This is a genomic window from Parabacteroides provencensis (genome assembly GCF_900232875.1).
Classification (GTDB): domain Bacteria; phylum Bacteroidota; class Bacteroidia; order Bacteroidales; family Tannerellaceae; genus Parabacteroides; species Parabacteroides chinchillae.
The window spans coordinates 1-230,686 of sequence record NZ_LT960490.1 but is presented as its reverse complement, the minus strand read 5'-3'; the positions used below and the strand labels follow the sequence as shown (position 1 = coordinate 230,686).

The following is a 230,686-nucleotide window of genomic DNA, read 5'->3' as shown; positions in this document are numbered from 1 at the left end:
CGGGCGACTTTAAGAAGCAAGGCCTCCATTTGATGGATCTGCTGATTAAATACGCAGGATTGAAACCGGACGGACAAGTGCTCGATATTGGTTGCGGCATAGGGCGCCTGGCCGTACCTCTTACCGGCTATCTGAATAAAAAAGGATCATACGAAGGATTTGACATTGTAAAGAAAGGAATAGACTGGTGTAATAAACATATTTCATCCCGTTTCCCTAACTTCAAATTCCTGCATATCGACCTGAAGAATGATTTATATAACCTGCAAACAGACAATGAGGCGAAGCACTTTGTCTTTCCATACAGGGACAAGCAGTTCGATTGTATTGTACTGACTTCCGTATTCACGCATATGATACCGGAAGATGTAGACAATTACTTAGGGCAGATAGCTAGGGTAATGAAACCGGAGGGAAAATGCCTGGTAACTTTCTTCCTGCTGAATCCGGCCATCGAAAAGCAAATGCAGGAAGGAAAGGCTAAATTTGACTTCTGCCACCGGCATAAGGGTTACAGCCTGATGGATAAAAAGGTGAAAGAAGCGAATATAGCGTTTGACGAATCGTATCTGTCCGCAATGCTGGACAAAAACGGACTGAAAGCCGAAGCAATCCATTACGGAGGCTGGTCGGGAGTGGAACCGAACCCGCTGGATTTTCAGGATGTTATTATATTAACCGTAAAATAATATAAAACATGGCTATACAGATAGGAGACAAAGCCCCCGAAATACTGGGCAAAGATCAGAATGGGAAAGAACTAAAACTAAGCGATTTCAAAGGAAAGAAGCTGGCGCTTTATTTCTATCCGAAAGATAACACATCCGGTTGCACTGCCGAAGCATGCAGCCTGAGAGACGGTTATAAAGATTTACAAGCTGCCGGATACGAAGTAATCGGTGTAAGTAAAGACAGTGCAAAATCGCATCAGGGATTTATTGAAAAGCAGGACTTGCCTTTCAGCCTGATAGCCGATACCGACACCGCATTGCAAGAACAGTTCGGTGTATGGGCAGAAAAGAAAATGTACGGACGTTCATACATGGGAACACTGCGTACTACCTTCATTATCGACGAAAACGGAGTGGTGACAAACATCATCGGCCCGAAGGAGGTGCAAACAAAAGACCATGCAAATCAAATCCTTAAACTTAAATAAGGGATGGCAAAAGAAGAACAAGACAAAGAAAAGGAAACTCAGATTGATTTTGAGAAGAAACAGAATGCTGCCGGAAAAGCGGCTCCTAATGCCGACAAGTTAAAAGCGCTTCGTGCAGCAATGGATAAGATTGAAAAGAACTTTGGTAAAGGTTCTATCATGAAGTTAGGCGAAGAAAGTGTTGAAAACGTAGAAGTAATACCAACCGGTTCTATTGCTTTAGATGCAGCCCTGGGCGTAGGTGGTTATCCGAAAGGACGCGTTATTGAAATATATGGCCCGGAGTCTTCTGGTAAAACCACTTTAGCAATCCACGCCATTGCCGAAGCACAAAAAGCAGGCGGTATTGCTGCGTTTATTGATGCCGAACATGCTTTCGATCGTTTTTATGCTGAGAAATTAGGGGTTGATGTAGAAAATCTCTGGATTTCTCAACCGGACAATGGAGAGCAGGCATTGGAAATTGCCGAACAACTGATCCGTTCGTCTGCCGTAGATATTGTAGTAATAGACTCTGTTGCCGCTCTTACACCTAAAGCAGAGCTGGAAGGCGATATGGGTGACAGCAAGATGGGATTGCAGGCACGTTTGATGTCCCAGGCTTTGCGTAAGCTAACCGGAGCTATCAGTAAAACAAATACGACATGTATCTTCATTAACCAGTTGCGTGATAAGATAGGCGTTATGTTTGGTAACCCGGAAACAACTACAGGTGGTAACGCATTAAAGTTCTACGCATCCGTACGTCTGGATATCCGGAGCATTGGCAAATTAAAAGACGGTGATGAAGTAAAAGGTAACCAAGTTCGTGTAAAAGTAGTAAAGAACAAAGTTGCGCCTCCATTCCGCAAAGCAGAGTTCGACATCATGTTCGGTGAGGGAATCTCACGTTCTGGCGAAATCATTGATTTGGGTGCAGAACTGAACATCATTAAGAAAAGCGGTGCATGGTATAGTTACGGAGACACCAAGTTGGGACAAGGACGCGATGCTGCCAAGCAATGCGTTTCCGATAATCCTGAATTGGCAGAAGAACTGTCCGGTTTGATATTTAATGCGTTAAAGGATAAAAATTAATAACGGGTGACTAATAAAGACAAATACCGTCTGCTCTGCACCAGAGAAGAAAGCATTCCCATATTCTCACGGGATTGGTGGCTGGATGCTGTCTGTGGAGAAGCAAACTGGGATGTCTTATTAATAGAACAAAAGGGGCGGATGCAGGCAGCACTGCCCCTTTATATTCCTCATCGTGGCATCATTTCCATGCCTCCCTATACACAAACAATGGGGCCCTGGTTTGCTAAGGCATCCGAAGATACCAAATACACAACCGAGTTAGGGAGACGCCAAACCTTATGCAAAACATTTACAGAAGCACTGAAGGCTTATCCTCATTTTCTTCAGAATTTCAATTATGACATAACCGACTGGCTTCCTTTTTACTGGACAGGCTACAAGCAAACAACAAGATACACTTATCTCCTACCCGATCTGACCGATTTAGATAAGATATGGGATAACATGAGTGCAAACACCCGGAGGAATATCCAGAAAGCGAAGGATAAACACCAAATTACCGTCAGAAAAGGAATACCGGTCGAAGAGTTTCTGAAGGTACAGGATATGACATTTCAACGGCAGCAAACCTCAAATCCGGTAGATAAAGAAGTCTTGATGGATTTAATTTCCGTTTGCAGAGAAAGAGAACAAGGGGATATCTGGGGCGGATACGATGAAAACGGTCAACTGCATGCAGCAGCCTTTGTTGTATGGCAGAATAATTCGGCTTACTACATTGCCGGAGGAGGTAATCCTGACTTACGGGAATCAGGCGCCCACAGTCTGATACTCTGGGAATGTATACGTTATACATCATTATACAGCACAAGGTTTGACTTTGAAGGTTCTATGCTACCCGGTGTAGAACGTTTCTTCCGGGAATTTGGTGCCATTCAAATGCCATTCTTCACAATAACCAAGGGAAAATTAAGTTTATTATATAGAGCCTGGCTAAAGCTGGGACGGATAATAAAACGGTAAGCCATGGTTAAAAGTCCGGAGATAGAATATATAATCAGCTTTATGATCGGTGGTAATCAAGCGGAAACGTTTGGTAGCCTGGTAGGTTATACCTCCGATCGCAATAAGTTCCATCATTATAAGGTTGTAATTATTCCTTCGCCGTTTTTCAATGAAGACGTTTACGGAACCCAGGCGTCTATGCCATCCTTTCCGTTACAAGAAATAGAAGGAGTTCCTTTACTTTTCGGATCATCCAAAACGGAATGGTATGGCGAAACATGGGTTGTTCATGCCGATATTGTAGCCAGCGCCTATTTTCTTCTTACACGTTATGAAGAAATAAGGAAAAGAAATATACGGGATGCTCACGGGCGTTTTCCCGGTAAGGAATCAATTCCCTGCAAAGCAGGTTTTATTCATCGTCCTATTGTGGATGAATACGGAAAGCTTCTCCGTCAATGGTTACGCCAGACCTACGTCAAAGTACCGGAACCGGAAGCCTGTATCAATAAGATATGGCTTACGCATGATGTGGATGTCCCGTTTTTCTGCCGCACATTACACAGCTTTATGCGTGAAACCATAAAAGGTGACGGATTTCTGAAAGCATGCAAATACGTACATGCACCTTTAACATCCGATCCGTATTATACTTTCCCCTGGCTACTGGAAAGGGATGCAAGCGTACAAGACAGCGTTGGAAAAACACGGTGCGAATCCGTTTACTTCTTCAAAGCCGGAGGAAAAACAATATATGACAAGCCCAACTATTGTCTTTTCTCGAAGGATATAAAAGAATTATTTAAATTATGTCAAGCCAAAGAAGCCCAAATAGGCTTACACAGCAGCTATGAAGCCGGCATAAAACCTTCACTTATCCGGCGGGAGCAAGAACTATTAAAGAGAGCTACAGGCGAAGCTATTTTCTATAACAGGCATCACTTTCTTAATGCACGAGAACCGGAAGACCTGGACTGGTTGGAAAGAACCGGAATAACGGACGACTTTACCATAGGCTATGCAGATGTAGCCGGTTTCCGTTTAGGGACCTGCCGTCCGGTATCATGGATCAATCCGATCAATAAGCGCATATCTTCGCTCACGCTTCATCCGCTAAGTATTATGGATTGCAGCTTGAGTGAACCGCAATATATGGGAATGAGCTATGAAGAGGCATTGGCTTATTGCCTGCAGATCATAGAACAAGTCCGGCAGGCTAACGGAGAACTGGTATTGCTCTGGCACAATGATACCATTTCAACCCATCAGAAAAAACCAGTGACGGTAAACTGGCAAAAAGAACTTTATCATACGCTTACAGAAGAATTAAAAAGGATATGAAAATATTAATATTCTGTGATATGTTTCCTCCGGCCTTTGCACCCAGGATGGGTTATTTATGCAAATACATGAAACGCAATGGTTGGGAACCGGTTGTAATAACTGAATATATTCCGGATAATACATTTGAATTTCTGGCAGGAAATGCGGAGGTTACTTATGTCCGTTATTATCATGCAAGTAATAAATTAATTAAGCAACTAGAATGGTTATTTATTTTTATCATGGATGTTTGTTTCCATTATAAAGAACGCAAAATGATAAAAGTAGCCCGCAAATTGCTCAGTAAAGATAAATATGACGGAGTATTATGCAGCGTATACCGCACATTTCCTCTGCCGGCTGCTCAAAAAGTGGCAAGCCTGTATAATATTCCTTTTATAGCAGACACGCGAGACATCATTGAACAGTATGCCTCAAACGAATACATATCCCGCTCTTTTCATACGTTTAACTGGCTGGATAAACAAATAACCCGTCTCTATCGCTGGCATCTGTTAAAAAGAAGAAACATAGCCCTCCATGCAGCGGATTATATCACAACAGTTTCACCCTGGCATGTAGAGAGAATGAAGCAATTCAACAAAAATGTCAAGCTTATATATAATGGATATGATCCGGAGATATTCTTTCCCAAACAAGTACACACAACACAGTTTCGCATTACTTATACCGGGCGTTTACTCAGTTTAGCAATACGCAACCCCCAATTATTATTTGAAGCTATTAATAAATTATCCCGGGAAAATACAATATGTCCGGAAACATTCCGTGTTTCCTGGTATATTGATAAGTCTTCTCAAAATATTATCGAAGAGGAAGCGAAAAAACATGATGTAATTCAATACATGGATTATCATGGCTACGTTCCGGCTTCGGAGATTCCGGACATACTAAACAACAGCTCCGTATTATTGCAATTAGCCAACAAAGCGTCTGCTAAAGGGCCAAAAGGCATTATGACAACAAAGCTTTTCGAAGCATTTGCCGTAGAAAAACCCGTTTTATGCGTCCGTAGCGATGAAAGCTATCTAGAAGAAACCATCAACAAAGTACATGCCGGTATTGCAGCAAAAACATCTGAAGAAGTATATGCATTTCTACAATACCATTATGACGAATGGAAAAAGAAAGGTTATACGACTTCTCTCATAAACAGAGAAGCACTATCCGTTTTCTCCCGTTGCAAACAAGCTGAACAGTTTATGGAATTGTTTAAGCAAATAAAAGATAAATGAAATGGATAAGCATCTCAACATAATTGCCTTCAACATTCCCTGGCCAGCCAATTACGGCGGGGTGATTGATGTATATTACAAGTTGAAAGCTCTGCATGAATGCGGAGTAAATATTATCCTGCATTGCTTCGAATATGAACGGCCGCAAGCAAAGGAACTGGAATCTTTCTGCGAAAAGGTGTACTACTATAAACGGCATACCGGCATCATAGCCAATATAACTTTATTGCCTTACAACGTATATAGCCGGAAAGACCCGTCTTTGCTCGCCAACTTATTAAAGAACAACTATCCGATCTTGTTTGAAGGGCTGCATTCTTGTTACTATATGGACAACCCTCTACTGAAAAACAGAAAGAAAATATTCAGGGAGTGTAATATAGAACACGACTACTATTATCATCTGGCAAAGTCGGAACGCCAATTCATCAAGAAATGCTTTTTCCGGATCGAGGCGTGGAGGTTCAGAAATTATCAAAAAGTAGTATCACATGCCGATTTAATTATCTCGGTATCTACAACCGATACAGATTATCTAAAAAAAGAATTCCCGGCAAACCGCATTGAGTTCATACCTTGTTTTCACGCAAACGAACAGATAACAGCCCAGCCGGGAAAGTCCGGTTTCATTCTTTATCATGGTAAATTATCGGTCGTAGAAAACGAAAAAGCGGCCTTGTACCTGATTCACCATGTATTCGGCAAACTTGATTATCCCTGCATACTGGCAGGTATGAATCCGCCACGTTCGTTACGGGATGCCGCCTCGCTCTATTCCAACATCACGATAGAAGCCAATCCTACTGAAGAAAGGATGAACTTCCTGATCCGCGAAGCACAGATCAATATGCTGATCACTTTTCAGGATACCGGTTTAAAACTTAAACTGCTCAACAGCCTGTTTGCCGGCCGTCATACGGTAGTGAACCATTTAATGCTGGCCGGAAGCGGATTGGATTCACTCTGCCATATAGCAGACACGCCGGAAGAAATGATTCGCGAATGCACTAAGTTGATTAATGTCCCTATAGACGAAAAGTCCATCATGAAAAGAAAGGAATTACTAGAACCCTCGTTTTCTAATAAATATCAGGGAGCACGTTTGTATAAAATGATCTATGAAGAATAACCTGAAACATATTGCTTCTGTTCTTGCAGCACGCCTGCAAAAGATTGATTACGAAAGATTGCCCATCAGCGACTACAACAAGAGGTATATCCGCAATCTGAAACCGGCAATAGGATATTTCATGCAAATATATACGGAGTGTCTTTTCAAAGGCATTACTGCAACAGGGCTGAATCCTTCGGATATTACCTGTATCGACTATGGAGGAGGTAGCGGCTTCCTGAGCATACTGGCCAAAGAGGCTGGCATAGGGCAGGTTATTTACATTGATCTGAATCCTGATTCTGTGGCAACCGTACAATTGCTGAAACAAATAACCGGATCAGGCCCCGATATTATATTGCAAGGCAGTTCCGATACCCTGTCCGAATGGTGTTCCACACAACACACCCAACCGCATTTGCTGATTGCAACCGATTTGATAGAACATATCTACAACCTTGAAACCTTCTTCTCCGACCTGATAAGTATCAACAGTTCGATGCAGATGATTTTTACCACCGCCTCCACCCCTTATAATCCTTACGTGAAATGGAAACTGCACCGGGCAATGAAGGGTTGTGAAACAGGCACGCTGGAATCGCCCAACTATTACACCAAGCGATACCAGTACATAAAAGAAAAGTTCCCCGCATTTTCTGAAAAAGAAGTTTCGCTATGGAGCAACCGAACCAGAGGTTTAGTCTATCCGGATATAAAGAAAGCCATCCTCGGAAATTCGATACCAACCCTAACCGACCGCTATAATACCTGTGATCCGGAAACCGGGAACTGGACAGAACGTATTCTGCCCATAGTAAACTACCAGGCTCTGTTATCGCAGTTCCATTATCAATTAAAAGTCGAAAAAGGATTTTATAATACGGAACGAAAAAGTTTTATCCTGTCCGCCATTTTCAAAAACATAAACCGCATCATACGCAACAGCGGCAAACCGGGATTTCTGCTCTCTCCCTTTATCATCCTACATTGCAGCAAGGAGTGAAATGACATACTCACGTCGCATATCTTCCGGTTTCAGCACCCTGTCATTCCATTGGAGCAGATCGATATCGATCGGGACAATTCCCTGTTTTTTATCATCCGGTTTGCGTCCGATTGTTACTTCGATCTGCTTAAACACTAATTTTAAATCGTCTGCAGAAAGCAGCGTATCAACCAATGCCATCCGGTTCAGAAAAGAGGACGAAAGCGGACAGGCTACCGGTTCGGTATAAACCGCCTCTGAAAAACAGATAGATGGAAAATGCTGCAACAGCAACTCTGTTGCACGCCTTATATTCATCTCCCTGTCTTTATTAGACCCAAGACTTATGATAGCTCTGTTCAACATATATTTCCTATAATTATACGGCAAAGTTACGAAAAATGATGCGTGATTATAAAACAGTCTTAGTAAATGAGACCTTCAAAATTTCATAGTTATAATTTTATTGGATCATAGTTATGACTTAAAAAAATTATAACTATGATTTTTTTTGCAGGAATTAATCTAATCACGCTTAAAAAAACGTATTCAATGAATGCACCGTTAACAAAGGAACTGAGCAAGGGCCAGTGTCCCAAAATACCTACATCTAGGTATAAAACATATTGAGTTTTGCCGTACCTTTGCAAAAGATATAGCAAACTATGAGACTATCAGAACTTCGTACAGGCGAAAAAGGGATTATCGTTAAGGTGATGGGACGCGGAGCCTTCCGCAAACGCATCATCGAAATGGGATTCATCCGGGGGAAAGAGGTAGATGTTATTCAAAACGCACCTTTAAAAGACCCTATCCATTATCGGGTAATGGGCTACGATGTATCTCTACGAAGAAATGACGCGGCATTAATAGAAGTAGTAAGCACGGCCGAATTCCAGTCGAAGCAAATTAACAACGAAACAGACACCCGTCCGGCGAACTCCTATATAACTTCTTTGAGCGAAGACTTGCGTGCCATAGCTTTGCATAAAGGAAAAACCATTAACGTAGCCCTGGTTGGAAACCCCAATTGCGGAAAAACGTCTTTATTCAACTTCGCATCAGGAGCACATGAACATGTGGGGAATTATAGCGGCGTAACTGTGGATGCAAAAGAAGGGACATTCCAGCAAAACGGTTACACGTTCAGGATAGTAGACCTGCCGGGTACGTATTCATTGTCTGCCTACACACCGGAAGAGCTTTACGTAAGAAGCCACCTGAATGAAGCACAGCCCGATGTGGTGATTAATGTCGTAGACGCCTCCAATCTGGAACGCAACTTATACCTCACCTGCCAGCTTATCGACATGGATGTGCGTATGGTAATCGCCCTCAACATGTATGACGACCTGGAGCGGAAAGGAAACAAATTCGACCATGAATCGCTATCGCGCATGATCGGAGCGCCTATTGTACCAACCATCAGCAAGACAGGTTTTGGCATTGAAGATCTTTTCAACCGGGTTATCAAAGTATATGAAGAAGAAGATCCTGTTTTACGACACATTCATATCAACTACGGCGAGGTCCTGGAAAAAGGCATCACAAGCGTAAGAAAGGCACTCAAAGCAAATGGGAATGTGCCCAAAAGTATTTCTAAAAGATATTTGTCTATCAAACTACTTGAAGGCGATCACGAGATAGAAGCATTTGTAAAAGCCTTGCCCGGCTCGGAAATCATATTACAAGACAGAGACCGCAACATAGCCCAAATAGAAAATCTATTACAGGAAGACTGTGAAACGGCATTCACAAATGCCCGTTACGGCTTTATCTCCGGAGCTTTGCGCGAAACATTCGAGCAGAATAAGATAAAGGAGGCCAGCAGTACACAGATTATAGACCTCTTTGTCACCCACAAGGTGCTAGGCTTTCCCATCTTTATATTATTTATGTGGATTATGTTCGAAGCCACTTTCCGCCTGGGCGAATACCCGATGCAATGGATCGAATCGCTTGTTGGTCTTATCGGAAACTTCGTACGCAACTATATGGAAGAAGGACCGCTGAAAGACCTTTTGGTAGATGGTATCATTGGTGGTGTGGGAGGCGTTATCGTATTCCTCCCGAATATTCTTATTCTGTACCTGTTTATTTCATTTATGGAAGATTCCGGTTATATGGCACGTGCGGCCTTCATCATGGATAAAATCATGCACAAGATGGGATTACACGGCAAGTCGTTCATACCGCTTGTCATGGGTTTTGGCTGTAACGTTCCGGCCATTATGGCATCGCGTACGATTGAAAGCCGCAACAGCCGCATGATTACCATGCTGGTAAACCCGCTGATGAGTTGCAGTGCACGGCTGCCGGTATATGTACTATTAACAGGAGCATTTTTTCCTAATAACGCAAGTGTCATATTATTGGCATTATATGTAACAGGTATTCTGTTGGCTGTCGTTATGGCACGCTTATTCAAACGTTTCCTTTTTAATGAAGAAGATGTGCCTTTTGTTATGGAGCTTCCTCCCTACCGCATGCCTACAGGAAAATCGATCATGATCCACATGTGGGAAAAAGCAAAACAATATCTGCACAAGATGGGAGGAGTCATTTTATTCGCATCTATTATTATTTGGTTCTTAGGTTATTTTCCGCGTCACACGGAAGGTACGGATGCAATCAACCGGCAGATAGCAGAAGTTGAAAATGCAGAACTGGATTCTCAAGAAAAAGAAAATACCATCGCTGAATTGGAACGTCTAAAAACGATAGAACACCAGCAGAATTCTTATATAGGACATATTGGCCAAGCTATTCAGCCGGTACTTCAGCCCTTGGGATTTGATTGGAAGATAAGTGTCAGCCTGCTTACCGGTATGGCGGCAAAGGAAGTTGTCGTTAGCACATTAAGCGTATTATACACCGGAGACGCGGATGACAGCCAAATCTTATCGGAAAGGCTAAAGCAAGACCGCAATGCCGAAGGGAAATTGGTTTTTACACCTTTAGTGGCTATTAGCTTAATGTTATTTGTACTGATATATTTTCCATGTATAGCAACAATATCTGCAATAGTAAACGAATCGCGTTCCTGGAAATGGGGCGCATTTGTAATTGTCTACACATGTGTTCTAGCCTGGATCGTATCATTTACTGTATACCAAACAGGGCATTTCTTCATGGGGTTATTCAATTAACACTCAATATGAGAACCGCAGATGTTCTCTTTTGTTATTATAAAAAGAAATCTGGAGATTATGTGGCAAGAAATCGCAATTATTTTAATAGGGATAATAACTATTGCATACGTTGGTATGAAGTTCTATAAATCTCTCACCACCAAACGAAATCCGGAAAACCCTTGTTGCGGATGCAAAGGATGTAGTCTAAAGGAAGAAATAATGAAGAAAAGCATGAACGGAACCTGCAAAAAATAGATATGTCAGCGACCTTTACATTCTCCATAAACCAACCGTGGCAATAATTTGATAAAATTCCAATAACGGGGTACATTCTTTTGAGGTTCTTCAAAAGCTCTATACAACCATTCCAACCGCAAATTCCTCATCCACTGAGGTGCACGCTTTACCGGCCCTGTTTTTGCCATAAAATTAAATGCAGCACCAACGCCAAACATCACTCCTCTGTTTATCCAGGGAGATAGGTTAGCCATAAAAAACTCTTGTTTAGGTGCTCCTAGGGATACCCATATTATATCAGGTACATATTTATTTATGTCTTCCGCTATTTCACTATAGTTAAAATCTTCAACTCTCCGAAACGGCAAGCTTTTAAAAGGCATATTTGCTATATCAGAATCTATCAACGAAAGTTCTTGTCGCAATTTAGCGAGTATTTCATCCGTATTCCCTATAAAATATTGTTTATATTGCCTCTGATTAAGAAAATAGCAAAATAGGTCATTCCCAATGTACGAACAGAAATCCCTCTTATGTATTTTGCCCAATAACCACGCAATGTTAGATCCGTCGCAAACGTTTACTAACGCTCCATTTACAACTTCATTAAAAGCTTTATCTTTATTCGCTACAGCAAGATTATTACTTTCTATTGCACAAACATATCCTTTCTTATGCTCCTCTATCGTATTCTTAATAATATGATGTACTTTATCTTTATCAAACTCCAGCAAAACATTAAAAAACTTCTCCATGCCAATAACCTTTTAAACTTTTTCTTTTTGTTCGGCTAGCAATTCTTGATATTGAGTTTTTTGAGCACTCAACAATAGTCCCAGAAACATCATAATAAAAAGACCTCTGTTACTAGTAAATGAAGCATCTGCAACATTTTCTATAAATAAGAACCCAGCCGATAATATAAATATTACAAAATACTGTATGTTAGTTGTCTTGAACAAAAACGAAAATGTTTTCCGAAAAAGATAAATCCAAAACAGAATAAATAAACAAACACCCACTATTCCGAATTGTGCCAGAGAGGGATAATAAGTATCGGCAACAAAGTACCAGCCGCCTTGGGTCAATCCCCATACCCCGTCAATCCCATACTTAGTGTAAATATCAGAATAATACAACCCCGAAGCATGGGTAGCAAAGCTTGCCAGTCCTGATCCAAACGGAAAATAATCTGTAAAAATATTGATTGATGTAGAATATAACACAAAACGGGCCAACAAATCTTTTTCATCACCTGTTAATGTCTGAATAAAATAAAGTTCCAGCTTTTCCTTTGCAACCCAGCATACGCCAACCAGAATCAAAACAGAAATTGTAATCGTTTTAAAATTCAATTTTATTTTGCTTACATCATTAAAATAAAAAACGAAGCATGCAGCCAATACAAAAAAGCCATAAAACTTAGAACGTCCGGAAAACAAGCCGATAGAAAGCATTAATACAAACACCAGTTTATCTTTAATTGTGTATTTACTACAAAACAGATACACTAAAGACAGACAAACAGCAGATGCGGCATAGTTTGTTGGATGCTCCATTATTGTTTTAAAAATAAGAGGATCTACCAAACTGTAAATTCCTATCGGAACTAACAGTATCCAGACAGCCAGACAAAATAGTTTTAATAATTCCTTTTGTTTCTCAGAAAACTTCGGCATCATTTGATAAGCAGCAAAAAATGCCAGATAAGGCTTCATCTGAATAATTAAATCAGTAAAAATACCTGCAGCAGTATTACTTTTGATATAAAAAGAATATCCCGTATAAAAGACAAAACATCCAAGTGTAATAAAGAAAGCTTTATTAAACGGCCAAGTCTTGCATCGGCTAACAAAGAAAATATAAAAAACAAGAAGTACTAAGCCTAACAGTTCATCAGCACTCTTAAAACCAATTACGTTATATAATAAAACGCAAAAAATAAGAGATGCGACAAAGAAGTTATAAAAATGTTTATTTACAAAATCCTGAATCATATTTATTCTTTAATCTCCATTATTTATTCACATTTACCGATAGCCTGAATTAGTGCATTAAGCACAAGCTTATCCGGCCTGAGATATTCATTATAATACTTCTTATTTTCCTGTTGCATTGTATATACAGCCTCCGGATGTTCCATTAAATAAGTAACATGCTGAATGCATTCGTCCACCGTATCAAACGATAAATAATTTTTACCGTCTTCAAATGGACCGACAACATCATAGTGAAACTTTTCATTTACAATAGCCCTGCTGGCTGCTACATATTCTCCGGTTTTCCATCCGATAGACTCATGAAGCCCCATAGAGCCAATGCAAATATCTGATAATTTCATCAATTTCAAATAATTATTCCGAATAGTATACCTACGGGGCATAATCAAATCTTTACAGCATTTTTTCGCCAAATCGGAAAATTGTATTCCTCCTGTAAAATTACGGGGATATAAATTCTTCAACTCCCGGATTATTTGAATACGCATATCATTAATATACTCTATTTCCTTATTAAATTCAGCACTTTGCTTTTCGTTGACTTCCCATAGCCTTGTAAAAAAGAGAACTTTCAGATTATCTTTTTTATATTCAGGAGAGGCCTCAAAGACAGAAGGCACAAAATAAGTCGAAGGCTTTACACCCAATAAACGTTTTAAACAATCTTTTAAGGAATAATTATCGGAAGAATCTATCGGATTCTTCTGATATGTTACATGATAATTAAATCCCAGCGGATTTAATTTATATCGATTTTTATCTGAAATCATCTGGTTTTTTTCTTTAGAAAAACTACGTTTAAAGTAAAAATCCACATTATCCAAATAAGCTTCCACTTTTTTTATATCCCAATTATATCCATCCAGCAAATCAAATGCTATCACTTTATCAGAAACTCTGATCTCTACAATATGAGAATGAGGATAAAAAGATACTCGGTCGTAGCATAAATTCACAGACAAATCGATTACCCCTTCATTTTCCAACAATAACAAGCCTGTTATAATAGCACTTGTATGCGGACTTTTGGATATTATATTTAAATCAACATGCTCTTTCATTCAGATATACTCTCCTAGCATTATTTTTTTAATCTCATATAAAGATCGTTCATCTTCTTTAAATAGGAATCTAATGAATACGATTGATCTATTGTTTCTTTTGCCGCAACCGACAGTTTACGTAATAATGTCCTGTCTTTTATCAGCTTCAATAAAGTCTCTGTAATATCAGATGTTGAAGTAACCAAAAATCCATTTTCTCCCGATTTTACAACATCTGGCATAGAGCCGACAGGAGTAACAACCGGTACTACCAAATTATTCATACTTTCTAACAAAGCCATTGGCAAACCTTCAAAATAAGAAGGTAATAAAAACACTTGGGAACGTTTTAAGATTTCCAGTTTTTCATTCCCATAAACTAGTCCTCTATCTATAAATTTATCTCCGATTCGTTTCCGGCATTCTTCAACAAACCAATCCCGATCGCTGCCTACTCCACATAAATTAAACTCAAAATCTTCACCTAAAGTATTTAGTTCAGTCAAAGATTCTAATATTTCAAGTAAACCTTTGTTTTTATCGATTCGCCCAAGATATAAAATTGAAGATTTTGCCTCGTATGCTTTATCTGAAAAAGAAATCGTTGAAGGCATTACCGCATTTGACAAAATATCAATACAACCTTGCTGCACATTATATAAATCAGAAAGAGACTTTCCCTCTAATTCACTCAGAACAAGAATCTGGTTAGCATGTCTAAGTAAATAATCAATAATCAATTTTAATAGTTTATTAGCAGGTTTTGTTTTAACAAAACGTCCTCCATGAATATGCAATATGACAGGATAAGATTTTACTATCAGCAAATAATAGATTATCATATCACGGAATAACGAAAACGGTTCAAAACCAATGTTAAAATGAACAATATCAATTGAATTATCAGACAAGCATTTCAACAAACGAAATGGCGTCATCATCTGTTTCAGCAACCATCCCAAATTCCTGTTTTCCGTATCTTTTTTTCCTTGCAGGAAAGGTATATAATTAATTTCCTTATTATACTCCAACAACAAACGTGTAACCGAAGATATTCCACTAATATTATCTTCCGGATTCAGAGACGGCGTTATAATCAAAACATTTTTTTTGTTCATAGACTTTCCTTCCTCATGCCAAAAATAAATAACAATGACTTTTCCAACAAGGGGAAAGTACTAAAATAACGGACTATATCTTTCTGTACAACCAACTTGAAGATACGCACAAAAACAACATATATAACCAATAAAACGACCGGATATAATACTATATCTACAACAGAAAATGGAAGTAGCATCCTGATACAGCCTCCGGCAATCAATAAAGTAACAAATAACAGAAACATTTTAATATAAAAAGAATATTCGCTTTGAAGTTCTGATAAGATATATTTTCTCAAATAAAAATCAGATAACAAATATGAGCAAAAATAAGCAATACTATTTGATATAAGTATTGTATATAAACCACATGTGTTATATAAACAGAAAAAGACCAATACATTCACAACCACATTTGTACATTGTATCCATACGGTTTTTCCTGCTAATGATTTTGTATATAAATATTGATATATCGGATATGTTGGAGGAACCAGCAACAAAAAGCCGCCACATAAAACAGCTACAAACAAAGATAAATCCTCCAAGTTGTCTTCACCCATCCACAGATATATCAACACTTTTGATATAAATATAAAAATCAAAGAAAAAGGAATAACCACCAAATGTATTTTTTTAGTCATATCTGCTACCACTTCGTATAAGTGTCTGGTATTTTTTGAATTTGCAATATACGGACCCAAAGGATAGATAGCCTTACTAAATAAGCTGGCAATTTGCCCGCGTATTCGTAACGCCACATCAAACAAAGCCACAGCATTTAACCCTATAAATTTTGATATCAGTATTTTAGAGAGAGGCTCAAAAAACAAATTCAACACACTTGCCGAAAATATCTTTGAACTATAAATTATCTGTTTATAAAATATACGTTTCCACTGTTTTTTTATACCATTAATACGGTAAGTTCCCCATAGTTTAAAAGCGACACCTACAGTCATTACAAACCACAATAAAGAAGCTATGACTGATATTACCCCGATTCCTGTTAGGCCATAACCTTTTATGGCTACAAATAGCAACCCCAACCAATATATTATACTATATATTAACCGCGTAAAACTATTTATATATACTTTTTGTAAAGAATCCAATACAGAGGCAAAAGACATTCCCAATATCATAAACGCATTAGAAAACAATACGCAACGGAAAAAAACAACCGCCTCATCATAATAATAAATCGGAATATTCAGAACACTTAGCAAAACTGTTCTCTCTATACTTAACAGAACAGCTATTAAAACGCAAAGTAATGTAAGCTTAATACTCAACGCAACAAAAATATCAAAATTAGATTCTTGTGTTTTTCCCTGATTCGATAAATATACGATCAAAGCTCTATCCATCCCCAGGTCGGCCAATGTCCCTAAATTAGAAACAACAGATAAAACGGCAAAAACGCCATATACCTCCAAGCCCAATTTTGATATTAAAACGGGCACACAGAGGAAAGTCAATACAGCTGTTATAAACAATTGTAGAACTCCACTCAAAGAATTCCTTATCAAAAGTTTTTTATCATTCATTTGATATGTCTAATATTCTTCAAATAATAATAAGCTTTCATTCCACGACGTCCCATAATCATACTTAAACGTTTTCTAAACGAAATCTTATTATATTTTTTTGCGACTTTATCCATTTCCAATAATTTTATATCAGATAAAAGACATTCGCGTTGAATACTCTTATTTTTTACTGGCTGAATTAAATGTACATTACCCCGAATCGCTTCTTCGATCTTACGAGGTTCAAACTTTAACAGATATTTTGCCGATTCAAATAAAAATTTTCCTTTGGTATTATTACATAAAGCCAATGAAATTCCTTTTTCTTTATCCATAAAAGAAAAACAAGCCGACTCCCCTATTTTCCAAAAATCACCCATTGTTATATCGGCTAAACGAGGAAGTTTCGCATATTTACACCCATAACAAGAAGGCCGTAAATTTATTCCACTATAAAAAGAACCCATAAAGTTATTTTCCAATGCCCTGTAATAGCGGACTTTTCCATTTGAAAAGCAATATTGAGTAGTAGGAATTGTCCAACAAATAGATTTCGATCTGAAATTAATACTGGATATACTAGCTCCAACTTTTGCTTCCAGATCTTCATTTTGCTTTCGAAAATGAAGATCTGAAGGTATGCCATGGCATATCACTTCGCATGTAAATAATGTCGGATAAGAATCTTTTAAGAAAGAATATAAAGCAGCTATCTGGCAAGGAGTACCGGAAAACAACACAAATTCTCCGTTTTGTAGTCTTTCTTTTATAGAAGTCAGCACTGACGTAATATCACTTTGCAAATATTTAGAGCCTCTTATTAAAGATAATTCTTCCATAAAAGAAACACCTATATGTTTCACAGTCAAATCTTTCTGCAAAGAAGCACCATATACAGTAACCTTTCCTTGGTATAAATTGAACAATGCCTCGCACAAAGCAGAAAAAAAGCCTCCGGAAGAACTGTTTTTCAATATTTCTTTATCTATATGCTGGCAAGCATATACGCTTATTTCTTCTTTATCATAATTGTCAGATTTTCCATCTTGTAAAACCGGACAATAACGTTCACATTTATTACATTTGATACATAAATCTTCCTCAGACTTTATTTGCCGAAAGCCTTCTGCGTTTTCAAAAAAAGACAAACACTTAGTTGGACAAACCTCCAAACAAATACCACAACCTATACATTCTGTCTGATTCGGAAGTCTTTTCATTTCAAAATCCGGTTTAAAAAGTCTATCGATTGACGCCTTTCATTATTCAAATAAACATTTACTTTTTCATAATCTATATCAGGTTCTTCTTCAAACACGTCGAACTTCAACCTGCTTTCCAAAGAAAACTCCTTTAATAAAGTTGGGATCCGGCTATTGTCTCCTTTATTTATATCTCCGTCACGTTTACAGAAACTATAGAAATTACGGCCATAATTAATCGAAAATATTGTTCCGTGAAAAGAATCTGTGCAAATATACGAAGCATGTCTTATTAAAGAAATAAAATCACAGGGGCCTATACCAAACAAATGATTTTCTTCTTGTATATCCAAATAGTTAGAAACTATGTAATAAACTCTCATATTATGAGTTTCGCCCAATTTTCGAGCAAAATTTCGAACACTCTTCTTATATCCTAAACAATAGCATAAAATATAAGGCTCATCTATAATTCTTGGTGATTCTATATTTTGCCAATCATCCGGAGTCAATAATAAAGTAGGGTCCAACACGTGCTCAATCTTTCTGTTTAAAACTCCTGAAAGTATTTCACAGCCATAACTTTCACGACAAGAAATATGATTAAAAGATTGCAAATAATTAGCATATATACCTTTCACTTCATCTGTCAGCAAAGCAACTCCCAGACTTGAAGCATACGAATTTTTATCAGCATCTTCTGCTGCAAATGTCAAAAAATAAGCGCCATTATCTTTTAGGAATGTAGGATTCCAAGTTTGATCGCTTCCTACTATATAAATATCATACAAAGGAGGATTTTCTTTCAATTCAGCCAACGATGAATATAAAACAGAAGAGGTCTTTATGCAACCTGAATAAAAGCAATCAAATTTGTCTTTTATAGTCGAAAATTGCTGTTTATAAAGAAAATTATATAGTAACGGTCTAATACCCGAATTAAGTTTATCTTTTATTTTTTTCAGTTTAACTCGAAACGAAGCTTCTTTAAAAGGTTTTCCATCCACATAATTAATATATTCCACCGCATCATACCCCATTTTCTCAATACAGAACTGGAGAGCATAAGCTTGTAGCATTGTACCATAATTATGACCTGAATGATAAGATATTAAACCTATTTTCTTATTTTGTTTCATTACTTGTTTCACTTTGCTTTATCACTTGTCATCGATTCATACAAATTCTGATAAGCACATACTGTTGCTTGTATTGAATACTGATTTCCGGCATATACAGAAGCCTTATATACGAAATTGTCCAAACCCGCATAATCCTGTATAATACAGTCTATCTTTTTTGCACACTCTTCGGCATTTTCTTTTTCGAAACAATATCCATATTTTCCCTGCCCAACAACTTCTGTAGGCCCATCACCGGAAACTAAAACAGGAATCCCTGCAATCATTGCTTCTACAACTGTTAAGCCAAACCCCTCGTAAATAGAAGGTTGAACAAACAAATCATATTCATGCAAATGTGTATAAATATAATTTCTGTCTCTCAAACCCAGAAAATTCACATTAGCTTGCAATTTATATTCTTCAACTAAAGATCGCAAATATTTTTCAGATTTACCTTCACCTACAAAATCTAAAGACACCGGTCTTTTATATTTGTTAACCAATAAGTCAAGAGCTTTCAATAAAACATGTTGTCCTTTTACTAAATGATCCAATCGACTTACCATTATTAATCGAAAAGGAGAAGATACCTCCAAAGATTTTCTTTTTTTGATCCGGTCAATATGTATACCATTCCATATTATTTCCGGACAAAATAAAGTACGCTTCGTTATATCTTGTTTTACAGAATCTGAAATTGCAACAATTTTCTCGAAACAAGAAAAATACTTATCACTGACCCCAACTGTATGGACTGTCAAACACAATTTTTTTTTGAAAATAGGAAGTAACATGCCTCCTATTACACAGTCATGACAATGTAAGATATCTGCATGCAACCTGAATAGTATTATATTCAAATATAAAAACAAGAATGGGTTACGACTACCTGGCTTTCTGCCTATTCGCACAACCTGTACCTTTTTATCCAACGATCGTAATAAACGCTCTTCAACCAAATCATTTATTACAATTAAGGTAACACGATGCCCTTCAGCAACCTGCCGGTTTACAATATCCACCAGCATTGTTTCTGCCCCACCTGTTGTAAATGAACAAATTAAATGAGTAACAAACATTAAACCGATTGTTTATAAGCACCTATCAATTCTTTTAAACGATCACGTAAGAACAATATTCCTACAGGAATAACCAATGTAAATACAATGATAAACAATCCCGCATACAATTTTCTCGGACCAACCGGATATTGTTTAACAAACGCCGTATCTATCAATTTCGCTTTCGTTTGATCGAGTCCTATTGACAAAGCCAATTCTTCTCTTTTCTGCAATAGCAAAAGATATACAGCCTGTGTTATTTCCTGCTGCCTTTTAAAATCAACATAAACACGTTCCTGCATAGGTACCGAGCCTATCCTATCTAACAATTGCTGTTCTTTATTTCTTAAATCCGTCAAAGTAGAAATCATTCCATTACGGGCATTAGCTATAGTTAAATAGACATTCTCCCTCAACCGATCCAACTTCTCATTCATTTGCAAAATCAACGGGTTATCCGAGCTTGAGTTCTGTAACATCTTATTCCTTTCCAGCAAAGCATCATTATAGGCAACCAACGGGCTTCCTTCTGCATCTTGAGATAGCATTAGAGGAACCAGATTATACTTATTATCCGGATTCTTTACATAAGCATCCATTAAATTAACAACCTGAGACTGTGCTTCCATCTCTATAATTTTAGACTGAAGCTCTTTCATCTGCTCCGAATACATTTGAACATCATATTCTATCGCAGTCATTTTATTCTTCAACTTATATTCTTCAATAGCTCTTTCTGTCTTATTCAGATCTTCAACAACAGTAGCAATACGAGTGTCTAGAAATGCAATTGTTTTCTTTGACTCTGTCTTGTTATAACTATCAGATTGTTCATTATATATCCTAACCAGTGTATTCAAAATATCTATTCCTCTTTGCTTTTCATGATCATCACAGGTAAATTCCAACATATTTGAAAGTTTAGACACCTCTTCTATTGAAAAGCCATTAATCATATCCTCGGCAACCCAACGTACAGGTTGTATCAGAATATCCAGATCAAACGAATTCTTAGGTCCATTTCTAAAATCTATGGTAAACTCTCCCTGAGGCAACTCCAGTTTTGCAGGCAAAGAAGAAAATATTTCTTTCCCTTTAGAAGATTTAACCGTTATATTTCCTTTGGCATCTACAGAGACCTTTAATGCCACCCTATCACTCAACGACATCATTGTTAAAGAATCGGCTGTAACTACCAATGGAGAATTTGTATACAATTTATGCCATGAAAAGGGTTTGGTATATGATACATTAATACCCAATTCCAAAATCATTTTACTAAAGAGAGAGTTTGATGAAAATGTCATTATTTCATCATCTATATTTATCCCTCCGCTATTACCAGAACTTAATCCAAAAGATTTCATTAATCCGGAAGCTTCTCCCATAGAAATACCTCCTCCTATTAAATCTTTATTTTCCTGTAACTGCACACTGGCATACATTTCATAGGTCCTTGGATATAATAATAAGTAAAGTATAGCCAGAATTATAGACACAATAAATGCCCCTACAAAATATTTCCACTGATGTATATAGTAAACAATGATGTTTTTCAATTCCACGGTTTCATTATCAATAACTTTATTGCTCATGATTTATTTCTTTGAAGTATTAATAATTGTAATAACCATTGATGTTATGATTGACACAGCACTGATCACAGAAGAAAATACAGTTATATTATATTGTTGAGCCTGACTATAACGTGCGTTTTTCTTTTTAGCCTTATTAGGTTCAACATATATAACGTCATTCTGACGCAGGTAATAATAAGGAGAAGCAAATATTGCAGGATCAGTTAAATCCAAACGCGCCATTTCCTTTTGTCCGTTTTCATCTCTTATTATCAAGATATTCTTTCTGTTTGCATTAATCGTTAAATCGCCAGACTGGCCGATAGCATCCAATATAGACAAACGGTCATTACGTGCAGTTAACGATCCCGGTCGGTTAACTTCTCCCATCAAAGTCACTTTGAAGTTTGAAATTTGTATATTTACCAATGGGTCTTTTACGTATTTAGATATCTTTTCTTCCAACATCTTGCTCAGCTCCTGCTTGGTCATCCCGGCAACATGCAACATGCCCAACACAGGAAAATTAATCATACCATCTTTATCTACCAGATAATTATATAAAGACTGAGATGCAAAAACGGGTTGATCTCCCTGTTGTGAATAAGCATACGTAGGAGGATTAAACGGTGTTACCACAGAAGGATCCCATGCCGTAACAGTGATATTTAATAAATCATCCGGAACTATTCTTGTATTATATGATTGGTTCATAGCTTCTTTTTGTTCCGGTGTCAACGAATCTATTCCTTGGAAATAAATGACATCTTTTGGCGTCCCACACGATCCTAACAATAAAGTTAGCAATACGACTCCTACTACTGATACTAATTTCACTCTCATAAACTTTACTAATATTCAAATAAGGTGCAAATATACGACTTTTAAACCAGCGGAAAACAACAATAATTGTTCCTAAATTTAAAGTTACATTAATAACGATGCAATACCCGATATATTGCTGCATGCAGGGCTAAAATTATCAACGGTTTTAGGGCTTTTTCATGAATTATTGCGTATGTTTGTCACAAAACAAATTGATTTATGGTAGAAATTGGAAAATATAATACTCTTAGAATAGTTAAGGATTTGGATTTCGGAGTCTATTTGGATGGCGGAAACGATCTGGAAATTCTCCTTCCGGCGCGTTATGTTCCGAAGAATGTAAAACCGGGAGACGAAGTGGAAGTGTTTATCTATCATGACAACGAAGGGCGCATTATAGCAACAACAGCCAAACCTTTAGCTTTGGTTGGCGAATTTCAATACATGGAAGTAAAATCAGTTAATAATACCGGGGCTTTTCTCAACTGGGGCATTATGAAAGATTTGCTTGTTCCTTTCAAAGAGCAAAAAATGCCAATGAGAGAAGGTAAATGGTATCTTGTATATGTACGTCTTGACCATGTTACGGGACGTATCATGGCTTCTGCACGTATCGATAAATTCCTTAACAATACCCCTCCTTTGTATGAACACAATCAAGAAGTGGATTTGTTGGTTGCAGAAGAGACCGAAATCGGATACAAAGTCATTATAAACAACTCGCATTGGGGATTAATTTATCACAATGAAGTATTTCGCCGGCTCGAAAAGGGAGAACATTTAAAAGGATATATAAAAGATGTTCGCGAGGACGAAAAAATAGATGTCAGCCTTACTCCCCTAGGTTATAAAAAGGTAGAAGGTATAACCGGTACCATATTAGAATCATTGAAAGCGCAAGGCGGTTACATTCCGGTACACGACAAAAGCGAGCCTGATGTTATCTATTCCTTGTTCCGTTGCAGCAAAAAAGCATTCAAACAAGCCATCGGAGCTTTATACAAGCAAGGGCTTATCTCTATAGAAGAGAACGGAATACGACTAAAAGAGTGAGAATACGTTTTTATCTAATTATTCTGCATTGCCAATAAGTATTTATAAACTCTTTGTATCTTTGGAAAGTTATATTAATAACATATCACTTAAACAGATAAACAAATGAAAAAGTATCTTTTCTTTGCTGCTTCCGCCGCTTTATTGATGGCTTGTAGTGAAAAACCGGGATATGATATCACCGGTACAGTTTCAGACTCCAACCTGAATGGGAAATATGTATATTTATATACATACGGTTCTAACGATGCAGCACCACTCGACAGTGCTTTGGTACAAAACGGTACTTTCACTTTAAAAGGTACACAAGAAACACCGGCTCTTCGCACGCTTCGTTTTGCAGAAGATGTAGTAGAACCTGTTCGTGCCAATACAGGAGAAAACGCCCCCTTCTCTGCCACATTCATTTTGGAAAACGGTAAACTTCAGGCAACGTTAGGCCCTTCTTCTTCTGTAAAAGGGACACCCGAAAATGATGCCTTGACAACACTGCAGGATAAAATGAAGGCAACCCGTCAAGACTGGGATAAGCTGATAAAAGACATAAAATCGGAAGACAAAGAAGTTGCCGAAGCTGCAGGAAAGAAATTGGATGAGATTGATGCTGCTGTAACTTCATTCGTAAAATCTTATATCACAGACAACAACAACAAACAGTCGGCTGCTAAATTGTTCTATGACTTCCGCTACAACTTAACAGAAGATGAACAGAATGACATCATTGCGCAGGCAGACTCCGTATTCAAGACTGTTCCGGGTATTAATGCAATGATAGATCATCTTAACATTCTGAAGAATGTGGCAGTAGGTAAACAATTTACCGACTTTGAAATGGCTGATGCAAAAGGACAAATGCATAAATTATCCGAATACGTAGGAAATGGCAAGAATGTAGTTCTTATTGATTTCTGGGCTTCCTGGTGCCCTCCATGCCGTCGCGAAATGCCTAATCTGGTTAATGCTTACAAGCAATATAAAAACAAAGGTTTCGAAATTATTGGTATTTCATTGGACAGCAATGCTGATGCATGGGCAAAAGGTGTAAAAGACCTGAATATCACATGGCCTCAATTGTCAGACCTTCAAGGTTGGAAGAATGCTGGTGCAGCTCTTTATGGTGTAAACAGCATTCCACACACGGTACTGGTTGACAAAGACGGTACGATCATCGCTAAAAATCTGCACGGCGACGAACTAAATACCAAACTTAAAGAAGTAGTCAAATAAGAAAAACTTTTTTCTAAAATAAACAGCCAACGGGCTATTCCGCAAGTAATAATTTGCTTATGGAATAGCCCGTTTTCTTATTACAAAATCATCCCGATCATTTTTATAATTTATCGAGATGATTTTTGAAAATGATCGGGATGATTATAAAAAACAATCCTTATTTTGCACCTTTCTTATTTTTCTTCTAACTTTGAGCAAACTATAATCTTACACGCCTATGCCTGCTCAAATTACTTTAAAGTGGAAAAAAGATACCACATTCGAAACAGAACTGAATGGCCATCCCATCACTATCGATACATCCGTAGAAAACGGTGGTAATGATGAAGGACCACGTCCAAAAGCACTTATGCTTGTTGCACTTGCCGGCTGTACCGGTATGGATGTAGCACCCCTTTTCCGTAAAATGCGGGTACGCTTTGATAGTCTTTCTATTCATGTCGCAGCCGAAACATCAGACGGGATACCAATGGTGTACACCTCTTTTCTAGTCACTTACCATGTTACTGCAAACCCGGATGATCAGGCCAGAATAGTTAAAGCCGTCCGCTTGTCGCAAGAGAAGTATTGTGGTGTGACATTAATGATGAAAAAGATAGCTCCCGTAAGCTGGCAAATATTTCTGAATAATACGTTACTTAATCTTAACGACCAGAACAAATAACGAACCTTGCCGTTGCAGGGCTAAATTAAAAATTTTATCTTTGCGCGGATTTCCAATAGCAGTACTTAGTATAAAATTAGCATAAATTTTTATTATCACTTTAATATAATAAATTAGCGATTATGATTTATTCACATGAAGTTCAACACATGTGTGTTGTAAAGAAGGGAGCTAACCACCAGTGTGCTCCGATTCCTGAAGAAGGAAAGTGGGTTAGAGCAACTCAGATAACAGACATCTCTGGTTTGACTCACGGTATCGGTTGGTGTGCACCAAAACAAGGTGGATGTAAGCTGACTCTGAACGTTAAAGACGGAATCATTCAGGAGGCCCTTGTAGAAACTATCGGCTGTTCAGGTATGACTCACTCTGCTGCGATGGCTTCAGAAATCCTTCCGGGCAAAACATTGCTGGAAGCATTGAACACAGACCTTGTTTGTGACGCTATCAACACTGCTATGCGTGAATTATTCCTGCAGATCGTTTACGGTCGTACTCAATCTGCTTTCTCAGAAGGTGGTCTGCCAATCGGCGCTGGTCTGGAAGATTTGGGAAAAGGTCTTCGCAGTCAGGTTGGAACAATGTTCGGTACATTAGCTAAGGGTGTACGTTACCTGGAAATGGCAGAAGGATACTGTACCCGTATGGCATTAGATGCAGACGATGAAGTAATCGGTTATGAATTTATCCATCTGGGCAAATTCATGGATATGGTTAAGAAGGGTATCGACGCTAACGAAGCACTGGAAAAAGCGAAAGGTTCTTACGGTCGTTTCAAAGAAGCTGTAAAATATATCGATCCTCGTAATGAATAAGAAAACACTGACACGCGTCCTGCTGGGACTTACCGCAATAACAGTTGTGGGAACGGCAATCGCTTATTTCGTAATAAAGCCGGAAAAGCCCTGGTTGGCTTTTTATGTTGCCTGCTGCGGAGGTGTGCTTGTTTTCAATTTTCTGGTATCTTTATTCCTGGTAAATAAGAATTTAAAAAAATAAAATAATATGGCTTTATTTGAAAGTTATGACCGTCGTATTGATAATATCAACGCGGTTTTAAAAGAATATGGTATCAACGGTATCGAAGATGCAAAAGCTATCTGCGACGCTAAAGGTATCGATCCTTATACAATGTGTAAGGAAACTCAACCAATCTGTTTCGAAAACGCTTGCTGGGCATATGTGGTAGGTGCTGCTATTGCTATCAAGAAAGGTTGCACAAATGCTGCTGATGCTGCCGAAGCTATCGGTATCGGTTTGCAGGCATTCTGTATTGCCGGTTCAGTAGCTGAAGACCGCAAGGTAGGTATCGGACACGGTAACCTGGCTGCACGTCTGTTGCGCGAAGAAACAAAATGTTTCGCATTCCTGGCTGGTCACGAATCATTCGCTGCCGCCGAAGGTGCTATCAAGATCGCTGAAATGGCAAATAAGGTTCGTAAAGAACCGTTGCGCGTTATCCTGAACGGTCTGGGTAAAGATGCTGCTAAAATTATTTCTCGTATCAACGGTTTCACTTATGTTCAGACTCAGTTCGATTATATGACTGGCGACGTAAACGTTGTGGAAGAAAAAGCATACTCAACCGGTCTGCGTGCAAAAGTAAAATGCTACGGTGCTGACGATGTTCGCGAAGGTGTTGCTATCATGCGTAAAGAAGGTGTTGACGTATCTATCACAGGTAACTCAACTAACCCGACTCGCTTCCAGCACCCGGTAGCCGGCACATACAAGAAAGAATGTATGGAAAACGGTCATCCGTATTTCTCTGTTGCTTCAGGTGGTGGTACAGGCCGTACTTTGCACCCGGATAACATGGCTGCAGGTCCTGCTTCTTATGGTATGACCGACACAATGGGCCGTATGCACGGTGACGCTCAGTTTGCTGGTTCTTCATCAGTTCCTGCCCACGTAGAAATGATGGGATTCCTGGGTATGGGTAACAACCCGATGGTAGGTGCTACGGTTGCTGTAGCTGTTGCTATCGAAGAGGCTATTAAGAAGTAATAGATTATTACTGATATTATAAACTCCTGTAATCATTAAGGTTGCAGGAGTTTTTTTGTTTATATACATCTAACAACAGATAGCAAGGTAAAGCAGTCTCCTCGGACGGATTCAACCAACTTAGAGAGAGAATGAAGGGCATACGTTCACCATTCTTTCATCTAAGAAGATGGCAATATCTACGACTTCAACAAAGTCACTTTATTACATTAAAGCACCTACAAGCAAGCGGTTTTAACAATAATTTAATGCCCATGCTGCCACCCTTTTTACTTAGGCAGCAAGCTGTGACATTCACACCCTTGGCATACAATGACATAACCAGCTTTTCTATCAAAAGACCACGGGACTAATACCTAGCGACTGTCAACAGTTCAAACTCTTATGTTGGTTAGTTTACTTAATAAGGTACACAGACTACATAATTCCTAGATGGATTAATGTATAGATACTACATTTTATAGTAAAGGAGGATTTAATGTCCCTATCAAAAAAAGTAGTAATACCATATCAATCATATATTCAAGAATATTGTTAAGTACAAACAAAACAACTACATTTGCATAAACTCATGATTAATAATATATTGATATGTTCAAATTAAGTTTCAACAACTTTAGTAATACGATAAGTGCATTCAATCTCTTTAATTTTTCTATTAATCTCAATAAGAAAAATACCAAGGTTCAATTACAGCCTGAAGAATCTGCACAGAAAGAAATCACAAATAATGAAATAAATAAATGGTACGATTACAAAACAGCTTTACATGGTAGTGAGATTTCCTATATTGGAGATTTTAAGGAAAATATTACCATCTATCTCTTTATTCAAAAAACACCAACTTTAGGTGCATGGAATTTAGTTGTTCCTATAGTCAAAGGTGATGAAAGTAAACTCTTCTTAGAATTTTCACTAGGCAGTTTCGCGTTACAAGGTTGTGGGGGTGGTCTAAATAATACTGATACCCTTTTCTACTATTTAGAAAAACACACCAACAAAGGATATAATGTAACAATCCTACCTAAAGTAATTGAAAGTACATATTTAGATGACTTTCAATATTTAGATAGTAATGTGAAAATCGAAACGTTATTAGAAAATTCTATAGACCTTATTAATTATAGAAAGGGAAAGCTAGATTGGATATTCAAAGAATATATTAGACTCTCGAATAAATATTCTCTCATCTAAAGGATAACATCAATGGGAATTTGCCCATAATGCAGCTCTTTTTGATAATTCGTTCTTTAATTTATTAACAAGGAGTTCATCTTTTGCAATTATAGCATTGATTAATAAAGCATTGCTAAAACTCAAAGGAATACCCTATCATTGTTTCCTATGGTATGACCGACACGATGGGTCGTAAGCATGGTGACGCTCAGTTTGCCAGTTCTTCATAAGTTCCTGCTCACATAGAAATGATAGGCTTCCCAGGTCTGGAATAGCCTTAAACAATAGCATAAATTTTGTCATAAGACAAAGAATAAGTAATTAAGGTTATCATATCTGTAATCTGTCTACAACGGTTTTCTTTTGCGCTTCCGATCTTTGTCCTCATAAAATTAAATTAAAAATGCTATTGTAGCTGCGGGAGCGGTGGTAACAAAGGATGTAAAGCCGAATTCTATCGTAGCAGGTGTGCCTGCCGCTTACATACGTGACATTAATAAATAGACAGAGTTTTTTTAATAATCTTTTGGAGTAGTATAAAAATAGTCGTAATCCCATTTTTCATACAGCATTTTCTTATCCGAAATTTATTGATACATTTGTTGCATATCAAATCAAAAACAATCATGACACTAAGTATTGAACAGAATACATGCATAAAGTGTAAGAAATGCGTACAGGTATGTCCTGCTAACATCTTTATCCGGAAAAAAACCAAAGAAGCGATTGAGTTACAATATATCGACAGTTGCATTGTATGTGGTCATTGTGTGGATGTCTGTCCTACAAACTCTGTTCTGCACAGTGAATTTCCATTGGAAAATGTTCACACAATAGATTACAGTTATCTGCCTGGTCCGGAACAGCTTATGGAACTGATAAAATCCCGTCGCTCCAACCGTACCATCACTACCCGGCCTGTACCCAAAGAGATGCTGGACAAAATTGTGGAAGCAGCCAATTGTGCGCCTACCGCAACAAATGCACAAACAGTATCTTTCACGATAATTACAGATCCGTCAAAGCTCCACCAGGTAAGCGACTATACGATCAATACATTTAACTCTTTGGCTAAGTTTTTACTAAATCCGGTTATAAAGTGCCTGCTGAAGCCATTTATGAAAGATGTATATAAATATGTACCTACATTTGAACGTCTAAAACAGGAACATGCAGCCGGCAATGATCCGATTCTCCGAAAGGCAACGGCACTTCTATTTATTCATACGCCTAAAGCTAACCGGTTTGGGAGTGAGGATTCTAATCTGGCATACCAAAACGCATCTTTAATGGCACAGGTTCTAGGTGTAAGTCAAATATATATGGGTTTTGTTCTTACCGCTATCAAGCAAGAAAAAAAAGATACTTTGGCAAAAGAACTGGGAATAGATGGAAAAATTCACGCTATCATGGCGCTGGGCATGCCAGCTTTCCAATATCCTAAATATGCAGACAGAAAGCCCGCCAAATATCAACTCATATAAAACCAACGCATTATAAACTATAATGACTGTGCATCCCAACATTATATTATTTGATGGCATCTGCAATCTATGCAACGGAGTAGTCTGCTTTTTAATCAAAAGAGATAAAAAAGCAATCTTCCGGTTTGCAGCAATACAGTCAGAAACAGGACAAAACCTGCAAAAACAATTTACAATAAACAACGACAACCAAAGCATCATCTACATTAGAAAGGGTAAATATTATCAGCAATCCACAGCCGTATTATACATATTTAAAGACCTGAAAAGAGGCTGGGAACTTCTGTTTCCGTTGATCACTATTCCTGCATTTATCCGCAACTATCTATATCTTATAATTTCCAGGAACAGATATCGCTGGTTTGGAAAAAAAGAAACTTGTATGCTGCCTAATAAAGAAATACGAGACAGGTTTGTTTAATAATTGAATATTTATACTATATTTGAGCCGTTAAATCATATAATTACTCCGATGAAAATATCTGAATAACCTTTCTACAAGCGGGTTTATTAATTGTCAGGCCGGGTTACGTAAAAGTATCCCGATTTTACTGCATACCGGCAATTAAATCAGATATTAACTTAAACATACTCTTTATAGCAAGCAAAATATATGCCTGCTAACTATTTCAGATTTATTCCCTCCGGTTTATGCAATTCCCCGGCCATCCACATCATGTATAATTTTAATATAATCAAGAGTATGAGTATAGTAACAAAGAATTTAACATACAAACATCCAGACAATACAACCTTATTCGATAACATAAGTTTTTCAATTTATAAAGGAGACAAAGTAGCACTGATAGGCAACAACGGTACCGGTAAATCAACCTTATTACATCTGATAAGCGGCTTTTTAAAAATACAAAAAGGGGAGATTATTGCCTCCTCCTCTCCTTATTATGTGCCTCAACACTTCGGACAGTTTAATGAACTGACGGTTGCTGAAGCATTAAATATTGAAACAAAATTAAAGTCCCTGCACGCCATTCTGGATGGCGATGCCTCTACTACTAATTTCACACTGCTGGATGATGACTGGAATATAGAAGAAAGAAGCCTTGCTGCGCTTTCTGTCTGGGGATTAGGGCACATTCAACTTAATCAACGGATAGGAACATTGAGCGGCGGAGAAAAGACCAAAGTATTCTTAGCAGGCATCCAAATCCATAATCCGCAGATTCTACTAATGGACGAGCCTACAAACCATCTGGACAGGAATAGCCGTGAAAAGTTATATAACCTGATACTATCGACGCCGGCTACCATGATCGTTGTTAGTCATGACCGTATATTACTAAATAAACTTTCGTACATTTATGAATTAAGCAAACTAGGAATTACTGCCTATGGAGGAAACTATGATTTCTACAAAGATATAAAAAGACAGCAGCAAAATGCTCTTTTTTCTAAACTTGAAAGCAAAGAAAAAGAGTTGCGTGTAATCCGAAAAACAGCACAGGAAAGCGCAGAACGCCAGGAAAAACATGATAGCAGAGGCAAAAAAGCAAATATACGAAAGGGCATTCCAAAGATCGTATTGAACAGTTTACAAAGTAAGGCCGAAAAAAGCACTGCCAAATTAAAAGAAACGCATACGGAAAAAGTCTCCGACTTATCAGAAGAAATTGCCGGATTACGTAAATCTTTACCCAATATACAAGGTATGAAACTCGATTTCAGCTCTTCAGATTTACATACTGGTAAAATACTGATATCTGCAAAAAACATCAATTTCGGATATAACAACAACCTGTTATGGAAAGAGCCTCTAAGTTTTGAAGTCAGGAGCGGCGACCGTCTTTCTTTGCTCGGAAACAATGGCAGCGGTAAAACAACTCTTCTTAAACTTATCACCGGGCAATTAGAACCTACAGAGGGGATCATTGTCCGTGCCGATTTTAATTATGTATATATAGATCAGGAATATTCCATCATCCAGCCGGATTTATCAATCTATGAACAAGTAAAAGAGTATAATACAAAACTCCTTGCAGAACATGAATTAAAAATGATACTGAACCGTTATCTTTTCCCTTTTGGCACCTGGGATAAAAAATGTAAACAGTTAAGCGGCGGTGAAAAAATGCGTCTGGTATTCTGTTGCCTGATGATAAGTAATCAGGCTCCGGATCTTTTTATATTGGACGAGCCTACTAACAACCTGGACATACACAGTATCGATATAATTACCACTGTTATGAATGAGTATAGAGGAACTATATTGGTTGTATCACACGACTTGACATTCACAAAAGAGATACGAGCAAACACCAGATATTTAGAACTAGTTTAATTCATATCTTTGCAATAGAGTAAATACAATGATCATGGATATTTTATTAGACGTACATACACATACAATAGCCAGTGGGCATGCTTTTAGCAGCTTACAGGAAATGGCACAGGCTGCAGCTGAGAAGAAATTAAAAGTACTCGGAATAACAGAGCATTCGCCAGGTATTCCAGGGACTTGCGATCCGATTTATTTCCGTAATTTGCATGTTGTTCCCCGTCAAATGTACGGCGTCGAATTATTACTTGGTGCGGAGCTAAATATTATTGATTACAAAGGTTCGGTAGATTTACCGGAAAGCTATTTTCCGATGCTTGACATTAAGATTGCCGGTATACACTCTCTTTGCTATACCCCGGGAACAATAGACGAAAACACTTCAGCTATGATTGGAGCTATTCGCAATCCGGCCATCAATATAATCAGTCATCCGGGAGACGGCACTGCGTTGTTGAACTTCGAGCCAATTGTATTAGCCGCTAAAGAAAGTCGTACGCTTTTGGAGATTAACAATAGCTCATTGAATCCGATAAGAAATAAGCCATCGGCACGCAAAAACAATATTGAGATATTGAAACTATGCAAGAAGTATGATATACCGGTGATATTAGGAAGTGATGCGCACATCAGTTTTGACATTGCATGCTACGATCATATTAACGAATTGCTAATGGAAACAGATTTTCCCGAAAGCCTCATCCTTAATGATAAAATAAACGACTTTAAAGCGTTTATAAATTAAGAACCGGCAGGTGGCAGTTAGTATTAAGACATAACATCTTTCATATTTCTGCCACCTGTAAGTCCTCTGTTATTTACAATGTTCCTGAATTAATTTATCAGCAACGGGGTCGCCCAGCTCTTTCGCCTTTTGAAATGCAGCGCATGCCTCAGCTTTCTTTTCCTGTCTAATGAAACATACTCCTTTCAGACGATAACAGGCTGCAAAGTCCGGTGCAATGCTTAACGCCTTTTCTATGCTGGCTAATGCCTGATCGCAAGTTTGCATACGGATATATATAGAAGCTTCTTCTGCATAATAATTCGGATCTTGCGGACTCATCTTTATAGCTTCCCGGATATCTTTCAAAGCACCGGCCAGATCACCTAAACGGAATTTGGCTTGTTCGCGATAATAGAAGAAAGCATCGGATACACGCCCTCCCATAAGAAGATAATATAAATCGTAATCGTCTACAGCCTCTTTATATTGCATTAATTTCATACGCAATTCCACACGTTCGAGCACATACTCCGCTGTTTCCGCAGAGGCCGTAGTGCCATTTTTGGCAATAGCGCTATCCAACAACATAATTAATTCGCCAAAATTAGCACCTGGCATATTCTCCCTTGCTTTTGCCGCCATATAATAAGAAGCAGAAGAAGCCACGTTACTGTTATTGGTTATCATATAATTGGCATATGCATCTTCATAATTCTTGCGTGCAAAATAAATATCACCCAACAACTGGTGATAAACAGGCTGATCGTCTTCCTTTATAGCTTGTTGAAGAGATTCCAAAGCAGCATCCACTGTCCAGTTTTTATCATTTAAAGTAGAATCGGCAGAGACGCCGTAAATTAGCTTGGCCTTGTTAAACCACATATCACCTTTGCTTTTACTATACTTCCCGGAAGTGTTAATATCTTCCAAAGCCAAAGCAAGGAGTTTTGATTCTTCAGCCGGACCGGAAGCCAGCACGGCACGGTTATATGCATAATGTGAAGCACGATTCAGATATCCCTCGGGAACATTCGGGAAGCGGGCAATAAAATCATTCAACGTATTCAGGTATTCTTTTGTATTCTGCGTACTTGCCATAAGATAAAGAGAAACCAGCGCTTCATCCGCCGATGCCGGCCATGCCTTCCGTATTCCGATCGAAGTATAGACCGTATTAAAAGCATCCGACGACTTAAGAGCCAGGCTATTGGCATATCTGGCCGAAACAGCATACGAATTTGCATTTTTGCCGGAAGCATCATCCTGTGCAAGCCCGAACACTTCGCCATTCTCCGTAAGCATTGGAGCATTAGACTGCCCTGTCATTAGTGGAAAGCTTATTTTATAATAGCTGTAAGAGTCCTTCAGCCTGGAGACTTCTGTAATCTGCCCCTCACTAAAAGCAATATTTTTACCTGTAGAATAGGGCATCAGATAAACTTTTGTATCGATTGGCAATGACTCCGAAGCCAACGGCAGATAAGATACCTTTTTAGGGACAGATACCTGTACTTTTATGACATCATACAATTCGTCAGCACCAATAATAAAAGTTACCGGATAGGTATTGCCTGCCGCGTCAGTTACATTTGCTTTTTGCGCATCCTTAAAAAGAGAATAGGCCGAAAGGGCTTCTCCCGATTCACTGACAAAGAATCCCAGTCCTTTATGAAGTACCGTATTGTCTTTTTTATACGTAGTAACCGTTAATACGGCATTCTTTTCCTTCTCCATCCATTTAGGAGCTTTTTTCTGGGCAGCCAGTGTCAGGATATGGCAACATATCACCAAAAATAGTAGTACTCGTTTCATTTTATTTCATGTTATCAGATATACCCGGCAAAAATAGGGATAATTTTAGAGCACAGGCCATAACTGTACAGAAAATATAGATAAGTATCCTACCTTTCCGTGAGAGTGTCTCACCCTATGCCGTGAGAGTGTCTCACCTTATGCCGTGGGAGTGTCTCACCCTATGCCGTGGGAGTGTCTCACCCTATGCCGTGGGAATGTCTCACCTTATGCCGTGGGAGTGCTTCACCTTTCCTGTTGTATATTTATAGGTAAAACAAGCCAGAACGAAATAAACAAGGCACTGTATCCACAACGTAATATACTCCCCCGAAATCTGGGATAAAGAGGCTCCCATTGAACTTAACTGCACATATCCCAATGTTGCGGGCGAGACCGGCAGAATATAGTGGGCAACCCTCCAATACCACGGCATCAGTTCCAAAGGATAAGACACGCCTGAAAGAAAGACTAACCCGACAGAAAAAAACGCAATCATCAACAAAGGTGCTTCCGAGTCTGTGAAAAACAGGGATGCAGCCAATCCCAGAAAACTGGTAGCAAGAAGAAAAGGGATCAGCAACATGACGATTTCGAACGGATTTCCGATAGCCGGCATACCAAACAACAAGGGAATCAGTCCTAAAAGGAAACAACAAAAAATAGCATAAAGCATAACATAAACAAACGTCTTAGCCGCTACCACCCGTGCCATACGTCCGAAAGAGAGTCCCTGAGAAGCAAACCGGGCTATAGAACCCGTATGCCGTTCTCTCCCGCTTATCATTCCGATAAGCATCATTAGTGTTTGGAAAACAATAATAATCAATACTGCCGGAATCAGATAAGAACCATAACCTTCCGTGTGATTATAAAGTGCGGTTCCGACAACAGTGATTGGCTGAGCCATAGCCAGCTGCGAAGCCGCTTGTTCCGGCAGGAATACCATCATATTGGGGCGGTAGTCTTCATCCAGGGCCAGCATAGCTGCTGCAGAAGCTTCCTGCATCGACATATAATAAAGAAATGCGCTGGTAGTTTCATACATAATAAAAACAGACTGTCCGCCGCGCGAAACACGATCTTCAAAATCATCCGGAATATAAACAATACCAACCACCTGATCACGCTTCATCAGATCCTGCGCTTCTGTGTAATCCACGGCGTTAGTCAGCACCTCTACCTGGGGCGTTACATTCAGATAACGGGTAAACTGTCTGCTTAGTTCGCTGTGAGAATGATCCACCACGGCAACAGGCGCATTGCGCACCACATCCGGAGCATACATGTAATTATAAAGAAGGCCATAAACAAATATGCCACCTATCAGAACCAGTAAAATAGAGTAGCTGGTACTGATTACACGAAATTCATCATATATAATCTCTGCTATATCTGCTAGATATTTCTTCATATTCACTCAATATTTTCATACTTATGACTTAATACAGCATGTTTCAAATGTGGCAACATCAGCAAAGCAAGCAGTATATAAACAAACAATAAAGCTATACTCTGCCAGGCATAAGCAAATCCATAATCGCCATATAAAAGGTTCTGGCATATTTCCACAAAGTGCCGAACCGGGAAAAGAAAAGAAGTATAATAAACCGGAGCGTACATGGAAGCAACCGGGAAAGTTACCCCCGATAAGGTTGCCCCCAAAGATCCCACCATAGAGACAATACTGATAATAATACTAATTGCAGGAAAAAGCGAGAAGATAAACACCGCCATCGCCTGTGTAGCAATAACAAACAGGATAGCAACAAGATTAAGCGGCCAGAACCCACAGGAAAAAGGTATGTGCATTACTCCGAACAAGACATAATTTGCAAACACGCTCATGATACTGAAGATAACCGTATAAGGAAGCAACTTCCCCAACATGGCTATCACCATATTCCCACCGGCCGAGGTAATCCATTCATCTCCTGTCTTGAACTTGATTTCGCTTCCCACGGCATAAACAGTCACAAGCAATATTATTACCTGAAAGAAGATATAGAAAAAGGGTTGGCTCAAATAAACGGAGTAGTCCAAATCGGGGTTGAATAAAGGATGACTGCTCGATTTAACAGGCAGCAGGAAAGTTGTAACCTGATCCACCCCTACTCCCGCAGCCGTAGCTTGTGCTACAACGGGAGCCATTGATAAAGTACGCAAAGTAGTCTCAAATGCCGACCTTACTTCGCCTCCCACACTCAATAAAGCATAATGATAGTAGTACGACAAAACAGCCTCACGACCTGCCGTAGCATTTGCCTCGAACTGATAAGGTATGACTAAATAACCGTATATTTCTTTTGCTTGTGTAGCCTTTCGGGCAGCTTCTGCATCCGTATAATGTGCAGTAACGCGAAAAGTCGGAACAGATCCGATCTGGCGGGTAACCTCGCGCGACATCCCGGTCTGATCCTGGTCTACTATTCCTATCGGAATATTTTCCATTTGACCGTTCCCAAAGATTGTAGCCATGAAAAACACACAGAATAGAGGCAGAATGATGCATACCCCGAAGTAAAGCCTACGGGAAACCATCCTCTTCATCTCTCTTGTGAGAACCGAAACAAAATACGTCATACTCTTTACGATTATTCAATTTTCAAATTCCACAAGTACAGACATACCCGGCCTTAGCCCCTCCACTTTTGAGGTAGGAGACGCATGCAACTGAAAGGTACGAAGATCGTAACTACCGGTCTGTTTTGTAGATTTCCAGGTGGCAAAGCTGCCAAGAGGACTGATATAATAGATTTTAAATTCAATCCCTTTCTTATCGATTGCCGGAACATCTGCCAGAAATGTACCGCCCATTTTAAAGAAGGGTAAACGATCTTCACGGACATTTAATACTACATGCACGTCGTCCAACACAACCAGATTCATAATCGGCATACCGGCTCCTACCAACTCACCCCGTTTAGGAAATATCGTAGAGATTTGCCCGGATTCAGGAGCAGTCAAACGTGCATCCTGCAACAGTGCTTCTACTTCCTCTACCGTTCCACGAGCAGCTTGCACCAACGAACGTGCACTTTTCTTATCCTGCAACCGAGCACCTTCAACAGCCATCTGATACTGGCTGTGTGCCGCCTTTTCATTAGCAACAGCGGCCTGATAGAGAGCTTCCACTTCATCTTTACGTTGTGAAGTAACAACGCTATCTTTATATAAAGCCTGAATCCGTTTATAAGTTGTGCCGGCCAATTGCAAATCGGATTTGGATTTATTCCACAACTGCAAAAGGGAGTTGATAATTTGCTTACGAGTCCCTTCATCTACCTTCTGATGCTGGTAAATGGCAACATCTTCCATTGCATTTGCCTGCTGATACTTCGCCTGTGCTTCGGGGCTGTTTATAACAACAAGGGTATCACCCTGTTTTACAAATTGCCCTTCCTTCACAAGAAACGTATCGATACGACCGGGAAGCTTACCCGATATACGGATTTCTGTTGATTCTATCTGTCCTTGCAATATTACAGGCTTTTTACCCAATAAAATCATACCGGCAGCCGATATAATCACAACTGCTACGAGTATCACAATAAAAGAGATACTTAAATATTTCCTTGTCTTATCCATAAATCAACGTTTTTAATCTTCAGAGAATATAAAATGTTCAGTCTTGCCCTCTGCTTTGTATTGCTGAAACGCTTCAGGGATTCCGCAAACAGAAAGCAAGCTAATAAGGGCAACATCATATTGATAATAGGCCATCAAAAAAGCGGTCTTTACTTTAGAGAGCATCACTTCGGCATCCACTACTTCGGTAGATGTAGCCATCCCTTCCTGAAAAGATTTCTTACGAATACGAACAAGCTCTTCGCTCATTTCCATTGTTGTATTCAGGGCTTTAACATTATCCAGTGCATTCTGTATTTGCGAGTAGAATTTATCTACGCCAACTTCCAGGTCGGTCACCGCTTTTTCTTTTCCTAAAGCTAAAGACTGGCTGGCAAGCTTAGCCTGGCGAATCTTTTTTTCCCGGTTCAATCCGTCAAAGATGTTCCAGGTAAAACCAACACCGATCATTGTACGAGGCATAAGATATTTATCTACACCGTGCGCATATAATGTTTGCTTTCCGAATAATGCAATATTAGGAACATAAGCAGAACGCCCTATCTGCAATTCATCATGAGCCATGCTTTCCTGTAATTTCAACTGGGTTACCAAGTAATTTCCCGTAGGAATCTGTTCTTTGAAGTATTGTGCAGGAGGAATCACGTCATTTATAAATAAAGAAGAGGTTGTCTGTATATCTTTCTCAGATTCCATATTCAACAGAGCTTTTAGTGCTTGCTGAGCAACAGATAAATCTTTACGGGCAGACTCAAGCTCACGTTTTGCCTCATCCATACTAACCTGGGCAAAAAGACGTTCGGCACGATTAATCATGCCGTTTTGTTCTAATTTGAGGGCTTGTTCATAGTGAGTCTTCAAAGATGTAAAAGTTTCCTCTTTCACATCTACAACACGCTGCCCAAGGCGTAGTCCAAAGTAATTGGTTACCAACAAGGCTTGCTGGGTAGCATCTACCTGATTACGGTTTACTTCTGCCAGATTCACCATCGTCTTCCCGATTTTATTGGCATAAATACGCTTTCCCCCAGTAAAAACAGGCCAGGTAATGTTTGCATCGATAGTTGTCAGATTCTGAGAAACCAATGGAAATGTAAGTGTATTAGCTCCTATTTTATCCAAAATAGATGAGATGAACTGGTCATCCGGCAGAATGGTATGTACAAAATCCTTTGCCGGTTCGGTAAACTGATCCAACGGCTGCTTAACCTCTACCGGATTAGACATATGGACATAAGCGCCCGCAGCAGTAAGCGAAGGATACCAAAACGAATTAAGTCTCTGATGTTCATTACGGGCTAACTCCACCTCCTTGCCGGCAATCTTCAGACTTTTATTCTCTTTATGAAGCAATTCCATGGATTGTTCCAAACTTAGTTCCAGTTTTTCTTCCTGAGCAATCAAAGAAACCGGAAAAAAAGAAAGGAATAGCATGCCGTAACAGGCTATATTATTAACCATAGTAAAATTAGTTTTGTGCGTTAAGTTTTGGTTTATAACAGATGCTCAGTGATGATTGTTCAACGCTTCCTTAGATCGGGCAGGAACCACGTAACCAAACCTAACAACGGCATATAGGCACAAACATTGTAAACAGCCTCAATTCCGAAGCAGTCTGCCATATTACCTAAAACAGCAGATGCAATGCCCGCCACACCAAATGCAAATCCGATATGACTTCACCCATATCGTTCATACAATGGCTGATATTCAAAGCCACCAGGATATGAAATACGGTTTTATTGGCTATCGGCGCAGTTGTTTCTCTCATTTATTTATTTTCTTTTTGATTCTTTACGTTAACGGTATTGAGCCAAATCTATCCCAGACTGTTTAATATTTGAACGTCAAAACTAAATTGTATATATGATTATAAATATTCTTCAGTGCTGCATTCCGAATTGAAAGGAAGTCGATAACTATCACTCCCAAAACAAACGCCAAAATCCCCTTATCTGCCATCATTCCGACCCCGATGTTAAAGATCAATTTCACAAAGATGCAGCCACTGAAGATATTTATCCTATAAAATTATCTTCCTCTTCCCCATCCGGTGTATGAAGTATGAAAGTCGTAGCACCAAGTGTAATAACGGCACCTTCGCCAATCCTTACCTGTTCTTTTTTGCCTAATAAAACACTCCGGAGGAATGTACCTGTCAAGCTGGGGAAATCGCGTAAAGTATAAATATATTTCCCTCTGGCATCCTGTTTCACATTAATAACACAATGTTTACGTCCCATACTGGGATCACTGGTAATAATAGGAACTTCCACACCGTCGGTATCTTTATTACGACGGCCTATTACATTGTCACCCAAAACCAAAGGTAAGTCTTGCTTAAAAGCAAATGTATTCTCTATCACAGAGATATAACCGCAAGAAAAATCAGGTTCTTTTACTTCCTTTTCCTCCCCTGTCTTTGTGCGCACCACTTTCCGTCCTAGTTTCACCTTAAACTGAGAACCGCATTGAGGGCAGACAAATGCAAGAACTTTTCCTTCCGGATATTTAGTTTCGTCGAACGATAATTGATTATCACATTTAGGGCAGAAAACTCTTTTCATATTCTATACTGAAATGATTCGTATTTTAATTCGATACAAAGATACACGCTTTTTTGCATTCGGAGGCATACTTTAGATTTGAATAATCAGATATAACTATCCGTATAATGAACAATTCACCTTACAAAATGGTCTTAATTAAGTCAGCGTATCAATCAGAAAAAATTGATATATTTACATTGTCAGTAATAAAAACAGAATAAAAAGAATGAAAATCCTCATCTCCTTGCTCATTACCTGTCTAGGTATATTCTACAACTGTACGCCTTCCCAAAAGGAAATTGTACCCAATGAAGATATAATAATTCAGGATTCCGTTAAAACAGAAAAGGCTGACACAATAAGAGCTATACATGCCGAAAATATTACAATAGAAAAAGACTTGCTTTATGACAAACACACGTTAAAAGATACATATCCCTATAAAGATACCACCCGTCAATTTCAATGGGATAAAATACGTAAAGACCTGGCATTGCTTGAAACAATCCAGCAGAAACCATCCCAATGGGGAATACTGCAAAACTATAAGAACAGGAACGGGGAAGCGCCCCTTATCCGCAACTATATAAGAAACGCATATAAAAGAGTGTCCGACACTCTAGGGATAGAACGCTATCAGTCGGCACCTCTTTATTTATTATCAGATACTATTACCCCTGAAAGATACGGACATGATGGAGAATTAGTACGCATAAAAGGAAAAGACGGTAATTTTATACGGATAGAAACCATTTATACTCCCGGAGAATGGATGGTTCCCCAAAGATATATCGGGCTGATCAACGATACGGTAACATTTAATAAAGCCATCTTTGTTGACCGTCATAATCAGAACATTGCAACTTTGGAAAAAGCAAACGGCAAATGGCTTGTACGAAGCATGAATCCATCAACTACCGGTCTGCACAGGCCTCCTTATGCTCAAGAAACGCCATTAGGGATTTTTGTTATTCAAGAAAAGAAACCCAAAATGATCTATCTCGTGGACGGTTCACAAGAAACCGGAGGCTTTGCCCCTTATGCCAGTCGTTTCACCGACGGAGCTTATATACATGGGGTTCCGGTAAATGCACCCCGTACCGCACCGATAGAATACAGTCCGTCATTGGGTACAACTCCCCGCTCCCACATGTGTGTACGAAATGCAACGTCTCACGCGAAATTTATATATGACTGGGCACCTGTTAACGAAACAATTGTTTTTGTATTAGAGTAAAAATCATATCTTTGCGACATTATTATTTCTGTTTATGCTAAAATTGGTATTATATCTGTGTCTGCTTTTCGTACCGGCCAACTACATGTCTACCCGGAATACCGGCAAATATGACTTACCCAAGCCTGATTTATATTCTGCAACTTCAGAATGCCGGAGGCTTTACCAAATTATGGGGCTGGAAAACCATATTAACTACATTGCATTTGAAAAAGCTTACACCGGATTCAAGAAAATTGACAGAAAAGACAAAGGCATTATTACACTGATTGATTTTACCAAACCATCCACCGAAGAGCGATTATATGTACTTGACATCAAACATCATAAACTCCTGTTCTCTTCACTTGTATCGCACGGAAAAAATAGCGGAAACAATTATGCCACCTCATTTTCCAATGAAAACGGCTCCTATAAAAGTTCATTAGGATTCTATATCACCGGAAACACCTATCAAGGCAAAAACGGTTATTCTCTTATACTTAACGGATTAGAGAAAGGAATAAACGACAATGCAAAAGAACGCGCTATCGTAATTCATGGAGCAGATTATGCTAACCCTTCCGCAATTGCTTCCGGTCGTTTGGGGCGTAGCTTCGGATGTCCGGCCTTGCCACAATCTTTATGTAAACCCATTATCAATACAATAAAAGGGGGAACGGTTCTTTTTATTTATGCAGAAGATCCCAAATACCTGAGTCAAAGTCGTTTTTTATCTTCCGGTAATCCAACATCGTGACCGGAAGAAGACAAAAACATAATTCTCACTTAGTCCGGGAAGTAAGTTTATTCTCCAATAATCTATATAAATTAGACAGAATATAAGAATCTACATTATCGACCGACAATTCATAATTAACCCAAAAGTTTTGCTTTCCGCTTCCTATCAAAGCTGTCTTTGCGTTAAACAGCAAGTGGTAATCATATAATTCCGGTATCCCGGATAACAAGTACAAATCATCCAGACACTGTACAACCTCTAAGACAGACCGTTTTCCACGATCTTGTTCCATTAACAAAAACCATATATAATTACTCAATACTTCTTCATTGGTTTGTTCCATATTAAACTCCCGGATAAGAACATTCATCCGTTCTTTCAAATCCGTTTGATTATCAGGAAAAGTTCCAGAAGCTAAACACTTCATCGTTTTATTAATAAAGCCCGCTTTAAGCATATCATTAGCCCATTCCACCCATCTTTGATTAATAATATCCTCTCCGAAAACAGTCAATGCCAGGATTTCGCATGTAACCGGCACTTTAGTTACAATATCCTTATAACTATAGAGAGTACACGGATGCAAAGAAAAACGTTGTACTACATAAAGCAATTGTTCTATATCATTATGTAAGTCTAGTTTCGGAAATAATTTTACCGGTACTCCGAAATAAGCCATATCAGACTGAATCAAAAAAATACATTTACCATCCAGATAGGCATCTATATTCTTTATATATTCCTCCTCCTTTCCGGGAGTAACAGGCAAATAATAAGGAATGATCATACAAATAAGCAATTTTTCCCGTCCCGATTTATCCTTTTCCTGATAAATTCCCGTTCTGAAAACATAATCATTTTTTATACATTCGAACTGAGCTTGTTCGACCTGTTTTATCGGCTCGTCCCAATCATAGCGTTCCAAAACGTCAAGCATCAGTTTTCTTAAATGCTTTGGCTTTCTGTAATTATTAATATAAGTTAGCAACAACACCAATGGGAGACCAAACATAAAAGGAAGGAAGGAAACAGAAACCAACAACTCATAAGGCATATTGCCTGATAAGAAACCAGTAATAAGTAATATAATTACACATGGGGTACAAAACAAAATCACCAGTGACAAAGAATAAATCCACCAGCCTTTATATGTTTTAAATTCAAGTTTACCTATTTCATCTATATCATTTATAAGCAATGATAAGTATTGTTTAATATCAGCAAATGATATTTTATCTTCTCTCAATTCCATGATTTTCTTTTAGAAGTTATAAAGATAGCACATACCAACCAGAATTACAGCAGCTCTATAAAACAAAAACTAATTCATAATTATGACTTTTAAAAATTATAACTATGAATCGATAAAAACATTATTATGATTATATTCATTTGAAATAAAACGGCAAGTATATAAAAAAGAAAAGGTCATCCTCACGGACAACCAATCTTCATTGTTAACCTTAAATCTAATACCATGAAAAACACGATGCAAATATAACAGTTATATGTTATACAGCATACGATATCGTCTAAAAATAGTATCTTATTAACTTTATTTAGCCAAAACATGCTTTAAAACATATCTTACTGCTATTAAAACCTCTCTTTATTGAACAAATTTCACATCGATGCCTTTATCTTCCTTTGCTTTTAATCCTAAAACACGCCCTTGCTGATTTACATTTCCGGTAATAAATTCGGGTATATTATATGACTTCATAAAACGAAAATAAAATTCCGAGTCTTCCTGAGGCAGTAAAAATGGCTTGTGTGTCTGTCCATCCTCATCAACATAAGCAAAGAAAGGACGAGTGTAAAGTCCGTCAATCCGTCGGCTACTAAACACGATCCAACGGCTGTTACTACTCCATGAATGATAACTTTCCACATCATCACTATTTACCGAATCCAATGGATATATATGATTAGCAGCCAGATTCAGCATATACAAGTCGGCATCTTTATGCCAGATAGAAAAGTTGCCGTAACCGGACAAAGTAAAAAGTAAATACTTCCCATCCGGAGAAACACGGGGAAAAGAAACACTCTTTCCATCGGCAACTGCATTATATAAAGTATCGACTGTAGTTCCGAACCTACGCGCAGAAGGGTCGAAAGACACAGAGCACAAACTATATTTCACCTCATTATATTCTCTTGGCATCGGACGGGCTTGAGCCGTACAGAAAAAAAGCCTTTTACCATCCGGCGAGAAGGTCGGAAATGTTTCGAATGAAGATTCTGAAGAAAGCAAAGGAGATGTTACGATCTCGTGCTTTTCAGTATCATAGACCACTACATCAGAAGCCGAATCAAACACTTCCACCCGATTCTTATCATTCATATGGAATGACTGTTTTGTTTTATTTACGGAAAAAGCGACATACTTCCCCGAAGGATGCCAAGAAGGATAAACTAGCGGCGAAATAGTCTGCTCCGTCTTCGTATTCAGTTTTTCCACTTTGTCGCCATCTATCAATATAGTACACGGATAAGTCTCACGCATGTGGAAAAGCATCTTATCCGGATTCTGCATACAAAAAGAGTGACAGTTCATACAATTATTACCACTCATTTTATTCTCTACAATTGCATCTTCTGTATAATTCTCAAGATTACGCTGATAGATTCCCATCTGATTCCAAAGTTCATAACCCGGCTCGATTAAACGATACGCCAGCCAGGAATCAATCGGTTCGTTTGCCACATCAATATTAAAAGGTGCATAAGCAATCCATTCGCCATCCACCTTTGCCTGAATAGTTACACCAATACTTTTGCCTGTTGAGAACTGCAATATTTTTTTCCATTTAGATACGGGTATGACAAAGCTATTTCCTTTTTTTGCCTTTACTTCAATCGTTTCAGTTTCTGAAGTAATCAAAGCCCGGGCATACTGGCACTGATTTTTCAATTCAAAATTCAGAGGAGCAATGTTGGAAGGAATTGTTACACCTACATAATCAGGAAATATCACAGGTTGCACTTCCAGATTTTTCTTCACCAGTACCGGTTCGGAGCAGGCCATCAAAAGGGCTAACATCCACAAATATATCGTTTGCTTATTCATCATTCCTCCTATTTAAACATATAATAGAACCAGTAAGTGTCACCATACGAACGCCCTAACAATCCAGGCAAAGCATTCGGATTATTCCGGTTAGCAAGCACTTGCCTTTTATATTCATCAAAACGCTTTACAATAGACTCCGAAACACCAAAACGTTTCCAGTAATCAGATTCTCTTTCCGACAATGTTATTACAGCTTCCTGATAACTGGTTGGCAATACAGGCAGGAACTCCGTACCGTAATATGTCTCTATCATATTCTTAAACTTATCCATATCCTTCATTAACAGATAAAAAACGCCCAAATATTGAAATGCGGCTTTATTTGCGGGATTCTGTTCCGCCATCAACCGGAGATCAGCATCAAAACCGTCTATCTGAGACAAAATACTATTTGTCAAAAGTCCTTTTCGCATATTACCCAGCAAAGGATCACTCTCTACTTCAGCGTCATTATACAGAAATTTACGTTGTTCTTTTGCCCAATCTCTATAATAAAGCGTATTTTCCAGAACGGCTATATATTTTTCAGCAACCGGATAAGTACCATATATTAAATTGGTTTGCACTAAACGTTTCATCATACGCGGGTTACCATCACACAAAGAACCCAGATTGCTCTCAAACGCCATTTCCTGTGCAATTGCCACATTGCCCATTGCAAAATAAACATCACTCAGCAAAGTTGAAACATTTGCCGATTTATTCCAGGTAACAGCCAATCCTTGCGGTCCACGCTGGTCATATTTAAAAGCATCGTCTGCCAACTGCCCTTTATGTGCAAGCGCCATATTTGCATAACACATATAAAGATAGTTTGTCATCGGCTTTCTGCACATTTCCAATATCTTATCCCATTGTTCGGTACGAGCATAATAGTCCATCGTCTTCATCTGATAAGATTTGCTATCACCATACTTTTCTACACCTTTCCAGAAAAGGAAACAGATTAACAAAATCTGGATCGCACTTACAATCACCAGCATTTTTCCTTTTAGTTCATTCTTATGCCGTAAAATAAAAACAATCAACAATGATAACAAAAAAGACAACCATGAATAATAAATAACTTTATCCGGTACCAGACGTACATGATAATAGGCATCGGGCAAGAATGCAAAACGATATTCCCCGATAAAAGAGAAATAAACACTACCTATTCCAAGTAACAAGGCAATAAATCCCGTACCAAGAAAATAATACCAGCAAGAAGTTCGATTGATTACTTCACACAACATAATAGCCAAAGCAAACAAGCTAAAAACGGCACCTGCAAAAAAGAATAATAAAATAGTAGCAACGAGACTCGCAACCAACCGGTATATAACCGGTTTGATCTTCAACACTCCATATAGAACCAATAACATCATACCCAAGGCAATCGTCCCTTGTAATATATAGTTATAATCAAAATGAACAAATAACAATGTCAGAACCGGAAGTAAAGGTAGTATAAACAAGTGTGTTTTCGGATCGATCCGCCTCAGTACCATGCTAGTAAGAAGCCCGATCAAAGTTAGCAGTGCCGCAGTAATAACTGCTCCTGCATACGGTACAATAAAAAACTGCACCAAACTTTCAGTGATAACCAAAGCCAAACCTCCGGGCTTCATCAGCATCTCTGAAATGGATGGCCAGGAAATCTGAAACAGTTGATTTTGCTCAACACTATAAAAATGAAATTCACTGAATACCGATAAAAAAACACTCAGGAACAAGAATATAATCAGATAAAATAAAATATCCGGTAGTTTTTTCATAACATTGAAGTATTAAGCATGTTTCACCAGTTGAAAACGTTTATCAACGCAAACCGGTAATTCATGCGGATAGTGGGTCACATATATCAGCGTCTTTCCCGGACGCGAACAAAATTGTTCTATTATATCAGCAGCTTTTTTCTTATTGCTCACGTCCAGTCCATGAAGCGGTTCATCCAGAATTATTAAATCAGGATCTTTCACAAATGCACGGGCCAACAAAGCCAAACGCTGTTCGCCCGACGAAAGAGTAAGGAATGGTCGGTCTTTCAAATCCCCAATGCCAAATACCTGCATCCATGCCAAAGCAATCCCCTGTTGTTCCTCATTACATTTACGATACAAACCAATAGAATCAAAAAAGCCGGAACCTACAATATTAATAGTCGGAACATTTTCCATATAATAAAGGTGCATTTCCGGAGAAACATACCCTATTCTCTTTTTAATGTCCCAAATACTTTCGCCAGAGCCACGTTTCCGGTCAAACATATAAAGCGTATTAGCGTATGATTGCGGATTATCGGCATATACAAGGCTGAGCAAAGTAGATTTACCAGCGCCATTCGGACCAAACAAAGCCCATTTTTCGCCATTCTTTACTTCCCAGTCAAGATCTTTCAGAATAGTTCGGGTTCCATACTTAATACAAACATGTTCCATACGAAAAGTAACCTCGTGCGTGGAAGGCTCTTTTTCACCTCCATTCGGAAGAAATACAAATTTCTCTCGAGAGAAACCAGATTTTCTCTCGGATGGAAACAATTTTGCAACTAGTTCCGCATCCTGCAAAAACTGAGTACGCGACATTGGTTTCAGTATATTCCGGTTATAAACAGGAAGCACATCCGTTATCATTTCCGGTATGTCATTCGGATTAGAAAGCAGCAAGACAACCTGTACGCTTTCCAACTTTGTCATCTGCTGAAGCATCTCCACCAACAAATCGCGCGAAGGAGCATCTAATCCGATAAACGGATTATCGAGAATAAGAATACGGGGACGGCTTAACAATGTTCTTACAACCAAAAACTTCCGTAATTCGCCACTGGATAAGAATATTAATTTTTTAGGCAATAATTCTTCTATTCCGAAAAGAGATAGCACTTTTGCTAATTCTTCCGTATCTATATAATCCTTCAATATCTCCTCAACCGTAGGCATTTCATCTGTTTCCGTAGAATGCCAACGCTGCTGGTAATAAGAATTACGGCAATCTGCCAACGAATAAATATCTTTAAAAGCAATGCATTTAACCAGTTCGCTCACTTTTCCGTCATAGCCGAACACAACATCACCCTCTTTAATCGCAAACTTACGTTGCATCATATCCGCAATCAACGTTTTACCGGCTCCATTCGGGCCGATAACAGCCCATTGCTGTCCTTCTTCTATATCCCAATTGACAGGCGCAGCAAAACGTAGCTCCGGTAAACGGGGCACAACCTGTTGTATACTTACTATCTTCTTCCGATTATCCATTTTCTTTTTGTACTTACAGATATCAGCTGATCCGCGTTCCTTTTCCATTATGTATTTCGGATGCCTGCGTAATAATTACCTGTTTAACACCTGCATCTATTGCCTGATAAGCATTTTCCAGCTTCGGAATCATACCACCCTGAATAATGCCTTGTTCCACATATTTTTTAAACGTATTCCGGTCTATCTCAGGTATAACGCTTTCGTCATCACTTTCATCCAACAATACGCCTTTCTTTTCAAAGCAGAACATCAAAGTAACGTCAAAATGCTTTGCTAAAGCTTTTGCAGCTTCTCCGGCAATCGTATCGGCATTGGTATTCAGCATATTTCCCTGTTTATCATGTGTCAACGGAGCCAATACCGGCACAATATCCTGATGAATAAGCGATGCCAACAAGTCTGCATTCACCTCCTTTACATCACCAACAAAGCCATAGTCAACTTCCGCCACCGGACGTTTATCCGAACGCATCAGGTTCATATCTGCACCGGTTAAACCCAAAGCATTCACATCCAAAGCTTGTAAACCGGCAACTATATTTTTATTTACCAAGCCGCCATATACCATAGTCACAACTTTCAATGTTTCAGCATCCGTAATACGGCGGCCATTTACCATTTTGCTTTCAATACCCAATTGTGTAGCCAGTTTAGTTGCCGAACGCCCGCCGCCATGCACCAGCACTTTATATCCTTCTATAGCCGAAAAATCATGAAGCAAACTGCGAAGCGTACTTTCTTCTTCCACAATCTTTCCGCCCACCTTTACCAAAGTAAGTTTTTCCATTTATTTATACGCACTAATTATTTTTGCGCTCAAAGTTACTAAAAAAAGAAAGATTTATATACTTTTGCATCATCCAACGCGGTAGTAGCTCAGTTGGTAGAGCATCAGCTTCCCAAGCTGAGGGTCGTGGGTTCGAGCCCCATTTACCGCTCAATCTGATAATCAGCAAGTTATTATCATACACACACTTTATTGTCCTTTAATCCATTTCGCAAAACTTTCAAAGGAACCTAAATTAAATTCCGATCTGTATAAATCCACATTCAAAGAATCAAGCAATGGAACAAAAACAACCTCTCCATTCAATACACGATATTGTGTTCCGTATTTTTGAACGCCTTTTCTAATTGATAAAATTTTATCTTCAAAATTAGGATATAACTGAACTTCTAATTCTCCGTTTTTCACCGCTTGCCTGATAATGCCTAATTTATTTTCGAGCACTTCGATCGGAGCATGAAGATAAATTAAATACATGGTTAACTTTGATTTTTTTGTTTTCAAACTGTTTCCTAAAAAGCCATTATTATCCATCAACTTATTTACATATTCCAAATTTTTATCATCAATAATTCTCATGCTATCCAATATTATTTTCGCCTCTGCAGATTCAGTATCTTTTCCTTTACGAAGAATCTCATTCTCGAACTGTTCACGAATATCTTGGTCCAATTTGAAAACTGAATCAAGTCCTTCACTGACTCTATATAACAACGAATCTCTTTTCCTGACTTTATCCAAGCAAAGATTGAAACGGACTTCATCGAAAGAAGGAAAATTTGTATTCTTTTTCATATGATCATAATAAGAATACCCTTTATTTACAGACATCTCCAACATTTCAAAAGCTAATTTCTTTTGTCCCAATCTTGCTGCAAGTGCTCCCGCATCATACAAATGCCTCGGATTCTGTGGAGTTTCTTCTTTAAATGCTTTTAAAAAGATAAACTAATGCCAACGAATCATTTTCATCTACATACATATATGCAGAATCCTTCAATTCATTATATATTGTATTGACAACCATAGCTCCTTCTACTTGATTATCCCCGTATGAAGAAACTATAAAAACAAATAGTAGTATAACAAAGCTAAATACACAAATTATTTTCGTCATATTCTTCATAAACATTATATTTACATTTTAAAGCATATATATCTGACGGATCTGATGTATACACCCTACAGTCTAAACACATATATCTGTAAACGCATATTTTGCAACTATCTATTTCATCCTTTTTAATAAACCACAAATCTTTAAAACCTTCTTTATCTGTCACTTCAAATCTAATTTTTTATTTTTTCATTGTATTAATAATCTAAAATCCAACATGTTGTAAATATATATTTTTTTAGAGACAAAAAAAACACAACAAAAATTTAACTTATACAAAAAACTTCAAAATTAAAAAACAAACAGTCCTTTATATTCATCCCGATGATTTTACAAAAACATACTGATGATTTGAAAATATGATCCTGATGAAATTAAAATTCCGATTCTACAGAATTTACAAATTCGAACAAGCTGCAAGAAAATACCGTATATTTGTTGTTATATATAAAAGAACATTTTAAAACGAATTTACAACATGAAAAAAATTAACAACGCATTATTACGCAGTGCCTTTGCAATGATTTTAGGATTCGTACTGGTGTTGTGGCCCGAAGCAGCTGTTACTTATTTAGTAATTACCATCGGAATATTCTTTATCATACCCGGCATTATTTCGCTTTTAGCCTATTTCACAAGAGATACGAAACAAGAGGAGCTTGCCCCCATGTTTCCACTGGAAGGTGCGGGAAGTATTTTATTCGGCGCATGGTTAGTTATTATGCCGACATTTTTTGTCAATATATTAATGTATATATTAGGAGCTTTATTAGTAATTGCGGGAATCCAACAATTAGTGGCTCTTATTTCAGCAAGGAAATGGAGTTATGTACCCTGGGGATTTTACATTATGCCAATTTTAATTCTTATAACTGGTGTAATGATATTGGCATACCCGTTCGGAGCCGCAGCAAATACCTTTATCGTATTTGGTATTGCCAGCATTTTCTACGGAGCATCCGAACTGATAAACTGGTATAAGTTCCGCCGCAGAGATTAAAGATTATATTAAGACTTCCTATATTCCATAGGAGAAATTCCCATATGCTTCTTAAAGAACTTACCAAAAGTTGACTGGTCGGAAAAATGTAAAATATCCGCAACCTGCTGAACTGTCGTTTGAGGTGCTTTAAGAAGCATTTTAGCCTCTATAATCAGAGCATCATCAATCCATTTATTTGCCGATTTCCCAGTCAGCTCTTTAAGGATTAAGGATAGGTACTGAGGAGTAATAAATAATTTCTCGGCATAGAAAGTAACCACATGCTGTTCTTTGCAATGTTCAAAAAGCAACTGTAGAAACTGTTCAAACAGTTCTTCCTTTCGGGAAAGGACCTGAGGGGTCATATGCTCCCTTCTGCTTCCAAATATATTAGCCAACTCAAGAAAGAAGCCAATCATTGCATTTTGTATCACTTCTTTCTGGAATAAATGAGTACGCAGCTTTATTTTACCCCTTACAAATTCAATATAATTTTCTAAATGTTCGGCTTCTTCCGGTTGCAAATCAGAACATGGATTTTTACGAATCTGCATATAATGAACCATAGATGCTCCTTTTTTATTCGGATTACATTCATCCAGAAAAGGTTTTGAAGCTATCACCATACGAGCTTTAAAATCCTTGGTCACAGACAATATCTGGACTGTATGGGTAGGCATAATTGTTATAAAACTATTCTTTTCTACCGTATATGGAATGTAATCTATATTTATTTTCGAAGAGCCATCAGTTACCAAAACCATTAGCAACGCATTCAAACGCATTGGTGTAGAATATTCCGGATCATTATTTTCATAAATTGTAGAATCTTTGCCGTCTACATCTGCTATAGAAAAATCATTATGGAAACTATCACAACCAACAATAGACTTATTCAACTCTGCAATTTCAATAAGAGGAAGATTTTCCATGTCTGATAAATATTTTTTAACTTTACTGGCAAAGATAAGTATTTTTCATTTACAAACCATGTTCGTTTCATTTTTTACCAATCCATAACACAATCTTCCATAAATAGGTCAAAACCGAACCAATAATTTTCATTTTTGACCAATCATGTAACGGAATAAACCTTTTCAGTTTTCCAAATATGAAAGACCTTTGTTTTCTCAATTCTACAAATTCTATTCATAGAAATCTCTAAAAAACAATATGATAAAAGAACAAATTTTGCTTACTGCATTTGACCTCTTTTCACAATACGGAGTAAAAAGCGTAAGTATGGATGACATAGCCCACAACATGAGTATTTCTAAACGAACTATTTATGAGTTCTTTGAAGACAAAGAAGCTTTATTAATAGAAGGTATGAAACTAAACAGCAAACACTTAAGTCTCCATATCGAACAATTAGAGAAAGAACCTTACACTGTGATGGAAGTTATTCTTCTATTTTACGAAGAATTGTTAAAAAACACCAGATGGTACAATAAGAAATATTACGACGATTTGAAAAAATATCCAAAAGCGTTAAAACAGGCAGAAAAAAACGAAGCTATTTTTTCAGACAAATGTCTGGCATTATTGGAAAGGGGCAAAAAAGAAGGTGTATTTTTACAGGATGTAAACTTCAAAATCTTAGCTTTGCTGGCTAAAAAACAAGCAAAGATGCTTTGCCCCTCCAAAATATTTGCAAATTATTCTATTTCAGAAGTATACAACACCATATTATTAACATTTCTAAGAGGAATCAGCACAGAGAAAGGCAGAATTATTTTAGACCGGTTTGCAATAAAGCAATCATACAAATAAAACAAAAAGAAAAATGAAACAATTATCAATCAGAAATAAAATCGTGTTGGCTGCAATATCTTTATTGCCGTCTTTAACCTGTATTCCTGCAAAATCGCAGGAAGTCATAAAATTGGATATGGATAAAGCGCTAGAGATTGCATTAAGCGAAAATCCAACTATTAAAGTAGCCGATAAAGAAATTCAGAAGAAAAAATATGCAAAAAAAGGCTCATACGCCTCCTTGTTTCCTCAAATAAGTTTCTCAGCCGATTACAACCGTACATTAAAAAAGCAAATAATGTACATGGATATGGATTTAGGTGATGCCCAAATACCGGGCATGGATAACAGCGGAATGCAAGATGGTTTCGAAGTTGGGCGCGACAACAACTGGAATACAGGATTTAATGCTTCCATGCCTTTGGTTAATGCCTCTTTATGGAAAAGTTTAAGTATATCTGCCGTTGACGTAGAACTGGCAATAGAACAAGCCCGTTCCTCAAAAATTGATATGGTTAATCAGGTAAAGAAAGCATTCTATTCCGTGTTATTAGCCAACGACTCTTACCGTGTATTCAAAGAGAGTTATGATAATGCAATGGAAAATTATCTGGACGTAAAAAAGAAATACGAACAAGGAACCGTTGCTGAATACGATCTCATCAGAGCAAACGTAACAGTAAAAAACAGCGAGCCAAACATGCTTCAGGCAGAAAATTCACTTACTTTGGCCAAATGGCAGCTAAAAGCATTGTTAGGTATGGATCTGGAATTAAACATCGATTGCGAAGGGCGTCTGACCGACTACGAATCCGAATTATTCGGAGATTTCCTGTCTACCGACACATCTTTAATAAACAACACGAATTTAAAATTAATTGACTTACAAAGCAAACAGTTGGAAAAGACATTAATAATGCAAAAATTCGACTTTTTGCCTACTCTCTCAATGACCGGATTATATCAGTGGAGCGCAATGAACAATGATTTTAAATTCAAAGATTATCAATGGAATCCATATTCTATGATAGGTGTTACATTATCTATACCTCTGTTTACCGGAGGAAGCCGGTTTTACAAAACCAAGCAAACCCAGGTTTCTATTGACCAGTTAAAATTGCAACGTGAAGATACCGAGCGTAATTTGCAATTAGCCATAAAACAATACATGGACAATATGAGTACCTGCATCAAACAATTTGATGCAGCTCAAAAAGGAGTGGAACAAGCAGAGCGGGGTTACCTAATCGCACAAAAACGTTATGATACAGGAGCTGGAACATTATTGGAACTAAATGATTCAGAATTGGCTATGACTCAGGCCAAATTGAATTTCAATCAATCTATCTACAATTATATCATAGCGAAATCCGAACTTGAAAAGATTTCCGGAGAACAAAAATTTTAATTTCAAAACGTATAATATAAACTAATTACAATATGAAAACAAAGAAAATACTGTCAGCAATTCCCGCAGTTGCATTACTTATACTAATGTCATGTTCGGGAGAAAAAAAGAACGAGGCAGTAGATACCGTCAATGAAAAAGCTAAAGTCAAAATAGAAAAAGTATCCATGCAAGACGTTGAACAACAGAATGAGTTCACCGCTACAGTTGAAGCTAACATTGTAAACCGCATTGCTCCGCAAACGCCCTTTCGTATTGAAAAATTATTTGCAGAGGTTGGAGATCATGTTAAAGCAGGCCAATTACTCGTTAAAATGGATGCTACAAATTTAAAACAATCCAAAGTTCAACTGGATAACCAGGAAATAGAATTTAAAAGAATAGATGAACTTTACAAAGTGGGAGGTGCTTCCAAATCGGCATGGGATGCACAAAAAACAGCGTTGGAAGTTGCTCGCGAGACATACAAAAACCTTCAGGAAAACACTCAGTTACTTAGTCCTATAACGGGTGTCATTACAGCACGTAATTACGATTCGGGTGATATGTATACCGCTGCCGAACCTATTTATACCGTAGAAGAAATACGCCCCGTAAAACTATTGGTAAACGTTTCGGAAAGCTTTTTCACAAAAGTAAAAAAAGGGAATGATGTGGATATCAAATTAGACGTATATGGAGATGAGATATTCAAAGGAAAAATCAGCCTGATATATCCCACCATCGATCCGTCTACAAGAACATTTCCTGTCGAAATAAAAATCGCAAATAACGATGAACGTGTTCGTCCGGGAATGTTTGCACGTGTTACTATCACTTTTGGGACGATGAACCATATAGTAGTTCCGGATCTTGCCATTGTTAAGCAATCCGGTGCAGGAGATCGTTACATCTATGTATATAAAGACGGCAAAGTTTCATACCAAAAAGTAGAACTGGGACGTCGTATGGATAATAAATATGAAATCATTTCAGGAATCAATGACGGTGATATGGTAGTAGTTTCAGGCCAAAGCCGTTTGAACAATGGAATGAAAGTAGAAATTGAACAGTAAGAAATAAGGCAATATGAGTTTATATGCAACAGCGGTAAAAAAACCGGTAACAACAGCTCTTGTTTTTGTAGCCATCGTTATTTTCGGTCTTTTTTCCTTAACCAGATTATCCGTTGATTTATTACCGGAAATAGAGACCAACACCATTATGGTAATGACGTCTTATGCCGGTGCCAGTGCTGCGGATATCGAAATGAACGTATCCAAGCCACTGGAGAACGTGTTGAATAGTGTTAGTGATTTAAAACACATAAAATCCCAGTCAAGAGAAAACATTTCAGTCATTACTCTTGAATTTGACTATGGTACTGATATTGATGTGGCAACAAATGATGTCCGCGATAAACTGGACGTAGCAGAGCCAATGTTGCCGGATGACGTGGATAATCCTATAATCTTTAAATTCGGCACTAGCGACATCCCCATCATAATCCTGTCGGTTACTGCCGAAGAAAGTACGAATGCACTTTATAAAATATTAGACGATAAAGTATCAAACCCATTAGCCCGTATCAGTGGAGTCGGTGCTGTATCTATTTCGGGAACACCAACCCGTGAGGTACAGGTATATTGTGATCCTTACAAACTGGAGGCATACGGAATTTCAATTGAAGGTATCTCTTCCATCATTGCACAAGAAAATAGGAACACTCCGGGCGGTAGCGTTGATATCGGCTCAAACGCCTACTCATTACGTGTACAAGGAGAGTTTACCGACGCACATCAAATGGAAAATCTGGTTATCGGTTCAAAAGACGGTAAATCTATATATTTACGTGATGTAGCCCGTATTGAAGACAGTATAGAAGAGCGCGCGCAAGAGACCTACAACAACGGTAAAAAAGGAGGTATGATTGTTATACAAAAACAATCAGGAGCCAACTCTGTAAATATTGCGAAAAAAGTACATCAGAAATTACCGGAAATACAGGCAAGTCTTCCTTCGGATGTAAAACTGGGTGTTATCATGGATACCTCAACTAACATTCTGAATACAATTAATAGTTTGCAAGATACCATTTTTGTAACTTTCATTATTGTTATGTTAGTTGTATTCATATTCCTCGGCCGGTGGAGAGCAACGTTTATTATCGTTTTAACAATTCCTATATCACTGATCGCGTCATTTGCCTATTTATTAGCATCAGGAAACACATTGAACATTATCTCTTTGAGTTCCTTGTCTATTGCAATTGGCATGGTAGTAGACGACGCCATTGTAGTATTGGAAAATATTACGACCCACATCGAAAGGGGTAGTTCCCCCAAACAGGCAGCCGTACATGCAACCAATGAAGTGGCTATTTCCGTTATTGCCTCCACTTTGACTATGTTAGCTGTATTTTTACCGCTAACTATGGTTACAGGCATGGCCGGGATTTTGTTCAAACAGTTAGGATGGATGGTTAGTATCGTTATGATAGTTTCAACGGTTGCAGCTCTGACCTTAACACCGATGTTAAGTTCACAAATGCTCCGTCTTAATTTAAATAAAGGACGCTTGTATACTTTGTTTTTCACTCCTATAGAAAAGGCTTTGGACAAATTAGATTATGTATATTCGCGCTTTCTATATTGGGCTGTACGTCATCGTAAAACAGTCATATTAGGGGCTGTGATGATTTTTGGTGGCAGTATGCTGCTTGTGCCTACTATCAAAACAGAGTTTTTCCCAACTCAAGACAATGCCCAAATTAGTGTCCATATAGAATTGCCGGTCGGAACACGCCAAGATATTACACGTAATCTGGCATTGCAAGTAGATAAACTTTTCCGGGAAAAATATCCGGAAATAAAAACAAGCAATTTTACAGAAGGACAAGCCGATTCTGATAATACCTGGGCACAATTAAGCAATAATGGAACGCATATCATTGATTACTATATCAATTTATCAAGTGTAGGCGATCGTGAACGTGGATTGGTTGAAATCTGCGAAGGAATGCGCAAAGACCTTGCCCAATTTACCGAGATTAAGAAATTCAAAGTAATAGAAGGAGGACAAGAAGAAGGTATGGGAGGGCAGAATGCCGTTGATGTCGAAATCTACGGATTCGACTTTGCCAAAACGGATGCTGTAGCAAACGACTTGGCAGAGCGCATGCGTAAAGTGAAAGGCTGTTCCCAGGTTAATATCAGTCGTGAAGATTATATACCTGAATATCAAGTTGATTTCGATCGCGAAAAACTTGCACTAAACGGATTAAATATCACAACTGCTGCATTAGCTCTTCGAAATCGCATTAATGGAGCGACAGCTTCCAAATATCGGGAAGACGGAGACGAATATGACATCAAAGTTCGTTATGCACCGGAATTTCGTCAAAAGGTTGAGGATATAGAAAACATCGTAATTTACAATTCGGCCGGTCAAGGTATCCGCATTCGAGATTTAGGTAAAGTAGTAGAGCGTATGACTCCTCCTACTATCGAACGAAAAGACCGCGAGCGCGTAATCACCGTATCAGCCGTAGTTGGTAAAGGAGCAGCTATGAGTGATATTGTAACTGCTGCGCACAATGAATTAAAGAAGATGGATATCCCGTCTGATGTAAGCTGGCAATTAGGTGGTACTTACGAGGATCAAATGGATACATTCAAAGATCTAACCATTTTGATGATTCTGATCATTATATTAGTATTCATTGTCATGGCAGCACAATTTGAATCACTGACAGACCCATTTGTAATTATGTTCTCCATACCATTTGCTTTTACCGGGATTGTATTGGGATTATCAATCACACAAACCCCGTTAGGTGTAATGGCATTAATCGGAGTTATTATGCTAATGGGTATTGTTGTGAAGAATGGTATTGTATTAATTGACTACACTATTCTTTGTCGCGAACGTGGCCAAAGCATATTAAATGCTGTTGTAACAGCCGGCAAATCTCGTCTTCGTCCCGTATTAATGACTACCTTAACAACCGTATTAGGTATGATCCCTATGGCTATCGGAACTGGTGAAGGTTCTGAAATGTGGCGTTCTATGGGTATGACAGTAGCATGGGGCCTTTCTGTTTCTACTTTAATTACATTAATTATCGTACCGGTTGTATACGCTGTATTTGCAGGAAACGGCGTACGCCGGCGACATAAAAAAATAGCCCGCATGTACCGTCGCGGAGAATTATAATACAAATAAGTGCCTTTTAGGATATTTTTTAATATCTTTATGGGCACTTATTGCTACATACTTATTAAATAAAAAATATATGAAAGCAATATTTATATCATTCAACCAGGCTTATTACGAAATGATAGTCACCCTTATGGACAGGAATAACATCAAGGGATTCACTTACTGGGACATTGTACAAGGACGCGGAAGTAAAACTGGTGAGCCACACTACGGCAATCACGCGTGGCCTACATTAAATTCTGCAATTCTTACAATGGTGGAAGATAGCAAAGTTGATCATTTCCTCGATTTGCTACATCAATTAGACCAGCAAACAGAAGCCCAAGGTTTACGTGCATTTGTCTGGAATATTGAAAAAACCATTTAGATAATAAAAGCATGAAATCATCAGCCAATAATTGTTCCGCATCAGGTAATCCTTTAAAAATACTTGTATTTGATCAGGATAGCAATTTAGGCAGCATTCTACAAGAATGCTTGATAACGGAGAAATACGACGTTGATCTTTGTCATAAAACAGATCAGGCGAGTGCTCTATATCGTCTAAACAATTATGTAGCATGTTTAATCGTTTCGCAGGATACTGTAAAGAGCTATTTTGATTTGGTCACTGATATAAAAGCAATAAATGACGCGACTTCAATCATTTTCATCGGATATCACCCAGAAAAAGAAGAAGTGATTGCAGCCTATCATCATTATGCTGATGATTTTATACGTATGCCAATAGGTACTGATGTGATAAAAGCACGCTTATATGCAATATTAAAGCGGACATGCAATATTAAAAGCACAACAACATGGTATTATAAGTTCGGAGCATTTACATTTGATTTACGGAAACAAATTTTATCCGTTGGCAATAAAAGTACAAGACTCACAACAAAAGAATGCGAAATGCTACAATTACTTTGTGAAAATGCAAACCAGCTGGTTAAGAAAGATTTCATATTAAAAACTATATGGAAAAGTGATAGTTATTTTAGTGCAAGAAGTATGGATGTTTACATTACTAAATTACGTCATTTATTAAAAGACGATCCCACTATAAGCATTATAAACGTTCATGGTAAGGGTTATAAACTAATCACAAAATAATCTGAAACATAAACCGTCATATAAATAAAATGGACAAATCAATACTATTCACACCAAGTAAGATAGGGCCTCTTACATTAAGAAATCGCACAATACGTGCTGCAGCTTTCGAAAGTATGGCTCCGGGTAATGCTCCTTCCGAAATGCTTTATAATTATCATAAATCAGTTGCAGCAGGAGGTATAGGTATGACTACTTTAGCTTATGCGGCAGTAACGCAAAGCGGCTTATCATTTGAGCGTCAACTTTGGCTACGACCTGAAATTATACCTGGCATACGTTATATTACTGATTCTATCCATAAAGAAGGAGCAGCTGCTTCCATCCAGTTAGGACATTGCGGAAACATGTCTCATAGAAACATTTGTGGGTGCACGCCGATGTCAGCCTCCAGCGGTTTCAACATTTATTCACCAACCCTGGTTCGAAAGATGAGGCAATCTGAAATAACAGCTATTGCCAAAGCATACGGGCAAGCTGTCAAGCTCGCCAAAGAGGCAGGCATGGACGCTGTGGAAATACACGCGGGACACGGTTATCTGATCAGCCAGTTTTTATCGCCCTACACAAACCATAGGAAAGACGAATATGGTGGAAGCTTGGAAAACCGCATGCGTTTTATGAAAATGTGTATGGAAGAGGTTATGAGTGCAGCCGGTTCTGATATAGCTGTTTTAGTAAAAATGAATATGCGGGATGGGTTTAAAGGAGGTATGGAACTTGATGAATCATTGGAAGTAGCCCGTACCCTACAAAATGAATGCGGGGCACAAGCTTTGATTCTTAGCGGCGGATTTGTAAGCAAAGCCCCCATGTACGTAATGCGGGGAGCAATGCCTTTAAAAACTCTTACCTATTATATGCCTAATGGGTGGCTTCCTCTTGGCGTAAAAATCGGAGGACGTTTTATGATACCCTCTCTACCTTTCAAGGAGGCTTATTTTTTAGAAGATGCTTTAAAATTCAGGGCTGCACTAAAGCTACCCTTAGTTTATGTTGGCGGATTAGTCTCCAGAGACAAAATCGACGAAGTTTTAAATCATGGCTTTGAATTTGTAAGCATGGCACGGGCGTTAATTAATGAACCTGGTTTTGTCAACCGCATGAAGGAAGATGAACATGCCCGTTGCGACTGCGGACATAGCAACTATTGCATTGGCCGTATGTACTCAACAGAAATGGCATGCCATAAACACATACAAAATTTACCGGCAAAACTCATTAAAGAAATAAAACAATTGGAGTATAAGTGATGGAAAACAGATGGGCTTTAATAACCGGAGCCAGTTCCGGTATAGGATATGCTTATGCTGAAGAACTGGCATCCCGCAAATATAATCTTGTTATTGTCAGCAATGAAAAGCAAATTATACAAGAAAAGGGAAATATTCTTGCCGAAAAATATTCAATCAAGGTATTCTCTTTATACATAGATTTAGCAGAACCTGATGCTGCAAAAAATTTATATAATGCTTGCTGTCAAAAAAAAATTCAGATAGATATATTGATAAATAATGCAGGAATGTTCTATTTCAGGGAGTTTACTGATGAAAAAGCAGAGCTGACTGAAAAAATGCTTTATTTACATATCACTACCCCCACCCAGTTATGCTATTATTTCGGCAAAGAAATGAAAAAACGCAAATATGGATTTATACTTAACATGTCTTCCATGTCTGCGTGGTTACCTTATCCGGGAATTGCCCTCTATGCCTCTACCAAGCGTTACCTAAAAAGCTTTTCAAAAGCACTGCGTTCCGAGCTATATGACTATAATGTGAGTGTCACTGTACTCTGTCCGGGGGCGGTATGTACAAATCTGTATAATTTAAGTGATCATCTCAAGAGCCTTGCCATTAACCTGGGTATCATGATGAGAGCCGAAACACTTGCATATAAAGGAATAAACGCACTTTTACACCGTAAAGCAATGCTCATACCTGGTATATTAAACAAAATAGTTCTTCCTCTTATCCTGTTATTACCTGCAGGATTTATAAGATGGTGTATGCGAAAAAGCAAATTATTACCGACAACTGATTAAAAAGGATAATAAAATACTTGCCGGATAAAAGAAAAAGCATACCTTTGCATCGCTTTTTCAGTCCACGCATCGTGTGATGGAAAAATTAGAAAGCAAAAACATCTAATTTTGAGTAACACAAATCAAAAAAGAAAATGAAAACATTTCAATTAGAAGGAAAATCAAGAGAAATTGCAGCAGCTTCTGCAGATCAGAAAAGAGCATTGAAAGCTCTGCGTTCAAACAATCAAATTCCTGCTGTTTTATACGGTGGTGAAAAAGTAGTTCACTTTTATGTAAGTCTGGATGCTGTTCGCAATCTGATTTATACTCCGGAGATCTTCATTATAGATTTAACAATCAACGGTAAGGCAACAAAAGCAATTGTTAAAGATTTACAGTTCCACCCGGTAAGCGATGCAATTCTTCACATTGACTTTTTAGAAGTTAACGAAAAGCATCCTGTAGTAATAGAAGTTCCTGTTACTTTGGAAGGTCATGCCGAAGGTGTTAAAGCCGGTGGTAAGCTAATTCTGCAGATGAGAAAACTAAAAGTTAAAGCTCTTTACAACCAGATTCCTGAAAAACTAGTTATCAACGTAGACAATTTAGGTCTTGGAAAGACTATGCAGGTAGGTGCATTGCATTTCGAAGGTCTAGAATTAATGAATGCTAAGAATTCTGTTGTTTGCGCTGTTCAGTTAACACGTGCAGCTCGTGGTGCTCAGGCAACTGCTGGTAAATAAGATTCTTACTTAGAAAATATTTTCTATAAATAAGAAGGGGGCTTTATTCGTAAGAATAGTCCCCTTTCATTATATATATAAACCATAAAACAATGAAATATTTGATAACGGGACTTGGTAATATCGGTTCCGAATATTGGGGAACCCGGCACAATATCGGTTTCCGGGTAGTAAACAAATTGGTTGAAGATGCCGGTGCATTATTTAATGAAGAACGTTACGGGGCTATTGCCCGTATGCGCGTAAAAAATTGCGAACTAATTGTTCTAAAGCCAAACACATTCATGAATCTCAGCGGGAACGCTGTACGATACTGGCTTCAAAAAGAAAATATTCCTGTTGAAAATCTATTAGTCATAGTAGACGATCTTGCTTTACCATTCGGAACTCTCCGTTTAAAGCCTAAAGGTAGTGACGCCGGTCATAACGGTCTGAAAAACATAGCTCAGATACTTAACACTCAGGAATACTGCAGGCTTCGTTTCGGCATAGACAGCAACTTTCCTCGCGGAGGTCAAATAGACTATGTGCTTGGACAATTTACGCCCGAAGAACTAGAGTACATGCCCGAAAAACTGGAACGCGCATCAGAAATGATAAAAAGCTTTTGTCTTTCTGGTGTTCAAAACACAATGAATCAGTATAATAACAAACAATGATCATGAACGAAGTACGTATAGATAAATGGATGTGGGCAACCCGCATATTCAAAACCCGTACTATTGCAGCCGAAGCCTGTAAAAAAAACAGGGTAATGGTTGGCGGGGTTAATGTAAAGCCCTCTCGTATGATTAAGGTAGGAGATATTATTCAAGTACGTAAACCACCTATCACTTTTTCATTCAAAGTATTGGCTTTGGCCCAAAACCGTATGGGAGCAAAATTAGTTCCCGGTTTCATGGAAAACGTAACAACTCCCGATCAATACGAAATATTAGAAATGAACCGGATATCAGGTTTTGTTAACCGTGCAAAAGGATTGGGTCGCCCAACCAAGAAAGACCGTCGTGAATTAGAACAATTTACGGAACCCGACTTTCTTGATGATGGCTTTGATTTTGAGTTTGATTTTAATTCAGAAGATGAGGATAAATAACAGGCATTTGAAAAAACAAATACCTGTTATTTATCCTGCTTTTCTTCAGACAATAAACAACCTTCATCATTCCAGGTTCGCCAGATTCCGGATTTCTTACCTTTTATATAAAACATCTCAAACTTCAGGATACCTTTGTCATTCCAGATTCGCCACGGACCATCTTTTTGGCCGTCGTGATAAGTAGCTAATGCTATTAAATTTCCTTCTTCATTATATGTACGCCATTCCCCATGAAACTGTCCTTTATAATAAGCGCGTATTTCCGCTGTTTTTCCATCAGGATAATAAATGACATAAGTACCTTCCGGCCGTCCCGCCTGTAAGTACAATTCCATTTTAAGCATACCGTCGTCATAAAATTCGGTATAACGCCCCGTATAAAGATTTATTAATGACTCATCCGTATAATACTGCCCTTCACTCAATACCAAATCCTGAGCCAGGCAGGTAGATGCAGACATTATTGAAAACAGTGCAACAGGAAATGCTTTCTTTATCATAAGAATTTTTCTAAAATTAATATGTGCGCAAAAGTAGCCCTGCCTTATTTCAAAACCATTGTAAACAAATGACAATCATATGTCATATGCTCTTTCTGGCATACCAGTTAATGTTGTCATTCTTTTGAAACAGACTTGTAAAAAATTCGTTTGACAACTGTCGCAACCTCGTAATATACCTGTTCGATCTTTGCAGCACAATTATATAAAGAAAGAAAACGTATGAAAAGTATCTACAAAAAGATTTATTTCTTTTTATTCTTATTACTCTTCTCTAACCTTACGGGACTAGCAGACAATAGCAATGGTTCCATAACTGGTACTATTATTGACAAAACATCCAAAGAGCCTTTAATGGGTGCTACCATACAATTAGAAGGTACCAGTATAGGAACTGTAACCGATCTGGATGGAAACTTTGTCATTCTTGATATAAATCCGGGAATATATACAATCAACATTAAATATATATCCTATACTCCTGTCAAATTAAGTAATGTTACGGTAACTAAAGGACAAAGAACCGTGCTGAATACAGAAATGGTAGAAGCCAGTCTGGCTCTTGAAGGGGTTACAGTTATTGCCCATGTAAAGCAAAATACGGATCTGGCTATGCTAAAAGCCACAAAAGCTAGTCTTTTGGTTCAATCTGGTATATCAGCACAACAAATTATCCGAACTCAAGACCGCGATGCCTCGGAGGTAATCAGACGTATTCCCGGAATCTCTATTATTGACGGAAAATTCGTAATGGTACGAGGGCTGGCACAACGTTATAATAATGTATGGATCAACAACAGTGCCGTACCTAGTTCGGAAGCAGATGCACGCGCTTTCTCTTTCGACATCATTCCTAGTTCTCAAATAGATAACATGGTAGTGGTAAAAAGCCCGGCACCTGAAATCCCGGCTGATTTCTCTGGAGGATTTATTAAAATAAATACGAAAGATGTTCCTGGCAAAAATGGTTTTTCTGTCTCCGTAGGAGGAAGCATGAATGACCAGACACATTTCAGAGATTTTCTGTATAGTCCGGGAAGTGCAACAGATTTCTTAGGTTTTGATGGCGGATTACGCAAACTGGAAGGTTCCTATACAAATCGTTTGGACAACGATAACAAAACAGCAGTAGAGCATATCACTCGTAACGGATTCAATAACAATTGGAGCGTTAAAACCAAGACTCCCATTGCCGATTTACGACTAAACGCATCTTTTAACCACAAATTCGATCTGGGAAACGGCAAGAATTTTGCCATTATTAGTGCTATTAACTACACTAACGCCTATAAGACACAAAATGACATGTTGAATGCCCGTTATAGTCTATACGATGTTGACAAAGACCAACCTGACTATAAAAACAAATATACTGATAATGTTTATAGCAATGACATTCGCCTCGGAGGGATGATAAACTTCACTTATATGCCCAACGACCACGACAAGTACGAATTCAAGAATATTATAAATCAATTGGGACAAAGCCGGTACACCACCAGAAACGGTATTCTGTTCAACAGTGGACAATACATCCAAAAACAAGAAGAATATTTCTATAGCAGCCGCACAACCTATAACGGCCAATTCACAGGCACACACAATCGGGATAAATCCAAAACAGATTGGAGTATAGGCTACGCTTATGCCAATAAGAACCAACCGGACCGCCGCATTATTAACCGCGAAGAAAACGGTTTTGCCGGTGATCCCCACGAAGGTGAAATGCGCATAGACCAGAATGAAATAAAACGCTTCTTCTACAGACTAGATGAAAATATCGGATCGGCAACTGTCAATTACCAACGTGAAATTCATATTGGGAATCTTCAACCTACACTAAAAGCCGGAGCTTATACAGAATATCGTCATCGCGAATACAACAACCGTGCTTTTTACTACCGATGGAATAACCAGAATTTGCCATCCGGATTCGAATATATGGATGTTATCGATGAAATACTAATCCCCGACAACTTTGGTACAAACAAAGTTTATATCTACGAAGATACCGACAATCGTAACAGTTACAAAGGCAGTAATATTCTCGCCGCCGGCTATCTGGGAATTAACATACCTGTCAATAAACTGGATATTTATGCTGGTGTCCGGTATGAATACAATAATATGAAACTAACAAGTTATACAACAATCAAAGACTGGAAAACCAAAGAATATAAATATCCGAGTAATCATCTGTTCCCATCGCTGAACACAAGCTACAAATTCAATGAGCAAAGCCAACTTCGCCTGGCATATGGTATGTCAGTAAACCGCCCCGAATTCCGAGAGGTGTCAAACTCTGTATATTATGATTTCGACCTTTTCAGCAGTGTAATGGGTAATCCGGATCTGAAACCTGCTTACATACAAAATGCAGATATTCGCTATGAGTATTATCCGGCAGCCAGCGAAGTAATTTCCGTTGCTCTTTTTTATAAGCGTTTCGACAATCCGATCGAATGGACATACATAGATAATGGTGGTAGCTACACCTACACCTATGTCAATGCCAAAAGCGCCAACAATTACGGAATAGAAGTTGAGATCAAAAAAAATCTGGATTTCTTAGGTCTGAAAAATTTCAGTTGGAATTTCAACGGAGCTTATATTAAAAGCAATGTACAATTCGAAAAAAAGAGTCAAGATAAAAACCGTGCTATGCAAGGACAATCTCCTTACATCATTAATACCGGATTTTTTTATCAAAACGAACAATATGACATTAATGCCAGCATACTTTACAACCGGATCGGGAAACGTATCATGGAAGTAGGCAATGCCGACATGACAGAGGGCGGCTCCATTAACAATGACTTCCCCGATACATACGAACTGGCCCGGAATACAATAGATATTAATTTCAGTAAAAAATTTGCCAAGAGATGGGAAGTTAAAGCCAGCATCCGCAATCTTCTGGGAGAAAAAGTGACATTTGTCCAATATCCTAAGTTCTTCGATAAAAACAATATACTTCAAGAACGCACACAAATCACAAAACAGTACAAGCCGGGAAGAAACTTCTTTCTTACACTGAGCTATAGCTTATTATAATTAAAATTAAATACATCTTTATTATTTACTTAAACAATGAGAACATGAAAAAAGTAAAATTGAAAAGTTTATTCTTCACTACGGCAATTTTTATTGCTTCCCTCACATCATGCAGCGACAACAATGACAACAATTCTCCGGATCCAACCCCGGAAGAAAACGAACTGGCAAACATTTTGTTGTTTAAAGCTGAAGACGGCACCATGACCCAATTAGGAAATGGAGATCAAAACTTCGAAATGCCAAAAGGCAAATATACCCTAAAAAAAGGAACTTACCACATGAAAGGATGGTGCTATATAGCAGACGGAGTAGAATTGAACATCGAGCCGGGTACCATCATTAAAGGAGATAAAGAAACAAAAGCCGCTTTGATTGTCGAACGTGGAGGTAAATTGCTTGCGCAAGGCACGGCTGAAGCTCCCATTGTCTTTACCTCTGAACAAGCTCCTGGGTCTCGCCGTCCGGGAGACTGGGGTGGTTTGATTATTTGCGGTAAAGCCAAAAACAACGGGGTAGAAAAGACAATTGAGGGTGGTCCAAGAAGTAAATACGGAGGCGATAATGACGATGACAATTCAGGGATTATCAGTTATGTTCGTGTAGAATTTGCTGGTTATCCTTTCGAAAAGGACCAGGAAATTAATGGTATTACATTCGGCTCTGTAGGAAGAAATACGAAGGTAGACCACCTGCAGGTTTCCTATTCAAATGACGATTCGTATGAATGGTTCGGAGGTACAGTAAACTGCAAATATCTGGTAGCTTATCATGGTTGGGACGATGAGTTTGACACCGACAACGGGTTCTCTGGCAAACTTCAATTTCTGCTAAGCGTGCGCCATCCCAAGATAGCTGATACTTCTTTATCTAATGGTTTCGAATCGGACAACGATGCCGATGGTTCCACCAAGGCACCGTTTACCACCTGTACATTCAGCAACGTTACCTTTGTCGGTCCGATCGGACAAGCCAGCGATTTCTCAAATACATCCGACTATATCAACGCCGGAAACTTATATCCGAACAACGGTTCTAAAATGGGGACATTCCAGGCTGCTATGCAAATCCGTCGCAATAGCAAACTAAACTGTTTCAACTCAGTAGCAATGGGCTATCCTGTGGGGTTATTATTGGATAACCAAAAAGGTACTACACAAACATGGGCGACAAACGGAGATTTAAAATTAAATAACCTTTACTTTGCACAAATGAGCGTATTGGGATCCGATGTAAATAAATCATGGAAAGATCAATTTTCTACAGACGGAACAAATGAAGATGCCGGCAAAATATCTTTTTCTCATACATTTTTCCTTACACAAACCGGTAACAAATATTTTGAAAAGATTACAGAACTTGGCCTGAATCAACCGAACAGTATGTCTTCTTCACCCAACTACGGTCCAAAATCAGGAAGTCCGTTGCTTGGACATACAGGCTTGTTTAACGATTCCATGCTAAACGACCCATTCTTTGACAAAGTTGATTATATCGGAGCTTTCAAAAGTGATTCTGACACAGACAACTGGATGAAAGGATGGACTAACTTTGATCCTCAGAACACGAAATACTAATTTTTACTTGATTTACAAGGTGTAAATTCTATGGCTACTTATCCTGTGATAAGTAGCCTTTCTCATATTAAATTGTTACATTTGTATAGTTAATTCATAATAGTAAAATACATGAAAAACATTAAAATTTATCCAAACGACTGGCTGCAATTGCATCCATACAAACAGTCTGGTACTACAGACCTTTATTATACAAACATAGCCAACCGAATCTACGATATTATGGAGAAGACCGGGTTGATTTTTTCATTTGAAGATGATGAACCAAAACAAATCTGCACCAGGATGGCTGCTTATTTTGAAGATGTGATTTCACAAACAAACATATGGCGTACTTTCATCACCACTCACAAAGAAATGTTCGGCAAATATCTGCCGTTCTATACCCCCGACGACCATTACTATGACGATGAAGTGAATCTGGAAGATATCCGTTTCTTACTTTGGCATTATACACAACAATATCACGGCTATCGTAAAAGTACATTTGTAAATCCGGACAACGCAATAAACGAAGAAACAGGCAAGCTAATCTATCAGTTATTCTGTGATGAATGGACGACTGCACCCGAAAATGAAAAACTGCAGAAATTATTCAGTCCGGAAATATCCTATACCGAGCCTGGCCGTTACGAAGAATTGCTTTTCTGGTTTCATTATAATTCATATCTTTTTACCGATCACTCTTTGGAATTAACAGAGCGGGTTAAAGAAATATTACAGAAAGGTCCAAGCCAAGAAGATATAAACAGAATAATCATACAGCAACATCAGTTTCTTGCTTATACCGATCATACGGCATTATTAGCACTCACCTCTCCGGAATGGCTCTATCGAATTCTGCCGGCAACACATCCGGATACAAATGCCTTTAAGCTAGTTGTCGAAAAAAGCACTTACAAAATGATATCGGATGAAATAAAAAGCAAGAACCTCGAAAGCTATGAGAAGTTTAAAAAAGCAGCAGACGGAAAACTACTTGTTTACTCCCAAGACCTAAATGAAATAAAAGAATTCTTAACAGAAAAAGTAGGGATTTCATTAGATAAAGAATTTCACTTTCTTGAAGGATTAAGAGGTAAAAAACTGGCTATTTATGCTACTCCCAAAGATGGTCTTATGTTTATGGATACAAATATCGAATCTATAAAAGATGAAAACAATCCTTTTTATGACGAAAAAATTGCCGGCGAAAAAGGACTGTCATTCTTCATTATAGGACATTGCACTCCCTCTATGCTAAAAATTTTAGAAGAAAAAGGGATGTTAGCAGATGCCCAAACCAAAAGTACAGTCAGTGTGGAAAGAGGCAAAGCCATCATTCATGATGACTGGCAGTTTATAAACCGCTATTTCACTCGGGAATACCTCTATGAATAATATGCCTCAACGGTAAAGACCATAATATCTTTACCGTTGAAACATAATTCGCTATTGACCGGATCGTCTTATTTATTTTTCAATATCTGCCGGATAAACAATACCTAACTGGCGTCGTACTTCATCAATAATTTCCAAAGTGATCAACGAATTCGTATGACTATTAATTGCAGACTCCCTGTGTCCAGAAAGTATCAGGTTGATAAACTCGGCTACTTCATAGAAATATTCATCTTTATCGGTCGTTGCACTTACATTCTCAGACTCGGGAGCAGGCCCCCTACCCGAAGCTGCCACTAAACGAGGCGCATAAGTTACATGACTGATTATATTAATCCGGTCAAGAGTTATATTTCCATCTTCTCCTTGTATCTCCGTCGGCAGAGAAGAATTAGCAATCTTTGAATATAAAACTGTAGCATTCATACCGTCATATTCAAAATTAACAGCCCCCTGGCCATCTGCACCCGATGATAAAACAACTCCCGTTGCTTCCACCCTTTTAGGACGGCCAAATAAAACAACCATTGGATAAATAGTATAAATACCGATATCCATCATCGCTCCATTGGAAAGCTCCGGATTGAAAGCATTCAAAACAATACCTTCTTTAAATTTGTCATAACGAGACGAATATTGGCAATAACAAGAAAAGTAACGACGAATCACCCCTATCCGATTCAGGTTTTCGCGTACAGAAAGAAAATTCGGCGTAAGCGTAGGTTTCATCGCTTCCATCAATGTCACGTTATATTTACGGGAAGCCTCTATCATTTCTGCCGCCTCTTTAGCATTGGAAGCTAAAGGTTTTTCACATAAAACATGTTTACCATGTTTCATACATAAAATACTTTGTGAAGCATGCAGGAAGTTTGGGGATGCAATATAAACAGCATCAATTACCGGACTTTCAGCCATTTCTTCCAAAGACGTAAACGTATATGGAATTTGATATTTAGCAGCAAATGCATCTGCTGTTTCTTGTGTTCGCGAATAAACAGCAACAAGCTCAAAACGTTCATCCTGCTGCGCACCGGCAATCACCCAGTCCGTAATAAAATTGGTTCCTACTACACCAAAACGTATTTTCGAAATGTGTTGTTGATCCATAATATATCAATGTAAAATTAAAACATTCTCTTGTACTTCAAGTTCCGGCACATAAGAAACACTGTCCGGAATAAGACAATAAGGAACTGCATCCTCCAAATGCTTCGCAACCAAACGTGCCATATGATCCGTCTCTTTCATATATGACAGAAGGTCATCTTTATGGGCGTTCCACATATCACGTGCAATTAAAGCAGCATCACTACCCGGAACGTATTGGCCTGATTTAACCAGCAAATCAACCAAAGCTCCACCAAAAGTAGTATCCTCTATATTTATTTTATCTTGCCAGCCTGAACACAAAACAACAACATTGTGTTGGTGGAGCAAGCAATAATCAGCAACAGCCTTTAAATTTACAAATGCACCGATTATAACCCGATATGCATCTTTTGCTACAGTAATAGCCTTTGTTCCGTTTGTCGTAGTGAAAACAACATCATGCCCCGATATTTTCTCCGGAGTATAATCGAATGGAGAGTTACCAAAATCAGCAAAATCGCATTTCTTTACATTTCGTTCGGCCCCAACCAGCCAACCTTCAGCTTTATATGTTTGTGCCTCTTCAATAGTAGCAACCGGACGAATAGTTCGCACACCATTCCGGAAAGCGGCAGCCATTGTTGTTGTCGCCCTAAAAATATCTACCACAACGACAACCGATTCAGGGTCGTGATAAACCTGATACAATGCAGGAGAGAAACATACATCTATCTTCATACTAGCATATTATTTCCGACAAAATTAGTAGATTATTTGAACTTTTTCCCGTCGTCCATGTTTAATCTATACAATTTAAAACCGTTTTAAAACTAAATCTTATGAAGAGAATTGTAAGTTTCATCGTCGTTCTTGCCGTATCAATGTGCGGAATGACTCAGATTAAGGCTCAGAAATCAGTAGAAAAAGCAGCCAAAAAAGTAGAAAGAGAAGTAAAGAAACAAGAAAGATTAGCACAAGATGCTATCATGGACGCGCAAGAGTTCAATTCGGCCGTACAAGCAATCAATAATCAATCTTTCGTATTGGAAGCAAATAGCATACAACCAATGAACGGGCCTGTATACTATGTAAACTCTAATACTAACTTTGTGTCGTTGAACAACGGGCAGGCAATGGTACAAATCGCGTCTACTATGAACCCAAACCCTGGTCCTAACGGATTAGGCGGTATCACCGTACAAGGTATGGCTTCTAATATACAGACCAAACAAGATGACAAAGGAAATGTATATCTAAGTATGAGTGTTATGGGTACATTTATTTCTGCAACTGTGAACTTGGTTCTTATCAATGGTTCAAATAATGCAACCGTTACTGTAGACCCGAATTTCTCAGGTAGAAATCTGACAATGACAGGTACATTACTACCATACTCTGACTCAAATATTTTCCAGGGAACAACTTATTAACATGTCCAACTTTTCTATAATAAGGATGGCGGTGCTCCGTGAGGAGCATCGCCTTTCGCTTTTATTCAGGTTTCAAGACTTCTTTGTTATCAGTAAATCATATATATTTGTACTTCAAACCACAAATATCAAACAATATGAACCGCACATTATTTACATTGGTTTTAATAGTAAATCTGCTCTCTTCGTTCAGCGTGCAAAGCAAAGCTGCAGAAGAAGGCATCCGGGGTGTATGGATACCCGCACCCAGATTCACATCCGTATTACATACTTATCAAGGTGTAAAAGATTTTGTCCAGTCAATGGATGAATTAAATATGAACTCTGTTTTTCTCGTTTCTTATGCCGAAACCAAAACGGTTTTTAAAAGCAAAGTCCTTACGAATTACAGTACTTATAAAACTCCTGAAGAATGTTATCTCTTAACAGATTACATAAAAGATTACCAAAGTCCGACAAATGATCCCGTAAGAGATTTAATCGATGAAGCGCATAAGTACAATATCAAAGTTTTTTTCTGGTTTGAATATGGTTTTATGGGAGAAGGACGACCTATTGGTACAGAAAATCCTATATTGGCAAAAAACCCGCATTGGCTTGGTATTAACAACCTGCAGGAACCGGCAAACTACAACAATCACGATTACTATTTCAACGCATATAATCCTGCCGTTCAGAATTTTCTGATCGAACTAATAGAAGAGGCCATTACTCTTTACCCGGATATCGACGGAGTTCAAGGAGATGATCGTTTGCCGGCTATGCCTAGAAATTCAGGCTATGATGTTTATACAGTTTCATTATATCAAAGCCAGCACAACGGAACTCTTCCTCCAACTGATTATAACAACCAGGAATGGGTAAACTGGCGATTGGAAATACTAAACACTTTCGCACGGAAGTTGCATGCAAAAGTTAAAAATAAAAATCCGGATATTATGGTTAGCTTCGCCCCGAATCCATACCCTTGGTGCGAAGAGAAACTAATGCAAGACTGGCCTCAATGGTGCAAAGACGGAAAATGTGATTTACTTGCCGTACAATGCTACAGATATTCGGCAGATTCCTATCGTCTTACATTATCTGAAGTACTAAGTTACCTTGACAAAAACAATCCGAAACAATTATTCGCACCAGGTATAATTTTAATGGAAGGTGGCAGCTCCAATATGACACCGGAACTACTAGAAACCCAACTCAGGATAAACAGAGAGCTTGGTGTAGCCGGTGAAATCTTTTTTTATAATGAAGGCATCAACATACCTTCTTTCAAAGAGGTATTGAAAAAAGCTTACAGTAAAAAGCTATCGTTCCCTTCCAAATAAATAAAAAGTGCGCCCGTAGGTTGAAATCAACTATTCGGGTGCACTTTTTTATTTATTACAAATATTCTGTTTTCCGACAGGCCTGCACTATTTTCGGAATGGTGCCTTTACAACCTGAGCCTTCAGATTTTTATTACGTACCTTAATAAATATCTCAGTACCAGCTTTTGCAAACTCAGGTTTCACATATCCCATGCCGATACCTTTCTTCAGAACAGGAGACATAGTGCCTGAAGTTACTACACCTATTACACTGTCATTACCGTCAACAATTTCGTATCCGTGGCGGGGTATACCTTTTTCAACCAGTTCAAAGGCACACAACTTACGGGTTACGCCTTCTTTCTTCTGACGTTCTAATTCTGTACGGTTTGTAAAGTTCTTTCCGTCTACAAACTTAGTAATCCATCCTAAGCCGGCTTCGATTGGAGAGGTCGTGTCATCCAAATCGTTTCCATACAGGCAGAAGCCCATCTCCAGACGTAAAGTATCACGAGCTCCCAATCCGATAGGTTTAATACCTTCAGGTTTGCCAGCTTCAAAAATTGCATTCCAGATAGTCATAGCGTCGTCCAAATAGAAATACAACTCAAAACCGCCTGCACCGGTATAACCTGTATTGGAAATAATAACATTCTTGCAACCGGCAAATTCTCCTACTACAAATGAATAATAAGGAATAGAAGATAAATCGACCGGAGTAAGACGCTGCAATATTTCTGTTGCCTTAGGTCCCTGAATGGCCAACTGGCCAATGCGATCCGATGAGTTCTCAAGCTCTGCTCCCACTGTGTTATGGCTTACGCACCAATCCCAATCCTTCGCTATATTTCCGGCATTTACAACTAATAAATACTTTTCCGGTTCATAATGGTAAACTAAAAGATCATCTACAATACCGCCTTTATCATTAGGGAAACAAGTATATTGGGCTTTACCAATCGGCAATACGGAAGCATCATTTGAAGTAATACCCTGAATAAAAGCCAATGCATTCGGGCCTTTTACCCAAAATTCTCCCATGTGAGATACATCAAATACACCTGCACCCTCCACTACGGTCATGTGTTCATCAATAATACCGGTATATTCAATCGGCATGTTGTAACCGGCAAATTCATGCATTTTTGCTCCGAGTGCAATATGCACGTCGGTAAACGGAGTTGTTTTCATGTTATTTTCGTGTTTAAGATTTTTGAGCTGTAAGCTCTGCTATTTTAATTATAGTTTGCATACTTTTTTCTAAAGACTGAACTGGCAGGAACTCATAACGTCCATGAAAATTAAGACCTCCTGCAAAGATATTCGGGCATGGCAATCCCATAAATGATAAACGGGCACCATCCGTACCTCCGCGAATAGGCTTAACAAGTGGAGTAACACCTACAGCCTCCATCGCTTCAAAAGCCAAATCGACAATAAATTTCTTAGGTTCAACTACCTCACGCATATTATAATATTGATCGCGAAGTTCCAGAGTTGTACTACCCGGATGCATTTCGTTCATACGTTTAACCAACACACGTAATTGTTCTTTCTTTTGTTCAAACAAAGAACGTGTATGGTCGCGGACGATATAAGATAGCGTAGCACTCTCCACTGTGCCATTCATCCCTGTAAGATGGAAAAAACCTTCATAGGCTGTTGTGTGTTCAGGACGTTGAGATACAGGTAACCAGGAAGCAAACTCGGTTGCCAATAAACATGCATTCAGCATCTTATCCTTAGCATATCCGGGATGAACATTCAATCCTTTAAAAGTCACCTTAGCTCCCGCTGCATTGAAATTTTCGTATTCCAATTCTCCAATCTGACCGCCATCAATAGTATAAGCCCATTCACAATCAAACTTTTTCACATCAAAATGATCCGCTCCCTGACCGATCTCCTCATCAGGAGTAAAGGCTATACGAATCCTTCCATGTTTAATTTCAGGATGGTCTTTCAAATATTTTACAGCAGATATTATAGCAGCAACACCTGCTTTATCGTCTGCGCCTAGCAATGTTTTACCATTGGTTACAATAATATCCTGCCCTTTATAATCGTTCAGTTCCGGGAACATGGATGGTGATAAAACAACATTTTCTTCAGCACACAACACAATATCCCCACCTTTATAAGTAACAATACGCGGTTGTACATCTTTGCCCGACATATCCGGGCTAGTATCCAAGTGTGCAACAAAACCAATGGTAGGAATATCCGCCGTTGTATTAGCAGGAAGTGTAGCCATCAGATAACTTTTATCATCCAATGTTATATCCTCCAACCCTATTTCTTTCAGTTCTTTTACTAATTCCTGGGCAAACATAAGTTGTCCGGGTGTACTAGGAGTATTCCCCGTCTCTTCATCCGATTGTGTATCGAACGTAACGTATTTTAAAAATCTGTCTATCAAATTCATGATTTACCTCTTTTAGTTCTTTATATTAATGCTATAAAGATAGACAAAATTATCTGTATTCATCAAAAACAACTCGATCCATTATAGCAATGTGTACAAACACATTCTTTCGGCAATCCTATCGAAGCTATGAGATCTTCAACAGTATTGAACTTCAAAGTTGTAATATTCAATTTTTTTCTGATACATTCCACCAGTTTTGTATACTGCTCCGACCCGGTCTCTGCATATTTATCCAAATCTTTAGTATCATCGCCTTCAAGTTCTTTAATGATACGGCGGGCAATCAATTCCAAATCCGACTTGGAAGCCGAAAAACCCAAAAACGGACAAGAATGCAAAATAGGAGGACATCCGATACGCATGTGCACCTCTTTAGCTCCGTATCCATACAATATATTGACATTATCACGCAACTGAGTACCTCTCACTATTGAGTCGTCACAAAAAATCACACGTTTGTCACGAAGTAATGTACGATTCGGAATTAATTTCATTTTTGCAACCAAATCACGCACAGCCTGGTTAGAGGGGGTAAAACTACGCGGCCATGTTGGCGTATATTTCACAATAGCCCGACGGTAAGGAATACCTTTACCTTCCGAATAGCCCAACGCCATACCAATACCGGAATCAGGAATGCCGGAAACATAGTCCGCATCCACCGTATCCTTTTTAGCCATTGCTATACCACTAGCATAGCGGGCGGCATCAACATTTACACCTTCGTACTCTGAAACCGGATATCCATAATAAACCCAAAGGAATGAACATACCTGCATCTTCTTATTCGGTTTACGGAGTTGTACCATTTCATCAGCCTTCAACATAACGATTTCTCCGGGACCCACATTATATTCCAATTCAAATCCCAAATTAGGGAAACTGCTAGGTTCGCTGGATGCAGCAAAAGCACCTTCTTTTTTCCCTATTAAAAGAGGAGTGCGTCCGTATTTATCGCGTGCAGCAATAATACCATCTTCAGTAAGGATCAACATAGAGCACGAACCTTTTATTTTCTCAAATACAGTTTCAATGCCATCTACAAACGTTTTTCCTTCCGAAATAAGCAATGAGATCAATTCGGTTTGATTAATACTACCCGAACTGAGTTCGGAAAAATGGCGTCCTCTTTCCAGTAACTCCACTTCAAGTTCCTTCAGATTATTCACTTTTGCAACCGTCACAACAGCATATTTACCCAAATGAGAGTTTATGAATATAGGCTGCGGATCCGTATCACTGATAATACCGATCCCCGAATTTCCCTCAAATTTGTCTAACTCGCTCTCAAAACGTGTCCGAAAATATGAATTTTCAAGATTGTGGATTGAACGTCTAAAAACTCCGTTGTGCAACGTTACCATACCGCCTCTGCGGGTTCCCAGATGAGAATTATAATCTGTGCCGTAAAACAAGTCGGTAGCACAAGCCGATTTAGAAATAGTGCCAAAAAAACCACCCATCGTTTATAGTGTTATTGATTTTTGAATTGAATTGCAAAGGTACAAGATTATTTAAGAATTGTCCAAACGACATAGTGTAAAAGTACATATCTTCTTTCCGATATTTAACTAATAGGACAAACATATTAAAGGTATAATACTTCGCATTAAAATACCGGACAAAAGCAAAGTTGATAATTGTCAACCATACAGTTAATAATTATCGGCCATACGGTTGACAATTGTCGGCCGCTTGACTCACAATTGTCAACATTCATTTTGCCAGGGAAGAAACAGGGCAAACGCATTAGGATTTTTGATATAGTACCATTGCCTTTTTCATTATCTCTTTCTTTATATTGGGCTTTAATGCTGCTGCTAACATTTTCTTTTTCAAGGATGCTCCTTTTTTGTATGTAAAGGCTTTCAGTACCGGCATTGCCATTTTTCTTAATATAGCCAGGTTTAACACTTGGTTCTTTTTCATTTTGGTCTCATCTTCATTAAAAGATACATCTAGTTGCCAATGCAAATTGTTCTCTATTTTCCATTGATTTCGTATGATATTCAATTGCATGGGTGCATCTTTCTCCAAGGAAGATATGAAACATCTTGTTTCTGTGGTCGTTTCTCCTGTAGACAGTATCGTTCTTTGGGAAGTAATTGTACCAAAGCTTTTGATTCCTTCCCATTCTTTTCCACACTCAGGTATCCATCCCTAATGAGAACAGGAATGACAAATACGGACTTCTTCTCTCCCATGTCCTCGGGTTATTTCTTCGGCATGATCTATCCATTTAGCTTTATCACGGTTGTTTTCTACTCGAATCCCTTCTAATATACCTTCATATAATTTCTCTTGATTGGCTTTCACAATAATCAGATAATCAGCTTTAGCTGCTGTAATAGCTTTGATAGACTCTTTTTGACAATGTAGAGCGTCCGCAGTAATAATAGTACTTGCCAAATAAAGGTCTGTAACTAATTTGCGAAGTTGCTCGGGCTCGTTTATCTTTTTATCTGCCACCTCCTGTCCTAAACACAATCCGGTTCCGGTAGCATAAGCAGTAACTACATTCAAACCAGAAACATCGGTTACAGAGGCAGCATATTTGCCATCAAAGGCTACTATTTCTTTATCTTTACTAGCCTGAGAATGATCCAAATCGCCGCGTAATTGAGATTGAAGGGCTGACATAGTCTTGCGAAAAGACTGTTCCAAACTCGAGGGATTAACCAAAGAGAAAAAGCGACTAAAAGTATCATGGGAAGGCACACCAACAAAACAAGAACCTAAGTACTCAGAGAGCAAATCTTCACTAGATTCAGCGATTTCAACGATATCATCCCAGTCTTTACCTCCACAAAGGATACCAACAAAAGCCATGAAAATAATGCTACAGGAAGGGTAGTATAGACGATTACCTGTACGGAAGTCTTCAACATCACGAGCAAAAGATAATAATAAAGAGTAATCAGAAGAAGGAGTCATAAAGAATATAAGTTAGAGATACAAAGCAAAGGTAGAAAAAAGTACAAAAAACACAGGAAAGAAAGAAAAAATCCTAATGCGTTTGCCCTGAGGGAAGAAAAACAAAGCCAAACACACCCGAATTTTCCTAACAGAGGTAACTAAATATTTTTTAACATTCGTAAAACATATAGGTAACCAATCTGTTAGAAACAAATATTAGTTAACACAGCTCAAAAAGCTTGCATTGTAAAAAATAATATCTACTTTTGCACCCGGGTAAGTCCTATACGGCATGCTCCCTCGGAATCCCCCAGGGCTTGACCGCAGCAAGGGTACTTGGTTGTAGCGGCGCGATGTAGTAAGCTTACCCACCTGCCTCTTTAGCTCAGTTGGCCAGAGCACGTGATTTGTAATCTCGGGGTCGTTGGTTCGAATCCGACAAGAGGCTCAAAATAACAAAAAAGGAAGTTCTACAGGGGCTTCCTTTTTGTATTTTATAGACAATATTCTTGTACATTATCATAATAATACTATCTTTGTGATTAAGAATTCAAATATGCTTACATCATGGGAGAAAACAAGAGTTTACTAATTAAAGATGCAATGACCTACGGGTTTATAATGGGAATATTCTGGGTAGTAAAGTATTTATTCTTTATTTTCAGTGGCTCAGCCTCCATACTAAACCATGTATACATACTGCTCACTCTAGCCGTCCCGTTCTTTGCTTATTATCTTACTAAAAGATATAAAGAAGAAATAGGAGGAGAAATAAGCTTTTTCCACGCATGGCGTTTCGGAACAATGATATATTTCTTTGCAGCATTAATCGTTTCTCTTGAACACTTCGTATTCTATCAATTCATAGCACCGCCAAATTTTTTACCGAATGTAATAAATCAGGCAATTGACACGTTAAAAAACACAAATGTAAATACCGAAGTCATCGAATCGGTCAGCAATATAAATTTTTCTCCGATACACATGGCTATTCAAGGTATTTTCAACAATATATTTTATGGTATCGTATTGTCTATACCGGTAGCGGCTCTTCTGTGCAGAAACAATGCATCAGGCACTATCACACAAAAGAGCCAGGAAGAATAAACAATAACAAATTAGATGGACATATCAGTAGTTATTCCGTTGTATAACGAAGCCGAATCTTTGCCGGAATTATTCGCCTGGATAGATCGGGTTATGAAAGAACATAAATTCAGTTATGAAGTCATATTCATAAATGACGGGAGCACAGACAACTCCTGGGAAGTGATTGAAGATTTAAAAAAGAAAGAGCCGGAAATTGTAAGAGCTATTAAATTCCGCCGGAATTACGGAAAATCGCCTGGATTAAACTGTGGTTTTGAACGTACGCAGGGAGACGTCGTTATCACAATGGATGCCGATCTGCAAGACAGTCCGGACGAAATACCCGAACTATACAGAATGATAAAGGAAGACGGGTATGATTTGGTTTCCGGATGGAAAAAGAAGCGCTATGACCCGCTCTCTAAAACCATACCAACAAAGCTATTCAATGCCACGGCCCGTAAATTTTCAGGAATCAATAACCTTCATGATTTCAACTGCGGACTTAAGGCATACAAAAGCATCGTTATAAAAAACATTGAGATATATAATGACATGCACCGCTACATCCCCTACCTGGCAAAAATTGCAGGATTTCATAAAATCGGGGAAAAGGTAGTACAGCATCAGGCACGTAAGTACGGAACGACAAAATTCGGATTGAACCGTTTCGTTAATGGTTATCTTGATTTAATTACGTTATGGTTTACTTCCAAATTCGGAAAGAAACCGATGCACTTTTTCGGCCTGTGGGGAAGCGTAATGTTTCTGATCGGCTTTATTGCTTTGGTAATTGTACTAAGTGCTAAGCTAATATCCATAATCAACGGAGATTTAAGACCTTTAGTAACAAACTCTCCATACTTCTACGTTTCACTTACAGCAATGATTGTTGGGACACAAATGTTTTTGGCAGGATTTATCGGAGAACTGATCTCCCGAAATTCACCCAACAGAAATCATTATAAGATTGAATCTGAAATATGAATCTGTTGGAATTAATAAAGAAACGATGTTCCATTCGTAACTATTCATCATCTCCTGTTGAAGACGAAAAGATAAGCTACATACTGGAAGCGGCACGCTTAGCTCCTTCTGCCGTCAACTATCAACCGTGGTATTTCCTTGTTGTAAAAGAAGAAAGCGGATGCAGAAAGTTGCAGGAGTGTTATCCGAGAGAATGGTTTAAATCGGCAAACTGTTTTATCGTCGTTTGTGGAGACCAAAGTCAATCGTGGAAACGCAATGACGGCAAAAATCACATGGATATTGATGCAGCCATCGCAGCTGAACATATATGCCTTTCGGCAACCGAACAAGGATTGGGAAGCTGTTGGGTTTGTAACTTTGACACTGCGCTTTGTAAAAAACATTTCAATATACCGGAAACAGTTGAACCAATAGTAATCATACCTATCGGCTATCCGGCTACTCCTTCATTGTTCGACGAGACACCCAAAAAGCGGAAGGCAATTGAAGAAACAGTAAAACTGGAAACATTTTAACAAATGACATTTATAGAAATCCTACTTCTGGCTGTTGGCCTGTCCATGGACAGTTTGGCAGTCTCTGTAACAGGTGGAGCTGTTATAAAAAAATGCACATTCGGTAATGTTGCAAAAATAGCAATGGTAATGGGGATATTTCAGGCCTGTTTTACTATCGCCGGCTATTTTGCAGGGCTAGGATTCCAGAAATATATACAAGCTTTCGACCATTGGATAGCGTTCTCCCTCCTACTCTATCTGGGAGGAAAAATGATTTATGAAAGCACAAAAGCCGAATCCGAAGATTGCAAGTTCAATCCCCTTTGCAACAAGACTTTATGCGGATTAGCAGTTGCAACGAGTATAGATGCGCTAGCTATAGGGATTTCGTTGGCACTACTTAACCAACCTCTACTTTTATTAGCAACAACAATAGGCATCGTTACCATTATCATATCGGCCACTGGTGTTTATTTTGGCAGCCACTTCGGGAGAAAAATAGACCTGAAACTGGATCTTATCGGTGGTCTCATATTAATAGGCATTGGAACAAAAATACTTGTCGAACATCTGTTTTTCAATTGATCCGGACAATTAATCTTAAAAATACCGGGATCGGTCGAATCTGAATATTTTTTATATCTTTGCGGCAACAAATATCTCAATATGAGTAAAAGAGTAAGCCTTCTTATAAGTCTGGGTGTTCTTTTATTAACTGCTTGCACTAATCAAAGTCAGTACTACGAAGATAGTGGTAGCGTATTTCATACGCTCTATCACATCAAATATCAATCGCCAAAACCATTAACAACAGCCATAGATAAAGAATTCCAGGACTTCAATCTTTCACTGAATCCGTTTAATCCGAATTCGATTATTTCACGTATAAACAACAACGACTCTATCAAAGTTGACGAATGGTTTTCCGAGGTGTTCCTTAAAGCCAGCGAAATCTCAGATAAAACAAACGGAGTCTTTGATATAACCTGTGCTCCTTTAGTCAATTTATGGGGATTCGGTTTCAGCAAAATGGATAGTGTTACCCCAAACATGATTGACAGCATTAAACAGTTTGTCGGTTATAAGAAAGTCCGCTTAAAAGACAAAAATATAATTAAAGACGATCCCAGACTCATGCTAAATTGCTCCGCTATCGCAAAAGGATATGCATGTGATATTATTGCCCGGTTACTAGAACGGGAAGGGGTTACCAACTATATGGTGGAAATTGGTGGTGAAGTAACAATGAGCGGAGTTAATCCTAATGGAGATTGCTGGCGCATAGGAATTAATAAACCGGAAGATGAATCCACAGGTATTCAGAATGAAATTGAAGAGGTTGTACAACTTTGTAAAAAAGGAGGAATTGCTACATCAGGCAATTACCGCAATTTTTATATAAAAGACGGAAAGAAATATGCCCACACAATTGATCCCAGAACCGGATACCCGGCAGAAAAAAACATATTAAGTGCAACGATTATAGCAAACGATTGCATGACTGCAGATGCTTACGCGACAGCATTTATGGCAATGGGACTGGAACAAGTCCGTAAAATAGCAAATACGCTACCGGAAATAGAATATTTTATTATTTATTCGGATGAGAATGGCAAGCAGCAGATAGAGTATTCTAAAGGAATGGTGCAATATCTCCCTAATCGACAAACATTATCTATTCTAGAAAACCCTTAATCTCAAGATGGAAAAATATGCAAGCCAATTAGAATGTAAAGATGTAAATGCCGGAAAAATATTACTAAAAGGGAAGCTAAATAATAACTTATTATTATTTGTCTCTTCCGGGAGCATTATTATCAATAGTAATAATAAATCAAAAATTGAAATAAACGAAGGGCATTTTGTTCTGTTATCTGCCAACACAGATTATATAGCAACTGCAATAACAGCATCTCATATACTATTTATTCACGCAGATTCTCTATCGGATATGATTATTGACGATCCGGGATGGGATCCGGGAAATCCGCAGGTTTTGCCTATACTTCCCGCATTAGCAAAAACCCTGAACCAAATAGAGTATTATCAGAAAGACACAAGAACCCAATTAAACTAGAATTTTTGCAGTTCTTTGTAAAGACGTTGGATAGGCAAACCTATCACATTATAAAATGATCCGTTAATAGCCTCAACGCCAATATATCCGATCCATTCCTGAATACCATATGCTCCCGCTTTATCAAAAGGATGGAAATTGTCTACATAATATTCGATCTCTTCAATCGATAATTCGGCAAAACAGACGGCAGAAGAAACCGAGAACGTTTCCTGTTTCCTTTTTGTTACAATACAAACGCCCGTTACAACTTCATGTACGTGGCCGGATAATTTAGAAAGCATCGAAATAGCTTCTTCCCTGTTTGCAGGTTTCCCCATTACTTCAGTAAATGTCCACACTATAGTATCGCCGGTTATCAACAGCTCATCATCAGCCAGTTTATCTAAGTATGAATTAGCCTTCTTTCTTGCTATATACTCCGGAATTTCTTCTCCCTGTAATGAACTGGGATATGACTCATCTATATCAGGTATAGTACGAACTTCAAATGCCACACCTAACCCGGCCAAAAGCTCTTTTCTCCTAGGAGAATTAGAACCCAATATAATCTTATAGTTATTCAAATTATCCAACATAACCACTCTTTTTCTGCATTACATTACCACCCAAAAGCTTCTTCACTCATCCAATGAGACTGTGCCTTTAATGTTTGCTCTATTACATCACGCGCTACACCGCAACCTCCATTTTTCAAGGAAATATATTTTGCTATGCTTTTAATCTCCGGAGCTGCATCTGCAGGGGCGACAGGCAAACCAACATGTTTCATGACATCATAATCCGGAATATCATCACCGGCGTACATTACCTCCTCAGGCAACAAATCTGTTTTTTCCATAAAATCATTAAAATCATGGATCTTTATTGCACTCTTCATATAAATATGTTTTATACCCAAGCGGGAGAAACGAATTTCAACAGCTTCAGTATAACCGCCCGTTATAATGGCAACATGATACCCTTTCTTAACAGCCAGCTGCAAGGCATATCCATCTTTTATATTGACAGTACGCATAGGATCTCCATTTGGATGCAACGGGATTACATCACAAGATAAAACACCGTCTACGTCAAACACGAAAGCTTTAATCTTTGTAAGGTCATAATTGATATTACTCATTTTGGGCCTCCTTATGTATACTCTGGCTCATAAGTTGATAGATCGTTTTCATGTCCTGATCATTCAACATCGCCAGATGTTTATTAATTACGTTTTCATCATACCGGATTGCCGGTCCGGTCTGTGCATCCCGGGGCGGCATTTCATGTATCTTCGCAGCCGTTTCGTCTATTAAGGGATACAGTACATTCATTGGTATTTCTTGCTCTGCCACTATTTTACCAGCTAAAGTATAAATATGATTTGTAAAATTGCAAGCAAATACAGCTGCGAGATGCAGGTATTTCCTTTTCTCTGAAGATAAATACCGAACATCTTCCGACAAAGCACTCGCTATTTCCTGTAAAACATTTTTATCCTTTTCCGAATTAGCCTCCACAAAAAAAGGTATAGTCTTAAAACCTATTTCACGTTCCCTACTAAAAGTCTGTAATGGATAAAGCACACCAAAACGATTTGCATATCCTTCAAAAACACTCATCGACATACTTCCTGCCGTATGCACCCACAATCCATTATTCGACTTTACCCCCGCAATAACTTCTTGAAGTACTGCGTCTTTCAAAGAAAAAACATACAAATCGGCATCAGACTTTATTTCAGTCAAGTTTGTTGTCCACGGACAATTCAACTTTTCAGCCAAACTCTTTGCATGCTCCGTAGTATGACTATAAACCTGTTCAACAATCATTCCTGCCCGGTGCATTTCCAAAGACAAACGGGTAGCTAAGTTTCCGGCACCAACAAATACAATTCTCATTTTACCGCATTTTCGTTTTCCCCTGGCATTTTAAAAGTGCCCAAATGAATTTTTTCCCATTGTAAATGAGATTCATCAAAAGGTTTACGTGCCTGGTCTTTATAACCGAAACCTATTATTGATAACACTTCCAGTTGATAAGGTATGTTAAACAGATTACGTACGTACTGACTGGAATCCATATCATCTTCTGTCTGACGATTACGAATCTGGCACCAACAACTCCCCAGCCCCAGGTCTTCTGCCTGCAACTGCATATAAATAGAAGCAACGGCAGTATCCTCAATCCATACATCACTCTCCATTACATTTGCAAGAACAACCACAGCCAAGGCACAACCTTCCAAAAAAGAAGAACCGTTCTTTTTACAAGCTGCCAGCTTTTTCAGCATCTCTTTATCTTCGACAACAACAAACTGCCACGGATTACTCCGTTTAGAAGCAGGAGACATTAAGGCTGCTTTCAATATAAGTTCTACTTGTTCAGGAGAGAGCAATTGTTCCGTAAACTTCCGGGTGCTTCTTCTATTCTTTATAAGTGTTGTAAAATTTTCCATTTTTATATTCCTTTGTACGGACTTTTAGGTCATATTTTGCAAATATAAATATAATTTTTTGCACGTATTATATACGCTTCCTTCTTTTTTCTCGTTAATAACTTTATAATATATAGATTATGAAGATTCGTGCGATAGCTGCACTGCTATTTATATTACTATCATTAAGTGCTTTCGGGCAAGGACATATAAAGGTAACCGGATACGTTCGTGATGCGGACGGTAATCCTTTGGAATTGGTAAATATCCGGGTTAAAGGGACTTTAAACGGAGCCATGACTAATGAAAAAGGATACTATTCCATATCTGTTGCATCAGGAGACTCGATTGCCCTCATATATTCCTGTCTCGGATATAATAAAGCCGAAAGAATAATACCTCAGGCAATCACAGACATGAGGTTAAACGTGCAAATGAATTATACTGCCTTAGAGTTGAATGAAGTTTCCGTCACTGCCATTCGTAAGCAGACTACAACAATGGAAACAATGAATGCCGACAAAATAAAATTACTTCCCGACCCGGCAGGAGGAAGTATAGAAAGTCTTGTAGTTACATTTGCCGGAGTGTCATCCAATAACGAATTAAGTTCACAATACTCCGTACGTGGAGGCAGTTATGACGAAAACATTGTTTATGTAAACGGCATTGAAGTATTCCGTCCTCTATTAATCCGTTCAGGGCAACAGGAAGGGCTAAGTTTTATTAATCCGGACTTAACCGAATCCGTAAATTTTGCAGCCGGAGGTTTTGAAGCCAGTTTCGGAGACAAGATGAGTTCGGTTCTGGATATCACTTATAAAAAACCAAAAGCGCTTGAAGGTTCGGTTTCCGCCAGTTTATTAGGAGCCAGTGCTTATGTTGGAAGTGCTTCCGGTAAATTTACACAGGTAACGGGCATCCGTTATAAAACAGGCCGCACATTATTAAAAACAATGGATACAGATGCCGAATATGATCCGAACTTTATAGATGCACAAACATATATGACCTATAAACCGGCACCGAAATGGGAAGTCAACTTTTTAGGCAACTTGTCGGTAAACAATTACAAATTCATACCTCATAACAGAGAAACCACTTTTGGCACTATTTCAAACCCAAAGAATTTCACCGTATACTTTGACGGACAAGAAAGAGATAAATTCCAGACTATGTTTGGAGCACTTACCCTTAAATACCAACCGAATGATAATACGGAAGTAGGTTTACAAGCTTCGGCTTTCAACAGTAAAGAGGAAGAAAGTTATGATATTTCGGGAGAATACTGGTTAAGTGAAAACGGAGCCGAAGATACGGGAAATAATATTTCATCCGCAATGTCTGTAGGACGTTATCACGAACATGCAAGAAACCGTTTACGTTCCAACATCATGAATGTAGGTCATTACGGTATATCCCGGTTAAAAAACAACACACTGAAATGGGGGGCCTTAGTACAATTTGAAAAGATAAATGACAGAATCAGCGAATGGGAAAAGCGGGATTCCTCCGGTTATTCCCTGCCTCAAACAGGTGGCACCGTAAATTTAATCGACAATTTATTTTCAGACCAACAGTTACAAAGCACCCGCTTATCCGCTTATCTTCAGGATGCATTCAAGTTCCGGACAAAACAGGGATTATTCACACTTGTAGGAGGCATCAGGGGTAGTTATTGGACTTATAATAAAGAATTTATCTTCAGCCCCCGTGCATCTCTCGGTTTTATCCCGAATTTCGATCAGAATCTGACTCTCCGCCTGGCGTCCGGTTTATATTATCAATCTCCTTTTTATAAAGAATTACGTTTAACCCAAAAAGATGAAAACGGGAATAACATTACTATTTTAAATAACAAGCTAAAATCCCAACGTTCCATACATTTTATTTTAGGAGGAGATTACACATTCCGTGCTTCCGACCGGAATTTTAAGGTAACAACCGAACTCTATTATAAAAAACTGGATAACTTAATACCCTACACAATCGACAATGTCAAGATACGTTATTACGGAGAAAATTGTGCCAAAGGTTACGCAATGGGACTTGATGTCAAGTTCTTTGGAGAATTTGTTCCGGGAACAGATTCATGGATCAGCTTTTCATTAATGAAAGCCGAACAGACAATTCGTGAAACAACCAAAGTTCCTATGCCAAACAGCCAGGGATACAATGTTTCCCTATTTTTCCAAGACTATTTTCCGGGATACAAAAGAGTAAAGCTAAACCTGAAAGGCGTTCTTTCCGGAGGGCTGCCTGTTACAGCTCCACGTAAAGGTTACGAAGACGGCTACCACCGGACTCCTGCCTATAAACGTGTGGATTTAGGATTCTCATACCAGTTGGCCGGCGGAACCGATGCCATCATGGACAGAGGTTTTTTCAGGCATCTGAAAAACATCTGGCTAGGCCTGGATGTATTTAACATCTTCGATATAAAAAATGTAAGTTCATACTACTGGATAACAGACGTATACAACACCCAGTATGCCGTACCCAACTACCTGACAGGACGGCAGCTCAACGTACGCTTAATTGTGGATTTCTGATTTCGGAACTCCCTTTTACCCTTTTTCAAAATCATCCCGATGATTTTCTAAAAAGATCACTATGATTTATAAAAAACATCGGGATGATTTTTTCAAACATAAGCGCCTTTCCCTTATCACTATCCAAAAGCTTCAATCCGGCACACAAAAGTCCACTTTTAAACATATATAAAGAGCAGATAAAAATAAAGATTTATTTCTTCATTTATAATAAAGAAAATGTACCTTTGCACATACAAAATAAAAACATTTACTAAATCTTTAAATTATTACTCACATGGAACTTACACATATCGAACATCTAGGTATTGCAGTAAAGAGCATTGAAGCTTGTTTACCTTATTACGAAAAAGTATTAGGCTTGAAATGCTATAATATCGAAGAGGTAGCTGACCAAAAAGTAAAAACAGCATTTTTCAAAGTAGGACAGACTAAAATTGAATTACTGGAACCAACCAGCGAAGATAGCACTATTGCCAAATTCATCGAGAAAAAAGGAGAAGGCATTCACCACATCGCATTTGCCGTACCTGATGTGCAGGCTGCATTAGACGAAGCTGCCGAAAAAGGCGTTCAGTTAATCGACAAGGCACCACGTCATGGCGCTGAAGGTTTAGATATAGCTTTCCTTCATCCAAAATCAACTTGCAGCGTACTGACGGAACTTTGCATGCCTGGAAAGTAATATTTTCTATTAACAAGTTCATTTCTAACAACAAATCAAAAATACAATGAGTAACCAACTTGAGAAAGTAAAAGAGCTTATCGCTCTTCGTGAAACTGCTCGCCTAGGTGGAGGAGAAAAACGAATCGAATCTCAGCACAAAAAAGGTAAATACACAGCACGTGAACGTATTGCCATGTTGCTGGATGAAGGAAGTTTTGAAGAATTCGATATGTTTGTACAACACCGTTGTACAAATTTCGGAATCGAAAAGACTAAATTTTTAGGAGACGGTATCGTAACCGGTTATGGTACGATAGACGGACGTTTAGTATATGTTTTCGCACAAGATTTTACAGTATTCGGTGGTGCCTTGTCCGAAGCTTTAGCCATGAAGATATGTAAAGTAATGGATCAGGCCATGAAAATGGGTGCTCCTGTTATCGGATTGAACGATTCGGGTGGTGCACGTATTCAGGAAGGAGTAAATGCACTGGCAGGTTATGCTGAAATTTTCCAGCGTAACATTTTAGCATCAGGGGTTATTCCTCAGATTTCAGGTATCTTTGGCCCTTGCGCCGGTGGTGCCGTATATTCTCCGGCTTTGACAGACTTCAACATCATGACCCGTGGAACAAGTTATATGTTCCTGACAGGTCCGAAAGTTGTTAAAACTGTTACAGGTGAAGATGTAACACAGGAAGAACTGGGTGGAGCAAGCGTACACACCACAAAATCAGGTGTTGCTCACTTTGCTGTTGACACAGAAGAAGAAGGTTTACAATTGATCCGCAAACTAATCAGCTTCCTTCCGCAAAACAACCTTGAAGAAACACCGCTCATCGAATGTAAAGATCCTATCGATCGTTTAGATGACGTATTGAACGATATAATACCGGATAATGCAAATCAATCATACGACATGTATGAAGTGATCGGCACGATCGTAGACAACAACGAATTCCTGGAAGTACACGCTGATTATTCAAAGAATATTATCGTAGGTTTCGCCCGTTTCAACGGACAGACTGTAGGTATCGTTGCCAACCAGCCGAAAGTAATGGCAGGATGTTTGGATAGCAATGCTTCACGTAAAGCCGGCCGTTTCGTTCGTTTCTGCGACGCATTCAATATTCCTTTGGTAACATTGGTTGACGTACCGGGATTCCTTCCGGGAACAGGCCAGGAATACAACGGCGTAATCCTTCATGGTGCCAAGTTACTTTATGCATACGGAGAAGCTACAGTTCCTAAAATCACAGTTACTTTACGTAAATCGTACGGTGGAGCTTATTGCGTAATGAGTTCTAAACATTTACGCGGTGATATGAACTACGCATGGCCAACTGCAGAAATTGCCGTAATGGGACCGAGTGGTGCTGTAGAAGTTATTTTCGCAAAAGACGTTGCCGCAGCGGAAGATCCTGCAAAAGCAGCTGCAGAAAAAGAAGAAGAATACAAAAAAGCATTCGCAAACCCATACAATGCTGCTCAATACGGTTATATCGATGATGTTATCGAACCTCGTAACACCCGTTTCCGTATTATTCGTGCTTTACAACAATTGCAGACTAAAAAGCTGAGCAATCCTGCAAAGAAGCATGACAATCTGCCTCTGTAATTCTTAAAACAGGAAATGAATATGATAAATAAGAAAATAGGCGTATTGTTGTTGTTCGTTGTGCTCTTTTCATTCGGAGCAAACGCACAGCGCGCAGCCTCCATGCGAATAAATGAAGTGCTTGTCGACAACGAAGATAATTTTGTTGACGATTATGGCAAACGCCATCCTTGGATTGAATTATACAATACTTCTGCAGGAACTGTGAATATCGCAGGTTGCTACCTGACTAACGATAAAAACAATCCGAAGAAATATCCTATTCCAAAGGGTGATGTTTTGACAATCATTCCTCCCCACCAACACACGCTGTTTTGGGCGGACGGAGAACCTAACCGGGGTACTTTCCATGTAAATTTCACATTAGACCCTGCTACGGATAACTACATAGCTTTATATGATGCCGACGGTAGAACGCTAATTGATGAAATCACAATTCCCGCCGCACAGAAAGCTGATGTTAGTTACGGAAGAGTAATTGACGGACAAGATGAATGGGCACAACTTACTAAAGTTACTCCCAGTACAAACAACCTGACATTGGATTCGAATGAAAAAATCGAGAATTTCAAAGAAAACGATTCCATAGGTATCGGTATGACTGTCACAGCTATGGCTGTCGTATTTTCAGGTTTGTTTTTACTATACATTATCTTTAAACAAGTTGGCAAATTTGCTATCGCCGCAAGTAAACGCAATGCTAAGAAAGCTGCAGGAACAGCTTCCGGTGTTTCGGCTGACGCAGGAGAAGAATCCGGTGAAATTTTCGCAGCCATTGCAACGGCATTGTACGAAATGAGTGATGACAATCACGACGTAGAAAACACCGTTCTTACAATCCGCAAGGTAGCGCGTACCTACTCTCCGTGGAGTTCTAAGCTCTATGGCTTACGTGAAGTTCCCAGAAAGTAATTATCTCTTAAAAACAAAAAAGAATGAAAAGTTTTAAATATACCATCAACGGTAGCGTATATAAAGTACATATCAACTCAGTGGTTGACGATATCGCTGAAGTAGAAGTAAATGGTACTCCGTATCAGGTAAAAATGGAGAAACCGGCTAAAAAACAAATGGTAACTCTGAAACGTCCGGCTCAAGCCCCGACAACATCAACAGGAGAGCCTGTTATTACTCGTCCGACCGCCACAACAACTCAGGGCGCTGTTAAAACACCGCTTCCAGGAGTTATTCTGCAAGTTAAATGTAATGTTGGCGACACGGTAAAAAGAGGACAAACATTGATTATCCTTGAAGCCATGAAAATGGAAAACAATATCAATGCCGACCGTGACGGTAAAATCATCGAAATTAAAGTTCACAAGGGAGATTCTGTTCTGGAAGGTGCAGACCTCGTCGTAATCGGATAAGCGTATGTTTGGATCAATATTACTACAAGCGGCAGGAGTACAAGAAAGTTTTCTTCAGTTTTTAGGAAAAAACTTAGAGCTATTCCTTACCTATACAGGAGTATATAATGCAACTCCGGGACATATTATTATGATCCTGATAGGTCTGCTTTTTATATTTCTGGCAATTAAATATGAATTTGAACCTATGTTGCTGATCCCTATCGGATTTGGTATTCTGATCGGTAATATACCATTCAAAGATGCCGGACTTCAGGTAGGTATTTACGAACAAGGTTCTGTGCTTAACATCCTCTATCAGGGTGTAACCTCCGGATGGTATCCGCCGTTGATATTCCTCGGTATCGGGGCTATGACCGACTTCTCGGCTTTGATTTCCAATCCAAAACTGATGTTGATCGGAGCGGCTGCCCAGTTTGGTATTTTCGGAGCATATACTATCGCTCTTCAAATGGGATTCGAGCCAAATCAAGCTGGTGCCATCGGTATTATCGGTGGTGCAGACGGTCCAACCGCCATCTTCTTGTCTTCTAAACTGGCTCCAAACCTAATGGGGGCAATTGCCGTATCGGCCTATTCTTATATGGCATTGGTTCCTATCATACAGCCTCCGTTTATGAGACTGCTGACAACCAAAAAGGAACGTTTGATCCGCATGAAACCGCCGAGAGCTGTTTCTTCTACGGAAAAAATCATCTTCCCGATCGTAGGTTTGTTATTAACCTGCTTCCTGGTTCCGTCTGGTTTACCTTTGCTGGGTATGTTATTCTTCGGAAATCTGTTAAAAGAAAGTGGAGTAACACGTCGTCTGGCAGAAACAGCGCGTGGTCCGCTGATCGACACAATTACAATTTTGCTAGGTATCACTGTAGGTGCTTCAACACAGGCTACTCAGTTCTTGACATTGAACTCCATTAAGATATTTGGCTTAGGTGCATTGTCATTCGTAATTGCTACCTGTGCAGGTATCATATTCGTGAAGATTTTCAATTTGATCCTGAAAGATGGCAACAAGATCAACCCGCTTATCGGTAATGCCGGCGTATCTGCTGTGCCCGACTCTGCGCGTATTTCGCAGACTGTAGGTTTGGAATATGACCCGACCAACTATCTGTTGATGCACGCCATGGGCCCGAACGTTGCAGGTGTAATCGGTTCTGCTGTTGCAGCCGGTATCTTGCTTGGATTCTTGGGATAAACAGTTTGAATATAATAAGAAAAAGCCTGCCCGTTGTTAACGGGCAGGCTTTTTCTTTAACCATTCGTTTTCTTTTAGTTATTCTGTTCAATCATTGCCGGACCAGTCACCGGGTTTGCATCCTCTTCCAATGTAGTCCCGGCAAACAACCAGAATAACAATAATACGGCAGCTATGATAGCCCCTATTATCAACATGATATTATTCCTCTTCCTGTAATCCATATTCTATCTGTTTTTGTTCCATTTACAGAAGAACACAAAAAAGAGGGGTTTTGTTTCAAATTCAATGCTTCGCGTGTGCAATTGCCTCGTTCAATACTTTATTCTTGGCTATAGTAGCCTGGAATTCTTTCAGATAGAAAGGCTCAAAATAAGCAACATCTTCAAATTTACCGTTTTCAAAAGCCTTTTCAGCCAATGACACCATGTTTACAGCCATAGGATGAATATCATCAAGAAATGAAGCATTGGAAGAAGATATTACTTTCTTACACTTACCGGCGCCATTCCCAAAGAAGCATATTTTGTTTTTTTCCAAATAAGCCGCATAAGTATCTTCCGTTACAACATCCGCAGCCGTTTCACGAACCAAGTGTAACGAATGGTCATATATGGCATCATAAACCTCCATTCTGCGGGCATCCAGCATAGAACAATACAAACAATCTGCAGCATTATTATTCTGTTTTATTGCAGTTGCAGCCAGGATATCCAATGTGTGGACACCTATTAATGGAATATCGTATCCAAAACATAACCCTTTTGCTACGGAAACGCCTATGCGTAATCCGGTATATGAACCGGGGCCGCTACTGACAGCAACAGCATCCAGTTTCAAACCTTTCTGTTTAGCTATAGCAACCGCTTCCTCCACATACACACCCAAAAGGACCGCATGAGACGGACCTTCAAAAGAATACTTCTCAAAAAGCACTTCTCCATTCAACGATAAAGCGACGGAACATACCGAAGTAGCCGTTTCAATATTTAAAATACAAGGCATATCAGTTCTTAATTTATTGAATGCAAATGTACAACACATTCAGATTATTTAAGTACATTTGCATTCAAATTTTCCGAACAATGATACAATCTATGACCGGATTCGGTAAGGTTACAGCCGAACTCCCTTCTAAAAAAGTAACCATAGAGATAAAAGCTCTCAACAGTAAACAACTAGACTTATCCACCCGTATTCCTTCCATCTATAAAGAAAAAGAAATGGAAATACGCAGTTTATTATTGCAAACACTGGAACGCGGAAAAGTAGAATTTAATATATTCATCGAATACATAGGCAAAGATACTCCTACCCAGATCAATCTGGCTGCCGTAGAAAATTATTATAGCCAAATCAAAGATATAGCCGGCAAGCTGAATATATCTGTACCTTCCGATTGGTTTCAGACATTATTACGTATGCCGGATGTCATCAAATCGGAAGCAGTGGAAGCCGATGAAACCGAATGGGAAGTTGTGTTTGATACCGTTAAAAAGGCTGTTAAGCAATTATGCGATTTCCGCATCCAGGAAGGTGCTATGTTGCAAAAACTCTTCGAACAAAAGATCAATAACATTGCACAATTACTTTCCGAAGTAGAAACATACGAAAAAGAACGCGTCGAAAAAATCAAGGCACGCATCATGGACAACCTCGAAAAGATAGCGGGCCAGGACTATGACAAGAATCGTTTCGAACAAGAAATGATTTACTACATAGAAAAGTTGGATATTAACGAAGAAAAAAACCGTTTGGACAACCACCTTAAATACTTTATCAGTACGATAAAAGACGGACACGGACAAGGTAAAAAATTAGGTTTTATCGCCCAGGAAATAGGACGCGAAGTAAATACGCTCGGTTCGAAAAGCAACCACGCGGAAATGCAAAAGATCGTTGTCCAGATGAAAGACGAACTGGAACAAATCAAAGAACAGGTACTAAACGTATTATAATTATAATAAGATCACGATATGGCTGGCAAACTTATCATATTTTCCGCCCCTTCGGGCTCTGGTAAATCAACCATTATCAACTATCTGTTGCAACAAGGGTTAAACCTGCACTTCTCTATCTCGGCTACAAGCCGGTCACCACGCGGTGAAGAGAAGCACGGGAAAGAATATTACTTCCTTACCCCTGACGAATTCCGCAGCCGTATAGCCGCAGGCGATTTTCTGGAATACGAAGAAGTGTATAAGGATAAATACTACGGGACATTGAAAAGCGAAGTAGAACGCATCTTAAACAACGGAGACAATGTTATTTTCGACGTAGACGTTGTAGGCGGTTGCAACATAAAAAAATACTACGGTAAACAGGCCTTATCCGTTTTCATCCAACCTCCAAGTATTGAAGAGCTACGAAACCGGTTAGAAGGACGTGGCACCGATACACCCGAAGTAATAGAAAGCCGCATTGCCAAAGCAGAATTCGAACTGGGATTTGCTCCTAAATTCGATACGGTTATCATAAACGACGACTTAACAAAGGCACAAGCCGAAGCGTTGAAAGTAATTAAAGAGTTCCTCGAAAAAGCATGAACAACGGAAAGTCAATCGGTATTTACTCCGGTTCATTCAATCCGATCCACATAGGCCACCTGGCATTAGCCAATTGGTTATGTGAATATGGCGGATTAGATGAACTCTGGTTTATGGTAACCCCACAGAACCCGCTTAAAAAACGTGATGAACTGATGGAAGACTCATTGCGTTTCCGTATGGTGGAAGCCGCCATCGACGGTTATCCCAAATTCAGAGCCAGCAACTTTGAATTTTCCCTGCCCAAACCTTCTTACACCATCAACACGCTGAAAGCGTTAGAAGAAACCTATACCGGGCACCAGTTCCATTTAATCATTGGAGCCGATAACTGGAAAAACATTACCCATTGGAAAGATCATCAACTCATACTTGAGCAATTTCCCGTTATAATATATCCCCGGAAAGGATATAAAGTACGCATACCGGAGCAATATACCAATGTCCGTGCTGTCAACGCCCCTCTGATGGAAATATCCTCTTCCTTTATCCGTCAGGCGTGGAAAGAAGGCAAAGACATACGCTTCTTCCTCCCTCCCGCGACTTTGGATATTTACCTTAGCGCTTGTTCAAACCTCTGATAAGAAACCTGCTCGGTTTGAACTTAATGCTCTTCCGGGCACGTATCAGACACGGTTTACCGGTTTTCGGATTCCTTCCCGGACGTTCTACCTGATCCCAAATAGAAAACACACCAAATCCTTGAAACACAATTTCACCATCTTCTTTCGATAGTTCCTTAGTCGCCACCTGTAAAAAAGTAGTAATAAAATCCTTTATTACAACTTTAGGCATATCCATCTCTTGCGAAAGCACTTCAATAAAATCTGTCTTATTCATATTTTCAATTGTTCATTAAAGTTAATCTGCGGTTTGTTAATAAGATGTGATTGTCCAGGTTATAGCAGAACCGGATACCGGAACAGCCAGTTTCCATAGCGGACTATCCGTATATGTCTGAGCCGAAGCAGATGGTACTTTCAATGTACGGCTTGTAATCGTTGCCGCGCCTCCGAACGTATCTGCCGTATTGGTAGCAGATAATGCCGGAGGAACCGTAGCCAGGCAAGTCACTTCCGACAAATTGCGACAGTTGTAAAAGGCTCTCGATTCTATGCCTGTCAACGTAGATGGCAGGTCGACAGCTTCGGCACCTATATCCTCAAAGGCACTCCTTCCAACCGTAGTCATGCCCTGTGGCAATACCAGCACATAATCCGAAACCGGAGATGCCAGACTTTCCTTAAAAGCCTCCGCTCCCACTGCTTTCAGCAATTTTGCCTCCTGCATTCTCAGCTCGGTAAGCAACGCACATTTCATAAACGCCCGGTCGCCCAATGCTGTCAGCGTAGACGGCAATGTTAGCACTCCCTTCAGATTCTTATTGTTATAAAACGCTTCGGCGCCCAGCGTTTTCAGAGCAGACGGCAATACCAGTTGGCCTGATAAGTTATAGCACTCCCTGAAAGCCCCGTCTCCTATTTCCACCAGGTTTACAGGCAACTTAAGTTCTGTCAGCGTATTGCAACCTTCAAAAGCACCTGCCGATATCGTATTTAAAGCCGTAGCCCCCGACAAGTCGGCAACAGTAAACGAACCTCCTGTAAAAGCATGGGCAAAAGCCTTCTCTCCTATTACTGTCAGTTTTTCAGATAATGGAATCTCCTGCAATTCGGAACACCCTTCAAAAGCCGAAGCCCCTATCTCCTGCAATTCCGGTTTGCTGCCGGCAAACACTATTTTCTCTATCCGGCTGCCGGCAAAAGCATGCGAGCCGATTCTTTGTATTGTTTTGGGCAGAATGATACTGCGCAGAGTGGTCTGTCCGGCAAACACGCCATCGGGCAATCCGGTAAGCATTCCCACTTCCGACAGATCCGCCTCTTCCACCGCCAGGGTAGCATTACGGAGTGTGTTAAAATCATCCCCGTTCAATCCTGTTTCAGACTTCACACAGATCTTTTTATACGATCCGGAATGGCTGAAATCAACAAATGAAGCCAGCGTTCCGGGTTTTTCCATCTCCATATACACCTGGCTGTTGCCGCTCTGATTAATACGAACCCCGGCAATCTCTCCGGTTTCAAACAACAGGTTTATCACCGCACTACGCTTGGAAGCCGAGTGGGAATTATCATCCACCTTAAAATGCAGTTTTCCTCCATTGGCATAAATATCGCTGATCCATCCGGAAGGTTCGCCCCTGTCATACGTTACGGTAGCCCTGAAAGCACCCAGGTTTACAGGATTAGTTTCTACCACTGTAGCTACCTCCAAGAGGTTATATAATTTAGGTATGCGTTCCACGTCACTTACATCGGCAGCGGCTTGCGTTACGGTAAGCATCGCATCCTGTCCGGATGCCGACCCTGTTTCGCCCCCTTGCAAACGCAAAGTTACCACCGCCGTACGCGGTTGTGCTTTGGTATTGGGAGCCACGGTAAACTGCAAGGTTCCGGGCAACTGCACCCCTTCCGAACCGGTAAGCCATCCGGCATCTTCCGGCAACAACACTTCAAAAGGCCCGCTGGCCGTTACAGGCAAATCAAATGTTTCGCCTTCGGCCTTCGCCTCATAAGCGGTAAAGCCCGGCCGCAATATATCCTCCAGTCCTTTCTGCGTAAGGGTAAACGTATCGGTCAGCAAGACACCGGTCGATTCATCACCTATCACCAGCCGCGCACTGCGGGGCGTACTTGCCGTATTGGCATCCAGCGTCAGTAAAACTGATTCTTCCACAGGTATGGCTCTTGTATCTGTTGGCAGATGCAGCCAGTCTACCGCATCAATCAGATGCAGCCCGCTTGCAGAGGTATTTTTCATCAACTTCAGTTCATATCCGGTATCTTCGGCTCCCACCTCATCGCTTTCCAATACGAAGTAAAGAGCTCCCCTGCCCCCTTGCGTTAGAGTAAAAGTTGTATTTAGCGTACCTTTCGAAATGGTAATCCTGCCCGTGCGTGCTTCATATCCCGGGTTCTCACTATAGTTCAGCATCAAGGTCTTTTCGGCCACGGCTTTTGTTCCGGCAGGTTGCAGCCAGTCTGCATCGGTTTTAAATTCATACCCGCTGATATTTGTTTGGAACACCATATCATACGTTCCCGACGTCCAAGCCACCGTTGTAGAAGCAGTAAGCAATCCCAGCACATCCTTTTGCGCCTGCGATACAGTAATGGTACTCGTCTTGTGCCCCACCTGCAGCGTTACGGTAGCACTGCGTTGGCCGTCCGTTGTATTAGCTCCGGCCGACAAGGTAATGGTATGCGTACCGCTGCCTCCTGAAGCCGGCGAAACCGTCAGCCAGCTTTGCGAAGAAACGGCCTTCCAACTACCGTTGGAGATTATCTTCACCGTTGTGCTTCCTCCGTCTACGGCAAATGCAACCGTCTCCTTCCCTTTCTCTATCCTGACTGCTTCGGGCAGTTCGTCCTGGCATGATATAAGTGTTATTGCTGCCAATAACAGAAAGCATCCGGTTAGCAACCGGAATAAGCTTTTCTTTCCATTGTTCTGTTTCATATATAACTATTTGATTATTATCTATTATTACTTTCCTCTTAACAGATTAACTATTATTACTTTTCTCTTGACAGAAGAGTAACCAAAAGGTCAAGCCAAAAGTGACTAGAACCTATACCCTACCGAGACATTCATCCCCTGCAGCGTAAAGCTGTTCAGTGTGTACGAACCCTGCCTCTTATACGGCTTGCCCTTCGTATACGAGTACACATCGGTAGCATCCGAGCGATACCCTACTTGCAATCCCGCTTCAACAAAAAGCCCTTTCCACAGCGGTTGCAGCCATCCGGCAGAGATACCTCCTCCAAAGAACGTACCCGTGCAGTTGTCTGCTATCTCTTCTTTGATGCGTACATCAAAAGTACCATATTGTCCATACAGCCCGGCATACAGCCCTTTAAAGCGTCCGCCGTTCCACAACCAGAAGCGCGGTTCTGCGATAAAGGCTGTCATTTTAAACAGATTGCTCTTATCTCCCTTTTTATAGGGCATGGCATAAGCAAACGACAGTTGCGCCGAGAAACGGTCAAGGAAATACACTTCCACCGCCCCGTTCGGTACGGGCGTATACATCGAGCCATCAGGTAACAAGCCGGCAAACAGCAATCCGTTCGTCTTGACGCCTATACCTATCCCTCCCAGCAAGAAGTCCGCATGTTTTACCACCTTCGGAGCCTGAGCCGGGGCAGGCTGTTTGCGAGTCTCCGCCACAACAGGAGACGAAGGGGAAACCTTCGGAGCCGGTGCTTTATCAACATCCCCGGCAGCCGTTTCGCGCTTCTGTGCAACAGGACGGCTGCAACATACCTCCACAATCACACGGTTGTCCAGGTCTGTCTTTGCATCCACCTGAATATCAAAAGAGAAATCACATCCACCGGTCGTACCTCCGCCGGCAAGGTAGTCTTGCAAAGCCACAGCTTGTTCCAGCGCCAGGGCTTTGGCATCCGGGTCATACCGGTCTACCACATTCTGCAAGGCTGTCAGCGTAATAGCCACCGCCTGCCCACTGCAATCTTCCAGTTTGTATTTCAGCTCGTCCAGGTTATCCGCCGTCCGGCTGTTTGCCATGTCTATGCGGGCCGTTCCTGTTATAAAATGGATTGTGTAGCTCTGTCCCTGTGCAGCCAGAGCCAGCAGGCAGCAAGCAGCAGCCAACACCAAAAATCGTGTACGTCGTTTCTTCATTTCCGTATCGTTTAATCATTTAGCAAATAAAGCCATCTCCCAACCGGGCAGTTTATCGTCCGGTCAGGCTTTTAGCCAACGCCCGTGCCCGCCTTAACGACGAAGGGTCCGAGGCATCTATACCATACTCTTCCTTGCGCGGCAAGCGCAAACGTATGCCCAGCGGCAACACGTCCGGGTCTTTCAGCACCCGGCTGTTGTAATCAAATATACACACCCAAAACACCCGGTCGCCATAATAGCGTGCAGCCAGATTCTGCAACGTCATGCCTTTGCTGGTCAGCACATATTCGGGCACATGCCCTGCCATGCGCAGCAGTTCCGTTGCGGGTTCTTTCCGTACAGGTTCTTTCTTTGCCCGGGGCTTCGGCGCAGGTGGTACCCGTTTTATAATTTCCGGCACCTCTTCCGGCTCCGGTTCAGGTTCCGGGATAGATTCGGGTCCTGCCGTTTCGGGCGCCGTAAGCGCATTAGTTGCGGCAGGCACAGCCACCGGCTGCACCATTACCGGTTGTTGCCGGTTATATAGCAGCAGCGACAAGCCGGCTCCAAACAACAACATATTCACACCCAACAGCACACACACCAGCAATATCAGGCTGCGCTGTTGCTTCCGCACCTTATACATTTCCTTGTCTATCAACACAGGCAAAGTGGTACGGAAAGCATCTATATATTTATCTTCTTCCGCCAATGGTTTATTAATTTGTCAACTGTTTCACCCATTCCATATTTTTCCGCGCCTTAGCCGGACGTACCGGCATCGCCTTGCGGAACCAGTTTACCGCCTCTTCGTTATTATCTTCCAGAAGGCATAACACGCCCAAGTTGATCCACGAACGTGAATCGTCCTGAACACGGTCGAGGAAGAAACGCGCGGCTTCCACATCGCCGTTTTCAATAGCTGCTGCCCCGGCATTAAGTTGCGCCAGTGCACAATCCGGAAAACGGTAGGCGGCCACCTCATATACTTCGCGATATTGCTCCGTGCCGGGGCGATACACTTCGGCCAGCGAGGCCAGTTCGTCGCACCCCAACGTTTCGGGGCGTTCGTTAAAGGCCGTTACCAGAGACAACACATCCGCAGTAGAGGATGCAGAAACGCCGGTACCCAGCGACAGGACTGCCCTGTCATATTCCACCGTCAATTGCATACGCCGGAGCCCGGCAAACAAGCTCTTCTCCATATCCTTCCAGACCTTGCCGCCACCCAGGGCTTTCAGGGCTTTCCGGCGGGAATCAGGATCGGACGTGCGTGCCAACACCGACGCCACTTGTGAGGCATAAGGTTTGCCGGCTTCCCGAGCCAAACGGTTCAATCCGTCCCAATCTTCGGAACACTGATCCACCACGATCTTCTGTTCCGGTATCCCGGACTCTTGCGAAAGATAACGGCGGAAACGGACTGCCCTTCCCAAAGCCAATTCTTCATTCTTTGCCGTATTACCGTCGGGTGCTGCATATCCGGTGATACGCACATGCTGCAACCCTTCGCCTTTTGCGGCAAGGCCTTGCAGTTCGCGGCGCAGCCTGTCCAGCTCAACACGGTTGCCACCATAAGAAGGCAGCAGCTCCGTACTGCCAGGCTTAAACGCAAGAAAAGCCTCCAAACGGCATGTTTCGCGTTGCACCGGCTGCTTGGGAAGCCCATCCGGCAAAACCGCACCCGGTACAAAATACTCGATCATCTGCCTGTACACAGAAGCAGCATCCACCTGCAACAGCCCGATCACTTCGGTTCGTACCAAAGGGGTCGATTTGCCTGCCTTTTCTTCCCGTACCACTCCATCTTCAACCGAAAAACTCCGCGGTGCAGAGCATCCGCCTGCCAGCAAAAGGCAAGCCAATGCCAGAACTTCTTGTTTGTTCATTTTCTTTTATTTTATTATTTACCTTTATCTACTAATTTGTCAATTCGTTTTTGTGTGCAACTGCATCGATTCCTATTACTTCGGGCCTGAGCCAAAATTACTCTCAAACTTTACTTTCTGTATATGGATCAGATATCCCGGACACAGCGAACATAGCCGCCGTTGGACGTGCCGTTGTTACTGAAACTGCCATTGAGGAAGTACAGTCCGCAGCGGTAGCTGGCATAACCATCGTAGACCGAACTACTCCAGTACCAATTGCTGAGGAACGCAGCGAAGCCTGATACGGATTCTAATGCCGCCCTATTCTGATACATTGCGAACAACTCTATAATTGTAGGAAGACGCCAACCGCTACCAAGCTCGGTACATTCTGCCTTAGCTACACCAGTATCGTAACGATAACGACCCGAAGGCTGAGTCTTAGACACCTCGATGGAATAAGGAGTACTTATACTAGCAGAAGAAGAAGTACCCTTATAATCAGAACCGGTTGTGCCTGTAACTGTACCATAGTCATAATTGAATGGAGGATAAGCAGAAAGGCTATTCCCAGTATTCTTATAAGCCGTGGCTACGGACTGGTCGATGGTGACCACAGCTGGTAGCGGCAATGTATCCCGTACACAGCGGACATAGCCGCTCTTGTTGTCCAGACTAGCCCAACTGATGTTATCATTGTACAAGTAGAATACAGTACGATATCTAGCATTGTCGCCATAGACCGAACTACCCCAGTAGAAACCGCTGCGGAACGCAGCGCAGCCGGCACTTTGGAGGGCAGCCTGGTTATTATACATGCCCTTTAACTCCATATGTATTGGAACACGCCAACCACTACCTTTACCTTTACAATAATCAATGGCTGCCTGATAATTGACGATTGTTGTACCTCGATCGGTTTTCTCGACCTCTATAGAATACTCTCTGGAAACTGCCCAAATGGAAGATACACCATTACGATCCGAACCCGTACTGGAAGCAACGCCACCGTCATAATTGAAAGGAGGAAGATTGGAAAGAGGATAAGCAAAATTACCTAACCAACTCTTATAAGTATTAGTCAAAGCCTGATTAATCGGCACCCACACCGTAGCCGCGCTGTGCCATATCCGGGGATCGTCTTTCTTGTAATAGAGGTTGGATGTGTTGTTGGTTACTTCGTTTCTAATAAATTCAAGTGAATTGTTTACGTTTACCGTCAGCGTGTAGTTGGTGTGTCGGCGTAACGAGAAGTCTCCCACACTGCCGCTTTTGCCCATAAAGACGTCGAAGTGGCATGTGTAGGCATCGTCTGTTGCCAGGGTTTTGCTTCCTGTCAGCGTTACCCTCGCAGCATTGGGTGCTTTCAGCCTGTTTCTTTCGGTGGCGGTAGTGGCCGAGTAGCCGGATTGTACGTTTTCTCCTACATACCAGGTTACGGTGTTAGCATTTGCGGAGGTGGAGTTCTCCACTCCTGCGGGGTTTGTGTTGCTTCCTGTTCCGTCGTAGTTGTTTTTTGTTCCGAAGCACTTTTTGCCTGCGTTTACGAGTTGGATTCCTGTGCGCGGTATGGTTCCCCCGCCTTGTGAGCTATAGGGTATGGAGAAGGTTTGATTCACTACCGTTACTTTTGCCAGTGTGCGGTAGAGCTGTACGGTCATTATTGGATCAGACAAGTTAACCGTTGCCGTTCCGGCGTAGGGTACGTCTGCATCCGAACTGATCGTGTTCGTCATCACCAGTGTTTGAAAGGTTGCATAGTTTCCTGTGAAGTTCGCAAAGTTTCCTGTTCCTCCCGTGCTGGCGTAGCTGTTTGTTGCTGCATTGTCGTTTGCTACAATCACCAGTCGGCAACTTGTTGCTGCCGGATCAGCTACGTTTGTAAAGGTTACTATTTTGTTTGTGTTTGCCGTCATGGTTCCGATGTTGGCTCTGCCGTTGAACGTTCCGTCGCTCTTAAAGAGGAGGGCGTAGACGTTTTTCAGCGTTGTTGGCGCTTTGGTGGAAGGCATATCCGCAGAACAACTGTCTGTATCACTCGATACCAGTTCGTAGCTGAAGCCTGCCTTCTCTGCTTCGCTTCCCGAACGGGCGCGTTGAATACCGACTATTGACTCCTGAATGGGCGCAATTGTGGAGGTTAGGGTCAGGCTAATTGTACGCCCTCCGCCACCCGGCTCCACCAGGTCACTGTCGTTACACGACGGCAGGGTTGCCAGTAGCGCGAAGGCGCCGGCCAATGCTATAACAAGTTGTTTCTTCATATCTGTTTCTTTTTATTCATATTATGTTACTATTACTTTTGGCTTGACCCAAAAGTAACCAAAAGGTCAAGGCTACACCGTCTGGGCTACTCCGGCAAAAGACTTCGCTGAACCAGCGGAACTCGCTTCGCTCAAAATCGGTTCTGTCACTTTTGGCTTGACCCAAAAGTAACCAAAAGGTCAAGGCTACACCGTCCGGGCTACTTCGGCAAAAGACTTCGCTGAACCAGCGGAACTCGCTACGCTCAGACAGCCGCTGGTTTCGTCGCTGNAAATCGGTTCTGTCACTTTTGGCTTGACCCAAAAGTAACCAAAAGGTCAAGGCTACACCGTCCGGGCTACTTCGGCAAAAGACTTCGCTGAACCAGCGGAACTCGCTACGCTCAGACAGCCGCTGGTTTCGTCGCTGCGTCTTTTACCTGCGTTTAACGCCCGGCCGCTGATGCCACTAACAAGAAAGCTGCGCTTTCTTTAGAGATGGCCGATACGGCTTGAGCTTGTGCCTGCTTTTGTGCCTGTTTTCAATATGTCTGTTTTCGGTTACCTCTCTCTGGTTACCTGTTTTCAGTTATCTTTCTTCAAGATGGCTTTAGCCTAAGCTCAATTACCGCTGGTTGAAACCGACGGCTATTGAAACAAGGCTAAAGCCATTTTCTATCTGCTAATCAGATATCCTGTGCTTGTGCCTGCTTTTGAGCTTGTTTTCAATATGTCTGTTTTCGGTTACCTCTCTCTGGTTACCTGTTTTCAGTTATCTTTCTTCAAGATGGCTTTAGCCTAAGCTCAATTGCCGTCTGCTTCAGCTGACGGACTAAAGGGAGATCTATCTTTATTGGCTTCAGCCTAATTTCTTTCCGAAAATCTCCTTTTGACAATCCTTCTCAATTGGGCTAAAGCCCTTGAAAGAGGAGAATCTACTGCCTCCGTCGGTTGAAACCGACGGCAATTGAAACCAGGCTAAAGCCATATTCTATCTGCTAATCAGATATCCCGGACACAGCGAACATAGCTGCTGACGCTCGTGTTGTAGGCATTGAAAAAGCCATCACTGAAGCGCAGTATGCAGCGGTCACTGGCATAACCAGCGTGGACCGAACTACTCCAGTAGTAAGAGCTGACGAACGCAGCGAAGCCGGATATGGACTCTAGTTTAGCCTTATTCTGATACATAGCGAACAATTCAATCTGAGTAGGAATACGCCAACCGCTACCGAGCTTAGTACATTCCGCCTTAGCTGCACCAGTATTATATACATAAGTACCTGAAGGCTGAGTTTTAGATACCTCAATAGAATAAGGAGTATTTACAGTAGCACTAGAAGATACACCCCTATAATCAGAACCGGTTGTACCGGAAACCGCACCACCATCGTAATTGAATGGAGGATGAGTAGTAAGGTTAGGCTTAGCAGCCTTATAAGCATTGGCTACGGACTGGTCGATGGTAAGCACCGGAGCTGTAAAGTCTACATTACTATTATCGCCATTCGGGTCACCCGGTTTGATATTTATCTGTCCGCCGGCAAGCTGGGCTACCGTGAAGGTTCTTGATGTACCGGTAAAGCTACCGGTTCCTTTTACCGTAATGGTGGCGGTACGGGCTGCACCCGTATTCTGGGCTACGGCATAGGTAAAGCTCTTTGCACTGCCGGTTTGCGTATTGTCGCCGGTTTGCGAACCGTTTGCAATGGTACACCAGGCGGAATTGCTGGTAGCCTGCCAGGGGATATTGGCGGTTACCGATACGGCAGTGGCAGCCTTTCCTTCTTTGGGCACGTTCGTTACGTTGCTAAACGAAGCCGGGAATACGACCCCGTACTGCGTAACAGTTGCCGTATTGGAACGTAGCGGCAGTTCGCCCACGGTAGTAAATGTAAGCGTAGACGAACGTTGGGCGGTAGCTGTATTGGCAACTACCGTAATGCTTTTGGAGGCCGTGCCGTTGCCCGAAGCCACGGTTACGGCAGAGCCAGATACGGCGGCATTGGTGTTGCGCCCGGTCGTAGTAATGGTAAAAGCGCCGGTAGCGGGCTGCGGCCCTACGGCCTTAGTCTTGGGAGACGGGTCGGGCAAGGCTACCGAGGCGGTAAACGAAGGCGCCGAGGCGGCATGGTATACCGTGCCCACCCCATTGGTAGAAAAAGCCGCATAGTAATAGGTCTGTCCGGCGGTCATAGCCGTCCAGTCCACCGTTTTGGTTCCCGGAGCAGCCGGAGAGGCAAAAGCCAGGCTGGCAGCCGGGGTCGGCACAGCAGCAGACGACGAGAGCGTGCCCGGATTGCTCGTCCAGAGCTTTACGCCTGCCGCCGCAGGATAATCGTCCGCCGCATTCAGGCGTTCCGGCAGCGTGCCCTGAAACTTAAGCTTGTTTGCCTCGGTAGAAGTTACCGAGGCAGCGGTAGGCGTGGCCGGATAGTCTTTCGTACGAAACGACTTCTCTGTCGAACTATATACATATCCTTGTGCGTTGGAGGCATAATGGTAATAATAATAATCGGTACCCGGCGTCAGCGGGGTGAGGGTAACGTCATTGCCCGAACCGGCCTGGCGTATGCCCTGCCCAAGGGTAGGTTGCAGGCCTGTTGTCAAAGAATATACAATCCCCCATGCCGTAGCATTGGTAATGGCGTTGCCCGAAGAGGTGGCACTGCGTCCGTCGGTTGCCGAAACGGGAGCCACCAGCGTGGTAAGTACCGGCGCCCCGTCCGCATTGGTGGAGAAAGAGGCCAGCTCGCCATACAATGTCTGGCCGCCACTAACGGCATAAGAACGGAAATAATATACCTTCTTGGGCGTAAGTCCGGTAAGCGAAGCCGTAAAACTGCCGCCCGACAGGTTGGTAGAAGCCAGCTTGGTTGCACCCGAAGCGCCTTCAAAAGAGGTTTCGGCCTTATAATAAAAACCGTATTCGGTAAGGTTCGCCTGATTGGACAGGGTAGCCCGAAGCGTAGCGCCGGCAGAGGTGATACTCTGCACCAAGGGGTCGGTATGCAATTCGGGCATAAGGCCTGTTTCGGTCACACGGTTATCGCCCCCCGCCCCCTGCGAGATGGTACTGTTAAGGGTATAAATCGTATTGCGTTCGATATTGAAATCGGTTGTATTGTTGGCTCCCAGATAAAAACTATAGGTAAGCATGTGTGCAGGATTAGCCTTCTCTTTGGCCGTAAAAGTGATATACGTACATTTGCCGGAAGGCGCGTTTGCGCTGTACTTGTCGGACGGGCGCGATATGCCCGGGGTGCTGCCCCGCTTGTTGGCCGGCACATAGCGTACTACGGAGGTGGCCGGCTGGTCATTATTGTCGCCGTCGCAATCGGTCAGGGTAAACGATACGGAACCAAACGGGGCCGATTCGTCCGGATAGGTATCCCCAGCAGGCTCTATCAGAGGCATCGACTGGGGCACGTTCATGATCTTTCCGCTGTTTGCATCCGCCAGATAGCCTTTCAGTCCATAGCGAAAGTCCAGTTTTAGCCGGGCGGCTATGCGCTTGAGCTGCACCCGTACCGCATCCTGGCTACCGCTTTGCTGTATCAGTCCGGACTCTGCACCGTCTACCGTAAGGCGTACCACATTTACGCCGGTAAGCGCCCCAGCCAGGGGTATGTCGTTGTCCGTAGGCGACGGGAATTTAGTGTACAGGTCATAGGTTGCCGCTTTGAGGCCCGATTCGGTAGCAAAGGCGGCATCTCCCCCGCTGGTTGTAGTTTCGTTTACCACCAACACATAGACATTACAGCCTTCGCCTGCCACCAGTTTGGCGCTGATGGAGTTGCCGATGGTGTAGTTATCGATATCCGTCTTTCCTGTATTCTGTAATGTACCTCCTTTGTATTGAAGGACAATAGCCCGTGCATAGGTAGGCTGGCCTGCCCGGGTAGCAGCCGGCAAGCTGTCGGCCGGTGGAAAGCCCTGGCCGTTGCAAAGGCTATCGGCCTTGCATCCGGCAACACCCACGCTTTTGGTATCTACCGGCGTAACGGTTTGCAAAGGGATCACTCCGGCGGGTATCTGCACGGATAAAATGCTGCCGGAAGGTGCCACCGGCTCTTCGCCTTCTACCTCCGTTCCGGTACAGCCCCCTGCCAGCCATAGCAGCAGCAAGGCCAACACAGGCAGCGCTTGTAGTGATTGTCTTCTCATATCTTTACTGTTCTTTATTATCTTTATTGTTGTATGCACCGTACCGGCAGGGCAAGGTGAGAGTCCGTCACCTTACCGGGTGACACACTGCCACGCGTACGCGTGGTAAACTCCAATGCGTACGCGTGGGAAGCATCCACGTTGCCGGATGTCCAGAGGGCTCCCGTACCATAGTCGGAATAGCCTGATTGCGAGCGCCATCCGGTAGCAAAGAACCAGGCATTGCAACCGTTTTGTATGTATAACGCTCCGGCATCGGTAGACCTGTCGAAATAAGAAAGCACGCCATAATCCGCCAGGTCGTCAAAGGCTCTTTTGGGCGCTACTTTCCAGCCGGCCGGACAAGGGTCGGCTGCCGTTTTAGCCGTAGCCCATGCTCCACCGGCTGCGGCGGTTGTCTGGAATCCGGACGGGGTTATCTCCGTTCCGTTTATATCGTATACGGGCATTGCCGAAGTCTGGTTAATGCGCTGTGCCGCCGGCCAGGGTAGCGGGTAGCCCCACTGGTAAAGCATACCGAAGTGGAAAGAAGCGTCGAGCGCCACCTGTGCATCGTCGAGCAAGGTGCTTATGGCCTGGCTTCCCAGGTCGCGGTCCATAATGGCTTTGCCATCCCCTGCAACCGTCTTGTATTTGGCTCCGTAGGTTTGTACGCGTCCTCCGGCTACCACCTTCGAGGCATTTATTCCGCTTACCACGAATCCTTCCGGGCGGTAAGGTGTTACCCATATATGCCATCTCCACACGGTTGTTCCGCCCTTTGTACCCTCTATCACAGCATTAGCCGCCGATACTTCGGGGTTGATATGTGCCAGCACGGTCGTATTGGCAGCATCATAAATAAGGTCTGCCCCCTTGGTCAGAGGGAGTTTGCCGGAAGCAGTTCCGTTGTCGCGCGTTTGCCACAACAGGGTTACGGCATCAATATCTTTCAGTGTCCCGAGCGCATCTTTGGGTTCGAACATCAGGGTCTGTCCCGGACGTGCCATCTGGCAGTTGGCTGCACCTTGCAGGGCAGGCGTGGCGAATGTATATACCGGCCCGTAGGTTTCGCCCTGGCTGTTGGCCGCAAAAGAACGTACATAATAGGTGGTGCCCTGCTGCAATCCGGTAAGCTTGCCTTCATATTCCCCGGAGATAAAATTACCGCCGGAGATGGCCGAAGTCACGTTTGTCCCTCCTTCTTTCAGGCCTGCTTCACTGCTCACCGTTGCCGAATAGACAAATCCGCGGCGGGTAGTGCTTCCGTCTACTGTCATATACGAAACAGCAACGGCTTCGGTGCGTCCGGTCTGCCTGACCGACTTCACGGCATCCATCACCGGCACGGTATTGGGGTTGTTGTCTATCTCTCCGGCTTCGGCCAGTGCGGTGTAGGCTTGTCCGTACACCCGGATGCGGCTGTCGGAGGTATTTTTCCCACGGATGGTGATGCTGACGTTGTAAGCCGAATTGCGTGCCAGATTGTAGTCGGTTACCGAGTTGCCCCCTATATAGTTGCGATAGACAGCGCCGTATGTATAGTTGCCCACCGTATAGTCTCCTGTAATCTCGACGTAGGTAGCCGCATCGCCTTCGCCGGCTTGCACGGCATTCAGGTTGGCCGCCGTTTTGCCGGACGAGCTTGTCGCCGTACCGGTTCCGCGCCGGTTTTCGGGCATATACCAAAGTACGGAAATCTCTCCCGTCCCGTTCTTCGTAATGTCTCCGTAGTTGTCTATCGGGGTTATGCTTGTTTTTGCAGGAAAGGGTGTTGCCGCAGAGGGTGCCAGCCAGGCGGCATCGGGCACGTGGTTCAGCCGTACGGACGATATTTTAAAGTTCTCGCCGTTGGGCAATACGGACTTAACCGTCAGGTTTACTTTGGCCAGCATACGTTCCATCTGTATGGTCGCCACAATGGGGCTTCCGCCGTCGGCATTGCTTTTTATCTCTCCGTTCCAATATCCTACCATGGGAATCGTACCATTGCTAAACAGGTCGGGCTCGTCGGTTATTGTCTGTTTAATAGCTTTAAAAGCCGACAGAGCCGAGCCGTCGCCCAATCCGTCGAGCGCCGCCCCCAAAGCAGAAGCGGCAGGGCAGTTTGCTACAAACACCAGTGTTTGCGAAGTGCCCGGCACCAGGTTGTTCAGGTTCTGATCGGCCGGCGACAGGGTAGCGCCTTCGTAGGTATTCTTGCCTACCAAAGTGGCGGCATCGCCCGTGCCGTTGTATTGTAATACCCAGAGGTGAATTATCGTATTCTCGTCTACCCCGGTAACAGCCGACGTGCGGGTAAGAGGAACCTCTCGGGCTCCCGCACCGGGCTGTTCGTCAAGGCTGATAGCCGTAAGCCTGAGCGACAGGTTGCCTTGCGGCACCAACGTATCGAAACTGTCTGTGCAAGCAGAAACCAGCAGCAGCAGCAAACACCCTGCCGCTATAGCCCAGCTTGTATATGTATGTTCAATTCTTTTCATCCTATATCTCTTTTAAAGCATTATACACCCATGTCATCACCGTATGTTATACCGGTCCACTGCCCTACCAGTATTTCCTGTCCGCTTCCTCCCATGCTGCCGTCCCAGCCAAACTGGTTCCAGTCCGTAACTACCAGCATAATATCTCCGCCTTCGCGGAGGTCTCTCACCCGTATCCGGAAATGGTAATATTTCCCTGGATCAAACATACGGTTCTCTATTTGTCCTTTAACAGTACAGTTTGTCATCCCCTTGCCGTCACCCAGGTCTATCTGCGTGTCGATGGCTATATTGAAGTTTCCCACCGGCCGTGGCAACACCATGCGGTCTTGCCTGTAACCCGTTTCGGGGGCGGATTGCGGTACAAAAGCATCGAAGCGGAGGGTGTCCAGTCCGGCTACGGTCCGGAAGTTGCCTCCCGTATCATCCAGTTTAAAGGCAACCGGCCCGTGCGGCTGGCTGTAGAGTACCATCTGCGAGGGCTGCCCCAGGGTCTGGTAGGTGGCGTCGGCCGCTTTCTCTATCACGAACTCCAAGCGGCTCGCCTTATGTGCCAGCGGGGTAAGCGCTACAACAGTCCCTTCGGACACAGACACCTTCGTCATACTGGCATGTATATCCTGCCCATGGGTGAATACCACGGGCGTTACTCCCAATACAGGCAAGACGCTTTCGCCCGGCATCAGGGCGTAGAAGTGATAATTGCCGGCAGAGAGTTCCAGGTCGGAATCTCCGGACACCACCGTCATTTGCCCGTCTGTTACGTCATACAGTTTCTGGTCGGTCGGCTGATCGGTCGTAATACTTGCCCCCGCCGGATAAACCAGCAGGCGCAACCGGCCCGAAGCCACTGTTTGTGCCGCACGGGTAGCCGTCCCTTCTTCTATGCGCAAGGGGGCAAAACGAACGGTATAACTTTTCCCGTCTGTTACGGGTTCCTTGCCCGGCCCGGGTACAAAACTTTCCATTTGCGTACAAGCTCCCAGCATCGACAGTAACATAAAGCATACTATACAGATTCCTGCCAGCCAAAAGCGCAAGCCCGGCAATCTTTTCCATTTATTATATTCATGTATTCCTTTCGTACACATTTTTTCTATCTCTCTTATTTAATTTGCATCAGTTACGCCGCCATCAATATTCTCCCAGTCTTCCAGCCTCACGCCACGTATGCTCAGTCCTTTATCATTAAGCACCAACACAATCTGATGGGCGTAGCCGCCCTCAAACCCGCCTTCGTCCGGCTTTACCGTCAAATCGGTAAAAGTCCCGACCGAGGTTTCCACATCCGCCAGGTAAGAACCGGCCGGAGGCAAAAGGGCATATCCCACCGCATCCGGCGCCGCTTCGTTGTGTGAAGTAACCAGTACCGTTTTCGTTTCATCGTTCTTGTCTTTATAAAGCACGGACGGAAGTGTGGCAACTGTGGAAAACGACACTTGTTCCGCTCCTTCCCCTACCACCGGCTTTAATTGCACGGTAGCAGTAGTTGCGACGTTCTTCCAGGTTACCTTTGTGATACGGAAGTCGTTCAGCCCGGCCAAGTCTTTTGCCGTACGGATAGCCGCCAGTTGCACCTGCGAAAGCAGATGATTGAATTCCATCACTTTATCTTTAGTAGCATCCGTATTACCACAAATACGGAACCCGTCCCACCGGTTGCCTTTCAGCGGAGCTGCATACATCAGGTCGGAGTTGGCGTCAAGCGTGTACACCGCCGTGCCGTCACCGGGCAGGATAGCTCCCTGCGGATTTAAGCCTGCCACATAAATATTATCACCCAGCGAAGGGTAGGCAGGTGTTTCGCCCTCGTAGGCAACTTCTCCGGCAACATCTACAGTTGCATTCTTTTGCCAACGCAACCCGCCGCTAAAATCTTCCCTGTCCGAACATACCAGTACCGGCTCGAAAGCATCCCCTTCGTTCACCACTGCGCGGGTAGTGCTGCCGGCACGAAGAGTAACGGGCACCGGCATCTCTTGCTCCGGAGTTTCCTCCTCCCGGCCGTACATTTCACCGGCCGTACACCCAACTTGTATAAGCAGGCAGAACAGGCCAAACAGAATATATCCGTATCGTTTCATCTCTTTCTCTCTTTTATTTTGTATCCGGGAGGGGAACCTTCAACCCCGCCCGGCCTATATCAGATGCCTCCCGTAACAGGGAGTATGTACATTTTATAAATTATAATTCCGCTTCACCGGAATCACCTTCAGCCCATTCGATTACAGAAGCAGAAACGTTCAACTGGATCTTGCTCTGGTCTGCGTATGCAGGAGCATTGAACTTCAAAGAGATCTTATGCTTCTTACCTACTACAGATACCAGGTTGCTGGTTGCGTCTTTCTTTATCAATACGTTCGGGAATGTCTTATCCACTCCGTTTACAGTAATTACCACATTCAGGCGTATTTCGGCAGAAGGAGCCACCATAACCGGGTCGCAAACGCTTTTCAATTCATTAGTCAGCGCTTCGCTGCTTACATTCTGTACAGACAGGTTAGCCTTGTTTGTCCATGTGATGGCACCGGTTGCCACATTCATGCTTTTAGGCACCTGTGCATTGATAACTTCAATGCTCTTGATAGTAACCGGGCCGGCAAATGCACCGCCTGTTGTAGGATTGTGTGCTACGGTATCGGCCATGAAATAAAGCTGTGAAGTCTGGTGGCTGAATTCCAAAGAGGCACTTGCTGAAGCTGCTGCCTCTGCTGTTTTAAAGTCTACAGGTTTGGCAAACATCACGTCTTGCTGTCCGTCGGTAGAAGCAAACGTAACGGTTTGGTTATTCAACGTACCGCCTGCAGGATGAACGCCGGCAACATAAGCACGTAAGGTTGCTTCATCTTTAGTACCCGGATAATACAATATCTTGGTAAGAGACACTGCCTGGGCTGTTGCATTTGCAGTAAACGTACCGGTAGTTTTGTCATAAAGAGTAGACAATGTATCCGTATTTATAGAAGCTCCATCCTGAGTAGCCATGAAACACAGGAAATCGGCTGTTACATTGTCATTCGTACTAATAGGAGCACGGGTGATAGCAGAGCGGGTTGTCATACCATCTACACCAGTACCTATTTTCAGTTCCATTCTATCGCCTTCGGTTGGTACTTCGGGACCATCGAATTCGTTGTTGCTGCAACTTGTCATTGCAACGGCTGCCATAGCAACCATAATCATACTTTTGTTCATAACTTTATTATTTTAGTATTTGTCAAATGAAGGTTCTTATTAATCCAAATCCACTTTACCCGTATTACCTGTCTTCCAAGGAGCCACGACAGCCTTCACGTCAATCTGGCTTTCCGTAGTATTTACCTTACGTTTTACAGTAACCGTAACTAAAGAAGAATATCCTTTTGTAATACCCGTACCTCCTTCGGTTCCTTCAAATGTAACCGGGACATTGCTATAGGTTTTGGATACTCCCTTGATAGAGATGGTTATGTTGATATTCATGCTAGCCATAGGGCGAATCATAACCGGGCTACCCACGTCTATTCCGGCTTCGGTAGCGGCAGCGGAGGAATTAATACCCGGCAAGGCAAACTCGCCTTTATCCTGATACGTAATAACACTGTCTCCCAAAGTAATAGATTCCGGCAGACCTACATTAAGCAATGTTACACCCTGAACCGTAACCACAGAGTCTGCGCTCATGCCCACTTCTTTCTGTATATAGAAACGCACCTGACCGGTCTGATGGTTGAAGGTGAAAAATTTCTCATTAGCTGCAGCAGTCTCTACTGTTCCTTTATCAATCGTAGAGGCATACAATACATCCTGCAAACCGTCTACAGAGGGAAAAGTAACTTTACCGTTTCCACTGGACAAGGTACCTGCCGGCGCTACGCCTACCATATAGGCACGGGTGTTAGAAGCTTTGTTATAATACAAAGGCACCGAAAAGCCTACAGACTGTGCAGTAGCAGATGCCGTAAACGTACCGCTGGATACGTTGGCCGCATCCGTTTCATAATTAGCAAACGTGCCGCCATCTCCCAACGTATTGGTGGTGATAGGCACAAGGGCATTCCATTCGGCAGCCGTAGGTTCAGGCGCTTCTTTGGCAATCAGGGCTATGGTTGCCGTAACAACATCGCCATTCGAGATTGCAGCTCTGGTATCTACCCCTGTTTTCAGCTCGATAGGCGTTTCGCCGGAAGCTAAAGACGTTTCATTCTCAAACTCATTATTATTGCAACCTGCCATCGTTACGAGGCAAATGGCTGCCAATACATACTTTTTCGTCATAACTAAATCGTTTTTATGTAAATTCTATTTCATCGGGATCATTTTTTAAAATCATCGGGATGTTTTGCAGAAATCATCGGGATGTTTTTTTTACATCGTTCCGTTGCCTGAACCACCGTCTTCCCATTCGGTTACGGTTGCCGTTGCCGTAATCTGTCCTTCGCCACGGAACTGAATCGTGATATCGAACTTCTTACCGGCTGTAGATCCGGCATAATCCGTGCCGTCCATTGCTTTCAGGTTAATAGCCACCGGCTTACCATCAGTTGCCTTTGACGAAGTATATACCTTCAACGTATATTCGTCTTTTACGTCGCCACTGCCATCAACAGCATCCACCGGAGCAACCAATGCATAAGCAACCAATTCCGGCGTAGCAGGAACGGAAACAGCCTTGCCGGTTAAAGCATCATCGGTATAAGTTATTTTACCATCGGCTTCCGTAGCCTGGAAAAACGGAATCGCAGTTGCAGAACCCGTATATGTGGCCGAAGGATCCGAAAAGGTTTGCGACACCGAATTTTTCGGAGACGCATTCAGCGCTTTATCCAATTCTATTTTTGTAATATCACCCCAATCGGCAGCTGTGGTAGCATTGCCCACCACTTTTACATGCAGCTTGGTAAGCAAGTGGCTAAAAGCAAAATTCAGCGCACCGTCTGCTTGCTGGCCGGACACCTCCGGAGCTAGCATCAAGTCGGTTTTACCGTCTATAGCAGCCATAGCGGATGCACCGGCGGCAATAGTCCATACACTCCCTGCAGGATAAAATCCGCGGAAGTACAGGGTGGTATTCTCATCTTTCCACTTTACACCGGAAGGGAAACCGTATTCGGTAGTTCCGTTGTCTTCGAAAGTGATGTCTCCTTTAGCTTCGGCACCGGCATTATCAGTATAGATAGTAGCATAGTTGCTCGTTGTTTCGGAACCGATGATATGAGCCGTCAGTTTATTCGTAGAACTGATAGTTCCGTCGAAAGGCGCTCTGGTATCTGCTGTAATTGTCTGCGCACCGAAACGGATTTCCTGTCCTTGCGGCAGCTCTACAGCCACATTGTCGTCGTTATTGCAGCTTGCCAATACCAGTGAGGCGAAAGCTGCCAAAGCATAATACTTGTTCATTTTCATTTTTTATTCTTTATTTATTAATTAGCTTCAATGCCATCAAGATGGCTTTGTTTCTGTCCTGATCATTGTCTTGTCCTTGCGGGCTTTGACCGGCAATCCCATCCTAATTATGGCTTCAGCCAAAGCTCTGTTGCCGTCGGTTTTAACCGACGGATTGAAGGATGTACACTCTCTGTCGGCTTTAGCCAAATTCCTTTCTGATCGGGTTAAAGCCCTTGAAAGAAGGAGACTCTGCTTCCGTCGGTTAAAACCGACGGCAATTGAGCTTAGGCTAAAGCCATTATGCAAGCTATTATCTTTACAAGCCTGTACCAGAAAGCTACTCTACAAATCTGTATCAAAAAGCCACTCTACAATCCAGTATCGACTACGGTTTATCTGTTACCGATCCTGATCCTGTACCGCCGGTTATCCAAGGCTGAACAGAGGCTGTTAACTGGATTTGCTCTGCCGGATCGGCCGAAGCCAGGTTGAAAGTAAGCGTAACGTCATACGATTTGCCTACCTTGAACTCGGTATCTCCATCGCCGGGTACAACTTCCACATTGGTGAATGTTTTGGAAGAAGTAGAAACGTTCAACAAAAATTTAGCTTGTCCGGGTTGCAACATAACCGGCACACCTACCTTGGCAGCTTCTGCGGTAGAAGCGGGAATCGTTACTTTTCCACCATGGACAGCTTCGTTAAACGCTACCAACGTACCAGGAGTAGCCCAGCCTGAAACAAGGCCGTCTTCGATGTTCATACTTCCGGTTGTATTAGCGGAAGCAAACTGGATACCGGTTATCTGCAGGTTCTCGGTTCCGCTTACACCAGCCATGTCTGCATGTTTGATTACCTTAAATGTGATTTGTGTCAGTTTATGGGCAAACTCAAGATTGGGAGGTGTGGTAGTTTCATTATTACCGATAGCCGGAACAGCACACATCAGGTCTTCTTGTCCGGTAAGCGTAAAATGAAACACAGGAGCTGATGCGGCCGATACTTCAAGATAATTATCTCCGCTTGTTCCCGTTGCAGCATACGGGTGAAATGCCATAAACTTAACATAATCCGTTTTCTGCGCCGGATAATAATAAGGAATAGGAAGCACAATGCCATTGTCTTCTTTCACACTTTCCGGTTTTACATTATCAAGGATAACGTCTGCCGTCCAATCCGCAATCGAGGTGGCGGCTGTTGTGTTGGTGGTTGTAATACCGAAAATGCCTATACCGGCGTCGTTCAGTCCGGTAACCGTATTAACAGGAGCTTTTGTTGAGACTCCCGTACCTAACAGAATAGGTGTTTTACCTTTGTCCGGCTCCGCAGTTTCCATCTCTTTACTACAGCTGGCCAAAACAATAACTGCCAAAGCAGCGACATACCATGTTTTCTTCATGTTTGTACTTGTTTGAAGTTTTATATTAAAATTTACATATATTCTTATTGCACGGTTCCATTTCCTGTCCCAGACTGCCACGGAGTAACCGAAACACCCAAAGAAATATCTCCGGTACCCGAAGTATCTGAGGGATGTAGCTGTACCGTGATAAGGTAAGCCGTACCCGGACGGCTCTTCTTATCCGCTTCATCAAAACTGACCGGCAGTCCTTTGTAGGCTTTCGTTTCGTTGCCGGAAAAAGTGAGTTCCACATCCAAAGTGAGTTCCGCACCCGGTTCTACCAAAACCGGCAAAGGCAACCGCCGGGCTTCTTCCGACAAAACTATACCTTCATTTCTGCCAGGCTCCACATAGACAGGTAATCTGGCCTGGTCGCCGTTAAACGACACTTCGGGCAACTTGTCCGTAGCAGCTTCCGCCAATCGCAACGAAGCCTCTCCCCTACTTCCGTTGATATACAAACTCTTTAACCGGATTTCCCCATTTGCCGTATTTGTCAAGCGTATGTTGAATGCGCATTGCGTAAGCAAATGATAGAAATAAAATGTTTTATCCGCTAAAGTAAAATTGTCGATAAAACTACCTTTCCGCTCCACTGTTGCCAGCAGATCGGTCTGGCCGTCCAAACGATACACTGCCCGGCCGTCCGACAAGGGAACCACCGGATAATAGCCCCGGAGATACAAGTAGCTACGGTCTTCGGGATAGATATATTCCCCATCCAGACTGGTTTCGGGCGTTTGGGCTATAGCCTCCCAGGTCTCGGTATAGGCGGAAGGGGCATCTCCTTTGGCAAAGGCCACCCGCTGGCCGTCCAGGCTGCTAAGGCAGGCGCGCGTTTGCGGATATACTCCCACCTGCAGAGAAACCGTACGTTTATACCGGTCTGTATATTTGCTGCCGGAATCGTCCGAACAGGCTATACATCCCATATAAAGCGCTACTATTCCTATAAATACTTTTCCGTTCATTCCAAACCCTCCTTCCGATTATTCCCAGCCGAGCCGGTTCCGGTATGCCATCCTACCAACTGGAGGTGCAAGCCTTCTGGGCGGGAAGTATCTATCACTAATTCCAACTCGATGGAGGCTTCTACTGCACCGGAGACGTTTCCCGATACGGCTTCATTAATAAGTTCGGTTATATCCAATTCATTTTTTAATCCGTTTCCATCAGCCATACTGATATCCAGTACCAGCTTATTTTGTCCGGCAGGCATCTCTTCGTCAATATCAGGCGTCAGGCCAAATACGGTTTGTTCGGAACGGAAATGGCCTCCTTCCAACTTGCTTAACGGAATAGACACTGCCACCAAATCATTATATGATGCCTTCCCCGAAGGAATATGTACGGAAGGAGACACGCCGGTTAGCGTCCCTTTTATCGCAGAAACTTCTTCGCCTCCCTTGATCCTTAGGTCCAGCAGAACCGAATAGACCAACTCCCGGGGATAAACCGTGTAGATTTTATCCAGAGAACCATCTACCTGCACATCGGCTAGTCCCGTACCATAAAAGTTACCGGGAGGCAGGATAAGATCAGGTTCCCCGGCACGGGTTTCAGACGCTACAGGCTCTCCGGCAGCAGGAATGCCATGAGCATACGCCTGCTCATATCCTTTATCCTTATCCGTTTGCAAAGCAATATTCTCGAAGTCACTGTTTACCACCACCATTTCATAGGTTCCCGCAGGTAAAATCCCTTCGTAACCATGACCGTCACCTTCGCACTCAACCGGAATATTACTACCGGAAGGATAAAAATAAAAGTGTGTTTTCGAAGGAAGCGCCTGCCCCTTCCAATCCAGGGAAATAAAGACTTTGCCTTTCCCCTTTGCCGAATACCGGTCTGTATCGCCATACGTACATGACGAAACAAAAACGAGAAGGCTCAGGCAGAGGGTTTGCAGCCATCTGCCATAGCTTATTTCCATTTGTGAAATCTCCCTGTTCATCTAGTTATCCTCCTTCTTTTTTCATTTACGGAAACAGCAACGAAAAAGAATATTTAATGATGCTCCCACTATCCAATTTTTTTTGGCAAAAGCATCTTCATAATAATTTTTATTCTCTGCCGGAGAATACCGGTAAACCTTACCATCATAAACATTCCGGTACCCCACCGACAGCCGGCCTTCTACCAAAAGCCAGGTGCTATATAGCGGCAATGTATACCCCAGCGTAAAACCTGCCGAATAGAACCGTCCGGTTTTCCCGTAGTTCTGGGGCTTGTTATCTCGAATATCAAAATCGCCATAGCTCGCACGGAAACCGACATTGAAGCCGCCGAACCTGTTATTATCCGAGAACCATAAACGGGGTTCCAAAGCAAATTCGGAAACACCCCACAGGTTATCTTTTCGTCCGTCGTACGAAGAATAAGCATATAAGAATGAAAATTCGGCCGAATAACGTTGCGCAAAACAATATTCTACGGCTCCATTATACATAAGAGCACCTGTACCGTAGCCCGAAGCATTTTTGCCATCGACAGCCCATACAGGAACCAATCCCATCCACGGCAGCAGATTCGTTTTTATACCTATATTAAATAGGCCGGCTCCCGAACACACCCCTGCATGGGCTGGTTCGGGTAAGCGCTCAACTTCGGACAGAGGCTGTACTTCAGGCTCTACAGATACGGCAGGTACGGTAAATTCTCTGGAAGTTTGCCCGGATTGCACCGGTACTTCGGCTAAAAGTTCTCCGGCCGGTTCCTTTGTTTCCTCTTCAGGTTCAAAAGCATCTGCTACTTCCATATTATAATAATACAGATCGTAAAAAGGGAGTTGCCCATAACGGGATAAAGCGCCCGAAATATCCGGGCGTGAACTGCTGAAAGAGAAAAAGATATCGCGGTTAGCCCCGGCCGGTACAGGTTTATTTATCAACCTCACCTGCACAACATCAGATGCCTGCCCGCTCCTGTTAATATAAAACACAACTTTTTCATACGGAATATCAAGACGCTGCCTTAGCAACGAACGAATAATACTAGCCCTGAAAGCAGCACGGTTCAATAAATAATCATCCGTATCCCCGTCGCTTTCAATAAACGATTCTACCAGAAAGTAGTAATCCGAATTTGCCGAGGCAGTCGAAAAGGCAGCTGTTTCCTGTGCAATCCGCTGCCACTCGTATGTATTATTCCGGTACCTTTCTTCATACAATTCCCCTCCAGGACGAAAAACAAAACGATACACATTTTGTACTTCTTCCGACATTTTAGCGAATGCCCATCCGTTTCCCGAAAACAGAAAACAAACAGTAAAAAAGAATACCAACAATACAGATTTCGTCATTCTTCTTACTTTTTCATAATTAGAATATCAAATCACCCAATTTTTTCAGTGGCAACTATCCTTCCATACAGATTTTTGTAAACCTCCATTACTTTATTTGACTGAGGCCCCTTAATTCCTCTTCGTATCGCATTATACACGGTCTTTTCACTAACTCCTGCAACTTCCGCAACCCTTCTTTTCCAATTCTTGGGCGGCAATACGGGAAGTTCTATTTCTTTAACTTTAACTGTAGCCATAGCGTTATCATGTTTTATCCTAATCCAAATTTTACTATATTTGGGGCGTTACCTGTAGAGGTAACGAATTAAGTTGTTAGTGCAAAACTATACAATATTCTGTAATAATCAACGGCTATCAAGAATTATTTTCAATTTTCTGTAAAAATAAAACTATGGCGAGCGAACTTACTATACGGTTCAAAGAAGCGTATGACTATCTGTTATCCATGGGGGAAGTAACTGGATATAAAGATTTTGCTACTAAAATAGGCATTAGTACATCTATGATTACAGAGATTTTCAAAGGACGAAGTAATGTAGGGGCTACTGCATTACAGAACATTGTATTAATATTTAAAATAGATGGCAACTGGTTATTAGCCGGTGTTGGCGAAATAATCCAGAAAAATGCAACAGAAAAGCAAAATCCTTCGCCAGATTTAAAAAACGTATTGCTAAATACTCAAAAAGACGAATCCATTTTATATAAAATATATAAAGAAAAAGATGAAGAAGTAGGTAATCTGAAAGAATGTATAGGACGGCTTAAAACCTATATAGAATTTCTGGAAAATAAAAAACAGCAAGAAGAGAAAGAATAATGAATTATGAGATTATACGCATTGCCGGTAAGCCGTATATCCAAAAAGTTTTGTATTTTTGCGCCGTATTATACAAAATAATAGCGTAATGAATCTATTAGAACTGAGTGAACAGGAAATCATTAGACGTAACAGCATGGAGCAGTTGCGCCAAATGGGGATAGAACCTTATCCCGCAGCCGAGTATGTAACAAACGCTTTTTCAAAAGAAATAAAAGAATCCTTTAAAGATGATGCAGAACCCCGTCCGGTGACTATAGCAGGACGTATTATGAGCCGTCGTATCATGGGTAAAGCCTCTTTCATGGAGCTACAGGACTCAGAAGGCAGAATACAGGTTTATATCTCCCGTGACGACATTTGCCCCGGAGAAGACAAAGAACTTTACAATACAATATTTAAGAAATTACTGGATATAGGGGACTTTGTCGGTGTTAAAGGTTTCGTTTTCCGTACGCAAATGGGTGAAATATCCATTCATGCTCAGGAATTAACCGTATTATCCAAATCTCTCAGACCCCTGCCAATCGTTAAATACAAAGACGGTGTGGCATACGACGGATTCAATGACGCTGAAATGCGTTACCGCCAACGTTATGTCGACCTGGTGGTTAATGACGGTGTAAAAGACATTTTTGTAAAACGTACCAAGATATTCAATTCCATGCGTAACTTCTTTAATGAAAGAGGTTATCTGGAAGTAGACACTCCTGTGCTTCAAAGTATTCCGGGCGGAGCCAGTGCACGTCCGTTTATTACTCATCATAACGCATTGGATATTCCTTTATATCTGCGTATTGCCAACGAACTTTATCTGAAGCGGCTTATTGTTGGCGGTTTCGAAGGTGTTTACGAATTCAGCCGGAACTTCCGGAACGAAGGTATGGACCGTACACATAATCCGGAATTCACCTGCATGGAAATATACGTTTCCTACAAAGATTACAACTGGATGATGAACATGACGGAACAGATGTTGGAACGTATCTGTATGGACGTACTGGGCACAACCAAAGTAAAATACGGTGATAAAGAAATAGACTTCAAAGCTCCATACAAACGGATTTCAATGATTGATTCCATCAAAGAAAACACCGGTATAGATATTTCGGGGATGAACGAAGACCAGCTTCGTGATGTATGCCGCCAGCTGGATGTTGAACAGGATGAAACAATGGGTAAAGGCAAACTGATCGACGAAATATTCGGAGCTAAATGCGAAGGTAACTACATACAACCTACTTTCATTACGGATTATCCGATTGAAATGTCTCCATTGACAAAAAAGCACCGTAGCAACCCGGAACTGACAGAACGTTTTGAACTGATGGTTTGCGGTAAAGAAATTGCCAATGCCTATTCAGAATTAAATGACCCGATAGACCAGCGCGAACGCTTTATGGAGCAACTTCGCTTAAGCGAAAAGGGAGACGATGAAGCCATGTTCATCGACCAGGACTTCCTCCGTGCACTGGAATACGGTATGCCTCCTACAAGTGGAATGGGTATAGGTATGGATCGTCTGGTAATGTACCTGACCGGACAAACGACTATTCAGGAAGTATTGTTCTTCCCGCAAATGCGCCCGGAAAAGACAGCTAAAAAAGATCCGGTGGAAAAATATGTTGCCCTCGGCATTAACGAAGCATGGGTTCCGGCTTTACAAAAGGCCGGTTATACAACGGTTGACACTCTAAAAGATGTAAACCCGAACAAACTAAGGCAAGAACTTTGCGAAATGAACAAAAAGTATAAACTGGAATTGCAAAATCCGTCGGCCGAAGAGGTCGAATTATGGATTGCCAACGCAGCCAAATAAAAATAATACTATGAAATTGCCTGGAAAAATTGCAATAATGGGGGGCGGAAGCTGGGCTACCGCCTTAGCCAAAATTGTACTTTCTACCCAAGATAGTATTAACTGGTATATGCGCAGACCTGACCAAGTAGAAGAGTTTCTGCAACAAGGACATAACCCCAGTTATCTTTCTGCCGTAAAATTCGACACAGAAAAAATCAAATTCTATACAGACATAAACGAAGTAATCAAAGAATCGGACACGCTGATCTTTGCAACTCCTTCGCCTTTCCTCAAGCAGCATTTGATGAAAGTAACCACTCCAATGACAGACAAATTCATCATTTCTGCCATCAAAGGAATCGTCCCGGATGAAAACATGCTGGTTGCCGATTATTTTGCAGAATATTATAATGTCCCGATTGAGAACATTGCTGTTATCGGCGGTCCGTGCCATGCAGAAGAAATTGCACTTGAGCGGTTATCATATATCACCCTTGCATGTTCAAATATAGAGCATGTAAAAGCTGTTGCGCCCGTATTCAAAAATACGTATCTGAACAACTCGTGTTGTAAAGATGTTACAGGTATCGAATACGCTTCAGTTCTGAAAAACGTATATGCTATCGTCGCAGGCATCTGCCACGGCATGAAGTACGGCGATAATTTTATAGCCGTTTTCATTTGCAACGCTATCGAGGAGATGAGAAACTTCCTGAATGCCGTACACGGACTGGAACGCGATATAACAGACTCCGTATATCTCGGAGATTTACTGGTTACGGCATATTCCCGTTTTAGTCGTAACAGGACATTCGGAACAATGATCGGAAAAGGATATTCCGTTAAAACTGCCCAACTGGAGATGGAGATGATTGCTGAAGGTTATTACGGGACGAAATGTATTTATGAAATTAATGAAAAATACAAGGTAAACATGCCGATTCTGGATGCCTTACACGATATCTTGTATAAAAAGAAATCGCCGACAACAGTAATCAGGCAATTAACCGAAACATTCAAATAATAACAAATAAAGGCAGATTACAAGTTTGCCCTTTAAGACCGATATAAGTTATGGAAAACATCAGTTTAAACATTGACAAAGCGCTAGGCTTTGTATCAAAAGAGCAGATATACGCTCAGGAAGCAAAGGCAAACGAATGCATTGCTACATTGCACAATGGTAACGGAGCCGGTAACGACTTCCTTGGTTGGTTACATCTCCCCTCTTCTATCACAGAAGCAGAGTTGGCTGATATTGAAAACACAGCAAACATTCTCCGTTCAAAATGCGAAGTAGTTGTTGCCGTAGGTATCGGTGGTAGTTATTTAGGAACAAAAGCTGTTGTAGAAGCTCTGAATAATAGCTTCGACTGGTTACAGGCAGACCGTAAAAATCCGGTTATACTTTATGCCGGACACAATATCGGAGAAGATTATCTGTATGAGCTTTGTGAGATTTTGAAAGACAAACAATTCGGCATCATCAATATTTCCAAGTCTGGAACAACGACTGAGCCGGCTTTGGCTTTCCGTATGTTAAAGAAAATGCTGGAAGATGCCGTTGGCAAAGAAGAAGCCAAACATCGTATTGTTGCAATAACAGATGCAAAAAAAGGTGCGCTTCGCACTTTGGCAGACCAGGAAGGTTACAAGACATTCATCATCCCCGATAATGTAGGCGGACGTTTCTCCGTTCTTACTCCTGTAGGTTTATTGCCTATAGCAGTTGCCGGTATCAACATCCGCGAGCTGGTGAAGGGAGCTGTAGACATGGAAAAGAATACCGATATAAGTATACCTTTTGCACAAAACCTTGCAGCTATCTATGCAGCTACACGGAACGAATTATATAAAAGTGGAAAAAAGGTTGAAATCCTGGCAAACTTCCATCCGAAACTCCATTACATCGGTGAATGGTGGAAACAGCTTTACGGCGAAAGTGAAGGTAAAAACGGAAAAGGTATTTTCCCTGCTTCCGTAGACTTTACTACCGACCTTCACTCCATGGGACAATGGATTCAAGATGGCGAACGCACGATCTTTGAAACTGTTATTTCCGTTGAAAACCCGGATCACAAAGTAATTATACCAACCGACAAAGAGAATCTGGACGGTTTGAACTTTCTTGCATGCAAACGCGTAGACGAAGTAAACAAGATGGCAGAACTGGGTACCCAGCTAGCTCACGTGGATGGTGGAGTTCCAAACCTGAAAATCACATTGCCGCAAGTAAGCGCCTATTACATAGGACAGCTGTTCTATTTCTTCGAAAAAGCTTGCGGTATCAGCGGTTACATGCTGGGCGTCAATCCTTTTGACCAACCGGGTGTTGAAGCCTACAAAAAGAACATGTTTGCCCTACTGAACAAACCGGGTTATGAAAAGGAAAGTGAAGCTATAAAAGCAAAACTATAAGCCAAGATAACAGCTGACAATTCTTGTCGCTAAAACATAAAAAGAAGGTGTATCAAAACGCTATTACCGGACGCAGATGGCGCAGAACACACGGAAGAACGCAGACTGATTTTTATTATCAATATGCTCTGCGTTCCTTAATTCCGACTTTTGACACACCTTCTTTTTATTTATTATTTATTTATCAGCCGTATTTACATTCTGTATCTTAAACCGGCAACGACCGTTCCCATATGCCCGAAACCCGCTTCAACAAAACCTGCAAACTGGCGACCCAGTTCCAAACCAATAGGTGAAGCCTGGTACATAAAGAAAGGTGTTACTTTTGTTTTTTCCGTAGCTCGGTGCTCTTGTTCATCATAAAAAGAGACTTTCGTAGTAGCCAAAGAAATTCCCACATTTACTCTTGAATATAAAGTTACAAAATCACGATTGAACCAATTATATTTAAAGGAAGGAGCAATCGTATGGAATGAATTGCTGAAATTACCTATCGGTTTACTACCATTCAAAATATACTTATCGCTATTATTGTAAGAGTATATAAGACCTATACCCCAATTTTCATCCGGGAAAAACAAATAGCTGATATTGAAAGAACCGAACTTTCCTTTATCGTCGTAAAGGTTTACCGATTGCTCCGACGGATCAAAGTGATTCTCATAATAATTCAACAAATCAAACACAGGAAGTGCACCGTAGCTAAAGGAAACCTCATGTTGTAAATCCGTCCAATCCTCAGCCATTCCTTTATTTACAGAAACAGCAAACAATACAGTCAACAATAGTAAAAATCTTTTCATATTCTTTTGTTTTAAAAGGTAATACCTATATATCAAACGGTTCAACCGAATTATATGAATCAAAGATAGTGGTTTCTACATAACCAACAACAGTTATTAAACAATATTTCTGTGCCAAAACGTTCTAAATATTGTACTTTTGCCTCACTGTAAACATATAATCAAAAAAATGATCCAAGAGGCAATTACACAATATCTGCAAAAAAACAAACAGGAAGTTATCTTACCAAAAGCTGTTCTATTTGACATGGACGGAGTTTTATACGATTCCATGCGTTTCCATGCCCGTGCATGGCACGAAGTAGCAACCAAACACCATCTTCTTTCCAGTCCTGATGATTTTTATATGTTTGAAGGGCAAACAGGCAACAGTACTATAAACGCACTTTACCAGCGCACTTTCCAGCGGGATGCAACCGAAGAAGAAAAACAGACGATATATAGACAAAAATCTTCTTTGTTTAACAAGTATAACGATGGGGAGCCAATGCCGGGTGCGGCCGATGTATTAAAACAAGCCCGTACATCCGGATTACAAACCTTAGTAGTTACCGGCTCCGGACAACACAGTCTGCTTAATAAGTTAAACCATACTTATCCGGGGTGCTTCACTCGCGAAAAGATGGTAACTGCATTTGACGTCAAGTATGGGAAACCTCATCCGGAACCATATCTGATGGGATTACAAAAAGCCGGCGTAAAAGCTAATGAAGCATTTGTTATAGAGAATGCACCTATGGGAATAAAAGCAGCCGTAGCTGCCGGTATCTTTACGATTGCCGTAAACACGGGCCCTCTGCCTGATTCCGTTTTGCTGGACGAAGGAGCAAACCTATTATACTCCGACATGAAAAGCCTGGCAGATGATTGGAAGAACATAATGGATATATGTTCCGCCACAAAATAAAAAAGGTCTCAAAAGTTATTGCCGAACGCAGATGAAGCAGAATGCACAGATTTACGTTCGGTAATAGCTTTTGAGACCAGTTCTTTATTGTTTTACTGTAAATTAATTATTTCACATAATCCGCTGCATTCAGGAAGTCATAACTTTGCTGACAGCTGCCTACAGGGTCATTGTTTGTATATTGTTCTATTTCCACATACCAGTCTTTGATATTATTTGCATACATTTGGTCAAAGATTGGCTTGAAGTCCATCTTTCCGCTGGCACCGATCTCTTTATCATCTTTAATATGAAGTGCTTTAAACTGGCTTGGACGTGCTTTCAGATAAGCCACCGGATCACTACCGGCTTCTTTGCACCAATATACATCCAATTCAAAAAATACATGATTCGGACTAACATTATCCAACAAAAAGTCATAAATCAACTGGTCATTGATTTTACGGAATTCAAAACTGTGATTATGGTAACCAAATCCGATGCTGGCAGCTGCCGTCTTAAATCCGACAGTGTTAAAATAGTCGCAATACATCTTCAGGTCATCTAGCGTAGTCTGGTCATTGACAGGCATCCAAGGCTGAATCATATACTTTACGCCCAATTCATTGTGGGCTTCGATAGCACGGTCCCACCAAGCCATCACTTCGGTTTCTTTTTCTTTGGTATATTCCTGTCCTAAATGTGCACTCGTACACTTCATACCCAGGTCTTCCACCATTTTTTTGAACTCTGCAGGAGCCAGGCCATAAATTTTACCGTTATCATAACCGGCTGTTTCCAGATTCTTATACCCGATTTTAGAAGCTGTTTCGAGTACAGACCGTATACCCGACTCCTTTACCATTTCACGTAAAGAATACAACTGAAGACCTACATTTTTAGCAGATTCGTTTGCAACGCTTTTATTAACGCAGGAAGATAAGAACTGAGGTACAACCAAACCTCCGGCAAGCATCATGGATGCCTGTCTCAAAAAATCACGTCTGTTTTGCATAGTAAATAATTAAGTTTGCTTGAGAATTTTAGCAAATGTAAAAAAAATGCTGATTCTATACAAGTTAGCGCTTCATTTTCATATATCTATACTGGCGAATGATAAGTTTACGACTACGAATGATCTGGTAACGATAGATAATACAAGCCGTAATAAAATAAAAACCAGCCTGAATCCATAACGTTTTATACTCGGCCGCCACCTCACTAAGGGTCGCTCCCATTGTATTTATCCGTATAAAACCCTGTATACCGGGAGTAGACGGGAATAAATATCCCAAAGCTTTCCAAAAAGGCGGGATAGCTTCCTTTGGCCAGGAAACACCGGAGATAAACAACAATATAACAGAAGTAAAAACAAAGACCATCATGGGCGATTCGCGAGACGTCATAAAACCGGATAACGTCATTGAAAAGAAAATACAAGCAAACAAATAGGGCAATAAGAACAACAGTACCGTCCATGCCTCACCAACCTGTGGCAACCCGAAGAGTTTCGGAACAACAGCCAAAACCCAGATACAGACAATTACATACAACAAAATATAGGTAAGCGATTTACCCAACACGATACGTAGCGTACCATTGAAGTGGCGGCTCACAGGAACCAGACAATGAAAACGGTTTCTCTCACGTGCTGTTCCGCCTAACATACCAATGCCTAATATTAATGTCTGCTGGATAACCAAAATCAAAATAGCCGGTACGAGGAAACTGGCAAAGCCATTCTGTGTATTATACAACGCTATAGATTCATAAGGAATGGGATTAACAGTAATCTCCTGCAGCTTATCCGTAGAAGCCGGATTATTATGCGCTCTCAACTCCGCTCCCATATCCAATGACACTTCCATCGAAGCCAGCAGAAAAGCTTTATAAAAAAGCAAACTGCTCATATCACAATAAAGAGCAACTTCCGTCTGATTTCCCTTATGTACTTCTTTACTGAAATCGGAAGGAAAGTAAAGGATGCCATATGCTTTCTTCTCATCCATCATTTTCCTGGCAGCTTCCATATCGGGACAGATACTAACTACCTGCACATCCGGGGTGGCATTGACACGACGGATAAATTCGCGGCTCAGATGAGAATCGGACTGATCTACCACAACCAGTTTTGCCTCATGAACCACTTCATTATTATAAATAAAAGAATACAACAAAGGATAAATGAAAGGCACCAGGAAGAAGAAAATCATCACACCGGGGTCTTTGAACACATTCTTCAGTTCATCCTTCCAGATATAACATGTATCCAGAATGCCTTCCTTGATAATATATCGTAAACGATGCTCTTTTTTCATATCTCTTACGGAATATATTTAAAGTAAAGCAAGGCTCCTTTTAAATTCTTTCCTATCAGAAACGGAAGTATAAGAAAACCAAGCAACCACAAATATTGATCGATCGTATAATACAAATCCCGGCCATTTAAAGCCTGATCTACATAAATAAGAAAGTAATGACGCAAAGGAAACAGATTGCTCAATGCCTGCAATGTTGGGTCCATTCCCAATACAGGAAACGAAAAACCTACAATAGAGAAAGCGATCATACCGAACAAACTGGCAAAACTAAGTCCCAGTCGCAATGTAGGCAATACACCAATCATAAAGATCCCCATCGCCTGTGATGCCAGAACCAACAAAAACAGAGCTGCCAGCATAGGCGTCCAACCACTATGCAAAGGGAAAGCATTGAAACCATATAAAACAGCACAACACATAAAACCAATCAATGTAAATATCAGTGTGTGCGGCAGCAGTTTCCCTATCAAACTTACAGTAAGCGAACCATTCCCCATTTCCAGCCATTTTCGGGATGTAGCATATTTAATCTCTGCCCCGATACTAAATACGGTAACAAGGAATATCATCAACTGCAATATGCCCGGCAATAACGTATTATTAAGATATACGGAATAGTTAAGCCACGGGTTACCAATCGGGTGCGTATCTATCACTATAGGTTGTAATTGTCCCATAATCCGGGCTTCAGTATATCCTTTAGCCTTTCCCATTTGCAGCCCTACAGACGCACCGGCCAACACGGACATCGTCTTCATGTCGCGAAACAATAAAGAAGCAGCTATCAGATAAGTGCCATTTGTATAAAATGACAACTTTGGTTGTTTACCTGTTGTAGCCTTTACTGCAAAATCTTCAGGTATATAAAAGATACCATATATATTCCCTTTCTGCATTTCCCTGCGGGCTTCGGAAAAAGATTGCGTGCGCATTACCACCTTCGTCTGTTCAAAAGCATCTAACTGGCGGATAAGATTACGTGATGTAGCCGATCCGTCCATATCTACTACAGCAACAGGCATATCAGTAGGCAAACCATCTTTCATCAGTGACAGAAAAAACACAATGCAAAGCACAGGTGCAACCAGCATGCAGAAGATATAAATCGGCTTTTCAACCAGCCGATGCATTTCCCGCGCCGCTACGTTACGAATACTATGTAAACACTGCTTTATAGTCATAGTCTGGTTACTTCGATTTCTTTTTCAGGATAACAGACATACCGGGACGAAGGTCGGCCACTGGCTGCGCAGGACGGGCACGAACCTCAAATGTTTTAAAGTCATATTGACCGTTCGTCTTCGTTGCTTTCCAAGCGGCATACGAACCCATATCCTTCATGTAATATACTTTCAATGTTACAGGCTGATTATCGAAAGCAGGAATAAAAGCCTGCAATTCGGAGCCCACTTTTATATCCTTCAACAAATCTTCGCGGATACTGAACGTAACCCACATATCATTCAAATCGGTAATATTCATAATAGGTGCTCCGGTTCCTACCAGCTCTCCTACTTCAGGAAAACGTTCGGAGACTTCACCGTCTATCGGAGATACCAAAGCCGATTCATTCAGATAAGATTCCACTTCGGCAACAGCTCCGCCGGCCTGCTGAACCAATGCCGCAGCCGCTGCTTTATCTTCCTTACGGGCACCTTCTTTTGCCATTTCATATTGCGAACGGGCCGCCTTCTCGGTAGCAACCATCGCTTTATAGTTTGCTTCCACCTCATCCCGTTTCTGCGCAGACATCACACCTTTATCATACAGGTTCTGAATACGGTCGTACGACTTTTTGGCAATCTCTAAACCGGCCTGCGCTTTTTGCCACAACTCATATGCACCCGTCACTTCCTGCGAACGAGCTCCATGTTGCGCTTTTGCACTCTGGGCTTCAGCAGCCTGACGAACGGCTTCTGCCTGTTGCAACTTAGCTTCAACCTCCGGTGTATGCAAGAAAACCAATGTATCGCCAGCCTTTACCCTGTCTCCTTCTCCAAAGCGATAAGAGTCAATACGTCCCGGAACTTTTCCGGAGATACGCACCTGCGTGGCTTCTGCCTGTCCCATAATAATATCATCGGGAGGCGTAAGTAAAAAGAATCCGGCCAAAGCAACCAAACCAACTACTACCAACACGGCAATGAATGCCAGCATCATGTTACTGATCGTAAACTTCTTATCTTCGTTCATCTCTGTATATCGTTTTATATTGTTATTATTCTATTCGTTTGAAGAAAGTTTGCCCAATGCTTTATCCAGATAAACCTTAGTCAGCTTTACATCAATTTGTGCATCAATCAATTCGGAACGGGCAGACACCCAAGCCGTCTGAGCTTCCATCAAGTTAAGAGCAGGGATAACACCTTCTTCGAAGCCATAGTTGGCATGGCGAAGATTTTCATCAGCTTTTTCCATATTGCGTGAAGAAGCTATCAACTTCTTGCCTGCTTCATTTACCTTGTAAACAGACTGATTTACCTGCAATTCTACTTTCTCACGGGCATTTTCCAACTCTAATGCTTTAATATGGGTTTCAGCCCGGGCCGAATTACGTTTGTAAGTACCTTCCCACCAACCAGACAATGGAACTTTTACCATCACCCCTATATTGAACATCCCGGAAAACTCGTTTTTAAAGCCATTATGCAGGTTCGGATTCGTTACAAAATAGTTCGCGGACAAAGCTACGCTAGGCAGCATTTCGGAAAGTACTATCCGTTCCTTCTTCTGGTATATCTTCTTTGCCAGATCAAGGCTTTTCAGTTCAAAGCGATTCATAAAAGCCTCGTTTACATCGGCCGAAGCATCCGGAACAGTAACAGGAAAATCTTCTATATTTTCATCTGCCAGTATTAAAGCCTGCTCTAATGGCAAACCACAAATCCGGGCTAAAAGCATACGCGACAGAGCCAAGCCGTTTTCCACTTTCGTCTGTGCCATTTCCGCCTCATTAAGTTTTACTTTTACAGACAAACCGTCGGCCTCCGTTGCCACACCTTCTGTTATCATAGCAGTGACATCACTATCCATCTTGCGAAGAAGCTGCACATAAGCATCTGCCAGTTTCTTCTTATTTACCAAAGAAATAACCTGCCAGTACGTTTCGTCGGTTTTATAGATTGTTTCCTGCAATTGCAAGTCGTTCATGGAAAGTGCCAGTTGTCTGGCATATTGGGTTATCTGATTGTAAGATACAATCTTCCCTCCCATAAATACGGGTTGTACCAACGATACGCTTCCGACCCATACATTCTGTATGTCAAGATGCTGAAGATCGTTTACACCTCCTACCACTTTATCCACGATAGGCAAATGAGCCAGTTCTCCCAACGAAGAACCGATGGCAGACTGCAAAGCCCCCATATCCAACAGATTCAAATCTTTTTGGTTCCACATATAAGCTCCCATTGCCGAAAGCTGTGGAAAATACTTGGTAAGAGCGGCTTTCTTTTCATTATCCGCCATCTTGATTTTCTCGCCGGAAATACGCAGTTCCTTATTGTTACGAATAGCTAAGTTACGACATTCTTCCAAAGTCAGCACTTGTTGGGAATAGGCTTGGCCAAGCGTCATCAATAGTACCAATAATACAATGATTCGTTTCATCTTCGTTCCGTTTTTCATTCTAACACCCTAATAAGGACAAATATATGAATATCCGGCACAAAAGTACAGGTTTGAATTAAATATAAAATTGAATTAATTCAACAAAAGATACGTTTCTTCAGTTTACAGTACCACGTATTGCTAACCCCCATATATTGGGCTATGTATTTATCGGGCACGCGGTTAATGATCCATTTATAATGATTGTAGAGATACTTTATAAATTCCTCGGCCGTACAAGACTGCCGCACTGCAAACATAGAATAAAGTTTGGCAATAATAGTTAGCATCACATTCTGGTAATAAGAGGCAAACAAGGGATAACGCAGCGACATTTCCTCTATTTGCACGCGTGAGAAACAAAGCAATTCACCATCTTCGATAGCTTTTATCTCAAAATCGGAAGGAGCCTGGGTGAAATAACCTATAGCGGAAAGAAAAGGAAATTCGCTGTCGGCAGCAAATCCGGTAACCGCCTCTTCCCCTTTTTCACTTATATATAGATTAATGAATAAGCCTTTGTTGATAAAATATGCATCCTGGCATAATTCGCCGGTACGAAGAAGGTAGTCGCCTTTTTTTACATTCAGCACTTTAGCCCGGTCTTCCAACTCCTTCACAAAAGCCTTATCCCCTGCCAGAGCTTCGGGTATATCGGCTAACAACCTTGCAAAGGATGCATCGGTTTCCATAAATCAGTCTTTTAGTTCAAAACTTCGGCGTCCTATCAAATTACCGTCTGCAAAAATATCGGCACGGTAAGTACCCGGAGAAAGAAATTCTTCAATATCCCAATACATTGTAACGGCTACTTCTTCACCTTCGTATTCAATCAGCTTTTTCATAGAATAGTTGATGTCTTTTCCCTCAAAAGCAAATACATTCCCGCGGCTCTTTACCAATATATCGTCATCCGGTTTCATAATACGTACATACAGAACCTTCTCTCCCACCGGAGCTGTGATATTCTTCGCAATCTTAAAGTTGACAACAAACTGCTGCATCTTACTTATTTTCTTTGCTAATTTCCCGCGCGAATTCACAGGAGTTACGCTAATATCCGTAGCGTCCAGACGGCTGGCCAGAGTAACACGTTCGGTTAATTTTTCTTTTTCTTTCTTCAAGTTAGCAGCAGTAGAAGTAGCTTGCTGAAACTTCTTCACAACCTCTTTATTTTCTTCTTTCAGCTGGGTATTTTCCTTATGCAGCGAATCGATCTGTGCCACATAGTTCCGCATAATCTTACGTAACGTTTCCAATTCTTTCTTAAGACGCGAAATTTCCTTGGCATTAGTAGCCTTAACAGTGCGTAGCTCTTCCAAAAGACGTTGTACCTTTGCCTGTTCTGTCGATAACAAAGCAACCAGCGAGTCATTGTTTACACTGAATTTATATCCTTCATAGGTCATCGACAACTCATTATACTCGTCTTCAAGAGACTCTTTCTCAAGATCGAATGTCTGCACCAACCCTTCCATTTGTTGCTTCTGGTGAAAAATATAATATCCGGCACCAGCTAAGATAAGAACCAACACAATTACTGCAACAATAAGCAGCGAAAATTTATTTATCTCTTTCGTTTCTCTCTTTTCAGTATCCATACACACATGTATAAATGAACGTGCAAAAGTAGTATTTAATAAGATGTCTATAAAATGATCCGGCAAGGTTTTACATATTTTAATATTATATTAACAAACGTATTTTGCAGCGTTAAAACCGGCAACTTGCATTAAAGCACACCAATGACGCAAACCGGACAAAAAACGGACTCATAGTTATGATTTTGGAAAGTCATAACTATGAGTCTGTAAAACGATAAGGATGAAAATATTTCGGTTGACTACCCTTTCCTGCCTGATTGCCTATCTTATTCAATTTAGTTGCCTACCCAAATACTGTCATACATGGGTCTCAACAAAGGGTCGTTTAAGGGTTCACTTTGTCACCTTCTGTCACTTTCTTCGGGGGGTGTTTCAAAATCCGAAAAATTATCTACAGACATTCCATGTAATCATACAACTTGCTATTGTAGAAAATATTACATCACGCCGATGCGGTTTTTAAACTCCTAAAAACGGTCAATGCAGATTTCATTTTAACACTCCCGCGAACACTTTCCCTAAATGGCTTTAGCCTGGTTTCAATTGCCGTCGGTTTCAACCGACGGATAATAGAGCCTTCATCTTTCAAGGGCTTTAGCCCAATAAGAATGAGATAATCAAAAAGAGCTTTCCAAGAAGAAATTTGGCTAAAGCCAATACAGATATATCCCCTTTTAGTCCGTCCGCTGAAGCAGACGGCAATTGAAACCAGGCTAAAGCCATAAAAGAACAGGCTCTATTGGCCATCCCAAAAGAAAGCTGTGCTTTCTCGTTAGCGGCATCAGCGGCAGGGCGTTAAACGCAGGTAAAAGACACAGCGACGAAACCAGCGGCTGTCTGAGCGTAGCGAGTTCCGCTGGTTCAGCGAAGTCTTTTGCCGAAGTAGCCCGGACGGTGTNGTGCTTTCTCGTTAGCGGCATCAGCGGCAGGGCGTTAAACGCAGGTAAAAGACACAGCGACGAAACCAGCGGCTGTCTGAGCGTAGCGAGTTCCGCTGGTTCAGCGAAGTCTTTTGCCGAAGTAGCCCGGACGGTGCAGCCTTGACCTTTTGGTTACTTTTGGGTCAAGCCAAAAGTGACAGAAACGATTTTGAGCGAAGCTAGTTCCGCTGGTTAAGCAAAGTCTTTTGCCGGAGTAGCCCGGATGGTGTAGCCTTGACCTTTTGGTTACTTTTGGGTCAAGCCAAAAGTGACAGAAACGATTTTGAGCGAAGCGAGTTCCGCTGGTTAAGCGAAGTCTTTTGCCGGAGTAGCCCGGACGGTGTAGCCTTGACCTTTTGGTTACTTTTGGGTCAAGCCAAAAGTAATAAAAAGTGTTCGCGGGAAGCACTAAAGCGTTGCAGATACAATCCTGTGATAATGGAGTAATAATATATGTATCAATTGATTACGCCAGATATTGGATCATTTTGCAATTTTGGAATAAGCCCCGAAGAAAGTGACAGAAGGTGACAAAGTGATAGAGTTTATATTACCGGTTTCCGGGAACAAACCTAAAATACCATCCGGTAAGTAGCAATCCCCGCAAGGATAAATAGATAAGAAAAGCCATCCAAAGTGCATGATTGCCCATGTTTGTCTGAAACACAAAATAGACCAGAAAAAAACCGGCCATAGCCACAAACATAGAATACAACATCGAACGCGTAGCCGTAACGCCAATACATACACCATCCCACAAGAATGCAGCAAAACCGGCAAAAGGGATTGCCAAAACCCAATAAAAATAGGTGTTTGCTTCTTCTATCACGTCTTGATTATTTGTCAATAAAGACAGAAAGCCTTCTCCGCCCATACCATATAATAATGTGAAGAAAAACGCTAAGCCTGTGCCCCAATAAAACAGGGTACGAACAGCACGCCGTAAAGAGGTCATATTACCCGCGCCGGCATAACGTCCGGACAAAGCTTCGCCCGCATAAGCAAAGCCATCCATGATATAAGAAAACAAAGTAAAGAGTTGCATCAACAAGGTATTGACCGCCAACACTACATCACCTTGCTTAACTCCGGTGGAAGTAAAAAAAGTAGTAACTGCAATTAAACACAACGTTCTGAGAAAAATATCTCCGTTGACGGAAAAGAAACGGCGCATGACCCTAAGTTCCAGACTTTGTTTAATACAAATTCTTACCCGTAATTTTTTATAGTAGCGCAACCAAAGCACAAAGGCCATCAAAAGTCCGCCATACTGAGCTAACAGCGTTCCGAATGCCACACCTTCCACCTTCAGGTGAAAGCCAAAAACCAGCACTAAACTAAAAATGATATTCAGTATATTCTGCGTTATAGCTATGAACATCGGAAAACGGGAGTTTTGCATACCAATAAACCATCCTACAAACCCATATAACCCCAACACCGCCGGAGCTCCCCATATACATATACGAAAATAAACGGATGCTAAAGACCTCACCTCCTCGCTGGTGTCTAATAAATAAAAAGCAATCTTCTCTATCGGATATTGAAAGACAAAAAGTAACGCGGCTATAAACAAGCCTACACTAACAGCACGAACCAAAACGCGAACAACCTCATCCAGATCACGCTTTCCATAAGCTTGAGAAGTCAGGCCGCTTGTCCCCATCCGCAGGAAGCCAAAGCTCCAATAAATAATATTAAATAACAGGCCTCCTACGGCAATGGCACCGATATAAGCAGCCGAACCCAAATGTCCTACAATAGTTACATCAATCAAGCCCAACAGAGGCACAGTTATATTGGATATAATAGACGGTATTGCCAGTTGGAGTATCTTCTTATTCATTTTATTCATCGGAACGTTTTGTTTAGAGAGAACAAACATACGTAAATTAACAGAATATTTACATACACATTTTTCTGCTTCCCTAATTTATTACTACCTTTGCACCACTTCAATTAAACATAGACATTTGCATGCACGAGAAAATTATTATTCTTGATTTCGGCTCGCAAACAACACAACTGATCGGGCGCAGAGTCCGGGAGTTGAATATGTATTGCGAGATTGTCCCTTACAACAAGTTCCCGTATGATGCTACCGATGTGAAAGGGGTTATCCTTTCAGGCAGTCCTTATTCTGTTTATGACACCAATGCTTTTAAAACGGACCTGAGCGAGATTCGCGGTAAATATCCGGTATTAGGCATTTGTTACGGAGCTCAATATCTGGCTTATACGTCGGGAGGAAATGTAGAGTCGGCTAATTCGCGCGAATACGGACGCGCTAACCTTTCATATATCAACAGTAAAGATCCGTTACTGGAAGGAATCATCACCGGTTCGCAGATATGGATGTCGCACGGCGATACGATCACCAAACTTCCCGATACCTTCAAGGTAATTGCCAGCACAGACGATGTACAGGCAGCCGCCTACCATGTGGAAGGAGAACAGACCTGGGGCGTACAATTCCACCCGGAAGTATTCCACTCGACCGACGGAACAAAGCTGCTCGATAACTTCCTGAATATATGCGGATGTGCCAAAGACTGGACTCCGGCATCCTTTATCGAATCGACTGTTGCCGAACTGAAGGAACAACTGGGAGATGACAAGGTAATCCTGGCTTTATCCGGTGGCGTAGACAGCTCTGTAACCGCCGTATTACTGAATAAGGCGATCGGTAAAAACCTGACCTGCATTTTCGTAGATCACGGATTGCTCCGCAAGAACGAGTTCGAGAATGTGATGAGAGACTATGAGCACCTGGGTCTGAACGTGATCGGGGTAAATGCAAAAGATAAGTTTTACAGCGAACTGGCCGGTGTATCCGATCCGGAAGCGAAACGTAAGATTATAGGCAAAGGCTTCATCGACGTATTTAATGAAGAAGCCCGCAAACTGAAAGATATTAAATGGCTCGGCCAAGGTACGATTTACCCGGATGTGATCGAATCGTTGTCTATCACCGGAACGGTTATCAAGAGCCACCATAACGTAGGCGGACTGCCGGAAGATATGCACCTGAAATTGGTTGAACCGTTGCGTCTTCTGTTCAAAGATGAAGTACGCCGCATAGGTATGGAAATGGGTATGCAGGCACATCTTATCAAACGCCATCCGTTCCCCGGACCAGGGTTGGGTATCCGCATCCTGGGCGACATCACTCCTGAAAAAGTACGTATCTTGCAGGATGCCGATGCCATCTACATGAACCTGATGCGCGAATGGGGATTGTACGATAAGATATGGCAGGCGGGTGTTATCCTCCTTCCTATTCAGTCTGTTGGTGTTATGGGCGACGAACGTACTTACGAAAACACAGTGGCTTTGCGTGCTGTAACTTCTACAGATGCAATGACGGCCGACTGGGCACAATTGCCTTACGAATTCCTTGCAAAAGTATCGAACGAGATCATCAACAAGGTGAAAGGCGTAAACCGCGTAGTTTACGACATCAGCTCCAAGCCTCCCGCAACAATCGAGTGGGAATAAAGCGGGAATACAGACAGCTAAACGAAACAGATCTACTAATTTAAAGATATAAAAAATGAAGCAGGATATGATTGTCATTCTGGACTTGGGCAGCCACGAGAATACCGTACTGGCCAGAGCCATCCGTGCACTCGGTGTTTACAGCGAGATTTATCCGCACGACATTACGATTGAAGAACTAAAAGCACTTCCGAACGTAAAGGGTATTATCATCAACGGTGGTCCTAACAATGTTATAGACGGTGTAGCTATCGATGTGAATCCGGATATATATAATGCAGGAGTCCCGGTTATGGCAGCCGGACACGACAAAGCATTATGCGCGGTTAAACTAAACCGGTTCACGGATGATATAGAAGCGATCAAGAATGCTGTCAGGCCGTTTGTATTCGACACTTGCAAGGCCGAAACAAACTGGAACATGACCAACTTCGTAAACGACCAGATAGAACTTGTAAGACGCCAGGTAGGCAACCGCAAAGTGTTGCTTGCTTTATCGGGTGGTGTAGACAGCTCGGTTGTTGCAGGGCTGCTGCTGAAAGCTATCGGCGATAATCTGGTTTGTGTACACGTAAATCATGGTTTGATGCGTAAAGGCGAATCGGAAGCTGTCGTAGAATTGTTCAAGAATCAGTTGAAAGCGAACCTGATCTATGTAGACGTTACCGACCGCTTCCTCGGCAAGCTGGAAAACGTAGCCGATCCGGAAGAAAAACGCAAGATTATTGGCGGCGAATTTATCCGCGTTTTCGAAGAGGAAGCCCGCAAACTGGAAGGCATAGACTTCCTGGCACAGGGTACAATCTATCCCGACATTGTAGAAAGCGGAACCAAGACAGCCAAGATGGTTAAATCTCATCACAACGTAGGCGGTCTGCCGGAAGATATGAAGTTTGAACTGGTTGAACCTTTACGCCAGTTATTCAAAGACGAAGTGCGTGCCTGCGGTCTCGAATTGGGATTACCTCACGAGATGGTTTACCGTCAGCCGTTCCCGGGTCCCGGATTAGGCGTTCGTTGTTTGGGAGCTATCACACGCGACCGTCTGGAAGCCGTACGTGAAGCCGACGCTATCTTGCGTGAAGAATTTCAGAATGCCGGACTGGATAAGAAGGTATGGCAATACTTTACCGTTGTACCCGATTTCAAATCGGTTGGTGTACGCGATAACGCCCGTTCATTTGAATGGCCAGTTATCATCCGTGCCGTGAACACGGTGGATGCCATGACTGCCACAATAGAGACCGTTGACTGGCCTATCCTTATGAAGATTACGGATCGTATTCTGAAAGAGGTTAAAAATGTCAATCGTGTCTGCTACGATATGTCACCGAAACCGAATGCAACGATCGAGTGGGAGTAAATAACATTCCCGTTTAAATAATATACCTTTTGCAGCAGAAGGCAAGTCTTCTAAATGCAAAAGGTATATCTTTTTTATATTCACTATACATACATTCTTCTTTCTCAGTCATACTCTGCAGTAGATATGATTATTGATTTAGTATATGAATCGTATGACAAGCAACTAAAGCAGCCGTCTCTGTACGCAGTCTGCTTTCGCCCAGAGAAATCGGTTCAAAACCATTCTTTCGGGCCAGTTCTATTTCTTCAGGACTAAAATCACCTTCGGGACCAATCAGAATAAGGGCATTTTCTCCTGCCCGGTATGTTTTCTTTAAAAGAGGCTTCTCTCCTTCCTCACAATGAGCAATGAATTTGCGGCCGTCAAAAGGAGCAGATATGAATGATTTAAAGTCTGTCATTCCATCCAGTTTCGGCACAATAGCTTTTTGCGACTGCTTCATCGCACTAATCAGAATCTTCTCCAAACGGGCAGGTTTGATCTCTTTTCGTTCCGAGAAACGGCAATTCAGGCAGGTAATCCGGTCGATCCCTATTTCCGTGGCCTTCTCTGCAAACCATTCCATCCGGTCCATATTCTTTGTCGGAGCAACTGCTATATGTAGATTAAAATTCCACAAGGCAGGCTGCTTCCATGTTTCCAGAATATTTACTTCACAATGCTTCGGATGGGCACGACTAATAGCCGCTTTGTAAAAACTGCCTTGTCCGTCAGTCAATAAAATTTCATCTCCTTCTGTCAAGCGAAGCACACGAATACAATGACCTGCCTCTTCTTCAGGCATTTCAAGATTTGTTGCGATATCAGGTGTATAAAAAATCTGCACTGCTAACTAACTATCTGTTATTAACTTATAATTATCCGAGTATCATACCTATAATAGTAGCCGAAAGAACCGATACCAGTGCACCGCCTACCATTGCCAACACACCAATACGTGAGATCACCCCCCGCTTTTCAGGAGCAAGCACTCCCAAACCTCCTAACAATATGCCGATAGATGAGATATTGGCAAAGCCACACAATATATAAGTAGACATCAATACGGATTTCTGGTACATAAATAATCCTGCATCCTTCCATTGTTGCAGCTGGAAATAGGCAACAAACTCGTTTAATATTGTTTTCTGTCCCAATAACGATCCCACTAGCATAACATCCTGACTGGGGACACCTATCAACCACATAAAAGGAGAAGTTATTACCCCCAGTATAAATTGGAAAGTCAATCCTTGTGCTTTGCCATCTGTTATTCTTACAATCCAATCATTCAAACCGGTATAGCGCCCTATTATATCCTCGGTTACATAATTAGCCAATGCCACCAGAGAGATAAAAACCAAAAGCATAGCTGCAATATTCGTCATCAGCTTTACACCGGTTACCGTTCCTGAAGAAATTGCATCCAATATATTAGAATTGCGTCCTTCCTTCTCCAAGCCAACAGCATGGTCTGAGGCTTTTTCTGTTTGCGGACAAAGCATCTTAGCCAATACTATGGAACCGGGGACAGCCATCACAGAAGCAGAAAGCAAGTGTTTGGCAAACATAACTTTTGCCACAGGATCGGTTCCGCCCAACATTCCAATATAGGTTCCCATAACAGAACCTGCAATTGTACCCATTCCGGAAACCATTACCAAAAAGATTTCCGAACGGTTCATTGTGGGCAGATAATTCTTAATCAAGACCGGAGATTCTGTCATTCCCATAAATATATTCCCGGAAGCAACTAATCCTTCCGAACCGGATATATTCATAAAGCGACGCAATACCCAGGAGAATCCGCCAACTACACGCTGGATAATTCCCCAGTGATAAAACATAGATACTAATGCTGAAAAGAATATTACGATCGGCAAAGAATGGAGTAAGAAGCTAAATCCGGCAGCTTTGGAAGCATACGGCCCTAACAAAAAGGTTAATCCTGCATCCGTAAAGTCCATCAGTTTGACAAATATCTTACCAAGACCTTCCAATAATCCTCCGACAAAAGGCACATATAATACAGCTAAAGCAAATATGATCTGCATCAGCAAACCACCGCCTACCAGTTTCCAGTCAATACGTTTACGGTCATAACTCAAACCATACGCTATCGCCAATATCACAATAATACCCAGGATTCCACGCAATAGCGTAATTAATCCAAACCCACCGTGTTCTTCAATCATTTAGAATTGTCCTCCTCTTCACGACGACGCAACTCGTCTTTATACATTTTCGCATATTCGTAATTCTCTTCTGAAATAGCTTCCTCCAGACGTTCCTTTATTTCTTCGATGTCTAATAAAGCAAGCCATTTTTTCAATTGGCTTTCATCATGGATATCTTCCGGCTCCATCTCTTCAAGATCATCATATTCATTCTCCTTTTCATTCACAAACGGGACTTCTTCCAAAACGACTCCGCTCTCACGAACAATCTCTTCAGTCGTATAAATATCGCATTTCACCCGAAGAGCTATAGCAATCGCATCCGAAGTTCTCGAATCCAAACGTACCTGGTTAGTCCCGTCGTCAAATAATAACTCCGAATAAAATACACCGTCTTCAAATTTATAAATAAACACTTCACGCAAATGTATGCCGAAAGCCTGCGCAAATGTAAAGAACAAATCATGGGTAAGAGGGCGTGGAGGTATAATATGCTCCAGGGCAATCGCTATGGATTGTGCCTCGGACGTTCCTACGATAATAGGAATACGACGCGGGCCATCTTCTTCAGCCAATATTAAAGCATAGGCTCCCGATTGTACCTGACTGTTTGTTAGTCCCTGAACTCGTAATTTTATCTTTGCATCCACGTCTGATATGTTTAGAAATCATATATAAAGACAAAAGTAATATTATTTCGTAATTTATTTCTTACTTCAACAAAAGAAAAAGCGGTAAAAATGTAAAGAAACAGATTGTTGTAGCTCTATTTAATATTAAAATGAATATAACTAATTTTCGGGTGAAAGAAATACAAAGAGAAAAGACCTATATAAAAAAGAAAAGGTTATCCGTCACGGACAACCAATCTTCATTGCTAACCTTAAATCTAATACCATGAAAAACACAGTGCAAATATACGCACTTTATGTTATACAACATATATAATCAGGCACAAAACTCTTCGATTTTAGCAATATTTCAACTTATAAATTATTTAACCGGCACCGGTTAACGTCTATTCAATAATTACTTTGAATATTCGTCGGCCTTTGCTTTCATTCTGTCAACACGCTTCTGCGTATCAGGATGACTTGAAAACATCTGACGGAATTTAGATGATTTCTGCTGGCCATCGCTCAACTCCATCAACTTCTTGAGTGCATTGTGCATGCTATATGGATCTTGTCCGTTGTCAACACTGAACTGGAAACCAAAATCGTCTGCTTCGCCTTCCTGTTTCTGAGAATACTGAGCACTAGCAAATGCCTCAGCCAAATCTCCAAGTTGCGAATCTGTCAGTTTTGCAACAGCTCCGTTAACAGAACCTACTGCATTTTTGGCAGCAGAAGTCATGTATGCACTTTTCATTGCATCTTTTGAATCGGTGTGAACGATGTGGCCTATCTCATGACCTATAACAGCCAGCACCTCATTATCATCCATAACATCCATCAAGCCGCCACACACCCGTACGCTTCCGTCGCCACAAGCAAAAGCATTGACATCTATAACATTATAGACCTTGAAATTTAAATCTAAACCGTCTATCTTTTTCAGGTTAGAAGTAATCCGTTCCAAGCGTTGTCCCATCTCTGTATCCGGACCGGCTACTTCATTATGCGTATCCACCCATTGGATATATTCTCTTGCCATTGCTGCAACATCTGCATCCGACAACGTAACTGCATGGGCAACGTCCGACGCTGCATTTACTAATTTCTTCGTATTGATGGACTTTCCACCAATCTTAAACTGGGCAGAAGTTGTCAAACTAACACCTGCCAGGAGAATTAATGAAAATAAAATTGATCTCATAACTTATTGAGTTTGTTGTAATAAATAATCTTCCAGCTGCGGGTACGCACAATCTTTCAAAAGAACTCTCTTGTCTTTATCCAATAAATAAAGAGTCGGTATTGCTTTTAAATCATAAATTTCTTCATTCTTTAAAGATAGGCTATTATCATATGAATTGATCCAGCCTGCCGGCATATAAGAAAGGTGTGCTTTCCAAGCTGTCAAATCTTCATCAGGATAGACAGCAAGGACTTTAAGTTTCTTATTTTTCTCCAGTTCTTTTACTGTTACAGAACTTGTAAGTTGATCCGTAACTTCTTTGCACGCATGACAATCGGGATTATAAAAGAAAAGCAATAAATAATCGGATTTTATTCCGTGCAGAGTACCTGTTTTTCCATTTGCTAATGTATAAGTAAAATCGGTTGCCGATTCTCCGGCTCTATTCTTTAACGCCAGCTCCAATAAATGTTGGGGGCGGATTTTATTTACTTCATCATAGGAAGATGATGCTATTATTGACTGTAAAGCAGGTATGTAAAACTCCTCATTACGCATGGGAGAATTAGGATCATACAAATATTTCTCATATAAACCTGCAAAATAGGCAAACATAGTGCTGTCTGCATCAGCTTTATTCATCATACCTTTAATTGCAGACGCTACTGCCTCCGGCGCAGCATATTTCAAAATATCGATAAAATTAGTAAAGGCCTGCTCCGTGACCTCCGGTAAATGAATATAAGCAGTATCTTTAAAATCAAATTTATCCCAATAATGAACAGACAAATAATCAGCCCGCTGATCAGGCTCGGTAATCATAGAAGGTACTTCAACCATCTGAAAGGTTCGTTCGACAGTTTGTTCTTTTTCGGTATTTTTAGACTGTTGTCCGCTACATGCACTAAATATCAACAACAATGAAAAAACATATAGACTTTTCATAATCACACATTTACAATTCAAGACGCAAAGATAAGGTTTTCTTTTGGAACCGTCTCTTGTTGTACCGGAAATAATCGCTACATTTGTCTTCCTAAATTGAGGATGCAGAATGATAGATCAACCTACTATAGACAGAATACTGGATGCGGCAAATATAGTGGACGTAGTTTCAGAATTTGTCACCCTCCGGAAACGAGGCGTAAACTATGTGGGGTTATGTCCGTTCCACTCCGATAAGTCACCTTCATTTTACGTTTCGCCTTCCAAAAACATATGTAAATGCTTCGCTTGCGGTGAAGGAGGTACTTCCATTCACTTTATCATGAAGCACGAACAACTCAGTTATTTCGATGCTTTACGTTTCCTGGCCAAGAAGTATAACATAGAAATACATGAACGGGAGTTAAGCGACAAGGAAAAGCAAGTCCAAAGCGACCGCGAAAGTATGTTCATTGTTAACAGTTGGGCTCAACAATACTTCTCCACTCAACTTCACGAACATCAGGAAGGAAGAATTGTCGGTCTTCGTTATTTTGCCGAGCGGGGTTTCAGAGACGACATCATCCGAAAATTCCAACTGGGTTACAGCTTGGATCAACGCGACGCTTTATATCAGGCTGCATTAAAAAAGGGATTTAAGAAAGAATACCTGGATAAAACAGGATTAGTCATAGCCTATGACAATGGAAATATACACGACCGTTTCAGAAGCCGCGTTATCTTTCCGGTTCATAGCCTGAGTGGGAAAGTGGTTGCTTTTGGCGGCCGCGTTCTCAAAAAAGATGATAAAACGGCCAAGTACGTCAACTCTCCAGAAAGTGACATATATCATAAGAGCAATGAGCTTTACGGGATCTACTTTGCCAAACAAGCAATTGTAAAACAAGACCGCTGTTTTCTTGTTGAAGGTTATACCGATGTGATATCCATGCACCAGGCCGGAATAGAAAATGTTGTTGCTTCTTCCGGGACAGCACTTACACAGGGGCAAATCAGGCTGATACATCGTTTTACCAATAATATCACCGTACTATATGATGGTGATGCTGCGGGTATTAAGGCCGCTCTAAGGGGGATCGACCTGTTGCTGGAAGACGGTATGAATATAAAAGTGGTGCTTCTTCCTGATGGAGAAGACCCGGATTCATTCGCACGAAAACACAATGCCAGCCAATTTGCCGAATTTATCAAGCAAAACGAGACTGACTTCATTCGCTTTAAAACCCGGCTATTATTGGATGACGCAGGCACAGACCCGATCAAACGATCTGCCTTGATTTCCGATATTATCAAGACAGTTGCCATTATCCCGGACAACATAGCCCGCTCCGTATATATTCGCGAGTGCAGCGCTATGATGGAAATTGATGAACGCGTCTTACTGAATGAAGTCAATAAAATACGGCTAAGTAAAGAAGATAACCGTACAACTTCCCCAACAAGAACAGCAGGCACTTCCGGGAAAGTTTCCGAGCCTTCTCCCACTTATCAGGAGTATGCTGATTTTCCGGGTTACCAACCTTATCAGGAAAATACAGAATCTTTACCGCCCAATAATTATCCTCCCCCAACAGAAGAAGATTATCCTGCAGAAGATGCTGACCCCATTTCTGTTCCACACACAGCCCAACCCTCGCAAACAATAGCTCCAAAGCGTTCGCCATACGAGCCTTATGAGCTGTCATTGCTCCGTTATATTGTACGATATGGAGAACGTATCTTATACGAATATGTGGACGAAGAGACAAACGAAAAAGTAATCCATCACGTAGCAGACTATATACGCTTTGATCTGGAACGTGATGATTTAACATTTTATACGCCCCTTTTCAAAACCATGTTGGATGAAGCTGCCGAACACTGCAAAGACAAAGGGTTCATTGCTAACCGCTATTTTCTGGCTCATCCCAATCCAAACATTAGCAAACTGGCAGCCAACCTGATAAGCGAAAAATATCAGCTCAGCAAATATCACACAAAATATCGTGAGCTGGAACAAGAAGAGGATAAAATAGAACCATTAGTCCTTCGTGAACTGTTTGCCCTGAAAGATGCGTATGTCTTACAACAAATAAAAGAAATACAGGTAAAAATAAAGGAAGCGCAGACACAAGGAAATATGGAACAGGCTGTTGAACTAATAAAACAACTCACCAGACTAAATGAAATTAAAAATGTACTCAGCAAAGAACTGGGTGAACGCATCATACTTAAAATGTAATACAAATCATGGCCTATGAATTTCATTGAAACTGAAGATGTGGTAAAACAATACGCCGGACATCTTGCACTGAATAAAGTAAGCATCCAAGTCCCCGAAGGAAAAATATTCGGATTGCTTGGTCCTAACGGAGCAGGAAAAACCACACTGATCCGCATCATTAACCGAATTACGGCACCGGACAGCGGTAAAATATTATTCAACGGACGCCTTTCATGTCCGGAAGATATTTATCAGATCGGTTATTTACCGGAAGAACGAGGGCTATATAAAAAGATGAAAGTCGGTGAACAGGCAATCTACCTTGCTCAATTAAAAGGCTTATCATACATGGAAGCCCGAAAACGCCTGACACATTGGTTCGAAAAGTTTGACATCATGCCCTGGTGGAACAAAAAACTGGAAGAACTATCTAAGGGCATGCAACAAAAAGTACAGTTTATCACCACTGTAATACATGAGCCTAAACTTCTCATTTTCGACGAGCCATTCAGCGGTTTCGATCCGGTAAACACCGAACGGCTCAAACAGGAAATCCTGGAACTGAAAGAAGCAGGCCATACAATTATCTTTTCAACACATAACATGTCGTCTGTTGAAGAAATATGCGACAACATCGCATTAATTAACCGCTCTCAAGTAGTGTTGTCCGGAAATGTCCGGGATATACGAAACCGGTTCAAAAGCAATACTTACTTATTAAAGGTATATTCGGACGAAATTAAATTTCTCTCGAACGAAATGGAAATTCCTTCCGAATGGAATGCATTTTCTTTCCGGACGAAAGAAAATGACGGCGACATTACCGAACTCTACATTCATAAAGAAAAAGAGATCAGCAATTCCGAACTGCTGACATTGCTGGCCGGCAAATTGGACATTCTTTCCTTTTCAGAAGAAATACCTTCTATGAATGACATATTTATCAACACCGTTTCTGGCTCTAATACGATAAAAGCATGAATAAAATAGGATTAATTGTAAAACGAGAATATCTCCGCCGGGTAAGTAAAAAATCATTCCTGGTTATCACCTTTCTTGCCCCGTTCTTATTTGCCGCATTAGTATTCGTTCCGCTTTGGCTTTCCGGTATCAAAGGTAATGAAGCAAAAAAAGTGGCAATAATAGATGCAACAGGTAAATATGCCCCTCTATTTCAAAACACAGACGAATACATATTCATAAATACAAACGGGAATCTGGATCAGTATCGCTACGACCAAAACAAAGAAATCTTTGCTATTCTAAACATCACCGGCGATCTTTTAGAAAATCCGAATGCAGCTGCACTTTATTCCGAAAAGCAAATCCCTATCGGTCTGAAGCAGGAGATTGATAATATATTGTCTAAGAATTTAAGGGATGAAAAACTTGCATCCTTCAACATTCCTAATCTGAACAAGATTATAGAAGACAGCAAAATTAAATTTGATATCAAGACTGTTAAATGGGATACAGAAGGAAATGAAAAAAGCACATCGGCAGCAGTTGCCTCTATCGTAGGCATGATGCTTACACTTATTATATATATGTTTATCATGTTTTACGGGGCAATGGTAATGCAAGGTGTGATGGAAGAAAAAACAAACCGGATTATAGAAGTTATCATCTCCTCCGTAAAACCTTTCGATCTGATGATGGGGAAAATAATAGGAATCGGTTTTGTAGGATTAACCCAAGTCTTTTTATGGGGTATATTGACAACCGTCCTCGTATCCGGCACACTCTTATTTTTAGGAAGCGGTACAAGTCCTGACGATCTAATGAATGCACAAATGGCAGCACAAAACATAGGAGGAGCCATGACAGTACAGTCTTCAGAGATGCAGACACAGATTCAGGAAGTAATCAACTCCATTAATTTCACGGAAATAGGAGTTTGTTTCGTGCTTTACTTTATAGGCGGATATACGCTGTATGCAGCTCTTTTTGCCGCCATAGGAAGTGCATTGGAGCAACAAGAAGATACACAGCAGTTCATGATGCCTATTATTATATTAATGGTATTCAGCTTGTATGCCGGCGTTTATAGCATGAACAATCCGGACGGTCCATTGGCTGTCTGGTGCTCATTCATACCTTTCACCTCTCCCATCGTTATGATGGTACGTTTACCTTACGACATTCCTATATGGGAAATCCTCGTTTCTGTCGGTTTGTTATTTGCAACTGCTTTATTTATAATTTGGGGATCAAGTAAGATATACAGGGTCGGCATTCTTATGTATGGCAAAAAGCCCAGCCTGAAAGAATTAATAAAATGGACGAGATATAAATAAAAAAACGCCCGCTACTCTTCAAAGAATAGCGGGCTATTAAACTTTTGTTGTTCAACCAAGGCTCGAACTTGGACTAACAGGACCAGAATCTGTTGTGCTACCATTACACCATTGAACAAAATATATTTTTCTATCAACAAAGGCGATGCTATTTATTGTTGTTCAACCAAGGCTCGAACTTGGACTAACAGGACCAGAATCTGTTGTGCTACCATTACACCATTGAACAATAAAGCTTAAATAATGCAACGCTTTCGTTTGCGAGTGCAAAGGTATATACTTTCTCTAATACTGCAAATATTCGACCGAAAAAATTCCCGCAAATAAACATTTTCTTCCAGCCCTTGTTTTCATTTTGAAAAGGTTTATACATATATTATATAAGGAAAAGACGATCATAATAAATTTAAGAAGTATATTTGCGACTCAGAAAATTATTCAATACAAAATAGATGGATCAAACAAAAGAATTAGTAAAAGCGATTGTTGAAGGCCTTCAGGAAAAGAAAGGCAAAAATATTGTAACCGTGGATTTAACCCAATTATCAGGGAACATTTGTGAATATATGATAATTTGTGAAGGAAACACACCTACCCAAGTTTCAGCACTATCAGATTCAGTATGGGACTTTGCCCGTAAAGAAACCGGAGAAAAACCTCTGTCCATTGATGGAAACCAGGGAGCCCAGTGGATTGGCATGGATTATGGCACGGTTCTTGTACATATATTTTTACCGGAACAGAGGGAATTCTATAATCTGGAAAATCTTTGGGCAGACTCCAAAGTAACTCAAATTCCTAATCTGGATTAACGACCGGTTTTAATTAGATTTATCTTTTATGGAAAATAAAAACAACATGTTTAATAAATCTCCGAAGAACGGCAAGCCGAAGATGTTTCGTTTTAACCTGTACTGGATGTACGGATTAATATTCATGATGCTTATTGCATTGTATATGACAAACGATTCTTCAGGATCAAAAGAGTTGGGCTGGACTGAATTTCAGAAGCTGGCCAAAGATAATGTTTTCGAAAAAATGGTAGTTTACAACAAAAAGAACCTGGTTGAAGCTACTGTAAAGAACGGAAAAACCGACCTTGTTTTTAAAGGAGATAACAGCCGCCTTGGTAATTCTCCGAAAGTATTCGTAAAGATACCTTCGGCTGATAAATTCTCCGATTTCTACGATAATGCTGTAGCCAACGATCATATTGATACACAAGTCAGCTTTGAAGAAGGAGATGATACAATGTGGAACTTCCTCGTATCATTCGGTCCTATCATTCTACTTATTGTTGTATGGATATTCCTTATGAGGCGCATGTCCGGCGGAGCCGGAGGTGGTCCCGGAGGTGTCTTTAGCGTGGGCAAAGCAAAAGCCCAGCTTTTTGATAAGGATAACCAAAAGAAAGTTACGTTTAAAGATGTAGCCGGATTATCCGAAGCAAAACAGGAAGTGGAAGAAATCGTATCATTCTTAAAAAACCCGGACAAATATACCGAACTGGGAGGTAAAATACCTAAAGGCGCATTACTTGTAGGCCCTCCGGGAACCGGTAAAACATTGCTGGCAAAAGCAGTTGCAGGCGAAGCCGATGTTCCATTCTTTTCACTGTCAGGTTCCGACTTCGTAGAAATGTTCGTTGGTGTGGGAGCTTCACGCGTGCGTGACTTATTCCGCCAGGCAAAAGAAAAAGCACCATGTATTGTATTCATTGACGAAATTGATGCAGTAGGGCGCGCCCGTGGAAAAAACGTCAACATGAACAGTAATGACGAACGAGAAAACACATTGAACCAGTTACTTACAGAAATGGATGGTTTCGGTTCCAATAGTGGTGTTATTATTTTAGCAGCAACAAACCGTGCAGATATCCTGGACAAAGCATTGCTTCGTGCCGGACGTTTTGACCGACAGATTCATGTAGAATTGCCCGATTTGAACGAACGTAAAGAAATATTTGGTGTACATCTTCGTCCTATCAAAATTGACGACAGTGTCGATACTGAATTTTTAGCTCGCCAGACACCGGGATTCTCAGGTGCGGACATTGCTAACGTTTGTAACGAAGCAGCCTTAATAGCAGCGCGCAATGGCAAAAAATTTGTACAGAAAGAAGACTTTATGAATGCAGTAGACCGTATTGTCGGAGGTCTGGAAAAACGTACCAAGATCACAACAACCGATGAACGTAATTGCATTGCCAATCACGAAGCCGGCCATGCTACGCTAAGCTGGTTGCTTGAACATGCCAATCCTTTAGTAAAGGTTACAATCGTACCAAGAGGAAAAGCATTAGGAGCAGCATGGTATCTTCCGGAAGAACGCCAAATCACCACCCGCGAACAATTACTGGACGAAATGTGTGCTACGCTTGGAGGACGTGCCGCTGAAGAATTATTCTTAGGAAAAATTTCAACAGGAGCATCCAATGATTTGGAACGTGTAACAAAACAAGCATACGCAATGGTTGTTTATTTTGGAATGAGTGACAAATTGCCTAACTTAAATTATTATGATTCGACAGGACAAGATTGGGGATTCACCAAACCATATAGCGAAGAAACAGCACGACTGATCGACCAGGAAGTACAAATAATAATAAACGAACAATATAAACGGGCTAAAAAAATCCTGTCGGAAAACACGGAAGGACACAACGCTTTAGCAAAAGTTTTATTGGAACGCGAAGTTATATATGCTGAAGATGTAGAACATATTTTTGGTAAACGGGCCTGGATTTCACGTTCGGAAGAAATCCTTGAATTGCAAAGTAAAACAAAGAATGGAGAACAAACCGAAGCAGAAAAAAATAAAGCGGAAGATAAAGATGACAAAAATGTCGTGCCGGAAAATGACAGTAAGGCAGAATCCGAACAAATAGCCTGATCGTTTTCGGAAATAACTTTTTTGATTTTGTATACCATCTCTCTAAAATATCATCCCGATCATTTCACAAAAACATCAAGATGATTTTGTGAAATGATCGGGATGATATTAGAAAATGATCGAGATATCAGGATCAGGCATATTGTAATTCGATATTTTTATGTAGGTTTGCATCCGAAACAAATTTTATACGAAAACAAAACATTATAATCTTGAATAATCTGATAAAACGAGCATTAACCGGTGTAATCTTTGTAGCGGTTATGTTGGGAGCTATTTGTTTCCATCCAATATTGTTTCTGGTTATATTTACTCTTATCACAGCTCTTTCTTTATGGGAATTTTATGGGCTAATGGATCACTATGAAAATACAACCATTCAGCGGGTTATCAGTTCTATTGGAGGTGCCTACCTGTTCATAGGGACATTCATGTTTGCAAACGGATTAGCAGACAGAAACATATTCCTGCCCTACCTTTTATTTTTGATGTATACATTGATAGCCGAGCTCTATCACAAAGCCCCGAATCCTATAAATAATTGGGCATTTACATTACTAGCCCAGGTATATTGTGCAGGGACATTTTCCATGTTGAATTTTATAACTTCCATTCCCAATACTCCGGGTGAAATTGTTTTCACTCCGTTATATGCATTAGCTATATTTGTATTTATCTGGCTAAACGACACAGGTGCATATTTAGTAGGTTCACGTATAGGTAAAAGAAGATTATTCGAACGAATTTCGCCTAAAAAATCATGGGAAGGTTTTTTCGGAGGGCTTGTCGTTGTATTAGCATCTTCACAGGTTTTTGCTTGGTATGCACCAGAAATCAGCAGATATAACTGGTTGGGACTTTCATTTTCAATTGTTCTTTTCGGCACATGGGGAGATTTAATAGAATCGCTGCTAAAACGCACGTTAGGTGTAAAAGATTCCGGTAAACTATTGCCGGGACACGGAGGCATGCTCGACAGGTTTGACAGTGTGATGATGGCTATACCTGCTTCTTATATCTATATTGAACTTTTTATTCGAAATTAAACGTAAGGACAACCATTCGTGAAGTTGCTTTCGAAAGAGCATCTGTATATTTTATCAGGTCACGATCATTCAAGCTAGACCGGTCTTTTTCCAGTAAATCAACCAGGCCAAAACAGAATTTCAACTCCGGGCACAATTTAAAAAAGGGTAAATAAATATCGCATCCTATACCAAACTCCAGTCCGAAGTCTGCACCTTTCAACAAAATAGGATTGTCTTTCTTACGCCCCAAATCAAATGAACCGTATATACCGCCAATCAAGTAAGGGCGATAATTATTAAGACGCAAAGCAGTATACTTTACATCCAACGGGAAAGACAAGTAAGTAGAACGCGTATTCGTTGTAAACTCTTCACCTGTGGATTGCTCACGAAAAATAAACTTCTTGTCTCCAAAATGAATTGTAGGAACCAAACGCAAATTAAAATATGGATTCAAATATAAATCACCTATAACTCCGACACTAAATCCCGGAGAATAAGAAGGTATTTCAGCAAACCAAGTTTCGCCATTTGTTGTAACACCAGAATTAGTCAACAACAAGTCTTGCGCATGCAGACCTACATGGAAACCTAAATGGAACCACTTCAAATCGGCATACGGTTGATTCTTCACCCTTTCCTTTTGTGCCATAGCTCCTGTGGTAGCCAGACACAACACGCATAATACAAATAACAAACGTTTCAACTCTGATTCAATTTTGAATTATAACGGAAAACAAATAAAGTTATTGCAAAAATGCACCTAAATGGGCAAAATAAAGCAGCAGATATTTTTTTAATACAAAGAAAGCTCTAATTTTGCACCAACTAATAGTTATCAATTTAAACGTTTAATAAAATGGCTTACGTAATTAGCGACGATTGTATTGCTTGCGGTACATGTATTGATGAATGTCCGGTAGGAGCAATTTCAGAAGGTGATAAATACAGTATCAATCCTGAAATGTGTACAGACTGTGGAACTTGCGCAGATGCTTGTCCTACAGAAGCTATCCATCCGGCAGAATAAATATCGCAGGAAAAATAGGATTACTTGTTAAATACAAGTACCTATAAAAGTAATGGGCTGCTTTTCTTGATAAAGAAAGCAGCCCATTATCTTTTTTCTTTTTTTCTCAAAACTCTATATCGAGCTTTATCTCATCAGAAGCATTATCCCCTTCTTCATTTTCAAGTTGAACATCCGGCCCTTTACCTTCATTGCATCTCTTAATGTAATGAATTACATCGTTCAATCCATCCATGAATTTGTCAAAGTCTTCTTTATACAGGAAAATTTTGTGTTTTTCAAAAGATACTTGCGTTCCGTCCTTAGGTTGAATCTTTTTACTTTCAGTAACAGCTAAAAACAAGTCATCTTTTAAATTCTTCTTCACATCCAGATAATAGATCCGTTTCCCTGCTTTGATGGCTTTAGAATATAAAATTTCTTTATCACCACCCTCAACATGTGTTTTCCTTATAGAATCTTCCATGACAGCTAACATTTATTAATACACCCGTCCCATTTATCATAACTAGCCTCAAATATGTGCATTTTTTTTTAAATAGCAACTATTTTAACGTATCAAAATACCACCCAAACAGCCGTAAATTCAAAATATCATCTAATGCATATAAAATTAAGCAAACTCCCTCTTTTTTATAAAAAGAATAGCTACCTTTGCAACCTAAATTTATAACAAGAAGTTCTTTCAAACGATGATCAACAGAATTTTAATCCGCATTAAAGTTTTACAGATAGTATATTCTTACTATCAAAATGGTAACGGTGACCTCAAAGTAGCGGAAAATGAATTACTTTTCAGCCTCCAAAAGTCGTACGACTTATATCATTATTTCCTTCTTCTTATTGTTGAAGTAACAAACCTTCAAAAACGTCTGCTCAATACCCGTAAAAACAAGTACATGCCTACGGAAGCAGAGTTAAATCCGAACACACGCCTGACAGACAATCGTTTTGCAGCCCAGGTTGAACAAAACGACGCTTTGAAAAAGTATGTTTCAGAACAAGGTATTTCATGGAGTAATGACCAAGATTTTATAAAAGCCGTACTTGAGCAGATTCTTGATTCCGATTTATATGCAGAGTACCTGGCTAACAAAGACGATTCGTACGAAACTGACAAAGAATTCTGGCGTACCGTATTCAAGAAAATTATATGTGGCAATGAAACGGTAGAAGATTATCTGGAAGATAAAAGTATTTACTGGAATGATGATATAGAAATTGTCGAAACTTTCACCCTAAAAACCATCAAGAAGTTTGAAGAAAAGAACGGAAGTAAGCAGGCTTTATTGCCCATGTTCAAAGATATGGAAGACAAGTCGTTTGCAATCCAGTTATTCAGACAATCATTATTGAAAGGAAAAGAATTTCGCGAACGAATAGAAAAACATATAAAAAATTGGGAAACAGAACGTATTGCAAATATGGACCTTATCATAATGCAGGTTGCCATAGCCGAAATCATGACGTTCCCAACTATTCCGACAATCGTTACCCTGAACGAATATATAGATACTGCAAAATACTACAGCACTCCCAAAAGCGGAACATTTATTAATGGCATACTCGATTCCATAGTAAGTGAGTTAAAAAAAGAAAAGTTATTGCTTAAAGACTAATTATTATACTTACATTTGCACATATTGTTTTTGATATTAACTTGTAAATTAATTATAATAGTATGAGCTTAATTAGTATTTTACTTCAAGCTGCTGGTGCCGGCCAGTCTCAATGGTCTGGCATTCTAATGATGGTCGTAGTTGTTGCCATCTTCTATTTCTTTATGATTCGTCCGCAACAAAAGAAACAAAAAGAAATCCAGAAAGCACGCGAAGCATTGCAGACCGGAGATAAAGTTATCACATCCGGGGGCATATACGGAAAAATAAAAGAAATCGGAGACATTTACATGCTGATAGAAATTGCAGACGGTGTTCGTATCCGTGTAGATAAAACTTCTGTATTCGCTTCATCAGAGGACGCACAGCAAAAGTAATTAACAACGAATTCATGTTAAGGCTTGAAAACTTATTACAACTATTCAAGTCTGTCCTACAAAAGGCTAAAGTTTTTTTGCGTTGCAAACGATGGAAAGAAACTTTAGTCTTTTTCTCATTTATACTCCTGGCTTTAGGATTTTGGCTTCTTCAAAGTTTACAGCAGGAATATGAAATAGAGATCAATATTCCGGTCAGATATAAGAATGTTTCGCCCGAAATCGCTTTTACAGACACCGTTCCCAGCAACGTCACAGTACATGTAAAAGACAAAGGAAGTGTTTTATTAAACTATTCCTTCGGGAGACGTTTTGCCCCTATTGACGCTGATATGAAAAATGTCAATAAAAAGAACGGAACATTCCATATAAGCAGAAAAGTCATTGAAAGTGACATTCTGAAGCAACTCATATCTACCACTTCGTTAATCAGTTTCGAGCCTCAGCAGATAGATATCAGCTATAGTAAAAGCGTTCAAAAGAAAATACCTGTAGCATTTAACGGAGATATTCATATTAATGCAGGATTTCAACAATCCGGCGAAATCATAATATCACCACCTGTGGTTAATGCCTATGCAAGTGATGTCATATTAGATTCGCTAACTGCTATTCAGACAGTTTATACTGAAATAAAAGATGGCGACAAAACAGTTACCAAAAATATACCTCTACAAAAAATTCCCGGTGTAAACTACGACCCGTCTACAGTTACAGTAACTATTCCGATAGAGGAATATACGGATAAAACTTTAGATATCCCCGTTAGTTGTAAGGGTATACCTAGTCATTATACATTAAGGATGTTTCCGGCTGTAATTAAGGTGACATGCAGTGTACCGCTTTCACGCTTTAAAGAACTTTCGGCCGACCAGTTTTCTATTGAAATCCCATTTGCAAACCTGGAACAAAACATGTCAGGAACATTACCTATCGAGCTTTCCGTTAAACCGGACTGGATACGCAATGCAACCTTATTCCCCGACAAAATAGAATTTATTCTGGAACAAAACAGCCATGATTAAAATAGGTATAACCGGAGGAATAGGAAGCGGAAAGTCGGTCGTAGCAACTATTTTGCAGCTAACCGGAATACCGGTATATATTGCCGACAAAGAAAGCAAACAACTAACTGACAGTTCACCTGCCATACGAAAACAACTCATAGAACTACTCGGTAAAGATATTTATACAGAGCAGGGACTGAATAAAAAATTATTAGCTTCTTATATTTTCAATAATCCTGAGTGCCTCAAACAAGTAAATGCAATTATACACCCGGAAGTAAATAGTCATTTCCAAAACTGGGTACGCAATCAGCATTCCAATATCTGTGCTATTGAATCAGCAATACTTTTTGAGTCAGGTTTTAACAAAACAGTTGATGTAAACCTGATGGTTTATGCGCCCATAGAAATCCGCATAGCCAGGGTACTAGCCCGCGATAACGTTTCCCGGGAAGAAATCATACGGCGTATTTCCAATCAGATGTCCGACGAACAAAAAAAAGAACTATCGGACTATGTTATATACAATGATGATATTCATGCCCTATTACCCCAGACAAATCAATTCTTAAACTATTTAACCTCACGACAACCACAAGATAATGCCGAATAAAAGGTAACAGCTATACGTTTTTTCCCCCCATTTGTATCTGTATATTCGGTTAGTTGTACTACATTTGCAGCTTTAAAGTTTAACACTATTAGAAAACAAAGAATATTATGTTGAAGACTATTTTGTCTATTTCGGGAAAACCCGGCCTGTTTAAACTGGTTTCCCATGGAAAAAACATGCTGATTGTTGAGTCGTTAACAGACAAGAAGAGAGTACCTGCCTATGCAAAAGATAAAGTGATCTCTTTAGGTGACATTGCCATCTATACAGACGAAGCAGAAGTTCCTTTACATGAAGTGCTGACCAGCGTTAAGAATAAAGAAAACGGCGCTAAAGTGTCTATTAACACTTCCACTGCAAAACCAGAAGAATTACGTACTTATTTCGCTGAAATATTACCGAGCTTTGACCGTGATCGCGTATATCCGAGTGATATCAAAAAATTATTAAGCTGGTATAATATCTTAATAGGAGCTGGCATCACAGACTTTACACCGGAAGAGCCTGCTGAAGAAGCAAAAGAAGAAACCATAGAAGAAGCAAAATAAATATGATTCGATATTACAAAAAAGGGTTGTCCTAAAGTGGACAATCCTTTTTTATTTCCTAAAATAGCGGATTACTAACCTTCTCATTGAGCAAAGCCAAATCCACCACTTGTTGTATATCATCTACATAATGGAATGTTAACCCTCTCAGATATTCAGGTTTAATCTCATCAATGTCTTTCTGGTTTTCCCTGCATAGGATCAATTCCTTAATGCCGGCGCGTTTAGCTGCCAGAATTTTTTCTTTGATACCGCCAACAGGAAGTACTTTTCCACGAAGTGTTATCTCGCCTGTCATCGCCAGATTACTTTTCACTTTACGCTGTGTAAAGGCAGACACTAAAGAAGTTACCATCGTAACACCTGCACTCGGACCATCTTTAGGAATAGCACCTTCAGGTACATGCACATGCACATTCCAGTTTTCAAACAATTCTTCATTTATATTAAACAAAGACGCATGGGCATGGATATATTCAAGAGCCAGCATGGCAGATTCCTTCATCACATCGCCTAAGTTACCGGTCAAAGTCAGTTTCGAACCTTTTCCTTTACTCAAGCTGGATTCTACAAACAATATTTCTCCACCAACAGCAGTCCATGCAAGACCGGTTACTACACCTGCATATTCGTTACCCTGGTATTTATCCCGTGTATATTCTACTGCTCCCAGATACTCATGCAAGTCTTCCGGCTTAATAACAGAAGGTATTGGTTCGTCCGATGCAACTTTACGAGCCAGTTTACGCATTACCTTTGCTATCTTTTTATCCAATTCTCTGACTCCGCTCTCACGCGTATACGACTCAACAATTGCCTGCAAAGTCTTTTTCTGAAACTTCACTTTCCCTTTTTCTATGCCATGAATGCTCAATTGCTTCGGAACAAGATGTCTTGCCGCAATTTCAACCTTTTCTTCCATAATATAACCGCTCACTTCAATAAGTTCCATACGGTCTAATAAGGGTTGCGAAATCGTATTCAGGTTATTTGCGGTAGCAACAAACATTACTTTGCTCAGATCATAGTCTATATCCAGGTAGTTGTCATGGAAGGCATTATTCTGCTCAGGGTCCAGCACTTCCAGTAATGCTGCTGCAGGATCACCTTTAAAATCATTCGTCACCTTATCGATTTCATCCAGAATGAATACCGGGTTAGACGTTCCCGCCTTCTGTAAATTCTGAATAATACGTCCGCACATAGCACCGATATATGTACGTCTATGACCGCGTATTTCTGCCTCATCATGAAGGCCACCCAGAGAAACACGGACATACTTACGATTCAAAGCCTCGGCAATAGACTTTCCTAGAGATGTTTTACCTACTCCCGGAGGTCCGTAAAGACAAATAATCGGCGACTTCATATCACCTTTCAGTTTCAGGACTGCAAGATGTTCAATAATACGTTCTTTTACCTTTTCCAATCCGTAATGATCTCTATCCAGAACCTTCTGCGCATGAGACAGGTTAAAGTTATCTTTACTATACTGGTTCCATGGCAGATTTACAATTGTCTGCACATATTGCGTCTGGATAGAAAAATCAGGAGATTGAGGATGCAGACGTTCCAGTTTACGCAATTCTTTTTCAAATATTTCGGCAACTGCAACCGGCCATTTCTTTTTAAAAGCTTTCTCACGCAATTCCTTTATCTCCAGCTCATTGATATTCCCGCCCAACTCTTCCTGTATCGTCTTAATCTGCTGTTGGAGGAAATATTCTTTCTGTTGCTGGTTTATATCTTCGTGTGTCTTCATCTGGATGGAAGCTTTCAGCTCCACCAACTGATACTCGCGATTCAAGATAAAAAGCAAACGGTAAGCACGATCTTTCAAGTCCCCGATCAAAAGAAGTTGCTGTTTTTCGGATGCACCACTTGGAATATTGCTACACGAGAAATTTACCAGATACAGTATGTTCTGATTGTTCTTTATAGAAAAGATAAGATCACGCGGAGGATCGGCTACTGCCCCCAACATCTTTATTGTCAAATCCTTTATAGTAGAAATAAGAGCTTCAAACTCGCGGTCGCTCTTATCTGGCACAGTATCTTCCAGAATTTTAATCTGTCCGGTGAGATACGGTTCCGTTTCAACTAAACTATTCAGTTCAAAACGCTTCTTACCTTGCAAAATAACCGTAGTTGTCCCGTCCGGCATTTCCAATACGCGGACAACATCAGCAATCACACCAGTTGTATACAAATCATCGAATCCCGGTTCTTCGGTTGCCATGTCTTTTTGGCAAACCACACCAATCAAACTCTTCTTATGCAGTGCTTCCTTTATTAATCGCATCGACTTGGGACGCCCCACAACAACAGGCATAGCGACTCCCGGGAATAGCACCATATTACGAAGCGGAAGAATAGGGACTACATCCCCTACTTTATCTACTCCTTCAGTAAAATCTTCATCCACATCGCATTCTGTAAGAATTGGCATAACAATCCCTATATTGTCATCCATATCATCGTATGATTCCGGGCTAAATACTCTCTTTTTTCCTTTCATATATACATTAATCATTGTATATGTTAATACAATAAACGTGCCAAAGTTACAGATTTTAGTCCGAATCTGACTACTTTTGCATCAGCAATAATAAAATGATATGGCAAATCCTTATTTTCAATTTAAAAAATTTACCGTATGGCATGACAAATGTGCTATGAAGGTAGGTACCGACGGGGTTCTTTTGGGAGCCTGGGCTAACACATATCTTTGCAAAAACATATTGGATGTTGGTACCGGAACAGGACTCATTGCACTAATGCTGGCACAGCGTAGCACAGCTCAGGCAGATGCAATAGATATAGACGCAGATGCATGCCTTCAGGCAAAAGAGAACATACAGGCTTCTATTTTCGCCGGACAAATCAATATTTATCATACCTCTTTTGAAGAGTACATAAAACAAACCGATAAAAGATACGACCTTATTGTATCCAATCCGCCTTATTTTACAGATTCCTTAAAATGTCCGGATCATAAACGAACTACTGCACGACATACAGAAAGCCTTCAGCTTTTCGACTTGATAACCGGTTGCCTGCAAATCGTAACATCAAACGGAAGAATCGCATTAATACTACCTTTTGACAAGAAAGAAGAACTGATGAAAATTGCAGAAGAGAACAAGCTTTTTGCCATCCGCATCACAAACGTCATTCCTGTACCCGGAGCCGAGCCAAAAAGAATACTGATCGAATTATCGCCTGCCCAGTCATTAAAAATTGAAAATGAACTCACAATCGAAGAAGCCCGCCATCAATATACTCCTGAGTTCAAAACATTAACCAGAGACTATTATCTGAAATAAACAAAAAACCACCAACAACACGTACCACTTTTATTTAAAGATATAAGGAAGCCTTTTATCAAAAAAACGGGTCACTTCATCAAATAAATAATGTACTTCTTCCGAGAAAGAAACAACCTCCGGTGTAAGTACTTTCAATGCTCTTGGTTCCAGTGTTATATCTATACGGCTTTCGGCCATAATAGGTTCGCCATCCAGGTGCATGACTCCCGGTTTCTGACGAATAATAGTAACCTGATGCGCCTTCATTGTCTTGATCTTACTATTACGATCTATCTGTTTTGTAAATAACTGTATTGCAAGAGGTGCAATATCAAGTGGGGTAAACGGAGAAAGAATAGTAACATCCATCTGACCGTCCTGTATATTTGCATGAGGAGCTATAAAAGCATTATTACCATATTGAGAAGCATTAGCACAAGCTACCAGAAAGGCTTTTTCCTTTATTGTCTGGTTATCCACCTGTAACTCGTAAGGTTCCGGCTTATAACTTAAGTATTCTTCAACCGTATTTTTTATATATGTAAGAGAACCACGACGTTTTTCATTTGCAAATTTCTGGCTTACAGCAGCATCAAATCCAACGCCGCAAGTACAGAAAAATACACGTCCGTTAGCCCTGCAACAGTCAATGGTAGTAACATGGCCTTTACTGATCAAGTCTACCGCCCTACGGATTTCCATAGGGATATGCAACTCACGGGCCAAACCATTACCCGAACCTTTCGGGACAATACCCAACACTGCATCCGAATGGATCATGGCACGTGCTATCTCATTCACCGTTCCGTCGCCCCCCACAGCTATTATATAATGTACGCCATCCTTTATTGCCTGCTTTGTAAGCTCACTGGCATGACCTGCGTATTCGGTAAAAGTTATATTTAACGAACAATGACTCCGAAGGCACATTTCTTCTATCATCTTAGGAATCTTACGCTTTGAGCCAACCCCGGATATAGGATTAATAATAGCTTGTACCTTTATATCACATCCGTTCATTTTGAATTTATCTTTAACATTTGAGAAGACAAAAATAATGCTTTTATAAAACTTTTAAAGCATTTGGACTACTATAAGTTATTTTTTTACTACTTTTGCGGCTGGATTTGTCGAAACATAGATGCTGATATATCGGCAAATCGGAATTCTTTCATACAGAATAAACAAATAGCGAGAAATCATTCTCTTAATAACACATATGAAACTTTTACAAGAGAAATTAGCAAAGTACGATGCTCCTCAAAGAGCTATGGCAGCAGGGATTTATCCCTATTTCAGAATGATTGAAAGTGATCAGGACACAGAAGTGATGATCAGTGGTAAAAAAGTTCTGATGTTTGGTTCAAATGCGTACTTGGGATTAACAAACCATCCTAAAGTAAAAGAGGCAGCTATTGAAGCCATTAAAAAATATGGTACAGGTTGTGCCGGTTCACGATTCCTTAATGGAACGTTGGACTTACATATCCAATTGGAAAAAAGATTAGCAGAGTTTGTTGGTAAGGAAGATGCCATCGTATATTCTACAGGCTTTCAAGTTAATTTAGGCGTGGTTTCCTGTGTAACAGGACGTGAAGATTACATTATTTGGGATGAATTAGACCATGCATCTATTATAGAAGGCCATCGCCTTTCTTTCTCCACCAAATTAAAATACAAACACAACGACATGGATTCGCTGGAGAAACAACTCCAAAAATGCGAACCGGACAAAGTAAAACTGATCGTTATAGATGGCGTATTCAGTATGGAGGGCGATGTTGCCAAATTACCGGAAATAGTTGCTTTGGCTAAGAAATATAATGCTAGCGTAATGGTAGACGAAGCACACGGTATAGGTGTATTCGGCAATCAAGGACGCGGAACCTGTAACCATTTCGGCGTAACAAATGATGTTGACCTGATTATGGGAACATTCAGCAAATCTTTCGCTTCTATCGGCGGATTTATCGCAGCTGACGAATCAGTAATCAACTATTTACGCCACCATTCCCGCTCATATATCTTCAGTGCAAGTAATACTCCGGCTGCAACCGCTGCTGCCAATGCTGCTCTGGATATTATGTTGAGCGAACCTGAACGTATACAACACTTATGGGATCTGACACATTATGCACTAGACGGTTTCCGTAATATGGGTTGCGAGATAGGTCATACTTCCACTCCTATTATACCGTTGTTCATCCGTGATAACGATCTTACATTCCTTATTGTAAAAGAATTATTCGAAGCAGGCATATTCGTAAACCCGGTAGTAGCTCCGGCTGTAGCATCAGAAGACACGCTAATCCGTTTCTCTTTGATGGCAACTCATACGAAAGAACAATTGGATTATGCCTTGGAAGCTATTCATAAGGTATTTAAAAGCCACGGTTTAGTAAAATAATCAGCAAGTCTGACAGAATATAAACAGAAAGCCCGGTAGTAAACAGTTGCTACCGGGCTTTCTTACATATTTTTATCGGCACATGCGGAAGTGTTAGAATAAATCACTATTTTTGCGTATTGTACATTAAATATATACATATTATACAACCTAGAAAATGGATTTCAAACTAAATACAGGAAGTTGCTGCATGGGAAAAAAGGGATGCAGCAAAGTACAAAATACAAAACTCAATACATACGATTGGCTTTGCGATGTTCCGGATGCAGAGAATGCAACCGATTACGTAGAGGTACAATTTAAAAATACCCGCAAAGGGTATTATCTTAACAGTTCGAAAATACCTTTGGAGAAAGGAGACATTGTTGCAGTAGAAGCAAGTCCAGGTCATGATATCGGAATTGTAACCCTAACCGGAAAACTGGTTCTTCTGCAAATGAAAAAAAACAATGTACGTACCGGAGAAGGAAACGAACCTAAAAAAGTCTACCGAAAAGCAAAACCCAACGATATCGAGAAATACGAAGAAGCAAAGGCTAAAGAACATGCAACGATGATCCGGTCACGTCAGATTGCGACCGAATTAGGCCTAAACATGAAAATCGGAGACGTGGAATACCAAGGAGATGGAAACAAAGCTATATTCTATTATATCGCCGATGAACGTGTAGACTTCCGGCAACTTATTAAAGTACTTGCGGAAGCATTTCGTGTCCGTATTGAAATGAAACAAATCGGAGCCCGTCAAGAAGCCGGACGTATCGGCGGAATTGGCCCTTGCGGACGCGAACTTTGTTGTTCAAGCTGGATGACAAGTTTCGTATCGGTAGCCACTGGGGCAGCCCGCTATCAGGATATTTCGATGAACCCCCAGAAGCTGGCAGGACAATGCGCCAAGTTGAAATGTTGTATCAACTACGAGGTAGATGCATACGTAGAAGCACAAAAACGTTTGCCATCCCGGGAAATTGTTCTGGAAACTAAAGATAATTCATATTATCATTTCAAAACAGATATCTTCAAACAAGAGATTACTTATTCTACCGACAAATCATTTGCCGCCAATCTGATAACCATACCGGCCAAACGTGCTTTTGATGTCATCAACATGAATAAGAAAGGTAATAAACCTATTTCTCTGGAAGCCGACACAAAACCTCAGCCACCCAAGAGAGATGCTCAAGATATCTTAGGGCAGGATAGCGTAACACGTTTCGATTCTGTAAAGAAAAAGAAAAAGAAACGTAGTAACGGAGACAATAATAAGAATGGTACAAATGAAAATACCCGAAATAGTACCAATACAAATATTACCTCAGACAATCCAGAAAACACGGGCAATACCAACAGCAATGGAAACAGAGAAAGAGGTAATAGAAACAATAACCGTTATGCAAATAATGGTAACCGGAGCAACCGTCCGAAGCAAAAACCGAAAATAAACAACAACGATAAGCAGAATAACAATGACAAGCCCCAGCAACCTGTTAAACCGGCTAACCAACCGGAAAACAAGCCAGAAGCTTAAAAGCTGCATTGCTGCCTTTGTATCTCTATTGTTCTTCTCCTGCGAGAATCAGGCCTTGTACGACCAATACCAGGCCATTGATAATACATCGTGGGAAAAGAACAAAGAATATTATTTCACTTTCCATGTAACAGATATATCCACTCCATATAACCTTACACTGGAAATACGAAATAATAACCTTTATCCCTATCAAAACTTATGGTTATTTTGTAATGAAGAATTGCCCGTTGGCCCATTGAAAAGAGATACAATAGAGTGCACGCTTGCTGACGAATACGGCAAATGGTATGGACATGGCATTTCCCTTTTCCAGTCTAGTTTTCCTATTCGTACGAACTATCTATTCCCTTATGAAGGACAGTATACCTTTAGCTTCAGGCAAGGTATGAGGAATGAAGCATTGCCGGGTATTCAGGAGATCGGTATGAGGGTAAAAAAAGCCGAATAAGATCAATGTTCTTTACGGGAAGCATCTAACCGAAGAAATATAAACAACAGGATAGTGAAACCCCACAAAGAAGATCCTCCATAGCTGAAGAATGGCAACGGAATACCAATTACAGGAGTCAATCCTGTAACCATTCCCACATTTATCGCTAAATGGAAGAAAAAGATGGATGCAACACTATATCCATAAACGCGTCCGAATGTATTACCCTGTCTTTCGGCTAATACGATAAGGCGTAAAATAAATATTCCAAACAAAATAAGTACGGCAGCAGAACCCAGAAAACCCTGCTCCTCTCCTACAGTACAAAAAATAAAGTCAGTATCCTGTTCGGGGACATATTTCAATTTCGTCTGTGTTCCGTTCAAAAATCCTTTACCGGAAAAGCCACCCGAACCAATTGCAATCTTTGATTGATTCACATTATAACCTGCACCACTAGGATCATCCTCCAATCCCAAAGAAACTTTAATACGAACCTGTTGATGCGGTTCCAATATATTATCGAACACATAGCTCACTGAAAACAGGAAAGCTAAAGACCCTAATGCAAAAAGAGCTATCAAGACATAATGCCAGACCCAATTCCTTATCGACAAATATATCAAATACAACACCGATAATAACACAAGTCCTTCGGCTATAAAAGCAAAATTAACCGGAGTAAATACAGATACTATATATCCTACCAAATAAGCACATGCCGTGCCTGCCAATATACAAAATATGGCTTTGCCATCCTTCCGCTCAATTTGGATCAAAAGCATCGTTATAACTAAAATCATGCATGAAACCAATAGCTCGCCAACAGGAGTAATCCCTGTAATTACTTCTGAATATTTCATCCCGGCAACAAAGAAAACTACAGCACAAACTCCCGCCAAAAGTATATAGCCAGACATTCCTTCCCGATAAAGCATCAGAAAAAATGCCAGGTAAACCAAAGCAGAACCAGTTTCCTTTTGTAGCAGAATACAAACCATCGGTAAGAAAATCAGCAACAATGTTATCATGAAATTCTTAGGTGTAGTAAGCTTAAAGGCATACGTATTCATCAGTTTAGCAACAACTAAAGCCGTAGCAAACTTTGCAAACTCGGCAGGCTGCAAACGAACCGGCCCCAAAACAAGCCACGAATGCGATCCTTTTATATTAGGAGCAAGGAAGATAGTAGCTATCAACAAAAGAATTACAGCTATATAAATCAGGTTGGCAAAAATATCGAAAAAGTTGCTATCCAACATGAGTATTACAAAAATGATCACAGCCGACAGACCAATCCAAATTAACTGCGAACCAGGACGACCTGACGGATCAAACAGCCCCACATTATCAAACTCATAACTGGCACCACAAATACTAAACCAACCGGCTATTACCATTACAACATAAAGTATAATAGTAAACCAATCAACCGACTTCCATATTTCTGTTTTTCTATAACTCACGATCCGGTAATGATAAAATATTAGGTGACACTACTGCATTGGCCATTGTTTCTTCCAGCAGTTTATCCGCTTCCGAAATAGTTCCGGTCAGGTACTTCTCCATCATCAATTTTCCTATAGGAACTCCATAAGTTGCACCAAACCCTCCGTTTTCAACATATACACAAATGGCAACTTTAGGATTCTGATAAGGAGCAAAACCGATAAACGCCGAATGGTCTTTTCCATGAGGATTTTCCGCCGTACCGGTTTTTCCACAGACTTCTATGCCCGGAATAGCAGCACGCGTACAAGTTCCACCTAGTACGGCATTGCGCATACCTTCGGCCACAATTTCATAATTCTTACGCTCTATCATCGTATAACGCCTATTGGTATAAAGCGTATCCAGCGGAGTGTCTTGTATTCCCTTCACCACATGAGGAGTAATAAAATGACCTCTGTTTGCTATAGTAGCAGCCAAATTACAAATCTGTAATGGAGTAGCAAGTATTTCTCCCTGGCCTATTGCAATCGAAATAATCGTACTGGAATTCCAACGTCCACGATAATATTTATCGTAATATTTACTATTAGGAACAAATCCTCTTTTCTCTCCCGGCAAATCAACTCCTAATTTATAACCGTATCCCATAGAAATAAGGTAATTTTTCCATACTTCAAAAGCTTCTTGAACTGTAGGATACCGTTTACGGCTGTCTATCATATCATGTAATCCCCAACAAAAATACGAATTACAGGAAGTAGCCAGGGCATATGTAAGATTCAGAGGTGAAGCATGCCCGTGACAAGCTGGTTTTCCACCTCTAAACGTATAACCATGGGCACATGTGTATTGCGTTTCTTTTGTAATGACTCCTTCCTGCAGAAAGGTCAGAGCCTGAGTAGGTTTAAAGGTCGATCCTGGAGGATAAAGCCCCATAATAGCTCTATTAAGCAATGGTTTGTCGGGATTCCTTTCCAGCAATTTATGATTTTTACCCCTTTGGCGACCGGATAACATTCCCGGATCATAAGACGGAGTTGAAACCATACATAATATCTCACCTGTCTCCGGTTCAATCATCACTATGCTTCCCCTTTTATTTTGCATTAACTTCTCCCCAAGCTCCTGTAATTCCATATCGATAGATAAGGTCAGATTCTTACCCGAGACCGGAGCCACGTCAAATTTACCCTCTTCATAACGGCCCTTGATGCGGCCATGCGCATCACGCAGCAGGATTTCCACGCCTTTCGTGCCACGCAAAACGCTTTCATAAGACTGTTCTATACCACTGCGGCCGGAGTTGTCGCCCTGAACATAATAATCGTCATTTTCTATATCCTTACGGTTTACTTCCCCAATTGTACCCAACACATGAGCTGCATAAGGATATTCATACTCACGGATTGTACGGTTCTGGATATAAAAGCCAGGGAATTTATATAATTTCTCTTGTAATACACCACACTCACGGGCAGATAACTGGTTCATAAAAACCTGTGGCACATACGATGAATAACCGGGATTCAACCGACGGTCTTTAACGTCTGCCATACGCTTGACAAACTGCTGCTTGGTTATCCCCAAGATATTACAAAAGTCCAACGTATCGAAGGGTTGTATTTCACGCATGATAAACATCACATCATAAGCCGGTTGGTTATACACCAGCATCTTACCATTCCGGTCGTACATAATTCCGCGGGAAGGGTATAGAGTTTTCTTCAGGAACGCATTACTATCGGCCCATGCTTTATAGTCGCTATCTATAATTTGCAAAAAGAACAGACGAACAATAAAGATGAGTACCAATAAAATAACAGCCCCGCCAATTACATAACGTCTGTTTTCGAGTGTGTACTTAGTATTACTCTCCACTTTTCTGAGACTCTATATTGAATGCTTCTACCGTACAAACTAACAATGTTGTCATTGCTACACTTGCAAAAATACGAAGGGCAAGAAACACCGGATCAAAGAATGTCAATGATTCTAATAAAAATAATGCCACATGCTGTATTATTATGAACGTAACAGCATATCTAAAAAAGCCGCCATATCCAAATGTTTTATATGAAGGATATATACCTTCCGGAAGATCCTTCCCCATATAAAACCGTATCAGAGGCTCGCGTAGAAATCCGGCCAATGTACAAGCGGCGGCATGCATTCCCGGGGTATTCGAAAACATATCAATAGCAAGACCAGCCAAAAAAGAAAAAAACACGACTTTGGTTTGAGACATTCCCACCGGAAGTTTAATAATAAAATAAAGATATAGAAATGGCGTTGCAATCCTAAGAAAGTGAATGTTATTCAAGACCAATACCTGAATTAAAACAAACACAACAAAATAAAATAAGCCTCGCAGTAGATTAATCATTTCTTTTCGCCTCTAATTCTAAACTTAGCTGTTCCGCCTGGCGGTAGTTCTTTATAATCCTGACATCGTTCAATGCCTGGAAATCTGTTGCCAATAATACTTCCAATGAATAGAAGTTATCATCATGTTGCTTCTTAAAATCCGAAACCGTACCTACAATAATTCCCGCAGGAAATACGGCCGAATAGCCACTTGTAACAATTGTATCTCCCTTATCAAACTGCACATGGCGCGGTAATTCGTCCAGATTTGCATAGCGGGAGTTAAGCCCATTCCAGCTCAAAGAGCCAAAATAGCTGCTTCCCAACACTTTGCAACTCAACCGGAACTTTGGATTCAACAAAGGAATCACCACTGCAAAATGATCCGAAACAGCGGATACAATCCCAACCACTCCACGCTCGGAAACGACTCCCATATCCCGGTCTATACCATCCTTACGCCCTTTATTTACCGTAATATAATTAGACAAATGCGTCACACTGTTGTTTACAACCTCTGCCATCACACAACTATATGGAAACTGTTCTGTCGAATCAGGCGCAAAGCCAGCGAAGGCAACTGTGTCTGCCATCATCATGTCCAAACGATCCTGCATTTCCAACATTTGAAGTTCCAACTTCCCGTTACGTTCCAGCAACTCCTTATTAATCTCCCGGAGATTCAAATAAGAAGTTACATAACCGGAAACAGAAGCAATGTGTCCTGTTACTACATTTGCCGAACTAAACATGATATTCCGTTGATACGCATTATTATGATAAATGAGTATCAAAGAAAGTACTTCGAGCAACAAAAACAGAAACCAATGCCTCTTCCTCACCAGGAAATCAAGCAGTTTACGCATAGTCTTTAAAAGTTGACAGTTGACAGCTTACAAATGGCAGGTAGATAGTAAATTACTTGTCATTTGTAAGCTGTCAACTGTCAATTATCTAATAAGGAAATTAAATTTATCGATATTTTTCAGAGCCACTCCCGTACCTTTAGCAACTGCATGCAACGGGTCTTCGGCTATATGGAACGGAATATTGATCTTATCAGTCAAACGCTTGTCCAAACCACGCATCAAAGCTCCACCTCCGGCAAGATAGATACCATTACGTACAATATCGGCATATAATTCCGGCGGTGTTTGTTCCAAAGCACTTAAAATTGCAGCTTCCATCTTAGAGATCGATTTCTCCAAACAATGAGCTATTTCCTGATAAGAAACAGGAACTTCCATTGGCAAAGCCGTCATTTGGTTAGGGCCATGAACAACATAATCTTCAGGCGGGTTATCAAGAAACGTAAGCGCCGAACCGACATTTATTTTAATCAATTCAGCCGTACGTTCGCCCACCTTAACATTATGCTGACGGCGCATATATTCCATAATATCTGCAGTCAGATCATCACCGGCAATGCGGATAGACTTATTCGAAACAATTCCACCCAGAGAAATCACGGCAATTTCCGTCGTACCACCGCCTATATCTACAATCATATTTCCTTCCGGAGCTTCCACGTCGATACCAATACCAATTGCAGCGGCCATCGGTTCGTAAATCATATACACATCACGACCACCGGCATGCTCGGCAGAGTCGCGCACGGCACGTATTTCCACTTCAGTACTACCTGAAGGTATACATACCACCACGCGCAAAGAAGGAGAAAACCAGTGATTTCTCTGGTTTATCATTTTTATCATGCCCCGCATCATCTGCTCGGCAGCATAAAAGTCGGCAATTACACCATCACGTAACGGACGAATCGTACGAATATTTTCATGCGTCTTTCCGTGCATTTGCCGAGCCTTTTCTCCTACCGCCAATACCTTATCTGTCCGACGGTCAAGAGCTACCACAGACGGTTGGTCTACCATAATCTTACCATTGCTTATAATAATAGTATTGGCAGTACCCAGGTCTATCGCTATTTCTTGAGTGAAAGAGAATAATCCCATTATAATAATTCTGTTAATGTGTCAATATGCCAATTCGAAATTTCATAATTGGCATATTAGTATTTGTTAATGTTTAAAGTGACGTATACCTGTTTTAACCATTGACAAGCCATGTGCATTGCAATACTCAACAGATAATTTGTCATTAATAGAACCTCCCGGTTGAATTACAGCAGTAATACCTGCATTATCAGCAATTTCCACACAGTCAGGGAACGGGAAGAAAGCGTCGGATGCCATCACAGCACCGTTCAAATCAAAGTTAAATGATTTAGCCTTCTCGATAGCTTGTTTCAGAGCATCTACACGCGAAGTCTGTCCGATACCACTCGCGCAAAGCTGCTTATTCTTCACCAATGTGATTGCATTAGACTTGCTGTTCTTCACCAGCTTATTGGCAAATAACAGGTCTTCTATTTCCTGCGTTGTCGGTTTTTTATCTGTCATCGGTTCCAGATCTCCGGCTACCTGAATACTCAAATCTTTTTCCTGCATCAAAACGCCGTTCAGTAATGAACGGAACTGCACCGGACAAGTCTTACATTCCTTACGAACTAGAATGATACGGTTCTTCTTCTGTTTCAAAACTTCCAAAGCATCAGCATCATAAGCCGGAGCAATGATAATCTCAAAGAATATTTTGTTAATTTCTTCAGCCGCTTCTTTATTGATTGTTGTATTGGTTATTAAAATACCACCAAATGCAGAAACCGGGTCACCGGCCAAAGCATCTTTCCAGGCATCCGTCACATTTGCACGCGAAGCGATACCACAAGCGTTATTATGTTTCAGTATAGCGAAAGTCAATTCGTCGAACTCATCAATCAAATTAACCGCTGCATCAATGTCTAATAAGTTGTTATAAGAAACTTCTTTTCCGTGAATCTGTTCGAACATATCGTTAAACTTTCCATAGAACTTGGCAGCCTGATGAGGATTTTCACCATAACGCAAGTGCATAGGCTCGTCTACACCTGCACGGAAGTAAGAGCCATCGCGTCCGTCAAAGTAGTTAAAGATAGCAGAATCGTAACCGGAAGAAACAGCGAATGCTTCTTTAGCAAACCAGCGGCGGTCTTCAATTGTTGTTTCCGCACCTTTTTCATTTAACAAATTCATCAAAGGTTGATATTGTGCTTTGGAAGCAACGATTACCACATCCTTAAAATTCTTTGCTGCAGCACGTATCAGGGAGATACCGCCTATATCTATTTTTTCAATGATAGCTTGTTCTTCTGCGCCGGAAGCAACAGTTTCTTCAAACGGATAAAGGTCTACTATAACCAAATCTATTTCCGGTATTTCATATTCTGCAATCTGAGCCTTATCTCCTTCATTATCTCTACGGTTCAAAATCCCACCAAATACTTTCGGGTGAAGTGTTTTCACGCGTCCCCCTAAAATCGAAGGATATCCGGTCAAATCTTCCACGGCATCACAAGGAATACCTAAAGACTCTATAAATGTTTGTGTTCCACCTGTAGATACAAAGCTCACGCCTTCATTGTGGAGTTTTTTTAAGATCTCATCCAATCCCTCTTTATGGAATACTGAGACCAATGCACGTTTCATTCGTTTCGTTGCAGCCATCTTTGTTTCGTTTACTTTAATGTTTTAGAGCACAAAATTAGTCATTAATTATTTGGGGCAAAAGAAATTTGAGTAAAATAATATTTAAGGTGTGAATTAAAAACAAAACCCTACTTTTGATCAGACTCATTATTCACCGGCTACTACTGCCCCTCATCTTCATTAGAAAGTTCAACATCAACATTTTTAATATTCCTATACACACATCTGCCTTTGTTATTTTTGTCTGCATAAACATTTTCTTATTGTTTTAACTTCCCAATAAACAGCACATTATTGTCATCTTCGGTAAGGCTATTATTTAATTTCATCAATTTATCCTTCATCTCAGGTGTCATTTTCTCTGATTTTGATAACGCTTTTTCTAATTGCTCTTTAAGCTCGTATGGGAACATATTGGCAATGCAATAGCCTCTGTTAAAAGTCACATAGGAAGGGCCATCAATGTTTCCGAGCATATTAAATTTCAGGTTGGCATAACACCCTTGCAAACTGTTTTTATCTACTATAATTAGCGGAGAACGGGGCACAGTTCCATCCCAACTCGCTCCTTCACCAATTAATCTGATAAAATAATGAGTCGGTAATTCTGCGTAATCATGGCGTACTATATTTTGGTCTTTCCACTTAACTGTAAAAACAGGTTCTAGAACATTGCCCTGTTCATTATAATGGTAGATCGAATCCATAATAGGTCCCCAATGGAACAAAGAAAAATCCAGTAAAGATGTGTTTTGTGAATAATTTACGTCATTACTATAATCCCCCGGGTCTATAACAAAATGTCCGGCATTAATACTTTGTAGGATATTTCCCTCGAAATCCTGTCTCCAGACAACAAATGGCGTATCAATAAAAGGCAAGGCCATCATAGTCAATTCTTTTTTCTTTGCATTAATTCGGAAACGTCCTTTATGAACAGGAAAAGGAAAAGGAATGTGTTGTAATGGCTTTCCCTCCAAATCAAAAACCAATAGTTTATTTGCCCTATAAGAAAGCAAATAAATCCTTCCGTTTTCTTCATCGATATAACTGTCATAGATTGCTATATAATATTCATCAGGTCCTTGACCAGCTGATGATATAGAGCGAATGTATTTGCCTTTTCGATTGAATAGTTTGTAATCTTTGAGGTTACTGTTATAAAGACCAATGTAATTTTCACTTACAGCAAAAGCATAGGAATGACCAACCATAGCTTCTTCCGAATTTTCCAACCGGATTATCTCATAATCGGATAGAAAAAGACTTAAGGGAACATTAAACGTATCTCTAACCGATGAAAAATCCAGCGTTATTAAAGAGTCTGTTTTATGTGCAATTACAGGACAGTCTGCCAATGTCAACCGTTCTTTTTGCTTGTTGTTACAAGAGAAAAAGAACGGAACAATAACGAATAAATAAAAGAGAATTTGGTTCTTCATAATCATTATCTCCATCTGTTTATTTTACACTTTTAAATTTTCTGACAAAATAGCTTTATTTAGTAAGACAATTAATTCTTTCTTATTCTGAACAAAGGATATATCAAATTGATTGATTTCTCCAAAGATAATAAAAAAAAACATTATCAACCAGCCTATTCCGAATATTTAGTAACAAAAAAAGAACAAGTCTACATCTGGTAATAAAAGAATATTTAAAGAAATCGCAACAATCCTCCCGTTTAATTCATCTCGATCTTTTTACAAAATCATCGGGAACATTTAAAAAAATCATCCCGATGATTTATTCCGGTATTGACATTGAAACGATTTTTAGCAAGGTCTCCATAATATTTTTCGTACCTTTGCAGCCTCTATAGCAAATTAATAGGTATTATAAGATATGATTACAGTAAACAATCTGGACGTACAGTTTGGAAAACGCATCCTGTTTCAGGATGTCAACATGAAATTTACACCGGGCAACTGCTACGGTATCATCGGAGCAAACGGTGCAGGAAAATCTACTTTCTTACGCGTTATCAGCAAGCAGCTCGATCCAACGCGCGGCACTGTTAGCTTGGGTCCGGGCGAACGTTTATCCGTATTAAGCCAGGATCACTTCGCTTTTGACGAATATACGGTAATGGACACTGTGCTAATGGGACATACTACCCTTTGGGAAATAATGAGTGAAAAAAACGCTCTTTACGAGAAACCGGACTTTAGCGATGCCGATGGCATCCGCGTTTCGGAACTGGAAGAAAAGTTTGCAGAAATGGAAGGATGGAATGCCGAAAGCGATGCTGCCAGCCTATTGAGCGGCTTAGGCATCAGCGAAGAGTTTCACTATAGCATGATGAAAGACTTAAGCGGTAAGCAAAAGGTCCGCGTACTTCTGGCGCGTGCACTTTACGGTCAGCCGGATAACCTACTACTGGATGAGCCTACCAACGACCTCGACCTGGAAACCGTAAGCTGGCTTGAAAACTACCTGTCAAATTTTGAACATACCGTATTGGTAGTAAGTCACGACCGCCACTTTCTGGACTCGGTATGTACGCATACCGTCGACATCGACTTTGGTAAACTGCAAATGTTTGCCGGCAACTATAGCTTCTGGTACGAATCGAGCCAGTTAGCGCTCCGTCAGCAACAGAACCAGAACAAGAAGGCGGAAGAGAAGAAAAAGGAACTGGAAGAATTTATCCGCCGCTTCAGTGCCAACGTTGCCAAGTCCAAACAGACAACCAGCCGCAAGAAGATGCTTGAGAAACTGAATATCGAAGAGATCAAACCATCCTCACGTCGCTATCCGGGTATTCTGTTCTCACCGAATCGCGAGCCGGGCAATCAAATTCTTGAAGTAAAAGGATTAAGCAAAAGCATCGAAGGCAAAGTCTTATTCAAGGATTTAAATTTCAACATAGAGAAAGACGACAAAGTCGTCTTCATCAGTCGCGACCCGCGTGCCATGACGGCCCTCTTCCAGATTATCAACGGGGAAGATAAAGCCGATGCAGGCACCTATCAATGGGGACAGACCATTACTACCACCTACCTGCCTCTGGACAACTCGGTGTACTTCAATTCCGATTATAATCTGATCGACTGGCTTAGCCAGTTCTCACCCGACACCAACGATGTATTCTTGAAAGGTTTTCTGGGACGTATGCTGTTCTCCGGCGAAGAATTACTAAAAAAAGTCAGTGTGCTATCCGGAGGTGAAAAGATGCGCTGCATGATTTCGCGAATGATGTTGACAGACGCCAACTGTATCATTCTGGACACCCCGACAAACCATCTGGACCTGGAGTCCATACAGGCATTCAACAATACGTTGCAAACATTCAAAGGAAATATCCTGTTCTCCAGTCACGACCACGAGTTTATACAAACCGTTGCCAACCGTATTATCGAGTTAACCCCGAACGGAATTATCGACAGGATGATGGACTACGACGATTACATTACCGATCCTGCGGTTGCCGAATTAAGGGAAAAGTTATATAAATGAAACAAAGGGTATTATTTATCGTAGCCATATTCATAGCCTGGCTTCCGGTTTTTATGATACAAAAACCGGCCTTTATGGCCTACCATCATGAATTAGCGAACAGTAGTTCGCTAATCGATTACCTGCAGGTAATCTTTCATGGACTGAAGTTAGACTGCACCATGTCCGGATATCTGACAGCCATCCCGCTGCTTCTGACAACAGGTTCGGTATGGCTGCACGGAATATGGCTCCGAAAATTACTATCCGCTTACTTTCTTATAATGGCAGCTCTCGTGGCTGCCATCTTTTCAATAGATATTGCATTATACGGTTTTTGGGGATTCCGTCTGGATGCAACCTTGTTCTTTTACCTACAGTCGCCCAAGGATGCCATGGCAAGTGTGCCTGTCGGGTTGTTCATTATCCAGCTCCTCTTGTTTTTTGCCTATACATATATTATATATATCTATTTCAGGAAATGTATTCTTTCGTGGACGCCTGAAACAATGGTGCGCAAACGGATCATCGGGACAATATCATGTTTGCTATTGGGTGGCATTTTATTTATCCCTATCCGGGGAGGCGTCACAACATCTACCGCCAATGTCGGAATGGTCTATTTCAGCCAGAATCAGTTTCTGAACCATGCCGCCATTAACCCCTGTTTCAGTTTGGTTGCTTCTTTGTCCAAACAGCAGGACTTTGCAGCGCAGTTTAACTTCCTACCCGAAGAGCGCCGGGAAGAGTTATTCAAGCAACTCACTTCCCCCCGCAGCAACAAGCAATTTCCCGATTCAATCTGCCCGGAAAAGCAACAGGTTTTAACCACTACCCGCCCCAATATCCTGATTATTCTTTTAGAGAGCTTCTCGGCCAACGCTATCGGAGCCGTTGGGGGTGAAAAAGATGTAACTCCCAACATAGACCGGTTAAGCAAAGAAGGGATTTTGTTTACCAACCTCTATGCAAATTCATTCCGTACGGACAGAGGGATTGTCTCGGTGTTGAACGGCTACCTGGCGCAGCCCACCACCTCGATCATGAAATATCCGGCCAAGAGCCAGACGCTCCCCTCCATTGCTAAAAGCCTGGATAAAGAAGGATATACGGCCGACATGTTGTATGGCGGAGATATAAACTTTACAAACATGCAAAGTTATTTCTTCAGCTCGGGCTACAGCAAAATCACGGCAGACCGCGACTTCCCCTTATCGAGCCGGTTAAGCAAATGGGGAACCAACGACGATATAACCTTTACATGGCTATACAATAACATCAAAGAAAGAGACAATACAAAGCCCTGGCTAACCACCTTTCTTACGTTGAGCAGCCACGAACCTTTTGAAGTCCCTTTCCACCATCTGGAGCACCCGTATCTTAACTCCGTAGCATTTACAGATAGCTGCCTGGGCAGCTTTATAGATAAAATGAAGCTGTTGCCGGCATGGAAAAACACATTAATTATACTGGTTGCAGATCATGGATTCCGCTATCCCGAAGATGTAAAAGATTTCGAACCCCGCCGCTTCCACATCCCGATGATATGGCTGGGAGGCGCAATAAAAGAACCTATGGTGGTAGATAAATATGCCAACCAAACCGATCTGGCAGCCACATTGCTTAACCAGCTAGGATTAAAACACAATGAATTTGCATTCAGCAAAGACATTTTTGACCCATGTTATCCCGAATATGCCTTCTATACCTTTACCAACGGGTTCGGGTTTATAAACCGCACGGGATACTCGATCTACGATAACGAGAGCAACAAAATACTTATGGAATCGTCTTCCGACAACAGCAGCGAACGCACCGACAACGGGAAAGCCCTGCTGCAAACGCTTTACGACGATCTGGGAAGCAGATAAACAAAAAGGAAGTTGCCTACCTTCCACAGGTTGATAGCCTACCCTATTCAATTTAGTTGCCTACCTAAAAAGTATCAGATCATAGTCTCAATACAAGATCGTTTCTATCACTTTGGGCTTGACCCAAAAGTAACCAAAAAGTCAAGGCTACTCCGGCAAAAAGACTTCGCTGAACCAGCGAAACTCGCTTCGCTCAAACAACCGCTGGTTTTGACGCTGTGTCTTTTACCTGCGTTTAACACCCTGCCGCTGATGTCGCTAACAAGGGAGCAACGCTCCCTCTATGGATTGCCAATATGGTCTGCTCTTTTATGGCTTTAGCCTGGTTTCAATTGCCGTCTGCTTTAGCTCAATGTCATTAAGTTAAGCACTAGACCGCTCTTTTATAATTCGTAAGTGTCACATACTTGCCTAGAAGTTTGATTGATTTCTTTGTTCGTGTATATTTCCTGCCTGGCCTGACAGGCTCTAAATACCTTTCGAATAAGGAAGTCAATTCCTTCAACAAGTAACCTGCTTGTTCAGCATGGAGAAATAAATCGATAACCCTCCCTTTCATCAGAGCCCAGCATACGTTCTTATTGATCTTATACTTGATTGTCCTTTGTCGGTTTACAGTTCGCACGTATTCCTCACAGCTCTCTTCTATAACGGCTTGCAGGTTGAACACAAAAATGTTAGCATAGAAGTCCTGTTCTATACTAACAGGGCTGATCCCACTGAAGCACTCTACCTGTAGCTCATTTTTGAGGTAGCCATAAGTGGTCTCCACCGGCCAACGCAAGAAGTAGAGTTCCTTTAGAACCGGAAGTGTATATGCTTTTGTGTCGTAGAGATTCGTTATCAATATCTCGTCCTGACCATCATCCAGCCGTATTCTGGCCAGGCGAACCTTGACCTCTGTCTCCGGTGGGATTTCCACACCCTGATCCTTTAAGCCTTTGATCGCCTTATAAGTGGCTCGAAGGGTGACTATCTCTTCTTTTTTGCCAGAGGAACGGAACTCGTCAACCACCTTGCAGAAGTTTGCTTGGGCACGCATCACGAAGTGAGAGTCTTGCCTGTTTATTAGTAAATAGAACAACATGAAGGATGGATATCCGCGGTCCAGTAGCAGCAAGTCGTCCTTATTCAAGAAAGGGATCAGGTCGCATGCCGTGGTACGCTCAGCCTCTTTGAGTGAGCATAATTTGCTATTAACCACCAACTTGTTCAATACGTCATAGAGAACTGAAGCACGGGCTGTGGCCGATTTTATTCCATGCTGGTTGGTACTGTATCCAAAATGCTGTCTCAAAGCTCTCGTATTTGGCAATGATAACTTCGTGCCATCAATGGCGAATATCCTAAAACCTCGCCACCTCCTCTCTTGCCTCCGGGTATTCCGATAATAGGAGGATATCAGTATGTCATTCCAGTCCTGAAAAAAGACAGGCTTTAATTTTCTTCGCTGTTGGCAAAAGGCCGACTTGGTCACGGTCGCAGAGCTGATATGAGAAAAAAAGCTCTCTAGTTCTACGCTTAAACTCCTTTTTAAGAGATTGATATGTAACGCAACCATCCTCGAAAAGGATAAACTGCGTTTACGCGTGAAATCTGTTGCCTTGTTTACGTATCGCATTTTTGTTTCTTTATCACTCATTGTATTTTGAAAAAACTCATTCAAATCGTTTATTATTTCTATATTTGCGGAAACCATTGGCTTGTTTTTTTAGATTCAATTATAAAAAAACGGAGTTTCCGTTTTCAATCCAATGGTTTTTCTCTTTTTTTCTCTTCCTGAAAAAACTTATCATCCATTCTGCATTATTGAACTTCCACTTTCTTGTAAAGCTTCTCTTCATTGTCATGAGAACACAGGGTTGTCAGGCACTTATCGCTTAACTTAATGACATTGCGCTTTAGCTGACGGACTAAAGGGGGATTTATCTGTATTGGCTTTAGCCAAATTTCTTCTCGGAAAGCTCTTTTTGATTATCTCATTCTTTGTTGGTCCCAAGCCATAGATTCGCAACACAAAATGAGCGTAGATTAACGCAGATATTATTTTAAAGAAAATATATAATCTGCGTTAATCTACGCTCGTCTGTGTCATCTGTATTCCATGAGATGGCGGATCAAGTCCGCCTTAACATAGATGTATTAACGTGAGCCGCCAGCCCACCATACCGGATCAGAATAAACATACTGGCCATTGCCAAAGGCTTCCTTTATATTCAAATTAGACAATACATCGGAACTACCATATGTATATCTCAACGGAAACTTAGTCTGGTTGTTCGGGTTTGCCAACTCAACAAAGTTTTCGCCCATAGCTTTCATTCTACGATAATCATTATACGCCTCTACAGCTTCGCCGGATGCGCCGAAGAATGCCAGATACTTCTGAACCATTGTTTCCTTTAATGGGTTTGCATCAAACAAAGGTTTTACGTTATCTGCAAAATAAGCATCAGCCACATCTGCCGAAAGGTCAACCTCACCTTCGATACCCCAATCATAGATTGAAGACTCCAATGCAATCGCAGTATTAGCAAAACCAACAGCAATTGCTTCTTTCAAAGCTGCTTCAGCTTCCGTGTTTTTCTTCAAACGGCAAAGAGCTTCTGCCTTGATGAATAAAAGTTCATGATAGCTCAACAGTTGGGTAGGAGCCGTAATAGCCCAGTCTGCCAATGAACAGTCATAGTTCATAGTACCCTGAACCGGATTACCATTAGGAGCTGCAAATATCTTGGCAGGATCGGTAGCCTGTTCCATCGGCTGTCCGTAATTATAATTCCAGCTTGTAGCAAATGATTGTGCCAAACGCGGGTCTTTACGATCCGTCATTTTCTTAATCAAACTCTGGCTAGCGCCTAAACCTGCACGGCTATACATGAAGTCGAACAAAGGATTCAACTGGTTGTTGCCATCATACACAGCAAATTTCATTTCCTCTCTGGATGAAGTAAATGATTTGGAAATATAATCCAATACCTCATTCAAAGTCTGCGTAGGATTTGCACTTTTAGACAAAAGGCGCATTGTGTAACGGGCTTTCAATCCATAAATAGCTTTCTGCCACAATGCCTTTTCAGCATCTATTTTACCATTGGAAGCTTTACCGTAAATCAAATCCTGCATACCCATAGATCCTGTAGCAGCGGCATCTGTTCCGTTCAGCAATACAAAAGCATCATCCAAGTTTTGCATGATCTCTTTATATATTTCTTCCTGCTTATCGATTGCCGGTTGCATATACAGCGGCGTACCCTGGTCCGTATATTCGCAAGCTTCCTTAAATGGTATATCGCCAAACAAGTCTGTCATAAGAGCATAGTTGTAAGCATAAAGTACTTTTGCAACACCTAAAGTTACATCGTTGCCCTCTTCAATACCACCTTCGGAACACTTTGCAATAACATCTTTAATGTCGCGGATATTCTGGTAAACGGCTCCCCACATATTATTATAAGTAGCTGCCAGGTTTGGTTCGCCACTACGGATCTCGGCATTATACGTTTGGTTGTCTATACCAACCTCATGCTCCATGTAGATAGAAGCATACGTAGAAAAGTCTCCGCCAACTGCATTCAAAGCAGTACAGGTCATTACATCCGTCATAATAAATTTAGACGAAACAGTCTGCGGATGATTCTTATCTGCATTGATTTTATCCATCGTATCTTCAGTACAAGAAGCCAACGGTAAAGTTATCAATGCGAAAGCAAATAATCTTTCTGCTATTTTATTTCTTTTCATTTTCCTTTTACCTAATTAAAATTTAACATTCATACCAAAACCATAACTTGAAGTCTGAGGCATTGAATAACGTTCAAAAGCACCTGTCATGTTATTATTACCCTGAGACGATTCCGGGTCGAAATTCGGGAACTCAGACCACAACAGAATGTTACGGGCAAATACGTTTACTGTAATAGACATCCATTTCTTCTCCAATACAGGATAGCTCAAAGCAATCTCTCGTAATTTTAAGAAAGAACTATTATAAATAGAGGCTTCATCGATATTATTAATTGACTGGAAATAATTCTGCCATGCACTAGCTCCTTTAATTTCAATATCATTTTTAGAACCGTCTGCTTTTACACCGTCTACGATGAAAGATTCCGTATCACGGCCTTCAGTTGCTTTACTCATACCGAAGTAGTCCAGCAAACCGTTGGTTCCACCATACATCTGTCCACCTTTCTTCCAATCGAATACGGCACTCAAGCTAAACTTCCATACGCGGAGATCGGTATTGAAACCTAAAATAAAGTCAGGGGATACGCTTCCGATTACCTGGTCTTTTCCTGCCTGAGGAACACCATTCTCGTCAACAATCAGATTTCCTTTATCGTCTCTTAAATAACCTACACCGTAGATAACTGGGAACTTATCTCCAATTCCGGCACGAACCTGAGGCGTTACGAAACCACCAAGGAAAATACTTTCCACACCAGGAGCCAGTTCGTCAACATAGTTGTCGATCTTTGTCCAGTTGGCTCCAATATTCCAGTCTACATTCTTAGTACGGATCGGGTTTACGTTAATAGTCAACTCGTGAGCGTTTGTATGAATACGTCCACCGTTTGTCAACAAATCCGAAGCACCTGTAGAACCGGCCAATGGAACCTGGAATATCTGGTCTGATACATTCTGACGAGAGAATGTATAGTTCAATGTCACCAGATTATTAAAGAAGTTCAAATCTGCACCAAGTTCATAAGAACGGGTGTTCTGAGGTTTCAAATTCGGGTCATAAATAACCGGATACGGAACAAAAGCTCCCATACCGTTAATAGGATAAACAATAGGATCAATCTGGTAGAAACCGCCACCATAAACAGGGGTGTAATAATAGTTTTCATAGTAATCGCCTGCCTGTCCTACTTCTGCATATGAAGCACGGATTTTTGCATAGTTTACAACTTCATTCTTCAGTGGTTCCAACTCTGTCAGGATAAAACCGGCAGAAACGGAAGGATAAAAGAATGAACGGTTATTACGCGGCATACTAGACACATAGTCGTTACGTCCTGTTACATTCAGGTATAACATATTACGATATGAAGCAGAAACACTACCGAAGAAACCAACTGTACGTTTGCTGCGCTGACGTTCCTGAGATTGCAATGTCGTTGCATTTTCAATATGGTTCCATCCCGGAAAATTGAATGAAGAACCAAATTCATAATATTTTTTTGTCTGGTTATGTACAACCTCATTACCCAAAATAGCATTCAATGTCCATTCCGGTGAAATAGTCCAGTCGTAATTAACAGTCAACAAAGAGTTGAAAGAGACATTACTCCAACCATAGTCTTCAACCTGTCCATTCATATTGGATCCTTTATTTCCGTAGCCCCAGATATCTTGATAGTGAGTTGTATAAGAATCTACACCAATCTGATATTTAGCATTCAGCGTATGATTGTCTGTTCCAAATTTTGTTTTGAAATTAAGGAAGCTATTACCAAAGAAACGATTTGTCTTTTCAATAAACTCATTATTCTTTACAAACCAGGGAGCAATAGCAAACGTAGTACTACGGAATGAATTCTGTTCATATATACTTTGTGACGTATGAGAAGGAATACCATTCAAATCATAACTAACAGGCGTAGGATAAACTGTTGCAAGTAATGCATCATTAGCAGCCGGCATCTTTTTAATCTTTGAATTAATATAATTCGCAGTCACACCTGTAGTCCATTGTTCATGCAATTTAATTTCTGAAGTTATTTTTGCATTGTAACGATCCATACCTGTTTCAGGAATAATACCATCCTGAGTAGACGAACCCAAAGAAAATGCATAAGACGCTTTCTCTGTAGCCTGTGCCACATTCAAAGAATTATTCCAGGTAACACCTGTTTGGAAAAATCCACCAATATTATCGTAAACCTGAGGAGTAGCCCAAGGATCTATTCCTGCAGCTGCACGCTGTGGTACATAATATTTACCTGCATACTTCTGCGTATCACCTCCGTTATACTTATTAGCAACGTTACCCCCATATGTAGGATCATTTGCAAGATCTGAAATTTTAGGACCCCAAGATGCAGAGTTATAAGGAGAATAAGTGCCATTTGTACCCTGAGCGAATGTCTGCTGCAATTGCGGCTTACGTCCGAGAACATCAAACGATACGTTTGTATTGAATGAAACCTGAGGTTTTCCTTTTTCAATACCCTTACCACTCTTTGTAGTAATTACAATAACACCATTAGATGCGCGAATACCATAAAGAGCTGAGGCTGCCTGACCTTTCAAGACATTAATGCTCTCAATATCATTCGGGTCGATATCTACTGCACGGTTTGCAATATCGGTACCGGTTACACTAGCTTCCGTATCAATATCTGCAGAAGAAGCGATAGGCATACCGTCGACAACGTACAACGGAGTATTATCTCCTGTAAAAGAACGGGCTCCACGAATTGTAATTTGAGAAGAGGCACCCGGCATACCGGAAGAAGGTTTAATATCCATACCAGAAACCTTACCTTGTAAAGCACCAGCCAAGTTAGAATTAGCTCCTTTCGTCAGTTTTTCAGCCTTTACGTCCTGAACAGCATAACCCAAGGCTTTTTTCTCACGAGAAATACCCATCGCAGTTACAACTACTTCATCCAAATTCTGAGTATCTGATTTCAGTTTCACCATTACATTAGAAGAAACCGGAACTTCTTGTGTAGTCATACCAATATATGAAACTACCAATATTTTCCCGTTTGCGGGAACTTCCAAAGAGAAATTACCATCGAAATCGGTTACGGTTCCAATAGTAGTCCCTTTTACGATAATCGATGCACCAATAACCGGCTCTCCATCTTCGGCAGATGTAACATGTCCTGTTACTTTAGTCGCCTGAGCCATCGCCATACCTATGCTCATCACCAAGCACAGTAAAGCAAAAGTCAACTTTTTCATCATAAACACACTCTTATTTATTAAACTTATACATAGAAAACAATCTTTCTTAAATTTAGTTCTATCAGAACTATGTAAAAATTTTAAGATTTTATATCGAAATACCTATTTGCATTAAAAACGGCTGCAAAAATAGAAAAAAACATCAATAAAAACAACAAATTATTATTTAACGCCCTGTTTTGCTTCTTGTTTTTAACTTCAAGTGTGTCATAATGTCAATCAAGATAGTTTTTTTTCTGTTTGAAATGTTAAAATAACATCCTCTAAAGCATTAAACTTATATAATTTGTTCCATTTTGATAGTTTTTATGGAACGTAATTATTTGTTTATTTTATCATAGATAAGGTTCTTAAATATCAGGTGAGTGCTTTTTTCATAATTTATATACCTCGTATTTATATCTTATATATTTCAAAAAATAAAGGTAAACCCAATTTGATACTAATTATACATTTAAGTTCTGATAGAACAATCCACTACTCCTTATTATCAATTCATAATCATTCCATTACAATACAGGTTGAATCTATAATTAAAAAGTTCTGATAGAACTAATTCCAACAGAATTACAGATAGCTATTTTATATATATAAGTTTAACAAATAATAGAGTGTGTTTATGATGAAAAAGTTGACTTTTGCTTTACTGTGCTTGATGATGAGTATAGGTATGGCAAGTGCTCAAACAAAGCAGGTTACCGGTACGGTTACATCTGCCGAAGATGGAGAGCCGATTATTGGCGCCTCTGTCATTGTGAAAGGTACCACAACAGGTACAGTTACAGATTTTGATGGAAAGTTCGAACTTACAGTTCCTTCTTCTGCTAAAACGTTAGAAATCTCTTATGTCGGTATGACAACTAAAGAAGAAGCAATTAAACCGACAATGAAAATTGTTTTAGAAACTTCAGCACTGAATTTAGATGAAGTTATGGTTGTAGCTTATGGTACTGCTAAGAAAAGTTCATTTACCGGTTCTGCAGCTGTTGTAAAAAGTGAGGATCTGGCAAAAATCCAAACTTCTGATATTACCAAGGCTTTGGAAGGTCAGGTTGCAGGTGTACAGCTAACCAATAGTAACGGCCAGCCAGGTGAAGGCTCAAAAATCCGTATTCGTGGTATTGGTTCTATCAATGCTTCCAGTGATCCGTTAATAGTTGTTGATGGTGTACCTTATGATGGAGACTTAAACTCTATTAACCAACAGGATGTTGAATCAATGACCGTACTAAAAGATGCTGCTTCTAACGCATTATACGGTGCACGTGGTGCAAATGGTGTAGTTCTGATCACAACAAAAAAAGGTAAAAACGGTAAAGCACGAGTTTCATTTGACATGAAATTAGGAGCTAACTCCCGTGCTATTCCCGAATATGACATTATGACCAGCCCCGTTACTTATTACGAAACTTACTGGACTGCACTGAAAAATCAGGCAGTCAGCTTAGGCAACGAAAATCCGGGTCAATATGCAAGCAATAACTTAATTAAAAAATTAGGTTATAACATCACCAATGTAGGCAACACTGAAGTTATTGACCCTACTACCGGAAAATTTAACCCTAATGCAAAAATCATGTATAAGGATGACTGGGCAAAAGAATTGTTCCAATCAAGTTTGCGTCAGGAATATAACCTGAATATCAGCGGAGCTAGCGATAAAACCAGCTACTATATATCATTAGGTTATCTGGATGATAAAGGTTATATAGTTAATTCCGATTTCAGCCGTTTCTCTACTCGCCTTCGTTTGGAACAACAAGTTAATGACTGGTTCAAGGTTGGTGGTAACTTAGCTTATGCCCAGGCAGAACAAAACTCTCCTGATTTTGATGCAACTTCCGGTGTAAACATGTTCTATGCTTCCCGTGTCATTGCTCCTATTTATCCGATCTATGGATACGATAACGAAGGAAACAGATTATATGAAGAAAGCGGCCGTCCTGTATACGATTATGGAACAGGCACAAACAAACGTCCTATCTTATCCATGTCCAACCCATTGGGTACACAAAATCTGGATCAGAATAAGTTTAAGAATGAGAACTTTTCAGGAAACCTTTTTGCTGAAATTTCTTTCTTAAAGGACTTCAAACTTACGGTTCGTGGTGGTATGGAAAACTATAGCAAACGTCAATTGGTTTATCAAAACGGACAATACGGACAGTTTGTAGCTCAAAATGGTATTTCTACAATACAGAACGAAAAGACCCAGAGTCTGAATATGTTGGAAACATTAACATGGGAACACTCTTTTGGACTACATTCTTTTAATGTTTTGCTAGGTCATGAAAACTACCAACGTAAATATGAATACTTGTGGGGTTCTAAAAACAATTTCATTTTCCCTTCTTCCAGCGAGTTAGATCAGGCTATCAGTAATCCTAACACCGGATCTGGTACAACTGAATACAATACAGAAGGTTACCTGGGACGTATTGAATATAACTACAATGACAAATACTATTTCTCTGCCAGCTATCGTCGTGATGCTTCTTCTAAATTCCATCCGGACAATCGTTGGGGCAACTTCTGGTCTTTAGGCGCATCTTGGAGATTAAACCAAGAAAACTTTTTAAAGGATGTTGAGTGGATCGATAACTTGAAATACAAAATCAGCTACGGTTCTCAAGGTAATGACGGTTTGTTATTCAATGGTGAAGAAATCCTTTATCCGTATATGGACCAGTTCCAGGTAGTAAACAGTGCCGGTAAGATCGCTGTTGTCAGGAACTATAAAGGAAACAAAGATATCAAGTGGGAAACAAACTACAACTTCAATACAGGTTTTGAATTTATGTTATTCCAAGGACGTTTGAACGGAGGTATCGACGTATTTACAAGAACTGCAAAAGATTTGTTATTCTATCGTCCCTTACCATTCTCTACAGGAAACAAGAGTTATCCTGACAATATCGGAGATATGCGTAACATCGGTTTCGAAATCGAGTTGAGCGGAACTGTAATGGAAAAAGATAACTTCAAATGGACAATGGGAGTTAATGCAACACACTATAAAAACAAGATTTTGTCTTTACCTCCTGAAAGAAAAAAGACGGGTATTGTTTCAGGCAACTTCCGTATGATGGAAGGTGGTTCTATCTATGATTATTACCTGAAAGAATACGCAGGTGTTGATCCTCAAGATGGAAGCGCAATGTGGTATAAAGATGTTACTGATGCAAACGGCAATGTAACAGGAAAAACAACAACCAAAGTTTATAGCGATGCAACAGATTACAATTTAGGTTCTGCCCTGCCTGCTATTTATGGAGGTTTCAACACTGCCGTACAATTCCATGGCATAGACTTATCTGTAAATTTAAGCTATCAGATAGGTGGTAAAGGTTACGACAGAATTTATGCAAACCTGATGAGCTCCGGAAGTGAAGGACAAAACTGGCACAACGATATTTTAAAAGCATGGACACCAGAAAACACAAATACAAATGTGCCGAGAGTCCAGAATGCCGAACAATATGCTAATACATATTCAAGCCGTTTCTTCACAAATGCATCTTATCTGAACCTGCAAAACATCACATTGGGGTATACATTGCCTAAAACATGGATAAACGTACTTCAACTTGAATCTGTCCGTTTCTATTTTGTAGCAGATAACGTTGCTTTATTATCTAAACGCAAAGGTTTTGACCCACGTCAGAATTGGTCAGGTGAATCAGACTATAACTATGCAGCAATCCGTACTATTTCAGGAGGCTTGCAGGTTAGATTTTAATCCATAATCTCAGACAAATAAAAAAATGAAGAAAAAATATTATATAATAGCATTACTTGCAACAACGGCACTGTCATTCAGCAGCTGTTCCGAGGATTTCTTTGATGCAAATCCGGGAGACCGTGTAACAGAAGGACAATTAGAAGAAAATCCTAATCCGAATGCATTGGTAAACGGTATGAATGCCTTCATGATCCAGTTTAACTCATTAGAAAGAGAAAATGGAGAAGAACGTCATAACGACTTCGGATATATGGCAACAGCCCTCTCTATGGAACTTTGGGGTGATGATATGGTTCAATATACATCCAATTACGGTTGGTATTATGACGACTATCAATATTCTAACCGTGGATATGAATTCCTGGAAGCAGCACGTCACTGGAATTATTTTTACAAACTAATCCGTACGGCAAATGACGTATTAACTGGTATTGTTTCAGATACAGAAGACCCGGAAATGTTGGCAGCCAGAGGACAAGCTTATGCAATGAGAGCATTTGCCCACCACGTTTTAGTTCAATTGTATCAACATACTTACAAAGGTCATGAAGACGCACCCGGAATACCTATCGTTACAGAAGATATGACTTCCGAACAGTTAAATAATAATCCTCGTAAAAAAGTTTCCGAAGTTTATGCACAAATCGAAAACGATTTGAAACAAGCATGCGAATTATTGAAAGGATGGGAAAGGCCTTCTAGCGTATATATTAATTATGCAGTAGCTAAAGGATTTGAAGCTCGTGTACATTTGTGTAAAGAAGAATGGAAAGAAGCTGCCGAGGCTGCCGAAGAAGCCGTTGCAGGATTTCCTGTAATGGATAAAGCCGGGCTTAAGGAAGGCTTTGTTAGTATGGACAACAATCCATCATGGATGTGGTCTTCTGATGTTACTTCACAATCAAGCATTGCCATAGGAGGTATTACCAATTTCACATCACACGTTAGCTCAACAGCTTACGGTTATGCAACCGCCGGTGAAATGTATAAAAACATCAGTACCGAATTATTTAACAAGATACCAGACACTGATGCCCGTAAAGACTGGTGGTGCAAATCCGACAGTTTGGTATTCGTTGTTGGAGCAGGTATGGTAAAATTGCCCAAATATGCCAATTTGAAGTTCGGTTATTACGATACAGAAGGTAACAATTTCAACGATTTATGTTATATGCGTGCGGAAGAAATGCAGTTGATTGCAGCAGAAGGTTATGCCATGAGCGGAAACCTTCCGCAAGCCAAATCGATTTTGGAAGACTTCGTTCAGACTCGTCAACCGGACTACAAATGTACAGCAAACAGCGTTGCTGAAATGCAAAATGAAGTTTGGGTTCAACGTCGTATCGAGTTATGGGGCGAAGGTTTTGCATGGTTTGATTTGAAACGCTTAAAGAAACCTATCATCCGCAAATATGAAGGTACAAATCATAATGACGATGCTATGTTTGATTTCCCTGCAGAAGATCCGATCTTCAATTTAAGAATCCCCCGTACTGAAATTCAAAACAACGGAGGTATTTCTGAAACAGACAATAATCCGATGCCAAACGTTTAATCGGAAAGAATTATAAGAAAAGGGTAGAATTTGTATTCTACCCTTTTCTCTTTTATTACCCTTCTATATCTCTCTTAAATTTGATCTCTTCCAGGTCTCTCACAATAGTCATATCCATTATATCACTATATATTTCGGTTGTACGTACGCTTTTATGCCCTAGCAGCTTCTGAACCGTTGTAATATTGGCTCCATTATATAAAAGCAACGTAGCATTTGTATGTCGCGCTGTGTGGAATGATATCCGTTTATCAATTGACGCAAGCTGGCATATTCTACGTAGTTGCTTATTGATATTTGAATTTGCCGAGACAGGAACATTAAATAATGTCCTCATGTTGTTTCTATATCTTTCATAAATAGGTATAGATTTCCCGTCAAATAACAAAAACAGTGGCAGACGTACACTCACATCCGTTTTAACCGACGAATATATAAGCCACAACTTATCATCTATACTCAAAAAATTTGCATTTGTAATACTTACCACATCTGAAAAACGTAACCCTGTATAGCAGCTAAACAAAAACATATCAAGACTTCTCTGCAAAGTTCCTCTCCCATACAAATTCAGACATTCCAGTCTATTTAATTCTTCCGGTGTAAGATGAGTACGTTTTGTCTCCATATATTTAATTTTATATTTTCGAAAGGGATATCTTTGTAAATCAAATATATCTTTATTTATTGCAAGATTGATATAACGCTTCAAATGCTTCATGTGCTTAGCAATAGTATTTCTATGATACTTATGTTTCAACAGAAAATATTCGAAATCACATAAAAAATTAAAACTTAATTCATTAAAAGCTACCTCATTCTGATACAAAGACAACACATGCAATGTAGACATATGGTTCTTCAGAGTAGATGGTTTCAGATTACTGTGCATAATTTCATCTTTCATAAAAGAAGAAAACGAAGTTGGCACTATTTGCCGGGGTGTTTCCTTTAAATCTTTCAACGAAAAAACCTTTCCTCCGTGCATAGCATCCAGTTCTATCCTTTCCAGTTCAAATATATAATTATAAAGATATTGGTTTAAAGCCTCCATATTCGGGTGATTTTTAATTGCTCTTCTTTTATTATCCCATTGATTAGGCCTAACATATACTTTTGTAGAAAAGTACTTTTTTTGCCTATTCAAATAAGCCTCTACTTGAATCAACGCTTTCCCTTCCGCATTCAACTTTTTTTTTCGATTAAATACCAAATTGTAAATAACTTTTTCCATGATACACAATATTTTCTAATTAAAAACACGAAGAAACAACAATATGTTCTTTGTTTATGAAAAGGTTAGCAAAAAGTTTATCATCAAATAAAAAGACAAAAAAAGAGGCCTCCTTTTGGGAGGGCACTGAAAAATATACAATTTTTCAGCATTCCTCTTCCGATGAGGTAAAACAAAAGGTTCGCCAAGTTCATTCAATTGGATTTGGCGAATTTTATTTTTTTAGAAGGATGGTTCGCTATTGGCTTAGATTGGTTCCCCAAAAGACTTCAAATGGGCTAACTTAAAAAACATATTTTCCATTAATCATTAACTTAATTTGAGGATTCTCTTGATGTTGGCTACGAAAATAACCATAGCGCCTTGCATTCGCATGCAATCTATGCCATACGCCCAGGCCCGGTCATAACCTAATACGTTTTTTAATTCTGAGTTCTTGGCTTCTATCTTATACCGGATTTTAGCCTTCTCTCTGAATTCATCGGACTTCTCGAAGTCGGCTTGTCGCTTGTGTTGCTCGCATTGGATTTGTACGGCATATGTTTTTGTCCTGGCTCCGTCCTTGTAGCAGCCGTTTCTTCGTGAACATGGCTTACACTTCTCTACATCGAAGTAATATACCATAACCTGGTTTTTAGCCTGATTCTTTTTCCCTTGCCGGGCACGCCTTATCGCCATGTGTCCGGCCGGACATACAAACATTCCGGCATCCTTGTTAAATTCGAATTTATCTTCATCTTTACGTGCACCATTGCTTATCATCGGGTTTAGTCTTGCCACCAGCTTAAATCCATGCGATTCATCATTGGATAAAATAATGTTGGCCTTACCCGAATATGCGGTATCTCCTACAACTGTCTCCACTTCCATACCGTTTGCACGGCTCTGCTCCACAAGTTCCTGAAGTTGTGGACCGTCTCCCTTTTCTCCAGAAGTGACAGTCGCAGCAGTGATGATGCGTTCGTCACTCATGGCAATATGAGTCTTGTAACCAAAGAAGGAATCATCCGTGCTTTTATGGCCCATCCGCGCATCCCCATCCTTGGAAGTCACATAATGATCCTCGATATCCGACAATACCTCCTTGAGCATGTTCAGCCGTTCTTTAATCTTAGGGACCTCGGCCAATGCGGGATTTGAACCCACCACGTCAATCAACGCCTTTGTATAGCCAAGCTCGTGTTCAATATCATCAACCGTGTTCTTTTCTGGAAGAGAACCCTTTATCCGATCGTCAGTGTTATAGATGCTTTTACGTAAATGCTTGGAGCGTAACCGCAATATCTCCAGGGAAGACCAAGGATTGCTCCGTGAGCCGGTGTGGGTGGCATCAACTATTATCGTGCGTGACTTGATAATATCTTTCTCTATGGCTATACTCACTGTTTTACCGATAAGCATATCGAGCAGATCCTTATCTTTAAGCCGCAACTTGCGAAATTTACACAGTGAACTCGGATTGATCAAATCTGTTTCCTCCGGATTCATATCAAGGAAGTATTTGAAAGACATGTCATATCTGGAACGTTCTACCACATCAACGTCTGAAATGTCATAGATCGTCTTCAACAAAAGATACTTGAACATCCGTACTGGGCTTTCTGCCATTCTGCCATTGTCCTGACAATACTTATCTACCAGCTCCTGGTGGATAAAAGAGAAGTCTATTAAATCATTGATTTGCCGCAACAGGTTATCCTTAGGGAGGATCAAATCATATAAATCAGCATAATCGCTGAACTGAATGGTTCGTTGTAGTGGTAACATATCTCTCTGATTATGTACCATAAAGTTACTAAAAAATCGGCACATACACAAGTTTATCACTTGAATATATGCCGATGAATTTTAGATTCCATCAATGGAGAGATACTTTTTCAGTGCCCTCCCTTTTGGATGCCTCTTTTTTTAGATGTAAATACAAGATTATTAATTCTGATCTGTTTCCGAAATTTCAGGGTTACCTTCAATTTCCTTGGTTGGGATTTGTATCACCCTTATTTTTGAACTCCATGGAACCGGTTGGTCTCCACCTTCTGCAGTAATATTGCCTTTTGGATGATTTGTTCCCGCATAAGTACGATCTATTGTTTTTTCCAAACGGTTAAACTCAAAGAGTGATTGACCTTCACCCCATAATTCAATACGTTTATGTAAAAATATCTGGTTTATCAATTCATCAACATTGGCAGACCATTTATACGGGCATTCGCCATCAGTTGAACGTGCTGCAGAAATTGTGTTCAATGTAGTTTGTGCTCCACTGATATTTCCTTGCCTTGCCTGAGCTTCCGCTTTAATATAATAAGCTTCTGCACAACGCAAATAAACCAAATCGCCCAGGAACTTCTTGCTTGGGTCTACAAATTTAAACTGCATATACGGAATCTTATATGTTCCGTCTTTAAAACACTGTTTACGAATATCTTTCGCATCAATAGCATCATATAAACGTCTATCTACACATTTATACTGCCCCAAACTACCGGCATATCCCGGTGAAAGATTATCCATGATAGAAAAGAATGACGCATAGCTTGTTGTATTTTCAGATGTTACATCAACTGCCCACAACCATTCTATATTTGCCATATCTGCAAACCCTGCCGTATAATCACTTGTAGACATTAAAGATGTAGCAGCTATTACATCCGAAGCCATTTTTTCAGCTGTTGCATAATCTTCGTAATACATAGCAGCACGTGCATATAATGCTTTAGCAGCTAATTGTCCTACCCGGGTTTTATCATAATCGTCGCCTTCCAGTAAAGCAATAGCATTTGTATAATCTGCTTTAATCTGATCATAAACATCAGATACTTTGCCACGCGGATTGCCTTCCAAACCTACGGTAGTATAGACTGGCACACCAGGAAGATCCTTTACATCCGCCCATTTACCAGCTTTCTGATATATATTCACCAACGTAAAATAATGAAATGCACGCAATGCCAATGATTCGCCTTTTAAATGACGTTGTTCTTCATTTAATTCATTATCATTCGGATATATATCTATTATACTGTTCAAATCACGAATCTGAGCATAACAATATTTCCACTGACGCAATGAACGAGAATACGTTGCTGCACGATTATCCAAGTTATAATCAGCAACAAACCACTGTTTATTGGTATAATGCACTACATCTTCCGTCATCATATCGCATGAGATATCAATAGACCGCTGTCCGAAATCATCATGTCTGGATGCGCCAAAACCATATTGAACAGAACGTGAATAAACACCTTGTACAATAGCATCACTGTTCATGTCTACAGTTTCCTGCAACTGATCTCCTTTTACATATTCATTATCTTCCGGTTCCAAAAAGTCAGAACAAGAAAGAGAGAAGGATGCAAATGTCCCTAATAATATTATTGATTTGAGTTTCATAATTATTTATCTTTTATAACGTTACGTTAATACCGAAAGAAATCGTACGGATCGGGGAATAATTAAATTCTGATGTACCATAATCATACTGACGAGGATCCAAACCTTTTCTATGAGAGAACAATGCCAGGTTATCACCGGCAAAGTAAACTCTTAGCTTATCAATACTCAAAGTGCGCAACCATTTCTTCGGAAGTGAATATCCTAAAGTGATATTACGGATATTGAAGAAAGAGGCATTTGTCAGATAAAGATCCGAAGTACCGTTGGCGTCTTTATATCCCATCAACATTACAGGAACAGATGTATTAGTATTCGTCGGTGTCCAGGCATTGAGCAAATCTTTATGCATACCGCGTCCCGATTCTCTCATCTGCATAGTAGATGCATAGATAGCATCATATACATCCCCTCCTATTTGATAACTGAACAAAGCAGACAAATCAATATCTTTCCAGGATAAAGAAGTTGAAAGACCTCCTGTTAAATCAGGAATGGCACAACCTACTTTCCGGCGGCTTGTGTTTGTATAAGCATCAGAGTTAACGATAGAAGTGCCTTTCAATGTACCATCTTCATTATATACATTCCACATTGCCTTACCATTTTCATCCAATCCTGCATATTCGGGTAAATATAAATCATAAATAGAACCGCCTTCAACCATTTTTGTATATCCTTGTCCAAGTATTCCTTCTTTACGGTTTTCTGCCGGCAATTCAAGAATTGTATTCTTCACATGAGTAAAATTCAGTCCTACGTTCCATCTCCAGTCTCTTGTTTTTATAATATCCACGTCCGTTTCTATTTCAATACCTTTATTACTCATTTTACCTAAGTTTACCGGTAAAGTAGAAATACCGATTGAAACAGCCACCGGCTTATAGAACAACATATCTGTTGTTTTCTTATAAAAATATTCCAGATTGAAATGGAAACGATCCCACATAGTAGTTTCAAAACCAATATTAAAGTTCAGGTTCTTTTCCCATGAAATATCTTTATTACCTACATAATATTGCTTAACAGATACATTTCCATTATTATTAGCCACTTCATATTGATCCATATAAGGAATATAATTTATATCCGTACCATTTGCATAATATAAATTATCATTACCCTGTGTACCAACACTTGCTTTTATTTTCAGGTCATTCAGCCAAGATGATGCATCTTGCAAAAATCCCTCTTGTCCGAGACGCCAAGACACACCAACCGAACCAAAATTACCCCAACGGTTATCCGGGTGGAAACGGCTGGAACCATCACGACGGAAACTGGCGCTTAAATAATATTTATCATCATACGATAAGTTTGCACGGAACAATATACCCGTCACACTATATTTCTTTAAATAAGAAGATAATTCAGCATAAACTACCGCATTAGAAAAGTCGGGGGCAGAAACTGTTGCCAGATTTCTTTTCTGGCCATACAGATAATTCCATTCTTTCTTGTAGCTTTCAATACCAGCCATACCTTCAACAGACAGTTTATCAAATGTCTTTCTATAGTTCAAGAATACAGAACCTGTATAAGAAAACCATTTTTGATTTTCTTGTTCAACATAACCACCATTAGATGCGGCATCACCATATAAAGGATTCGTTAAATAAGCACCGTTTTTATAGGTAGTATTCACATCAAAGTTTCCACGAATAGACAAGCCGTCATAAACTTCTGCTTCCAAGAATGCAGATGCCGATACATTGTCCAGTGTGATTCGGTTAACATCATAATCTAAGACACCTGCAGGGTTTGAAGCTCCTGCATAAGGACGAGAATAACCATATTGTCCCTGATCTCCATAGTCGTAAATATCTTTGCCGTTTTTATCTTTTATAATTGCACCTGTTTTAGGATCATGCAAATAAACCGGATAAATAGGAGCAATATTACGAGTCCATTGGAAATAGTTTACATATGAACCTCCGGATGTTGTCGGATAATTCTGTATTGTATGGGCATAAGCCAGGTTTGCACCGGCTTTTAACCATTTGGTCAAGTTTCTTTCATAACGTACACGACCACTGTAACGATCAAACCCTGAACCTTTTGCATAAGATTCGTCTCCTAAATAACCTAAGCTGATGAAATAAGTCTGCTTGTCGTCACTACCACCAAGACTGAGGTTATATTCCTGACGCAAAGAATTTCTAAACAAAGCGTCGCTCCAGTCATCGGTATACAACAAACGGGCATTCGGATTTATTTTACCATCAGCTCCTATTAATTCAGACCAGGGCACATTATAATTATTATATCCACCTAAAATAGCTTGTAAAGAGTTTGCCGGATCATCACTTCCTAAAGTTGATACCACATCACTCGGGCTCATTCCTGTAGCAATCAATTTATTGTATTGCGCTTTCCAAGATTGTTCATAGTAAACACTACGATCGGTTATCATATCATATTCAGGAACCGAACGACTGTTTACTCCCCATTTCATATCCAAATTAATACCTAATTTGGTTTTATTGCCTCTTTTCGTTGTAATAAGAATTACACCATTGGCACCACGGGCTCCATACAAAGAGTTTGCTGCCGCATCTTTCAATACAGTCATACTCTCAATATCAGCAGAATTCAATGTACTGATCGGGCCATCGTAAGTAGCGCCATCTACAATATAAAGAGGATCCTTTCCTGCATTAATAGAACCGATACCACGTATACGAACTGTTGGGTTTTCACCCGGCTGGCCTGTTTTTGAAACAATCTGTACACCAGCTGCACGTCCGTCCAACGCATTTGTAATTGTTGCCGATTGAATTTGCTTGATATCATCTGCTTTTACTGCAGACGCAGAACCGGTAAACGATTTCTTCGTTGTTGTTCCGTAAGCTACAACCATCACCTCATCCAATGCCTGGGACGAACTATTCAACACTATTTTCATGTGAGGCTGGATTGGAAGCTCCTTCGTTTCCATTCCGACATATGAAACTACCAGAGTCTTTGCAGAACTTGGTACATTTAGAGTAAATGCACCGTCATAATCCGTTACAGTACCTGTAGTAGTACCCTTTACCATTACAGACGCTCCAATAATTGGTTCACTGTCTTCTGCCGAAATAACAGTACCTGTTATTTTCGTCGTCTGAGCAGTCGCCAATCCAATACCTAACATTAGGCATAATAAAAGATAAGTCAACCTTTTCATAGACACACTTTTTTGTTTAACTTATGAATAACTAATTTGCAATCTTTGATGTTTATATTTAAAGCAATATTAAATAATCGGAATGAGGCAAATGTAATAATAAATTTATTACAACAATAAAAATCTAACATAAAAATACAAACAAAGTTGGCTTTAATTACTAAAACACAAGGAATACAGGTTTTTTACAATAAAGCATCACTTTTAAAAATCGCAAATACCAGGATATACCAATCTTAATTTTGTCTATTTTTAATTTTTATAATTTACACACAAAAACGAATTGATATGTAAATATTATATTCTATTAGTTAATAAAGCAAGGTGCTATAATCCTTCAGAATCAGAAGATATGTCAAATACCTATATTTAATCTGTATTTCTACCTGATTGTCTCCAAATAAATTTAGAACTTACATTATGTTTTATTTTTACAGAGTAAACCCATATTTACTTCCGTGCTTATGAAGTAATTCATGCTATACATTATATTAATTTTATCATACGGACTTTTTAAGTATTTGATCCTATATATTTATTCTTTTGTCCCTGGTCAAAATTAAATGAATATATATTCTATACTTTTCTCTAAATTGTCTGAGTGCTGAAAATAAAAGCAAGGAAGGAAGAAATAAGCAAAATATAATCAGAGAATAGTTTTATACGATATAATTTTTTTTGTTCTGCAAAGACTAATTAGGTTCTGCAAAGACTCTAGTTATCTCCTATGTTGGTATGATAACTCGCGAAGTCCTTGTTCAACCTACCTTAAACATTGTTTTACAAGCCGGATCGCAAAACATTGAAGAAGTTGTAGTTACCGCAATCGGTATGAAAAAGCAGGAAAAAGCTCTGGGTTACGCAGCTTCTACCATCAAAAGTGACGATCTGGTAGCAGCAAAGTCCGGTTCTGTTATGACCGGTTTGACTGGTAAAGTTGCCGGTATTAACATTACAAATGCCGGAGGTACCGGCTCTGCACAAAAGGTTATCGTTCGTGGTATCAGTTCTTTTGACGCTAACCAACCTTTATATGTTGTTGATGGTGTACCTATTATGAACGAATTTTCCGGTAGTGGTACTGAATCGACAGCACTAAACAACACTGTAGACTTCGGTAATGCTGCAAATGACATTAACCCGGAAGATGTAGAATCTGTTACAGTTTTAAAAGGTGCCTCCGCTACAGCACTATACGGCTCGCGTGCAGCAAACGGTGTGATTATGATCACAACCAAACGCGCCAGCGCAGAAAAACTCACTGTAACTTACGACGGAACCTTCATGGGGTCTAATGTGTTACGCGTTCCGCAAACTCAAAACAGATTCGGTCAGGGTTGGCCGGACTGGAGCCCTATGGAAAACGGATCATGGGGTCCCGTATTAGACGGACGTGAGCACGCCTGGGGTGCATTCTCTGACGGAACACCAGGGAATCTGACACCATTAACAAAGCCATTCTCTTATGTAGAAAACAACATGCGTGATTTTTATCAAACAGGCTTTGAAACCAACAACAACGTTTCGGTTCGTATGGGTAATGATAAACTGGGTTTGGTTGCTTCATACGGTAATGTAACATCTACAGGCGTAATGCCGATGGACGCCGACAAGTATCAACGTAACACTATTTCTTTAAGAGGTAATGCCAAGTACAAACGTTTCTATTCTGAAATTAACTTCAACTATGTTCGCAAAGACATTACCCGTCCTAGTACAGGACAAGGCGGACAAGGTGCAACCATGTTCCAGGAAATTCTTCAGCATGCTACCGATGTAAGCATCTCTGACATGAAAGATTACAATAACCCGTACTATAATACGGATAACTTCTATACGGCTTACGCAACAAACCCGTATTGGGTGTTGGCAAACAACAAAAACCAATTTCAAGACGACCGCATTTACGGTAAGATAGAAGTTGCATTTGATATTATGGAAGGTTTAAAAGCCGTAGGACGTTTAGGAGGTGATTTCTCAAATTCCCGTCAACAAAAATGGAACCAGAAAGCAACCTACTCTCCCGGTTCATGGAGTAGTATAGGCGGAAAGAAAGAAGAAGCCGGATCTTATACCGAACGCCGCGAATACAGCGGACAAATCGATGCTACAGCCTATTTGAATGCCGATTACAAAATTGGAGAAGACATAAATATTAATGGTCTGATTGGATGGAACTTAAACACCCGTACATTCTCTTATATAAATTCGTATCTGTACGGATTACAACAAGAAGATTGGTTCAACCTGGAAAATGGAGCAGACAAACCTATTACAACAACCCGTGAAGAAAACCGCCGTTTGATCGGTTTGTTCGCTCAAGCCGAATTTGGATATAAGAACTTCTGGTTTGTTAATGCATCATTGCGTAACGACTGGTCGTCAACATTACCTAAAGGTCAAAACAGTTTCTTCTACGGAGGTTTAAATACTTCTTTAATTTTAACCGAGTTGTTCCCTGAACTGCAAAGTGATGCTTTGAACTTCCTGAAAGTTCGTGCAGCCTGGGGTAAGACAGGTAATGATGCACCGGTGTACAGAACATCCAGTTATTATATCCCGACACAAGTCAGTTTAGGCTTTGGTAGTTTATACCTGCCTATCAACAGCACAATGGGTATGACTGAATACAATGTTATGCCCAACACGGGACTGAAACCCGAAACAACAACCGAATTGGAATTTGGTTTAACTACCCACATGTGGAACAACCGTATCAATTTCGATATCGCTTATTATAATAAGGATACAAAAGACCAGATTATTTCTGCCAATTTAGCTCCCGAGACCAGATACACGAGTATGACCCGTAATGTGGGTAAGGTTAACAATCACGGTGTAGAAATTGCATTCAGTGTTATTCCTATCCAGACAAAAGACTGGGAATGGGAAATAGGAGCTACATTTACAAAGAACTGGAGTGAAGTAAAAGAACTCTGGGACGGTGTAGACGAATATGTATTGAAGAGTGGATATGATGTAGACCTTGTTGCCAAGGTAGGCGAACCTTTAGGTATATTCAAAGTGCCAAAGGTTGCAACAACGGATGACGGTAAGGTCATTGTTACAAGTGCAGGTCTTCCCCAGATTGCTGCCGGAGAAAAGGACATTATCGGTTCTTCTACCCCCAACTTCCTGATGGGCTTTAACACTCGTCTGAGTTGGAAAGGATTTACTTTAGGTGCAGTTCTCGATTGGAGAAATGGCGGCTATTTCTATTCTTATACTTCACAATTGCTGACCTTCTCCGGAAACTCAACGATGACTGCTTATAACGATCGCCAGTCATTCGTTATTCCTAACTCCGTAAAAGTTGTGAACGGACAGTATGTAGAAAACAATATACCTGTTAGCCGTTCAAACATGTACAATTACTGGAATAATGCATCTAACAAAGACCAGTTCCGCAATTGGGTATTACCAAAAGACTATCTGAAATTAAGAGAAATAACCTTATCTTATAGCTTCCCTAAAAGTATAATTAAGAAAACTCCGTTGACAGCATTACAAGTAAGCTTAATAGGACGTAACTTATTTATGTGGACACCTAAAAAGAACAACTTTGTAGACCCCGAATCAACCAACTATGGTAACGATATCCGTTCTGAACTTGGTGAATTTGCAGCTGCTCCAACAACGCGCACGTTTGGTGGCGGTGTGAAAGTAACATTTTAAGTAACTTGATAAATAAAAGACAATATGAAAAGATTGAATTTATTATATACAGGATTGATTAGTTGTCTGCTTCTGTCTAATACAGCCTGCAGCGATTATCTGGATATAAACGACAACCCCAACTATCCGGCAGAAGTATCTTATACTTCTCTGCTTCCTTCCGGTATAGCATCAACCGCTTCCGTATTAGGTAGCATTTATGAACTGTATGGCGGTATGTGGTCTCAGCATTATATGCAAGGGCAAACATCAAACCAATATAACACTATTTGCAATTACAGTATCACCAACTCTGCAGATGGACGTTTATGGTCTATCCCTTATTCAATATCTTTGCCCGATCTTGATCTGGTTATAAAGAAAGCTGAAGAAGAAAAAGCCTGGAATTATTGGGCGGCAGCAAAGGTTATGATGGCTTTCAACTATCATTTCCTGGTCGACACATACGGATCTATCCCTTTCACAGAAGCATTAAAAGCCGACGAAGGTATTTTGAATCCGAAATTTGACGACAGTAAAACAGTTGTTTATCCCGGATTAATTGCCATGCTGGACGAAGTTATCGCTAAGTCCGGAGAGTTATCCAACCCATCTCTTCCATCTCTTTCAACTCAGGACTACATCTTTGGAACCTCTAAAGGTACGGACATGTCTAAATGGGTTTCTTTTGCAAAGAGTTTGAAACTAAAACTGTTGATGAGAGATTTCAATACCAATAAAGCAGCCATAGAATCTCTGCTGAATGAAAATGATTTGCTGACAGTCGATGCAAAAATGGATCTCTTCATGGATTTGGAAAACAAGTCAAATCCGTTGTATGAAAACGACCGCCGTAAGTTGAATACAAATAACAACATTCGCGCATGTGCAACCCTTTGCGAATACATGAAAAAATTCAACGATCCCCGTTTGAATGACTTCTTTAACCCTAATGAAGATGGATCCGGCACAACCTCATTAAAATGCGGAGACAGGCCTACCGAACTAAAGACAAACCAAGTATCTATCGTTGTTCTTGAGCCAACCGATCCGGTTTATTTAATGTCTGCTGCAGAAGTTGCATTCCTGAAAGCTGAGGCTTATACCCGCCTGGGCAACGCAGATAAAGCCAAAGAGAACTACAATAAAGGTGTTACTTTAGCATTCGAACGTTGGGGCAAAGACGCTTCATCTTTCATTGCAGACGGTGGTGCTTATGCATTCAACAGCAAAGATCAACAATCTATGCTAACAAGCATCTTGACTCAGAAGTGGATTGCTGCAACCCGTTGCCAGGCTTGGGATTCATGGTTCGACATCAACCGTACCGGAATACCTGCGTTGGGAACAACTTTCCCTGATGAAGAAGGATATATATGGGGAAATCTGACACCTTGTATCGGTTCAGCTCTGGGAGCCGGCGAATATCCTCGTCGTCTGCTTTACCCAAAAGGCTCATCTGATTATAACACAAACACACCTTCTGTAATTCCTTTGCAGGAAAAACAATGGTGGCATAAGTAACAAATATGGCACGTTATTATTAATGTATTAAGAGAATCAATATGAAACAGATCAAAAAGATATTAATGGCATTACTGGCAGTAATCACTTTTACTGCATGTGAAACTTATGGTGATTACGAAACCGAATATTCCGTAATCTATCCTTTATGCGGAGAATGGATTGTTAACGTTTACGATGCAAGCGGTCAGGCTATAAAAGAAAAAGTAACCTGCAATACGTATAATACATCTGATAACGCAACAGATAAAATGTGGATAAAAATGGGTGCCGCAGCAAATAATTATGGTATTCTTAGTAAAGTAAACTGTAATGTAGCAGCAAAAGATTTCAGCGGAGAAAACATCCAGAATCTGGTAGATTCACAAGACGGAGCAACATCTGCATCAACAGTCTCTGTTACTAACGGTAAAGTTACTTTAAATGGTTATGACACTCCTACAGGACACAAGGCAGATGCTATCGAATTTACAATGACAAATTCAAAGTACCCGGGAGAAACATTAACAATTAAAGGCTTCCGTAAGACCGGTTGGGCTGGCGAAGATTACTAACACACACTCTCTCAAACAAAACAGGGCGTTCCGGTTTCGGAACGCCCTGTTTTATTATTTACCTATCTGATTATTCAGAAAAGGTTTCTGTATTGGTACACTTACTTAGCATAACTTACTGCACGTGTTTCACGGATAACCGTAATCTTAACTTGACCCGGATATGTCATTTCATCCTGAATTTTCTTTGCAATTTCAGTAGACAAGCTTTCTGTATCTTTATCATCGATCTTATCTGCCCCTACAATAACGCGAAGTTCACGTCCTGCCTGAATTGCATAAGTCTTAACAACACCCGGATAAGACAACGCAAGCTGTTCCAGGTCGTTCAAACGTTTAATATAAGCTTCAACAATCTCACGGCGAGCACCCGGGCGAGCACCGGAAATAGCATCACAAACCTGTACAATAGGTGCCAGCAACGTCTGCATCTCCACTTCATCATGGTGAGCACCTACAGCATTGCAAATATCCGGTTTCTCTTTATATTTCTCACATAACTTCATACCCAATATTGCGTGTGGCAATTCCGGTTCATCATCAGGCACCTTACCTATATCATGCAACAATCCTGCACGCTTTGCTTTTTTCGGATTCAAACCCAACTCAGAAGCCATCACTGCACATAAATTTGCTGTTTCACGGGCATGCTGCAACAAATTCTGACCATAAGACGAACGGTATTTCATTTTACCTATCATTCGTATCAGTTCCGGGTGCAAACCATGTACGCCCAAATCAATTACAGTACGCTTACCGGTTTCAACGACTTCGTCTTCAACCTGTTTTTTCACTTTCGTCACAACTTCTTCAATGCGTGCCGGATGAATACGTCCATCCTGTACTAACTGATGCAGAGCCAAACGTGCTATTTCGCGACGAACCGGATCAAAGCCGGAAAGGACAATTGCTTCCGGAGTATCATCCACAACAATCTCAATACCTGTTGCAGCTTCCAAAGCGCGAATATTACGACCTTCACGACCAATTATACGCCCTTTTATTTCATCTGATTCTATATGGAAAACAGTAATCGAGTTTTCTATTGCAGTTTCCGTTGCTACACGTTGAATAGATTGTATTACTATTTTCTTGGCTTCTTTATTAGCCGTCATTTTAGCTTCTTCTACAATCTCGCTGATAAAGGAAGCTGCTTGGGATTTTGCTTCATCTTTCAACGATTCTATCAGGCGTTCTTTTGCTTCGTCTGCCGATAATCCGGAAAGAGTTTCCAGATGTTCTACCTCTTTTTGATGAAGTTTTTCAAGTTCCTGTTTTTTCTTTTCTATGATTTCCAGTTGAGATGCCAAATTCTCTTTTACAACTTCAACTTCCGAATTCTTACGTTGAAGTTCTTCTTGGCGCTGATTGATTGTCAGTTCTTTCTGTTTCAGTTTTGTTTCTACAGATTGGATTTTAGCATTGCGTTGAGATACTTGTTTTTCCAGATCAGCCTTTAAATGCAAGAATTTCTCCTTTACTTCAAGCAATTTATTTTTCTTTATTACCTCAGCCTCCTTTTCCGCCTCATGAAGTATGGAATCATACTTGGACTTCAAAAGGAAACGCATACCAACCCATACTAGTAATCCTCCTACTAAGAAGGTTACCATTGATATGATTATATACACTCCCATTTAACTAATAATTTTAATTCATTATTTTATATACAAAAAAAGCACTACGATTACACGGTAACTTCCGTGTAAAGCAGTGCGGAAAACTACTCCTTACAGTATGATATACAATTTATTTCTCTTTCAGATACGACTCCAACTCTGCTGTAAGTTGTTGTATCTTCTCCGTAAAAGGACTTGTATCATTCTTATCTCGCAACTGTAAATTCTGCAATGCCAGATGAACAGCCGCCATGGCTAACAAATCTTTCATATCACTTCCAAAACGTGAATGATAAAGAGAAACCACCTCACGAACACGAACTTCCGCTTTCCGGTAAATTTCTTCATCTCTACGTTCTATCGTAAGTGGATAACTCTTACCTGCTATATTTAAATGTATACCTAATGGGTCATCCATCGCGTCTATTCATTTAATAGTGCAATGCATTTGTCTACTTCCCGCACTAATTTTGATAATCGCATCCGGGCACCTCTTGCCTCTCCTTCACTTACGGAAACAACCCTGGCCGTTAGCATATTATCACACTTGGCATTTAATTCGTCAATCTTTTCTTTCACCTGCTGTAATTCTACATCCTTGACTTCCAAAGCCTTTTCCAGTTCGTTAATTTTACGCCTTTGCTTCTCACAAAGTGCTATCAAATCACGAACCCTTACTTCAAAGACAGCGAGCAATTTATTATGATCTTCGGTCATTTCACACCAAATTCTAGACAAAAGTAAACTTTAGAATTGAATTAAGCAACAATCTGCTCCTTTTTTTGACAGAAAAGGATAAACAAAAGGCTGTCTAATCGGTATCAGACAGCCTTCTTTAAATCTTTCGTCTATTTCACTTATTAAACCAGCGAAACAAATACTTCACCTTCAACTTCTTCAAAAGCTAATTTGCCTTCTTTGGCTAACCAACCAAATGCAGCATATAAATCTTTCTCTGCTTTGATCTTAGTTGCTTTCTTAATTGCCTTAACACTCATTTTGCCGCCTTCGTTTAAGATATTCCAAACCAGACCTGCATTTGTACCAATCAATTCAATCATTTCTTTGATTTCTTTTTGTTTACGTGGCAAATTTAGGGATTAATCAATTAAGACAAAAGGAAATAGATGTTTTTTAGCATAAAAATAATACATTTTTACCTTTCAATGCAATAATTAATACCATTATAACACTATTTTAACTCTATTATTTAAAGAAATAAGCTCTGATTCAATTTTTATTGCTGAAACATATCTTTTTAACAGGTTGACTGCATAACTCCCAGCCTCTATCAGCCCTTCTTTTCCGGCATATCCATTTATAATCATTAACAGGCTTTTGGTTGTCTTTTCTATTTTAGTCCGTTCTTCGTCACTGGTCGGAGTTCCGATACCTCCTACGTTATCGCGATATACAGGCAAACCCGCAATATTTAATTCGCCGCGTCCAATACCATGATATATTTCTCCTTCTTTTCCAACGCCCAAAATAAGATTTCCTTCTATTTTACCGGCATCAAATCCCCCGATAGAATATCCGCTTTTAATAGATACAAGATTTATTAAATCGACAAGCGTATCAACCTTATACAGACCTAATCCGCGCAAAATACGCCTACGCAAAGCCTCTGCCGACGGACGATATCGATTCGGATCTTTACCCAATTTCTTATATGCTTGGCGTGTGGCCAATATAGGAAGCCATTTGTTTATTTCTTCCAGCTTAGTGGTTGAAGAAACAATACTTTCCATTTGATTAATTTCTTCCCACAGCAATGGATCCGATTCCGTATTTCTTACCTCACAAACTATTGCCAATACATGCAAATCAGGACAAGCTAAAGTTATTTCCTCAGAAATTGAAATTTGAATCATAGGTTTATCAGTCTTTAATCATTATTCCGGATAATATCCTGCCACTCTTTATTCCCAGTCGGCGAGCAGAAAAAAAATCATTATAATGCGTATATGTACATATTCCGGCGACCTCGATCTGAGAAGAAGGAATGCCTGCGTCCAACAACTGCATACGATTTGCTTCCCACAAGTCAATATGGGCTTTACCTGTTATCGGATTTCTATAAGCAATACGTTCCACGTCCACACCCGATTGTATAAAAGCATCCAATACTTCATCGCCTACTTCAAACGATTCTTTGCCAATAGAAGGTGCGATACCTGCAAAAACAGACAATGGATTACAACCATATTCATCAACTAACACAGACACCGTTTTCGCCACAATCTGTCGTACCGTTCCACGCCAACCGGCATGAACTGCCGCCACAACCTTCTTATCTGCTGCATAAAGTAAAACAGGCACACAATCAGCCGTAGAGACAGCAACGCATATACCGGCCACATCAGTAACCAAAGCATCCGCTCCGTCTAAAAAAGCAGTTTGTTCTTTTTCGGGAAGAGATAAGAAAGATTCATCCAATGAGCATATTTCACATCCATGAACCTGATGCGGAAAAAAAATACATTCGGAAGAAATTCCAATTCCTTTCGAGAGAGATTCCAAATTCATCCGAACGGAACCCAAATCATCACCAGAGTACATTCCCGGATTCATCGTTGCATAATTACCCTTACTCACGCCTCCGTGCCGGGTCGTAACAAAATGAAAAGTGTTGCAGAACCCGCTTAATCCGGAAAACTGCAACACTTTCAATGTATCATTTTTCAGTATCTTCATCTTTGTCCCAATCATAGTCCTCATAATCTTCCTCGGGATCGTCGTCATCTTCGGGAAAAACATAATCATCGTCGTCATCATCCAGAAGTATTGCATTTACATCAATATTCTTATGAACTATACGTTCTACATCATGGAAGTTTTCTTTGTTCAACTCTTTCCACAATATATCTTTCAATTCTGTAATACCCATTCCCGTAACAGAAGAAATGAACACATGGGGAATACCTTCCGGTAAATCGGCAGAAAGTGCCTCTATCAGCTCATCGTCCAGCATATCACTTTTAGTAATAGCCAGCACGCGGCGTTTATCCAATAGTTCAGGATTGTATTTTACCAGTTCGTTATGAAGTATTTCATACTCTTTCTTTATATCGTCAGCATCCGCAGGAACCATAAACAGAAGTAATGAATTACGTTCTATATGACGAAGGAAACGCAACCCCAAGCCTTTGCCTTCACTGGCACCTTCTATAATACCGGGAATATCTGCCATTACAAACGAACGGTTATCACGATAACTTACAATACCCAAATTAGGTTCCAGTGTTGTAAAAGGATAGTTTGCAATTTTGGGTTTTGCTGCCGAAACGACAGAAAGCAAAGTTGATTTACCTGCGTTCGGGAACCCAACCAAACCAACATCAGCCAACAGTTTTAACTGAAGAATTATTTTTCTCTCCTGAGCCGGTTCACCTGGTTGCGCATAACGGGGAGCCTGATTGGTAGAAGTCTTGAAATGGCAATTACCTAATCCGCCACGTCCGCCTTTCAGCAGCATAACCTCCTGACCGTCTTCTGTCACATCGCAGATAAACTCTCCGGTATCGGCATCATAAACAACAGTTCCACAAGGGACTTCGATGGTACGATCTTCGCCATCCTTGCCATAACTGCGTTTTGCACTCCCACCTTCACCGTTTGTCGCCATTATATGACGTTCAAACTTCAAGTGCAGCAGCGTCCAGTAATTCCGGTTTCCACGAAGATACACATGACCTCCTCGCCCTCCGTCGCCTCCGTCGGGACCTCCTTTCGGAATATATTTCTCGCGACGAAAGTGGGAAGATCCTCTTCCACCCTTTCCCGAGCGGCAATAGATCTTTACATAATCTACAAAGTTTGATTCAGCCATAATATTTTTATTTATTATATGTTCTTTACAGCATCTTTGATACGTCCGAATATTTCTTCGATCGTACCCATACCGTGGATAGCAACATGCTTACCTTCTCCGATATAATAATCAGCTAAAGGTGCCGTTTGTTTATGATAAACGTCCAATCTGGACTTAATTGTTTCTAAATTATCATCCGAACGACCCGAAACTTTTCCACGTTCCAGCAAACGGTTAATCAATTCCGGTTCGTCAACTTGCAGGTTCAACATAACAGAGACATCTGTTCCACGTTTGTTCAACATTTCTTTCAATGCTTTTGCCTGTGGAATCGTACGGGGAAAACCATCAAAAATAACACCTTTTGAAGCCTTCTTGCTATCAAGGACTTTTGCCAGCATATCAACAATCAGCTCATCAGGAACCAACTGTCCTTTTTCGATATAACCTTTGGCAACCTTGCCCAGTTCTGTTTCATTCTTCATTTCCGAACGTAACACATCACCGGTAGAAATATGATCCAAACCATATTCTTTAATAATCAACTCGCTCTGTGTCCCCTTTCCTGAACCGGGAGCACCAAAAATGACAATGTTCAACATAAAAAACTTTGTTTTAAATCGACAGTTTACAGTTGACTGCGGCAATTACCAGCCTCTTCCTCCCCTGCAATGCCAACATTTTCTACAATATTATTATTACTCTCTCTTTTTCTATTAATCCACTTATCACCCTACTTATCGACAGCCAGTTTATAGATGTCTCTATATGACCGCCCGGCTTCATCATAATCCAGACCGTGACCTACAATAAAATCATTCGGGATCTCCAATCCTATATAATCCGGTTTCAGGTCACATTTCAAAGCATCCGGTTTAAACAGCATGGTAGCCAGTTTCACACTCGAGGCGCCTTGTTCGCGAAGTTTATTCATCACATGCTGCATCGTATAACCCGTATCGATAATGTCTTCCAAAAGAATCAGAGGGCGATTTTTCACATCCACACGTATCGGCATAATTTCATTTATCGTTCCTGTTGTAGAGGTTCCGCGATAGGAAGAATAACGGGCAAAAGTCAATTCATACGGACCGTTTAAATAACTCATCAGTTCCGAAACAAACATGAAAGCCCCATTCAAAATACCAACAAACAGAGGGTCTGTATCTTTTATATCAGCTTCTATACGTTCTGCCATCCGGCGGATAGCATCTTTTATTTCATTTTCAGAAATAAAGAGTTCAAATTCTTTGTCTTTTAGGCGGATTCTGTCCATATACCGATTAAATTACGAGACGGCAAAGTTATAACTTTTTCGGGGATGCACAAAAAAGAGTAGCAACATAGCAAAGTTTATTATACTTTTGTAAACAGAATAATCACTTGAGATTACATAATTATGATTAAGATTTTTGCAACCGACAAAGTAAAGGAGCTCGATCAATATACAATCCTGAATGAGCCCATCAGTTCCATCGATCTGGTAGAACGTGCAGCTACAGTATTTCTTCATGAATTTTGCCGCCGGTTTTCCAAACAAACACGTATTGTCATATTTGCTGGGCAAGGCAATAATGGTGCCGACGCATTAGCCATAGCCCGTTTGTTGACTGATGAATCATACAAGGTTGAAACTTATTTATTCAACCCTACAGGCATTTTATCGCAGGATTGCGAAATGAACAAACAACGCCTCCGGGATATGGAAGATGCAGACTTTACAGAAGTAATTGCCGATTTTGATCCCCCTACGCTGGAAGAACACGATATAGTTATTGACGGGCTATTCGGTTCGGGACTGAACCGTCCGCTCACCGGAGGGTTTGCAGGAATGGTAGACTATATCAACCACTGCGAAGCAACAGTCGTTTCTATAGACATACCTTCCGGACTATTCGGAGAAGACAACCGGAAAAATGAACCCAAAGCCATCATAAAGGCGGATTACACCTTTACATTCGGCTTTCCGAAACTAGCGTTCTTTTTACCCGAAAATGCCGTATATGTTGGGAAATGGAAGGTTTTGGACATCGGCCTTCATCCTGACATCATAGAAGAAACCCAGACTCCATTTGTATTGGTTACCGAAGACGATGTAGCCCAGGTATTTACTCCCCGCGAACGATTTTCTCATAAAGGAACGTTCGGACACGCCTTATTAATAGCCGGAAGCAAAGGAAAAATGGGCGCTGCTCTTTTAGCAGCCAGAGCTTGCTTGCGTAGTGGAGTAGGACTACTAACCGTACACATACCCCAACGGGGCGAAACCATATTCCAAACAGCATTTCCGGAAGCAATGCTAAGTTTTGATCCGAATACAGACCGTTTCACAACAATACCGGAAATATCAACATACACGGCTATCGGCATCGGCCCGGGATTAGGACAGCACATGGAATCAGGAGCTGCAATGGAGCGTTTATTACAATCTACTGAAAAACCAATGGTCTTGGATGCGGACGCACTGAACCTGTTAGCTTCCAACAAAGACTTACTGGAACGTATCCCTGCCCGCAGCATTCTGACACCTCACCCTAAAGAGTTCGACCGCATGGCAGGAGAAAGCTGTTGTTCATACGAGCGTCTGCTAAAAGCAAAAACATTCGCTATCGATCACAAACTCTGCATTGTTCTGAAAGGAGCATATACGGCGACATGTACCCCGGAAGGAAACATATATTTCAACAATAGTGGAAATCCAGGTATGGCAACTGCCGGCAGCGGAGATGTCTTAACCGGAATTATCTTAGGTTTATTAGCTCAAGGCTTTGAACCGGAAACAGCCGCCGTAACAGGCGTATTCTTGCACGGAACGGCCGGAGATCTGGCAACAGCCTACCGTTCGGAAGAAAGCATGATTGCCGGAGACATTACCGACATGTTAGGAAAAGCCTTTAAGCAATTGAGATAACAATACAAATTCAATACAAAGCTAGTATTAACAGGCAACAACTCCATTTTGCATACTGTTAATGCTAGCTTTACATAAAAATTACCTACATCTACACCCAAATTGATCATAGTCTCTTATTTTTTCAATTTCATCATCACAATGACAGGATTGTCCTCTGAAGTAATTTCACCTAAACCATCAATATATATTTCATCCGCATTTCTATTATAAAAATAAGAACTAGGTATCACAATATCAACCAAATAATCATCATACCAAACCTCATGGGCACAATCAAAAAAATAAGAACTAATATATACATTTTCAGGAAAATCAGTTATATCATTTTTTATTTGCTTCACGTGATAGACTTTATTATCTTCCTTTAATCTTATATACATCCTATAATCTTGCTCCCGATACATTCTTGCGTCTCCAGTTTCTTTAAAATAATAAGAAAAAGACATAATATCCGAATTGTTTATATTAAGAACCGGAAAAGATGCCAATCCGTCCAACTGTCTAATATATTCAATCTGTTTTCCCAATGGCTCCAACCCTACTGAATTATCCATGCCATATTTGCCAAAATCTACTGTAATAGCAGGAGACACTTCCGTCGTATCCAATTTATAAAATGTATTATCATACATAAATGAAACAAACAGTTCATCTTTATCATTCCTAGCAAAGCTTTCTATGTTCGCACAAAATGAAGAGCCATTAGTTTCTATTGCCTTATCAAAAAACACCTTCTTGTTCCTCTCACGGTCAAGAATTACTAAATTTGCATTTACCTTTTTTCCATTTATTACATCATCAAGATGTTGTGGAGAAAAATAATAAATTCCATCTTTTTCTTTACACGAATTACATCTGACATGAGGGAAAGGATGCGATTCTAATAAATCAAATGATATATTTGAATATTTTAATTTCATATCTTCTTTTCCTCCATAATCAATCAATTCTATATATTCTTCATTTTCATCGATAAACACAGGCCCCATAAATCGATATTCACCAGGTCCTTCTCCTCGTTTATTTAGCTTCGTTACAAATTTGCCCGTTTTATCAAAAAGGAAGATCATCTGTTGAGTAATATCAATCGCATAAATATATTGTTCCCGAATAACGATCTCCCTGATTCTCCCCATAAAATCGTCAGAATCCGTTTGTAATCGTATACATTTCACTGAATCCACAAACTCGGATAAATTAACACTTTTCTCTGCTTCATAAGGATTTACAGATATAATCTCCTGAGCACTTTCATTTACCATCTTCCTTTTGCAACCGCAAAGAACAGTTATAACAATAACACTTATCAGAATTTTTTCCACACTCATAATACACACCATAAATACATTTTACAATGTAATTAAACTTAAAACATGATTTTACACATAATGATACATAAATAATATAATAAAACAAAAAAATCTGTCCAAAATTTATTCAATTATCTCTCCTTCTTTCTCTCTCAACTCATAGTTATAACTTTCCTGAATCATAACTATGAATTTAAACAACCATAACTATGAGTTGGGAGAAGAATCCAGACTGTTCTAAAACGATCTCGGAATGAAGTCAAATGATCATGATGATTTGTAAAAAAGCGCCATTATAATAAGTAAGAACTCTGTTTGCGCTTGTCAACACCGAAAATATTTCCTAGTTTTGTGCAATCATTCACAGACTTAAATAGATTTGGAATATGAAGAATCTTATCATTATAGCAAGTTTACTGCTTACCGTGCCAGGAATGGCACAAACAAAAGTGATAAAGAAAAACGCCGTCAAAGCCAATAATTTCGGTATCACTTATTCATTACCTAAAACCTCATTGGTTGTAGATGCAGAAGTAACCAAAGTAACCTGCAAGGCCGGACCTTATTACAAATATGCAGAAAAGTATCTGGGCGTAAAGGACGCTGTAACCGAAGACAAAGTATATTATGAGCTAGGCAAAATAAGCCTTATCAACAAAGGTTTACCCGATGCCGACAACACCTACATTGTTGAGTTTAAGCAAAACACCGTCGCTCCTTACGCTTACCTGACAGAAGACGGCTTGCTCTGTTCTATCAATGCCGAATATACGCCGACCGAATCGGAACTGGACGTAATAAAAAATAAGAAAACCGCATCCCAGAAAGTAGCAGATGCGTCTGTATATTCGGAAGAACTGCTTATGGCTGGTTCTACAGCTAAACAAGCGGAAGTTGCAGCCAAACAAATCTACCGTATACGCGAAAGCCGTATGAATATCCTTACCGGGGAAGCAGATAACCTTCCACCCGACGGTGAAGCTATGAAACTGGTTATCCAGCAACTGGAAGAACAAGAAAAAGCCCTTTCCAACCTGTTTACAGGAATCTTGACAAAAGAAACAGATCATTATGAAGTAAGTATAATACCTAACGACGACCTGGACAAAGAAGTCCTTTTCCGCTTCTCCGATCAATTAGGAATCATAGATGCCGATGATTTGGGAGGTACACCAGTCTACATGAACCTGAAAGCAACCGAACGCGCACCGCTCCTGGACGCTAAAGAAGCAGAAAAGAAAGATAAATCCCTTAAAGGTATCGTTTACAATGTACCGGGAAAAGCCAACGTCGAAATCTTTATGAATAAAAAGCCCCTATTCAAAGGAGAAGTACAAATCACACAATTCGGTAGCCGCGAAGGCCTGGCGCCTGTGATGTTTGAAGATAAAAAAGCACCGGTCAAAATTTATTTCTATCCCGAAACCGGTGCCATTAAACAGATTATTCAATAATTTATAAACCTAATAGTATCTAAAACACATGTTACAAGGACAACCTAAAGGACTATTTGCCCTGGCCTTAGCCAATACTGGCGAACGCTTTGGCTATTACACTATGCTTGCAATTTTCACGCTCTTTTTGCAAGCCAAATTTGGCTATTCGGCAGCCGAAACCTCTACCATTTTCGCCAGCTTTCTGGCTTTCGTTTACTTTACCCCGCTTATAGGTGGTATGCTGGCCGACAAATTCGGCTACGGGAAGATGGTTACCAGCGGTATTATCATCATGTTTGTAGGTTATATGCTGCTCGCTATTCCAACCGGAGCAGAAACAGGAAAAGCATTGATGTTTGGCTCATTGGCACTGATTGCTTGCGGAACAGGTCTTTTCAAAGGGAACCTTCAGGTGATGGTAGGAAACCTTTACGATGCCCCTGAATACAAGAGCAAACGAGACCAGGCTTTCAGTATTTTTTACATGGCTATCAACATAGGTGCAATGTATGCCCCGACTGCAGCAACCAAGATGACAGACTGGATGCTTGCCAAATACAACTTCTTCTACGAATCTCAGATACCTTCGCTGGCTCACCAGTTTTTAAACGGAACCATTTCTGCAGAAAACAAAGAAGTACTTGCCGGGCTTCAAGCAGCACAACATTATACAGGAGATATGGCTTCTTTCTGTAACGCTTATATCGAACGTCTGTCGGAAGCCTATAACTACGGTTTCGGTGTTGCCTGCGTTTCGTTGATTATCTCTATGGCTATTTACATGGCTTTCCGCTCTACATTCAAACATGCAGATGTAAATACAAAACAGGCTCAGGCTGCTACAACGACCAATACACATCAGGAAGAATTATCACCTGCCGAGACAAAACAACGTATCGTTGCTCTGTTGCTGGTATTTGCCGTTGTATTATTCTTCTGGATGGCATTCCATCAGAACGGTTTGACAATGACATTCTTCGCACGCGACTATACGGCCAATCAGGCTACCGGTCTGGATCGTTTAGGATTCGACGTGCTGAACCTTACCTTCCTGGTAGTAGCCATTTACGGTGCGTTCTCTATATTCCAATCACAAAAGAAACTGATCTCTATCATCGTAACGGTAGTTGCATTGGTAGCTTTAGGTATCAACTACATGTCGATGCCGGAAACAATGACAATTCTGCCTCAGCAGTTCCAACAATTTAACCCTTTCTTTGTTGTCGCTTTAACCCCCGTATCGCTTGCGATATTCGGCTATCTGGCCAACAAGAAGAAAGAGCCCTCCGCACCCCGTAAGATCGGAACAGGTATGTTGATTGCCGCTTGCGGTTTCTTAATCCTGGCAATCGGTTCTATGGGCTTACCTACGCCGGATGCTTTAGCTGCAGATAGCAAATTACAGGTATTGGTTTCTCCCAACTGGTTAATCTCGACCTACCTGGTACTGACATTTGCAGAGTTATTGCTCTCGCCGATGGGTATCTCCTTCGTGTCCAAAGTAGCACCTCCTAAATATAAAGGTGCCATGATGGGCGGTTGGTTCGTGGCAACCGCCATTGGCAACTACATGGTTGCCATCATCGGTTACCTGTGGGGAGGTATGGAATTATGGATGGTATGGAGCGTACTTATCGTTCTGTGCTTACTGTCCGCACTCTTTATGTTCTCTATCATGAAGAAACTGGAAAAAGTAGCTAAATAAAAAAGAGAATGAACCTGTCAACTGTCAGCAATCAACTGCCAACCAACGGCACTTTCCGTTTCAGACGATGGAGCCGTAAAGGATATGCCGTATTCTTTAGTCTGGGGCGGGCAGTTACAATCGGACAGTTGTCGGCAAGCGTATCAGACCGGTTTCTGGCAAAGAATACATCCCAGCATTCCGTTGCCGACCTTTTTGAAAATAGTTGCCAGGGAAAAGACGACAGCATCAGCATCCAAAACGAATGGGTTGCCGAGGAAATTACAGGTCTTCCGCAAGCTATTGTAAACTGCTTGCTGTCAACAGAAATACTATTAGCCAATGCTGCGCTAACAGTATGCAATAAACAAAACAATATTCACTATTCCAATATAACGGAAGGCAGCCGGCACAACGCCGGTTACCTTCCGTTTTTTTATACCTATAATCCAACAAACATATGACAATCGAATCACTGAAACAACACGTACTGGACGGTCATCTGCTCAATGAAAAGGAAGCACTCTTCCTAGCGTCCTCTCCCGACAAAGAGGCGTTATACGAAGCCGCCCGTCAGATCACCCGCCACTTTATGGGCAATAAGTTCGACACCTGTTCCATCGTTAACGCCAAAAGCGGCAACTGTAGCGAAGACTGCAAATGGTGCGCTCAGTCGGGACACTATAAAACAGAGGTGACACTCTACCCCTTGCTGCCGGCAGAAGAATGCGTCCGCCACGCTGTCCATAACCGCCAACAAGGTATCGGACGCTTTGCCCTCGTAACCAGCGGAAAGCGTGTAAGTGACAAAGAGATGGAAACGATTACCGATACCATCCGCCAGATTAAGCAACAGAGCGACATCAAATGTTGCGCTTCCATGGGACTACTCACCCATAATCAACTACAAAAGCTGTACGACAGCGGTGTAGAGAACTACCACTGCAACATCGAAACGGCTCCCTCCTACTTTCGCAAGCTCTGTACCACCCATACTACAGAACAAAAGATGGAGACCATACGGGCTGCACGCCAGATAGGCTTCCGCATCTGCTCCGGCGGCATTATCGGTATGGGAGAAACAATGGAGCAGCGTATCGAGATGGCGCTCTTCCTCCAACAGGAAGGTATCCTTTCCATCCCTCTCAACATGCTTCAACCCATTCCCGGCACACCATTAGGCGAAACACCACGGCTCAGTGAAGACGAGTTCCTCACAACCATTGCCCTTTTTCGTTTCATCAATCCGAATGCCTACCTGCGTTTCTCCGGCGGACGTGCATTACTGAGCGAAGCCACTCAACGCAAAGCCCTTCGCATAGGCATCAACTCCGCCATCATTGGCGACCTGTTAACTACCATCGGCAGTAAAGTAGAAGCAGATAAAGTACTATTCACTTCCGAAGGCTATTCACTCACCGAAAACACAGACTGGGCACAATGACAACACAAGAACTACTACAATACGACCGCGATCATATCTGGCACCCTTACACATCTACAATCGATCCGCTGCCCGTTTATCCGGTAGCCGGAGCCGAAGGGGTAACTATTACGCTAGCCGACGGGAGGCAGCTTATTGATGGCATGTCTTCGTGGTGGGCAGCTGTGCATGGCTACAACCATCCCGTACTGAACGCCGCCGCCGAAAAGCAATTAAAGAAGATGAGCCACATCATGTTTGGCGGCTTCACCCACGAGCCTGCCGTTGAACTGGCCTCGCTACTGCTCCCTTTGTTACCGCCTTCAATGGATAAAATATTCTTTGCCGACAGCGGATCGGTAGCCGTAGAAGTAGCCATGAAGATGGCTATACAGTACTGGCAGTCACAAAACAAAGTGGCAAAGAGTAAGTTTGCCACCATTCGTAGCGGCTACCACGGCGACACATGGCATGCCATGTCCGTATGCGATCCCGTCACCGGTATGCACGGTATCTTCTCAGGCAGTCTGCCCATACAATACTTTTTGCCACAACCTCCGGTTAAATACGAGGATGAATGGAACGAAGAAGCCATGTCTCCACTGAAAGACCTGCTCGAAAAGCACGCCGGAGAAATAGCCGCCCTTATCCTCGAACCCATCGTGCAAGGCGCCGGAGGCATGTACTTCTATTCGCCTGCTTTCCTTGTCCGTGCCCGCGAATTGTGTAATCAATATAATGTATTGCTGATCTTCGACGAGATAGCCACTGGCTTTGGCCGTACCGGAAAGCTTTTTGCCTGGGAACATGCCGGCGTGGAGCCTGACATTATGTGTATTGGCAAGGCATTGACAGGTGGCTATCTGACACTTTCTGCTACTATAACCACCCAATCCATAGCTGATACGATCTGTAGCGGTGAAGCAGGCTGCTTCATGCATGGTCCTACCTTTATGGGTAATCCGCTGGCATGCGCTATAGCCTGCGCTTCCGTGCGTCTTCTGTTGGAAAGCGGATGGAAAGAAAAAGTAGATGCCATAGAAGCACAACTATGTCGCGAGCTTGCCCCGGCTACCGGTCTGGACACTGTGCGTGAAGTGCGTGTATTAGGTGCTATTGGTGTAATCGAAATGAAAGACCCTGTAAACATGGCTGTCCTTCAAAAACGTTTTGTAGACGAAGGTATCTGGGTACGTCCTTTTGGAAAATTGGTTTACCTGATGCCTCCCTTTATCATCCGTCCCGAAGAGTTGAGACGGCTTACTTCTGGGGTTATTAAGTCCCTGAAGTAACCTTTCAGAATTGTTATGTCACTTTTGGCTTGACCCAAAAGTAACCAAAAGGTCAAGGCTACTGTCGGTTTGCTGCTTCGTGCCTTTCATTCGCTGAACCGTCCGAACTCGCTTCGCTCAAACAGCGGACGCTTCGGGCGCTCATTCAAGGCACTGCGCTACGCTCACCGACAGAGGCCGGAAGCAAGGGAGCAACGCTCCCTCTAAGGATGGCCGATATCGATAGCTTTGAAAGTTACTGTTGTTGATAGCTTAAAAGGTTACTCTATTGGTTTTAATGCTTCCGTCGGGTATTGATTGAAGATGGCTTTAGCCTAAGCTCAATTGCCGTCGGTTGAAACCGACGGAGGCAGTAGATTCTCCTCTTTCAAGGGCTTTAGCCCAATTGAGAAGGATTGTTAAAAGGAGATTTCCGGAAAGAAATTTGGCTAAAGCCAATGAAAATAGATATTCCTTTAGTCCGTCGGTTTCAACCGACGGCAATTGAGCTTAGGCTAAAGCCATATCGAAGAAAGATAACTGAAGAAAGGTAACCGGAGAGAGGTAACCGAAAAAGACATATTGAAAACAAGCTCGTCAAGCGCAAAAAGCAGGCACAAGCCAAGCGCAGGCTCAAAAGTAGCACAGGCGCAGGCTTAAGCACAAGCGCAGGCCGTATCGGCCATCCCAAAAGAAAGCTGCGCTTTCTTTTTAGCGGCATCAGCGGCCGGGCGTTAAACGCAGGTAAAAGACGCAGCGAAGAAACCAGCGGCTGTCTGAGCGTAGCGAGTTCCGCTGGTTAAGCGAAGTCTTTTGCCGGAGTAGCCCGGACGGTGCAGCCTTGACCTTTTGGTTACTTTTGGGTCAAGCCAAAAGTAACATAGAAACAGCTTGCTCAGCAAGCAAAAGATATAGAACAGAAATAAAGCGCAATATGAAAGATTACAACAAATCAATCAACGATTTGAAGGCAAGCGGTTCCCTACGCCGGCTGCCGGAAGTAAAACACGAAGGAAAATACATTCTGAAAGAGGGACAACGTATGTTGAACCTCTCGTCAAACGACTACTTGGGACTGGCATCACGTTCAGACCTTCGCAATGACTTCCTGGACAAGCTAAAGGCGACAAAGCTACCTTTATCGTCCACTTCATCGCGACTGCTAACGGGCAACTACACTATCTACACAGATATGGAAACCGATATGGCAAAACGTTTCGGACGCGAGGCCTGCCTGCTGTTTAACAGCGGCTACCATGCTAACACCGGAATCTTACCCGCCCTGGCAGACAAGCAAACGCTGATTGTTGCAGACAAGCTCGTTCACGCCAGCATTATAGACGGTATCTTACTAAGCGGTGCTCCTTTCCAACGTTACAAGCATAACGATTATGCACATCTGGAAAGGCTACTGGCAAAAGAATCACCGGCATACGAACAGGTTATAGTCGTAACGGAAAGCATATTCAGTATGGATGGCGACACGGCAGACCTCAACCGGTTGGTTGAACTGAAAAAGGCATTTCCAAACATCATCCTCTATGTAGACGAAGCCCATGCCATAGGTGTCCGCGGAACTACCGGACTGGGACTTGCCGAGGAACAAAATTGTATTCAGGACATCGACCTGCTGGTAGGCACCTTTGGCAAGGCACTTGCCTCGATGGGCGCTTACCTGCTATGTAGCAACGTGATTCGCGAATACCTGGTAAACACCATGCGACCGCTCATATTCAGCACTGCCCTCCCGCCGGCACAAATAGCCTGGACGAAGTACATCTTCGACCTGCTACCATCCTTCGCTACAGAACGGAAGCAATTACATAAGGTAAGCAGCTTGCTACGTGAAAAGCTGAAAGGTTCAGGAGGAGAAATCAGCGCCAGCCATATCATCCCATACATAGTTGGAGAGAACAGCGATTGCATACTAAAGGCAGAAGAATTGCAACGCAAAGGTTTTTATTCTCTGCCCGTCCGTCCGCCAACAGTACCAAAGGGGACGGCGCGTATCCGTTTCTCGCTCACCGCTGCCATAGAAACGCAAGCTATAGACCAACTAACCTCTATAATCCACAACATCTCTTAAACAAACAGGAGCCATGGAAATAAAGAAAACAAGAAATAACGGAGCAACCAAACTTCTCCTTTGCTTTGCAGGCTGGTCTGCCACCCCCGAAGCCTTCGGCCATCTGGAAGCCGGAGAAGATACGGACGTATGGATTTGTTACGACTATCGCGACCTGTCTTTTACCGGAGAATTAGACCGTTACCGGCAAATCGATCTGGTAGCCTGGTCGCTGGGGGTTTGGGTAGCTGCAAATGTAATAAGCCCGGAAACAGTTTTGCACTCTGCCACAGCTATCAACGGCACAGGGCTTCCTATAGACGATACATACGGTATTCCCACCGCCATTTTCCGCGGTACTTTAGAGAATGTGAATGACGAAGGAATGAACCGTTTCAACCGCCGTATGTGCGGCAGCCGCGAATTACTGGCAACATACCAGCATTTCCCAGCACGTCCGGCAACTGAGTTAAAAGAAGAATTACTTAACCTCTATAACAACATAAGCAGAGACAATCACCCCGGCGGAATAGATTGGACTAAAGTCTTTGTCTCTACCCACGACATGATATTCCCTACCGGCAACCAACGCAATTACTGGCAGGGGCTATGTCCTTTCACCGAGATTGACGCCCCGCATTATCCTTTTAAAGTATGGAAACAATGGAAAGAGATAACCGACCGATAGAACCGGCATGCATCCGGCGACGCTTCACCCGCGCACTGAACAGCTACGACCGGCATGCGGTAGCCCAACAACGAATCAGCGCCGAAGCAGCAAAGATACTGTCCCTCCATCTGCAACCGTTCGGACGTTGCCTCGAAATAGGATGCGGCACAGGAGGCTTTACCCGCCACCTGCAACGAATGCTGCCCAACGCAGACTGGGTACTGAATGATTTATGCGGAGAGTCGCTGGCTATCGCCGCCACACACTGCAACCATTCTCCGCAATCCATAATTGGAGATGCCGAAAACACAGAGCTTGGCACCGGTTACGATCTGATAGCATCCACCTCCGCCTTTCAATGGTTCCACGATCCGCAGAATTTTATTAAGAAACTGGCCGGGATGCAAACAAAGGGCGGAGTATTGCTGTTCAGCACCTTTTCGCCCGGTAATCTGCAAGAAGTAAAAGAGGCGGCAGGCAAAGGCCTATCCTATCCTTCCGGCAAACAGTGGGAAGAATGGCTTGCCGCGTCCTATAATATAGAGGTTTGCCGCGAAGAAGCGATACGGCTTGCCTTTGGCAGTCCTCTCGAAGTACTGCGCCATCTCAAATACACGGGAGTAACAGCAACACACAACGGACAATGGACGCGGGGTATGCAGGAAGACTTCGTCCGCCGCTACAACCGGCAGTTTTCAACGGACAATAACCAGGTAACCCTGACCTATCGCCCACTCTATCTGCTGGCAAAAAGACTATAAAATAATACCTAATGTATCGAAAACAACTAGAACTACCATTGCAAAGTGTTTGGAGTTATAACTCTCGACACTTTGCAAGCATAACTCTCGACACTTTGCAAGCATAACTCTCGACACTTTGCAAGCATAACTCTCGACACTCTGGAGCCATAGCTCCAAACACTTTGCAGAGTTATCATACCAACAAATTTCTACAAACTTAAAAGATAAACATGATGAAAGGAACCGTATTATTCGTATCAGGCATAGACACCAACGTAGGCAAAACCTATGCAACCGGAATCATGGCGCGCCAGATGGCAGCCGAAGGCAAATCGGTCATCACCCAAAAGATGATCCAGACAGGAAACGTAGACGTATCGGAAGACATAGAAATGCACCGCCGTCTGCAAGGCATCCCTTTTACAGAGGAGGATAAAGCCGGGCTAACCTGCCCTTACATCTTTACTTATCCCTGTTCCCCGCACATGGCAGCAGCAAAAGACAACAGAGAAATAGACCCGGACGTTATAACCGCCGCCACCCGCATACTGCAAGAGAAGTATGAATACATCTTGCTTGAAGGCGCCGGCGGACTGATGGTGCCCATCTGTGGCAACACACTTACAATAGATTACATCCGGGAGATGGACTATCCGCTCATCCTTGTCACTTCCGGCAAACTGGGAAGTATCAACCATACCCTGCTCAGCCTGTATACCTGCAAACAATATGGGGTAAAGGTGCACACGCTGGTGTACAACCTTTACCCCCGCACGGATGAGTTGATCGAGCAGAATACACTGGAATATCTGCGCCAATATATGGCGCGAGAGTTTCCGGAAGCCAAAGTGACAGTGCTCGACGCTATCGGTTAAATATGCAGTTGCAAGCCGATCGAGACCGGATAAAGCTCCGGCCCTTTATGCCGTTCAAAGATACCGACCGGCGAATATTTCATATAAAGGCCTATCCAGTCGAAACCGGCTTGCAGCAAGATATCCATCGATACCGGACGCAGGTTCATGCCGCCATCCATCTTCTCCTTATGCTTATCGCCATGTGCATCTTTGTAAACCACCTTGGAGGAAGACATCGTTTTAAATACTCCCACCACACCGGCAGAGAAGAAGTAAAGCGTTTTATTCCTTTGCCGTTTCTGCCATTCGAGCAAAAGTGGGATGGTAATGCTGGTAGTGTTTAATTTACTTGCGCTGTAGACAATTCCGTCAGGAGCCGGAACAAGGGAGGTTACTCCATCGACTTCCTTAAAGTATTCGTTCGAATCCAGACGATAACGGTTCCAACGCATCCCGGCACCGGTCACCACCGCCCAATTGTAGCGAGAGAATGGGAAGCTCCACTCCAGGAAGTTCAGGTTATATTCGAGTGACTTACCGCTTCGTAGCGACACTCCATTGGCGTCATTCACATGTAAGTTGCCGTCGGCAAAATTGCAGAAGCCCATGCCAAAGCCTGCCCAGTGTGCAGAGAAGTTCTTATCCCACGTAGGCACCGGAATGTTCAGAGACTTGATATGCTTGCGGCGTTCATAGCTTTGTCCGTCGCGGTAATGGCCTTCAAACACCATTTCCCGATCAAGCGAATCGCCTTCTTCGGTCAATTCATAGACTCTCACCTTCAGACGGTCGCCATTGTCTTTCACTTCAATTTGCTTGTTCTCTACTATAATAATCGTGTCGGTAGCCGAAGGCTGTAATCCTGTGTTTGCAAAAGCCGGGGCAGACAAACAGGCAGCCAATAAGATTAGTACGCTTTTCATCATGTATATGTTTTATTCGTTTATAAATCTTTTTTGGTGAATAGAAGAGTAATCAGGTCATCGCTGTCCAGTTCCCCTTCTATATAAACCAGAGTAATGACTCCTTTCTTGTTGACTTTGAAAAGTACAAAACGATTCATGTCTTCTTTGTTGCCGGGTAGCTGATAGTAAGCGGAAACCACACCGCCGTCATCGGTTACCTCCTTGATCTTTCGGGCACCTTTCTGATCGGCCTCAAGACAACGGCGAACAAATCTGAGGGCTTCGTCATCCTGTTTGATAGTGATACTCTTATAACGGGTAAGGCCATAGGTTTCGAGCATCTCGTTTGAAAGCTCCACCATAGTGACATTCCTTTTCATACCGTAGCGGGAGAAGACTTCCTGTATCTTTAAATCTTTCTGCATCTCGGCAGCCCGGATATTGGCCGGTTGAAGACTACAAAGCATTGCAACGAAAAGCAATGTGATCAGATATTTAAACTGTTTCATAAGGCAGTATTGTTTTATTCGTCATCACTGAACAGAGAGCCCAGTTCCTGTAATTGATTATTTACTATCTCACGGGGAAAATTATCGCCGTCATCATCCGGGAAATACATCTCGGCCGGGGTTGCCACTTCCTGAAGCGCCTCAATAGCAAAAGCACGCACTTTGTGGATGTCGGTATAACAACGGCCATTTATCACCACATAGTTGTCTGCACAAAAGCGGGGATCCAGCGGATTCAACAAACGCCCGATGCCCAGTACCAGCAGGATACAAGCCGCAATACCCGATACAGCATAGAACACAACCCTGCGGCTCAACGGTCTTTTTGCCACAACAACCCTATGTTGTTCCGCTGACGGCGCAGAATGTTTTGCAATCTCTTCGCCAAAGTAGGCAAAGATAGGTTTGTAAACAGCCAGCCTTTCGGGTACATCGTCCGAAGCGAAGAAGGCACGCAACCGGGCTTCTTCGGCAGCAGATGTTGCACCTTCAAAATATTTATCCAATAATCCGTCTATATCCATATCTTTATCGTTGACCATTCAACATTAAGTATTGTTCTCGTATCTTTTTCCGTGCCCTCGAAAGATTCACGCGGATCGCTTCGGGCTGCGCTCCGGTTATCCCGGCTATTTCAGCAATCTCGTAACCTTCCACGTCTTTCATCCGTATGATAGTTTGCTGCAACGTAGGCAATCCGGCTATCAAGTGTCTGATGCAGGCCACTGCATCCTGTTGCTCCAGCTGTTCTGCGGGATTCATCGTCCCGGAGTCAAGTAACAGATTATCCGGTTCATCCCCCTGGGGTCTACGTGTTCTTAGCCTGTCAAGAGTAAGATTACGGACAATCATCATAACCAGGGCTTCCACATTATCGTATTCATCCAGCCGGCCACGCATATTCCACAATTTGAGAAAAGCCTCTTGCACGATATCTTCGGCATCGTCGGAGTTCTCAACTATTTTCCTCGAGAGGTTAAACATTTTCCCGCGGAGTGGCAATATGGTTATTTTGAATGTCTCTAGTTCCATTTCTGATATTAAGACGACAAAGGAAAGAAAACATAACACAAGACTGAAGTTTTTTATTACGATAGTGGCAAAAAACTTTCACCCGCCTGATTTGTTACTAAATAAAACGACTAAAGAAAAGAATATATGAAGATAAAACTATCAGTGGCATCACTGCTCTTATGCGCTTCGTTTCTGTTTACAGCATGCGGAAACAAACAAGCCAAACCCGGCACGGTACAGGCAATCCATGCCGACGACGTCCCCTCGGTTATCATGGATAACCTCGTTTATTCGCCATACGGCAACTACAAAATAGAATCTATCCAAAAAGAGGAGACAGACAAAGGTCCTGTCTATACCTTCAAGCTGTCACACGACAATAACGACGTTACATTATCTTTCGATAAAGACGGGCAGCTAATAGAATAGCAAGCTGTAGTGGGACACATATTCAGGATACGCAAACAAGCACAGATTTACGCAGATATTTTTCCTTACCGCGCAAGAAATCCCTATCTTTGCCCCCGCAACATTTCATAAACAAGATGAAATACATTCCTTGTATAAGACATATATCTGCGGAACATGTATGTTCCGCAGACCTTCTTCATGAAGAAGGAAATTTTGCAAAAAAAACGTAACCTTTCCTCCACCCCCCTTTTTCACGTAAAAAACAATCAAAACATAGCAGGCTACCCTTGCAACCTGCCGAAAACGTGTGTCCGTACCGCACGGAAAACCTCCGTATACCTACAAAAGTATTACCGACGCACCGGCGGAGGCTCCGTACCCCTACAAAACCATTACCGGAGTAGCTGCAGCCATTTTGTA

General features: G+C 40.9%; 199 protein-coding genes, 2 tRNA genes and 5 pseudogenes (1 of these 206 cut by a window edge). 101 read left to right on the top strand and 105 right to left on the bottom strand.

The features are described from left to right. The 8 genes in view from CTY47_RS12250 to CTY47_RS12215 are tightly spaced (at most 8 nt apart) and all read left to right on the top strand, a layout consistent with a single transcriptional unit that may run on beyond the window. Window positions 1-689 carry the 3' portion of a class I SAM-dependent methyltransferase gene (locus CTY47_RS12250; RefSeq protein ID WP_143813386.1) on the top strand. It extends 151 nt beyond the left edge of the window, so 689 of the gene's 840 nt are visible here — the last part of the coding sequence; the start codon falls outside the window, past its left edge; the stop codon is at window positions 687-689. 8 nt (window positions 690-697) lie between these two features. Then, window positions 698-1,159, top strand: coding sequence for a thioredoxin-dependent thiol peroxidase (gene bcp / locus CTY47_RS12245; protein ID WP_099465073.1), 462 nt, complete (start codon window positions 698-700; stop codon window positions 1,157-1,159). 3 nt (window positions 1,160-1,162) lie between these two features. Beyond that, window positions 1,163-2,236: a recombinase RecA gene (gene recA / locus CTY47_RS12240; protein WP_262497733.1), complete on the top strand. Its 1,074-nt coding sequence runs from the start codon at window positions 1,163-1,165 to the stop codon at window positions 2,234-2,236. Window positions 2,237-2,242: 6 nt separating this feature from the next. Next, window positions 2,243-3,202: a GNAT family N-acetyltransferase gene (locus CTY47_RS12235; RefSeq protein ID WP_099465072.1), complete on the top strand. Its 960-nt coding sequence runs from the start codon at window positions 2,243-2,245 to the stop codon at window positions 3,200-3,202. Between the two features lie 3 nt (window positions 3,203-3,205). Further along, the gene (locus CTY47_RS12230; RefSeq protein WP_099465071.1) at window positions 3,206-4,525 is read left to right on the top strand and encodes a polysaccharide deacetylase family protein; all 1,320 of its coding nucleotides are present in this window, start codon (window positions 3,206-3,208) and stop codon (window positions 4,523-4,525) included. Continuing rightward, entirely contained in the window at window positions 4,522-5,763 is a 1,242-nt protein-coding gene (locus CTY47_RS12225) for a glycosyltransferase (protein ID WP_099465070.1), read from the top strand. The genes CTY47_RS12230 and CTY47_RS12225 overlap by 4 nt, the downstream gene beginning before the upstream one ends. A 1-nt stretch (window position 5,764) precedes the next feature. Next, window positions 5,765-6,892, top strand: a complete 1,128-nt coding sequence (locus CTY47_RS12220; RefSeq protein WP_099465069.1) for a glycosyltransferase — start codon at window positions 5,765-5,767, stop codon at window positions 6,890-6,892. Then, window positions 6,882-7,877 carry a methyltransferase domain-containing protein gene (locus CTY47_RS12215; protein WP_099465068.1) on the top strand — a complete coding sequence of 332 codons (996 nt, stop codon included), beginning with the start codon at window positions 6,882-6,884 and terminating at the stop codon, window positions 7,875-7,877. Before CTY47_RS12220 ends, CTY47_RS12215 begins: the two co-directional genes overlap by 11 nt. Here CTY47_RS12215 and CTY47_RS12210 read toward each other — a convergent pair. Next, a complete protein-coding gene (locus tag CTY47_RS12210; protein ID WP_233202174.1) occupies window positions 7,857-8,177 on the bottom strand; it encodes a 2-amino-4-hydroxy-6-hydroxymethyldihydropteridine diphosphokinase in 321 nt (106 codons plus the stop codon). The two genes, CTY47_RS12215 and CTY47_RS12210, sit on opposite strands and share 21 nt — an antisense overlap. 347 nt (window positions 8,178-8,524) lie before the next feature. On the opposite strand from CTY47_RS12210, the gene feoB reads away from it, so the two are divergent. Both feoB and CTY47_RS12200 read left to right on the top strand, forming a co-directional pair. Then, on the top strand, window positions 8,525-11,008 hold the full coding sequence (gene feoB / locus CTY47_RS12205; RefSeq protein ID WP_099465066.1) for a ferrous iron transport protein B: 2,484 nt from the start codon (window positions 8,525-8,527) through the stop codon (window positions 11,006-11,008). 60 nt (window positions 11,009-11,068) lie between these two features. Beyond that, window positions 11,069-11,248: a FeoB-associated Cys-rich membrane protein gene (locus CTY47_RS12200; protein ID WP_099465065.1), complete on the top strand. Its 180-nt coding sequence runs from the start codon at window positions 11,069-11,071 to the stop codon at window positions 11,246-11,248. 5 nt (window positions 11,249-11,253) lie between these two features. On the opposite strand, the gene CTY47_RS12195 is transcribed toward CTY47_RS12200, so the two are convergent. The 10 genes from CTY47_RS12195 to CTY47_RS12150 form a co-directional block, all read right to left on the bottom strand. Further along, window positions 11,254-11,985, bottom strand: coding sequence for a WecB/TagA/CpsF family glycosyltransferase (locus tag CTY47_RS12195; RefSeq protein ID WP_233202173.1), 732 nt, complete (start codon window positions 11,983-11,985; stop codon window positions 11,254-11,256). Between the two features lie 12 nt (window positions 11,986-11,997). Then, window positions 11,998-12,948, bottom strand: coding sequence for an O-antigen ligase domain-containing protein (locus CTY47_RS12190; protein WP_233202172.1), 951 nt, complete (start codon window positions 12,946-12,948; stop codon window positions 11,998-12,000). Window positions 12,949-13,250: 302 nt separating this feature from the next. After that, window positions 13,251-14,291, bottom strand: a complete 1,041-nt coding sequence (locus CTY47_RS12185; protein ID WP_099465062.1) for a hypothetical protein — start codon at window positions 14,289-14,291, stop codon at window positions 13,251-13,253. A 20-nt stretch (window positions 14,292-14,311) separates the two neighbouring features. Beyond that, window positions 14,312-15,391, bottom strand: coding sequence for a glycosyltransferase family 4 protein (locus CTY47_RS12180; protein ID WP_099465061.1), 1,080 nt, complete (start codon window positions 15,389-15,391; stop codon window positions 14,312-14,314). Continuing rightward, the gene (locus CTY47_RS12175) at window positions 15,388-16,926 is read right to left on the bottom strand and encodes an oligosaccharide flippase family protein (RefSeq protein ID WP_099465060.1); all 1,539 of its coding nucleotides are present in this window, start codon (window positions 16,924-16,926) and stop codon (window positions 15,388-15,390) included. The genes CTY47_RS12180 and CTY47_RS12175 overlap by 4 nt, the downstream gene beginning before the upstream one ends. Continuing rightward, window positions 16,923-18,128, bottom strand: coding sequence for a Coenzyme F420 hydrogenase/dehydrogenase, beta subunit C-terminal domain (locus CTY47_RS12170; protein ID WP_099465059.1), 1,206 nt, complete (start codon window positions 18,126-18,128; stop codon window positions 16,923-16,925). Before CTY47_RS12170 ends, CTY47_RS12175 begins: the two co-directional genes overlap by 4 nt. Continuing rightward, complete coding sequence (locus tag CTY47_RS12165) at window positions 18,125-19,249, bottom strand: polysaccharide pyruvyl transferase family protein (protein ID WP_143813385.1); 1,125 nt, start codon at window positions 19,247-19,249, stop codon at window positions 18,125-18,127. Before CTY47_RS12165 ends, CTY47_RS12170 begins: the two co-directional genes overlap by 4 nt. Before the next feature lie 8 nt (window positions 19,250-19,257). Then, complete coding sequence (locus CTY47_RS12160) at window positions 19,258-20,313, bottom strand: glycosyltransferase (RefSeq protein ID WP_099465057.1); 1,056 nt, start codon at window positions 20,311-20,313, stop codon at window positions 19,258-19,260. Beyond that, a complete protein-coding gene (locus tag CTY47_RS12155; RefSeq protein ID WP_099465056.1) occupies window positions 20,313-21,890 on the bottom strand; it encodes a GumC family protein in 1,578 nt (525 codons plus the stop codon). Before CTY47_RS12155 ends, CTY47_RS12160 begins: the two co-directional genes overlap by 1 nt. Window positions 21,891-21,893: 3 nt before the next feature. Then, window positions 21,894-22,715: a polysaccharide biosynthesis/export family protein gene (locus tag CTY47_RS12150; protein ID WP_099465055.1), complete on the bottom strand. Its 822-nt coding sequence runs from the start codon at window positions 22,713-22,715 to the stop codon at window positions 21,894-21,896. 201 nt (window positions 22,716-22,916) lie between these two features. On the opposite strand from CTY47_RS12150, the gene CTY47_RS12145 reads away from it, so the two are divergent. The 13 genes and pseudogenes from CTY47_RS12145 to CTY47_RS12095 all read left to right on the top strand — a co-directional run bounded on the left by CTY47_RS12145 (window position 22,917) and on the right by CTY47_RS12095 (window position 33,352). Next, on the top strand, window positions 22,917-23,750 hold the full coding sequence (locus CTY47_RS12145) for a CvfB family protein (RefSeq protein ID WP_099465054.1): 834 nt from the start codon (window positions 22,917-22,919) through the stop codon (window positions 23,748-23,750). A gap of 105 nt (window positions 23,751-23,855) precedes the next feature. Beyond that, entirely contained in the window at window positions 23,856-24,977 is a 1,122-nt protein-coding gene (locus tag CTY47_RS12140) for a TlpA disulfide reductase family protein (RefSeq protein ID WP_099465053.1), read from the top strand. 220 nt (window positions 24,978-25,197) lie between these two features. Beyond that, window positions 25,198-25,644, top strand: coding sequence for an OsmC family protein (locus tag CTY47_RS12135; protein WP_099465052.1), 447 nt, complete (start codon window positions 25,198-25,200; stop codon window positions 25,642-25,644). A gap of 122 nt (window positions 25,645-25,766) precedes the next feature. Then, the gene (locus CTY47_RS12130) at window positions 25,767-26,459 is read left to right on the top strand and encodes an iron-sulfur cluster assembly scaffold protein (RefSeq protein WP_099465051.1); all 693 of its coding nucleotides are present in this window, start codon (window positions 25,767-25,769) and stop codon (window positions 26,457-26,459) included. Beyond that, entirely contained in the window at window positions 26,452-26,643 is a 192-nt protein-coding gene (locus CTY47_RS12125) for a hypothetical protein (RefSeq protein WP_099465050.1), read from the top strand. The genes CTY47_RS12130 and CTY47_RS12125 overlap by 8 nt, the downstream gene beginning before the upstream one ends. A 6-nt stretch (window positions 26,644-26,649) precedes the next feature. Then, on the top strand, window positions 26,650-27,651 hold the full coding sequence (locus CTY47_RS12120; RefSeq protein WP_099465049.1) for a GGGtGRT protein: 1,002 nt from the start codon (window positions 26,650-26,652) through the stop codon (window positions 27,649-27,651). Window positions 27,652-28,242: 591 nt separating this feature from the next. Next, window positions 28,243-28,845, top strand: coding sequence for a hypothetical protein (locus CTY47_RS12115; protein ID WP_099465048.1), 603 nt, complete (start codon window positions 28,243-28,245; stop codon window positions 28,843-28,845). Between the two features lie 146 nt (window positions 28,846-28,991). Then, a pseudogene (locus CTY47_RS16800) lies at window positions 28,992-29,054 on the top strand (GGGtGRT protein); the annotation flags it as partial. A 175-nt stretch (window positions 29,055-29,229) separates the two neighbouring features. After that, a pseudogene (locus tag CTY47_RS17425) lies at window positions 29,230-29,331 on the top strand (sugar O-acetyltransferase); the annotation flags it as partial. Window positions 29,332-29,453: 122 nt separating this feature from the next. Next, window positions 29,454-30,311, top strand: coding sequence for a nitroreductase family protein (locus CTY47_RS12110; RefSeq protein ID WP_099465047.1), 858 nt, complete (start codon window positions 29,454-29,456; stop codon window positions 30,309-30,311). Window positions 30,312-30,333: 22 nt separating this feature from the next. Then, window positions 30,334-30,732 (top strand): thiol-disulfide oxidoreductase DCC family protein, encoded by a 399-nt coding sequence (locus CTY47_RS12105; RefSeq protein WP_099465046.1) that lies wholly within the window; start codon window positions 30,334-30,336, stop codon window positions 30,730-30,732. Between the two features lie 282 nt (window positions 30,733-31,014). Next, entirely contained in the window at window positions 31,015-32,610 is a 1,596-nt protein-coding gene (gene abc-f, locus CTY47_RS12100; RefSeq protein ID WP_099465270.1) for a ribosomal protection-like ABC-F family protein, read from the top strand. A 34-nt stretch (window positions 32,611-32,644) separates the two neighbouring features. Then, on the top strand, window positions 32,645-33,352 hold the full coding sequence (locus CTY47_RS12095) for a phosphatase (protein WP_099465045.1): 708 nt from the start codon (window positions 32,645-32,647) through the stop codon (window positions 33,350-33,352). 69 nt (window positions 33,353-33,421) lie between these two features. On the opposite strand, the gene CTY47_RS12090 is transcribed toward CTY47_RS12095, so the two are convergent. The 8 genes and pseudogenes from CTY47_RS12090 to CTY47_RS12060 all read right to left on the bottom strand — a co-directional run bounded on the left by CTY47_RS12090 (window position 33,422) and on the right by CTY47_RS12060 (window position 41,280). Beyond that, entirely contained in the window at window positions 33,422-35,146 is a 1,725-nt protein-coding gene (locus CTY47_RS12090; RefSeq protein WP_099465044.1) for a serine protease, read from the bottom strand. Between the two features lie 202 nt (window positions 35,147-35,348). Further along, entirely contained in the window at window positions 35,349-36,539 is a 1,191-nt protein-coding gene (locus tag CTY47_RS12085; protein ID WP_099465043.1) for an ABC transporter permease, read from the bottom strand. 2 nt (window positions 36,540-36,541) lie between these two features. Further along, window positions 36,542-37,708 carry an ABC transporter permease gene (locus tag CTY47_RS12080; RefSeq protein ID WP_099465042.1) on the bottom strand — a complete coding sequence of 389 codons (1,167 nt, stop codon included), beginning with the start codon at window positions 37,706-37,708 and terminating at the stop codon, window positions 36,542-36,544. A 15-nt stretch (window positions 37,709-37,723) separates the two neighbouring features. Beyond that, a complete protein-coding gene (locus CTY47_RS12075) occupies window positions 37,724-38,713 on the bottom strand; it encodes an HlyD family secretion protein (protein ID WP_099465041.1) in 990 nt (329 codons plus the stop codon). A 12-nt stretch (window positions 38,714-38,725) separates the two neighbouring features. Next, a complete protein-coding gene (locus tag CTY47_RS12070; protein ID WP_099465040.1) occupies window positions 38,726-40,174 on the bottom strand; it encodes a TolC family protein in 1,449 nt (482 codons plus the stop codon). Between the two features lie 59 nt (window positions 40,175-40,233). Beyond that, a pseudogene (locus CTY47_RS12065) lies at window positions 40,234-40,383 on the bottom strand (MFS transporter); the annotation flags it as partial. Continuing rightward, window positions 40,341-40,484 carry a hypothetical protein gene (locus CTY47_RS16925; RefSeq protein ID WP_158228534.1) on the bottom strand — a complete coding sequence of 48 codons (144 nt, stop codon included), beginning with the start codon at window positions 40,482-40,484 and terminating at the stop codon, window positions 40,341-40,343. The gene CTY47_RS16925 and the pseudogene CTY47_RS12065, both read right to left, overlap by 43 nt. A 247-nt stretch (window positions 40,485-40,731) precedes the next feature. Then, window positions 40,732-41,280, bottom strand: coding sequence for an FHA domain-containing protein (locus CTY47_RS12060; protein WP_099465039.1), 549 nt, complete (start codon window positions 41,278-41,280; stop codon window positions 40,732-40,734). A gap of 208 nt (window positions 41,281-41,488) precedes the next feature. On the opposite strand from CTY47_RS12060, the gene CTY47_RS12055 reads away from it, so the two are divergent. Then, window positions 41,489-42,499 (top strand): L,D-transpeptidase, encoded by a 1,011-nt coding sequence (locus CTY47_RS12055; protein WP_099465038.1) that lies wholly within the window; start codon window positions 41,489-41,491, stop codon window positions 42,497-42,499. A 34-nt stretch (window positions 42,500-42,533) separates the two neighbouring features. Next, window positions 42,534-43,238: a murein L,D-transpeptidase catalytic domain family protein gene (locus tag CTY47_RS12050; RefSeq protein WP_099465037.1), complete on the top strand. Its 705-nt coding sequence runs from the start codon at window positions 42,534-42,536 to the stop codon at window positions 43,236-43,238. A gap of 25 nt (window positions 43,239-43,263) precedes the next feature. Here the strand turns inward: CTY47_RS12050 and CTY47_RS12045 are convergent, their stop codons facing one another. From CTY47_RS12045 to argB, 5 genes are all read right to left on the bottom strand, one after another. Then, window positions 43,264-44,472 carry a hypothetical protein gene (locus CTY47_RS12045; RefSeq protein WP_099465036.1) on the bottom strand — a complete coding sequence of 403 codons (1,209 nt, stop codon included), beginning with the start codon at window positions 44,470-44,472 and terminating at the stop codon, window positions 43,264-43,266. Window positions 44,473-44,829: 357 nt separating this feature from the next. Then, window positions 44,830-46,293 (bottom strand): TolB family protein, encoded by a 1,464-nt coding sequence (locus tag CTY47_RS12040; RefSeq protein WP_099465035.1) that lies wholly within the window; start codon window positions 46,291-46,293, stop codon window positions 44,830-44,832. A gap of 8 nt (window positions 46,294-46,301) precedes the next feature. Next, on the bottom strand, window positions 46,302-48,053 hold the full coding sequence (locus CTY47_RS12035) for a DUF6057 family protein (protein ID WP_099465034.1): 1,752 nt from the start codon (window positions 48,051-48,053) through the stop codon (window positions 46,302-46,304). A 12-nt stretch (window positions 48,054-48,065) separates the two neighbouring features. Beyond that, the gene (locus CTY47_RS12030; protein ID WP_099465269.1) at window positions 48,066-49,535 is read right to left on the bottom strand and encodes an ATP-binding cassette domain-containing protein; all 1,470 of its coding nucleotides are present in this window, start codon (window positions 49,533-49,535) and stop codon (window positions 48,066-48,068) included. Window positions 49,536-49,557: 22 nt separating this feature from the next. Next, complete coding sequence (argB, locus tag CTY47_RS12025; protein WP_099465033.1) at window positions 49,558-50,325, bottom strand: acetylglutamate kinase; 768 nt, start codon at window positions 50,323-50,325, stop codon at window positions 49,558-49,560. A 78-nt stretch (window positions 50,326-50,403) separates the two neighbouring features. Between argB and CTY47_RS12020 the strand changes: the two genes are divergently transcribed. Next, window positions 50,404-50,476 (top strand) — tRNA-Gly (locus tag CTY47_RS12020). Window positions 50,477-50,514: 38 nt separating this feature from the next. Here the strand turns inward: CTY47_RS12020 and CTY47_RS12015 are convergent. Then, window positions 50,515-51,222 (bottom strand): DUF6624 domain-containing protein, encoded by a 708-nt coding sequence (locus CTY47_RS12015; RefSeq protein WP_143813384.1) that lies wholly within the window; start codon window positions 51,220-51,222, stop codon window positions 50,515-50,517. Window positions 51,223-51,250: 28 nt separating this feature from the next. Beyond that, on the bottom strand, window positions 51,251-51,451 hold the full coding sequence (locus CTY47_RS16920; RefSeq protein WP_158228533.1) for a hypothetical protein: 201 nt from the start codon (window positions 51,449-51,451) through the stop codon (window positions 51,251-51,253). A gap of 469 nt (window positions 51,452-51,920) precedes the next feature. On the opposite strand from CTY47_RS16920, the gene CTY47_RS12005 reads away from it, so the two are divergent. Next, the gene (locus CTY47_RS12005; RefSeq protein WP_099465030.1) at window positions 51,921-52,442 is read left to right on the top strand and encodes an HdeD family acid-resistance protein; all 522 of its coding nucleotides are present in this window, start codon (window positions 51,921-51,923) and stop codon (window positions 52,440-52,442) included. Between the two features lie 8 nt (window positions 52,443-52,450). Here the strand turns inward: CTY47_RS12005 and CTY47_RS12000 are convergent, their stop codons facing one another. Further along, window positions 52,451-53,356, bottom strand: coding sequence for a helix-turn-helix domain-containing protein (locus CTY47_RS12000; protein WP_099465029.1), 906 nt, complete (start codon window positions 53,354-53,356; stop codon window positions 52,451-52,453). 241 nt (window positions 53,357-53,597) lie between these two features. Between CTY47_RS12000 and CTY47_RS11995 the strand changes: the two genes are divergently transcribed. The 11 genes from CTY47_RS11995 to CTY47_RS11945 all read left to right on the top strand — a co-directional run bounded on the left by CTY47_RS11995 (window position 53,598) and on the right by CTY47_RS11945 (window position 64,750). After that, window positions 53,598-54,197, top strand: a complete 600-nt coding sequence (locus CTY47_RS11995) for a TetR/AcrR family transcriptional regulator (protein WP_099465028.1) — start codon at window positions 53,598-53,600, stop codon at window positions 54,195-54,197. A gap of 13 nt (window positions 54,198-54,210) precedes the next feature. After that, window positions 54,211-55,587: a TolC family protein gene (locus tag CTY47_RS11990; RefSeq protein ID WP_099465027.1), complete on the top strand. Its 1,377-nt coding sequence runs from the start codon at window positions 54,211-54,213 to the stop codon at window positions 55,585-55,587. A gap of 32 nt (window positions 55,588-55,619) precedes the next feature. Then, window positions 55,620-56,642, top strand: a complete 1,023-nt coding sequence (locus CTY47_RS11985; RefSeq protein ID WP_099465026.1) for an efflux RND transporter periplasmic adaptor subunit — start codon at window positions 55,620-55,622, stop codon at window positions 56,640-56,642. A gap of 13 nt (window positions 56,643-56,655) precedes the next feature. Continuing rightward, entirely contained in the window at window positions 56,656-59,781 is a 3,126-nt protein-coding gene (locus CTY47_RS11980; protein ID WP_099465025.1) for an efflux RND transporter permease subunit, read from the top strand. Window positions 59,782-59,860: 79 nt separating this feature from the next. Beyond that, window positions 59,861-60,154, top strand: a complete 294-nt coding sequence (locus tag CTY47_RS11975) for a PG0541 family transporter-associated protein (RefSeq protein ID WP_099465024.1) — start codon at window positions 59,861-59,863, stop codon at window positions 60,152-60,154. Window positions 60,155-60,165: 11 nt separating this feature from the next. Further along, window positions 60,166-60,885, top strand: a complete 720-nt coding sequence (locus CTY47_RS11970; RefSeq protein ID WP_099465023.1) for a response regulator transcription factor — start codon at window positions 60,166-60,168, stop codon at window positions 60,883-60,885. A gap of 29 nt (window positions 60,886-60,914) precedes the next feature. Beyond that, window positions 60,915-62,138 carry an NADH:flavin oxidoreductase gene (locus CTY47_RS11965; protein ID WP_099465022.1) on the top strand — a complete coding sequence of 408 codons (1,224 nt, stop codon included), beginning with the start codon at window positions 60,915-60,917 and terminating at the stop codon, window positions 62,136-62,138. Beyond that, window positions 62,138-62,929, top strand: a complete 792-nt coding sequence (locus CTY47_RS11960) for an SDR family NAD(P)-dependent oxidoreductase (protein ID WP_099465021.1) — start codon at window positions 62,138-62,140, stop codon at window positions 62,927-62,929. Before CTY47_RS11965 ends, CTY47_RS11960 begins: the two co-directional genes overlap by 1 nt. Window positions 62,930-63,063: 134 nt before the next feature. Next, window positions 63,064-63,654 (top strand): 50S ribosomal protein L25/general stress protein Ctc, encoded by a 591-nt coding sequence (locus tag CTY47_RS11955; protein WP_099465020.1) that lies wholly within the window; start codon window positions 63,064-63,066, stop codon window positions 63,652-63,654. 92 nt (window positions 63,655-63,746) lie between these two features. After that, window positions 63,747-64,313 (top strand): aminoacyl-tRNA hydrolase, encoded by a 567-nt coding sequence (pth, locus tag CTY47_RS11950; RefSeq protein ID WP_099465019.1) that lies wholly within the window; start codon window positions 63,747-63,749, stop codon window positions 64,311-64,313. Window positions 64,314-64,315: 2 nt separating this feature from the next. Then, window positions 64,316-64,750 (top strand): RNA-binding S4 domain-containing protein, encoded by a 435-nt coding sequence (locus CTY47_RS11945; protein WP_099465018.1) that lies wholly within the window; start codon window positions 64,316-64,318, stop codon window positions 64,748-64,750. Window positions 64,751-64,776: 26 nt separating this feature from the next. Here the strand turns inward: CTY47_RS11945 and CTY47_RS11940 are convergent, their stop codons facing one another. After that, entirely contained in the window at window positions 64,777-65,253 is a 477-nt protein-coding gene (locus CTY47_RS11940; protein WP_099465017.1) for a toxin-antitoxin system YwqK family antitoxin, read from the bottom strand. 222 nt (window positions 65,254-65,475) lie between these two features. Here CTY47_RS11940 and CTY47_RS11935 point away from each other — a divergent pair, with 222 nt between their 5' ends. The 3 genes from CTY47_RS11935 (at window position 65,476) to CTY47_RS11925 (ending at window position 71,264) form a co-directional block, all read left to right on the top strand. Then, the gene (locus tag CTY47_RS11935) at window positions 65,476-68,307 is read left to right on the top strand and encodes a TonB-dependent receptor (protein ID WP_099465016.1); all 2,832 of its coding nucleotides are present in this window, start codon (window positions 65,476-65,478) and stop codon (window positions 68,305-68,307) included. Between the two features lie 44 nt (window positions 68,308-68,351). Further along, window positions 68,352-69,884 carry a hypothetical protein gene (locus tag CTY47_RS11930; protein ID WP_099465015.1) on the top strand — a complete coding sequence of 511 codons (1,533 nt, stop codon included), beginning with the start codon at window positions 68,352-68,354 and terminating at the stop codon, window positions 69,882-69,884. Window positions 69,885-69,995: 111 nt separating this feature from the next. Beyond that, entirely contained in the window at window positions 69,996-71,264 is a 1,269-nt protein-coding gene (locus tag CTY47_RS11925) for a DUF3843 family protein (RefSeq protein WP_099465014.1), read from the top strand. Between the two features lie 72 nt (window positions 71,265-71,336). Here the strand turns inward: CTY47_RS11925 and CTY47_RS11920 are convergent, their stop codons facing one another. Both CTY47_RS11920 and CTY47_RS11915 read right to left on the bottom strand, forming a co-directional pair. Further along, window positions 71,337-72,374, bottom strand: coding sequence for a Gfo/Idh/MocA family protein (locus tag CTY47_RS11920; protein WP_099465013.1), 1,038 nt, complete (start codon window positions 72,372-72,374; stop codon window positions 71,337-71,339). A 6-nt stretch (window positions 72,375-72,380) separates the two neighbouring features. Further along, complete coding sequence (locus CTY47_RS11915; RefSeq protein WP_099465012.1) at window positions 72,381-73,094, bottom strand: 2-phosphosulfolactate phosphatase; 714 nt, start codon at window positions 73,092-73,094, stop codon at window positions 72,381-72,383. Between the two features lie 101 nt (window positions 73,095-73,195). On the opposite strand from CTY47_RS11915, the gene CTY47_RS11910 reads away from it, so the two are divergent. Both CTY47_RS11910 and CTY47_RS11905 read left to right on the top strand, forming a co-directional pair. Beyond that, the gene (locus tag CTY47_RS11910; protein ID WP_099465011.1) at window positions 73,196-73,786 is read left to right on the top strand and encodes a DUF4251 domain-containing protein; all 591 of its coding nucleotides are present in this window, start codon (window positions 73,196-73,198) and stop codon (window positions 73,784-73,786) included. Window positions 73,787-73,923: 137 nt separating this feature from the next. Beyond that, window positions 73,924-75,111, top strand: coding sequence for a glycoside hydrolase family 10 protein (locus CTY47_RS11905; protein ID WP_099465010.1), 1,188 nt, complete (start codon window positions 73,924-73,926; stop codon window positions 75,109-75,111). 87 nt (window positions 75,112-75,198) lie between these two features. Here CTY47_RS11905 and gcvT read toward each other — a convergent pair whose 3' ends face one another. The 5 genes and pseudogenes from gcvT to CTY47_RS11880 form a co-directional block, all read right to left on the bottom strand. After that, window positions 75,199-76,284 carry a glycine cleavage system aminomethyltransferase GcvT gene (gcvT, locus tag CTY47_RS11900; protein ID WP_099465009.1) on the bottom strand — a complete coding sequence of 362 codons (1,086 nt, stop codon included), beginning with the start codon at window positions 76,282-76,284 and terminating at the stop codon, window positions 75,199-75,201. A 13-nt stretch (window positions 76,285-76,297) separates the two neighbouring features. Further along, on the bottom strand, window positions 76,298-77,518 hold the full coding sequence (pepT, locus tag CTY47_RS11895; RefSeq protein ID WP_099465008.1) for a peptidase T: 1,221 nt from the start codon (window positions 77,516-77,518) through the stop codon (window positions 76,298-76,300). 62 nt (window positions 77,519-77,580) lie between these two features. Beyond that, window positions 77,581-78,984, bottom strand: a complete 1,404-nt coding sequence (locus tag CTY47_RS11890) for an amidophosphoribosyltransferase (protein WP_099465007.1) — start codon at window positions 78,982-78,984, stop codon at window positions 77,581-77,583. A gap of 286 nt (window positions 78,985-79,270) precedes the next feature. After that, the gene (locus CTY47_RS17420; protein WP_233202118.1) at window positions 79,271-79,450 is read right to left on the bottom strand and encodes a hypothetical protein; all 180 of its coding nucleotides are present in this window, start codon (window positions 79,448-79,450) and stop codon (window positions 79,271-79,273) included. Continuing rightward, window positions 79,451-80,455, bottom strand: a pseudogene (locus tag CTY47_RS11880) (ISAs1 family transposase); the annotation flags it as partial. A 356-nt stretch (window positions 80,456-80,811) separates the two neighbouring features. Between CTY47_RS11880 and CTY47_RS11875 the strand changes: the two are divergent. The 7 genes from CTY47_RS11875 (at window position 80,812) to CTY47_RS11845 (ending at window position 85,090) form a co-directional block, all read left to right on the top strand. Then, window positions 80,812-80,885 (top strand) — tRNA-Thr (locus CTY47_RS11875). Window positions 80,886-81,004: 119 nt separating this feature from the next. Continuing rightward, complete coding sequence (locus CTY47_RS11870; RefSeq protein WP_099465005.1) at window positions 81,005-81,544, top strand: DUF4199 domain-containing protein; 540 nt, start codon at window positions 81,005-81,007, stop codon at window positions 81,542-81,544. A gap of 15 nt (window positions 81,545-81,559) precedes the next feature. Continuing rightward, window positions 81,560-82,513: a glycosyltransferase family 2 protein gene (locus CTY47_RS11865; protein WP_099465004.1), complete on the top strand. Its 954-nt coding sequence runs from the start codon at window positions 81,560-81,562 to the stop codon at window positions 82,511-82,513. Further along, complete coding sequence (locus CTY47_RS11860; protein ID WP_099465003.1) at window positions 82,510-83,031, top strand: nitroreductase family protein; 522 nt, start codon at window positions 82,510-82,512, stop codon at window positions 83,029-83,031. Before CTY47_RS11865 ends, CTY47_RS11860 begins: the two co-directional genes overlap by 4 nt. A gap of 3 nt (window positions 83,032-83,034) precedes the next feature. Further along, complete coding sequence (locus CTY47_RS11855) at window positions 83,035-83,598, top strand: manganese efflux pump MntP (RefSeq protein ID WP_099465002.1); 564 nt, start codon at window positions 83,035-83,037, stop codon at window positions 83,596-83,598. Between the two features lie 81 nt (window positions 83,599-83,679). Next, complete coding sequence (locus tag CTY47_RS11850) at window positions 83,680-84,708, top strand: FAD:protein FMN transferase (protein WP_099465001.1); 1,029 nt, start codon at window positions 83,680-83,682, stop codon at window positions 84,706-84,708. A 7-nt stretch (window positions 84,709-84,715) separates the two neighbouring features. Then, window positions 84,716-85,090, top strand: a complete 375-nt coding sequence (locus CTY47_RS11845; protein WP_099465000.1) for a cyclic nucleotide-binding domain-containing protein — start codon at window positions 84,716-84,718, stop codon at window positions 85,088-85,090. On the opposite strand, the gene CTY47_RS11840 is transcribed toward CTY47_RS11845, so the two are convergent. Genes CTY47_RS11840 through CTY47_RS11825 form a run of 4 tightly spaced genes read right to left on the bottom strand, consistent with a single transcriptional unit; the run spans window position 85,087 to window position 87,530 of the window. Next, a complete protein-coding gene (locus tag CTY47_RS11840) occupies window positions 85,087-85,668 on the bottom strand; it encodes a Maf-like protein (protein ID WP_099464999.1) in 582 nt (193 codons plus the stop codon). The two genes, CTY47_RS11845 and CTY47_RS11840, sit on opposite strands and share 4 nt — an antisense overlap. Window positions 85,669-85,691: 23 nt before the next feature. Continuing rightward, the gene (locus CTY47_RS11835; RefSeq protein WP_099464998.1) at window positions 85,692-86,213 is read right to left on the bottom strand and encodes a KdsC family phosphatase; all 522 of its coding nucleotides are present in this window, start codon (window positions 86,211-86,213) and stop codon (window positions 85,692-85,694) included. Further along, window positions 86,206-86,973 carry a Rossmann-like and DUF2520 domain-containing protein gene (locus tag CTY47_RS11830; protein WP_099464997.1) on the bottom strand — a complete coding sequence of 256 codons (768 nt, stop codon included), beginning with the start codon at window positions 86,971-86,973 and terminating at the stop codon, window positions 86,206-86,208. Before CTY47_RS11830 ends, CTY47_RS11835 begins: the two co-directional genes overlap by 8 nt. Further along, window positions 86,970-87,530 carry a nitroreductase family protein gene (locus CTY47_RS11825; RefSeq protein ID WP_099464996.1) on the bottom strand — a complete coding sequence of 187 codons (561 nt, stop codon included), beginning with the start codon at window positions 87,528-87,530 and terminating at the stop codon, window positions 86,970-86,972. Before CTY47_RS11825 ends, CTY47_RS11830 begins: the two co-directional genes overlap by 4 nt. Window positions 87,531-87,649: 119 nt before the next feature. Between CTY47_RS11825 and CTY47_RS11820 the strand changes: the two genes are divergently transcribed. From CTY47_RS11820 to CTY47_RS11795, 6 genes are all read left to right on the top strand, one after another. Then, window positions 87,650-90,061: a TonB-dependent receptor gene (locus CTY47_RS11820; RefSeq protein WP_099464995.1), complete on the top strand. Its 2,412-nt coding sequence runs from the start codon at window positions 87,650-87,652 to the stop codon at window positions 90,059-90,061. A 277-nt stretch (window positions 90,062-90,338) separates the two neighbouring features. Beyond that, on the top strand, window positions 90,339-90,746 hold the full coding sequence (gene mce, locus CTY47_RS11815; RefSeq protein ID WP_099464994.1) for a methylmalonyl-CoA epimerase: 408 nt from the start codon (window positions 90,339-90,341) through the stop codon (window positions 90,744-90,746). Window positions 90,747-90,792: 46 nt separating this feature from the next. Further along, complete coding sequence (locus CTY47_RS11810) at window positions 90,793-92,346, top strand: acyl-CoA carboxylase subunit beta (RefSeq protein WP_099464993.1); 1,554 nt, start codon at window positions 90,793-90,795, stop codon at window positions 92,344-92,346. A 21-nt stretch (window positions 92,347-92,367) separates the two neighbouring features. Next, window positions 92,368-93,258: an OadG family transporter subunit gene (locus tag CTY47_RS11805; protein WP_099465268.1), complete on the top strand. Its 891-nt coding sequence runs from the start codon at window positions 92,368-92,370 to the stop codon at window positions 93,256-93,258. Window positions 93,259-93,281: 23 nt separating this feature from the next. Further along, complete coding sequence (locus CTY47_RS11800; RefSeq protein WP_099464992.1) at window positions 93,282-93,713, top strand: biotin/lipoyl-containing protein; 432 nt, start codon at window positions 93,282-93,284, stop codon at window positions 93,711-93,713. Between the two features lie 4 nt (window positions 93,714-93,717). Beyond that, on the top strand, window positions 93,718-94,911 hold the full coding sequence (locus CTY47_RS11795) for a sodium ion-translocating decarboxylase subunit beta (protein ID WP_099464991.1): 1,194 nt from the start codon (window positions 93,718-93,720) through the stop codon (window positions 94,909-94,911). Window positions 94,912-94,985: 74 nt separating this feature from the next. On the opposite strand, the gene CTY47_RS17120 is transcribed toward CTY47_RS11795, so the two are convergent. Together CTY47_RS17120 and tsaB are read right to left on the bottom strand one after the other, a co-directional pair. Next, on the bottom strand, window positions 94,986-95,135 hold the full coding sequence (locus CTY47_RS17120) for a hypothetical protein (RefSeq protein ID WP_199163423.1): 150 nt from the start codon (window positions 95,133-95,135) through the stop codon (window positions 94,986-94,988). Window positions 95,136-95,196: 61 nt separating this feature from the next. After that, a complete protein-coding gene (gene tsaB, locus CTY47_RS11790; protein WP_099464990.1) occupies window positions 95,197-95,916 on the bottom strand; it encodes a tRNA (adenosine(37)-N6)-threonylcarbamoyltransferase complex dimerization subunit type 1 TsaB in 720 nt (239 codons plus the stop codon). A gap of 80 nt (window positions 95,917-95,996) precedes the next feature. On the opposite strand from tsaB, the gene CTY47_RS11785 reads away from it, so the two are divergent. The 3 genes from CTY47_RS11785 to nadD are packed head-to-tail and all read left to right on the top strand — an operon-like array spanning window position 95,997 to window position 98,038. Continuing rightward, window positions 95,997-96,869 carry a YicC/YloC family endoribonuclease gene (locus CTY47_RS11785; RefSeq protein ID WP_099464989.1) on the top strand — a complete coding sequence of 291 codons (873 nt, stop codon included), beginning with the start codon at window positions 95,997-95,999 and terminating at the stop codon, window positions 96,867-96,869. Between the two features lie 18 nt (window positions 96,870-96,887). Beyond that, entirely contained in the window at window positions 96,888-97,457 is a 570-nt protein-coding gene (gmk, locus tag CTY47_RS11780; protein ID WP_099464988.1) for a guanylate kinase, read from the top strand. Continuing rightward, on the top strand, window positions 97,454-98,038 hold the full coding sequence (gene nadD / locus CTY47_RS11775) for a nicotinate (nicotinamide) nucleotide adenylyltransferase (RefSeq protein WP_099464987.1): 585 nt from the start codon (window positions 97,454-97,456) through the stop codon (window positions 98,036-98,038). Before gmk ends, nadD begins: the two co-directional genes overlap by 4 nt. Here nadD and CTY47_RS11770 read toward each other — a convergent pair. From CTY47_RS11770 to CTY47_RS11680, 18 genes are all read right to left on the bottom strand, one after another. Continuing rightward, window positions 98,016-98,297 (bottom strand): HU family DNA-binding protein, encoded by a 282-nt coding sequence (locus CTY47_RS11770; protein WP_099464986.1) that lies wholly within the window; start codon window positions 98,295-98,297, stop codon window positions 98,016-98,018. The two genes, nadD and CTY47_RS11770, sit on opposite strands and share 23 nt — an antisense overlap. Before the next feature lie 36 nt (window positions 98,298-98,333). Beyond that, entirely contained in the window at window positions 98,334-100,979 is a 2,646-nt protein-coding gene (locus tag CTY47_RS11765; protein WP_099464985.1) for a leucine-rich repeat protein, read from the bottom strand. A 105-nt stretch (window positions 100,980-101,084) separates the two neighbouring features. Beyond that, on the bottom strand, window positions 101,085-102,167 hold the full coding sequence (locus CTY47_RS11760) for a DUF3575 domain-containing protein (protein WP_099464984.1): 1,083 nt from the start codon (window positions 102,165-102,167) through the stop codon (window positions 101,085-101,087). A gap of 52 nt (window positions 102,168-102,219) precedes the next feature. Further along, window positions 102,220-102,861, bottom strand: a complete 642-nt coding sequence (locus CTY47_RS11755; RefSeq protein ID WP_099464983.1) for a LysM peptidoglycan-binding domain-containing protein — start codon at window positions 102,859-102,861, stop codon at window positions 102,220-102,222. Window positions 102,862-102,868: 7 nt separating this feature from the next. Beyond that, the gene (locus tag CTY47_RS11750; protein WP_233202191.1) at window positions 102,869-103,855 is read right to left on the bottom strand and encodes an OmpA family protein; all 987 of its coding nucleotides are present in this window, start codon (window positions 103,853-103,855) and stop codon (window positions 102,869-102,871) included. Between the two features lie 311 nt (window positions 103,856-104,166). Continuing rightward, window positions 104,167-106,284, bottom strand: coding sequence for an Lcl domain-containing protein (locus tag CTY47_RS11745; RefSeq protein WP_099464981.1), 2,118 nt, complete (start codon window positions 106,282-106,284; stop codon window positions 104,167-104,169). Window positions 106,285-107,265: 981 nt separating this feature from the next. Beyond that, window positions 107,266-110,430, bottom strand: a complete 3,165-nt coding sequence (locus CTY47_RS11735; protein WP_143813382.1) for a DUF4906 domain-containing protein — start codon at window positions 110,428-110,430, stop codon at window positions 107,266-107,268. A 23-nt stretch (window positions 110,431-110,453) separates the two neighbouring features. Then, window positions 110,454-112,892 (bottom strand): DUF4906 domain-containing protein, encoded by a 2,439-nt coding sequence (locus tag CTY47_RS11730; RefSeq protein ID WP_099464979.1) that lies wholly within the window; start codon window positions 112,890-112,892, stop codon window positions 110,454-110,456. Window positions 112,893-112,912: 20 nt separating this feature from the next. Next, entirely contained in the window at window positions 112,913-113,983 is a 1,071-nt protein-coding gene (locus CTY47_RS11725) for a BF2992 family fimbrillin-A clan protein (protein WP_099464978.1), read from the bottom strand. A gap of 18 nt (window positions 113,984-114,001) precedes the next feature. Next, on the bottom strand, window positions 114,002-114,976 hold the full coding sequence (locus CTY47_RS11720) for a fimbrillin family protein (protein WP_099464977.1): 975 nt from the start codon (window positions 114,974-114,976) through the stop codon (window positions 114,002-114,004). 100 nt (window positions 114,977-115,076) lie between these two features. Further along, window positions 115,077-116,087 (bottom strand): hypothetical protein, encoded by a 1,011-nt coding sequence (locus CTY47_RS11715; protein ID WP_099464976.1) that lies wholly within the window; start codon window positions 116,085-116,087, stop codon window positions 115,077-115,079. A gap of 39 nt (window positions 116,088-116,126) precedes the next feature. After that, window positions 116,127-117,149, bottom strand: coding sequence for a hypothetical protein (locus CTY47_RS11710; protein WP_099464975.1), 1,023 nt, complete (start codon window positions 117,147-117,149; stop codon window positions 116,127-116,129). 90 nt (window positions 117,150-117,239) lie between these two features. Then, window positions 117,240-118,277, bottom strand: coding sequence for a fimbrillin family protein (locus tag CTY47_RS11705; RefSeq protein ID WP_099464974.1), 1,038 nt, complete (start codon window positions 118,275-118,277; stop codon window positions 117,240-117,242). Between the two features lie 367 nt (window positions 118,278-118,644). Next, on the bottom strand, window positions 118,645-119,658 hold the full coding sequence (locus CTY47_RS11700) for a fimbrillin family protein (protein WP_099464973.1): 1,014 nt from the start codon (window positions 119,656-119,658) through the stop codon (window positions 118,645-118,647). A gap of 44 nt (window positions 119,659-119,702) precedes the next feature. Further along, on the bottom strand, window positions 119,703-120,632 hold the full coding sequence (locus CTY47_RS11695) for a fimbrillin family protein (protein ID WP_099464972.1): 930 nt from the start codon (window positions 120,630-120,632) through the stop codon (window positions 119,703-119,705). Continuing rightward, entirely contained in the window at window positions 120,629-121,615 is a 987-nt protein-coding gene (locus tag CTY47_RS11690) for a DUF5119 domain-containing protein (RefSeq protein WP_099464971.1), read from the bottom strand. The genes CTY47_RS11695 and CTY47_RS11690 overlap by 4 nt, the downstream gene beginning before the upstream one ends. Before the next feature lie 21 nt (window positions 121,616-121,636). Next, window positions 121,637-122,962, bottom strand: a complete 1,326-nt coding sequence (locus CTY47_RS11685; protein ID WP_099464970.1) for a DUF3575 domain-containing protein — start codon at window positions 122,960-122,962, stop codon at window positions 121,637-121,639. A 32-nt stretch (window positions 122,963-122,994) separates the two neighbouring features. Further along, on the bottom strand, window positions 122,995-123,201 hold the full coding sequence (locus CTY47_RS11680; protein ID WP_099464969.1) for a hypothetical protein: 207 nt from the start codon (window positions 123,199-123,201) through the stop codon (window positions 122,995-122,997). 155 nt (window positions 123,202-123,356) lie between these two features. Here CTY47_RS11680 and CTY47_RS11675 point away from each other — a divergent pair, with 155 nt between their 5' ends. The 4 genes from CTY47_RS11675 (at window position 123,357) to CTY47_RS11660 (ending at window position 128,004) form a co-directional block, all read left to right on the top strand. Next, entirely contained in the window at window positions 123,357-123,785 is a 429-nt protein-coding gene (locus tag CTY47_RS11675) for a helix-turn-helix domain-containing protein (protein ID WP_099464968.1), read from the top strand. An 88-nt stretch (window positions 123,786-123,873) separates the two neighbouring features. Continuing rightward, window positions 123,874-125,604: a lysine--tRNA ligase gene (gene lysS, locus CTY47_RS11670; protein ID WP_099464967.1), complete on the top strand. Its 1,731-nt coding sequence runs from the start codon at window positions 123,874-123,876 to the stop codon at window positions 125,602-125,604. Between the two features lie 10 nt (window positions 125,605-125,614). After that, window positions 125,615-126,610, top strand: a complete 996-nt coding sequence (locus CTY47_RS11665) for an NAD(P)H-dependent glycerol-3-phosphate dehydrogenase (protein ID WP_099464966.1) — start codon at window positions 125,615-125,617, stop codon at window positions 126,608-126,610. A gap of 50 nt (window positions 126,611-126,660) precedes the next feature. After that, entirely contained in the window at window positions 126,661-128,004 is a 1,344-nt protein-coding gene (locus CTY47_RS11660; RefSeq protein ID WP_099464965.1) for a glucose-6-phosphate isomerase, read from the top strand. 194 nt (window positions 128,005-128,198) lie between these two features. Here the strand turns inward: CTY47_RS11660 and CTY47_RS11655 are convergent, their stop codons facing one another. Beyond that, complete coding sequence (locus tag CTY47_RS11655; protein WP_099464964.1) at window positions 128,199-128,807, bottom strand: hypothetical protein; 609 nt, start codon at window positions 128,805-128,807, stop codon at window positions 128,199-128,201. A 169-nt stretch (window positions 128,808-128,976) separates the two neighbouring features. Between CTY47_RS11655 and CTY47_RS11650 the strand changes: the two genes are divergently transcribed. After that, the gene (locus CTY47_RS11650; RefSeq protein ID WP_099464963.1) at window positions 128,977-129,714 is read left to right on the top strand and encodes an HAD family hydrolase; all 738 of its coding nucleotides are present in this window, start codon (window positions 128,977-128,979) and stop codon (window positions 129,712-129,714) included. Between the two features lie 106 nt (window positions 129,715-129,820). Here CTY47_RS11650 and CTY47_RS11645 read toward each other — a convergent pair whose 3' ends face one another. The 8 genes from CTY47_RS11645 to CTY47_RS11610 all read right to left on the bottom strand — a co-directional run bounded on the left by CTY47_RS11645 (window position 129,821) and on the right by CTY47_RS11610 (window position 139,993). Beyond that, window positions 129,821-130,708, bottom strand: a complete 888-nt coding sequence (locus tag CTY47_RS11645) for a sugar phosphate isomerase/epimerase family protein (RefSeq protein WP_099464962.1) — start codon at window positions 130,706-130,708, stop codon at window positions 129,821-129,823. A gap of 64 nt (window positions 130,709-130,772) precedes the next feature. Next, window positions 130,773-132,011: an ABC transporter permease gene (locus CTY47_RS11640; RefSeq protein ID WP_099464961.1), complete on the bottom strand. Its 1,239-nt coding sequence runs from the start codon at window positions 132,009-132,011 to the stop codon at window positions 130,773-130,775. Window positions 132,012-132,016: 5 nt separating this feature from the next. Continuing rightward, a complete protein-coding gene (locus CTY47_RS11635; protein ID WP_099464960.1) occupies window positions 132,017-133,195 on the bottom strand; it encodes an ABC transporter permease in 1,179 nt (392 codons plus the stop codon). 7 nt (window positions 133,196-133,202) lie between these two features. After that, entirely contained in the window at window positions 133,203-134,207 is a 1,005-nt protein-coding gene (locus CTY47_RS11630; RefSeq protein ID WP_099464959.1) for an HlyD family secretion protein, read from the bottom strand. Window positions 134,208-134,237: 30 nt separating this feature from the next. Beyond that, window positions 134,238-135,623 (bottom strand): TolC family protein, encoded by a 1,386-nt coding sequence (locus tag CTY47_RS11625; protein WP_099465267.1) that lies wholly within the window; start codon window positions 135,621-135,623, stop codon window positions 134,238-134,240. Window positions 135,624-135,721: 98 nt separating this feature from the next. Next, on the bottom strand, window positions 135,722-136,315 hold the full coding sequence (locus tag CTY47_RS11620; protein ID WP_099464958.1) for a Crp/Fnr family transcriptional regulator: 594 nt from the start codon (window positions 136,313-136,315) through the stop codon (window positions 135,722-135,724). A 3-nt stretch (window positions 136,316-136,318) separates the two neighbouring features. Next, a complete protein-coding gene (locus tag CTY47_RS11615; RefSeq protein WP_099464957.1) occupies window positions 136,319-137,224 on the bottom strand; it encodes a hypothetical protein in 906 nt (301 codons plus the stop codon). A 1,473-nt stretch (window positions 137,225-138,697) separates the two neighbouring features. Continuing rightward, on the bottom strand, window positions 138,698-139,993 hold the full coding sequence (locus CTY47_RS11610) for an MATE family efflux transporter (RefSeq protein WP_099465266.1): 1,296 nt from the start codon (window positions 139,991-139,993) through the stop codon (window positions 138,698-138,700). Between the two features lie 131 nt (window positions 139,994-140,124). On the opposite strand from CTY47_RS11610, the gene guaA (CTY47_RS11605) reads away from it, so the two are divergent. Both guaA (CTY47_RS11605) and guaA (CTY47_RS11600) read left to right on the top strand, forming a co-directional pair. Beyond that, a complete protein-coding gene (gene guaA, locus CTY47_RS11605; RefSeq protein WP_099464956.1) occupies window positions 140,125-141,645 on the top strand; it encodes a glutamine-hydrolyzing GMP synthase in 1,521 nt (506 codons plus the stop codon). A 55-nt stretch (window positions 141,646-141,700) separates the two neighbouring features. Next, window positions 141,701-143,008: a glutamine-hydrolyzing GMP synthase gene (guaA, locus tag CTY47_RS11600; RefSeq protein WP_099464955.1), complete on the top strand. Its 1,308-nt coding sequence runs from the start codon at window positions 141,701-141,703 to the stop codon at window positions 143,006-143,008. A gap of 130 nt (window positions 143,009-143,138) precedes the next feature. Here the strand turns inward: guaA (CTY47_RS11600) and CTY47_RS11595 are convergent, their stop codons facing one another. From CTY47_RS11595 to CTY47_RS11575, 5 genes are all read right to left on the bottom strand, one after another. Continuing rightward, complete coding sequence (locus tag CTY47_RS11595; RefSeq protein ID WP_099464954.1) at window positions 143,139-143,837, bottom strand: 16S rRNA (uracil(1498)-N(3))-methyltransferase; 699 nt, start codon at window positions 143,835-143,837, stop codon at window positions 143,139-143,141. A gap of 31 nt (window positions 143,838-143,868) precedes the next feature. Beyond that, the gene (locus CTY47_RS11590; protein ID WP_099464953.1) at window positions 143,869-145,185 is read right to left on the bottom strand and encodes a NupC/NupG family nucleoside CNT transporter; all 1,317 of its coding nucleotides are present in this window, start codon (window positions 145,183-145,185) and stop codon (window positions 143,869-143,871) included. Continuing rightward, entirely contained in the window at window positions 145,182-145,817 is a 636-nt protein-coding gene (locus tag CTY47_RS11585; protein ID WP_099464952.1) for a bifunctional nuclease family protein, read from the bottom strand. The genes CTY47_RS11590 and CTY47_RS11585 overlap by 4 nt, the downstream gene beginning before the upstream one ends. Window positions 145,818-146,196: 379 nt before the next feature. Beyond that, on the bottom strand, window positions 146,197-146,985 hold the full coding sequence (locus CTY47_RS11580; RefSeq protein WP_099464951.1) for a M48 family metallopeptidase: 789 nt from the start codon (window positions 146,983-146,985) through the stop codon (window positions 146,197-146,199). 3 nt (window positions 146,986-146,988) lie between these two features. Further along, on the bottom strand, window positions 146,989-147,918 hold the full coding sequence (locus CTY47_RS11575) for a DUF5106 domain-containing protein (protein WP_099464950.1): 930 nt from the start codon (window positions 147,916-147,918) through the stop codon (window positions 146,989-146,991). A 103-nt stretch (window positions 147,919-148,021) separates the two neighbouring features. Here CTY47_RS11575 and dnaG point away from each other — a divergent pair, with 103 nt between their 5' ends. The 6 genes from dnaG (at window position 148,022) to CTY47_RS11535 (ending at window position 156,350) form a co-directional block, all read left to right on the top strand. Beyond that, a complete protein-coding gene (gene dnaG / locus CTY47_RS11570; RefSeq protein ID WP_099464949.1) occupies window positions 148,022-150,133 on the top strand; it encodes a DNA primase in 2,112 nt (703 codons plus the stop codon). 15 nt (window positions 150,134-150,148) lie between these two features. Further along, window positions 150,149-151,096: an ABC transporter ATP-binding protein gene (locus CTY47_RS11565; RefSeq protein WP_099464948.1), complete on the top strand. Its 948-nt coding sequence runs from the start codon at window positions 150,149-150,151 to the stop codon at window positions 151,094-151,096. Beyond that, entirely contained in the window at window positions 151,093-152,412 is a 1,320-nt protein-coding gene (locus tag CTY47_RS11560; protein WP_099464947.1) for an ABC transporter permease, read from the top strand. The genes CTY47_RS11565 and CTY47_RS11560 overlap by 4 nt, the downstream gene beginning before the upstream one ends. 452 nt (window positions 152,413-152,864) lie before the next feature. After that, a complete protein-coding gene (gene rsfS, locus CTY47_RS11545; protein WP_099464946.1) occupies window positions 152,865-153,224 on the top strand; it encodes a ribosome silencing factor in 360 nt (119 codons plus the stop codon). Between the two features lie 28 nt (window positions 153,225-153,252). Continuing rightward, the gene (gene ftsH, locus CTY47_RS11540; protein WP_099464945.1) at window positions 153,253-155,304 is read left to right on the top strand and encodes an ATP-dependent zinc metalloprotease FtsH; all 2,052 of its coding nucleotides are present in this window, start codon (window positions 153,253-153,255) and stop codon (window positions 155,302-155,304) included. Window positions 155,305-155,516: 212 nt separating this feature from the next. Continuing rightward, complete coding sequence (locus tag CTY47_RS11535) at window positions 155,517-156,350, top strand: phosphatidate cytidylyltransferase (protein ID WP_099464944.1); 834 nt, start codon at window positions 155,517-155,519, stop codon at window positions 156,348-156,350. On the opposite strand, the gene porT is transcribed toward CTY47_RS11535, so the two are convergent. Further along, window positions 156,337-157,038, bottom strand: coding sequence for a type IX secretion/gliding motility protein PorT/SprT (porT, locus tag CTY47_RS11530; protein WP_099464943.1), 702 nt, complete (start codon window positions 157,036-157,038; stop codon window positions 156,337-156,339). The genes CTY47_RS11535 and porT overlap by 14 nt on opposite strands. Before the next feature lie 153 nt (window positions 157,039-157,191). Here porT and CTY47_RS11525 point away from each other — a divergent pair, with 153 nt between their 5' ends. Then, window positions 157,192-157,362 (top strand): DUF362 domain-containing protein, encoded by a 171-nt coding sequence (locus tag CTY47_RS11525; RefSeq protein ID WP_005854886.1) that lies wholly within the window; start codon window positions 157,192-157,194, stop codon window positions 157,360-157,362. Window positions 157,363-157,468: 106 nt separating this feature from the next. Here CTY47_RS11525 and CTY47_RS11520 read toward each other — a convergent pair whose 3' ends face one another. Further along, window positions 157,469-157,828 (bottom strand): DUF3276 family protein, encoded by a 360-nt coding sequence (locus CTY47_RS11520; protein ID WP_099464942.1) that lies wholly within the window; start codon window positions 157,826-157,828, stop codon window positions 157,469-157,471. Window positions 157,829-158,054: 226 nt separating this feature from the next. On the opposite strand from CTY47_RS11520, the gene nusB reads away from it, so the two are divergent. The 5 genes from nusB (at window position 158,055) to CTY47_RS11495 (ending at window position 161,526) form a co-directional block, all read left to right on the top strand. Beyond that, window positions 158,055-158,981 (top strand): transcription antitermination factor NusB, encoded by a 927-nt coding sequence (gene nusB / locus CTY47_RS11515; RefSeq protein ID WP_099464941.1) that lies wholly within the window; start codon window positions 158,055-158,057, stop codon window positions 158,979-158,981. Window positions 158,982-159,043: 62 nt separating this feature from the next. Next, entirely contained in the window at window positions 159,044-159,358 is a 315-nt protein-coding gene (gene yajC / locus CTY47_RS11510; protein ID WP_099464940.1) for a preprotein translocase subunit YajC, read from the top strand. Window positions 159,359-159,372: 14 nt separating this feature from the next. Continuing rightward, window positions 159,373-160,383, top strand: a complete 1,011-nt coding sequence (locus CTY47_RS11505; protein WP_099464939.1) for a YbbR-like domain-containing protein — start codon at window positions 159,373-159,375, stop codon at window positions 160,381-160,383. Beyond that, the gene (gene coaE, locus CTY47_RS11500; RefSeq protein WP_099464938.1) at window positions 160,376-160,978 is read left to right on the top strand and encodes a dephospho-CoA kinase; all 603 of its coding nucleotides are present in this window, start codon (window positions 160,376-160,378) and stop codon (window positions 160,976-160,978) included. Before CTY47_RS11505 ends, coaE begins: the two co-directional genes overlap by 8 nt. A gap of 107 nt (window positions 160,979-161,085) precedes the next feature. Further along, window positions 161,086-161,526 carry a DUF5606 family protein gene (locus CTY47_RS11495; protein ID WP_099464937.1) on the top strand — a complete coding sequence of 147 codons (441 nt, stop codon included), beginning with the start codon at window positions 161,086-161,088 and terminating at the stop codon, window positions 161,524-161,526. A gap of 58 nt (window positions 161,527-161,584) precedes the next feature. Here CTY47_RS11495 and lon read toward each other — a convergent pair whose 3' ends face one another. After that, the gene (gene lon / locus CTY47_RS11490) at window positions 161,585-164,059 is read right to left on the bottom strand and encodes an endopeptidase La (RefSeq protein WP_233202170.1); all 2,475 of its coding nucleotides are present in this window, start codon (window positions 164,057-164,059) and stop codon (window positions 161,585-161,587) included. Between the two features lie 85 nt (window positions 164,060-164,144). Here lon and CTY47_RS11485 point away from each other — a divergent pair, with 85 nt between their 5' ends. Continuing rightward, window positions 164,145-164,852, top strand: a complete 708-nt coding sequence (locus CTY47_RS11485) for a tRNA1(Val) (adenine(37)-N6)-methyltransferase (RefSeq protein WP_099464936.1) — start codon at window positions 164,145-164,147, stop codon at window positions 164,850-164,852. 30 nt (window positions 164,853-164,882) lie between these two features. Here CTY47_RS11485 and CTY47_RS11480 read toward each other — a convergent pair whose 3' ends face one another. Continuing rightward, complete coding sequence (locus CTY47_RS11480; protein ID WP_099464935.1) at window positions 164,883-165,854, bottom strand: diacylglycerol/lipid kinase family protein; 972 nt, start codon at window positions 165,852-165,854, stop codon at window positions 164,883-164,885. Between the two features lie 199 nt (window positions 165,855-166,053). On the opposite strand from CTY47_RS11480, the gene spt reads away from it, so the two are divergent. The 3 genes from spt (at window position 166,054) to CTY47_RS11465 (ending at window position 169,220) form a co-directional block, all read left to right on the top strand. Further along, the gene (gene spt, locus CTY47_RS11475) at window positions 166,054-167,241 is read left to right on the top strand and encodes a serine palmitoyltransferase (RefSeq protein WP_099464934.1); all 1,188 of its coding nucleotides are present in this window, start codon (window positions 166,054-166,056) and stop codon (window positions 167,239-167,241) included. A gap of 157 nt (window positions 167,242-167,398) precedes the next feature. Then, a complete protein-coding gene (locus tag CTY47_RS11470; protein ID WP_099464933.1) occupies window positions 167,399-168,769 on the top strand; it encodes a PSP1 domain-containing protein in 1,371 nt (456 codons plus the stop codon). Then, window positions 168,708-169,220, top strand: coding sequence for a gliding motility lipoprotein GldH (locus CTY47_RS11465; protein WP_099464932.1), 513 nt, complete (start codon window positions 168,708-168,710; stop codon window positions 169,218-169,220). Before CTY47_RS11470 ends, CTY47_RS11465 begins: the two co-directional genes overlap by 62 nt. A gap of 2 nt (window positions 169,221-169,222) precedes the next feature. Here CTY47_RS11465 and rodA read toward each other — a convergent pair whose 3' ends face one another. The 7 genes from rodA to CTY47_RS11430 form a co-directional block, all read right to left on the bottom strand. Beyond that, entirely contained in the window at window positions 169,223-170,668 is a 1,446-nt protein-coding gene (gene rodA, locus CTY47_RS11460; protein WP_099464931.1) for a rod shape-determining protein RodA, read from the bottom strand. Beyond that, a complete protein-coding gene (gene mrdA / locus CTY47_RS11455; protein ID WP_099464930.1) occupies window positions 170,658-172,532 on the bottom strand; it encodes a penicillin-binding protein 2 in 1,875 nt (624 codons plus the stop codon). Before mrdA ends, rodA begins: the two co-directional genes overlap by 11 nt. Continuing rightward, a complete protein-coding gene (gene mreD / locus CTY47_RS11450; protein WP_099464929.1) occupies window positions 172,522-173,037 on the bottom strand; it encodes a rod shape-determining protein MreD in 516 nt (171 codons plus the stop codon). Before mreD ends, mrdA begins: the two co-directional genes overlap by 11 nt. Then, window positions 173,030-173,884 (bottom strand): rod shape-determining protein MreC, encoded by an 855-nt coding sequence (mreC, locus tag CTY47_RS11445; protein ID WP_099464928.1) that lies wholly within the window; start codon window positions 173,882-173,884, stop codon window positions 173,030-173,032. The genes mreD and mreC overlap by 8 nt, the downstream gene beginning before the upstream one ends. An 84-nt stretch (window positions 173,885-173,968) precedes the next feature. Then, a complete protein-coding gene (locus tag CTY47_RS11440; RefSeq protein ID WP_099464927.1) occupies window positions 173,969-174,988 on the bottom strand; it encodes a rod shape-determining protein in 1,020 nt (339 codons plus the stop codon). Window positions 174,989-175,054: 66 nt separating this feature from the next. Next, window positions 175,055-176,578 carry a bifunctional phosphoribosylaminoimidazolecarboxamide formyltransferase/IMP cyclohydrolase gene (gene purH, locus CTY47_RS11435; RefSeq protein ID WP_099464926.1) on the bottom strand — a complete coding sequence of 508 codons (1,524 nt, stop codon included), beginning with the start codon at window positions 176,576-176,578 and terminating at the stop codon, window positions 175,055-175,057. A 242-nt stretch (window positions 176,579-176,820) separates the two neighbouring features. Further along, window positions 176,821-178,002, bottom strand: a complete 1,182-nt coding sequence (locus CTY47_RS11430) for a 6-bladed beta-propeller (RefSeq protein WP_233202169.1) — start codon at window positions 178,000-178,002, stop codon at window positions 176,821-176,823. 403 nt (window positions 178,003-178,405) lie between these two features. Here CTY47_RS11430 and CTY47_RS11425 point away from each other — a divergent pair, with 403 nt between their 5' ends. Then, window positions 178,406-180,019, top strand: coding sequence for an ABC-F family ATP-binding cassette domain-containing protein (locus CTY47_RS11425; protein ID WP_099464924.1), 1,614 nt, complete (start codon window positions 178,406-178,408; stop codon window positions 180,017-180,019). After that, window positions 180,016-181,869: an LTA synthase family protein gene (locus CTY47_RS11420; protein WP_099464923.1), complete on the top strand. Its 1,854-nt coding sequence runs from the start codon at window positions 180,016-180,018 to the stop codon at window positions 181,867-181,869. The genes CTY47_RS11425 and CTY47_RS11420 overlap by 4 nt, the downstream gene beginning before the upstream one ends. Window positions 181,870-182,239: 370 nt before the next feature. On the opposite strand, the gene CTY47_RS11415 is transcribed toward CTY47_RS11420, so the two are convergent. The 3 genes from CTY47_RS11415 to CTY47_RS11405 form a co-directional block, all read right to left on the bottom strand. After that, window positions 182,240-183,490: an IS4 family transposase gene (locus CTY47_RS11415; RefSeq protein WP_262497726.1), complete on the bottom strand. Its 1,251-nt coding sequence runs from the start codon at window positions 183,488-183,490 to the stop codon at window positions 182,240-182,242. A gap of 521 nt (window positions 183,491-184,011) precedes the next feature. Beyond that, window positions 184,012-185,613, bottom strand: coding sequence for a SusD/RagB family nutrient-binding outer membrane lipoprotein (locus tag CTY47_RS11410; protein WP_099464922.1), 1,602 nt, complete (start codon window positions 185,611-185,613; stop codon window positions 184,012-184,014). Window positions 185,614-185,628: 15 nt separating this feature from the next. Next, entirely contained in the window at window positions 185,629-188,793 is a 3,165-nt protein-coding gene (locus tag CTY47_RS11405; RefSeq protein WP_099464921.1) for a SusC/RagA family TonB-linked outer membrane protein, read from the bottom strand. Window positions 188,794-189,412: 619 nt separating this feature from the next. Here CTY47_RS11405 and CTY47_RS11400 point away from each other — a divergent pair. Both CTY47_RS11400 and CTY47_RS11395 read left to right on the top strand, forming a co-directional pair. Next, complete coding sequence (locus tag CTY47_RS11400) at window positions 189,413-192,532, top strand: SusC/RagA family TonB-linked outer membrane protein (protein WP_317044077.1); 3,120 nt, start codon at window positions 189,413-189,415, stop codon at window positions 192,530-192,532. A 25-nt stretch (window positions 192,533-192,557) separates the two neighbouring features. Beyond that, on the top strand, window positions 192,558-194,090 hold the full coding sequence (locus tag CTY47_RS11395) for a RagB/SusD family nutrient uptake outer membrane protein (RefSeq protein WP_099464920.1): 1,533 nt from the start codon (window positions 192,558-192,560) through the stop codon (window positions 194,088-194,090). Between the two features lie 55 nt (window positions 194,091-194,145). Here CTY47_RS11395 and CTY47_RS11390 read toward each other — a convergent pair whose 3' ends face one another. Further along, window positions 194,146-195,324, bottom strand: a complete 1,179-nt coding sequence (locus tag CTY47_RS11390) for a site-specific integrase (protein WP_099464919.1) — start codon at window positions 195,322-195,324, stop codon at window positions 194,146-194,148. 56 nt (window positions 195,325-195,380) lie between these two features. Between CTY47_RS11390 and CTY47_RS11385 the strand changes: the two genes are divergently transcribed. Next, entirely contained in the window at window positions 195,381-195,611 is a 231-nt protein-coding gene (locus tag CTY47_RS11385; protein ID WP_099464918.1) for a hypothetical protein, read from the top strand. Between the two features lie 22 nt (window positions 195,612-195,633). Here CTY47_RS11385 and CTY47_RS11380 read toward each other — a convergent pair whose 3' ends face one another. The 3 genes from CTY47_RS11380 to CTY47_RS11370 all read right to left on the bottom strand — a co-directional run bounded on the left by CTY47_RS11380 (window position 195,634) and on the right by CTY47_RS11370 (window position 201,889). Then, a complete protein-coding gene (locus CTY47_RS11380) occupies window positions 195,634-197,091 on the bottom strand; it encodes an IS1182 family transposase (protein ID WP_099464917.1) in 1,458 nt (485 codons plus the stop codon). A gap of 162 nt (window positions 197,092-197,253) precedes the next feature. Next, window positions 197,254-198,720: a RagB/SusD family nutrient uptake outer membrane protein gene (locus tag CTY47_RS11375; RefSeq protein ID WP_099464916.1), complete on the bottom strand. Its 1,467-nt coding sequence runs from the start codon at window positions 198,718-198,720 to the stop codon at window positions 197,254-197,256. Window positions 198,721-198,733: 13 nt separating this feature from the next. Further along, complete coding sequence (locus CTY47_RS11370) at window positions 198,734-201,889, bottom strand: SusC/RagA family TonB-linked outer membrane protein (RefSeq protein ID WP_099464915.1); 3,156 nt, start codon at window positions 201,887-201,889, stop codon at window positions 198,734-198,736. A gap of 714 nt (window positions 201,890-202,603) precedes the next feature. Between CTY47_RS11370 and CTY47_RS11365 the strand changes: the two are divergent. The 3 genes and pseudogenes from CTY47_RS11365 to CTY47_RS11355 form a co-directional block, all read left to right on the top strand. After that, window positions 202,604-205,564: pseudogene (locus CTY47_RS11365) on the top strand (SusC/RagA family TonB-linked outer membrane protein); the annotation flags it as partial. A gap of 24 nt (window positions 205,565-205,588) precedes the next feature. Continuing rightward, entirely contained in the window at window positions 205,589-207,067 is a 1,479-nt protein-coding gene (locus CTY47_RS11360) for a SusD/RagB family nutrient-binding outer membrane lipoprotein (RefSeq protein WP_099464913.1), read from the top strand. 41 nt (window positions 207,068-207,108) lie between these two features. Then, on the top strand, window positions 207,109-207,621 hold the full coding sequence (locus CTY47_RS11355; protein WP_099464912.1) for a lipid-binding protein: 513 nt from the start codon (window positions 207,109-207,111) through the stop codon (window positions 207,619-207,621). Window positions 207,622-207,722: 101 nt separating this feature from the next. Here CTY47_RS11355 and rny read toward each other — a convergent pair whose 3' ends face one another. The 9 genes from rny to CTY47_RS11310 form a co-directional block, all read right to left on the bottom strand. Further along, complete coding sequence (rny, locus tag CTY47_RS11350; protein ID WP_099464911.1) at window positions 207,723-209,258, bottom strand: ribonuclease Y; 1,536 nt, start codon at window positions 209,256-209,258, stop codon at window positions 207,723-207,725. Between the two features lie 112 nt (window positions 209,259-209,370). Further along, a complete protein-coding gene (locus tag CTY47_RS11345; protein ID WP_099464910.1) occupies window positions 209,371-209,658 on the bottom strand; it encodes a cell division protein ZapA in 288 nt (95 codons plus the stop codon). A gap of 5 nt (window positions 209,659-209,663) precedes the next feature. Beyond that, complete coding sequence (locus CTY47_RS11340) at window positions 209,664-209,957, bottom strand: hypothetical protein (RefSeq protein WP_099464909.1); 294 nt, start codon at window positions 209,955-209,957, stop codon at window positions 209,664-209,666. A 143-nt stretch (window positions 209,958-210,100) separates the two neighbouring features. Beyond that, complete coding sequence (locus CTY47_RS11335; protein WP_099465263.1) at window positions 210,101-210,301, bottom strand: winged helix-turn-helix domain-containing protein; 201 nt, start codon at window positions 210,299-210,301, stop codon at window positions 210,101-210,103. 123 nt (window positions 210,302-210,424) lie between these two features. Further along, the gene (locus tag CTY47_RS11330; protein ID WP_099464908.1) at window positions 210,425-211,114 is read right to left on the bottom strand and encodes a B3/B4 domain-containing protein; all 690 of its coding nucleotides are present in this window, start codon (window positions 211,112-211,114) and stop codon (window positions 210,425-210,427) included. A gap of 7 nt (window positions 211,115-211,121) precedes the next feature. Next, window positions 211,122-211,937, bottom strand: a complete 816-nt coding sequence (pgeF, locus tag CTY47_RS11325) for a peptidoglycan editing factor PgeF (RefSeq protein ID WP_233202168.1) — start codon at window positions 211,935-211,937, stop codon at window positions 211,122-211,124. Further along, window positions 211,918-213,072 (bottom strand): GTPase ObgE, encoded by a 1,155-nt coding sequence (gene obgE, locus CTY47_RS11320; RefSeq protein WP_099464906.1) that lies wholly within the window; start codon window positions 213,070-213,072, stop codon window positions 211,918-211,920. The genes pgeF and obgE overlap by 20 nt, the downstream gene beginning before the upstream one ends. 14 nt (window positions 213,073-213,086) lie before the next feature. After that, window positions 213,087-213,656, bottom strand: a complete 570-nt coding sequence (locus CTY47_RS11315; protein WP_099464905.1) for an adenylate kinase — start codon at window positions 213,654-213,656, stop codon at window positions 213,087-213,089. Window positions 213,657-213,787: 131 nt separating this feature from the next. After that, window positions 213,788-214,330: a phosphoribosyltransferase gene (locus CTY47_RS11310; protein ID WP_099464904.1), complete on the bottom strand. Its 543-nt coding sequence runs from the start codon at window positions 214,328-214,330 to the stop codon at window positions 213,788-213,790. A 123-nt stretch (window positions 214,331-214,453) separates the two neighbouring features. Between CTY47_RS11310 and CTY47_RS11305 the strand changes: the two genes are divergently transcribed. Further along, the gene (locus CTY47_RS11305; protein WP_099464903.1) at window positions 214,454-215,965 is read left to right on the top strand and encodes an NAD(P)H-hydrate dehydratase; all 1,512 of its coding nucleotides are present in this window, start codon (window positions 214,454-214,456) and stop codon (window positions 215,963-215,965) included. A gap of 116 nt (window positions 215,966-216,081) precedes the next feature. On the opposite strand, the gene CTY47_RS11300 is transcribed toward CTY47_RS11305, so the two are convergent. Then, window positions 216,082-217,296, bottom strand: coding sequence for a 6-bladed beta-propeller (locus tag CTY47_RS11300; RefSeq protein WP_233202167.1), 1,215 nt, complete (start codon window positions 217,294-217,296; stop codon window positions 216,082-216,084). A gap of 368 nt (window positions 217,297-217,664) precedes the next feature. On the opposite strand from CTY47_RS11300, the gene CTY47_RS11295 reads away from it, so the two are divergent. The 9 genes from CTY47_RS11295 to bioD all read left to right on the top strand — a co-directional run bounded on the left by CTY47_RS11295 (window position 217,665) and on the right by bioD (window position 227,445). Then, the gene (locus CTY47_RS11295) at window positions 217,665-218,732 is read left to right on the top strand and encodes a DUF4831 family protein (protein WP_099464901.1); all 1,068 of its coding nucleotides are present in this window, start codon (window positions 217,665-217,667) and stop codon (window positions 218,730-218,732) included. A gap of 28 nt (window positions 218,733-218,760) precedes the next feature. After that, the gene (locus CTY47_RS11290; RefSeq protein WP_099464900.1) at window positions 218,761-220,419 is read left to right on the top strand and encodes a peptide MFS transporter; all 1,659 of its coding nucleotides are present in this window, start codon (window positions 218,761-218,763) and stop codon (window positions 220,417-220,419) included. An 8-nt stretch (window positions 220,420-220,427) separates the two neighbouring features. Further along, the gene (locus CTY47_RS11285; RefSeq protein ID WP_099464899.1) at window positions 220,428-220,862 is read left to right on the top strand and encodes a hypothetical protein; all 435 of its coding nucleotides are present in this window, start codon (window positions 220,428-220,430) and stop codon (window positions 220,860-220,862) included. After that, complete coding sequence (bioB, locus tag CTY47_RS11280; RefSeq protein ID WP_099464898.1) at window positions 220,859-221,842, top strand: biotin synthase BioB; 984 nt, start codon at window positions 220,859-220,861, stop codon at window positions 221,840-221,842. Before CTY47_RS11285 ends, bioB begins: the two co-directional genes overlap by 4 nt. Continuing rightward, the gene (gene bioA / locus CTY47_RS11275; protein ID WP_099464897.1) at window positions 221,839-223,113 is read left to right on the top strand and encodes an adenosylmethionine--8-amino-7-oxononanoate transaminase; all 1,275 of its coding nucleotides are present in this window, start codon (window positions 221,839-221,841) and stop codon (window positions 223,111-223,113) included. Before bioB ends, bioA begins: the two co-directional genes overlap by 4 nt. Before the next feature lie 913 nt (window positions 223,114-224,026). Next, window positions 224,027-225,178 carry an 8-amino-7-oxononanoate synthase gene (locus CTY47_RS11265; RefSeq protein WP_099464896.1) on the top strand — a complete coding sequence of 384 codons (1,152 nt, stop codon included), beginning with the start codon at window positions 224,027-224,029 and terminating at the stop codon, window positions 225,176-225,178. 13 nt (window positions 225,179-225,191) lie between these two features. Then, window positions 225,192-225,845, top strand: a complete 654-nt coding sequence (locus CTY47_RS11260; protein WP_099464895.1) for a DUF452 family protein — start codon at window positions 225,192-225,194, stop codon at window positions 225,843-225,845. Then, on the top strand, window positions 225,812-226,588 hold the full coding sequence (gene bioC, locus CTY47_RS11255) for a malonyl-ACP O-methyltransferase BioC (RefSeq protein WP_317044075.1): 777 nt from the start codon (window positions 225,812-225,814) through the stop codon (window positions 226,586-226,588). The genes CTY47_RS11260 and bioC overlap by 34 nt, the downstream gene beginning before the upstream one ends. Window positions 226,589-226,803: 215 nt before the next feature. After that, window positions 226,804-227,445, top strand: a complete 642-nt coding sequence (gene bioD, locus CTY47_RS11250) for a dethiobiotin synthase (protein ID WP_099465261.1) — start codon at window positions 226,804-226,806, stop codon at window positions 227,443-227,445. On the opposite strand, the gene CTY47_RS11245 is transcribed toward bioD, so the two are convergent. Genes CTY47_RS11245 through CTY47_RS11230 form a run of 4 tightly spaced genes read right to left on the bottom strand, consistent with a single transcriptional unit; the run spans window position 227,442 to window position 229,873 of the window. Next, the gene (locus tag CTY47_RS11245) at window positions 227,442-228,350 is read right to left on the bottom strand and encodes an outer membrane beta-barrel protein (RefSeq protein WP_099465260.1); all 909 of its coding nucleotides are present in this window, start codon (window positions 228,348-228,350) and stop codon (window positions 227,442-227,444) included. The genes bioD and CTY47_RS11245 overlap by 4 nt on opposite strands. Before the next feature lie 20 nt (window positions 228,351-228,370). Beyond that, the gene (locus tag CTY47_RS11240; protein WP_099464894.1) at window positions 228,371-228,841 is read right to left on the bottom strand and encodes a hypothetical protein; all 471 of its coding nucleotides are present in this window, start codon (window positions 228,839-228,841) and stop codon (window positions 228,371-228,373) included. Between the two features lie 14 nt (window positions 228,842-228,855). Continuing rightward, the gene (locus CTY47_RS11235) at window positions 228,856-229,365 is read right to left on the bottom strand and encodes a hypothetical protein (protein WP_099465259.1); all 510 of its coding nucleotides are present in this window, start codon (window positions 229,363-229,365) and stop codon (window positions 228,856-228,858) included. A 4-nt stretch (window positions 229,366-229,369) separates the two neighbouring features. Further along, a complete protein-coding gene (locus CTY47_RS11230; protein ID WP_099464893.1) occupies window positions 229,370-229,873 on the bottom strand; it encodes an RNA polymerase sigma factor in 504 nt (167 codons plus the stop codon). 126 nt (window positions 229,874-229,999) lie between these two features. Between CTY47_RS11230 and CTY47_RS11225 the strand changes: the two genes are divergently transcribed. After that, window positions 230,000-230,284 (top strand): hypothetical protein, encoded by a 285-nt coding sequence (locus CTY47_RS11225; protein ID WP_099464892.1) that lies wholly within the window; start codon window positions 230,000-230,002, stop codon window positions 230,282-230,284. Window positions 230,285-230,686: the final 402 nt, after the last annotated feature.

Coding starts and splice junctions, on each gene's coding strand:
- bcp (WP_099465073.1), top strand. CDS start 698: ATGGCTATACAGATAGGAGACAAAGCCCCCGAAATACTGGGCAAAGAT.
- recA (WP_262497733.1), top strand. CDS start 1,163: ATGGCAAAAGAAGAACAAGACAAAGAAAAGGAAACTCAGATTGATTTT.
- CTY47_RS12230 (WP_099465071.1), top strand. CDS start 3,206: ATGGTTAAAAGTCCGGAGATAGAATATATAATCAGCTTTATGATCGGT.
- CTY47_RS12225 (WP_099465070.1), top strand. CDS start 4,522: ATGAAAATATTAATATTCTGTGATATGTTTCCTCCGGCCTTTGCACCC.
- CTY47_RS12220 (WP_099465069.1), top strand. CDS start 5,765: ATGGATAAGCATCTCAACATAATTGCCTTCAACATTCCCTGGCCAGCC.
- CTY47_RS12215 (WP_099465068.1), top strand. CDS start 6,882: ATGAAGAATAACCTGAAACATATTGCTTCTGTTCTTGCAGCACGCCTG.
- CTY47_RS12210 (WP_233202174.1), bottom strand. CDS start 8,177: ATGAATATAAGGCGTGCAACAGAGTTGCTGTTGCAGCATTTTCCATCT.
- feoB (WP_099465066.1), top strand. CDS start 8,525: ATGAGACTATCAGAACTTCGTACAGGCGAAAAAGGGATTATCGTTAAG.
- CTY47_RS12200 (WP_099465065.1), top strand. CDS start 11,069: ATGTGGCAAGAAATCGCAATTATTTTAATAGGGATAATAACTATTGCA.
- CTY47_RS12195 (WP_233202173.1), bottom strand. CDS start 11,985: ATGGAGAAGTTTTTTAATGTTTTGCTGGAGTTTGATAAAGATAAAGTA.
- CTY47_RS12190 (WP_233202172.1), bottom strand. CDS start 12,948: ATGAAGCCTTATCTGGCATTTTTTGCTGCTTATCAAATGATGCCGAAG.
- CTY47_RS12185 (WP_099465062.1), bottom strand. CDS start 14,291: ATGAAAGAGCATGTTGATTTAAATATAATATCCAAAAGTCCGCATACA.
- CTY47_RS12180 (WP_099465061.1), bottom strand. CDS start 15,391: ATGAACAAAAAAAATGTTTTGATTATAACGCCGTCTCTGAATCCGGAA.
- CTY47_RS12175 (WP_099465060.1), bottom strand. CDS start 16,926: ATGAATGATAAAAAACTTTTGATAAGGAATTCTTTGAGTGGAGTTCTA.
- CTY47_RS12170 (WP_099465059.1), bottom strand. CDS start 18,128: ATGAAAAGACTTCCGAATCAGACAGAATGTATAGGTTGTGGTATTTGT.
- CTY47_RS12165 (WP_143813385.1), bottom strand. CDS start 19,249: ATGAAACAAAATAAGAAAATAGGTTTAATATCTTATCATTCAGGTCAT.
- CTY47_RS12160 (WP_099465057.1), bottom strand. CDS start 20,313: ATGTTTGTTACTCATTTAATTTGTTCATTTACAACAGGTGGGGCAGAA.
- CTY47_RS12155 (WP_099465056.1), bottom strand. CDS start 21,890: ATGAGCAATAAAGTTATTGATAATGAAACCGTGGAATTGAAAAACATC.
- CTY47_RS12150 (WP_099465055.1), bottom strand. CDS start 22,715: ATGAGAGTGAAATTAGTATCAGTAGTAGGAGTCGTATTGCTAACTTTA.
- CTY47_RS12145 (WP_099465054.1), top strand. CDS start 22,917: ATGGTAGAAATTGGAAAATATAATACTCTTAGAATAGTTAAGGATTTG.
- CTY47_RS12140 (WP_099465053.1), top strand. CDS start 23,856: ATGAAAAAGTATCTTTTCTTTGCTGCTTCCGCCGCTTTATTGATGGCT.
- CTY47_RS12135 (WP_099465052.1), top strand. CDS start 25,198: ATGCCTGCTCAAATTACTTTAAAGTGGAAAAAAGATACCACATTCGAA.
- CTY47_RS12130 (WP_099465051.1), top strand. CDS start 25,767: ATGATTTATTCACATGAAGTTCAACACATGTGTGTTGTAAAGAAGGGA.
- CTY47_RS12125 (WP_099465050.1), top strand. CDS start 26,452: ATGAATAAGAAAACACTGACACGCGTCCTGCTGGGACTTACCGCAATA.
- CTY47_RS12120 (WP_099465049.1), top strand. CDS start 26,650: ATGGCTTTATTTGAAAGTTATGACCGTCGTATTGATAATATCAACGCG.
- CTY47_RS12115 (WP_099465048.1), top strand. CDS start 28,243: ATGTTCAAATTAAGTTTCAACAACTTTAGTAATACGATAAGTGCATTC.
- CTY47_RS12110 (WP_099465047.1), top strand. CDS start 29,454: ATGACACTAAGTATTGAACAGAATACATGCATAAAGTGTAAGAAATGC.
- CTY47_RS12105 (WP_099465046.1), top strand. CDS start 30,334: ATGACTGTGCATCCCAACATTATATTATTTGATGGCATCTGCAATCTA.
- abc-f (WP_099465270.1), top strand. CDS start 31,015: ATGAGTATAGTAACAAAGAATTTAACATACAAACATCCAGACAATACA.
- CTY47_RS12095 (WP_099465045.1), top strand. CDS start 32,645: ATGGATATTTTATTAGACGTACATACACATACAATAGCCAGTGGGCAT.
- CTY47_RS12090 (WP_099465044.1), bottom strand. CDS start 35,146: ATGAAACGAGTACTACTATTTTTGGTGATATGTTGCCATATCCTGACA.
- CTY47_RS12085 (WP_099465043.1), bottom strand. CDS start 36,539: ATGAAGAAATATCTAGCAGATATAGCAGAGATTATATATGATGAATTT.
- CTY47_RS12080 (WP_099465042.1), bottom strand. CDS start 37,708: ATGACGTATTTTGTTTCGGTTCTCACAAGAGAGATGAAGAGGATGGTT.
- CTY47_RS12075 (WP_099465041.1), bottom strand. CDS start 38,713: ATGGATAAGACAAGGAAATATTTAAGTATCTCTTTTATTGTGATACTC.
- CTY47_RS12070 (WP_099465040.1), bottom strand. CDS start 40,174: ATGGTTAATAATATAGCCTGTTACGGCATGCTATTCCTTTCTTTTTTT.
- CTY47_RS16925 (WP_158228534.1), bottom strand. CDS start 40,484: ATGAGAGAAACAACTGCGCCGATAGCCAATAAAACCGTATTTCATATC.
- CTY47_RS12060 (WP_099465039.1), bottom strand. CDS start 41,280: ATGAAAAGAGTTTTCTGCCCTAAATGTGATAATCAATTATCGTTCGAC.
- CTY47_RS12055 (WP_099465038.1), top strand. CDS start 41,489: ATGAAAATCCTCATCTCCTTGCTCATTACCTGTCTAGGTATATTCTAC.
- CTY47_RS12050 (WP_099465037.1), top strand. CDS start 42,534: ATGCTAAAATTGGTATTATATCTGTGTCTGCTTTTCGTACCGGCCAAC.
- CTY47_RS12045 (WP_099465036.1), bottom strand. CDS start 44,472: ATGGAATTGAGAGAAGATAAAATATCATTTGCTGATATTAAACAATAC.
- CTY47_RS12040 (WP_099465035.1), bottom strand. CDS start 46,293: ATGAATAAGCAAACGATATATTTGTGGATGTTAGCCCTTTTGATGGCC.
- CTY47_RS12035 (WP_099465034.1), bottom strand. CDS start 48,053: ATGAAAAAACTACCGGATATTTTATTTTATCTGATTATATTCTTGTTC.
- CTY47_RS12030 (WP_099465269.1), bottom strand. CDS start 49,535: ATGGATAATCGGAAGAAGATAGTAAGTATACAACAGGTTGTGCCCCGT.
- argB (WP_099465033.1), bottom strand. CDS start 50,325: ATGGAAAAACTTACTTTGGTAAAGGTGGGCGGAAAGATTGTGGAAGAA.
- CTY47_RS16920 (WP_158228533.1), bottom strand. CDS start 51,451: ATGAAGAATATGACGAAAATAATTTGTGTATTTAGCTTTGTTATACTA.
- CTY47_RS12005 (WP_099465030.1), top strand. CDS start 51,921: ATGAAAAAAATTAACAACGCATTATTACGCAGTGCCTTTGCAATGATT.
- CTY47_RS12000 (WP_099465029.1), bottom strand. CDS start 53,356: ATGGAAAATCTTCCTCTTATTGAAATTGCAGAGTTGAATAAGTCTATT.
- CTY47_RS11995 (WP_099465028.1), top strand. CDS start 53,598: ATGATAAAAGAACAAATTTTGCTTACTGCATTTGACCTCTTTTCACAA.
- CTY47_RS11990 (WP_099465027.1), top strand. CDS start 54,211: ATGAAACAATTATCAATCAGAAATAAAATCGTGTTGGCTGCAATATCT.
- CTY47_RS11985 (WP_099465026.1), top strand. CDS start 55,620: ATGAAAACAAAGAAAATACTGTCAGCAATTCCCGCAGTTGCATTACTT.
- CTY47_RS11980 (WP_099465025.1), top strand. CDS start 56,656: ATGAGTTTATATGCAACAGCGGTAAAAAAACCGGTAACAACAGCTCTT.
- CTY47_RS11975 (WP_099465024.1), top strand. CDS start 59,861: ATGAAAGCAATATTTATATCATTCAACCAGGCTTATTACGAAATGATA.
- CTY47_RS11970 (WP_099465023.1), top strand. CDS start 60,166: ATGAAATCATCAGCCAATAATTGTTCCGCATCAGGTAATCCTTTAAAA.
- CTY47_RS11965 (WP_099465022.1), top strand. CDS start 60,915: ATGGACAAATCAATACTATTCACACCAAGTAAGATAGGGCCTCTTACA.
- CTY47_RS11960 (WP_099465021.1), top strand. CDS start 62,138: ATGGAAAACAGATGGGCTTTAATAACCGGAGCCAGTTCCGGTATAGGA.
- CTY47_RS11955 (WP_099465020.1), top strand. CDS start 63,064: ATGAAAACATTTCAATTAGAAGGAAAATCAAGAGAAATTGCAGCAGCT.
- pth (WP_099465019.1), top strand. CDS start 63,747: ATGAAATATTTGATAACGGGACTTGGTAATATCGGTTCCGAATATTGG.
- CTY47_RS11945 (WP_099465018.1), top strand. CDS start 64,316: ATGAACGAAGTACGTATAGATAAATGGATGTGGGCAACCCGCATATTC.
- CTY47_RS11940 (WP_099465017.1), bottom strand. CDS start 65,253: ATGATAAAGAAAGCATTTCCTGTTGCACTGTTTTCAATAATGTCTGCA.
- CTY47_RS11935 (WP_099465016.1), top strand. CDS start 65,476: ATGAAAAGTATCTACAAAAAGATTTATTTCTTTTTATTCTTATTACTC.
- CTY47_RS11930 (WP_099465015.1), top strand. CDS start 68,352: ATGAAAAAAGTAAAATTGAAAAGTTTATTCTTCACTACGGCAATTTTT.
- CTY47_RS11925 (WP_099465014.1), top strand. CDS start 69,996: ATGAAAAACATTAAAATTTATCCAAACGACTGGCTGCAATTGCATCCA.
- CTY47_RS11920 (WP_099465013.1), bottom strand. CDS start 72,374: ATGGATCAACAACACATTTCGAAAATACGTTTTGGTGTAGTAGGAACC.
- CTY47_RS11915 (WP_099465012.1), bottom strand. CDS start 73,094: ATGAAGATAGATGTATGTTTCTCTCCTGCATTGTATCAGGTTTATCAC.
- CTY47_RS11910 (WP_099465011.1), top strand. CDS start 73,196: ATGAAGAGAATTGTAAGTTTCATCGTCGTTCTTGCCGTATCAATGTGC.
- CTY47_RS11905 (WP_099465010.1), top strand. CDS start 73,924: ATGAACCGCACATTATTTACATTGGTTTTAATAGTAAATCTGCTCTCT.
- gcvT (WP_099465009.1), bottom strand. CDS start 76,284: ATGAAAACAACTCCGTTTACCGACGTGCATATTGCACTCGGAGCAAAA.
- pepT (WP_099465008.1), bottom strand. CDS start 77,518: ATGAATTTGATAGACAGATTTTTAAAATACGTTACGTTCGATACACAA.
- CTY47_RS11890 (WP_099465007.1), bottom strand. CDS start 78,984: ATGGGTGGTTTTTTTGGCACTATTTCTAAATCGGCTTGTGCTACCGAC.
- CTY47_RS17420 (WP_233202118.1), bottom strand. CDS start 79,450: ATGAAAAAGAACCAAGTGTTAAACCTGGCTATATTAAGAAAAATGGCA.
- CTY47_RS11870 (WP_099465005.1), top strand. CDS start 81,005: ATGGGAGAAAACAAGAGTTTACTAATTAAAGATGCAATGACCTACGGG.
- CTY47_RS11865 (WP_099465004.1), top strand. CDS start 81,560: ATGGACATATCAGTAGTTATTCCGTTGTATAACGAAGCCGAATCTTTG.
- CTY47_RS11860 (WP_099465003.1), top strand. CDS start 82,510: ATGAATCTGTTGGAATTAATAAAGAAACGATGTTCCATTCGTAACTAT.
- CTY47_RS11855 (WP_099465002.1), top strand. CDS start 83,035: ATGACATTTATAGAAATCCTACTTCTGGCTGTTGGCCTGTCCATGGAC.
- CTY47_RS11850 (WP_099465001.1), top strand. CDS start 83,680: ATGAGTAAAAGAGTAAGCCTTCTTATAAGTCTGGGTGTTCTTTTATTA.
- CTY47_RS11845 (WP_099465000.1), top strand. CDS start 84,716: ATGGAAAAATATGCAAGCCAATTAGAATGTAAAGATGTAAATGCCGGA.
- CTY47_RS11840 (WP_099464999.1), bottom strand. CDS start 85,668: ATGTTGGATAATTTGAATAACTATAAGATTATATTGGGTTCTAATTCT.
- CTY47_RS11835 (WP_099464998.1), bottom strand. CDS start 86,213: ATGAGTAATATCAATTATGACCTTACAAAGATTAAAGCTTTCGTGTTT.
- CTY47_RS11830 (WP_099464997.1), bottom strand. CDS start 86,973: ATGAGAATTGTATTTGTTGGTGCCGGAAACTTAGCTACCCGTTTGTCT.
- CTY47_RS11825 (WP_099464996.1), bottom strand. CDS start 87,530: ATGGAAAATTTTACAACACTTATAAAGAATAGAAGAAGCACCCGGAAG.
- CTY47_RS11820 (WP_099464995.1), top strand. CDS start 87,650: ATGAAGATTCGTGCGATAGCTGCACTGCTATTTATATTACTATCATTA.
- mce (WP_099464994.1), top strand. CDS start 90,339: ATGGAACTTACACATATCGAACATCTAGGTATTGCAGTAAAGAGCATT.
- CTY47_RS11810 (WP_099464993.1), top strand. CDS start 90,793: ATGAGTAACCAACTTGAGAAAGTAAAAGAGCTTATCGCTCTTCGTGAA.
- CTY47_RS11805 (WP_099465268.1), top strand. CDS start 92,368: ATGATAAATAAGAAAATAGGCGTATTGTTGTTGTTCGTTGTGCTCTTT.
- CTY47_RS11800 (WP_099464992.1), top strand. CDS start 93,282: ATGAAAAGTTTTAAATATACCATCAACGGTAGCGTATATAAAGTACAT.
- CTY47_RS11795 (WP_099464991.1), top strand. CDS start 93,718: ATGTTTGGATCAATATTACTACAAGCGGCAGGAGTACAAGAAAGTTTT.
- CTY47_RS17120 (WP_199163423.1), bottom strand. CDS start 95,135: ATGGATTACAGGAAGAGGAATAATATCATGTTGATAATAGGGGCTATC.
- tsaB (WP_099464990.1), bottom strand. CDS start 95,916: ATGCCTTGTATTTTAAATATTGAAACGGCTACTTCGGTATGTTCCGTC.
- CTY47_RS11785 (WP_099464989.1), top strand. CDS start 95,997: ATGATACAATCTATGACCGGATTCGGTAAGGTTACAGCCGAACTCCCT.
- gmk (WP_099464988.1), top strand. CDS start 96,888: ATGGCTGGCAAACTTATCATATTTTCCGCCCCTTCGGGCTCTGGTAAA.
- nadD (WP_099464987.1), top strand. CDS start 97,454: ATGAACAACGGAAAGTCAATCGGTATTTACTCCGGTTCATTCAATCCG.
- CTY47_RS11770 (WP_099464986.1), bottom strand. CDS start 98,297: ATGAATAAGACAGATTTTATTGAAGTGCTTTCGCAAGAGATGGATATG.
- CTY47_RS11765 (WP_099464985.1), bottom strand. CDS start 100,979: ATGAAACAGAACAATGGAAAGAAAAGCTTATTCCGGTTGCTAACCGGA.
- CTY47_RS11760 (WP_099464984.1), bottom strand. CDS start 102,167: ATGAAGAAACGACGTACACGATTTTTGGTGTTGGCTGCTGCTTGCTGC.
- CTY47_RS11750 (WP_233202191.1), bottom strand. CDS start 103,855: ATGATCGAGTATTTTGTACCGGGTGCGGTTTTGCCGGATGGGCTTCCC.
- CTY47_RS11745 (WP_099464981.1), bottom strand. CDS start 106,284: ATGAAGAAACAACTTGTTATAGCATTGGCCGGCGCCTTCGCGCTACTG.
- CTY47_RS11735 (WP_143813382.1), bottom strand. CDS start 110,430: ATGAGAAGACAATCACTACAAGCGCTGCCTGTGTTGGCCTTGCTGCTG.
- CTY47_RS11730 (WP_099464979.1), bottom strand. CDS start 112,892: ATGAAAAGAATTGAACATACATATACAAGCTGGGCTATAGCGGCAGGG.
- CTY47_RS11725 (WP_099464978.1), bottom strand. CDS start 113,983: ATGTGTACGAAAGGAATACATGAATATAATAAATGGAAAAGATTGCCG.
- CTY47_RS11720 (WP_099464977.1), bottom strand. CDS start 114,976: ATGAAACGATACGGATATATTCTGTTTGGCCTGTTCTGCCTGCTTATA.
- CTY47_RS11715 (WP_099464976.1), bottom strand. CDS start 116,087: ATGAACAAAAGTATGATTATGGTTGCTATGGCAGCCGTTGCAATGACA.
- CTY47_RS11710 (WP_099464975.1), bottom strand. CDS start 117,149: ATGACGAAAAAGTATGTATTGGCAGCCATTTGCCTCGTAACGATGGCA.
- CTY47_RS11705 (WP_099464974.1), bottom strand. CDS start 118,277: ATGAAAATGAACAAGTATTATGCTTTGGCAGCTTTCGCCTCACTGGTA.
- CTY47_RS11700 (WP_099464973.1), bottom strand. CDS start 119,658: ATGAAGAAAACATGGTATGTCGCTGCTTTGGCAGTTATTGTTTTGGCC.
- CTY47_RS11695 (WP_099464972.1), bottom strand. CDS start 120,632: ATGAACGGAAAAGTATTTATAGGAATAGTAGCGCTTTATATGGGATGT.
- CTY47_RS11690 (WP_099464971.1), bottom strand. CDS start 121,615: ATGAACAGGGAGATTTCACAAATGGAAATAAGCTATGGCAGATGGCTG.
- CTY47_RS11685 (WP_099464970.1), bottom strand. CDS start 122,962: ATGACGAAATCTGTATTGTTGGTATTCTTTTTTACTGTTTGTTTTCTG.
- CTY47_RS11680 (WP_099464969.1), bottom strand. CDS start 123,201: ATGGCTACAGTTAAAGTTAAAGAAATAGAACTTCCCGTATTGCCGCCC.
- CTY47_RS11675 (WP_099464968.1), top strand. CDS start 123,357: ATGGCGAGCGAACTTACTATACGGTTCAAAGAAGCGTATGACTATCTG.
- lysS (WP_099464967.1), top strand. CDS start 123,874: ATGAATCTATTAGAACTGAGTGAACAGGAAATCATTAGACGTAACAGC.
- CTY47_RS11665 (WP_099464966.1), top strand. CDS start 125,615: ATGAAATTGCCTGGAAAAATTGCAATAATGGGGGGCGGAAGCTGGGCT.
- CTY47_RS11660 (WP_099464965.1), top strand. CDS start 126,661: ATGGAAAACATCAGTTTAAACATTGACAAAGCGCTAGGCTTTGTATCA.
- CTY47_RS11655 (WP_099464964.1), bottom strand. CDS start 128,807: ATGAAAAGATTTTTACTATTGTTGACTGTATTGTTTGCTGTTTCTGTA.
- CTY47_RS11650 (WP_099464963.1), top strand. CDS start 128,977: ATGATCCAAGAGGCAATTACACAATATCTGCAAAAAAACAAACAGGAA.
- CTY47_RS11645 (WP_099464962.1), bottom strand. CDS start 130,708: ATGCAAAACAGACGTGATTTTTTGAGACAGGCATCCATGATGCTTGCC.
- CTY47_RS11640 (WP_099464961.1), bottom strand. CDS start 132,011: ATGAAAAAAGAGCATCGTTTACGATATATTATCAAGGAAGGCATTCTG.
- CTY47_RS11635 (WP_099464960.1), bottom strand. CDS start 133,195: ATGACTATAAAGCAGTGTTTACATAGTATTCGTAACGTAGCGGCGCGG.
- CTY47_RS11630 (WP_099464959.1), bottom strand. CDS start 134,207: ATGAACGAAGATAAGAAGTTTACGATCAGTAACATGATGCTGGCATTC.
- CTY47_RS11625 (WP_099465267.1), bottom strand. CDS start 135,623: ATGAAACGAATCATTGTATTATTGGTACTATTGATGACGCTTGGCCAA.
- CTY47_RS11620 (WP_099464958.1), bottom strand. CDS start 136,315: ATGGAAACCGATGCATCCTTTGCAAGGTTGTTAGCCGATATACCCGAA.
- CTY47_RS11615 (WP_099464957.1), bottom strand. CDS start 137,224: ATGGATACTGAAAAGAGAGAAACGAAAGAGATAAATAAATTTTCGCTG.
- CTY47_RS11610 (WP_099465266.1), bottom strand. CDS start 139,993: ATGAATAAGAAGATACTCCAACTGGCAATACCGTCTATTATATCCAAT.
- guaA (WP_099464956.1), top strand. CDS start 140,125: ATGCACGAGAAAATTATTATTCTTGATTTCGGCTCGCAAACAACACAA.
- guaA (WP_099464955.1), top strand. CDS start 141,701: ATGAAGCAGGATATGATTGTCATTCTGGACTTGGGCAGCCACGAGAAT.
- CTY47_RS11590 (WP_099464953.1), bottom strand. CDS start 145,185: ATGATTGAAGAACACGGTGGGTTTGGATTAATTACGCTATTGCGTGGA.
- CTY47_RS11580 (WP_099464951.1), bottom strand. CDS start 146,985: ATGAGATCAATTTTATTTTCATTAATTCTCCTGGCAGGTGTTAGTTTG.
- dnaG (WP_099464949.1), top strand. CDS start 148,022: ATGATAGATCAACCTACTATAGACAGAATACTGGATGCGGCAAATATA.
- CTY47_RS11565 (WP_099464948.1), top strand. CDS start 150,149: ATGAATTTCATTGAAACTGAAGATGTGGTAAAACAATACGCCGGACAT.
- CTY47_RS11560 (WP_099464947.1), top strand. CDS start 151,093: ATGAATAAAATAGGATTAATTGTAAAACGAGAATATCTCCGCCGGGTA.
- rsfS (WP_099464946.1), top strand. CDS start 152,865: ATGGATCAAACAAAAGAATTAGTAAAAGCGATTGTTGAAGGCCTTCAG.
- ftsH (WP_099464945.1), top strand. CDS start 153,253: ATGGAAAATAAAAACAACATGTTTAATAAATCTCCGAAGAACGGCAAG.
- CTY47_RS11525 (WP_005854886.1), top strand. CDS start 157,192: ATGGCTTACGTAATTAGCGACGATTGTATTGCTTGCGGTACATGTATT.
- CTY47_RS11520 (WP_099464942.1), bottom strand. CDS start 157,828: ATGGAAGATTCTATAAGGAAAACACATGTTGAGGGTGGTGATAAAGAA.
- nusB (WP_099464941.1), top strand. CDS start 158,055: ATGATCAACAGAATTTTAATCCGCATTAAAGTTTTACAGATAGTATAT.
- yajC (WP_099464940.1), top strand. CDS start 159,044: ATGAGCTTAATTAGTATTTTACTTCAAGCTGCTGGTGCCGGCCAGTCT.
- CTY47_RS11505 (WP_099464939.1), top strand. CDS start 159,373: ATGTTAAGGCTTGAAAACTTATTACAACTATTCAAGTCTGTCCTACAA.
- coaE (WP_099464938.1), top strand. CDS start 160,376: ATGATTAAAATAGGTATAACCGGAGGAATAGGAAGCGGAAAGTCGGTC.
- CTY47_RS11495 (WP_099464937.1), top strand. CDS start 161,086: ATGTTGAAGACTATTTTGTCTATTTCGGGAAAACCCGGCCTGTTTAAA.
- lon (WP_233202170.1), bottom strand. CDS start 164,059: ATGATTAATGTATATATGAAAGGAAAAAAGAGAGTATTTAGCCCGGAA.
- CTY47_RS11485 (WP_099464936.1), top strand. CDS start 164,145: ATGGCAAATCCTTATTTTCAATTTAAAAAATTTACCGTATGGCATGAC.
- CTY47_RS11480 (WP_099464935.1), bottom strand. CDS start 165,854: ATGAACGGATGTGATATAAAGGTACAAGCTATTATTAATCCTATATCC.
- spt (WP_099464934.1), top strand. CDS start 166,054: ATGAAACTTTTACAAGAGAAATTAGCAAAGTACGATGCTCCTCAAAGA.
- CTY47_RS11470 (WP_099464933.1), top strand. CDS start 167,399: ATGGATTTCAAACTAAATACAGGAAGTTGCTGCATGGGAAAAAAGGGA.
- CTY47_RS11465 (WP_099464932.1), top strand. CDS start 168,708: ATGACAAGCCCCAGCAACCTGTTAAACCGGCTAACCAACCGGAAAACA.
- mreD (WP_099464929.1), bottom strand. CDS start 173,037: ATGATTAATCTACTGCGAGGCTTATTTTATTTTGTTGTGTTTGTTTTA.
- mreC (WP_099464928.1), bottom strand. CDS start 173,884: ATGCGTAAACTGCTTGATTTCCTGGTGAGGAAGAGGCATTGGTTTCTG.
- CTY47_RS11440 (WP_099464927.1), bottom strand. CDS start 174,988: ATGGGATTATTCTCTTTCACTCAAGAAATAGCGATAGACCTGGGTACT.
- purH (WP_099464926.1), bottom strand. CDS start 176,578: ATGGCTGCAACGAAACGAATGAAACGTGCATTGGTCTCAGTATTCCAT.
- CTY47_RS11430 (WP_233202169.1), bottom strand. CDS start 178,002: ATGAAGAACCAAATTCTCTTTTATTTATTCGTTATTGTTCCGTTCTTT.
- CTY47_RS11425 (WP_099464924.1), top strand. CDS start 178,406: ATGATTACAGTAAACAATCTGGACGTACAGTTTGGAAAACGCATCCTG.
- CTY47_RS11420 (WP_099464923.1), top strand. CDS start 180,016: ATGAAACAAAGGGTATTATTTATCGTAGCCATATTCATAGCCTGGCTT.
- CTY47_RS11415 (WP_262497726.1), bottom strand. CDS start 183,490: ATGCGATACGTAAACAAGGCAACAGATTTCACGCGTAAACGCAGTTTA.
- CTY47_RS11410 (WP_099464922.1), bottom strand. CDS start 185,613: ATGAAAAGAAATAAAATAGCAGAAAGATTATTTGCTTTCGCATTGATA.
- CTY47_RS11405 (WP_099464921.1), bottom strand. CDS start 188,793: ATGATGAAAAAGTTGACTTTTGCTTTACTGTGCTTGGTGATGAGCATA.
- CTY47_RS11400 (WP_317044077.1), top strand. CDS start 189,413: ATGATGAAAAAGTTGACTTTTGCTTTACTGTGCTTGATGATGAGTATA.
- CTY47_RS11395 (WP_099464920.1), top strand. CDS start 192,558: ATGAAGAAAAAATATTATATAATAGCATTACTTGCAACAACGGCACTG.
- CTY47_RS11390 (WP_099464919.1), bottom strand. CDS start 195,324: ATGGAAAAAGTTATTTACAATTTGGTATTTAATCGAAAAAAAAAGTTG.
- CTY47_RS11385 (WP_099464918.1), top strand. CDS start 195,381: ATGAAAAGGTTAGCAAAAAGTTTATCATCAAATAAAAAGACAAAAAAA.
- CTY47_RS11380 (WP_099464917.1), bottom strand. CDS start 197,091: ATGTTACCACTACAACGAACCATTCAGTTCAGCGATTATGCTGATTTA.
- CTY47_RS11375 (WP_099464916.1), bottom strand. CDS start 198,720: ATGAAACTCAAATCAATAATATTATTAGGGACATTTGCATCCTTCTCT.
- CTY47_RS11370 (WP_099464915.1), bottom strand. CDS start 201,889: ATGAAAAGGTTGACTTATCTTTTATTATGCCTAATGTTAGGTATTGGA.
- CTY47_RS11360 (WP_099464913.1), top strand. CDS start 205,589: ATGAAAAGATTGAATTTATTATATACAGGATTGATTAGTTGTCTGCTT.
- CTY47_RS11355 (WP_099464912.1), top strand. CDS start 207,109: ATGAAACAGATCAAAAAGATATTAATGGCATTACTGGCAGTAATCACT.
- rny (WP_099464911.1), bottom strand. CDS start 209,258: ATGGGAGTGTATATAATCATATCAATGGTAACCTTCTTAGTAGGAGGA.
- CTY47_RS11345 (WP_099464910.1), bottom strand. CDS start 209,658: ATGGATGACCCATTAGGTATACATTTAAATATAGCAGGTAAGAGTTAT.
- CTY47_RS11340 (WP_099464909.1), bottom strand. CDS start 209,957: ATGACCGAAGATCATAATAAATTGCTCGCTGTCTTTGAAGTAAGGGTT.
- CTY47_RS11335 (WP_099465263.1), bottom strand. CDS start 210,301: ATGATTGAATTGATTGGTACAAATGCAGGTCTGGTTTGGAATATCTTA.
- CTY47_RS11330 (WP_099464908.1), bottom strand. CDS start 211,114: ATGATTCAAATTTCAATTTCTGAGGAAATAACTTTAGCTTGTCCTGAT.
- pgeF (WP_233202168.1), bottom strand. CDS start 211,937: ATGAAGATACTGAAAAATGATACATTGAAAGTGTTGCAGTTTTCCGGA.
- obgE (WP_099464906.1), bottom strand. CDS start 213,072: ATGGCTGAATCAAACTTTGTAGATTATGTAAAGATCTATTGCCGCTCG.
- CTY47_RS11315 (WP_099464905.1), bottom strand. CDS start 213,656: ATGTTGAACATTGTCATTTTTGGTGCTCCCGGTTCAGGAAAGGGGACA.
- CTY47_RS11310 (WP_099464904.1), bottom strand. CDS start 214,330: ATGGACAGAATCCGCCTAAAAGACAAAGAATTTGAACTCTTTATTTCT.
- CTY47_RS11305 (WP_099464903.1), top strand. CDS start 214,454: ATGATTAAGATTTTTGCAACCGACAAAGTAAAGGAGCTCGATCAATAT.
- CTY47_RS11300 (WP_233202167.1), bottom strand. CDS start 217,296: ATGAGTGTGGAAAAAATTCTGATAAGTGTTATTGTTATAACTGTTCTT.
- CTY47_RS11295 (WP_099464901.1), top strand. CDS start 217,665: ATGAAGAATCTTATCATTATAGCAAGTTTACTGCTTACCGTGCCAGGA.
- CTY47_RS11290 (WP_099464900.1), top strand. CDS start 218,761: ATGTTACAAGGACAACCTAAAGGACTATTTGCCCTGGCCTTAGCCAAT.
- CTY47_RS11285 (WP_099464899.1), top strand. CDS start 220,428: ATGAACCTGTCAACTGTCAGCAATCAACTGCCAACCAACGGCACTTTC.
- bioB (WP_099464898.1), top strand. CDS start 220,859: ATGACAATCGAATCACTGAAACAACACGTACTGGACGGTCATCTGCTC.
- bioA (WP_099464897.1), top strand. CDS start 221,839: ATGACAACACAAGAACTACTACAATACGACCGCGATCATATCTGGCAC.
- CTY47_RS11265 (WP_099464896.1), top strand. CDS start 224,027: ATGAAAGATTACAACAAATCAATCAACGATTTGAAGGCAAGCGGTTCC.
- CTY47_RS11260 (WP_099464895.1), top strand. CDS start 225,192: ATGGAAATAAAGAAAACAAGAAATAACGGAGCAACCAAACTTCTCCTT.
- bioC (WP_317044075.1), top strand. CDS start 225,812: ATGGAAACAATGGAAAGAGATAACCGACCGATAGAACCGGCATGCATC.
- bioD (WP_099465261.1), top strand. CDS start 226,804: ATGAAAGGAACCGTATTATTCGTATCAGGCATAGACACCAACGTAGGC.
- CTY47_RS11245 (WP_099465260.1), bottom strand. CDS start 228,350: ATGAAAAGCGTACTAATCTTATTGGCTGCCTGTTTGTCTGCCCCGGCT.
- CTY47_RS11240 (WP_099464894.1), bottom strand. CDS start 228,841: ATGAAACAGTTTAAATATCTGATCACATTGCTTTTCGTTGCAATGCTT.
- CTY47_RS11235 (WP_099465259.1), bottom strand. CDS start 229,365: ATGGATATAGACGGATTATTGGATAAATATTTTGAAGGTGCAACATCT.
- CTY47_RS11230 (WP_099464893.1), bottom strand. CDS start 229,873: ATGGAACTAGAGACATTCAAAATAACCATATTGCCACTCCGCGGGAAA.
- CTY47_RS11225 (WP_099464892.1), top strand. CDS start 230,000: ATGAAGATAAAACTATCAGTGGCATCACTGCTCTTATGCGCTTCGTTT.